At 52.0% G+C, this 230,686-nt stretch carries 182 protein-coding genes, 5 tRNA genes, 3 rRNA genes, 1 pseudogene, 1 riboswitch and 1 other annotated feature (2 of these 193 only partly in view); of the genes and pseudogenes, 120 read left to right on the top strand and 71 right to left on the bottom strand.

Annotated elements, in window-relative coordinates:
- Positions 1-1,284 carry the 5' portion of a DNA polymerase II gene (locus GA565_RS21870; protein WP_152200804.1) on the bottom strand. The gene continues 1,098 nt to the left of window position 1, outside the view, so the window shows 1,284 of its 2,382 coding nt (coding positions 1-1,284); the start codon lies at positions 1,282-1,284; its stop codon lies beyond the left edge, outside the window.
- 378 nt (positions 1,285-1,662) lie between these two features.
- On the opposite strand from GA565_RS21870, the gene GA565_RS21865 reads away from it, so the two are divergent.
- On the top strand, positions 1,663-2,430 hold the full coding sequence (locus GA565_RS21865) for a DedA family protein (RefSeq protein WP_152200803.1): 768 nt from the start codon (positions 1,663-1,665) through the stop codon (positions 2,428-2,430).
- Here the strand turns inward: GA565_RS21865 and thiQ are convergent.
- From thiQ to sgrR, 4 genes are all read right to left on the bottom strand, one after another.
- Positions 2,420-3,136, bottom strand: a complete 717-nt coding sequence (gene thiQ, locus GA565_RS21860; RefSeq protein ID WP_152200801.1) for a thiamine ABC transporter ATP-binding protein ThiQ — start codon at positions 3,134-3,136, stop codon at positions 2,420-2,422. The two genes, GA565_RS21865 and thiQ, sit on opposite strands and share 11 nt — an antisense overlap.
- A complete protein-coding gene (thiP, locus tag GA565_RS21855) occupies positions 3,120-4,730 on the bottom strand; it encodes a thiamine/thiamine pyrophosphate ABC transporter permease ThiP (protein WP_152200799.1) in 1,611 nt (536 codons plus the stop codon). Before thiP ends, thiQ begins: the two co-directional genes overlap by 17 nt.
- A complete protein-coding gene (gene thiB, locus GA565_RS21850) occupies positions 4,706-5,692 on the bottom strand; it encodes a thiamine ABC transporter substrate binding subunit (RefSeq protein WP_152200797.1) in 987 nt (328 codons plus the stop codon). Before thiB ends, thiP begins: the two co-directional genes overlap by 25 nt.
- Before the next feature lie 81 nt (positions 5,693-5,773).
- Positions 5,774-5,896, bottom strand: a riboswitch (TPP riboswitch).
- Between the two features lie 39 nt (positions 5,897-5,935).
- Positions 5,936-7,597, bottom strand: coding sequence for an HTH-type transcriptional regulator SgrR (sgrR, locus tag GA565_RS21845; RefSeq protein WP_152200795.1), 1,662 nt, complete (start codon positions 7,595-7,597; stop codon positions 5,936-5,938).
- Positions 7,598-7,863: 266 nt separating this feature from the next.
- On the opposite strand from sgrR, the gene GA565_RS21840 reads away from it, so the two are divergent.
- The gene (locus tag GA565_RS21840) at positions 7,864-9,027 is read left to right on the top strand and encodes an MFS transporter (RefSeq protein WP_152200794.1); all 1,164 of its coding nucleotides are present in this window, start codon (positions 7,864-7,866) and stop codon (positions 9,025-9,027) included.
- A gap of 50 nt (positions 9,028-9,077) precedes the next feature.
- Here GA565_RS21840 and leuD read toward each other — a convergent pair whose 3' ends face one another.
- Genes leuD through leuA form a run of 4 tightly spaced genes read right to left on the bottom strand, consistent with a single transcriptional unit; the run spans position 9,078 to position 13,798 of the window.
- Positions 9,078-9,680, bottom strand: a complete 603-nt coding sequence (gene leuD / locus GA565_RS21835) for a 3-isopropylmalate dehydratase small subunit (RefSeq protein WP_152200792.1) — start codon at positions 9,678-9,680, stop codon at positions 9,078-9,080.
- Between the two features lie 10 nt (positions 9,681-9,690).
- Positions 9,691-11,091: a 3-isopropylmalate dehydratase large subunit gene (gene leuC, locus GA565_RS21830; RefSeq protein WP_152200790.1), complete on the bottom strand. Its 1,401-nt coding sequence runs from the start codon at positions 11,089-11,091 to the stop codon at positions 9,691-9,693.
- Complete coding sequence (gene leuB, locus GA565_RS21825; RefSeq protein ID WP_152200788.1) at positions 11,091-12,182, bottom strand: 3-isopropylmalate dehydrogenase; 1,092 nt, start codon at positions 12,180-12,182, stop codon at positions 11,091-11,093. Before leuB ends, leuC begins: the two co-directional genes overlap by 1 nt.
- A 2-nt stretch (positions 12,183-12,184) precedes the next feature.
- Positions 12,185-13,798 (bottom strand): 2-isopropylmalate synthase, encoded by a 1,614-nt coding sequence (leuA, locus tag GA565_RS21820; protein WP_152200787.1) that lies wholly within the window; start codon positions 13,796-13,798, stop codon positions 12,185-12,187.
- A 581-nt stretch (positions 13,799-14,379) separates the two neighbouring features.
- On the opposite strand from leuA, the gene leuO reads away from it, so the two are divergent.
- The 20 genes from leuO to lpxC all read left to right on the top strand — a co-directional run bounded on the left by leuO (position 14,380) and on the right by lpxC (position 38,050).
- Positions 14,380-15,354 (top strand): transcriptional regulator LeuO, encoded by a 975-nt coding sequence (leuO, locus tag GA565_RS21815; protein ID WP_152200785.1) that lies wholly within the window; start codon positions 14,380-14,382, stop codon positions 15,352-15,354.
- A 573-nt stretch (positions 15,355-15,927) separates the two neighbouring features.
- Entirely contained in the window at positions 15,928-17,646 is a 1,719-nt protein-coding gene (gene ilvI / locus GA565_RS21810) for an acetolactate synthase 3 large subunit (protein WP_152200783.1), read from the top strand.
- A gap of 2 nt (positions 17,647-17,648) precedes the next feature.
- Positions 17,649-18,140, top strand: coding sequence for an acetolactate synthase small subunit (gene ilvN / locus GA565_RS21805; RefSeq protein WP_226951009.1), 492 nt, complete (start codon positions 17,649-17,651; stop codon positions 18,138-18,140).
- Between the two features lie 196 nt (positions 18,141-18,336).
- Positions 18,337-19,341, top strand: a complete 1,005-nt coding sequence (cra, locus tag GA565_RS21800; protein WP_152200782.1) for a catabolite repressor/activator — start codon at positions 18,337-18,339, stop codon at positions 19,339-19,341.
- A 708-nt stretch (positions 19,342-20,049) separates the two neighbouring features.
- The gene (mraZ, locus tag GA565_RS21795; RefSeq protein WP_055774854.1) at positions 20,050-20,508 is read left to right on the top strand and encodes a division/cell wall cluster transcriptional repressor MraZ; all 459 of its coding nucleotides are present in this window, start codon (positions 20,050-20,052) and stop codon (positions 20,506-20,508) included.
- A gap of 2 nt (positions 20,509-20,510) precedes the next feature.
- Positions 20,511-21,449, top strand: coding sequence for a 16S rRNA (cytosine(1402)-N(4))-methyltransferase RsmH (gene rsmH, locus GA565_RS21790; RefSeq protein WP_152200780.1), 939 nt, complete (start codon positions 20,511-20,513; stop codon positions 21,447-21,449).
- Entirely contained in the window at positions 21,449-21,769 is a 321-nt protein-coding gene (gene ftsL / locus GA565_RS21785) for a cell division protein FtsL (RefSeq protein WP_152200778.1), read from the top strand. The genes rsmH and ftsL overlap by 1 nt, the downstream gene beginning before the upstream one ends.
- A 46-nt stretch (positions 21,770-21,815) precedes the next feature.
- The gene (locus GA565_RS21780; RefSeq protein WP_152200776.1) at positions 21,816-23,579 is read left to right on the top strand and encodes a peptidoglycan glycosyltransferase FtsI; all 1,764 of its coding nucleotides are present in this window, start codon (positions 21,816-21,818) and stop codon (positions 23,577-23,579) included.
- Complete coding sequence (murE, locus tag GA565_RS21775; RefSeq protein ID WP_152200774.1) at positions 23,566-25,053, top strand: UDP-N-acetylmuramoyl-L-alanyl-D-glutamate--2,6-diaminopimelate ligase; 1,488 nt, start codon at positions 23,566-23,568, stop codon at positions 25,051-25,053. Before GA565_RS21780 ends, murE begins: the two co-directional genes overlap by 14 nt.
- Positions 25,050-26,411 carry a UDP-N-acetylmuramoyl-tripeptide--D-alanyl-D-alanine ligase gene (murF, locus tag GA565_RS21770; RefSeq protein ID WP_152200773.1) on the top strand — a complete coding sequence of 454 codons (1,362 nt, stop codon included), beginning with the start codon at positions 25,050-25,052 and terminating at the stop codon, positions 26,409-26,411. Before murE ends, murF begins: the two co-directional genes overlap by 4 nt.
- Positions 26,405-27,487, top strand: coding sequence for a phospho-N-acetylmuramoyl-pentapeptide-transferase (gene mraY / locus GA565_RS21765; protein ID WP_152200771.1), 1,083 nt, complete (start codon positions 26,405-26,407; stop codon positions 27,485-27,487). Before murF ends, mraY begins: the two co-directional genes overlap by 7 nt.
- A gap of 2 nt (positions 27,488-27,489) precedes the next feature.
- A complete protein-coding gene (murD, locus tag GA565_RS21760) occupies positions 27,490-28,821 on the top strand; it encodes a UDP-N-acetylmuramoyl-L-alanine--D-glutamate ligase (RefSeq protein WP_152200769.1) in 1,332 nt (443 codons plus the stop codon).
- Between the two features lie 5 nt (positions 28,822-28,826).
- Positions 28,827-30,041 (top strand): cell division protein FtsW, encoded by a 1,215-nt coding sequence (ftsW, locus tag GA565_RS21755; protein ID WP_139804086.1) that lies wholly within the window; start codon positions 28,827-28,829, stop codon positions 30,039-30,041.
- Positions 30,038-31,105, top strand: a complete 1,068-nt coding sequence (gene murG / locus GA565_RS21750; protein WP_152200767.1) for an undecaprenyldiphospho-muramoylpentapeptide beta-N-acetylglucosaminyltransferase — start codon at positions 30,038-30,040, stop codon at positions 31,103-31,105. The genes ftsW and murG overlap by 4 nt, the downstream gene beginning before the upstream one ends.
- Before the next feature lie 123 nt (positions 31,106-31,228).
- Positions 31,229-32,704, top strand: coding sequence for a UDP-N-acetylmuramate--L-alanine ligase (gene murC / locus GA565_RS21745; RefSeq protein WP_152200766.1), 1,476 nt, complete (start codon positions 31,229-31,231; stop codon positions 32,702-32,704).
- The gene (locus tag GA565_RS21740; protein WP_152200764.1) at positions 32,697-33,656 is read left to right on the top strand and encodes a D-alanine--D-alanine ligase; all 960 of its coding nucleotides are present in this window, start codon (positions 32,697-32,699) and stop codon (positions 33,654-33,656) included. The genes murC and GA565_RS21740 overlap by 8 nt, the downstream gene beginning before the upstream one ends.
- Before the next feature lies 1 nt (position 33,657).
- Positions 33,658-34,542: a cell division protein FtsQ gene (ftsQ, locus tag GA565_RS21735; RefSeq protein ID WP_152200762.1), complete on the top strand. Its 885-nt coding sequence runs from the start codon at positions 33,658-33,660 to the stop codon at positions 34,540-34,542.
- Entirely contained in the window at positions 34,539-35,795 is a 1,257-nt protein-coding gene (gene ftsA, locus GA565_RS21730; protein ID WP_009634688.1) for a cell division protein FtsA, read from the top strand. The genes ftsQ and ftsA overlap by 4 nt, the downstream gene beginning before the upstream one ends.
- Positions 35,796-35,867: 72 nt before the next feature.
- On the top strand, positions 35,868-37,022 hold the full coding sequence (ftsZ, locus tag GA565_RS21725) for a cell division protein FtsZ (protein WP_055774892.1): 1,155 nt from the start codon (positions 35,868-35,870) through the stop codon (positions 37,020-37,022).
- Positions 37,023-37,132: 110 nt separating this feature from the next.
- On the top strand, positions 37,133-38,050 hold the full coding sequence (gene lpxC / locus GA565_RS21720; RefSeq protein ID WP_055774895.1) for a UDP-3-O-acyl-N-acetylglucosamine deacetylase: 918 nt from the start codon (positions 37,133-37,135) through the stop codon (positions 38,048-38,050).
- 12 nt (positions 38,051-38,062) lie between these two features.
- Here lpxC and GA565_RS21715 read toward each other — a convergent pair whose 3' ends face one another.
- Entirely contained in the window at positions 38,063-38,608 is a 546-nt protein-coding gene (locus GA565_RS21715; protein WP_152200760.1) for a DUF721 domain-containing protein, read from the bottom strand.
- A 28-nt stretch (positions 38,609-38,636) separates the two neighbouring features.
- On the opposite strand from GA565_RS21715, the gene secM reads away from it, so the two are divergent.
- From secM to mutT, 3 genes are all read left to right on the top strand, one after another.
- Positions 38,637-39,170, top strand: coding sequence for a secA translation cis-regulator SecM (gene secM / locus GA565_RS21710; protein ID WP_152200759.1), 534 nt, complete (start codon positions 38,637-38,639; stop codon positions 39,168-39,170).
- A 142-nt stretch (positions 39,171-39,312) separates the two neighbouring features.
- A complete protein-coding gene (gene secA, locus GA565_RS21705) occupies positions 39,313-42,030 on the top strand; it encodes a preprotein translocase subunit SecA (protein WP_152200757.1) in 2,718 nt (905 codons plus the stop codon).
- A gap of 85 nt (positions 42,031-42,115) precedes the next feature.
- Positions 42,116-42,511: an 8-oxo-dGTP diphosphatase MutT gene (gene mutT / locus GA565_RS21700; protein ID WP_193312007.1), complete on the top strand. Its 396-nt coding sequence runs from the start codon at positions 42,116-42,118 to the stop codon at positions 42,509-42,511.
- A gap of 60 nt (positions 42,512-42,571) precedes the next feature.
- On the opposite strand, the gene yacG is transcribed toward mutT, so the two are convergent.
- Genes yacG through coaE form a run of 3 tightly spaced genes read right to left on the bottom strand, consistent with a single transcriptional unit; the run spans position 42,572 to position 44,155 of the window.
- The gene (gene yacG, locus GA565_RS21695; RefSeq protein ID WP_055774909.1) at positions 42,572-42,772 is read right to left on the bottom strand and encodes a DNA gyrase inhibitor YacG; all 201 of its coding nucleotides are present in this window, start codon (positions 42,770-42,772) and stop codon (positions 42,572-42,574) included.
- Positions 42,773-42,780: 8 nt separating this feature from the next.
- Entirely contained in the window at positions 42,781-43,533 is a 753-nt protein-coding gene (zapD, locus tag GA565_RS21690; RefSeq protein WP_152200754.1) for a cell division protein ZapD, read from the bottom strand.
- Complete coding sequence (coaE, locus tag GA565_RS21685) at positions 43,526-44,155, bottom strand: dephospho-CoA kinase (RefSeq protein ID WP_152200752.1); 630 nt, start codon at positions 44,153-44,155, stop codon at positions 43,526-43,528. Before coaE ends, zapD begins: the two co-directional genes overlap by 8 nt.
- A gap of 248 nt (positions 44,156-44,403) precedes the next feature.
- Here coaE and GA565_RS21680 point away from each other — a divergent pair, with 248 nt between their 5' ends.
- On the top strand, positions 44,404-45,444 hold the full coding sequence (locus tag GA565_RS21680; RefSeq protein WP_152200750.1) for a GMP reductase: 1,041 nt from the start codon (positions 44,404-44,406) through the stop codon (positions 45,442-45,444).
- Positions 45,445-45,492: 48 nt separating this feature from the next.
- Here the strand turns inward: GA565_RS21680 and hofC are convergent, their stop codons facing one another.
- The 4 genes from hofC to nadC form a co-directional block, all read right to left on the bottom strand.
- Positions 45,493-46,698, bottom strand: a complete 1,206-nt coding sequence (gene hofC / locus GA565_RS21675) for a protein transport protein HofC (RefSeq protein ID WP_152200749.1) — start codon at positions 46,696-46,698, stop codon at positions 45,493-45,495.
- Entirely contained in the window at positions 46,670-48,139 is a 1,470-nt protein-coding gene (gene gspE, locus GA565_RS21670; RefSeq protein ID WP_152200747.1) for a type II secretion system protein GspE, read from the bottom strand. Before gspE ends, hofC begins: the two co-directional genes overlap by 29 nt.
- Entirely contained in the window at positions 48,139-48,648 is a 510-nt protein-coding gene (ppdD, locus tag GA565_RS21665; protein ID WP_152200745.1) for a prepilin peptidase-dependent pilin, read from the bottom strand. The genes gspE and ppdD overlap by 1 nt, the downstream gene beginning before the upstream one ends.
- A 203-nt stretch (positions 48,649-48,851) precedes the next feature.
- Positions 48,852-49,745, bottom strand: a complete 894-nt coding sequence (gene nadC / locus GA565_RS21660; protein WP_152200743.1) for a carboxylating nicotinate-nucleotide diphosphorylase — start codon at positions 49,743-49,745, stop codon at positions 48,852-48,854.
- A gap of 109 nt (positions 49,746-49,854) precedes the next feature.
- Here nadC and ampD point away from each other — a divergent pair, with 109 nt between their 5' ends.
- Complete coding sequence (ampD, locus tag GA565_RS21655; RefSeq protein ID WP_152200741.1) at positions 49,855-50,436, top strand: 1,6-anhydro-N-acetylmuramyl-L-alanine amidase AmpD; 582 nt, start codon at positions 49,855-49,857, stop codon at positions 50,434-50,436.
- Positions 50,433-51,287, top strand: a complete 855-nt coding sequence (gene ampE / locus GA565_RS21650) for a beta-lactamase regulator AmpE (protein WP_055774932.1) — start codon at positions 50,433-50,435, stop codon at positions 51,285-51,287. Before ampD ends, ampE begins: the two co-directional genes overlap by 4 nt.
- A 17-nt stretch (positions 51,288-51,304) precedes the next feature.
- Here the strand turns inward: ampE and GA565_RS21645 are convergent, their stop codons facing one another.
- The 3 genes from GA565_RS21645 to GA565_RS21635 form a co-directional block, all read right to left on the bottom strand.
- Positions 51,305-52,261: a family 43 glycosylhydrolase gene (locus tag GA565_RS21645; protein WP_152200739.1), complete on the bottom strand. Its 957-nt coding sequence runs from the start codon at positions 52,259-52,261 to the stop codon at positions 51,305-51,307.
- Complete coding sequence (locus tag GA565_RS21640; RefSeq protein WP_152200737.1) at positions 52,254-53,705, bottom strand: glycoside-pentoside-hexuronide (GPH):cation symporter; 1,452 nt, start codon at positions 53,703-53,705, stop codon at positions 52,254-52,256. The genes GA565_RS21645 and GA565_RS21640 overlap by 8 nt, the downstream gene beginning before the upstream one ends.
- A 227-nt stretch (positions 53,706-53,932) precedes the next feature.
- Positions 53,933-55,309, bottom strand: a complete 1,377-nt coding sequence (locus GA565_RS21635; RefSeq protein ID WP_152200736.1) for an amino acid permease — start codon at positions 55,307-55,309, stop codon at positions 53,933-53,935.
- A gap of 425 nt (positions 55,310-55,734) precedes the next feature.
- Here GA565_RS21635 and pdhR point away from each other — a divergent pair, with 425 nt between their 5' ends.
- From pdhR to lpdA, 4 genes are all read left to right on the top strand, one after another.
- Positions 55,735-56,505, top strand: coding sequence for a pyruvate dehydrogenase complex transcriptional repressor PdhR (gene pdhR / locus GA565_RS21630; protein WP_152200734.1), 771 nt, complete (start codon positions 55,735-55,737; stop codon positions 56,503-56,505).
- Positions 56,506-56,731: 226 nt separating this feature from the next.
- Positions 56,732-59,395, top strand: coding sequence for a pyruvate dehydrogenase (acetyl-transferring), homodimeric type (gene aceE, locus GA565_RS21625; RefSeq protein ID WP_055774947.1), 2,664 nt, complete (start codon positions 56,732-56,734; stop codon positions 59,393-59,395).
- Positions 59,396-59,408: 13 nt separating this feature from the next.
- Entirely contained in the window at positions 59,409-61,325 is a 1,917-nt protein-coding gene (aceF, locus tag GA565_RS21620) for a pyruvate dehydrogenase complex dihydrolipoyllysine-residue acetyltransferase (RefSeq protein WP_152200732.1), read from the top strand.
- A gap of 245 nt (positions 61,326-61,570) precedes the next feature.
- Positions 61,571-62,995, top strand: a complete 1,425-nt coding sequence (gene lpdA, locus GA565_RS21615) for a dihydrolipoyl dehydrogenase (RefSeq protein WP_193312006.1) — start codon at positions 61,571-61,573, stop codon at positions 62,993-62,995.
- A gap of 583 nt (positions 62,996-63,578) precedes the next feature.
- Here lpdA and GA565_RS21610 read toward each other — a convergent pair.
- Positions 63,579-64,475, bottom strand: coding sequence for a glutamate/aspartate ABC transporter substrate-binding protein (locus tag GA565_RS21610; RefSeq protein WP_152200729.1), 897 nt, complete (start codon positions 64,473-64,475; stop codon positions 63,579-63,581).
- 503 nt (positions 64,476-64,978) lie between these two features.
- Between GA565_RS21610 and acnB the strand changes: the two genes are divergently transcribed.
- Positions 64,979-67,576, top strand: a complete 2,598-nt coding sequence (gene acnB / locus GA565_RS21605; protein ID WP_152200728.1) for a bifunctional aconitate hydratase 2/2-methylisocitrate dehydratase — start codon at positions 64,979-64,981, stop codon at positions 67,574-67,576.
- 123 nt (positions 67,577-67,699) lie between these two features.
- Positions 67,700-68,065, top strand: a complete 366-nt coding sequence (gene yacL, locus GA565_RS21600) for a protein YacL (protein ID WP_152200726.1) — start codon at positions 67,700-67,702, stop codon at positions 68,063-68,065.
- Between the two features lie 73 nt (positions 68,066-68,138).
- Here the strand turns inward: yacL and speD are convergent, their stop codons facing one another.
- The 3 genes from speD to GA565_RS21585 form a co-directional block, all read right to left on the bottom strand.
- On the bottom strand, positions 68,139-68,933 hold the full coding sequence (gene speD / locus GA565_RS21595) for an adenosylmethionine decarboxylase (protein ID WP_152200724.1): 795 nt from the start codon (positions 68,931-68,933) through the stop codon (positions 68,139-68,141).
- A 28-nt stretch (positions 68,934-68,961) separates the two neighbouring features.
- The gene (speE, locus tag GA565_RS21590; RefSeq protein ID WP_152200723.1) at positions 68,962-69,837 is read right to left on the bottom strand and encodes a polyamine aminopropyltransferase; all 876 of its coding nucleotides are present in this window, start codon (positions 69,835-69,837) and stop codon (positions 68,962-68,964) included.
- 189 nt (positions 69,838-70,026) lie between these two features.
- Positions 70,027-70,374, bottom strand: coding sequence for a YacC family pilotin-like protein (locus GA565_RS21585; protein ID WP_152200721.1), 348 nt, complete (start codon positions 70,372-70,374; stop codon positions 70,027-70,029).
- Between the two features lie 266 nt (positions 70,375-70,640).
- On the opposite strand from GA565_RS21585, the gene cueO reads away from it, so the two are divergent.
- Positions 70,641-72,269, top strand: a complete 1,629-nt coding sequence (gene cueO, locus GA565_RS21580) for a multicopper oxidase CueO (protein ID WP_152200720.1) — start codon at positions 70,641-70,643, stop codon at positions 72,267-72,269.
- A gap of 145 nt (positions 72,270-72,414) precedes the next feature.
- A complete protein-coding gene (gene hpt, locus GA565_RS21575) occupies positions 72,415-72,951 on the top strand; it encodes a hypoxanthine phosphoribosyltransferase (RefSeq protein WP_152200718.1) in 537 nt (178 codons plus the stop codon).
- Between the two features lie 138 nt (positions 72,952-73,089).
- On the opposite strand, the gene can is transcribed toward hpt, so the two are convergent.
- Positions 73,090-73,743 carry a carbonate dehydratase gene (gene can, locus GA565_RS21570; protein WP_152200716.1) on the bottom strand — a complete coding sequence of 218 codons (654 nt, stop codon included), beginning with the start codon at positions 73,741-73,743 and terminating at the stop codon, positions 73,090-73,092.
- A 136-nt stretch (positions 73,744-73,879) separates the two neighbouring features.
- Here can and GA565_RS21565 point away from each other — a divergent pair, with 136 nt between their 5' ends.
- Positions 73,880-74,803 carry an ABC transporter ATP-binding protein gene (locus GA565_RS21565; RefSeq protein WP_084983049.1) on the top strand — a complete coding sequence of 308 codons (924 nt, stop codon included), beginning with the start codon at positions 73,880-73,882 and terminating at the stop codon, positions 74,801-74,803.
- On the top strand, positions 74,803-75,573 hold the full coding sequence (locus GA565_RS21560) for an ABC transporter permease (RefSeq protein ID WP_152200714.1): 771 nt from the start codon (positions 74,803-74,805) through the stop codon (positions 75,571-75,573). Before GA565_RS21565 ends, GA565_RS21560 begins: the two co-directional genes overlap by 1 nt.
- 79 nt (positions 75,574-75,652) lie before the next feature.
- Here GA565_RS21560 and panD read toward each other — a convergent pair whose 3' ends face one another.
- The 3 genes from panD to panB are packed head-to-tail and all read right to left on the bottom strand — an operon-like array spanning position 75,653 to position 77,751.
- Complete coding sequence (panD, locus tag GA565_RS21555; protein WP_152200713.1) at positions 75,653-76,033, bottom strand: aspartate 1-decarboxylase; 381 nt, start codon at positions 76,031-76,033, stop codon at positions 75,653-75,655.
- Between the two features lie 38 nt (positions 76,034-76,071).
- The gene (gene panC, locus GA565_RS21550; protein ID WP_152200711.1) at positions 76,072-76,926 is read right to left on the bottom strand and encodes a pantoate--beta-alanine ligase; all 855 of its coding nucleotides are present in this window, start codon (positions 76,924-76,926) and stop codon (positions 76,072-76,074) included.
- A gap of 30 nt (positions 76,927-76,956) precedes the next feature.
- Positions 76,957-77,751 (bottom strand): 3-methyl-2-oxobutanoate hydroxymethyltransferase, encoded by a 795-nt coding sequence (gene panB, locus GA565_RS21545; protein WP_152200709.1) that lies wholly within the window; start codon positions 77,749-77,751, stop codon positions 76,957-76,959.
- A 185-nt stretch (positions 77,752-77,936) separates the two neighbouring features.
- On the opposite strand from panB, the gene qseB reads away from it, so the two are divergent.
- The 3 genes from qseB to GA565_RS21530 all read left to right on the top strand — a co-directional run bounded on the left by qseB (position 77,937) and on the right by GA565_RS21530 (position 81,689).
- Complete coding sequence (gene qseB, locus GA565_RS21540) at positions 77,937-78,599, top strand: quorum sensing response regulator transcription factor QseB (protein ID WP_152200708.1); 663 nt, start codon at positions 77,937-77,939, stop codon at positions 78,597-78,599.
- Positions 78,596-79,999 (top strand): quorum sensing histidine kinase QseC, encoded by a 1,404-nt coding sequence (qseC, locus tag GA565_RS21535; protein ID WP_152200706.1) that lies wholly within the window; start codon positions 78,596-78,598, stop codon positions 79,997-79,999. The genes qseB and qseC overlap by 4 nt, the downstream gene beginning before the upstream one ends.
- An 85-nt stretch (positions 80,000-80,084) precedes the next feature.
- Positions 80,085-81,689 carry a glucan biosynthesis protein gene (locus GA565_RS21530; protein WP_152200704.1) on the top strand — a complete coding sequence of 535 codons (1,605 nt, stop codon included), beginning with the start codon at positions 80,085-80,087 and terminating at the stop codon, positions 81,687-81,689.
- Between the two features lie 7 nt (positions 81,690-81,696).
- Here GA565_RS21530 and folK read toward each other — a convergent pair whose 3' ends face one another.
- The 6 genes from folK to thpR all read right to left on the bottom strand — a co-directional run bounded on the left by folK (position 81,697) and on the right by thpR (position 86,660).
- On the bottom strand, positions 81,697-82,176 hold the full coding sequence (gene folK, locus GA565_RS21525) for a 2-amino-4-hydroxy-6-hydroxymethyldihydropteridine diphosphokinase (protein WP_152200702.1): 480 nt from the start codon (positions 82,174-82,176) through the stop codon (positions 81,697-81,699).
- Positions 82,173-83,495, bottom strand: a complete 1,323-nt coding sequence (gene pcnB / locus GA565_RS21520; RefSeq protein ID WP_370518116.1) for a polynucleotide adenylyltransferase PcnB — start codon at positions 83,493-83,495, stop codon at positions 82,173-82,175. The genes folK and pcnB overlap by 4 nt, the downstream gene beginning before the upstream one ends.
- 296 nt (positions 83,496-83,791) lie before the next feature.
- On the bottom strand, positions 83,792-84,670 hold the full coding sequence (gene gluQRS, locus GA565_RS21515) for a tRNA glutamyl-Q(34) synthetase GluQRS (protein WP_152200701.1): 879 nt from the start codon (positions 84,668-84,670) through the stop codon (positions 83,792-83,794).
- A 74-nt stretch (positions 84,671-84,744) separates the two neighbouring features.
- Positions 84,745-85,200 carry an RNA polymerase-binding protein DksA gene (dksA, locus tag GA565_RS21510; RefSeq protein WP_055775014.1) on the bottom strand — a complete coding sequence of 152 codons (456 nt, stop codon included), beginning with the start codon at positions 85,198-85,200 and terminating at the stop codon, positions 84,745-84,747.
- Between the two features lie 184 nt (positions 85,201-85,384).
- Positions 85,385-86,095, bottom strand: a complete 711-nt coding sequence (sfsA, locus tag GA565_RS21505; protein WP_152200699.1) for a DNA/RNA nuclease SfsA — start codon at positions 86,093-86,095, stop codon at positions 85,385-85,387.
- Positions 86,096-86,111: 16 nt separating this feature from the next.
- Positions 86,112-86,660 carry an RNA 2',3'-cyclic phosphodiesterase gene (gene thpR / locus GA565_RS21500; RefSeq protein WP_152200697.1) on the bottom strand — a complete coding sequence of 183 codons (549 nt, stop codon included), beginning with the start codon at positions 86,658-86,660 and terminating at the stop codon, positions 86,112-86,114.
- Positions 86,661-86,798: 138 nt separating this feature from the next.
- Between thpR and hrpB the strand changes: the two genes are divergently transcribed.
- The 6 genes from hrpB to fhuB all read left to right on the top strand — a co-directional run bounded on the left by hrpB (position 86,799) and on the right by fhuB (position 98,346).
- Complete coding sequence (gene hrpB, locus GA565_RS21495) at positions 86,799-89,237, top strand: ATP-dependent helicase HrpB (protein WP_152200696.1); 2,439 nt, start codon at positions 86,799-86,801, stop codon at positions 89,235-89,237.
- Between the two features lie 184 nt (positions 89,238-89,421).
- The gene (gene mrcB, locus GA565_RS21490; RefSeq protein ID WP_152200694.1) at positions 89,422-92,055 is read left to right on the top strand and encodes a bifunctional glycosyl transferase/transpeptidase; all 2,634 of its coding nucleotides are present in this window, start codon (positions 89,422-89,424) and stop codon (positions 92,053-92,055) included.
- A gap of 288 nt (positions 92,056-92,343) precedes the next feature.
- On the top strand, positions 92,344-94,566 hold the full coding sequence (gene fhuA / locus GA565_RS21485) for a ferrichrome porin FhuA (RefSeq protein ID WP_152200692.1): 2,223 nt from the start codon (positions 92,344-92,346) through the stop codon (positions 94,564-94,566).
- Between the two features lie 71 nt (positions 94,567-94,637).
- A complete protein-coding gene (gene fhuC, locus GA565_RS21480; RefSeq protein ID WP_152200691.1) occupies positions 94,638-95,450 on the top strand; it encodes a Fe3+-hydroxamate ABC transporter ATP-binding protein FhuC in 813 nt (270 codons plus the stop codon).
- Positions 95,450-96,361, top strand: coding sequence for a Fe(3+)-hydroxamate ABC transporter substrate-binding protein FhuD (gene fhuD, locus GA565_RS21475; RefSeq protein WP_152200689.1), 912 nt, complete (start codon positions 95,450-95,452; stop codon positions 96,359-96,361). The genes fhuC and fhuD overlap by 1 nt, the downstream gene beginning before the upstream one ends.
- On the top strand, positions 96,358-98,346 hold the full coding sequence (gene fhuB, locus GA565_RS21470) for a Fe(3+)-hydroxamate ABC transporter permease FhuB (protein ID WP_152200687.1): 1,989 nt from the start codon (positions 96,358-96,360) through the stop codon (positions 98,344-98,346). The genes fhuD and fhuB overlap by 4 nt, the downstream gene beginning before the upstream one ends.
- 92 nt (positions 98,347-98,438) lie before the next feature.
- On the opposite strand, the gene GA565_RS21465 is transcribed toward fhuB, so the two are convergent.
- Positions 98,439-98,978, bottom strand: coding sequence for a hypothetical protein (locus tag GA565_RS21465; RefSeq protein WP_152200685.1), 540 nt, complete (start codon positions 98,976-98,978; stop codon positions 98,439-98,441).
- Between the two features lie 488 nt (positions 98,979-99,466).
- Between GA565_RS21465 and GA565_RS21460 the strand changes: the two genes are divergently transcribed.
- Both GA565_RS21460 and GA565_RS21455 read left to right on the top strand, forming a co-directional pair.
- Positions 99,467-100,822 (top strand): MFS transporter, encoded by a 1,356-nt coding sequence (locus GA565_RS21460; protein ID WP_152200683.1) that lies wholly within the window; start codon positions 99,467-99,469, stop codon positions 100,820-100,822.
- A 250-nt stretch (positions 100,823-101,072) separates the two neighbouring features.
- Positions 101,073-102,659: a hypothetical protein gene (locus GA565_RS21455; protein ID WP_152200681.1), complete on the top strand. Its 1,587-nt coding sequence runs from the start codon at positions 101,073-101,075 to the stop codon at positions 102,657-102,659.
- Positions 102,660-102,731: 72 nt separating this feature from the next.
- Here GA565_RS21455 and hemL read toward each other — a convergent pair whose 3' ends face one another.
- Positions 102,732-104,012, bottom strand: coding sequence for a glutamate-1-semialdehyde 2,1-aminomutase (hemL, locus tag GA565_RS21450; protein WP_152200679.1), 1,281 nt, complete (start codon positions 104,010-104,012; stop codon positions 102,732-102,734).
- A gap of 241 nt (positions 104,013-104,253) precedes the next feature.
- Here hemL and clcA point away from each other — a divergent pair, with 241 nt between their 5' ends.
- Positions 104,254-105,687 carry a H(+)/Cl(-) exchange transporter ClcA gene (gene clcA, locus GA565_RS21445; protein WP_152200678.1) on the top strand — a complete coding sequence of 478 codons (1,434 nt, stop codon included), beginning with the start codon at positions 104,254-104,256 and terminating at the stop codon, positions 105,685-105,687.
- Positions 105,688-105,808: 121 nt separating this feature from the next.
- Positions 105,809-106,183, top strand: coding sequence for an iron-sulfur cluster insertion protein ErpA (erpA, locus tag GA565_RS21440; RefSeq protein WP_152200676.1), 375 nt, complete (start codon positions 105,809-105,811; stop codon positions 106,181-106,183).
- A gap of 90 nt (positions 106,184-106,273) precedes the next feature.
- Here the strand turns inward: erpA and btuF are convergent, their stop codons facing one another.
- Both btuF and mtnN read right to left on the bottom strand, forming a co-directional pair.
- Complete coding sequence (btuF, locus tag GA565_RS21435; protein ID WP_226951007.1) at positions 106,274-107,086, bottom strand: vitamin B12 ABC transporter substrate-binding protein BtuF; 813 nt, start codon at positions 107,084-107,086, stop codon at positions 106,274-106,276.
- Positions 107,087-107,794, bottom strand: a complete 708-nt coding sequence (gene mtnN, locus GA565_RS21430) for a 5'-methylthioadenosine/S-adenosylhomocysteine nucleosidase (protein WP_152200674.1) — start codon at positions 107,792-107,794, stop codon at positions 107,087-107,089.
- Between the two features lie 206 nt (positions 107,795-108,000).
- Here mtnN and dgt point away from each other — a divergent pair, with 206 nt between their 5' ends.
- The 6 genes from dgt to gudD all read left to right on the top strand — a co-directional run bounded on the left by dgt (position 108,001) and on the right by gudD (position 117,176).
- Positions 108,001-109,518: a dGTPase gene (dgt, locus tag GA565_RS21425; protein ID WP_152200673.1), complete on the top strand. Its 1,518-nt coding sequence runs from the start codon at positions 108,001-108,003 to the stop codon at positions 109,516-109,518.
- A gap of 208 nt (positions 109,519-109,726) precedes the next feature.
- On the top strand, positions 109,727-111,196 hold the full coding sequence (gene degP, locus GA565_RS21420; RefSeq protein ID WP_152200672.1) for a serine endoprotease DegP: 1,470 nt from the start codon (positions 109,727-109,729) through the stop codon (positions 111,194-111,196).
- Positions 111,197-111,445: 249 nt separating this feature from the next.
- Positions 111,446-112,603, top strand: a complete 1,158-nt coding sequence (locus tag GA565_RS21415) for a CdaR family transcriptional regulator (protein ID WP_152200670.1) — start codon at positions 111,446-111,448, stop codon at positions 112,601-112,603.
- A 485-nt stretch (positions 112,604-113,088) separates the two neighbouring features.
- Complete coding sequence (locus GA565_RS21410) at positions 113,089-114,438, top strand: MFS transporter (protein ID WP_152200668.1); 1,350 nt, start codon at positions 113,089-113,091, stop codon at positions 114,436-114,438.
- Between the two features lie 48 nt (positions 114,439-114,486).
- Positions 114,487-115,824 (top strand): enolase C-terminal domain-like protein, encoded by a 1,338-nt coding sequence (locus GA565_RS21405; protein WP_152201697.1) that lies wholly within the window; start codon positions 114,487-114,489, stop codon positions 115,822-115,824.
- 11 nt (positions 115,825-115,835) lie between these two features.
- Positions 115,836-117,176 (top strand): glucarate dehydratase, encoded by a 1,341-nt coding sequence (gene gudD, locus GA565_RS21400; protein ID WP_152200667.1) that lies wholly within the window; start codon positions 115,836-115,838, stop codon positions 117,174-117,176.
- Between the two features lie 123 nt (positions 117,177-117,299).
- Here the strand turns inward: gudD and garD are convergent, their stop codons facing one another.
- Entirely contained in the window at positions 117,300-118,880 is a 1,581-nt protein-coding gene (garD, locus tag GA565_RS21395; protein WP_152200665.1) for a galactarate dehydratase, read from the bottom strand.
- Between the two features lie 391 nt (positions 118,881-119,271).
- On the opposite strand from garD, the gene garL reads away from it, so the two are divergent.
- From garL to GA565_RS21375, 4 genes are all read left to right on the top strand, one after another.
- Positions 119,272-120,042 carry a 2-dehydro-3-deoxyglucarate aldolase gene (garL, locus tag GA565_RS21390; protein ID WP_152200663.1) on the top strand — a complete coding sequence of 257 codons (771 nt, stop codon included), beginning with the start codon at positions 119,272-119,274 and terminating at the stop codon, positions 120,040-120,042.
- A 15-nt stretch (positions 120,043-120,057) separates the two neighbouring features.
- Positions 120,058-120,942 (top strand): 2-hydroxy-3-oxopropionate reductase, encoded by an 885-nt coding sequence (gene garR, locus GA565_RS21385; RefSeq protein WP_152200661.1) that lies wholly within the window; start codon positions 120,058-120,060, stop codon positions 120,940-120,942.
- 21 nt (positions 120,943-120,963) lie between these two features.
- Complete coding sequence (locus GA565_RS21380) at positions 120,964-122,103, top strand: glycerate kinase (protein ID WP_152200659.1); 1,140 nt, start codon at positions 120,964-120,966, stop codon at positions 122,101-122,103.
- A gap of 151 nt (positions 122,104-122,254) precedes the next feature.
- Entirely contained in the window at positions 122,255-123,562 is a 1,308-nt protein-coding gene (locus GA565_RS21375; RefSeq protein ID WP_152200657.1) for an amino acid deaminase, read from the top strand.
- Positions 123,563-123,892: 330 nt separating this feature from the next.
- Here GA565_RS21375 and barA read toward each other — a convergent pair whose 3' ends face one another.
- On the bottom strand, positions 123,893-126,664 hold the full coding sequence (gene barA / locus GA565_RS21370; RefSeq protein ID WP_152200655.1) for a two-component sensor histidine kinase BarA: 2,772 nt from the start codon (positions 126,662-126,664) through the stop codon (positions 123,893-123,895).
- Between the two features lie 185 nt (positions 126,665-126,849).
- Between barA and relA the strand changes: the two genes are divergently transcribed.
- The 6 genes from relA (at position 126,850) to queE (ending at position 138,281) form a co-directional block, all read left to right on the top strand.
- Positions 126,850-129,093, top strand: coding sequence for a GTP diphosphokinase (gene relA, locus GA565_RS21365; protein WP_152200654.1), 2,244 nt, complete (start codon positions 126,850-126,852; stop codon positions 129,091-129,093).
- A gap of 151 nt (positions 129,094-129,244) precedes the next feature.
- Entirely contained in the window at positions 129,245-130,060 is an 816-nt protein-coding gene (mazG, locus tag GA565_RS21360; protein WP_152200652.1) for a nucleoside triphosphate pyrophosphohydrolase, read from the top strand.
- A gap of 340 nt (positions 130,061-130,400) precedes the next feature.
- Entirely contained in the window at positions 130,401-132,038 is a 1,638-nt protein-coding gene (gene pyrG, locus GA565_RS21355; protein WP_055775102.1) for a glutamine hydrolyzing CTP synthase, read from the top strand.
- Positions 132,039-132,120: 82 nt separating this feature from the next.
- Positions 132,121-133,425: a phosphopyruvate hydratase gene (eno, locus tag GA565_RS21350; RefSeq protein WP_055775106.1), complete on the top strand. Its 1,305-nt coding sequence runs from the start codon at positions 132,121-132,123 to the stop codon at positions 133,423-133,425.
- A 138-nt stretch (positions 133,426-133,563) separates the two neighbouring features.
- The gene (locus GA565_RS21345; RefSeq protein WP_152200651.1) at positions 133,564-137,520 is read left to right on the top strand and encodes a hypothetical protein; all 3,957 of its coding nucleotides are present in this window, start codon (positions 133,564-133,566) and stop codon (positions 137,518-137,520) included.
- Positions 137,521-137,609: 89 nt separating this feature from the next.
- The gene (gene queE, locus GA565_RS21340) at positions 137,610-138,281 is read left to right on the top strand and encodes a 7-carboxy-7-deazaguanine synthase QueE (RefSeq protein WP_152201695.1); all 672 of its coding nucleotides are present in this window, start codon (positions 137,610-137,612) and stop codon (positions 138,279-138,281) included.
- Between the two features lie 50 nt (positions 138,282-138,331).
- On the opposite strand, the gene queD is transcribed toward queE, so the two are convergent.
- Positions 138,332-138,691: a 6-carboxytetrahydropterin synthase QueD gene (gene queD / locus GA565_RS21335; protein ID WP_055775115.1), complete on the bottom strand. Its 360-nt coding sequence runs from the start codon at positions 138,689-138,691 to the stop codon at positions 138,332-138,334.
- 170 nt (positions 138,692-138,861) lie between these two features.
- On the opposite strand from queD, the gene GA565_RS21330 reads away from it, so the two are divergent.
- From GA565_RS21330 to GA565_RS21315, 4 genes are all read left to right on the top strand, one after another.
- Positions 138,862-139,947 (top strand): hypothetical protein, encoded by a 1,086-nt coding sequence (locus GA565_RS21330; protein WP_152200649.1) that lies wholly within the window; start codon positions 138,862-138,864, stop codon positions 139,945-139,947.
- A gap of 339 nt (positions 139,948-140,286) precedes the next feature.
- A complete protein-coding gene (cysJ, locus tag GA565_RS21325; RefSeq protein ID WP_152200647.1) occupies positions 140,287-142,089 on the top strand; it encodes an NADPH-dependent assimilatory sulfite reductase flavoprotein subunit in 1,803 nt (600 codons plus the stop codon).
- A gap of 14 nt (positions 142,090-142,103) precedes the next feature.
- Entirely contained in the window at positions 142,104-143,819 is a 1,716-nt protein-coding gene (gene cysI, locus GA565_RS21320) for an assimilatory sulfite reductase (NADPH) hemoprotein subunit (RefSeq protein WP_152201693.1), read from the top strand.
- An 11-nt stretch (positions 143,820-143,830) separates the two neighbouring features.
- Positions 143,831-144,565 (top strand): phosphoadenylyl-sulfate reductase, encoded by a 735-nt coding sequence (locus tag GA565_RS21315; RefSeq protein ID WP_152200645.1) that lies wholly within the window; start codon positions 143,831-143,833, stop codon positions 144,563-144,565.
- A 114-nt stretch (positions 144,566-144,679) separates the two neighbouring features.
- Here the strand turns inward: GA565_RS21315 and GA565_RS21310 are convergent, their stop codons facing one another.
- The gene (locus tag GA565_RS21310) at positions 144,680-145,720 is read right to left on the bottom strand and encodes an aminopeptidase (protein WP_152200643.1); all 1,041 of its coding nucleotides are present in this window, start codon (positions 145,718-145,720) and stop codon (positions 144,680-144,682) included.
- Between the two features lie 207 nt (positions 145,721-145,927).
- Between GA565_RS21310 and cysG the strand changes: the two genes are divergently transcribed.
- From cysG to rpoS, 13 genes are all read left to right on the top strand, one after another.
- Positions 145,928-147,352, top strand: coding sequence for a siroheme synthase CysG (gene cysG, locus GA565_RS21305; RefSeq protein ID WP_152200642.1), 1,425 nt, complete (start codon positions 145,928-145,930; stop codon positions 147,350-147,352).
- A 9-nt stretch (positions 147,353-147,361) separates the two neighbouring features.
- Entirely contained in the window at positions 147,362-148,270 is a 909-nt protein-coding gene (gene cysD / locus GA565_RS21300) for a sulfate adenylyltransferase subunit CysD (RefSeq protein ID WP_055775133.1), read from the top strand.
- Positions 148,271-148,282: 12 nt separating this feature from the next.
- On the top strand, positions 148,283-149,710 hold the full coding sequence (gene cysN, locus GA565_RS21295; RefSeq protein WP_055775136.1) for a sulfate adenylyltransferase subunit CysN: 1,428 nt from the start codon (positions 148,283-148,285) through the stop codon (positions 149,708-149,710).
- A complete protein-coding gene (gene cysC, locus GA565_RS21290; RefSeq protein WP_193311949.1) occupies positions 149,619-150,335 on the top strand; it encodes an adenylyl-sulfate kinase in 717 nt (238 codons plus the stop codon). The genes cysN and cysC overlap by 92 nt, the downstream gene beginning before the upstream one ends.
- A 61-nt stretch (positions 150,336-150,396) precedes the next feature.
- The gene (locus GA565_RS21285) at positions 150,397-150,732 is read left to right on the top strand and encodes a DUF3561 family protein (RefSeq protein ID WP_055775140.1); all 336 of its coding nucleotides are present in this window, start codon (positions 150,397-150,399) and stop codon (positions 150,730-150,732) included.
- Positions 150,733-150,902: 170 nt separating this feature from the next.
- Positions 150,903-151,232 (top strand): cell division protein FtsB, encoded by a 330-nt coding sequence (ftsB, locus tag GA565_RS21280; RefSeq protein ID WP_152200640.1) that lies wholly within the window; start codon positions 150,903-150,905, stop codon positions 151,230-151,232.
- Entirely contained in the window at positions 151,229-151,948 is a 720-nt protein-coding gene (gene ispD, locus GA565_RS21275) for a 2-C-methyl-D-erythritol 4-phosphate cytidylyltransferase (RefSeq protein WP_152200638.1), read from the top strand. Before ftsB ends, ispD begins: the two co-directional genes overlap by 4 nt.
- On the top strand, positions 151,948-152,421 hold the full coding sequence (gene ispF, locus GA565_RS21270; RefSeq protein WP_055775149.1) for a 2-C-methyl-D-erythritol 2,4-cyclodiphosphate synthase: 474 nt from the start codon (positions 151,948-151,950) through the stop codon (positions 152,419-152,421). Before ispD ends, ispF begins: the two co-directional genes overlap by 1 nt.
- Before the next feature lie 4 nt (positions 152,422-152,425).
- Positions 152,426-153,472, top strand: coding sequence for a tRNA pseudouridine(13) synthase TruD (gene truD / locus GA565_RS21265; RefSeq protein ID WP_152200637.1), 1,047 nt, complete (start codon positions 152,426-152,428; stop codon positions 153,470-153,472).
- A gap of 204 nt (positions 153,473-153,676) precedes the next feature.
- The gene (surE, locus tag GA565_RS21260) at positions 153,677-154,444 is read left to right on the top strand and encodes a 5'/3'-nucleotidase SurE (protein WP_152201689.1); all 768 of its coding nucleotides are present in this window, start codon (positions 153,677-153,679) and stop codon (positions 154,442-154,444) included.
- Positions 154,434-155,060, top strand: a complete 627-nt coding sequence (locus GA565_RS21255; RefSeq protein ID WP_055775159.1) for a protein-L-isoaspartate(D-aspartate) O-methyltransferase — start codon at positions 154,434-154,436, stop codon at positions 155,058-155,060. The genes surE and GA565_RS21255 overlap by 11 nt, the downstream gene beginning before the upstream one ends.
- Before the next feature lie 257 nt (positions 155,061-155,317).
- Positions 155,318-156,346: a murein hydrolase activator NlpD gene (gene nlpD / locus GA565_RS21250; protein ID WP_072156430.1), complete on the top strand. Its 1,029-nt coding sequence runs from the start codon at positions 155,318-155,320 to the stop codon at positions 156,344-156,346.
- Between the two features lie 52 nt (positions 156,347-156,398).
- Positions 156,399-157,397 carry an RNA polymerase sigma factor RpoS gene (gene rpoS / locus GA565_RS21245; RefSeq protein ID WP_055775161.1) on the top strand — a complete coding sequence of 333 codons (999 nt, stop codon included), beginning with the start codon at positions 156,399-156,401 and terminating at the stop codon, positions 157,395-157,397.
- Between the two features lie 86 nt (positions 157,398-157,483).
- Here rpoS and mutS read toward each other — a convergent pair whose 3' ends face one another.
- Both mutS and GA565_RS21235 read right to left on the bottom strand, forming a co-directional pair.
- Complete coding sequence (gene mutS / locus GA565_RS21240; RefSeq protein WP_152200635.1) at positions 157,484-160,039, bottom strand: DNA mismatch repair protein MutS; 2,556 nt, start codon at positions 160,037-160,039, stop codon at positions 157,484-157,486.
- 395 nt (positions 160,040-160,434) lie between these two features.
- A complete protein-coding gene (locus GA565_RS21235) occupies positions 160,435-161,370 on the bottom strand; it encodes a LysR family transcriptional regulator (RefSeq protein ID WP_152200633.1) in 936 nt (311 codons plus the stop codon).
- A 123-nt stretch (positions 161,371-161,493) separates the two neighbouring features.
- On the opposite strand from GA565_RS21235, the gene GA565_RS21230 reads away from it, so the two are divergent.
- The 3 genes from GA565_RS21230 to mltB all read left to right on the top strand — a co-directional run bounded on the left by GA565_RS21230 (position 161,494) and on the right by mltB (position 164,640).
- Entirely contained in the window at positions 161,494-162,915 is a 1,422-nt protein-coding gene (locus GA565_RS21230) for an aldehyde dehydrogenase family protein (RefSeq protein WP_152200632.1), read from the top strand.
- Positions 162,916-163,050: 135 nt separating this feature from the next.
- Entirely contained in the window at positions 163,051-163,392 is a 342-nt protein-coding gene (locus GA565_RS21225; RefSeq protein ID WP_152200630.1) for a zinc ribbon domain-containing protein YjdM, read from the top strand.
- A gap of 174 nt (positions 163,393-163,566) precedes the next feature.
- Positions 163,567-164,640, top strand: coding sequence for a lytic murein transglycosylase B (gene mltB / locus GA565_RS21220; RefSeq protein ID WP_152200628.1), 1,074 nt, complete (start codon positions 163,567-163,569; stop codon positions 164,638-164,640).
- 77 nt (positions 164,641-164,717) lie between these two features.
- On the opposite strand, the gene GA565_RS21215 is transcribed toward mltB, so the two are convergent.
- From GA565_RS21215 to GA565_RS21205, 3 genes are read right to left on the bottom strand one after another with little or no spacing between them, the layout of a single operon-like run.
- Positions 164,718-165,419, bottom strand: coding sequence for a cysteine hydrolase family protein (locus GA565_RS21215; RefSeq protein WP_152200627.1), 702 nt, complete (start codon positions 165,417-165,419; stop codon positions 164,718-164,720).
- A 16-nt stretch (positions 165,420-165,435) separates the two neighbouring features.
- Positions 165,436-166,737, bottom strand: a complete 1,302-nt coding sequence (locus GA565_RS21210; protein WP_152200625.1) for a cytosine permease — start codon at positions 166,735-166,737, stop codon at positions 165,436-165,438.
- 45 nt (positions 166,738-166,782) lie between these two features.
- On the bottom strand, positions 166,783-168,219 hold the full coding sequence (locus tag GA565_RS21205; protein WP_152200623.1) for an amidase: 1,437 nt from the start codon (positions 168,217-168,219) through the stop codon (positions 166,783-166,785).
- 456 nt (positions 168,220-168,675) lie between these two features.
- Here GA565_RS21205 and pncC point away from each other — a divergent pair, with 456 nt between their 5' ends.
- From pncC to luxS, 13 genes are all read left to right on the top strand, one after another.
- The gene (gene pncC / locus GA565_RS21200) at positions 168,676-169,170 is read left to right on the top strand and encodes a nicotinamide-nucleotide amidase (RefSeq protein ID WP_152200621.1); all 495 of its coding nucleotides are present in this window, start codon (positions 168,676-168,678) and stop codon (positions 169,168-169,170) included.
- A gap of 128 nt (positions 169,171-169,298) precedes the next feature.
- Complete coding sequence (gene recA, locus GA565_RS21195) at positions 169,299-170,363, top strand: recombinase RecA (RefSeq protein WP_055775192.1); 1,065 nt, start codon at positions 169,299-169,301, stop codon at positions 170,361-170,363.
- A 182-nt stretch (positions 170,364-170,545) separates the two neighbouring features.
- Positions 170,546-171,070, top strand: coding sequence for a recombination regulator RecX (gene recX, locus GA565_RS21190; protein ID WP_055775306.1), 525 nt, complete (start codon positions 170,546-170,548; stop codon positions 171,068-171,070).
- A 140-nt stretch (positions 171,071-171,210) separates the two neighbouring features.
- Positions 171,211-173,838 carry an alanine--tRNA ligase gene (gene alaS, locus GA565_RS21185; RefSeq protein WP_152200617.1) on the top strand — a complete coding sequence of 876 codons (2,628 nt, stop codon included), beginning with the start codon at positions 171,211-171,213 and terminating at the stop codon, positions 173,836-173,838.
- A 255-nt stretch (positions 173,839-174,093) separates the two neighbouring features.
- Positions 174,094-174,279 (top strand): carbon storage regulator CsrA, encoded by a 186-nt coding sequence (csrA, locus tag GA565_RS21180; protein ID WP_013574027.1) that lies wholly within the window; start codon positions 174,094-174,096, stop codon positions 174,277-174,279.
- A gap of 324 nt (positions 174,280-174,603) precedes the next feature.
- A tRNA-Ser gene (locus GA565_RS21175) sits at positions 174,604-174,696 on the top strand.
- Between the two features lie 8 nt (positions 174,697-174,704).
- Positions 174,705-174,781, top strand: a tRNA-Arg gene (locus tag GA565_RS21170).
- Positions 174,782-174,896: 115 nt separating this feature from the next.
- Positions 174,897-174,973, top strand: a tRNA-Arg gene (locus GA565_RS21165).
- A gap of 52 nt (positions 174,974-175,025) precedes the next feature.
- Positions 175,026-175,102, top strand: a tRNA-Arg gene (locus GA565_RS21160).
- A gap of 327 nt (positions 175,103-175,429) precedes the next feature.
- Positions 175,430-176,008 carry a fructose-1-phosphate/6-phosphogluconate phosphatase gene (gene yqaB / locus GA565_RS21155; protein WP_370518076.1) on the top strand — a complete coding sequence of 193 codons (579 nt, stop codon included), beginning with the start codon at positions 175,430-175,432 and terminating at the stop codon, positions 176,006-176,008.
- Complete coding sequence (locus tag GA565_RS21150) at positions 176,005-176,433, top strand: YqaA family protein (RefSeq protein ID WP_152200616.1); 429 nt, start codon at positions 176,005-176,007, stop codon at positions 176,431-176,433. The genes yqaB and GA565_RS21150 overlap by 4 nt, the downstream gene beginning before the upstream one ends.
- Positions 176,434-176,518: 85 nt before the next feature.
- Entirely contained in the window at positions 176,519-178,081 is a 1,563-nt protein-coding gene (gene gshA / locus GA565_RS21145) for a glutamate--cysteine ligase (RefSeq protein WP_152200614.1), read from the top strand.
- Between the two features lie 171 nt (positions 178,082-178,252).
- The gene (gene luxS / locus GA565_RS21140; RefSeq protein ID WP_152200613.1) at positions 178,253-178,768 is read left to right on the top strand and encodes an S-ribosylhomocysteine lyase; all 516 of its coding nucleotides are present in this window, start codon (positions 178,253-178,255) and stop codon (positions 178,766-178,768) included.
- Positions 178,769-178,877: 109 nt separating this feature from the next.
- Here the strand turns inward: luxS and GA565_RS21135 are convergent, their stop codons facing one another.
- Positions 178,878-180,167: an HlyC/CorC family transporter gene (locus GA565_RS21135; RefSeq protein ID WP_152200611.1), complete on the bottom strand. Its 1,290-nt coding sequence runs from the start codon at positions 180,165-180,167 to the stop codon at positions 178,878-178,880.
- A gap of 57 nt (positions 180,168-180,224) precedes the next feature.
- Positions 180,225-181,016 (bottom strand): inner membrane protein YpjD, encoded by a 792-nt coding sequence (locus tag GA565_RS21130; RefSeq protein WP_152200609.1) that lies wholly within the window; start codon positions 181,014-181,016, stop codon positions 180,225-180,227.
- A gap of 179 nt (positions 181,017-181,195) precedes the next feature.
- On the opposite strand from GA565_RS21130, the gene ffh reads away from it, so the two are divergent.
- The 7 genes from ffh to tyrA all read left to right on the top strand — a co-directional run bounded on the left by ffh (position 181,196) and on the right by tyrA (position 187,252).
- Entirely contained in the window at positions 181,196-182,557 is a 1,362-nt protein-coding gene (gene ffh / locus GA565_RS21125) for a signal recognition particle protein (RefSeq protein WP_152200608.1), read from the top strand.
- Positions 182,558-182,738: 181 nt separating this feature from the next.
- A complete protein-coding gene (rpsP, locus tag GA565_RS21120; protein WP_017493592.1) occupies positions 182,739-182,987 on the top strand; it encodes a 30S ribosomal protein S16 in 249 nt (82 codons plus the stop codon).
- Between the two features lie 18 nt (positions 182,988-183,005).
- Positions 183,006-183,554: a ribosome maturation factor RimM gene (rimM, locus tag GA565_RS21115; protein WP_055775212.1), complete on the top strand. Its 549-nt coding sequence runs from the start codon at positions 183,006-183,008 to the stop codon at positions 183,552-183,554.
- A gap of 66 nt (positions 183,555-183,620) precedes the next feature.
- The gene (gene trmD / locus GA565_RS21110; protein ID WP_152200606.1) at positions 183,621-184,370 is read left to right on the top strand and encodes a tRNA (guanosine(37)-N1)-methyltransferase TrmD; all 750 of its coding nucleotides are present in this window, start codon (positions 183,621-183,623) and stop codon (positions 184,368-184,370) included.
- Positions 184,371-184,443: 73 nt separating this feature from the next.
- Entirely contained in the window at positions 184,444-184,806 is a 363-nt protein-coding gene (gene rplS / locus GA565_RS21105; protein ID WP_045048586.1) for a 50S ribosomal protein L19, read from the top strand.
- Between the two features lie 240 nt (positions 184,807-185,046).
- Positions 185,047-186,123 carry a 3-deoxy-7-phosphoheptulonate synthase gene (locus tag GA565_RS21100; protein WP_055775315.1) on the top strand — a complete coding sequence of 359 codons (1,077 nt, stop codon included), beginning with the start codon at positions 185,047-185,049 and terminating at the stop codon, positions 186,121-186,123.
- Between the two features lie 7 nt (positions 186,124-186,130).
- Positions 186,131-187,252, top strand: a complete 1,122-nt coding sequence (gene tyrA / locus GA565_RS21095; RefSeq protein ID WP_152201685.1) for a bifunctional chorismate mutase/prephenate dehydrogenase — start codon at positions 186,131-186,133, stop codon at positions 187,250-187,252.
- Positions 187,253-187,335: 83 nt separating this feature from the next.
- On the opposite strand, the gene pheA is transcribed toward tyrA, so the two are convergent.
- The 4 genes from pheA to bamD all read right to left on the bottom strand — a co-directional run bounded on the left by pheA (position 187,336) and on the right by bamD (position 190,227).
- Positions 187,336-188,493 carry a bifunctional chorismate mutase/prephenate dehydratase gene (gene pheA / locus GA565_RS21090; protein WP_152200604.1) on the bottom strand — a complete coding sequence of 386 codons (1,158 nt, stop codon included), beginning with the start codon at positions 188,491-188,493 and terminating at the stop codon, positions 187,336-187,338.
- A 70-nt stretch (positions 188,494-188,563) separates the two neighbouring features.
- Positions 188,564-188,686, bottom strand: a sequence feature (Phe leader region).
- Positions 188,638-188,685 carry a hypothetical protein gene (locus GA565_RS24685; RefSeq protein ID WP_193312005.1) on the bottom strand — a complete coding sequence of 16 codons (48 nt, stop codon included), beginning with the start codon at positions 188,683-188,685 and terminating at the stop codon, positions 188,638-188,640. Its footprint overlaps the feature before it by 48 nt.
- A gap of 193 nt (positions 188,687-188,879) precedes the next feature.
- Positions 188,880-189,218, bottom strand: coding sequence for a ribosome-associated translation inhibitor RaiA (gene raiA, locus GA565_RS21085; protein WP_055775226.1), 339 nt, complete (start codon positions 189,216-189,218; stop codon positions 188,880-188,882).
- Positions 189,219-189,495: 277 nt separating this feature from the next.
- Complete coding sequence (bamD, locus tag GA565_RS21080) at positions 189,496-190,227, bottom strand: outer membrane protein assembly factor BamD (protein ID WP_152200603.1); 732 nt, start codon at positions 190,225-190,227, stop codon at positions 189,496-189,498.
- Positions 190,228-190,356: 129 nt separating this feature from the next.
- Here bamD and rluD point away from each other — a divergent pair, with 129 nt between their 5' ends.
- From rluD to GA565_RS21035, 8 genes are all read left to right on the top strand, one after another.
- Positions 190,357-191,334, top strand: a complete 978-nt coding sequence (rluD, locus tag GA565_RS21070) for a 23S rRNA pseudouridine(1911/1915/1917) synthase RluD (RefSeq protein ID WP_055775232.1) — start codon at positions 190,357-190,359, stop codon at positions 191,332-191,334.
- A complete protein-coding gene (gene yfiH, locus GA565_RS21065; RefSeq protein WP_152200601.1) occupies positions 191,334-192,068 on the top strand; it encodes a purine nucleoside phosphorylase YfiH in 735 nt (244 codons plus the stop codon). The genes rluD and yfiH overlap by 1 nt, the downstream gene beginning before the upstream one ends.
- A gap of 130 nt (positions 192,069-192,198) precedes the next feature.
- A complete protein-coding gene (gene clpB / locus GA565_RS21060) occupies positions 192,199-194,772 on the top strand; it encodes an ATP-dependent chaperone ClpB (protein ID WP_152200599.1) in 2,574 nt (857 codons plus the stop codon).
- A gap of 524 nt (positions 194,773-195,296) precedes the next feature.
- Positions 195,297-196,839: ribosomal RNA gene (locus GA565_RS21055) — 16S ribosomal RNA — on the top strand.
- Between the two features lie 186 nt (positions 196,840-197,025).
- Positions 197,026-197,101: transfer RNA gene (locus GA565_RS21050), tRNA-Glu, on the top strand.
- A gap of 240 nt (positions 197,102-197,341) precedes the next feature.
- A 23S ribosomal RNA gene (locus tag GA565_RS21045) occupies positions 197,342-200,249 on the top strand.
- Between the two features lie 125 nt (positions 200,250-200,374).
- Positions 200,375-200,490: ribosomal RNA gene (gene rrf / locus GA565_RS21040) — 5S ribosomal RNA — on the top strand.
- The 16S, 23S and 5S rRNA genes sit together here with 1 tRNA gene alongside, the layout of an rRNA operon.
- 294 nt (positions 200,491-200,784) lie before the next feature.
- A complete protein-coding gene (locus GA565_RS21035) occupies positions 200,785-202,083 on the top strand; it encodes an MFS family transporter (protein ID WP_152200597.1) in 1,299 nt (432 codons plus the stop codon).
- Between the two features lie 36 nt (positions 202,084-202,119).
- Here GA565_RS21035 and GA565_RS21030 read toward each other — a convergent pair.
- From GA565_RS21030 to trxC, 5 genes and pseudogenes are all read right to left on the bottom strand, one after another.
- Positions 202,120-202,455: pseudogene (locus GA565_RS21030) on the bottom strand (YfiM family lipoprotein).
- A gap of 82 nt (positions 202,456-202,537) precedes the next feature.
- A complete protein-coding gene (pssA, locus tag GA565_RS21025; RefSeq protein ID WP_152201683.1) occupies positions 202,538-203,893 on the bottom strand; it encodes a CDP-diacylglycerol--serine O-phosphatidyltransferase in 1,356 nt (451 codons plus the stop codon).
- Between the two features lie 181 nt (positions 203,894-204,074).
- Positions 204,075-206,750, bottom strand: coding sequence for a bifunctional acetate--CoA ligase family protein/GNAT family N-acetyltransferase (locus tag GA565_RS21020; protein ID WP_152200595.1), 2,676 nt, complete (start codon positions 206,748-206,750; stop codon positions 204,075-204,077).
- 31 nt (positions 206,751-206,781) lie between these two features.
- Complete coding sequence (locus tag GA565_RS21015; RefSeq protein ID WP_152200593.1) at positions 206,782-207,486, bottom strand: tRNA-uridine aminocarboxypropyltransferase; 705 nt, start codon at positions 207,484-207,486, stop codon at positions 206,782-206,784.
- Positions 207,487-207,646: 160 nt separating this feature from the next.
- On the bottom strand, positions 207,647-208,066 hold the full coding sequence (trxC, locus tag GA565_RS21010) for a thioredoxin TrxC (protein WP_152201682.1): 420 nt from the start codon (positions 208,064-208,066) through the stop codon (positions 207,647-207,649).
- Positions 208,067-208,287: 221 nt separating this feature from the next.
- Between trxC and GA565_RS21005 the strand changes: the two genes are divergently transcribed.
- On the top strand, positions 208,288-209,427 hold the full coding sequence (locus GA565_RS21005; protein WP_055776370.1) for a tRNA/rRNA methyltransferase: 1,140 nt from the start codon (positions 208,288-208,290) through the stop codon (positions 209,425-209,427).
- A gap of 80 nt (positions 209,428-209,507) precedes the next feature.
- On the opposite strand, the gene GA565_RS21000 is transcribed toward GA565_RS21005, so the two are convergent.
- Positions 209,508-210,449 carry an AraC family transcriptional regulator gene (locus GA565_RS21000; protein ID WP_152200591.1) on the bottom strand — a complete coding sequence of 314 codons (942 nt, stop codon included), beginning with the start codon at positions 210,447-210,449 and terminating at the stop codon, positions 209,508-209,510.
- 116 nt (positions 210,450-210,565) lie between these two features.
- On the opposite strand from GA565_RS21000, the gene GA565_RS20995 reads away from it, so the two are divergent.
- Positions 210,566-211,579 carry an NAD(P)-dependent alcohol dehydrogenase gene (locus GA565_RS20995; protein ID WP_152200590.1) on the top strand — a complete coding sequence of 338 codons (1,014 nt, stop codon included), beginning with the start codon at positions 210,566-210,568 and terminating at the stop codon, positions 211,577-211,579.
- Between the two features lie 63 nt (positions 211,580-211,642).
- On the opposite strand, the gene emrB is transcribed toward GA565_RS20995, so the two are convergent.
- The 5 genes from emrB to GA565_RS20970 all read right to left on the bottom strand — a co-directional run bounded on the left by emrB (position 211,643) and on the right by GA565_RS20970 (position 218,171).
- Positions 211,643-213,181 (bottom strand): multidrug efflux MFS transporter permease subunit EmrB, encoded by a 1,539-nt coding sequence (emrB, locus tag GA565_RS20990; RefSeq protein WP_072156443.1) that lies wholly within the window; start codon positions 213,179-213,181, stop codon positions 211,643-211,645.
- A 17-nt stretch (positions 213,182-213,198) separates the two neighbouring features.
- Entirely contained in the window at positions 213,199-214,377 is a 1,179-nt protein-coding gene (emrA, locus tag GA565_RS20985) for a multidrug efflux MFS transporter periplasmic adaptor subunit EmrA (RefSeq protein ID WP_152200588.1), read from the bottom strand.
- A 26-nt stretch (positions 214,378-214,403) separates the two neighbouring features.
- Positions 214,404-215,858, bottom strand: coding sequence for an efflux transporter outer membrane subunit (locus tag GA565_RS20980; protein ID WP_152200586.1), 1,455 nt, complete (start codon positions 215,856-215,858; stop codon positions 214,404-214,406).
- A gap of 27 nt (positions 215,859-215,885) precedes the next feature.
- Positions 215,886-216,401 carry a transcriptional repressor MprA gene (gene mprA, locus GA565_RS20975; protein ID WP_055776383.1) on the bottom strand — a complete coding sequence of 172 codons (516 nt, stop codon included), beginning with the start codon at positions 216,399-216,401 and terminating at the stop codon, positions 215,886-215,888.
- Between the two features lie 567 nt (positions 216,402-216,968).
- A complete protein-coding gene (locus tag GA565_RS20970; RefSeq protein ID WP_152200584.1) occupies positions 216,969-218,171 on the bottom strand; it encodes an MFS transporter in 1,203 nt (400 codons plus the stop codon).
- A 118-nt stretch (positions 218,172-218,289) separates the two neighbouring features.
- Here GA565_RS20970 and GA565_RS20965 point away from each other — a divergent pair, with 118 nt between their 5' ends.
- Positions 218,290-219,174: a LysR family transcriptional regulator gene (locus GA565_RS20965; RefSeq protein ID WP_152200582.1), complete on the top strand. Its 885-nt coding sequence runs from the start codon at positions 218,290-218,292 to the stop codon at positions 219,172-219,174.
- Positions 219,175-219,251: 77 nt separating this feature from the next.
- Here GA565_RS20965 and proX (GA565_RS20960) read toward each other — a convergent pair whose 3' ends face one another.
- From proX (GA565_RS20960) to GA565_RS20935, 6 genes are all read right to left on the bottom strand, one after another.
- Positions 219,252-220,247, bottom strand: a complete 996-nt coding sequence (gene proX / locus GA565_RS20960) for a glycine betaine/L-proline ABC transporter substrate-binding protein ProX (protein ID WP_152201680.1) — start codon at positions 220,245-220,247, stop codon at positions 219,252-219,254.
- Positions 220,248-220,264: 17 nt separating this feature from the next.
- On the bottom strand, positions 220,265-221,281 hold the full coding sequence (gene proX, locus GA565_RS20955) for a glycine betaine/L-proline ABC transporter substrate-binding protein ProX (protein WP_152200580.1): 1,017 nt from the start codon (positions 221,279-221,281) through the stop codon (positions 220,265-220,267).
- Positions 221,282-221,292: 11 nt separating this feature from the next.
- Entirely contained in the window at positions 221,293-222,498 is a 1,206-nt protein-coding gene (gene proW / locus GA565_RS20950) for a glycine betaine/L-proline ABC transporter permease ProW (RefSeq protein ID WP_152200579.1), read from the bottom strand.
- Positions 222,495-223,694: a glycine betaine/L-proline ABC transporter ATP-binding protein ProV gene (proV, locus tag GA565_RS20945; RefSeq protein ID WP_055776399.1), complete on the bottom strand. Its 1,200-nt coding sequence runs from the start codon at positions 223,692-223,694 to the stop codon at positions 222,495-222,497. Before proV ends, proW begins: the two co-directional genes overlap by 4 nt.
- 522 nt (positions 223,695-224,216) lie before the next feature.
- Positions 224,217-224,930, bottom strand: coding sequence for a response regulator (locus GA565_RS20940; RefSeq protein WP_152200577.1), 714 nt, complete (start codon positions 224,928-224,930; stop codon positions 224,217-224,219).
- Between the two features lie 9 nt (positions 224,931-224,939).
- On the bottom strand, positions 224,940-226,607 hold the full coding sequence (locus GA565_RS20935; RefSeq protein WP_152200575.1) for a sensor histidine kinase: 1,668 nt from the start codon (positions 226,605-226,607) through the stop codon (positions 224,940-224,942).
- A 205-nt stretch (positions 226,608-226,812) separates the two neighbouring features.
- Here GA565_RS20935 and GA565_RS20930 point away from each other — a divergent pair, with 205 nt between their 5' ends.
- The gene (locus tag GA565_RS20930) at positions 226,813-228,204 is read left to right on the top strand and encodes a 2-hydroxycarboxylate transporter family protein (RefSeq protein ID WP_152200573.1); all 1,392 of its coding nucleotides are present in this window, start codon (positions 226,813-226,815) and stop codon (positions 228,202-228,204) included.
- A 286-nt stretch (positions 228,205-228,490) separates the two neighbouring features.
- On the top strand, positions 228,491-230,173 hold the full coding sequence (locus GA565_RS20925) for a lytic polysaccharide monooxygenase (protein WP_193311948.1): 1,683 nt from the start codon (positions 228,491-228,493) through the stop codon (positions 230,171-230,173).
- Positions 230,174-230,249: 76 nt separating this feature from the next.
- Here GA565_RS20925 and nrdF read toward each other — a convergent pair whose 3' ends face one another.
- Positions 230,250-230,686: the final stretch of a class 1b ribonucleoside-diphosphate reductase subunit beta gene (gene nrdF, locus GA565_RS20920; RefSeq protein WP_055776416.1), read on the bottom strand. The gene runs 547 nt beyond the window's last position; only the last 437 of its 984 coding nucleotides appear in the window; its start codon lies beyond the right edge, outside the window — the gene reads right to left on this strand; the stop codon is at positions 230,250-230,252.

The following is a 230,686-nucleotide window of genomic DNA, read 5'->3' as shown; positions in this document are numbered from 1 at the left end:
GTCAAGCACCAGCACTGAATCGTATAGCCCGGGGCGAGAGTCCATCACAAATCCGCCCGGACTGTTTTCTTCCGGCCGTTCGCCCATATTCGGCGCCACGTAGCCGATGCGGTGCATGCGCGGCAGATAGAGATGGGTAAATGCCGCCACCGAACCGCCGCTGCGATCGGCAGCCAAACCGGTCACCGAGGCGCGCTCTAACAAGAATGAAAGTAGCTCCGTTTTTGCAAATACTCGCGTGACCAGCTCGCAGTCTTTGAGGTTGTAGCGGGCAAGGGCAGGCTTGTCCTCTCGAAATCGTTGCTCAATTTCTGCCAGACGATGGTAGGGGTTGTCAATAGCTTTGCCCTCACCGAGCAAACTTTGCGAGACGTATTCCAGACTAAAAGAGGGGAAGTTCCAGGTCGCAGATTTTAATGCTTCAATGCCGTCTATGATTAAGCGTCCGGTGGCTTGTGCAAAAAAGTGCCCCTGCTTGAAGCCGTGTTCACGCCACTCAAGCGCAGTGCCATCGCGACCAAAGCGCAGCGGAATCTTGTAGCGCTCGGCGTGTTTTTGTAAAACGCGCAGATCAAACTGCACGACGTTCCAGCCAATGATTGCATCAGGGTCATGCTGTGCCAGCCAGTCATTGAGCTTTTGCAGCAGCATAGGGCGGCTTTCAACGTACTCAAGAATGAAGTCTCCGTGGCTGTCTGGCACGCCGTTTGGCGGGCCAAGCATGTAGACGTGGCGCTGGCCGCAGCCTTCAAGTCCGATGCAGTAAAGCTCGCCATTGCCGCTGGTTTCGATATCCAGTGAGCAGAGTTTAAGACTGGGCCGATAGTCTTCGGCGGCCTTCATTCTAACATTCAGCAGGGTGCCGTCGGCAGAGGGTGTTCCGCTAAACCAGACCGGTGCAGTAATGAAACGCTCCATCAGGAACCGCTCTGGAGGGCGAATATCGGCCTCATAAAGGGCGATGCCGCTGTCTTTTAATATCTTCTCGATGCGCATCAGTTGGCGATGCCCTTTGCAATAAAGGCCCAAGATCGGGCGCAGGCGAAAATCTTTCAGAGGCAGGGGGCGAAGGCTGTAGCCTTTTTCTGTCTGTAGCAGTTTTTGCGCGCTATCTTGTTGTTCTGCTGCTAAAAAGGCTACCGACTCTTGAGGGGGAAGTCTGACTTTTTGCGGGCCGTCATCGGTCGCTAACCAGAATTCAACCTCCGTACCGCGCGGCGTATCTCGCCAGTGTCGCGTGAGAACAAAGCCCGTGCGTGGTGGCGTTGGCTGATGGTTTGGCACAGTAGCGTGGTTGATAACGGCCTCGATAAATAACGAATTATTGCCTCGGACTGCGGCTGAAAACGCAGGCGGAGTAGTGCGAAACAGATGTTAAATATAGCATGGTTATTTATACAGTTCTCGCGGATAAATAAGTGGTCTGCTGAAAGAACTTCGCGAGGGAATAAATGAACATACAATTACTGGGTTGACTCGCCTTTACCATTTACCGACAATTCAGCCTCTTTCATTTTGGCTTAAGCTGTGTCGGGTAAACTGTCTGGGAACCTGCGCAGAGAGTCATCCACCTGTTGTGAATCGACAGTCTTCAGCCTTGAACTACATGAAGTAATAAAAGGTTTGCTGTACGCCTGATGCGTATCTTAACTCTGGAATTTTATGGAAGCCTATCTACAACATTTAGTCGCTCAGTCAGTCGGTTTTGCTCTAATTATTGTTTCCGTTGTGGCATTTTTCGAGTCATTGGCACTGGTAGGATTGCTATTGCCCGGCACGGTCATGATGGCAACCTTGGGTACGCTGATTGGCAGTGGCCAAGTGGGCCTGTATGAAGCTTGGTTAGCTGCGGGTTTGGGTTGTTTTCTAGGCGACTGGGTGTCGTACTTTATCGGACGTGGGTTTAAAGGGCCGTTGCATAATTGGTCGTTTCTGAAACGCTATCAGGCGCTGCTCGATAAAACGGGTTATGCCCTTGAGCGCCACAGCTTTGCAACGGTTATCCTGGGGCGTTTTATTGGGCCTACGCGGCCATTGGTTCCACTGGTGGCGGGCATGTTAAATCTACCGCCGTTAAAATTTGCCCCACCGAACATTGTCGGCTGCATTACCTGGCCACCGGTGTACTTTTTACCGGGCATTCTCGCCGGCGTGGCCATCGATATTCCTCATAGTCACAGCAGCACGGTGTTTAAGTGGACGCTATTTATTACCGTGGTGCTTATCTGGATGAGCGCCTGGCTGGTGTGGCGCTGGGTGCGTTCAGGCAAGGCCAGCACCGACGCCGTTTCTGCCTGGTTACCGCTGGCGCGTTTGCGCTGGGTTAGCGTATTGAGTATTTCCGCTACGCTGATGAGTATTTTTATGCTGAGCAAACAGCCGCTGATGCCGATTTATGCGCACCTGCTCTTTAAGGTCATTACCCGCTAACCCGCATTGCCTTAGCTATCCCCAATATTTCTGCTTCCGGTGCAGTGGCGTCAATCAATGCCTGAGTGGGGCCGTCGTAGTAAATACGGCCATCCACCACCAGCAGCGTTCTTTCGGCGATGCGCGCCGCGTCGTCAAGATTGTGCGACACCATCAGCAACGTGAGTTGCCGCTGATGGCAGACATCGTTGAGCAGCGCAAGCATCTCGTTGCGCAGTGCTGGATCCAGCGCGGAAAAAGGCTCATCGAGCAGCAAAATCGGTTGGCTACGCAGCAGGCAGCGAGCGAGTGCCACGCGCTGACGCTGGCCGCCAGACAGCTGTGACGGCAGACGATCCAGACATGCTTCCAGACCGACCTGCTGGGCGAGTTCCTGCAGCTTCAGCTTTTGCTCCGCGCTAAGTTTCAGACCCGGATGCAGTCCTAGCCCCATGTTTTGACGCACTGTTAAATGCGAAAACAGGTTATTTTCCTGAAACAGCATCGAGACAGGCCGCTTGGCAGGTGGGGTGTGGGTATGATCCTGATGATTTAGCTCGATTTTACCGAGCCCTGGTGAAAGAAAACCGGCTAACAGACTGAGCAGGGTACTTTTACCCGCGCCGCTGGGACCGAGAATGGCAACTCGCTCACCGGCAGCAACGTGTAAATCGAAGCGCATCGGTAAATTTTCGTACAGATAGGTGACTTTATTGAGTGTCAGCATGGCGGCCCGGTAATCTTTCGATGAGGGTAAACAGCAGGAAGCAAAGTATCAGCAGCAGCATGGCGGTCACCGCCCCCTGTTGCGTACGGTAAGACCCCATTTGCTGATAGAGATAGAAAGGCAAGGTGCGGAAACTTTCGTTACCAAACAGGGCAATAACGCCAAAATCACCCAGCGACAGCACGCAGGCAAACGCCAATGCCTGCGTCATTGGGCGTTTAAGCGCGCTGAATTCAATCCACCGCAGCCGATTCCAGCCGCGCATATCAAGCGAAAGACACAGCTGGGTATAGCGTTCTGCCACGTCGCGCATCGGGTTTTCAAGCACTTTCAGCGCGTAGGGAACCGCCATCAGTGCGTTAGTCAGGATCACCAGCGGCCACGGCGATTGCGGCAACCCGACGCTGTCGTTGAGCAATAAAAAGAAGCCGGTGGCGAGCACGATGCCGGGCATCGCCAAAATTAGCATCCCGGAAAGTTCCAATCCCTGACCCCAACTAGCATGCTGACGCAGGCGCAGTTCGCGGCTGCTCCACAGCAGCATCATGGCCAGCAGCAGGCAAAGCATCCCGCTGCCCGCCGCCAAACGCAGCGACATCCACAGCGACTGCCAAAGCGCCTGCTGATGCAGGACGTCGAGCAGGCTGTGATTGAAGCCACCGACAATCACCGCCAGCAGCGGCGGCACAATAAGGAGCAACGCGAGGATAATCAGAACCGTGTCGCACACTTGGCGAAAAGCGGAGTCGGCAGGGTCACGCCAGCGCTGCGCGTGCGTGTTGCCCACGGGTAAAGCCTGACTGAGCTTTTGGCTAAGCAGCACCAGTCCCAGACAGCAAAAAAGCTGGATAAGGGCCAGCAGGGCCGCGCGTCCAAGATCATAGTCGTAGCTGAGTGCCTGATAAATCGCTAACTCAATGGTCGTGGCCTTAGGGCCGCCGCCGAGGGACAATACAGTAGCAAAACTGGCAAAACACAGCATGAAAATCAGCGCCGCAGCGGGCAAAATTTGCCTTCTGAGAGCTGGCCATTCGACAAATCGGAACTGTTGCCAGCCGTTCATGCCCAGCTGTGCGGCAATTTGACGCTGCTCAATGGCCACATTTTCAAGCGATTGCAGGAGCAGGCGCGAAGCCAGCGGCAGATTGAAAAATACGTGAGCGAGCACAATACCCTGCAGGCCATAGGGTGAAAAACGGTATTGCAGCCCGATCATGGCGCACATCTCGGCGAGCCAGCCTTCACGGCCATACACGCTAAGAATACCAAATACTGCCACCAATACCGGCAGTACCAACGTCATGGCGCAAAGCCTCAATAGCCATTGCCGGCCGGGAAAGCGTCGACGATAAAGGCTTCGGGCCAACAGAATGGCCGGCAGTACAGAGCACAGTGCCGACAGCAGCGCCTGCCAAAAGGTGAAACGAATAACGTGCCACAAATAACTATCCTGCCAGAGCGACTGTACCGAGAGTTCCGGCGCGTGGCGCAGTAGCGATCCCAGTGCCAAACCGGCAACCAGCAGGATAATCAGTCCGGCTATAGCGCCTGGCCAAAGCCAGGACGGGATCAGTGGCTGACGGCGTTCTGCCATGCCTGGATCCATTTACTGCGATTTTCTGCCACGGTTTTAGCACTGTACTGCAGTGAAATTGCCGGGACAGTGAGGGTGTCGTATCCGGCTGGCAACGGGGTTTTTACCACCGGATACATCCAGTTGCCGGTCGGGATCGCATTTTGGAAGCCCGGGCTGGTGACAAATTTCATAAACTTAGCGGCCAACTGCGGGTGTTTGCTGGCGGCGAGCTGCCCGGCGACTTCAACTTGCATGTAGTGACCTTCGCTGAAGTTGGCCGCCGCATAATTGTCCTTTTTCTCTTCGATAATGTGATACGCCGGCGAGGTGGTATAGCTCAATACCAAATCGCTCTCGCCTTTGAGGAACAGGCCGTAGGCTTCGCTCCATCCTTTGGTGACGGTAACGGTCTTTTTGGCCAGTTTTTGCCAAGCTTCCGGGGCTTTATCGCCGTAGACTTTCTGCATCCATAACAGCAGGCCTAGACCCGGCGTGCTGGTGCGGGGGTCTTCATATATGATTTTCCACGGCTGCGGGCTATCGACCAACTCTTGCAGGCTTTTCGGCGGATTTTTCAGTTTGTCTTTGTTATAAACGAAGGCGAAATAGCCGTAGTCATAAGGCACGAAGGTGCTGTCGTTCCAGCCGCCGGGAATATCCAGAGTAGTTTTATCAACTGCGGGTTTGGCGAACAGGCCCGTTTGTTCTGCAGCCTGCAGCAGATTATTGTCCAGACCGACAACAACGTCGGCTTGGCTGTTTTTCCCTTCCATACGCAGGCGATTAAGCAGAGACACGCCGTCTTCGAGCGGTACATATTTCAGTTCACAACCGCAGTCGGCTTCAAACGCTTTTTTAATCGCCGGGCCAGGGCCCCAATCGGCCGAGAAAGAGTCATAGGTGTAAACTGTCAGAATGGGCTTGGCGGCCAGCGCCGGGGCAGAAACAATCAGCAGGCAGGGCAGTAATTTTTTAAACACTTTGCACTCCATCTTTTACCTTCAAAAGTAAAAAGAACTTTTACTGTGAAAAGAACAGGCGTGGCAAAGGACTTTGAGTCAGCAAAATGCACTCTCAAATCCCTTCGCCGGTATTAACCGGATCAGGTTCGACGGGTTTTTTCTCAGCCTCGTCACTTTTTGCCGTATTGCGCATCAAGTCATTCAGCACCCCGTTGAGAACGGCGCTATTGTAGAGATTATGTGACAGGGTTGAAAGCAGGTTTATGCCTCGGGGGGCGCAAACCAGGCAGATTTAAAGTCAAACCAGCCCAGTGTGTTCATTCTCACACCGCGCATGCTCCGCTGTCCCTGCAGTAACAACCAGTGGTGAAACAGCGGATGAATATGCCCTTCATTGACCAACTGGTGGGTCCATTCTGCCAGCGCAAGCTCGCCCGCTCGCCAGCTGTGGGCCGCTTCTTGTAGCCTGTCGCCCAAACAAAACTGCATCAGTGGCAACTCAAACAGTGTGGCAAACAGAGAAAATTCTATGGGCAGCGTAAAGTTGGCGCTGCCCAGCCAGATATCACTCTCGGCATCGCCCCTGTGCCAACTGGCGTAGTCCACGACCTGCACATTCAGTTTAACATCATGTTCGGCAAGCAGCGGCGCCATGGCCTGGCAGATGTCCTGATATTCGGAGTGATCGCTATAAAAGGTGATAGTCAGCTCGGTAATATCGACAGGCTTTGGCCGCTGTATCTGCGGACGGCGATGGTGCCAGCGGGGCAACAGACCATAGGCCGGTGACCAATAGCGTTGATAAGCCGGGGCCGAGGCATTGAGCAAGGCAATCGGGTTGAACATTTCGCGCAGCCATTCGCACAGCGCCGAGTGGCTACCGGCTGCCGAACGCTGGTCAAACAGCACAAAGTAGCAGCCCTCTTCGAGCCGACTTTCAAGCTCATCGTTTGCCGTATCGTCGGCCTGCAACTGTACGCCAGAGTGAACCAACTCTTCCGTCAGCTCTGGCAATACCCAGATATTGACCTCATCGAGCAGTGCGCGATAGCCAAAGTAGTCATCGAAGGCGCGTATTTTTAGCTGCGTTTGCTGATTTTGCACCACCGCATAGGGGCCGGTGCCAATTGGATGGCGCGCAAAATCTCCCAGTGACTGCCATTCCTGCGGCAAAATAAGCGCATGCACACTGCCCAATAGCCAAGGCAACCAGTTGTCCGGCGTGTGAAGATGAATATCGATAACATTGGGCGTCAGCGATTCAACGCGGGAAATATGGGTAAACAGCGGATGACTTTCAAGGCGCGCAAAGGTGCTGATAATGTCGGCCATTTCCAGCTCCCTGCCGTGGTGAAAATGAATCGCCGGACGAAGGTAAAATCGCCAGTGGAGCGGAGACATAGTCTGCCAGTGATGGGCGATGTCTCCACGCAGTTCCCCATTTTCCTCATTTATGCCCACGAGTCCGCTGAATATTTGCCTGGCTAAATGCGTTTCGGAGCGCCGCAGCATAGTGCCGGGCAACAGGTTGGGCAGGGAGCGATAGTAGAGCACACGCAGGATGTGTTTACCCTGACGAAAGCGGCGGCCCAGTTGTGATAGCAGCATTTGGCGCACCACGGTTTTATCACCCACCAGTTGCACCAGTTGGTCTACGCGGTCTTGATCAATCAACTCCTCGGCCCGCAGTCGCTGCACTGCCAGACCGGTAAAAAGAAAAGTCAGTCGCGACCTTTTGCCTCGACCAACCTCTGCCTCCCAGTTTATCCAGCCTTCTTGCTGCATAGTCTTGAGCAGCGATCGCATGTGTCTGCGCGAGCAGTTAACCACCTCGCACAGGGTTTGCAATGTGGTCTCGGTGGGTTCACCGTGACAAAACTGCCATAAACGAAGGAACTGTTGTTGCAGGCGAGTCGATGACATAAAAGAGGAACTCCGCTGGGAAAACTCATCAATTTATCTTTCCTCATATTACGCGGATAATCTTCATCAACCAAGAGTCCTGTGCGGTGATGCCCCGGTCTTCAATGCGAATGTTCAGCGTCACGTAGGCTCAACAATTTTCTGAGTAATGGTGAAATGTCACCAGCCAGTGAGGTCACTCACTGGTTTTTTTATGCTTGCTATCTTACGCTTGGTGTTGACTGGGTTTTATTACCCTACAGCTTCGCTGCTATCAGGGATGGTTTATGTCTCCACGCCGTTTATCACTTATTTTTGCTACCTTTTTGCTGGTCTCTTTTCTTACGGGCATTGCGGGTGCGCTGCAGGCACCCACATTAAGCCTGTTCTTAACCAACGAAGTTAAAGTGCGGCCGCTCTGGGTTGGGCTTTTTTATACCGTTAACGCACTGGCTGGCATTGTCATCAGTTTTTTGTTGGCCAACTATTCCGATAAGCAGGGCGATCGCCGAAAGTTGCTGTTTTTTTGCTCCATCATGGCCATTGGTAACGCGTTGGTCTTTGCCTACAGTCGCGACTATCTGGTGCTGATAAGCGTAGGCGTGCTGCTGGCGGCTATTGGTAATGCCTCCATGCCTCAGCTTTTCGCGCTGGCGCGAGAGTACGCTGACCGATCCGCACGTGAAGTCGTGATGTTTAGCTCGATGATGCGAGCCACACTGTCGCTGGCCTGGGTACTGGGTCCGCCTATTTCATTCATGTTAGCCCTGAACTACGGCTTTACGCTGATGTATCTCTGCGCCGCGGGGGTATTTGTTTTTAGCGCATTGATGGTGTGGTTCTTTCTTCCCTCTGTGGGAAGAGTTGAGCAACCGGTGGATAGCGTGGTCGTGCACGTCAGCGCGTGGAAAAACAAGGATGTACGCTTGCTGTTCTTAGCCTCACTGCTGATGTGGACCTGCAATATTATGTACATTATTGATATGCCACTGTATATCACCGCAGATATGGGGCTACCTGAAGGGTTGGCCGGGCTTTTGATGGGCACCGCGGCAGGGCTTGAGATCCCGGTCATGCTGATTGCCGGCTATCTGGTGAAAAGGACCGGCAAACACCGCCTGATGTTGTTCGCCTCCGCATTTGGGGTGCTGTTCTACCTGGGGTTGATCCTGTTCCAGTTCAAAGCGGCACTGATGCTTTTGCAGCTGTTCAACGCCATTTTCATCGGCATTATCGCCGGTATCGGTATGCTCTATTTTCAGGATTTGATGCCGGGAAGAGCCGGATCGGCCACCACGCTTTTTACCAACAGCATTTCGACCGGCGCAATATTGGCGGGCGTACTGCAGGGAACTATCGTCGAAAACTTTGGGCATTATCAGGTTTACTGCGTAGCGCTTGCGCTGGCTATCGTGGCGCTGTTGCTGATGTGGCGAGTTAAAAATGTCTAACCCGCCGGGCGGCAGGTTAGGGGACGATGCAGGATTTTGGGTCAGCGAACTTAGCGCATAAACGACGGCTGAGTTTTCTCATAGGCCGAAATGCTTGCTTCATGCTGGAGCGTCAGGCCAATGCTGTCGAGGCCGTTCATCATGCAGTGGCGGCGGAAGCTGTCTATTTCGAAGGGATAGCGTTTGCCACCGGCGCGCACTTCTTGATTTTCGAGGTCCACATCAAAGCGGATGCCTTCATTTTCCGTCGCTAATGTAAACAGCTCATCGATTTGCGCTTCGGTAAGCGTCACCGGCAGCAGCTGGTTGTTAAACGCATTGTTATAGAAAATGTCGGCAAAACTTGGCGCGATCACGGCATGAAAGCCATAGTCGGTTAACGCCCAGGGAGCATGTTCGCGTGACGAACCGCTGCCAAAGTTTTCTCGTGCCAATAATATGCTCGCACCCTTATATTCAGGTCTATTCAGAATAAAATCAGGGTTTGGCGTATAGCCTTGGCCTTCAAGATAACGCCAGTCATAAAACAGGAACTGACCAAAGCCGACGCGCGTCACCATTTGCAGAAACTGCTTTGGCACGATGGCGTCGGTATCAACGTTTGCAACGTCTAACGGCACGACTAACCCGGTATGCGTAATAAATTTTGCCATGAGGGTTTCCTTAGTTCAGTTCGCGGATGTCGGCGAAATGGCCGGTCACTGCTGCCGCAGCGGCCATTGCCGGACTCACCAGATGCGTGCGCCCACCGCGACCCTGACGGCCTTCAAAATTACGGTTGCTGGTTGACGCACAGCGCTCGCCCGGGTTTAGACGGTCATTGTTCATCGCCAGACACATTGAGCATCCCGGCAGACGCCATTCGAAACCGGCATCAAGAAAAATCTTGTCCAGACCTTCCTGTTCGGCCTGCGCTTTGACCGGACCTGAACCCGGTACCACGATAGCCTGTACGCCGCGGGCCACTTTACGACCTTTAGCCACGGCTGCTGCCGCACGCAGGTCTTCAATACGCGAGTTGGTACATGAGCCGATAAACACTTTGTCGATGGCTACGTCAGTCAGTTTGATACCCGGCTGCAAGTCCATATAAGCTAAAGCTTTTTGTGCCGACGCGCGTTCAACCGGATCGCTGAATGACTCAGGGAACGGAATGGTCTGATTAACGCCCATCACCTGCCCAGGATTGGTGCCCCAGGTCACCTGAGGATCAATATCGGCCACGTCCAAGGTAACAATCTTGTCGAACACCGCGTCAGCATCGCTTTTCATGGTTTCCCAATAGGCGACAGCGTCGTCCCATTCCTGGCCTTTAGGGGCAAACTGACGGCCCTTGAGATAGGCATAGGTCGTTTCATCGGAGGCAACCAAGCCTGCCTTGGCACCCAGCTCAATGGACATATTGCACAGGGTCATACGACCTTCCATGCTCAATGCTTGCACCGCGGGTCCACAGTATTCGACCACGTGGCCCGTGCCGCCCGCGGTGCCCGTTTTACCGATCACCGCCAGCACGATGTCTTTGGCCGTAATGCCAAATGGCGCATCGCCGACAATTTCGATTTTCATCGTTTTGGCGCGGCCCTGTTTCAGGGTTTGCGTCGCCAACACGTGCTCGACCTCGGAGGTGCCGATACCAAACGCCAGTGCGCCGAACGCGCCGTGAGTTGAGGTATGAGAATCGCCGCAGACCAGCGTCATGCCAGGTAACGTTAATCCCTGTTCAGGCCCCATGACGTGAACGATACCCTGAAAAGGGTGCTTCAGGTCGTATAACTCAATGCCAAACTCAGCGCAGTTCTTGATGAGTTCCTGCATCTGAATTCTCGCCATCTCGCCGCTGGCATTGATGTCTTTGGTCTGAGTTGAAACGTTATGATCCATGGTGCCAAAGGTTTTACCCGGCTGGCGCACGCCGCGATTCATCGCTCTCAGGCCGTCAAAGGCCTGTGGAGTCGTGACTTCATGAATCATATGACGATCGATGTACAGCAGCGGGGTCTCGTTTTCAGCTTCGAACACCACGTGCGCATCGAATAATTTTTGATATAACGTTTTGGACATTACGCCCCCTCAGCAACAACGCTTGCGATAATATCGCCCATTTCGCGAGTTCCTACCGCATGTCCACCGTTTGCCAAATCGCCCGTACGATGACCCAGATCCAATACTTTATTGACTGCTTGTTCGATGGCGGTAGCTGCCTCTTCTGCACCCAGGCTGTAGCGTAGCAGCAGTGCCAGAGAGAGAATTTGGGCAATCGGGTTAGCGATGTCTTTACCGGCGATGTCTGGCGCAGAGCCGCCCGCAGGTTCGAATAAACCAAACGACTGCTCATTCATGCTGGCAGAGGGCAGCATGCCCATTGATCCGGTTATCATCGCACATTCGTCGGACAAAATATCGCCAAACAGGTTTGAGCACAGCATGATGTCAAACTGCGACGGGTCCTTGATGAGCTGCATGGTGGCGTTATCGATATACATGTGCGTCAGGCTGACGTCAGGATAGTCTTTAGCCACTTCACTCACCACTTCGCGCCACAGAATAGAGGACTGCAGCACGTTGGCTTTATCAATCGACGTCACTTTGTTGCGGCGTTTACGCGCTGACTCGAAGGCAATTCGAGCAATTCGTTCAATCTCGAAGCGATAATAGACTTCGGTATCAAAGGCTTTTTCATGCATTCCCTGTCCTTCACGGCCTTTCGGCTGACCGAAATAGATGCCGCCGGTTAACTCACGCACGCACAGAATGTCGAAGCCTCTGGCGGAGATATCACTGCGCAACGGGCAAAATGCTTCCAGTCCTTTATAAAGGCGGGCAGGGCGCAGGTTGCTGAACAGCTTAAAGTGTTTACGCAGCGGTAATAATGCTCCGCGCTCCGGCTGAGAATCTGCCGGCAGATGCTCCCATTTTGGACCGCCGACCGAACCAAACAGAATAGCGTCAGCCTGCTCGCAGCCTGCAATGGTGGTGGCAGGCAGCGGCGTGCCGTGGTTATCGATGGCAGCGCCACCGATGTCGTATTCGCTGGTGGTGATGTTCAAACCAAAACGCTGACGAACCGCTTCCAGCACTTTGTAAGCCTGAGCCATAACTTCCGGGCCGATTCCGTCACCGGGTAATACAGCAATATGATGGGTCTTACTCATGTTCACACCGTTTCCTGATTATTTTGTTTGCTATTCAGTTTGTCGTTCTGATTTTCATTCAATGAGTTACGATCGTTTTGCAGGCGTTGTTTCTCTTTTTCTACCTGCTTGCTGCGCCAAATACTGTTCAGCACATGCACCATCGCTTTCGCGGATGACTCGACGATATCTGTCGCCAGTCCAACCCCGTGAAAACGACGCCCTTGGTATGACACCACCACATCAACCTGACCCAGCGCGTCGCGGCCGTGGCCTTTCGCGGTCAACTGATATTTGATTAATTCGATGGGGTAGCCAGTGATACGGTTAATGGCCTGATAGACGGCATCGACCGGTCCATTGCCCGTCGCGGCTTCCGTTTTTATCTCTTCGCCGCAGCCCAGATTGACTGAAGCAGCGGCGGTAATGCTGGAACCAGACTGCACGCTGAAGTTTTCCAGACGGTAAAATTCGGGCTCTTCCTGCTGTTTGTTGATAAACACCAAGGCTTCCAGGTCATAATCAAACACCTGCCCTTTCTTATCGGCCAACTGCAGGAAGGCGCTGTACAGATGATCCATATTATAGTCGGATTCTTTATAGCCCATCTCTTCCATACGGTGTTTCACCGCGGCACGGCCCGAGCGCGAAGTCAGATTTAGCTGCACCTGATTCAGGCCGATAGATTCCGGGGTCATAATCTCATAGTTTTCGCGGTTCTTCAGAACGCCATCCTGATGAATTCCTGAAGAGTGTGCAAAGGCGTTGGAACCGACGATAGCCTTGTTGCCTGGAATAGGCATATTGGTTATCTGACTGACAATCTGACTGGTGCGGTAGATTTCTTTGTGATTAATGTTGGTGTGAACCTGCATGTAGTCCGAGCGGGTCTTGATAGCCATAATCACTTCTTCCAACGCGGTATTACCGGCGCGCTCACCGATACCGTTCAGCGTGCCTTCAACCTGACGGGCGCCAGCCTGAATCGCGGCAATCGAGTTACCTACTGCCATGCCCAGATCGTCGTGGCAATGCACAGAAATAATCGCTTTGTCGATGTTGGGTACGCGTTCGTACAAATTGGTAATGATCCCGCTGAACTGATGTGGGGTGGTGTAACCCACGGTGTCGGGGATGTTAATCGTGGTTGCACCAGCCTTGATGGCGGCTTCAACGACGCGACACAGGTTATCCAGCGGCGTACGGCCCGCATCTTCGCATGAGAATTCAACGTCATCAGTGTAGTTGCGTGCTCTTTTGACCGAGTGTATGGCCATATCCAGTACTTGATCGAACGAGCGTTTTAATTTTGATTCAATGTGCAGGGTCGACGTGGCCAGGAACACGTGAATGCGGAACGCTTCGGCGACGCGCAGGGCCTCTGCCGCAACGTCAATGTCTTTATCCACGCAGCGTGCCAGACCACAAACGCGGCTGTTTTTGATCTGGCGAGCAATAGTTTGTACAGACTCGAAATCGCCAGGCGAAGAGACTGGGAAGCCCACTTCCATTACGTCTACGCCCATTCTTTCCAGCGCAATCGCGATTTGCAGCTTGTCTTTAACGCTCAGACTTGCCTGTAAAGCCTGTTCACCGTCACGCAGCGTGGTATCGAAAATAATGACTTGCTCGCTCATTTTATGTTCCTTGTCTTGTTTACTTTCGCGCTTTGCGGATAAAAAAAAACCCGCGCATTTGCGCGGGTTTGCTCACTGTGGAGGCTGGAATCAGTTTTGATTTTCACCCGCTGGCATACCGCGCAATGTATCTGCGTTGAGTAGTAGGCCTAGTAGACGGGTGAATTTAAACATCTGTATTTCAGCTTCTCGTAATTGGGATGGCATTGTGCCTGTGCCTAAATTGATACGTGATTGCTTTGTTGATGTCAACTTAAGAATGCTGTGGGGCTAAAATGGGGGGGATAATGGTAGAGGTTTAGCGTGGCATAAAATTCTGCATTAGATTAAAAGGTTGGTGTAATGGTTTGTCGAGAGAGTTCCCAATGTTATTGAGAGATAAATTATCAGGTTTTACTCAGATTTGATGGGGTTTTTAAGCCGATTATCATGAATTACTCACATGGCTTACCTGTCTTTTAGGTTAGCTTAATTACTGGGTGTTCGATGCTATAGATAAGCAGCTTAATATCACTCTTTGCTATGAATGGTATCTACCTTGTTGGTTCAAATGAACTTATCTTTCTAATTTGGGAGGCGTAATGACGGACATTATTCTAGATAAAGCGCAGGATGAGAAAATCTCCAAAAATAAAATCCCGACCAGCCATGAGGATAATCATTTACGCCGTGCAGATTTAAATTTATTGACGGTATTTGATGCGGTTATGCAGTTACAAAATATTACGCGTGCGGCACGCATGTTGGGAATGTCTCAACCGGCGGTAAGCAATGCGGTGTCGCGTTTAAAAAATATGTTCAGCGATGAGCTGTTCGTGCGTTCCGGTCGTGGTATTGAACCTACCGCAAGAGCGCATCAGCTTTATGGCCCCATAAGGCAGGCGCTACAGCTGGTTACCAATGAGTTGCCGGGGTTGGGGTTTGACCCTCAAACCAGCAGAAGGCAGTTTTCAATTACCATCAGCAGTCCTCTGGACCTGTTACTTGCCCCTAAAATTCTTAACGTGCTAAGTCAGGCGTCGAGCGGCGTTACGTTGAATATTGAGTCACTGGTCAATGAAAATATCGAGAATCAACTTCGCTATCAAGAATTGGAATTCGCCATTGATTATCGCTGCATCGAACGTTCAGATTTTTATAATCAGCTGCTTTTCGAAGATGAGTTGGTGATCATCTCCTCTAATAATCATCCGCGCATCGGGCAGCAAGAGAGTCAGAGTTACTTTTTTAAGGAGAAACATGCCGTTGTTAGACTGAGTGGGTATTCTTCTTTTAGTTTCCCTTATTATAATACGTCGGAAACGCAGGAAAAAGTGTGTTATCAGGGCGCCAGCTTGATTAGCGTAATTGAAATAGTTTCTCGTACAGAAATGGTGGCGCTGGTTCCCCGATGGCTAGCATTATTAAGTTCCGAAAGGTTGAACCTTAAAATTGACAGCCTAAGTTGGTTGGATAATAAGTTAAACAGTTATTTATCCTGGCATGAGTCTGCCAGTAAAGACAAAGGCAATCTGTGGATGAAAGAACTGCTGACCCAGTGTGTGAGTATGCCTTAACGTATCGTTAGGGTTTAATAGCAGGATTTTTGGGTTTTCTAGTCTTTTATACTGGCATTCACGGGTAACTCGTTTATCCGTGAATTTATTTGGGTCAACGTTCGTCTCATCGAGAATGGACTCACTTCTTTCACCGCCGCAATAGAGGTGAGTTCGGCTGAATACGTCGATACTTCAGGGTTTTAATGAGAAATCAACAAAACCTGCCAATGCAAAGTGTTTTAACGTGATGTAGATCACCTTATTATTTTTTTAAAATATGTCACATACGGCCATAATTTAATTCTGTAATTCAATCCCCCTTCGTTATATACCTTAATTGTCAGGCCCATTGTGTGGTTTTTTATGCCGAGATGTCTGCAATTGGCAGCGACCACGAGTAACCTCCCTATGTTTGAGGTCTTTTGTCATTTGCCTGACCCCTATTCTGACGTTAAGGTAATCAGTTATATCGCAGAACAATAAAGAACAGTACAGAAGGGTGCCAAGCCCTCTTACCCCGGATTAGGGAAAGATTTCCGACATCCAATTGAAACGAGTCGTCACAAAGAACACAAGCCTGGAGGCAAACCCATGGAGATGTTGTCAGGAGCCGAGATGGTCGTCCGGTCGTTAATCGATCAGGGCGTAAAACATGTATTCGGTTATCCCGGCGGAGCGGTGTTGGATATCTATGATGCCCTGCACACGGTCGGCGGGATTGATCATGTGCTAGTCAGACATGAGCAGGGCGCAGTGCATATGGCCGATGGCTATGCGCGTGCGACGGGAGAAGTCGGCGTGGTGTTGGTGACCTCAGGTCCGGGTGCAACCAACGCTATCACCGGTATTGCCACGGCGTACATGGATTCCATTCCCATGGTGGTGCTATCTGGTCAGGTTCACAGCTCGCTGATTGGTTACGATGCCTTCCAGGAATGTGACATGGTCGGGATTTCCCGTCCGATTGTTAAACACAGCTTCCTGGTGAAGCGTGCTGAAGATATTCCAACCGTTTTGAAGAAAGCCTTCTTTCTGGCTTCAACCGGTAGACCGGGGCCGGTGGTTATCGACCTGCCTAAAGACGTGGTCAATCCTCAGATAAAACTGCCTTATGCTTATCCTGAGCAGGTTTCGATGCGCTCCTATAACCCGACGGTGCAGGGGCATCGCGGGCAGATTAAACGCGCGCTGCAAACGCTAATGGCGGCTAAAAAGCCGGTTCTATACGTGGGTGGCGGGGCGGTAAATTCTGAATGTAGCGCTGAACTTCTCAAACTGGCTGAGAAACTAAACCTTCCAGTAACCTCAACGCTGATGGGACTGGGTGCATTCCCCGGCACGCATCGCCAGAGCGTGGGCATGCTCGGCATGCACGGTACTTACGAAGCCAACATGACGATGCACAATGCCGACCTGATTTTCGGCGTGGGCGTGCGTTTTGACGACCGGACTACCAACAATCTGGAAAAATACTGCCCTAACGCGACCATCATGCACATTGATATTGACCCAACGTCAATTTCTAAAACGGTCAATGCCGATATTCCAATCGTTGGCGATGCTAAACAGACGCTGGAGCAAATGCTCGAGCTGCTGGAAAGCGCCGAAGACAAGCAGGAGTTTGATGCGCTGCGTGACTGGTGGCAGAGCATTGAGCAGTGGCGAGCGAAAAACTGTCTCGGTTATGACAAAAATACCGGCACCATCAAACCGCAGGCGGTAATAGAAACGCTGCACCGTTTGACCAAGGGTGAGGCATATGTCACCTCCGACGTGGGCCAGCATCAAATGTTTGCTGCGCTGTATTATCAGTTCGACAAACCGCGCCGCTGGATCAACTCCGGTGGTCTGGGCACCATGGGCTTTGGTTTGCCGGCTGCCCTGGGCGTCAAACTGGCCCTGCCTGATGAAACGGTTGTTTGTGTTACCGGTGATGGCAGCATTCAAATGAACATTCAGGAGCTCTCTACCGCGTTGCAGTACGATTTGCCGGTAGTTGTTGTAAACCTGAACAACGGTTATTTGGGCATGGTTAAGCAGTGGCAGGACATGATCTATTCCGGCCGTCACTCGCAGTCCTACATGCAGTCGCTGCCTGACTTCGTGAAACTGGCTGAGGCCTATGGACACGTCGGGATCGCCATTCGCCATCCTGATGAGCTGGAGAGCAAGCTGGCTGAAGCGCTGGCACAGAAAAATCGTCTGGTATTTGTCGATATCAGCGTAGATGAAACCGAACACGTTTACCCAATGTTAATCCGTGGCGGTGGAATGGACGAAATGTGGTTAAGCAAAACGGAGAGGACCTAATCATGCGCCGGATTTTATCTGTACTGTTAGAAAATGAATCAGGCGCACTGTCTCGCGTTGTCGGGCTTTTTTCGCAGCGTGGTTACAACATTGAAAGCCTGACCGTTGCCCCAACTGACGATCCTACTCTGTCTCGCATGACTATTCAGACGGTCGGTGATGCCAAGGTGCTGGAGCAAATCGAGAAGCAGCTGCACAAGTTGGTTGACGTGTTACGTGTGAACGAACTGGTTCAGGGTTCACACGTTGAGCGCGAGATAATGCTGGTTAAACTGCAAGCCTCAGGCTACGGCCGTGAAGAAATCAAACGCTCGACAGAAATCTTCCGTGGGCAGATTGTTGACGTGACTGCTACGCTTTACACGGTTCAGCTTGCAGGCACTAGCGACAAACTTGACGCCTTCCTCAATACGGTTCGTGATGTGGCAGAAATTGTGGAAGTGGCACGTTCAGGTGTGGTTGGCGTATCTCGTGGTGACAAAGTGATGCGTTAAGACCGAATAGCCGCGTTTTTCTGCGACAAGTTTGCGTCGCGTAAACCACTTTCAAAAGCTCAACTTCGGTTGGGCTTTTTTAATGCCTGAAGCTACATTTTTTCTACTGGCTAAGGACTTATGGTAAAACACCTTGCCGAGTAGGGTCTTCTCAGGTTAGATATTGAGAGTATTTACTTCAATTAAGGGGTTCTTGGTGAAACTGGATGAAATCGCGAGGTTAGCGGGTGTTTCGCGTACTACTGCCAGTTATGTAATTAACGGCAAGGCGAAGCAGTATCGTGTCAGCGATAAGACAGTCGAGAAAGTGATGGCTGTCGTGAAGGAACATAATTACCACCCAAATGCCGTTGCGGCCGGTTTGCGCGCGGGCAGAACCCGTTCAATCGGGCTGGTGATTCCCGATTTGGAAAATACCAGCTACACCAAAATCGCCAATTACCTGGAGCGACAGGCACGTCAGCGTGGTTATCAGCTACTGATTGCCTGCTCCGAAGACCAGCCAGACAACGAAATGCGCTGCGTCGAACACCTGCTGCAGCGCCAGGTTGATGCCATTATTGTTTCAACGTCATTGCCGCCGGAGCATCCGTTTTATCAGCGCTGGGCCAAAGACAGTTTCCCCATTATTGCCCTCGACCGCGCACTAGATCCTGAAAACTTTATCAGCGTCGTCGGTGCCGATCGGGAAGATGCTTTTATGCTGGCCGATGAGTTGCGCAAATTCCCCGCTGAAAACGTGCTTTACCTCGGCGCGCTGCCGGAACTTTCAGTCAGCTTCCTGCGTGAACAGGGATTCCGCCAGGCTTGGGAAAACGATGCGCGCAGTCCGAATTTCCTCTATGCCAATGCTTACGACCGTGACTCGGCCGCCCAGGTTTTTTCCGAGTGGCTAAAAACGCACGAGATGCCCAAAGCGTTGTTCACGACATCTTTCCAACTGCTGCAAGGCGTCATGGACGTTACGCTCAAGCAGGAAGGGCGCTTGCCGGTTGACTTGGCTATCGCCACTTTCGGTGATAACGAACTGCTCGATTTCCTGGAGTGTCCAGTATTGGCGGTGGCTCAACGGCATCGCGACGTTGCCGAGCGCGTGCTTGAACTGGTGCTTGCCTGTCTTGATGAGCCTAAAAAACCTAAAGCGGGTTTAACGCGTATTCGCCGTAACTTGTTCAGACGCGGACGCCTTAGCCGTAAATGATCGTCGGGTTCAGATAATGCGTACAGGCTTTATCTGGACTCGTCACTTCTCCGTTTTTCTCGATTCTCGCGGTATTTACAAAACAATACTTTTCTTATGGGTGAAATTCGTCCAAAAAGATTACCCTCACTCTTAAAATGGCATAATTGATTAAGATTAAGAGCAATCTCACACAAATTATTATTTAAAAATCTTTTCCCTCATGAAAATCGAATAATCAATTTCAAAAATACGTTAATACTGCGCGCTATTCTGCTGTAGAATTCCCGCCGTAATTTGGCCTGACTTTTTTTAAGATGACGCTCCAGGGCCGTGAAAGCCACGGGGTGGGGGACCAAAGAGGATTCTAAAACATTTTAGATGATGCCCTTTTCGCTGACGGCCTATTAAGTAACAAGCAAAGTCTGTGGTTTAAGAAATGAGAGATAGATAGCAGAAGAATATAAATAGATAAATAACGTCCAAATTGTTTTCTTTTTGACCGTTATTGTTATTTAAATGATTTTTCCTCAACTAATCATGACGTTATTTTTTAATCCCCGCGGTAGAAAACTCCGTTCTTCGGTTTTTGCCTAACTCATTGCCTGTAAATAATCAGAAACCTTGGCCTCTCTGGCTTGACAAGGTTTTAAAAGCATCCGTAAACTCCTTTAAGTGGGAATTTGTGGTGTAAAGTGGTGAAAAGGGTCATTGAGGGGTAGCTCAGGTATGTTCCGTGGGGCAACGATGGTTAATCTCGACAGCAAAGGGCGGCTTGCCGTACCTACCCGATATCGGGATTTGCTGAGCGAGGAGTCTGAGGGTCAAATGGTTTGCACCATTGATCTCCATCACCCATGCCTGCTCCTTTACACCTTGCCCGAGTGGGAAGTTATCGAACAAAAATTGTCCCGTCTGTCGAGCATGAATCCAGTCGAGCGCCGAATTCAGCGTTTGTTACTCGGACATGCGAGTGAATGTCAGATGGATAACGCCGGGCGTCTGCTTATCGCGTCAACGCTGCGACAGCACGCCGGGCTGGCCAAAGAAGTGATGCTGGTTGGACAATTCAACAAGTTTGAATTGTGGGATGAACAGACCTGGTATCAACAAGTTAAGGAAGACATTGACGCTGAACAATCGTCTCGTGAACCGCTTTCCGAGAGATTACAGGACTTGTCACTATAAGCATGCTTGAAAATTATAAACATACATCCGTGTTGTTGGATGAAGCCGTAAACGGGCTGAACATACGCCCCGATGGCATTTACATCGATGGAACCTTTGGTCGTGGCGGCCATTCGCGACTGATTTTGTCGCAGCTGGGACCGGAAGGGCGCTTGCTGGCTATCGACCGCGATCCTCAGGCGATCGAAGCCGCCAAAGCCATTGACGACGCGCGTTTCTCAATCATTCACGGTCCGTTCTCTGATATTGCCGAATACGTTAAAGAGCGCGAGCTGGTAGGGAAGATAGACGGTGTATTGCTGGACTTGGGCGTATCTTCGCCGCAGCTCGACGATCCGGAGCGTGGTTTTTCGTTTATGCGCGATGGCCCTCTCGACATGCGTATGGATCCCAGTCGGGGATACTCGGCCGCTGAATGGCTGATGAAAGCAGAAGCCGATGACATTGCCTGGGTTCTAAAAACATTCGGTGAAGAACGTTTCGCCAAGCGTATTGCCCGCGCCATCGTTGAACGCAACCGCGAGCTGCCGATGACGCGTACTAAAGAGCTGGCGGATCTGATTGCGAATGCCTCACCGTTTCGTGAGAAGCACAAGCACCCAGCCACGCGCAGCTTCCAGGCGATACGCATTTACATCAACAGCGAATTGGAAGAGATCGAACGTGCCCTCGACGGCGCACATGAGGTACTGGCAGCCGATGGACGCTTATCGGTAATCAGTTTCCACTCGCTTGAAGACCGAATTGTAAAACGATTTATTCGTCAGCACAGTCGGGGACCGCAGGTGCCTTCGGGAATTCCAATGACCGAAGCCCAGTTGCAGAGCCTCGGCGGACGCACCTTGAAAGCCTTGGGCAAAATGAAGCCTTCGGACGCCGAGGTGGCAGAGAATCCAAGAGCGCGCAGTTCAGTACTGCGATTTGCCGCGAGGAACGCGTAATGATTGGCAACGAACGTCATGGTTTGGTTGGGGTTATTTTCAGCGACATTTTGCGCAATGGAAAAATCCCGATGATTTTGCTGACAGCGTCGCTGATCAGTGCCATGGCGGTCGTGACCCTTTCGCATAAAACGCGACTGCTGACCGCTCAGCGTGAACAGCTGGTTTTGGAAAAAGATGCGCTGGATATCGAATGGCGCAACCTGATCCTCGAAGAGAACGCCCTCGGCGACCACAGCCGGGTAGAACGTATCGCGACGGAAAAATTGCAGATGCAACATGTTGATCCTTCCCAGGAAACCATCGTTGTGCAGCAGTAAATTTTAGCCGACTTGGCAACCTGTTCATGGAGATGATAAGCGACAGATGAAAGCGACACGTGCCGCGAAGTTTAAGCGTCCAGAAGATAAGGCCAGCTTTATAAGCTGGCGTTTTGCGTTGCTGTGCGGCTGTATTCTTCTGGCGCTGGTGGGTCTGATGTCGCGTGTGGCTTACCTTCAGGTCATCAATCCCGACAAACTGGTGAAAGAGGGCGACATGCGCTCTCTTCGCGTACAAACCATTCCTACTTCTCGCGGCATGATAAGCGACCGTGCGGGACGTCCTCTTGCCGTTAGCGTGCCGGTTAATGCTATCTGGGCAGATCCTAAAGAAGTCAACGAACACGGCGGTATCACCGTCGACAGCCGCTGGAAAGCGCTGGCCGATGCGCTAAATATTCCACTCGATCAACTCACCGCTCGCGTAAACACCAATCCGAAAGGCCGTTTCGTTTATCTGGCCCGCCAGGTCAACCCGGCGATGGGTGAGTATATTCACAAGCTGAAACTGCCGGGTATTTTCCTGCGCCAAGAGTCCCGCCGTTACTATCCTGCGGGCCAGGTCACTTCACACATTATCGGCGTGACCAACATTGACGGCGAAGGTATTGAAGGCGTTGAGAAAAGCTTTGACCGCTGGCTTACCGGTCAGCCGGGCGAACGCACCGTGCGTAAAGATCGCTCGGGCCGTGTCATTGAGGACATTTCAAGTGTAGACAGCCAGGTGGCACATAATCTGGTGCTCAGCATTGATGAACGTCTGCAGGCGCTGGTTTACCGCGAGTTGAACAACGCGGTAGCCTTCAACAAAGCCGAATCTGGGACTGCTGTGCTGGTTGACGTGCAGACCGGTGAAGTACTGGCGATGGCCAACAGCCCGTCTTACAACCCAAATAATATGGCTAATACGCCTAAAGACACCATGCGTAACCGCGCGATCACTGACATTTTCGAGCCTGGCTCAACGGTGAAGCCGATGGTGGTTATGACGGCGCTCAAGCAGGGCGTCATCAAGGAAAATAGCGTATTGAATACCGTGCCATTCCGAATTAACGGCCATGAAATCAAAGACGTGGCCCGCTACCCTGAGCTTTCTGTGACGGGTATTTTGCAGAAGTCGAGTAACGTCGGTGTTTCAAAGCTGGCGTTAGCGATGCCGTCCTCAGAGCTGGTAGACACTTACTCGCGCTTTGGATTGGGAAAACCGACCAATTTGGGACTGGTTGGAGAAAGCAGTGGCTTATTTCCAAGAAAACAACGGTGGTCTGACATAGAGAGGGCCACCTTCTCTTTCGGCTACGGGCTAATGGTGACACCTCTCCAGCTAGCGCGAGTCTATGCAACGATTGGCAGCATGGGCATTGCCCGTCCGCTGTCGATTACCAAAGTTGATCCACCGGTTTCCGGTGAACGCGTTTTCCCCGAACCTCTGGTACGCACCGTGGTTCGTATGATGGAAAGTGTTGCCTTGCCCGGCGGCGGTGGCGTTAAGGCCGCAATCAAGGGCTACCGTATCGCTATCAAGACAGGGACGGCTAAAAAGGTCGGTCCCGATGGCAAATACGTGAACAAATACATTGCTTATACCGCTGGCGTGGCGCCAGCGAGTAATCCCCGATTTGCTCTGGTGGTCATTATTAATGACCCTCAGGCGGGTAAATACTACGGCGGCGCGATTTCTGCACCGGTATTTGGCGCCATCATGGGCGGCGTATTGCGCACGATGAACGTCGAGCCGGATGCTTTACCGACGGACGTAGGCAATGACATTGTCAATAATCATAAAGAGGCTTCAGGTGACAGATCGTAATTTACGCGACCTCCTAGCACCTTGGGTGAGTGATACCCCACAAACGGTGCTTAAAGACATGATTCTCGACAGCCGCGTTGCGGCTGCGGGGGATCTGTTTGTCGCGATTTCAGGCCATTCGAGCGATGGCCGTCACTATATTCCTCAGGCTATCGCGCAGGGCGTCAGCGCGGTAGTGGCAGAAGCGCAAGGGCAGGCCGAACACGGCGCTGTCAGCATGAAACACGGTGTTCCGATTGTTTATCTGCAAAACCTGAATCTGCTGTTGTCCGAGATTGCTGGTCGCTTTTATCAGCAGCCTGGTGCGGCGCTGCAGTTAGTGGGCGTTACCGGCACCAACGGTAAAACCACCACCACTCAGTTGCTGGCACAGTGGGCACAAATGCTGGGCGAAACCAGCGCCGTGATGGGCACCGTCGGTAACGGCTTGCTCAACAACGTGGTTCCTGCAGAAAACACCACCGGTTCGGCGGTGCAGGTACAACACCTTCTTCATACCCTCGTTCAGCAGGGCGCAAGCTTTGCGGCGATGGAAGTCTCTTCACACGGTTTGGTTCAGCATCGCGTATCGGCACTGCCTTTTGCCGCCGCGGCCTTCACTAACCTGAGCCGCGATCACCTCGACTATCACGGTGATATGCAACACTACGAAGAGGCCAAATGGCAGCTGTTTTCGACCCACCACAGCGCGCAGAAAATCATTAATGCTGACGATAGCGTAGGGCAGCGCTGGCTTGCCAAACTGCCTGACGCGGTCGCCGTGAGCATGGAAAACAGTATTCCTGCCGATTGGAAAGGCCGCTGGCTATCGGCGAGCAGTGTGAATTATCACGACAAAGGCGCCACCGTCGAACTTGATTCGAGCTGGGGCAAAGGTCTCCTTGAGAGCCGCCTGATGGGTGCCTTTAACGTCAGTAACCTGCTGGTTGCGCTGGGCACGCTGCTTGCTCTGGACTATCCGCTGGAAGCGCTGCTGCAAACTGCGCCTCAGCTACAACCGGTATGCGGGCGTATGGAAGTGTTTCACGCGCCGGGCCGACCTACCGTCGTGGTTGATTACGCCCACACCCCTGATGCGCTTGAAAAAGCTTTAGCGGCTGCACGGCTGCACTGCACTGGAAAACTGTGGTGCGTGTTTGGCTGCGGCGGCGATCGCGATAAAGGCAAACGTCCTCTGATGGGCGGTATTGCCGAACAGTATGCCGATCGCGTGGTTATCACCGACGATAATCCGCGTAGCGAAGATCCTCGCGCGATCATCAACGACATTCTTTCCGGTCTGCTTGACGCTGGCCGCGCGCTGGCTATTCCTGGCAGGGCAGAAGCGGTCACTAGCGCGATTATGCAGGCGGGCGAAAACGACGTGGTGCTCATCGCCGGCAAAGGGCATGAAGATTACCAGTTGGTCGGCAATCAGCGCTTTGACTACTCGGATCGCGTCACTGCTGCACGTTTGCTGGGGGTGGTTGCATGATCCCGGTTACTCTGCGCACGCTGACCGAGGTGTTAAGCGCCGAACTGCTAGGCGCTGATTTACAGATAGATGCGGTCACCACCGACACGCGCCAAATTACCCCAGGCTGTCTGTTCATTGCCCTCAAGGGCGAAAACTTTGACGCTCACGACTTTGCCGTCGACGCGCTGAAAGCCGGTGCCGCCGCCTTAATTGTGAGCAAACGCCTGCCGATAGATGCCCCGCAGCTTGTCGTGGCCGACACGCGTATTGCGCTGGGAAAATTGGGTGCCTGGGTTCGTCAGCAGGTGCCGGCCCGCGTGGTGGCGTTAACGGGTTCTTCTGGCAAAACGTCAGTGAAAGAGATGACTGCCGCCGTCCTTCGCCAGTGTGGCAACGTGCTCTACACCGCAGGTAATTTCAACAATGACATCGGCGTGCCGCTGACGCTGCTGCGCCTGACGGCCGAATACGATTTTGCAGTGGTTGAGCTGGGTGCCAATCATCAGGGCGAAATAGCCTATACCACTGACCTTGCACGTCCACAAACTGCGCTGGTGAATAACCTTTCTGCGGCACACCTCGAAGGATTTGGTTCATTGGCCGGCGTTGCTCAGGCCAAGGGCGAAATTTTTGAGGGCTTGCCCGCTGACGGCGTTGCCATTCTTAATGCCGACAATAATGACTGGCCTCACTGGCAGGCACGTATTGGCAACAAAACCGTATGGCGCTTCTCTCCTGATGCCGCGGACGGCGTCGACTTCTTTGCCAGCAACGTTGAGGTTGGGGCGTTTGCCACCACCTTTACGCTGCATTCGCCGGTGGGGCAAATCGATGTGAGCCTGCCGCTCCCTGGCCGCCACAACGTGGCCAACGCTCTGGCTGCCGCGGCGCTCGCGCTGTCGGTAGGTGCGACTCTTGAGGCTGTACGCGCAGGGTTGTCTACGCTGGAGCCGGTGAAAGGGCGTTTGTTCCCCATTAAGCTGGCCGAGGGTAAAACGCTGCTCGACGACAGCTACAACGCCAACGTCGGCTCGATGACTGCGGCAGCGCAGGTCGTGGCAGACATGCCCGGCTATCGGGTGATGGCGCTGGGCGACATGGCCGAACTCGGCGACGAAAGCGAAGCCTGCCATCGTCAGGTTGGCGATGCGATTCGCCTGGCCGGGATCGATAAAGTGTTAACCGTGGGTCACTTTAGTCGTGCAATCAGCGACGCGAGTGGCTGTGGCGAACATCTTGAAGATAAAGCTGCTGTAATAGCCCGTTTAGCCAGCTTGTTATCTGAACACGCGGTAATTACCGTTTTAATTAAAGGTTCACGTAGTGCCGCGATGGAGCAGGTAGTACGGGCGTTACAGGAGAATGCAACATGTTAGTTTGGCTGGCCGAACATTTGGTCAAATATTATTCAGGCTTTAACGTCTTTTCATACCTGACGTTTCGCGCCATTGTCAGCCTGTTGACGGCTCTGTTCCTCTCCCTGTGGATGGGGCCTCGCCTGATTGCTTATTTGCAGAAACTGCAGATTGGCCAGGTCGTTCGCCACGACGGTCCAGAGTCGCATTTTAGTAAACGCGGTACGCCGACGATGGGCGGTGTGCTGATTCTGTTCTCTATTACTGTATCGGTTCTGATGTGGGCGTACCCTTCTAACCCTTACGTCTGGTGCGTGTTATTTGTGCTGGTAGGTTACGGCGCAGTGGGCTTTGTGGATGACTATCGCAAAGTGGTGCGTAAAGACACTAAAGGCCTGATTGCCCGCTGGAAATACTTCTGGCAGTCGGTCATCGCCTTGGTTGTTGCCTTTGTGATGTATACCGTAGGTAAAGATACGCCGGCTACCGAGCTGGTGGTGCCATTCTTTAAAGACATCATGCCGCAGCTTGGCCTGCTGTATATCCTGCTGAGCTATTTCGTGATTGTCGGCACCAGCAACGCGGTGAACCTCACCGACGGTCTGGACGGCCTGGCGATTATGCCAACGGTGTTTGTGGCAGCCGGCTTTGCGCTGGTGGCCTGGGCGACAGGTAACATGAACTTCGCCAATTATCTGCATATTCCTTATCTGCGACACGCCGGTGAGCTGGTTATCGTCTGTACGGCGATCGTCGGTGCAGGCCTCGGATTCCTCTGGTTTAACACTTATCCGGCTCAGGTCTTCATGGGTGACGTGGGTTCACTGGCCTTGGGCGGTGCGCTGGGGACTATCGCCGTGCTGCTGCGCCAAGAGTTCCTGCTGCTGATTATGGGCGGGGTATTCGTGGTTGAAACGCTGTCGGTTATTTTGCAGGTGGGGTCATTTAAGCTGCGCGGCCAACGCATTTTCCGTATGGCGCCGATTCACCACCACTATGAACTCAAAGGCTGGCCGGAACCGCGCGTTATCGTGCGCTTCTGGATTATCTCACTGATGCTGGTGCTGATTGGCCTGGCGACGCTGAAGGTGCGGTAACTATGACTGACTATCAGGGTAAAAAAGTGGTCATTATCGGGTTGGGGCTTACGGGCCTCTCCTGTGTTGATTTCTTTGTATCACGCGGCGTAACGCCGCGTGTTATCGATACCCGTATCAGTCCGCCGGGACTCGACAAGCTGTCTGAAGGTATTGAGCGTCATTTAGGGTCTTTGAATGAAGACTGGCTGCTGGATGCCGACCTGATTGTTGCCAGTCCGGGCATGGCATTGGCTACGCCCGCGCTGAGTGCAGCCGCCGATGCCGGTGTTGAAATCGTGGGCGATATCGAACTGTTCTGCCGCGAAGTGACGGTACCAATTATCGCTATCACGGGGTCTAACGGCAAAAGCACCGTAACTAGCCTGGTGGGCGAGATGGGTAAAGCGGCCGGTTGGCAGGTTGGCGTGGGCGGCAATATTGGCTTGCCGGTGTTGAGCATGCTCGGTCATGACTATCAGCTTTTCGTGCTTGAGCTGTCGAGTTTCCAACTGGAAACCACTCACAGTCTGCACGCGGCGGCGGCAACGATTTTGAACGTGACTGAAGATCACATGGACCGTTATCCGTTCGGACTACAACAGTACCGTGCAGCGAAGTTGAAAGTGTATGAAAACGCCAAGCTGTGCGTGGTGAATGCCGACGATGCCTTGACTATGCCAGTGCGCGGTGCCGATAAGCGCTGCGTCAGCTTTGGCGTGGACGTGGGCGATTACCACTTGAGTCGTCAGCAAAATGAAGTCTGGCTGCGCGTTCGTGGCGAAAAGATCTTCAATACCGGCGAAATGCCGCTGACCGGGCGTCACAACTATACCAATGCGCTGGCCGCGTTGGCACTGGCCGATGCGGTAGGTATTCCGCGCGCATCAAGCCTGAAGGCGTTGACCACCTTTACCGGTCTGGCACATCGTTTCCAGGTAGCACGCGTGCACAACGGCGTGCGTTGGATTAACGACTCCAAGGCGACCAACGTCGGCAGTACTGAAGCCGCGCTAAACGGTCTCCAGGTTGAGGGTACGCTGCATTTACTGCTGGGCGGAGACGGTAAGTCTGCCGATTTCTCTCCGCTGCTGCCTTATTTGCACGGTGAAAAAATGCAGAGTCAGGCTTTGCACGTTTACTGCTTTGGGCGTGACGGTGCTGAATTGGCCGACCTCCGCCCTGACGTTTCTTCGCTGTATGAGACGATGGAACAGGCAATGCGTGAAATTGGCGGACGTGTGAAATCAGGCGACATGGTGCTGTTGTCCCCGGCCTGCGCGAGTCTGGATCAGTTCAAGAATTTCGAACAGCGTGGTGATGTCTTCACCGCGTTGGCTAAGGAGCTTGGCTAATGCGTATTCGGATGCCTGGCCTTGGGCTGCTAAAAGGTTTTGGAAACAGAGCCAACGACTGGGTGATGGGCGTTAAAGACGGCGATACCCCTACGCTGGTGCTGTATGACCGTACATTGATGTGGATGACGTTTGGACTGGCGGTGATTGGTTTTGTGATGGTGACCTCGGCCTCCATGCCAATTGGTCAGCGACTGGCCAACGATCCTTTCATGTTTGCTAAACGTGACGCCGTTTATCTGGTGCTGGCATTCATTCTTGGCCTGATTACCCTGCGCGTGCCGATGATGGTGTGGCAGAAGTACAGCAACGTGCTGCTGCTTATCTCAATCATCATGCTGCTGGTTGTGCTGGTAGTGGGCAGCTCGATTAACGGTGCTTCTCGCTGGATTTCACTGGGGCCGCTGCGTATTCAGCCCGCCGAGTTCTCCAAGTTGTCGCTGTTTTGTTATCTGGCCAGCTATCTGGTGCGCAAGGTTGACGAGGTGCGAAGCAACTTCTGGGGCTTCTGCAAACCGATGGGCGTGATGGTTATTTTGGCCGTTTTGCTGTTGGCCCAGCCTGACCTCGGTACCGTGGTTGTTCTGTTTATTACCACCTTGGCGATGCTGTTTTTGGCCGGTGCGAAGATGTGGCAGTTCCTGGCGATTATCGGCTCGGGTGCCTTTGCGGTGTGCCTGTTGATTGTGGCGGAACCTTACCGTATGCGCCGCGTGACCTCCTTCTGGAATCCGTGGGCCGATCCTTTCGGCAGTGGCTACCAGTTGACCCAATCACTGATGGCATTTGGTCGCGGTGAATTCTGGGGGCAAGGCCTTGGAAACTCAGTACAAAAGCTGGAATATCTGCCCGAAGCACATACTGACTTTATCTTCTCGATTTTAGGTGAAGAGTTAGGGTATTTCGGTGTGGTTTTAGTACTGTTAATGGTATTCTTCGTCGCTTTTCGTGCTATGTCGATTGGACGTCGCGCGCTTGAGCTGGACCAGCGTTTTGCCGGCTTTTTGGCCTGTTCGATTGGCGTGTGGATTAGCTTCCAGGCGCTGGTTAACGTAGGCGCGGCTGCGGGCATGTTGCCGACCAAAGGTCTGACATTGCCGCTGATAAGCTACGGCGGTTCCAGCCTGTTAATTATGTCTACGGCGCTGACTTTGCTGCTGCGGATAGATTTTGAAACGCGTCTGGCGAAAGCGCAGGCGTTTGTAAGGAGTGCCCGATGAGTGGCAAGACCAAGCGTTTAATGGTGATGGCAGGCGGTACGGGAGGCCACGTCTTTCCCGGTCTTGCCGTGGCTCATCATCTGATGGCGCAGGGCTGGGAAGTTCGCTGGTTGGGTACTGCCGACCGCATGGAAGCTGACCTGGTTCCGAAGAACGGTATTGAAATTGATTTCATTAAAATCGCCGGATTACGTGGGAAAGGTCTGAAAGCGCAACTCACCGCTCCCATTCGCATATATCATGCGTGGCGCCAGGCGAAAGCCATCATGAAGCGCTTTCAACCTGACGTGGTGCTGGGGATGGGCGGATACGTGTCAGGTCCTGGTGGTTTAGCCGCCTGGTCATGCGGAATTCCGGTGGTATTACATGAGCAAAACGGCATTGCCGGCCTCACTAACCGCTGGCTATCGCGGATTGCAAAAACGGTGCTGCAGGCGTTCCCCGGTGCGTTTCCAAACGCGGCGGTGGTGGGCAACCCAGTGCGTACCGACGTGCTTGCGCTGCCGTTGCCGGATGAGCGCTTTGCCGGTCGTGAAGGTCAAATTAGAATTTTAGTGGTGGGCGGCAGTCAGGGTGCAAGAGTATTGAACCAAAGCATGCCGAACATTGCCTCACTGCTGGGTGACCGAGTCACTATTTGGCACCAGGTCGGCAAAGGCGCGTTGGAATCTGTTAATCAGGCCTACCAGCAGGCCGGTCAGACGCAGCATAAAGTGACCGAGTTTATTGATGATATGGCGCAAGCCTATGCCTGGGCCGATGTTGTGGTGTGCCGTTCTGGCGCGCTGACGGTCAGCGAAATAGCCGTTGCAGGATTGCCGGCCATTTTTGTGCCCTTCCAGCACAAAGACCGCCAGCAGTATTGGAACGCGCTGCCGCTTGAGAAAGCCGGTGCCGCTCGAATTATCGAGCAAAAGGATTTTAATGCCGGTGCCGTGGCCGATATTTTGGCCAGCTGGGATCGACAGAAACTGTTGGAAATGGCCCGCAGTGCGCGTGCGGTGGCCATTACGGACGCGACTGAACGCGTCGCCGCCGAAGTTGTGGCGGCAAGTCATAAATGAAAACGAGTGATTGAACGCTGCATCTTGAGCGCTCAGTCCGATTAACCAAATATTTAGCCGAAGTAATTGGCGTTACAGCCCGCTGTAGCATCAAGTACAGAGGATAAAAGAGTGATGAGAAACGTGAATACACAACAATTGGCGAAACTGCGTACCTTCGTGCCCGAGATGCATCGCGTCCGGCACATACACTTTGTTGGCATCGGTGGTGCCGGCATGGGTGGTATCGCCGAAGTGTTGGCTAATGAAGGCTATCAAATCAGCGGTTCCGACCTGGCGCCGAACCCGGTTACGCAGCAGTTGTCCGCTTTAGGTGCCACGATTTATTTTAATCACCGCCCGGAAAACGTGCTCGATGCCAGCGTCGTCGTGGTCTCAACCGCTATTTCTGCCGACAATCCAGAACTAATCGCCGCGCGAGAAGCGCGCATTCCGGTTATTCGCCGCGCCGAAATGCTGGCGGAGCTGATGCGTTTCCGTCACGGCATTGCCGTCGCGGGTACGCACGGGAAAACCACTACTACGGCCATGGTGACCAGTATTTATGCCGAGGCCGGTTTGGATCCGACCTTTGTTAACGGCGGTCTGGTGAAGGCGGCAGGCACGCATGCGCGCCTGGGTTCAAGCCGCTTCCTGATTGCAGAGGCGGATGAGAGCGATGCGTCGTTCCTCCATCTGCAGCCGATGGTGGCGATTGTGACCAACATCGAAGCCGACCACATGGACACTTATCAGGGCGACTTTGAAGTCCTGAAGCAGACATTTATCAACTTCCTGCACAACCTGCCTTTCTATGGTCGCGCAGTGATGTGTATAGATGATCCGGTTATTCGCGAGCTGTTGCCGCGCGTGGGGCGTCACGTGACCACCTACGGATTCAGCGAAGATGCTGACGTATTTATCGAAGACTACCGTCAGGTGGGGGCACAGGGTCACTTTACCGTTCGCCGTCTGGATAAGACGCCGATTGAGGTCATGTTGAATGCGCCGGGTCGTCACAATGCGCTTAACGCTGCGGCGGCGATTGCGGTCGCAACTGACGAAGACATCAATGACGACGCTATTCTCACTGCATTGGCAGGTTTTCAGGGCACTGGCCGCCGCTTCGACTTCCTCGGCGAATTCCCGCTGGAGAATGTCAACGGTAAAACCGGTAACGCCATGCTGGTTGACGATTACGGTCATCACCCAACCGAAGTTGACGCCACGATTAAAGCGGCGCGCGCAGGTTGGGAAGACCGGCGTCTGGTGATGGTGTTTCAGCCGCATCGCTACACCCGCACGCGTGACCTGTACGAAGATTTTGCCAACGTGCTGTCCCAGGTTGACCTGCTGGTGATGCTCGACGTGTATCCGGCAGGCGAAGCGCCTATTCCCGGCGCGGACAGCCGCTCCCTTTGCCGCACCATTCGTGCACGCGGGAAGCTCGATCCCATTTTGATTTCAGACATTGATGCGGTGCCTGGCATTTTGGCCCCCATCCTCGACGCTAATGACCTGATTCTGGTTCAGGGCGCGGGGAATATTGGCAAGGTGGCGCGTAAGTTGGCGGATCAAAAGCTCCAGGCGGCCAAGAAGGGAGATGAGCACTATGTCTAATCCTCAGGTTCAAGAGAAAGTTGCCGTACTGTTTGGTGGCACCTCGGCCGAGCGTGAAGTTTCACTGCAGTCTGGCGCCGCCGTGCTGGCGGGCCTGCGTGAGTCGGGTATTGACGCCCATGCGATAGACACCAAGACGTTTGCCGTCACCCGTCTTAAAGAAGAAGGTTACGACAAAGTCTTTATTGCGCTGCACGGTCGCGGCGGGGAAGACGGCACCTTGCAGGGCCTGCTCGAGCATTTAGACTTGCCTTATACCGGCAGCGGCGTGATGGCGTCGGCGCTGACCATGGATAAGTTTCGCACCAAGCTGGTGTGGCAATCGCTGGGCCTGCCGGTGACAGCGTTTGTGGCATTAAACAAAAAAGAGTTAGCAGGACTCGGGCTTAATCATTCTAACGGAAGAGGGCAGGGCGCTTTGGGTGAAAAAATCGCCGCGCTGGGACTGCCATTAATCGTTAAACCGAGCCGTGAAGGTTCAAGCGTGGGTATGAGTAAAGTCGATGCACCTGAGCAGTTGCAACAGGCTCTGGAAGAGGCATTTCTCCACGACGACGATCTGCTGATTGAACAGTGGCTGAGCGGTCCTGAATACACGGTAGCTATCGTGGGTGACCAAGTGATGCCGTCGATTCGTATTCAGCCTGCCGGTATTTTCTATGACTATCAGGCGAAATACATTTCTGACGAGACGAAATATTTTTGCCCAAGCGGCCTGGATGCCGATCAGGAACAACAGCTGGCCGAATTGGCGCTGCAGGCCTATCGCGCGCTGGACTGTAGTGGTTGGGGCCGCGTTGACGTGATGCAAGATAGTGAAGGGAACTTCAACTTGCTTGAGGTGAACACATCGCCGGGCATGACCAGCCACAGTTTGGTGCCGATGGCGGCCAAGCAGGCGGGATTAACTTTCCCGCAGCTGGTGGCTCGCATACTGGAGCTCGCCGACTGATATGTCTCAAGCTGCCCTAAATGCACGAGAGCGTGCGACGAAGGTTGAAAGCCAAGGCCGTCGTAGCAACGGTGGACAGCTGGCAGGAATGGTGTTCCTGCTGCTGGTGCTGGCGACCATCGGCTGGAGTGCCTGGGCGGTACTGAGCTGGATGGACGACGCCAAGCGCCTTCCGCTGTCTGAGCTGGTGGTGACCGGTGACCGTCACTACACCACCAACGACGATATTCGCCAGTCAATACTGTCGATGGGCGAGCCTGGCACCTTTATGACTCAGGACGTCAACGTCATTCAGCAACAGATAGAGCGTTTGCCGTGGATTAAACAGGTCAGCGTGCGCAAGCAGTGGCCGAATGAGTTGAAAATACATCTGGTTGAGTACGTGCCGGTCGCGCATTGGAATGATTTGCACATGGTGGATGCCGACGGCAAGTCCTTCAGCCTGCCGGCCGAGCGCGTAGCCAAACAGAAAATGCCGCTGCTGTATGGTCCGGAAGGCAGCGAACAGGACGTTTTGCAAGGCTATCAAACCATGAGCCAGCAGCTGAGTGCGTCCTCGGCCGGTAAGTTCACGGTGAAGTCTGTCTCAATGACAGCGCGTCACTCCTGGCAGTTAACGCTGGATGACGATACCCGTATTGATTTGGGCAGAGACGATCGCAGCGGGCGTTTGCAACGTTTTCTTGAGCTTTATCCGCGACTGCAGCAGCAAGCGGATACAGACAAGAAGCGCATCAGCTATGTTGATTTACGTTACGAAAGTGGTGCCGCCGTAGGTTGGGCTCCCGCGTTTATCGACCAAAATGGCAGTGATGGACAGAAAGTCGGTCAGCAAAACGCTCAGCAAAACAATAAGCAGAATCAAGCACAGGCTAAACAACAATGATCAAGTCGACGGACAGAAAACTGGTAGTTGGGCTGGAGATCGGTACAGCAAAGGTCGCTGCACTGGTAGGGGAAGTTCTGCCCGATGGCATGGTCAATATTATCGGTGTGGGAAGTTGTCCTTCCCGTGGCATGGATAAGGGCGGCGTAAACGATCTGGAATCGGTGGTGAAATGCGTTCAACGCGCCATTGATCAGGCCGAATTGATGGCAGATTGCCAAATTTCCTCTGTTTACCTTGCATTATCTGGTAAACATATCAGTTGCCAGAATGAAATAGGGATGGTTCCTATTTCAGAAGAAGAAGTAACGCAGGAAGATGTAGAGAACGTCGTGCATACCGCCAAATCGGTGCGCGTACGTGACGAACATCGCGTGTTGCACGTTATTCCTCAGGAATATGCCATCGATTATCAGGAAGGCATCAAGAATCCGGTCGGGCTTTCCGGCGTGCGTATGCAGGCTAAAGTTCACCTGATCACCTGTCATAACGACATGGCGAAGAACATTGTCAAAGCGGTAGAGCGCTGTGGCCTGAAAGTAGACCAGCTGATTTTTGCCGGTTTGGCCGCCAGTTACGCCGTTTTGACTGAAGACGAACGTGAATTAGGCGTTTGTGTGGTAGATATCGGCGGCGGTACGATGGATATAGCCGTTTATACTGGCGGCGCACTGCGTCATACTAAAGTTATTCCTTATGCGGGTAACGTGGTCACCAGTGATATCGCCTATGCTTTCGGCACACCGCCAACCGACGCTGAAGCGATTAAAGTGCGGCACGGTTGTGCACTGGGTTCAATTGTCGGTAAAGACGAAAATGTCGAAGTGCCGAGCGTGGGGGGGCGTCCCCCACGTAGCCTGCAGCGTCAGACACTGGCCGAGGTTATTGAACCGCGTTACACCGAATTGTTGAATCTGGTCAACGACGAGATTTTGCAATTGCAGGAGCAGTTACGCCAACAGGGCGTAAAACACCATTTAGCCGCCGGGATTGTGTTAACCGGAGGCGCTGCACAAATTGATGGTCTGGCAGCCTGTGCGCAAAGGGTATTCCATACCCAGGTGCGTATTGGTCAACCCTTGAACATTACCGGGCTGACAGATTATGCGCAGGAACCTTACTACTCAACCGCTGTAGGGCTGCTGCACTATGGTAAAGAGTCTCACCTGAGCGGTGAGGCTGAAGTGGAAAAACGCGCCTCAGTGGGCAATTGGTTTAAAAGAATCAATAGCTGGCTGAGAAAAGAGTTTTAATGTTTCAACAACGGGATCATAGTGAAGTGTATTGGTGATCCCGAAGCGACAGGCACAAAACGGAGAGAAACTATGTTTGAACCTATGGAACTGACCAACGACGCGGTGATTAAAGTCATCGGCGTCGGCGGTGGCGGCGGTAACGCTGTTGAGCACATGGTGCGCGAGCGCATCGAAGGTGTTGAATTCTTCGCCGTGAATACCGATGCTCAGGCATTACGTAAGACGGCAGTAGGCCAGACAATCCAGATTGGTAGCGGTATTACCAAAGGTCTGGGTGCTGGCGCAAACCCTGAAGTGGGTCGCAATTCTGCTGAAGAAGACCGTGAAGCCCTGCGAGTAGCACTCGAAGGCGCCGATATGGTGTTCATCGCAGCAGGTATGGGTGGCGGTACCGGTACTGGTGCAGCGCCTGTGGTTGCGGAAGTAGCAAAAGAATTAGGTATTCTGACCGTTGCCGTAGTGACTAAGCCTTTCAATTTTGAAGGCAAGAAGCGCATGGCATTCGCGGAGCAGGGTATCGCCGAGCTTTCCAAGCACGTTGACTCACTGATCACTATCCCGAACGATAAGCTGCTTAAAGTTCTGGGTCGCGGTATCTCTCTGCTCGACGCTTTCGGTGCGGCTAACGACGTACTTAAAGGCGCTGTACAGGGTATTGCCGAACTGATCACCCGTCCTGGCCTGATGAACGTCGACTTTGCCGACGTGCGCACCGTGATGTCCGAAATGGGCTACGCGATGATGGGTTCTGGCGTGGCGTGTGGTGAAGACCGTGCTGAAGAAGCAGCAGAGATGGCTATCTCCAGCCCGCTGCTGGAAGATATCGACCTGTCCGGCGCTCGCGGCGTACTGGTTAACATCACCGCCGGCTTCGACCTGCGTTTGGACGAGTTTGAGACCGTGGGTAACACTATCCGTGCTTTCGCCTCTGACAACGCCACCGTGGTTATTGGTACTTCCCTTGACCCGGAAATGAACGACGAACTGCGTGTCACCGTGGTGGCAACCGGTATTGGCATGGACAAACGTCCTGAAATCACCCTGGTGACCAATAAACCTGCTAGCCAACCTGTAATGGATCACCGTTATCAGCAGCATGGCATGTCGCCACTGCCGCAGGAAAACAAGCCAGCAGCGAAGGTGGTTAATGATCCGAACACGCAATCAAACAAAGAGCCAGACTATTTGGATATCCCAGCCTTCTTGCGTAAGCAGGCGGACTAATTTCACGATTTGTCCGAATTTTGGGATCTCCGCTCTTTGTGCTAAACTGTCCCACCGATCTTAAGGTATCCTTAGGTCGGTTGGATGGATAACATTGCGAGATAAAAACGATGATCAAACAACGTACATTAAAACGTATCGTTCAGGCGACGGGTGTCGGTTTACATACCGGTAAGAAAGTCACCCTGACTCTGCGACCTGCACCGGCTAACACCGGGGTCATCTATCGTCGCACTGACTTGAATCCACCGGTTGATTTTCCGGCAGATGCAAAATCCGTGCGTGATACCATGCTCTGTACTTGCCTGGTCAATGAGCATGACGTGCGTATTTCTACGGTTGAACACCTTAATGCGGCACTTGCAGGTCTGGGCATCGATAACATCGTTATCGAAGTCGACGCACCTGAAGTCCCGATTATGGACGGCAGCGCCGCGCCTTTCGTCTATCTGTTGATGGATGCAGGCATTGAGCTTCTGAATAGCGCTAAAAAGTTCGTTCGCATTAAAGAAACCGTGCGTGTTGAAGACGGCGATAAGTGGGCTGAAATGAAACCTTACAACGGTTTCCATTTAGACTGGACTATCGACTTCAACCACCCGGCTATTGAAGGCGATGCTAAGCGTTTTCAGTTAGAGTTCTCGGCCGAGTCTTTTGTTCGCCAGATTAGCAGAGCCCGAACCTTCGGATTTGTACGTGATATCGAGTATTTGCAGTCACGTGGATTGTGCCTGGGTGGCAGCTTTGATTGCGCGATTGTTGTAGATGATTACCGCGTGCTTAACGAAGACGGCCTGCGTTTTGAAGATGAATTCGTTCGTCACAAAATGCTCGACGGAATCGGTGACCTGTTCATGTGTGGCCATAACATTATTGGTGCGGTCAGTACCTTTAAGTCAGGCCATGCGCTGAACAACAAGTTATTGCAGGCAGTATTGGCGAAGCAGGAAGCCTGGGAATATGTGACCTTCCAGGATGAAGCCGAAGTGCCATTGGCATTCAAAGCCCCTTCTACAGTATTCGCTTAATCGGTACTGATATTACTTATTACGACTGGTTGTTTTGGCACCCTCTCCGGCCATTCCAGCCAGTCGTTCTAATGCCTTTCTAAGTTTCTCTGGGCTACGGCTCGCCAGTAATCGTAATTCATCCGCGCTCTGCATACTTATTTGCCTAACCGGCGGTAAGGGACCTTTTGATATTCCGGTTTTCTCATATTCCCGCGCTGAATTTTCATTTTTCTGCGATAAGTTTTCCGTTTTCGCCATCAACGATGGATTAATCCTGATGTCGATTGAAGACAATGATGGTAGTATTTGCGCACGAAGTGCAGAGAGAAGCGCCGGTTGTTCATAACGTAACCGCATCATCCAACTGGCATTTGCTATCTCTAGCACCAATACACCCTGGCGATAATTACCTACCCGGCAGCATGCTTGCATTTGGGTGGGTAGCAGACCTTTCACAGCGCGATTGAGCTTGAGTAATGCGGCCGCACGTTGTTGAACCACGCGCAGCGGGCTTTGCCCGGCGGCAGTGGCGTCGTCGAACAGGATATCTAATAATTGTGGGCGGCTGTTACGCATTGGCGAGCTCCGGCGGATTGTAAAACTTGTGATTGGTATTCTAAATCGTTGGCGACAATTTGGCAGAAGGTATTTTTGGCCGCATCTCCTGTTGGGGATGGTCGCGGCGAGCCTTGGCGTGTCGACGAATCTTTCACAAACTGAGCTGGCAAGTGTAACCAATACCTCCTCAAGTCTAAACCGTTTAAACATCGGCGCGCGCGGACTGACCAATCTGGCATGGCTGCAGGCCCATCGCCGCGCGTCCATCGGCGTTGATTACTGGCAGCAGCATGCACTGCGCACGGTCATCCGTCACCTTTCTTTTGCGTTGGCCCCTCAGGTTGTGACGTATAACGTCGTCAGCCATGAAGCTGTATTAGCCGACGTTGAACCCTTGCACGTGCAGCAACTCGCTCTGTTGGTCACGTTAAACTCGCTGCTCACGCACGAAGCAAAACCTCCCGTTATTATCCGTGATACTCAGCAAACGTTGCTCACGGCCTCCGCTAAACATCAGCCGGGTATCTGGCTGGCCGAGAGTTTGGGGATTCGCGCCGGGCCTCTCGCATCTCTGGTTTGATTGTCATTTCTGAAGTGATCTTTGCCGCTTTTACTCTGCATAAGTCAGCATGGCACAAGCCTGTAATTTATGTCGGTAAAAGCAAAAAGTACTAACAAAAATAGCGGCCGCAGCAGGCGGTCTCAAAGAGAAATCAAGAATCATGTTAAGCAAATTACTCACCAAAGTTTTTGGTAGCCGTAACGATCGTACACTGCGCCGTATGCGCAAAGTCGTTGACCAGGTTAACCGTCTTGAACCCGAAGTTTCAGCACTGTCTGACGAACAACTAAGAGCCAAAACCGATGAGTTTCGCGCTCGTCTGGAAAAAGGCGAAGTGCTTGAAACCCTGATCCCCGAAGCATTTGCCGTCGTACGTGAATCAAGTAAGCGCGTCTTCGGCATGCGTCACTTTGACGTACAGCTGCTCGGCGGTATGGTTCTGAACGAACGCTGTATCGCAGAAATGCGTACCGGTGAAGGTAAAACCCTGACCGCAACGCTGCCCGCCTACTTGAATGCCTTAAGCGGAAAAGGCGTTCACGTTGTTACCGTCAACGACTATTTGGCCCAGCGCGATGCGGAAAATAACCGTCCGCTGTTTGAATTCCTCGGTCTGAGCGTGGGCATCAACCTGCCCAATATGCCAGCACCCGCCAAGCGCGAAGCCTACGCCGCAGATATTACCTACGGTACCAACAACGAATACGGCTTCGACTATCTGCGCGACAACATGGCATTCAGCATCGAAGAGCGCGTACAGCGTAAACTGCACTACGCGCTGGTGGATGAGGTTGACTCCATTCTTATCGATGAAGCACGTACTCCGCTTATTATCTCGGGTCCGGCAGAAGACAGCTCAGAGATGTATATTCGCGTCGATAAGCTGATCCCTAAACTGATCCGTCAGGAAAAAGAAGATTCAGACAGCTTCCAGGGTGAAGGTCACTTCTCCGTGGATGAGAAGGCGCGTCAGGTTCATCTGACCGAACGTGGCTTGATTCTGATTGAAGAGATGCTGGCCGAGGCTGGCATCATGGAAGAAGGCGAATCGCTCTATTCCCCAACCAACATCATGCTGATGCACCACGTTACGGCCGCACTGCGCGCCCACGTGCTGTTCACCCGCGACGTTGACTACATCGTTAAAGACGGTGAAGTGATCATCGTTGACGAACACACCGGTCGTACCATGCAGGGTCGTCGCTGGTCAGACGGTCTGCATCAGGCCGTTGAAGCTAAAGAACACGTTGATATTCAAAACGAAAACCAGACTCTGGCATCAATTACCTTCCAGAACTACTTCCGTCTGTATGAAAAACTGGCCGGCATGACCGGTACTGCAGATACTGAAGCGTTTGAATTCAGTACTATTTATAAACTCGATACCATTGTGGTGCCAACCAACCGCCCAATGCAGCGTAAAGATTTGCCTGACCTGGTCTACATGACAGAGATGGAAAAAATCGGCGCAATCATCGAAGACATTAAAGAGCGCAGCGCCAACGGCCAGCCAATTTTGGTCGGTACTGCATCAATCGAAAAATCTGAAGTGGTTTCTCATGAGCTGACCAAAGCCGGTATTGAACACAGCGTATTGAACGCCAAGTTCCACGCCAAAGAGGCCGATATTGTCGCACAGGCCGGTCAGCCAAGCCGCGTAACCATCGCCACCAACATGGCCGGTCGTGGTACGGATATCGTACTGGGCGGAAGCTGGCAGGTTGAGATTGAGAAACTGGGCGAAGAGGCTACGGCCGAGCAAATCGCCAGCATTAAAGAAGCCTGGAATGTCCGTCACGAAGCCGTGCTGGCCTCCGGTGGTTTACATATTGTTGGTACCGAACGTCATGAATCACGTCGCATCGATAACCAGCTGCGTGGGCGTGCGGGTCGTCAGGGCGATGCCGGTTCATCCCGCTTCTACCTGTCAATGGAAGATCCACTGATGCGTATTTTCGCCTCAGACCGTGTATCAGGCATGATGCGCAAACTGGGCATGAAGCCGGGCGAAGCTATCGAGCACCCTTGGGTGACCAAAGCGATTGCCAACGCACAGCGCAAAGTTGAAGGCCGTAACTACGACATTCGTAAACAGCTGCTTGAATACGATGACGTCGCCAACGATCAGCGCCGCGCTATCTACGGCCAGCGTAACGAATTGCTGGACGTCACGGACGTGAGCGAAACCATCGCCAGCATCCGCGAAGACGTGTTCAAAAGCACCATCGACAGCTGCATTCCACCGCAGTCGCTGGAAGAAATGTGGGACATTGAAGGGCTGGAACAGCGTCTGAAGAACGATTTTGAGCTGGAAATGCCTATCAAAGAGTGGCTGGATAAAGAGCCTGAGCTGCATGAGGAAACGCTTCGTGAGCGCATTCTGCAAACGGCGAAAGATTCTTATGCGCGCAAAGAAGAAGTTGTTGGCATCGAAATGATGCGTAACTTCGAAAAAGGCGTGATGCTGCAAACGCTCGACTCCCTGTGGAAAGAGCATCTGGCAGCGATGGACTATCTGCGTCAAGGCATCCACCTTCGTGGTTATGCGCAGAAAGATCCGAAGCAGGAATACAAGCGCGAATCGTTTGCGATGTTCGCTTCTATGCTGGAATCACTGAAATATGAAGTGGTTAGCGTGCTGAGCAAGGTTCAGGTTCGTATGCCTGAAGAAGTTGAAGCAATGGAAGAGCACCGTCGCGAAGAAGCTGAGCGTTTGGCTCAGCAGCAGCAGCTTAGCCACGTTGCCTCTCTTGAAGAAGAGTTGTCATTGACCGCAGGCAGTCCGGCAGCCGCCGAGCGCAAAGTAGGGCGCAATGACCCTTGCCCATGCGGTTCAGGCAAAAAATACAAACAGTGTCACGGACGTCTGCAAAACTGATTGCTTGACTGAATACTACAAGATAATAAGGGCGGCTAATTACCGCCCTTAATTTTGAGATTTTTGTGAGGTAAAGAAGGTGAGTATTAAACAACTGAATATCTCGGTCGGGATTATCCGCAACGCTCAGAAAGAGATTTTCATTACTCAACGTGATGCATCTTCGCATATGGCCGGTTTCTGGGAGTTTCCAGGTGGCAAGATTGAAAGCGGAGAAACCGCCGAACAGGCGTTGATTCGTGAACTGCAGGAAGAGGTCGGCATTGATGCCGCCGAGCCTGAGCTTATCCGCACTCTGCAGCATACTTTCCCTGACCGAATCGTCAATCTTCACTTCTTTTTAGTGCAGAACTGGGCGGGAGAACCTTATGGTAAAGAAGGTCAGCCGAAGCGCTGGCTAGCGCAGAGTGAGATCAAGCAAAGTGATTTCCCACCGGCCAACGCCGAGATTGTTAAAGCGCTTTTAAACGACGAAATTTAAAAATGTTGAATAATGAGGTCGAGATTTATAAGGGGGAACATAAACTGTTCCCCCTTATCTTTATTTGATGTCGTCTTCGCTCCACTCGTCGAGATCGTTTATCTCGCCCTTACTTGGAATACGTTTTTCTTCATCGGCCCATTCTCCAAGGTCAATCAACTGGCAGCGCTTGGTGCAGAAAGGTCGGTATGGACTGTTTTCGCCCCAAATCACTTGTTTGCCACAGGTTGGGCAATTTACCTTAATAATATCGTTGTCCATGTTTGCTCCTAGCAGCAGGCAAGTTCAAAATTCAGTCTGGCCGGAACCTGGCCCTTTTCACTGTCCAACGGCAGGAAGCGAATGGCATAGCGCGTCTTGTGGCCTGAAACCTGCGGGTAAAGTTGGTATTCAAGAGAGAGTCGCAGTCGAAGCAGGTCTGCGCCTTCTGCATTGTCCTGAAAGAAACCGTTTAGGCTTATTTGGTTGCGGAAAGGCCCCGACTGACGAATCAGGTCCAGAACGCGGGTCAGCGACTTGTGAAGCGGTTGTAGCGTTTCGAGCCAGTTATGCACATCGGTGTCGCGCATCGCCTGTGGCATATGCATCCAAATATGCAGCGTCGGCAAGTCAAAACTGCAGCAGCCGCCGGGAATACTCAAGCGCTGTTTTACCAGGCTGACCATGCGGTCCTCTTTGAGCGCCTGACCCATTCTTGGCGCACTCATCAGCACTGACGCCGTGTCTTTCAACTCAGCGCGCAGTTCATGAATACGGGACATCTCAACGCCGGGAACGTCGGACCAAAGCAGCAGTTTTTGCTGTTGACGTTCAAGCTCTTTTAACAGATCGGTTCGTACTTCGCCGCGTTCCAGCACGTCTAAAAGATCGGACGCAGTACGGAAAAAAGTCAGGGCGGAAGCAATAGAACTGAGCTGAGGATTGGCGTGTAACTGTTGTAAAAGAAACTCAATGCGCAGCCAGGTGCGCATTTTTTCATTTAAAGGATGTTCAAAGAGAACGGTAGTACCCACATCACTCATTCTTGTCAATATCCTGTCGGGTCGCTGAAGCCGCTAAATCCAGATAACGGCTATGTAATGAAGCAACACGCGGCTCGATCGTCTCGGGACCACCGTTGTTATCAATTATGTCATCCGCACAGGCCAACCTCTGTTGGCGTGAGGCCTGCGCGGCAATAATACTTTCGGCCTGCTGACGGCTGACGCCATCACGGCTGATGGTTCTCAAAAGCTGTACTTTTTCGCTAACGTCGACCACAAGTACGCGATTTGCACGCCCTTGTAATCCATTTTCTACCAAGAGAGGCACCACCCAAAGCACATAGGGTGAAGAGGCTGCCTTGATTAAACGTTGTGTTTCAGCCTGTATTATAGGATGAAGAAGTTGGTTAACCCATTGTTTATCTGCGGTATTACTAAAGATAATTTCACGCAGACGCGGGCGGTTAAGTGAGCCGTCATTGAGAACGATTTGTTTACCAAATCTTTCAACTAAAGCATGCAGAGCCGGCATTCCCGGTTCTACCACCTGACGAGCAAGGATATCCGCGTCCACCAGCGTAACGCCAAGGCGCACAAACGCGTTGGCGATCGTACTCTTGCCGCTTCCTATCCCGCCGGTGAGTGCAACAATATAGCTCATACTTTTGCTCGAATGCTTTTATGCGAAAAATATCGATATCCTAAATGATAAAGGTATCGTCAGTAAGTGCAAGCCAAGTCCATCGGGGTTTTTATCCTAAATTGATCCTGCAAACTGTGAGGTGAGATCCAAAACCGCCTCTTGCCGTGAGGCTATTCCTGAGTATGATAAAACCACTGGAGAAGGTGCAAACTATCACTCGCTTGTCGGCTCGCGCTGCAGGCTTTTAGCCCAACCAGGACAACTCAATGCGTATTGAAGAAGATTTAAAATTAGGTTTTAAAGACGTCCTCATTCGTCCAAAACGCTCAACTCTCAAGAGCCGTTCCGAAGTAGAACTCGAACGTACTTTCACATTCAAGCACTCGGGCCATAGCTGGTCGGGTACTCCCGTTATTGCCGCCAATATGGATACTGTCGGTACTTTTAGTATGGCTGAAGCACTTGCATCGTTTGGTTTATTGACCGCGGTCCACAAGCACTACAGCGTTGAGCAGTGGCAGGCGTTTATCGCACTGAGCAGCGAATCTGTATTGCGGCACGTCATGGTATCAACCGGCACATCGGGCGCAGATTTCACTAAACTGATGAATATTCTTTCCCTGTCCCCGCTGCTGAAATTTATCTGTCTTGACGTCGCCAATGGCTATTCCGAACATTTTGTCGAGTTTCTTCAACGGGTGCGGGAAGCCTGTCCGGACAAAGTTATCTGTGCCGGCAACGTGGTGACCGGTGAAATGGTTGAAGAACTCATCCTTTCCGGGGCCGACATTGTCAAAGTGGGGATCGGGCCGGGGTCGGTGTGCACCACGCGAGTTAAAACGGGCGTTGGTTATCCGCAGCTCTCGGCAGTGATTGAGTGTGCCGATGCGGCTCACGGCCTCGGTGGACAGATAGTCAGCGACGGTGGCTGTGCGGTGCCTGGTGACGTTGCCAAAGCCTTTGGCGGCGGCGCAGACTTCGTTATGCTCGGCGGTATGCTGGCGGCCCACGACGAGTGCGAAGGCACAATCGTCGAGGAAGAGGGTGAAAAGTTCATGCTTTTCTATGGTATGAGTTCGGTATCTGCCATGAAACGTCACGTGGGTGGCGTTGCTGAATATCGTGCCGCCGAGGGCAAAACGGTTAAACTGCCGCTGCGAGGCCCGGTGGAAAATACTGTGCGCGACATCCTCGGAGGCTTGCGTTCTGCCTGTACCTACGTGGGTGCAGAACGTTTGAAAGAGCTGACTAAACGCACGACTTTTATTCGTGTTGCCGAACAGGAAAATCGCCTGTTTGGTCAATAGACTGCATGACGGCGGTGACGTGGCCGCCGTTTTTAATCTCCGCATTCCTTAGTTCATTGCTGCGCCCAGATTGAAGATAGGAAGATACATAGCGATAACCAGCCCGCCTACAATCACGCCCATAAACAGCATCATCAAGGGTTCTATTTTCTGTGCCATTCCTTCGGCAAGCTCATTGGCCTGCTCGGCGTGCCATTCCGCCAGCTTCTGAAGCAGTGTGTCCAACGCGCCTGATTCCTCGCCAATACGTACCAGCTGTCGGCACAGCGGTGGGAAGAGTGGGGACTCTGTAAGCGCCTTATGCAGCGGCAGTCCCTGAGCTAATTGCAGGGTCAACAGCCCGACGGCTCGCTTGTAGTGCAAATTACTGATTGAAGATTCTGCCGCTGAGAGACCGGCACTGAGCGTCATTCCTGCACGTTGGGTCAGCACCAGCGTTTGAAACAGCTGACATAAACAGCCATAGCTAATCAGTTTTTTTACTATCGGCAGCTTCAGCAGCCAGCGTTGTTCCTTCCATTGCCATTTTTCCTGCGGATGTAAATAATGAGAATAACCGCCATAACTTAGGCCAATAATCGTCGCTAATACGGGGCCATAGTGAATGATCCAGTCAGATCCTGAAATGAGCATCTGCGTAAACAAGGGCAGTTCAGCGTCAAACGACAGATAGATTTTGGCAAATTCCGGTAACACCATGGTCAGCATGAGCAGGGTAATGGCTGAGGCAATGACCATCACGATGAGCGGATAGCGCAGGGCTTTCTTCACCGTTTTTTGCAAGCGAATGATTTGCTCCTGCTGAATTGCCAACTGCAAACAACAGTTGTCCAACTGGCCAGTTAGTTCGCCAATGGTAATGACCTGCGGATAAATAGCAGGAAACACCAAAGGATATTGCTGCAGCACTGTCGACAGCGGTTGCCCCTCATTAACCTGTTTGACTACGTCAGTCAGCACGCAGCGCCAGGCGGGCAGAGGGTGATCGGTAGCCAGCAGCTTCAAGCTCATTGTCAGTGGCAGACCGGTTTGTAGCAGAGTGGCCAACTGTCTGATAAATGCGATGCGCTCTTTGTTTTTCCAATAGCGCTGACTAAGTTTGGTGAGCCTCTTGATTGAAAGAGGTTGTAGCCCTTGGAGCATCAGTTGCTCAAGCACCTCCTGCGGCTGCGATGAGAGATTTTCACCGCTGTGCAGTTGGCCAATATCATCAAGAGCCTGCCACTTAAACAGATAAAGACTCGCCTTGGTCACCTTGTTCTCCTTCACCCATTACGCGATAAAGTTCGCTCAACGACGTCGTGCCTTGCTCGACCAAAGAAATACCCGAAGCAAAAAGCGTCTGCTGGCTTTGTGCCGCAGCAATACCGCGCAGCGCTTGAGAATCTGCACCGTTGACCAGGGCCTGTTGCAGTTGTGGACTGTTCTCCAGCATTTCGTAGACCCCCACGCGGCCGTAATAACCAGAGAAGCAGTGTTTACAGCCCTGCGCTTGCCAAACCTCTATTTCCTTTGCCACCTCCTGATGTTCGTCCTTTACCCGCGCCCGCTGACGAGTTTTACAATGTGGGCAAAGTTTTCTGACCAGGCGCTGGGCAATCACCAGCCGCAGACTGGCGGCAATCTGGTAGCCCTCGACGCCCATTTGTGCCAGTCTCACCAATGTTTCGGTCGTAGAGTTGGTATGCAGCGTCGAAAGCACCAAATGGCCAGTTTGTGAGGCTTTAACGGCTATCTCTGCCGTTTCTGCATCGCGAATTTCGCCAATCATAATGACATCAGGGTCTTGCCTGAGCAGTGAGCGCAACACCTTGGCAAAACTCAGCGACGTTTTGCTGTTGATTTGCGTCTGGTTAATGCCGCGCACCGGGATCTCAACCGGATCCTCCACACTGCAAATATTTCGTCTTATGGTGTTTAGGTGGCGCAGCCCGGTATAGAGCGTGACGGTTTTACCACTTCCCGTCGGGCCGGTGACCAGAATAAGTCCCTGCGGTTTATCAAGTGCGGCAAGGTATTTCTTTTGCTCGCTGGCGGAAAATCCGAGCTGTTCCAAAGACAGCTCCTGCTGCGTTCTATCAAGAATACGCAACACAATCTTTTCACCGTACAGCACCGGTAGCGAAGAGATACGCAGGGAGTAGCGCTGCTTATCGAGCGTCACCGACATCTGCCCATCCTGCGGCAGACGATGCTCTGCCACATTGAGCTGCCCCATAATCTTGAGGCGAGCAAGTACGCTGGCCATCAGCGAGAATTCCGGCGCAGGCAACTCTTGCAGCACGCCGTCGATTCTCAGACGGACGCGTAGCTGATTTTCGAACGGTTCAAAGTGGACATCAGACGCGCGGCGCTGAATGGAAAGCTTCAGTGTGTGATTGAGAAACTGCACCACCGGTATTTTGCTGTCTTGATCCACGTCGTGATCTTCATTTTGCTGATTCTCCTGCGCATTATCCTCCCGCGTATTCTCTGGCTGGCTCAGCGCGTGCTCCACCTGCGTTTGCGGCCAGAATTCGATATTTACCTTCAGCGCACAGGTAAAACGCAGGGCGGTGAGCAGTGCCGTTGAGTCCGTGGTTTCCTGATGACAGGCCACGCGCAGGCATTCATCTTCTATAGCAATAAGCACCGCACCATAGCGATGACATTGCAGCCGCAGAGTCTCGCGAAGCGCACTGAGTTTCTCTTTCATCAGTGCGTACTCGGGTCACTGAAATGAAAGATTTGCTTGCAGGCGTCGACCAATCCCACATTACCGGCGTGGGTGCACTGGCGGGTCCAGTCAATGCTGCCGTCGACCTTGTCAACGACCGGTGTCATCACCACGGTGAGGCCGTTTAGCGCCTGTGAACCACTGAGAGTGATAATCCCTGCCTTTACATCAATGCCGCTGACGTAACGTGAGGCTTTGGAGGCGGGAATGCTTGAAACGCCGTTATCACAGGTCGTCAGCTCGCCCAAATCGATGCTGCAAAGCTCGCTGGCGGTCTTATAGGGGATCATGGTTTGTAGCATGTCGGTCAGCGCGGCTTTTTGCGTATAAGACTGATAGGCCGGAATGCCAATGCCGCTAAGAATGCCAATAATGCCGATTACCACCATCAGTTCAATCAGCGAAAATCCCCGTTGCCGGCGAGACTGTGGTTGCTGTTGGGAAAAGCGCTGCGAAAACGTGGCGTGGCTGAAAGTGAGTGAATGCATGAGGTGTTCCATCCTTGAAGTCAGTGATGCCGTAGTGGCAAGACGTAAACTAATCGCCATATTCGTAGCAGGCCAGCATCCGTTATCGAGTGCTCAAGATGTCACGCAAAATGAAATGAAAGAGGAGGAGATATACAAAAAAACAGGAATAGAGTGCACAAACTTCCCCGCGCTGTGGCGGGGAAAGGAGCTAAGGCAGAGGGTTAACGAAAACGCATCGACAGGTCGAGGGCGCGCACGTGTTTGGTCAACGCGCCAACGGAAATATAGTCAACGCCCGTTTCAGCAAACTCACGCAGCGTGATATCTGTTACATTGCCTGATACTTCAAGCTGTGCTCGTCCGGCGGTCAGGGTAACGCCTTCGCGCATCATCTCGACGGTAAAATTATCGAGCATGATGATATCGGCACCCGCTTCCAACGCCAGCTCAAGTTCGGCCAGGCTTTCAACTTCAACCTCTACCGGTACGTCGGCGTGGATCCACAGGGCGCGCTCAACGGCGGCTTTAATTGAGCCGCAGGCAATAATGTGGTTTTCCTTAATCAGGAAGGCATCGGCCAGCCCCAGACGATGGTTACTACCGCCGCCGCAGAGCACCGCGTATTTCAGCGCGGTACGCAGGCCAGGCAAGGTTTTACGCGTGTCGAGCAGGCGAGTTTGCGTGCCTTCAAGCAGTTTGACAGAGTGATTTACCGCACTCGCAACGCCGGACAGCGTTTGGACAAAGTTCAACGCCGTTCTTTCCCCGGTAAGCAGCAGTCTGGCAGGACCAGCAATGTCGAACAGCGGTTGGTTTTCGCTGATAGGACTGCCATCTTTGACGTGCCAGGTTATCTCGACTTCATCTCCGCCGAGCTGGGCGAAGACTTCATCGACCCAGCCCGAACCGCAGAAAACGCCGGCTTCACGGGTAATCACGGTGGCAATAGCCTGTTTATCCGCCGGCAGAAGTTGGGCGGTTAAATCACGATTGGCATCGACTTCGCCGCCCAGGTCTTCACGCAATGCCTGAGCAACAATAAGTGGGATATCGTCGTGGATACGACTGAGCAACTCTGCGCGGCGACTTTCAATGCTGTAGCGGCGAGTGGGCATACAAAACTCCGAAAATGACGGGTAGGATAGTCAAAAAAACATGCTACCCTTTTGCTTTCACAAGCGCCATGAAGAAGTACCCTACAACCCACTGCTGGTGAGGTCATTAATGCAGTTAATACAAGGCTGGTTAACCGAAGCACGTCGCGTGATTTCTCCGCATTTCGACCTGCGTCCAGAGGATGAATCTCCCTCATTACTGGTTATCCATAATATCAGCCTGCCGCCCGGAAAATTTGGCGGACCTTATATCGACCAGCTGTTCACCGGCACGCTCAATCCACAGGATGATCCTTTTTTTGAACAAATTCATCAGCTACGCGTGGCGGCACACTGTTTGATCCGTCGAGACGGCGAAGTGGTGCAATACGTGCCTTTTGATAAGCGCGCCTGGCATGCTGGCGTATCCAGTTTTCAGGGAAGAGAGCGCTGTAATGACTTCTCTATCGGAGTCGAGCTGGAAGGTACTGACTTTGAGCCGTTTACCGCTGAGCAATATGAGAGTTTACTTCGCGTTACCGATTTGATACTAAAGCACTATCCTGTCGATTTGCAGCATATTACTGGGCACAGCGATATTGCCCCGGGCAGAAAGACCGATCCCGGGCCACATTTTGACTGGCATCGCTATCTTGATGCCGTTCAACACCTTGTGCCGCATGAAACATCAAGAGAGAGTCCTCGTCCATGACGTTAATTACTTTGCTGCTGGTTTTAGCCTGGGAGCGTTTATTTAAGCTCGGTGAACACTGGCAGCTCGATCATCGCTTTGAAGTTATTTTCCGCCGCGGCCGCGCCGCTTCTATGACCAAAACGCTGGCGATTTTTGTGGTCTGGATGGCGGTGCTGTGGGGGATTTTACGTCTGGTGCACGGCACTTTCTTTGGCATCCCTTCGCTGGTGCTGTGGGTGGTGATTTGCCTGCTGTGCATTGGCGCGGGTCTTAAGCGTAAACACTATCGTGCTTATCTCAAAGCGGCGCGTCAGGGCGAAGTCAATGCCTGTTCCGAAATGGCGGAAGAATTGGCGCTGATTCACGGACTGCCGGTGGATTGTACCGAGGGCGAACGGTTAAGAGAGCTGCAGAATGCGCTGATCTGGATAAATTTCCGCTATTATTTGGCGCCGTTATTCTGGTTTGTGGTGTGTGGTCCCTATGGGCCGGTTGCTCTGGGCGGCTATGCCGTTCTGCGCGGCTATCAAACTTGGCTGGCGCGAAATACAACGCCCCTCAAGCGCAGTCAGTCCGGGGTTGATAATCTTCTGCACGTGCTTGATTGGATTCCTGTGCGTTTGGCGGGGGTTGCCTATGCGCTGATTGGTCACGGTGAAAAAGCTTTACCGGCTTGGTTTGCCTCATTGGGCGATATTCACTCTTCCCAATATCAGGTTTTAACGCGGCTGGCGCAGTTCTCTCTGGCGCGCGATCCGCACCTTGATCCGGTGCAGACCCCGCGTTCAGCAGTAGCAATGGCGCGTAAGGTCACTATCATCATTCTGATTGTCGTGGCGCTGTTGACGATTTACGGCACTTTGGTGTAAGACCAAACCGTTCAATCCTAGTGATTATCCGCCGGTGGTTCGCCAAACACCGGCATGCCTTCATCGTCCCAGATGATAGTTTTTAGGCGCGTATGGCGGTTCGGGTCATACAGCGGGTCACCCTGAATCTCGGTGTAGTTCCGCGCATGATAAACCAGCACGTCTTCGCCTTTTTCATTCTGCGTAAAGCTGTTATGCCCCGGCCCAAACTGTTTATTATCGGCCTGTGTCTTGAATACCGGCGTCGACGATTTGTGCCATTGGCTCGGATCGGTGATGTCGCTTTCAATATCGGCCCACAGCAGCCCAATGCAGTAATTCTCGTCGGTGGCGCTGGCGGAATAGGTGATGAAGAGCTTGTCGTAACCTTCAATGACTGCTGGGCCTTCGTTCACTTTAAAACCTACTGTTTCCCACGGCAGTTCGGGCTTGCTGAGCATCACCGGCGCCGTTTTCAGCGTCCACGGATTGCTCATCTCGGCCAGATATAAATTTGAATTTCCCTCGATCTCTGGGTCTTTCTGCGCCCACAGATAATAGCTTTTTCCTGCGTGGCTAAAATGGGTGGCATCCAGCGAGAAGCTGTCTATTGGCGTCGCTACGCGGCCCTTTTCCTGCCATTTTCCACTCAGTGGATCGGCGTCTGAGCACTCAAGAACAAACATCCGGTGCTGAAACAGCCCTTTTACGATTTTTTCAGACGGCGCAGCGGCAAAATAAATGTACCAGTTGCCGTTGATATAGTGCAGTTCTGGCGCCCAAATCAGCGCGCTCATTGGGCCACCGGTGTGCTTGCGCCAGATAATGCGCGGTCTGGCTTCCGCTAAACCCTCGAGAGTGGCCGAACGGCGGATCTCGAGCCGGTCATATTCCGGGACTGAGGCAATAAAATAGTAGTGGCCGTCGGTGTGGCGCCAGATGTGAGGATCGGCGCGCTGCGTAATGAAGGGATTGGCGTAAACACTGTTACTCATGCTTGGGTTCCTTGCTAGCAAAGACCGGTAAATCGACTTCACCCCGTGTAGCTTCGGGGTAGGCGTTAAGTTCGCTGTTCTTGTTTAGTTCAGTATAGTTACGACGGCGGATTTCCAGGTCAGCCTGAATGGTTTTCATCAGTTCACGGTCAACTTTCAACAGTTTGACCACGCCGGCGGTGATTAAATATCCCACGCCCGGTATCACGGTGAACAGCAGCACGATACCGTTAAGCGCGTGTTCAGTCTGTGATGTGGCCCCCGCCTGATAGCCATAAACCGACAGCAGAAAGCCCACCATCGCCCCCGCCACCGCCAGTCCGCATTTCAAAAAGAACAAATTGCCCGAGAAACTGATGCCGGTACTGCGTTTGCCGGTTTTCCACTCACCGTAATCATCGACGTCGGCCATCAGCGACCAGTGCAGCGGTGACGGCAGCTGGTGGAGGATATTGAGCAAGAAATAAGCCACCAGAATCAGCGACGTCATATGCGGGTCGAGGAAGTAGAAACCGCAGGAGAACAGGGTGAGGATAATATTGGTCCAGAAAAAGACTTTTAGTTTGCAGAATTGGTCGGTGAGCGGTTTGGCGAGTGCGCTACCGATCATCATGCCAACCACCCCGAGGCTGATAAAAAGACTGGCGAACGAGGTCGATTTTTCCATCACCCAAGTGACGTAATACATCGTTGCCGCCATGCGAATAAAGCCCGGACAAACGTTGCAGAAAGTGAGCAGCAAAATGCGTACCCACTGGTCATTCTTCCACACGTCTTTTAAATCGCCTTTAAGGTCGCGCTTGGTGATGACTGCGGGCTGGATTCGTTCTTTAACAGAACTAAAGCAGAACAGGAACATCCCCAGTGCAATAAACGCCATCACGGCAATCGACATTTGGTATCCCTTTGCCTTATCCGCGCCGCCAAACCACTGTGCCATTGGCAGCAGTGAAGAGGAGAGGATTAGGGTGGCGATACCCACCATAAAGAAGCGGTAAGACTGGCAGGAGACGCGCTCTTTTGGATCAGCGGTGATCACACCGCCCAGTGAGCAGTAGGGAATGTTGATGGCGGTATAGGTGAGCGACATCAGGAAGTAGGTCGCAAAGGCGTAGATAACTTTGTTCGAATAGCTCCAGTCGGGGGTGGAAAACATTAAAATGCTGAACAGCGCGAAGGGCAGTGAAACCCACAGCAGATAGGGGCGGAAGCGGCCCCAGCGCGTCTGTGTGCGATCGGCGATGGCGCCCATAATCGGGTCGCTTATGGCATCAATAACCCGAATCGACAGGAGCATGACGCCAACCAGAGCCGGTGCCAGCCCGAAAACGTCGGTATAAAAATAGCTTAGAAACAGGGTAATGGTGCCCCAAATCATATTGCAGCCCGCATCTCCCATGCCGTATGCAACTTTTTCTTTAAAAGACAGTGCGCCTTGTCTCATGGACTCTCTCCAAAACGGGGGACGGATAACTAAGTGTTTGAAGTATTGACGCGAGTTATAGGAATGAGTCAGGAGATAAGAAGCGTAGAGATGGACAAATTGGTTACGAAAATGAAAGTGTGAGCCAGCTTACATTTAACCTCGAGCACCAAACGCCATAAAAAAACCCGACCGCATGGTCGGGTTTCGAAGAGTAAGCGTCGCAGCTTTGCGCTGCGTGAATGGCTCTATTTAAGTGATGCGTGAGTAACTGGGGTATTTTTGCCTTTCAGCTTGTAGCTGACGCCAAGAACAACCAACCACACTGGGATTAGAATCACTGAAATCTGAATATCCGGCGTTATGTACATAATCACCAGAATAGCCGCCAGGAAAACCAGGCAGAGATAGTTGCCGAACGGATAAAGCAGCGCCTTGAATTTCGGGGTGATGCCTTCACGGTTTTTCGCCTGACGGAACTTCAGGTGTGCGAGACTTATCATCGCCCAGTTGATTACCAGGGCAGAAACCACCAGCGCCATCAGCAGGCCAAAGGCTTTGCCCGGCATCAGGTAGTTGATAAGCACACACAGCGCCGTTGCCAGTGCTGAAATACCAATTGCCACGTAAGGCACGCCACGGCGGTCAACCTTCAGTAGCGCTTTCGGACCATTACCCTGTTTAGCCAGGCCAAACAACATGCGGCTGTTGCTGTATACGCAGCTGTTGTAAACAGACAGAGCCGCCGTCAACACTACGACGTTGAGCAACGTCGCCACCAGATTGCTGTCGAGTGCGTGGAAAATCAGCACAAACGGGCTGCCGCCTTCAACGACCTTGGTCCACGGATACAGTGACAGCAGAATGGCGAGCGAGCCGATATAGAAAATCAAAATACGGTAGATGACCTGATTGGTGGCTTTTGGAATGCTCGTTTCCGGGTTAGCGGCTTCGGCGGCGGTAATACCCACCAGCTCAAGTCCACCGAAGGAGAACATGATAACCGCCATCGCCATCACCAGACCGCTGATGCCGTGCGGGAAGAATCCGCCCTGCGCCCAAAGGTTGGTCACCGTAGCCTCAGGACCGCCGTGACCGCTGGCGAGCAGCCATGCGCCAAAGACAATCATGCCAACGATAGCCACGACTTTAATGATTGAGAACCAGAATTCCATCTCGCCGTAAATTTTTACATTGGTCAGGTTAATGGCGTTAATCAACACAAAGAATACCAGTGCGGAAACCCAGGTCGGGATCTCCGGCCACCAATACTGCACGTAAATACCCACGGCAGTAAGTTCTGCCATCGCGACCAATACGTACAATACCCAGTAGTTCCAGCCTGAGGCGAAACCGGCGAAATTGCCCCAATATTTGTAGGCGAAGTGGCTGAAAGAACCAGCAACCGGCTCTTCAACGACCATTTCACCTAGTTGGCGCATGATCAAAAATGCGATCACGCCGCCAATGGCATAGCCAAGCAGAACGGAAGGCCCTGCCATTTTGATGGTCTGCGCTATTCCCAGAAAAAGCCCAGTACCGATTGCGCCACCTAATGCAATGAGCTGTATATGGCGGTTTTTTAGTCCGCGCTTTAGCTCCTCGCCGTGCTGCTTATCATCCATTTCCCGATCCTCTGTCGTTAGGGAAAAAAGCTACAAATTTGCTTAAAACGTTGGCTGTAAGCCAAAAGTTACACATTTTGTATCTAATTATTTACGGCTGTAATGCGACAAATAAGCAGCATTAACTACCGTTCGGCCAAGAATAGTGTTAAGCGAAAAAGTTTGCACCTGCTTTATTGAATTAGCGCCTAAGAAATGAGCAAACCGTTTGAAAAGTTGTCCGAAAACGGTGAAATGTGATCCAGGGCACGTTATAAAAAGAAATGCTAAATATTTGTTAAATTGTGCGAGATGGGCGGTTTTAAGGGGGGCTCGATATGGACTTCGCGTGAATACTTTGTTACTTTACGGCCACGTTTTTTGAATTGGTATTACCAATTGACTCCGAGCTAGTCACGTGACCTATAAGGCAGATAAACGTTCCTATGGCCTACAGTAAAATTAGACAGCCGAAGTTATCTGACGCGATCGAGAAGCAGCTGGAGTCCCTGATCCTTGAAGGCACTCTGCGCCCTGGTGAAAAGCTTTTGCCTGAGCGCGAACTGGCAAAGCAGTTTGATGTTTCTCGGCCTTCGCTAAGAGAAGCTATTCAGCGCCTGGAAGGTAAAGGCCTGCTGTTACGTCGCCAGGGTGGTGGCACATTCGTTCAAAGCAACTTATGGCAAAGCATTAGCGACCCCCTTGCAGAATTACTTTCCGATCATCCTGAATCGCAGTTCGATCTCCTTGAAACCCGTCACGCCCTCGAAGGTATAGCCGCTTATTATGCAGCGCTTCGCGGAACGGAAGAAGACTTGCAGCGTATTCGCGATTGTCACCTGGTGATTCAAACGGCGCAGGACAGTGGCGATCTCGATGCTGAAGCCGATGCGGTCATGCAGTATCAGGTAGCTGTAACAGAAGCGACGCACAATGTGGTGTTGCTGCACCTGCTCCGTTGTATGGGGCCGATGCTTGAAAAAAATGTTCGACAGAATTTTGAATTGCTTTACTCGCGCCGTGAAATGTTGGCGATGGTGAGCAACCACCGCGCCGGGATATTTGCAGCGATTGTCGCACGTGAGCCAGAAAAGGCCCGCGAAGCATCGCACCGTCACCTGGCGTTTATTGAGGAAGTTTTGCTGGATTTGAGCAGGGAGCACAGTCGTCGTGATCGTTCACTACGTCGACTCCAGCAACGTAAGGAAGAAAATTAAACTCTGGGTAAACCTGGCTGTTCGCATACCTATAGCCCGTCGTTTGGGCTCTGAGAATAATTTTGGAAGCTTTTATGCTCTCCCGTGGGAGCAGAAACTACACTGACGGGCCTGTCTTCGTGCGTTTTAGAAAACGAAGCTGTGGTAAGAGCGCAGAAAAGTTAAGAGCGCAGGAAGACAGGCTCCAGATAAACCAACGTATTAGAGACAGATAAGGAAAAGCACCATGTCAGAACGTGTAAATAATGACGTGGATCCGATCGAAACTCGCGACTGGCTACAAGCGATCGAATCGGTCATCCGTGAAGAAGGTGTTGAGCGTGCACAGTTCCTGATCGATCAGGTTCTGAGTGAAGCACGTAAAGGCGGCGTGAGCGTTGCAGCTGGTGCTGCAAGCCGTAACTATATCAATACCATCGCTGTTGAAGACGAACCTGAATATCCGGGTAACCTGGAGCTGGAACGCAACATTCGTACGGCAATCCGCTGGAACGCGATCATGACCGTTCTGCGCGCGTCCAAGAAAGACTTGGATCTGGGTGGCCACATGTCATCATTCCAGTCTTCTGCAGCTATTTATGAAGTGTGCTTCAACCACTTTTTCCGTGCACGCAACGAGCAGGACGGCGGCGATCTGGTTTACTTCCAGGGCCACATCTCTCCAGGCGTGTACGCGCGTGCTTTCCTTGAAGGCCGCCTGACCGAAGACCAGATGAACAATTTCCGTCAGGAAGTTCACGGTAAAGGTCTCTCTTCTTATCCGCACCCGAAACTGATGCCGGAATTCTGGCAGTTCCCGACCGTATCAATGGGTCTGGGTCCAATTGGGGCTATTTATCAGGCCAAGTTCCTGAAATATCTGGATCACCGTGGTCTTAAAGACACTACCAGCCAGCGCGTTTATGCGTTCCTGGGCGACGGTGAGATGGATGAGCCAGAATCTAAAGGTGCGATCACTATCGCTACCCGCGAGAAGCTAGACAACCTGTGCTTCATCATCAACTGTAACCTGCAGCGCCTTGATGGCCCGGTTACCGGTAATGGTAAAATCATCAACGAACTGGAAGGCATCTTTGCAGGCGCCGGCTGGAACGTTATCAAGGTGATTTGGGGCAACCGTTGGGACGAACTGCTGCGTAAGGATACCAGCGGCAAGCTCATCCAACTTATGAACGAAACCGTTGACGGCGACTATCAGACCTTCAAGTCACGCGACGGTAAATACGTTCGCGAGCACTTCTTCGGCAGATACCCTGAAACGGCTGCGTTGGTTAAAGACATGACAGACGACCAGATCTGGGCCCTGAACCGCGGGGGTCACGATCCGAAGAAAGTCTTTGCTGCACTGAACAAAGCGCAGAACACTAAAGGCCAGCCAACAGTCATCCTTGCCCACACCATCAAAGGTTATGGCATGGGTGAAACCGCTGAAGGCAAGAACATTGCCCACCAGGTCAAGAAAATGAACATGGATGGCGTACGTTACATCCGCGATCGTTTCAGCGTACCTGTCAGCGACGAAAACATTGAAAAACTGCCTTACATCACCCTGGAAAAAGACTCTGCAGAGTATAAATACCTGCATGAACGTCGCCAGGCGCTGAAAGGTTATCTGCCAACGCGTCTGCCAAAATTCACTCAGAAGCTGGAAATGCCGAAGCTGGAAGACTTCTCTCAGCTGCTGGAAGAGCAGAAGAAAGAAATTTCTACCACTATCGCTTTCGTTCGTGCATTGAACGTGATGCTGAAAAACGATTCGATCAAAGATCGTTTAGTCCCGATCATCGCCGATGAAGCGCGTACTTTCGGTATGGAAGGTCTGTTCCGTCAGATTGGTATTTACAGCCCGAACGGCCAGCAATATACCCCGCAGGACCGTGAGCAGGTTGCTTACTACAAAGAAGACGAGAAAGGCCAAATTCTGCAGGAAGGGATTAACGAACTGGGTGCCGCCTCTTCATGGCTGGCCGCGGCAACGTCGTACAGCACCAACGACTTGCCTATGATCCCGTTCTATATCTACTACTCCATGTTCGGTTTCCAGCGTATCGGTGACCTGTGCTGGGCAGCGGGCGACCAACAGGCGCGCGGCTTCCTGGTCGGAGGTACTTCAGGTCGTACGACACTGAACGGTGAAGGTTTGCAGCACGAAGATGGCCACAGCCACATTCAGTCGCTGACTATCCCTAACTGTATCTCTTATGACCCGGCGTATGCCTACGAAGTGGCGGTCATCATGCATGATGGTCTGGTTCGTATGTACGGCGATGCGCAGGAGAACATTTACTACTACATCACCACGCTGAACGAAAACTACCACATGCCAGCCATGCCGGAAGGTGCCGAAGAAGGCATTCGTAAAGGTATCTACAAGCTTGAAACTGTTGAAGGCAGCAAAGGCAAAGTACAGCTGATGAGCTCGGGTTCAATTCTGCGCCACGTGCGTGATGCCGCTCAGATTCTGGCCAAAGATTACGGCGTGGGTTCTGACGTTTACAGCGTAACCTCGTTCACCGAGTTGGCGCGCGACGGTCAGGACTGCGAACGTTGGAACATGCTGCATCCGGCTGACGAACCACGCATTCCTTACGTGGCTCAGGTCATGAATGATGCGCCGGTTGTTGCATCAACTGACTACATGAAACTGTTCGCCGAGCAGATCCGTAACTTCGTTCCTGCCAGCGATTTCCGCGTTCTCGGCACCGACGGTTACGGCCGTTCTGACAGCCGCGAAAACCTGCGTCACCACTTCGAGATCGATGCATCTTACGTGGTGGTGGCTGCACTGGGCGAATTGGCCAAACGTGGCGAGATCGATGTGAAGGTTGTGGCCGAAGCCATTACCAAGTTTGGCATCGATGCTGACAAAGTTAACCCGCGTCTGGCGTAAGAGGTAAAGACAGATGGCTATTGAAATTAATGTACCGGACATTGGTGCCGATGCAGTAGAAGTCACCGAAGTGCTGGTGAAGGTTGGCGATACCGTTTCCGCCGAGCAGTCCCTGATTGTTGTTGAAGGTGACAAGGCGTCGATGGAAGTCCCTTCTCCACAGGCTGGCGTGGTTAAAGAAATTAAAGTTGCGGTGGGCGATACCGTCGAAACCGGCAAACTGATTTTCGTGTTTGATTCTGCTGACGGTGCTGCTGCACCGGCTAAAGCGGAAGAAAAACCGGCAGCGAAAGAAGAAGTGAAGGCAGAAGCAAAACCTGCCGCCGCGGCTTCAAGCGAAAGCAAAGAAGTTAACGTACCGGACATCGGCGGTGATGAAGTTGAAGTTACCGAAATTCTGGTGAAAGTTGGCGACACTGTTTCTGCCGATCAGTCGATTATCAACGTTGAGGGTGATAAAGCCTCAATGGAAGTGCCGGCGCCGTTTGCCGGTACGGTTAAAGAGATCAAAATTGCTGCGGGCGACAAAGTCAGCACCGGCTCTCTGATTATGGTCTTTGAAGTGGCGGGCTCTGGCACGGCGGCTCCTGCTGCTAAAGAAGAAGCCAAAGCAGAAGAGAAACCTGCTGCTGCACCTGCGGCTTCGGGCAGCAAAGACGTTAACGTACCGGATATCGGCGGCGACGAAGTTGAAGTCACCGAGATCATGGTTAAAGTGGGCGATAAAGTCGCGGCAGATCAGTCTCTGATTACCGTTGAAGGTGATAAGGCTTCAATGGAAGTGCCTGCGCCGTTTGCTGGCACCGTTAAAGAGATCAAAATTGCTGCGGGCGATAAAGTCAGCACCGGTTCTTTGATTTTCGTCTTCGAAGTAGAAGGCGCTGCGCCTGCTGCGGCCAAGAAAGAAGAGGCTGCGGCTCCTGCCAAACAGGAACAAAAAGCGGCGGCCCCGGCCCCTGCGGCAGCGGTTGAAAGCAAAGGCGAATTCTCTGAGAACGATGCTTACGTTCATGCTACGCCGGTTATCCGTCGTCTGGCGCGCGAATTTGGCGTTAACCTGTCAAAAGTGAAAGGCACCGGTCGTAAAGGCCGCATCCTGCGCGAAGACGTTCAGGCTTACGTAAAAGATGCAGTTAAACGTGCTGAAGCTGCACCTGCTGTCGCTGCGGCGGCGGGCGGTGGTTTGCCGGGTATGCTGCCTTGGCCGAAAGTTGACTTCAGCAAGTTTGGTGAAATCGAAGAAGTTGAACTGGGCCGTATCCAGAAAATTTCTGGTGCCAACCTGAGCCGTAACTGGGTGATGATCCCGCACGTTACGCAGTTCGACGAAGCCGATATCACTGAAGTTGAAGAGTTCCGTAAGCAGCAGAACGTTGAAGCGGAGAAGAAGAAACTCGACGTGAAAATCACGCCGCTGGTCTTCATCATGAAAGCCGTTGCCAAGGCGCTGGAAGAGTTCCCACGCTTTAACAGCTCTCTTTCTGCCGATGCGCAGACGCTGACGCTGAAAAAATATATTAACATCGGTGTGGCGGTTGATACGCCAAACGGCCTGGTGGTTCCGGTATTCCGTGACGTCAACAAGAAAGGTATTGTTGAATTGTCACGTGAACTGACCGTTATCTCCAAGAAGGCACGTGATGGCAAACTGACTGCTTCCGATATGCAGGGCGGCTGTTTCACTATCTCTAGCCTGGGCGGCATCGGCGGTACGGCATTTACGCCTATCGTGAATGCGCCGGACGTGGCGATTCTGGGCGTATCGAAATCGTCCATGAAGCCGGTCTGGAATGGCAAAGAGTTTGAACCGCGTTTGATGTTGCCGCTGTCTCTGTCCTTCGACCACCGGGTTATTGACGGTGCAGCTGGAGCACGTTTCGCTGCATACATCGGTACCGTAATGTCAGATATTCGTCGTCTGGTGATGTAATTGTTATAAGGTCGGCAACTTGCCGGCCTTGTTTTTGACACGCGTCTTATTGCCTTTAGTTGGCGGGTAGTAAGATTGTTGAGACTCAGGTCACCCGAACTTTGTTTGCAGAATTTTAACAATTCTGTAAACTTCTCGCGGTGTATGCGTCCCGGTGGATGAAGGGCGTTGCGTACTGCATTCATTATTGATGAGTGCGTTTCAAAGAACGTCTGACCCGCCGGACAAACAATTAAGAGGTCATGATGAGTACAGAAATTAAAACTCAGGTCGTGGTACTTGGGGCTGGTCCTGCAGGCTATTCTGCCGCTTTCCGTTGCGCTGATTTAGGTCTTGAAACTATTCTGGTTGAGCGTTACGCCACTCTCGGTGGTGTTTGCCTTAACGTAGGTTGTATCCCTTCCAAAGCGCTGTTGCACGTAGCAAAAGTCATTTCTGAAGCTAAGTCTTTGGAAGCACACGGCATTGTTTTCGGTGAGCCAAAAACCGACATCAATAAAGTGCGTGACTGGAAAGAGAAGGTGATCAACCAGCTGACCGGTGGTCTGTCAGGTATGGCGAAAGGCCGTAAGGTCAAAGTTGTTAACGGCCTGGGCAAATTCACTGGGGCTAATACTTTGGTTGTTGAAGGCGAGAATGGTCCAACGACCATCACTTTCGATAACGCAATTATCGCCGCCGGCTCTCGTCCAATTAAACTGCCATTTATTCCTCATGATGACCCACGTGTTTGGGACTCAACCGATGCGCTGGAGCTGAAAACGGTTCCTGAGCGTTTGTTGGTAATGGGCGGCGGTATTATTGGCCTGGAAATGGGCACCGTGTATCACGCACTGGGTTCAAAAATCGACGTAGTCGAGATGTTTGACCAAGTGATCCCGGCGGCTGATAAAGACGTTGTTAAAGTCTTTACCAAGAAAATCAGCAAGCAGTTCAACCTGATGCTGGAAACCAAAGTGACTGCCGTTGAAGCAAAAGAAGACGGTATCTATGTCACGATGGAAGGCAAAAAAGCGCCAGCTGAACCACAGCGTTATGACGCCGTGCTGGTGGCTATCGGCCGCGTACCTAACGGTAAGCTGCTGGAAGCCGGTGCTGCAGGTATTGACGTTGATGAGCGCGGCTTTATCCACGTTGATAAGCAAATGCGTACCAACATTCCACACATCTTCGCTATCGGCGATATCGTGGGTCAGCCAATGCTGGCACACAAAGGTGTGCATGAAGGCCACGTCGCTGCTGAAGTTATCTCCGGCAAAAAACACTATTTCGATCCGAAGGTTATTCCTTCAATCGCCTACACTGAGCCAGAAGTTGCCTGGGTGGGTCTGACCGAGAAAGAAGCGAAAGAGAAAGGCATCAGCTACGAAACGGCGACCTTCCCTTGGGCTGCTTCCGGTCGCGCCATCGCTTCCGACTGTGCTGACGGTATGACCAAGCTTATCTTCGATAAAGAAACTCATCGCGTTATTGGCGGTGCTATCGTGGGTACCAACGGCGGCGAGCTGCTGGGTGAAATCGGTCTGGCTATCGAAATGGGTTGCGACGCTGAAGATATCGCGCTGACTATCCACGCTCACCCAACTCTGCATGAGTCTGTGGGTCTGGCAGCTGAAATCTACGAAGGCAGCATCACCGACTTGCCTAATCCTAAAGCCAAGAAAAAGTAATTTCTGGTTCTTAGGTTACAAAGCGGCTCCTAAACAGGGGCCGTTTTTATTTGTGCTATGACAACATTTAAAAGGCCGCTCCGAGAAGCGGCCAGTAGCTTAGCTGTTCTGGTTAATGACGTTAACGTTCAGATAAATGTTGGAAATTGACCATCCGCCATTCAGTAAACTCAGCGCACTTCCCAGTACAATGATAAGGAAAAAATAGAAATCCTTTTCATTGCGCAATCCTTTTACCGGACCACGACCACCTCAACCTCATCGGGAAAATAGGGGTGAAACAAGTGCGTTGTAGCACCTGAATCGCAGCGTTAATGAGCTGCCTCCAGGCCCGATGACCGGTCGCTAAACCGGCGAAGCGGTCCAGACTGAAGAGTACGCTGCTACTGTTTTTTTAAACAGCTATTTATAGTTGTTTTTTTGTACACTTTGACGCATACTCTTTTTGCGTTGTAGCACTTGTATCGTATTTTATCGATATCAGTAATTCCAATCAGCTGCGCTAACAGTTGGCTGGAAGCAAAAAAACCGTCTTCGAGACGGTTTTTTTGTATCTGAATTTTAGGTTATTAAATCAAAGAACTTAAAGCGCCTTGTTATCTGGATGCGCAAACAGATTCTTCATATCGCCTGACATCGCAAAATCCATATTCAGATTTTTAGGCGGAACCGGCTGCATAAACCAGCGGGTAAACCACTTGGCCGCTTCACCTGACGTCTGTGCGCTGGCAATGGTGTCATCGACCAGCTTTTCAAACTGCGGGTCGTCTTTACGCAGCATACAACCGTAGGCCTCTCTGGACTGAGGCGTGCCCACAATTTCCCAATCTGACGGTTTGCGCGCCTTGGCTCGGTCACCTGCCAACAGGGCATCATCCATCATAAATGCAGAAGCACGGCCTGTTTCCAGCGTGTGAAATGCGGATGCTCCTCCTTCCTGCGCACTGATAATGCGCATCTGCATCTTTTTATCGCTGTTCATTTTATTGAGCAGGATTTCTGAGGTGGTACCGCCGGTGGTTGACACTGTTTTGCCATTTAAATCAGAGAAATCATGGATCCCTGAACCTTTCTTCACCAGCAGCTTAGTGCCAACGATAAAAATAGTATTTGAGAAGGTGACCTGTTTTTGACGTTCAGGGTTATTGGTGGTTGAGCCACACTCGAAGTCGTAAACGTTGTTTTGCAGCAGTGGGATGCGGTTCGGTGACGTGATCGAGATAAACTTCACGGCAATGTTCTGTTTATTCAAACGTTTTTTAATAGCATCGACGATTTTGTTGGAGTATTCCTGGGAGTAGCCAAGTACTTTATCGCCGTCATCCTTATAAGAGAACGGAACGTTTGATTCACGATAACCAACGGTAACCAGATTCTGATCGTCGATCTTTTTCAGCGTTCCGGTGAGCGTTTCTGCCTGCGCGTATCCGCAAAGGAGCGCCGAGCAGAGAATGACTTTCTGTATGTTCTTGCGTGACATTTTCTTTCCTTGGTTATCAAAAGGTAAAAATTACATAGATATCATGTAAAAGCTATGCAAGTCACAGGCCAAATTGTTGGTTTTATGATCCAGTCGACAGAGAAAATATCACGGCCTCTTTAAGCCAAAGGGCGACAAAAACAGTGTCGGAAAAGCCATTATTAATTTATGGTTTATGCGGCATAGCGAAGGGGGACAGAAAGGCAGACGATCGCACTGTGCTCAACGATTCAGCAAATATTTTATGTTGCTTTTTTGTGAACGAATTAACAAGAGCGTTAAACCCTGCTATGCTGCGACAGCGCAACCGGGGACTGTCGTCGCTAAGCGTTCAGGATGTTTCGCTTCGCCTCATAAAAGACAACCCCGCCGTGATCCGGCTATCGACCACATTCAAACCCATTTCCAGGGCGCTGTAACCCTTTAGGGTTTATGGCTGATTGATGTCGGAAACCAGGCCCAGCCTGGATATAATAAATGACAATGAGAGCGAGGAGAGAGTCGTGCTAGAAGAATACCGTAAGCACGTAGCCGAGCGTGCCGCAGAGGGAATTGTCCCTAAGCCACTCGATGCTTCACAAATGGCCGCACTGGTTGAATCCCTGAAGAACCCGTCTGAAGGTGAAGAAGAAACCCTGCTGGACCTGCTGATTAACCGTGTACCACCGGGCGTTGACGAAGCCGCTTATGTCAAAGCTGGCTTCCTGGCAGCCGTTGCTAAAGGCGAAACTACATCTCCGCTGGTCACTCCTGAGAAAGCCGTTGAACTGTTGGGCACCATGCAAGGTGGCTACAATATTCATCCGCTGATTGAAGCGTTAGACGTTGAAAAGCTGGCGCCGATTGCCGCTAAAGCACTGTCTCATACCCTGCTGATGTTCGATAACTTCTACGATGTAGAAGAAAAAGCGAAGGCCGGAAACAACTACGCTAAACAAATTCTTCAGTCATGGGCCGATGCCGAATGGTATCTTGCACGTCCTAAACTGGCTGAAAAAATTACCGTTACTGTGTTCAAAGTGACCGGTGAGACCAACACTGACGATTTATCACCGGCGCCTGATGCCTGGTCGCGTCCTGATATCCCACTGCACGCATTGGCGATGCTGAAAATTGAACGTGAAGGTATCGTTCCCGATCAGCCAGGTTCTATCGGTCCAATCAAACAAATCGAAGAGCTGAACAAGAAAGGCTTCCCGTTGGCCTACGTCGGTGACGTGGTAGGTACCGGTTCTTCACGTAAGTCTGCCACCAACTCTGTGCTCTGGTACATGGGCGACGACATCCCTTACGTGCCGAACAAGCGCGGTGGCGGTGTGGTTTTAGGCAGTAAAATTGCGCCAATCTTCTTTAACACCATGGAAGATGCCGGTGCTTTACCGATTGAAGTGGACGTTTCTGACCTGAATATGGGCGATGTTATCGACATTTATCCGTATAAAGGTGAAGTTCGTAACCATGAAACCGACGCCGTTATTGCGACCTTTGCCCTCAAAACTGACGTTCTGCTCGACGAAGTGCGCGCCGGTGGCCGTATTCCATTGATCATCGGCCGTGGTTTAACCACCAAGGCACGTGAATCACTGAAGCTGCCAACTAGCGAAGTATTCCGCATCGCCAAACCTGTTGCCAAAAGCACTAAAGGTTACTCTCTGGCACAGAAAATGGTTGGTCGTGCCTGTGGCGTTGAAGGTATCCGTCCTGACGAATACTGCGAACCGAAAATGACCTCCGTCGGTTCCCAGGACACCACCGGTCCAATGACCCGTGATGAACTGAAAGACCTGGCGTGTCTGGGCTTCTCAGCAGATCTCGTGATGCAGTCATTCTGTCATACCGCCGCTTATCCTAAGCCGGTTGACGTGACCACGCACCACACGCTGCCTGACTTCATTATGAACCGCGGCGGCGTTTCTCTGCGTCCGGGCGACGGCATCATTCACTCGTGGTTGAACCGTATGCTGCTGCCAGACACTGTAGGCACCGGCGGCGACTCCCACACCCGTTTCCCGATCGGTATTTCGTTCCCGGCAGGTTCTGGTCTGGTCGCTTTTGCTGCGGCGACCGGCGTCATGCCGTTGGACATGCCTGAATCCGTGCTGGTGCGCTTTAAAGGTAAAATGCAGCCTGGCATCACGCTGCGTGACCTGGTTCATGCCATTCCTTACTATGCGATTAAAGAAGGTCACTTGACCGTTGAGAAAAAGGGTAAGAAAAACCTGTTCTCAGGCCGTATTCTTGAAATCGAAGGTTTGCCAGAGCTGAAAGTCGAGCAGGCGTTTGAACTGGCGGATGCGTCTGCTGAACGTTCTGCCGCAGGTTGCACCATCAAGCTTGATCAGGCACCAATCAAAGAGTATCTCAGCTCCAACATCGTGCTGTTGAAGTGGATGATCTCTGAAGGTTATGGCGATCGCCGCACCATCGAGCGTCGTATCACCGGTATGGAAGAGTGGTTGGCTAATCCAACGCTGCTCGAAGCCGATGCGGATGCCGAATACGCCGCGATTATCGAAATCGACCTGAACGAAATCAAAGAGCCTATTCTGTGTGCACCGAATGACCCAGACGACGCACGTCTGCTGTCGAGCGTTGCCAACAGCAAGATTGACGAAGTGTTCATCGGTTCTTGCATGACTAACATCGGTCACTTCCGCGCTGCCGGTAAGTTGCTCGACAGCCACAAAGGCGCGCTGCCTACTCGCCTGTGGGTTGCACCGCCGACCAAAATGGATGCTGCACAGTTAACTGAAGAGGGCTATTACAGCGTCTTTGGCAAAAGCGGTGCGCGCGTCGAGATCCCGGGTTGTTCACTGTGCATGGGTAACCAGGCGCGTGTAGCAGACGGTTCAACCGTAGTTTCAACCTCGACCCGTAACTTCCCGAACCGTCTCGGTAACGGCGCCAACGTTTACCTGGCATCGGCTGAGCTGGCGGCTATCGCTTCCCTGCTGGGACGCTTGCCAACGCCGGAAGAGTATCTGGGTTACATGGCTGAGGTTGATAAGACCGCGGTAGATACTTACCGTTATCTGAACTTCGACAAGCTGTCGGAATATACCGATAAAGCTGACGGTGTGATCTTCCAAACCGCGCTTTAAATCGCTATATTGCGCCACAGAACAGTAAGGAGGCTTCGGCCTCCTTTTTCTTTTGTATTTCAGGCCCTGTTAACCGTGCCTGTTTATACTTCACGTCGTTAACGCCAATCGGGAGATAAGACGATGGACTATGATTTCATGCGTGATATCACCGGACAAGTAAAGGCCCGTTTCTCAATGGGGCATGAAGTGATCGGCCACTGGCTGAACGAAGAGATTAAAGGTGATTTGAGCCTGCTCGACAAAATTGAGGCCGCCGCCGAAGAGATAAAAGGCAGCGAACGCACCTGGCAGCTCGAGGGCCATGAATATACGCTGTGGTTCGATGGTGAAGAGGTAATGGTGAGAGCCAATCAGCTGGATTTGGAAAGTGACGGCATGGAAGACGGCATGAACTACTACGATGAAGAGAGCCTGTCGTTTTGCGGGGTTGAAGACTTTCTGTTGGTGTTGGAAAAATACCGCGCTTTTATCGTGACCTATCGCTAATTCCCCCACGCATTCTCTCTGGAAAAGCCCCAAAAAAGGCCGCAGCATCAATAAGATGGGCGGCCATTTTACGCTAGAGGTGAGGAATGTTTCTTCCGTAATATATTTCCTGCATCTCTTTATACAACAGACTGGTAATTTCTTTGTGGTCTGCCGCGCTCAGTTCGTCAGGCTTGGCATTAAATAGATAATGTTTTAGGTCGAAGTCTTTAAGCATCATCTTGGTGTGGAAAATATTCTCCTGATAAACATTCACGTCCAGCATGTGATACAGCGATTTTATATTTTCAGACATGAAGTTTTGAATCGAATTGATTGAATGATCGATGTAATGCTTAACGCCATTCACGTCGCGAGTAAAACCCCGCACGCGGTAATCAATGGTAACGATGTCAGATTCCAACTGATGAATAAGATAGTTCAACGCTTTTAGCGGCGAAATTACCCCGCAGGTTGACACCTCTATATCCGCGCGGAAGGTGCAAAGTCCACCCTCAGGATGGCTCTCGGGATAGGTATGCACGCAGATGTGACTCTTGTCGAGGTGCGCCACCACAGACTTGGGTAACGGGCCTGGGTGCTCTGACGTGTCGACATCCTTAGGATCCATCGGCTCTTCACTGACCAGAATCGTTACGCTGGCACCCTGTGGTTCATAATCTTGACGCGCCACGTTGAGGATATTCGCACCGATAATCGAACAGGCTTCGGTGAGAATTTCCGTCAGTCGGTTGGCGCTGTACTCTTTGTCAATGTAGGCGATATAGCCGTCGCGGTCGTCTGCGGTCTTGGCATAACAAATATCGTAGATACAAAAACTCAGGCTTTTGGTCAGGTTATTGAAACCATGCAGTTTCAGCTTTTGCAATTTAGTTCACCCCCTTACGGATGCCGTTTCAGCGAGTGGCTGACAGGGCATTCAGTAAATATTGCGGCAGGGCAAAGCTGCCATGATGGACTGCCGGATTGTAGTAACGAGTGGTAATACCCGAGGCATTAAAGCGTGCCTGCAGCGTCGTGTTATCAATGTGGCGATAATCCAGATTGTTGGTGGCCCAGGCAAAGGTCATGATACCGCCGTAGTAGGTCGGCACAGCTGCCTGATAGAAGCTGACGTCTTTAAAGTAGTGTTGCAGTTTCTGATGGCTGTTGACCGCCTCGTCCTGTTGCAGGAAACAGACGCCGTTCTGTGCTACAAAAATACCGCCAGGATTCAGGCAGCGGGCACATCCCTCATAAAAAGCTGAGGTAAACAGGCTTTCACCAGGCCCAATAGGGTCGGTGCAGTCGGAGATGATGACGTCGTAGGTTTCAGTGGTCTGATTGACGAAATTTACACCGTCATCAATTACCAGATTAAAACGGGTGTCGTCGTAGGAACCCGCATTGTGGTTTGGCAGATACTGGCGGCAGAATTCAACCACGCCTGCATCAATCTCGACCATTGTGATGCGCTCAACCGCAGTATGACGGCAAACTTCACGCAGCATACCCCCGTCACCGCCGCCAATAATCAGCACTTTTTTGGCTTTGCCGTGCGCCATAAGCGGCACGTGCGTCATCATTTCGTGATAGATAAACTCGTCACGCTCAGTGGTTTGTACCACACCGTCGAGCGCCATGACACGACCCAGCGCGGCATTTTCGAAAATCACCAAATCCTGATGCTCGGTTTTGTCGCGGTACAACTCTTTTTCAACAGTGAAATACTGGCCGAAACTGTCGTGCAGCGTTTCATGCCAAATTTCTTTTTGGGTGACTTTCTGAGACATAATCTCGCACTGCTCCTGAGTAATCACAGCCATGAAAAATGGGCGCGCTATGATAGCGAACTCGAGCGAGGCTTGCACCGCCGAATTTCTACCATTAAAAGTGGTGTTAGCCGGATTTTTATTTCAATTGGATAGCGCGGCAAAGAGATTTTAGCTCACCCCGGGGAATTCGGGGTGAGGAGGGGATATTTAGTTACTGTAAGCTAAAAGGCCGAGCGAATCGCGCGCCAGTGACTTGCATTTTACGGCTTTAGCCACGTCTATTCCGCTGAGGTCGCGGTAGCTGTCTTCGCCCATTGACTGCATGTTATAGGTGGCGTAATTGCTCAGATCCCAATGATTTTGTTGAGCAAAGTAGATAATGGCGCGTTTGATTTGCGTGTTCGGTAACTGCTCGTAGCCGCAGTTATTTTTCAAATAAACAAAGACGGCGGTTAAATCCGCTAAATCTTCCGCTTCGGGTTCACTCAGTGCCTGACTGGCAGAGGAGAATCCGAGTAACGTCAGCAACAGCAGACTCAGGGTGGTTTTTTTCATGCTCTGCCTTGTTTTTGCGGGTAAATTTATTTTTGCCTGAAAGCGGAGTCTGGCGAGTAAACGTGTCATAGCCACAATAAAAGTATTCGTCATAGTAATGATTAGGCCCGTAATTTATCAAAATGACGTTACCATATTTGCCACAGCGCACATAAATTTCTTTTACATCAGTTTTTTTCATATCTTATATCGGCTTGACCTTAACCCTGGGTTAAGGTTTAGGCTAAGCAAAACCCCTCTCCTCTGACTTAGTATAAGGACCGAGTATGTATCGTCGCGATTTCATTAAACTGACTGCCATGTACGGCGCAATTGCGGCCCTTCCGACCTGGAGCAGGCAAGCCTTTGCGGCGAGTCGGCCTGCGCTGCCGGTGCCTGAAATTCTCCAGCCTGATGTCAGAGGAACCTATCGCCTGAATTTGCAGCAGGGGCAAAGCGCGTTTTTACCGGGCATAAATACTCACACCTGGGGCGTGAATGGCAATGTGTTGGGGCCGGTGCTGCGCCTGCGTCGCGGCAAGGCTGTTGGGGTTATCGTTAAAAATAATTTGCCTGATGCCAGCACCGTTCACTGGCACGGGCTTGAAATACCGGGCGAGGCCGACGGCGGTCCGCAAGCAATGATTGCTCCGGGTGCCAGCCGCGAGATGCATTTCACGATTGATCAGCGGGCGGCAACCTGCTGGTTCCATCCGCATCCCCATCAAACCAGCGGTTATCAGGTGGCCATGGGGTTGGCAGGAATGGTGCTAATAGAAGATGAGGAGGGCGATAAACTGCAGATCCCTTCGCGCTGGGGCGTGGACGATATCCCGCTTATTCTGCAGGACAAGCGCCTCAACGATGCGGGTCAGATTGACTATCAGCTCGACGTGATGACCGCAGCGGTTGGCTGGTTTGGCCAGCATATGTTAACCAACGGTGTGATTTATCCGCAGCACGGCGTATCTCGCGGCTGGTTGCGGCTGCGCTTGCTCAACGGCTGCAATGCCCGTTCGCTTCGCTTGGCCACCAGCGACCAACGCCCACTGTATGTGATTGCCAGCGACGGGGGTTTCCTCCCTGAGCCTGTTAACGTTAGCGAGCTTCCTATGCTGATGGGCGAACGTTTTGAAGTGATGGTCGATTGCTCCGATGGCAAAGCGTTTGACTTGGTGACACTGCCGGTACAGCAAATGGGCATGACGCTAGCGCCTTTCGACCAGCCGGTACAAGTGTTAAAAATTCAGCCGACCTCTACGCAGTCCGGTGGTGTACTGCCTGACTCTCTGATTGCGCTACCCGCGCTCCCTTCGCTTGAAGGATTGCCAACGCGCTGGCTTCAACTGATGATGGACCCGCAGCTCGACCAGCTGGGGATGCAGGCGCTGATGAACCGCTACGGCCACGGCGCGATGGCAGGCATGAGCATGGGTAACGGCAGTAATGAGGCGATGGCATCAATGCCCGGTATGTCAGGCGACAGTCACGGTAATATGTCGTCGATGGACCACGGTAACATGAAGGCCATGCCCGGCATGTCTATGCCGCAGGGAGCAGCGCATTTTGACTTTATGAACGGTAATAAAATCAACGGCAAAGCCTATGACATGAACCACCCAGCGTTTGATGTCAAACGCGGGCAGTACGAGCGTTGGACTATTTCGGGAGAGGGCGACATGATGCTGCATCCTTTCCACATTCACGGTACACAGTTCCGAATCCTTACCGAAAACGGCCAGCCGGTCGCTAAACATCGTCAGGGCTGGAAAGACACCGTGCGGGTTGAAGGCGGGCGTAGCGAAGTGTTAGTGCGGTTTGACCATCTCGCCGACAAGCAGCATGCCTACATGGCGCACTGTCATCTGTTAGAGCATGAGGACACCGGCATGATGCTTTCCTTCACTGTGGGATGAGTGGCTACCCGTCGGTTATGCGGCGTTAAGGCCTAGGTTCTACCTGTTGCGCAACGTTCTTTGATATACTCCCTGCGCGATAAAGACTGCCATCAATCATTATGCTGGCAGCACTCATTTCTTTTTTTAGGTGGTCAGGCTTTATATGAAACACACTGTAGACGTAATGATTTCCGAGCAGGAAGTAAAAACCCGTATTGCCGAGTTGGGCCGCGAAATCACTGAACACTATCGCGACAGCGGCAGTGAAATGGTTTTGGTGGGGCTGTTGCGCGGATCCTTTATGTTTATGGCCGACCTATGCCGCGCCATTGACGTTCCGCATGAAGTTGATTTCATGACCGCTTCAAGCTACGGCAACGGCATGTCCACGACGCGGGATGTGAAAATTCTCAAAGATCTCGATGAAGATATTCGCGGTAAAGACGTGCTGATCGTCGAAGATATTATCGACTCAGGCAATACGCTGAGCAAAGTGCGCGAGATTTTCCAGCTGCGTGGGCCAAAGTCACTGGCTATCTGTACGCTGCTTGATAAACCGCAGCGCCGTGAGGTTGACGTTACCGTTGAGTACGTCGGTTTTACCATTCCTGACGAGTTTGTGGTGGGTTATGGTATCGACTATGCGCAGCGCTATCGCCATCTGCCGTATGTCGGCAAAGTCACCATGCTGGAAGAATAAACGCATCACTTGCGTCACCTGCTGCGTTCCTTAAACGGGGCGTTGATAGAGTAGGGCACATACTGGAACGTTTTAACGCCTCAGACGTTGTAAAATCTGAGGCGTTATTGTTATGCGGTGAAAGCCGAAAGTTGCTGCTTATTTCGGCTGTTCAATCAGCGTTGCGACGCCACGGTGATAGCGCTGTTCGAGCATCTCACGACTGGTCGAGGTCACGTCGAGGTCGCGTAAACGTCCGTCCTGAAGACCGTAAACCCAGCCGTGCAGAGTGATATTTTGCCCGCGTTTCCACGCGCTGCGCATCACGGTTGAGTGACCTAGGTTGTACACCTGTTCCATCACGTTGAGTTCACAAAGTTTGTTCAAACGGTCGTCTGGCTCAAGTTCGCTTAGCGCGTTGCCGTGTTTGAAATAGATATCACGGATGTGCAGCAGCCAGTTGTCGATTAATCCCAATTCAGGGTTTTCAATCGCCGCCTTCACGCCGCCGCAGCCGTGGTGGCCACAGATAATGACGTGTTCGACTTCAAGCACGTCGATAGCGTATTGCACCACGGACAGGCAGTTGAGGTCGGTATGAATCACCAGGTTAGCCACGTTGCGGTGAACGAACAGTTCGCCAGGCTCGAGTCCGGTCAGACGTTCTGCGGGAACGCGACTGTCGGAACAGCCAATCCAAAGGAAGCGTGGTTTTTGAGCAAGAGAGAGGCGTTCGAAGAAGCCAGGATCTTCCTCTTCCATAATTTTTGACCAAGCGGCGTTATTGCTGATCAGTGTTTCGATATCATTCATGAAAGTTATTAGCCTGTAAGAAAGCGTCTACGTTGGGGTAATATAGGTCAACTCCAATGAATTTCACAAGAGTTCTGCTCAACCTATACCATTCTTGAAAAAACAATACATTGAAAAACAAGGTAAGACTTCACTTATGACATACGCTTTAGAACTGGAGAAGTTAACCAAAACCTACGCAGGCGGTGTACAGGCTTTACGCGGAATTGATTTGCGCGTTGAAGCCGGCGATTTCTATGCCTTGCTGGGGCCTAACGGAGCCGGAAAATCCACCACGATAGGCATTATCAGTTCGCTGGTGAACAAGTCAGCCGGTAAGGTTCGGGTATTTGGTTACGACATTGACAAGGATATTGTTAACGCCAAGCGCCAACTAGGATTGGTCCCTCAAGAATTTAACTTTAACCCGTTCGAAACCGTGATGCAGGTGGTGGTGAATCAGGCGGGTTACTACGGCGTGAAGCGTTCAGACGCCATCTCGCGCGCCGAAAAGTACCTGACTCAGCTTGACCTGTGGGGCAAGCGCAACGAGCGTTCCCGCATGCTTTCGGGCGGCATGAAGCGCCGTTTGATGATTGCCCGTGCATTGATGCATGAGCCAAAGTTGTTGATTCTGGATGAGCCAACGGCGGGCGTAGATATCGAACTGCGTCGCTCGATGTGGGGCTTTTTGAAAGAGCTCAACGTGCAGGGCACCACGATTATTTTGACCACCCACTATCTGGAAGAAGCGGAAATGCTGTGCCGCAATATCGGCATTATTCAGGACGGTCAGTTGGTGGAAAACACCTCGATGAAGTCGCTGCTTTCCAAGTTGAAATCAGAAACCTTCGTGCTGGATCTGGCGCCAAAGAGTGCAATTCCGCAGCTTGAAGGCTACCACAGCAGCCTGCTCGACACTTCAACCCTTGAAGTGGAAGTCATGCGCGAGCAGGGTCTTAATTCTCTGTTCAGCCAATTGAGCAAGCAGGGCGTACAAGTGCTGAGTATGCGTAACAAAGCCAACCGTTTAGAAGAGCTGTTTGTCACCCTGGTAAATGGCAGTGAGGGTAAAAAATAATGTCGCAACTCTATTGGGTGGCACTTAAAAGTATTTGGATGAAAGAGATTAATCGGTTTGGACGCATCTGGGTGCAAACTCTGGTTCCTCCGGTTATTACCATGTCTCTCTATTTTGTGATTTTCGGTAATTTGATTGGTTCACGCATCGGTGACATGCACGGGTTCAGCTATATGCAGTTCATCGTGCCGGGCCTTATCATGATGTCGGTTATCACCAACTCATACGCCAACGTTGCCTCATCGTTTTTTAGCGCCAAGTTCCAGCGCAACATTGAAGAGCTGCTGGTGGCGCCGGTTCCAACCCACGTAGTGATCGCCGGTTACGTTGGCGGCGGCGTGGCGCGCGGTATTTGCGTCGGTATTTTGGTGACCGTTATCTCGATGTTTTTCGTACACTTAACCATTCATTCATGGTGGGTGATTGCCCTGACACTGCTGCTGACGGCAATTTTGTTCTCGCTGGGCGGACTGCTTAACGCCGTGTTTGCCACCACCTTTGATGATATCAGCCTGATCCCGACCTTCGTGCTCACGCCGCTGACCTATCTGGGTGGGGTATTTTATTCGCTGACTCTGCTGCCGCCTTTCTGGCAGGCGGTGTCGAAGCTGAACCCGATTGTTTATATGATAAGCGGCTTCCGCTACGGCTTTCTGGGTATTTCAGACGTCCCGTTGGTGTTCACCATGGGCGTGCTGGTGGCATTTATCGTGGCCTTCTATCTGCTGGCGTGGTATCTCATCGAACGCGGTCGCGGCCTGAGAACCTAAGCATTATTGCCAATAAAAAGGGGGGAGCCTATCAGGCTCCCCCCTTTTTTATGCCGCTTTTACACGTTTAATTACCGTGTCAGGCGACCTGAACCGGCACCGCTTTTGCTGTGCGCTTTAGCTGATTGTTGCCTTCAAAATAGGCCACGTTAGGCTTGTGCTGACGCGCTTGTGCATCAGACATTTGCACGTATGAGCAAATGATCAGTAAATCGTCGACGCTGGCGCAGTGCGCCGCCGCACCGTTTACCGAGATAATGCGTGATCCACGTTCTGCAGCAATCGCGTAGGTTGAAAAACGCTTGCCGTTGGTCACGTTGTAAATATCGATAGCTTCATATTCCAGGATCCCGGAGGCATCAAGAAAATCCTGATCGATGGCGCAAGAACCTTCGTAATGTAAATCAGCATGAGTCACGTGGACCCGATGGAGTTTACCTTGCAGCATTGTGCGTACCATATTCTTTAACCTCTCCCCGCAGGGAAATATTGAATAAATTAAACCGTTAAATCCACTTCCTGATTATCGATCAACCGCGCTTTACCTAACCATGCAGCCATCAAAATCACTGCCGACGTGCTGTCGACCGATAAATCACGCAGGTTTTTAGCATCACGGATGAACAGCTCATCCGGCTGGAAACCGGCTTCGCGCAGTTGCTGTGCACAATCGGCCAGCAGTTCTTCAACGTGGCGCTCCCCCTGAGTCAGGCGAGTGGCAAGCTGATTCATGATTTTCGCCAGCTGTGGCGCAATTTTGCGCTCATCTTGGGTTAAATAACCGTTGCGAGAGCTCAGGGCCAGACCGTCTTTTGCACGCACGGTGGGCACGCCGACAATCTCCAGGTCGTATCCCATATCTTCTACCATTGCGCGAATAAGCGCCAACTGTTGATAGTCTTTCTGACCAAAACAGGCGACGTCAGGCTGCACCAGATTGAACAGCTTGCTTACAATAGTGGATACGCCGCGAAAATGCCCCGGACGGCTCGCACCCTCGAGAATAGTCGACAGACCGGGAACATCGACCTGCGTCTGCGCCGCCAGCCCCTTCGGGTAAATCTCGGCCGGGATCGGTGCAAACACCAAATCCACGCCGCGCTTGTTAAGCTTTTCACAGTCTTCCTGCAACGTACGTGGATAACGTTCCAAATCGTCCGCGCGTTCAAACTGCATTGGGTTGACGAAGATGCTGACGACCACAATATCGGCTCGTGATTTCGCTTCGTCAACCAGCGTCATGTGGCCCTGATGTAAATTTCCCATCGTCGGCACCAGCGCAATGCGTTTGTTATTCTGCTTGAAAAAACGAATTTCCCGGCGCAGCAGGGGGATAGTTTCAATGATTAACACAATTATGCCTCTCGCTAGACTGCAAGGTGTTTACTGAAAGCTGTGTTCAATGCCGGGATAAATACCCTGCGCCACTTCTTCAACGTATAAGCGCACGGCATCGCGAATATCCCCGGCTTCAGCCAGGAAGTCTTTGGCAAACTTGGGAATATGCCCACCGGTAATGCCGAAGGCATCGTGCATCACCAGAATTTGGCCGTCGGTTGCGCTACCGGCACCAATGCCGATCACCGGAATCGCCAGCGCTTGGGTCACGCGGCGCGCCAATTCAACCGGTACACACTCGAGCACCAGAAGCTGCATGCCGGCTTTTTCTAGCGCCAGCGCATCTTCCAGCAGTTTATTTGCAGCGACTTCACCGCGACCCTGAACTTTATAGCCGCCGAAGATATTAACCGACTGAGGCGTTAAGCCCAAATGACCGCATACCGGCACGGCGCGCTCGGTCAGCATGGCGACCGTTTCGCACAGCCAGCTGCCACCTTCAAGTTTGACCATATTGGCTCCGGCGCGCATCAACTGTGCGGCGCTGTCGAAGGTCTGTTCCGGCGTTGAGTAGCTCATAAACGGCAGGTCAGACAGCAGGAGGGCTTTTGGCGCACCACGGCGAACGCAGCGAGTGTGGTAAACAATGTCTTCAAGGATGACCGGCAGCGTCGAGTCTTGACCCTGAACGACCATACCCAGCGAATCACCGATAAGCATTACGGGAATACCCTGCTCGGCAAAGAGTTGGGCAAAACTGGCGTCATAGGCGGTAATGGTCGCAAATTTGTGCTTTTCCTGCTTCCACTGGCGCAATTGGCTCATGGTTGTTGCTTTCATCGTAATTTCTCAGCCTTATAAACTGTCAAATAACCTGACGGGTATTCTACTGTAAGGTCATTCAATCAAATAGCCCGTTTAAGGAAGATGCGAGTTATCGCACATCTTAAGAACTGCTTAATCAGGCTTGGGTATACTGATTTAAGGATGTCTCTGCAAGCCTTAACAAGGAGAATGAGCAAAAGATGCGGATTCTATTGATCGAAGACGACAAAATGATTGGCGACGGGATTAAGGTTGGCCTGACACGACTGGGATTCACTCTAGACTGGTTTACCGACGGCGTTACCGGTAAGAATGCGCTCGACAGTGCACCTTATGATGCGGTGGTGCTCGACCTCAGCTTGCCTGGCCTCGACGGCATGCTGTTGCTGCGCCAATGGCGTCAGGAAGGGCGTGACACCCCAGTGCTTATCCTGACTGCCAGAGACGCGCTTGAAGAGAGAGTGGGCGGTTTGCAGGCCGGTGCCGATGACTATTTGTGCAAACCTTTTGCACTGGCCGAGGTTGCAGCCAGATTAGAGGCGTTGATTCGCCGCCGTCACGGGCAGGTCACGCCCAAAATTCAGCACGGCGGCATCGAGTTTTGCCCGGCAGGGCGCAGCGTCAGTCTTCACGGCGAAGTGATAGTGCTTACCCCGCGTGAAGTGGCGGTAATGGAGCTGTTTCTGCGCAATAAAAATCGCGTGTTGCCGCGCCAGTTGATTCAGGAAAAGCTCTACAGCTGGGATGAGGAGGTCAGTAGCAATGCGGTTGAGGTTCATATCCACCATCTTCGACGCAAGCTGGGTAACGGATGCATCCGCACCGTTCACGGCGTAGGCTACGTGCTGGGTGATGAAACATGATTTTTTTTAGCAAGCTGCGCAAGCGTTTTAAGAACAAGAGCCTGCGTTTGCGGCTGATTTTACTTTTTTCTGCACTGGCAATTATTACCTGGGCAGTGGCCAGCAGCATTGCCTGGCAGCAGACCCGGCACAAGATTAATGAAGTTTTTGATACCCAGCAGATGCTGTTTGCCAAACGGCTCGCTACGGCGGGTCTTGGCGATATGCTGCTGGATGCAAAGACGCAGAATATGCCTGAAACTAAGGCCATGGTCGATAAGCATCATCGCGGTCATACTGATGATGACGCGCTGACCTTTGCTATTTTTGACCGTCAGGGGCACATGCTGCTTAACGACGGCGAGCACGGTAAAGCCATGCGTTTTAATTCCGAGGCGCACGGTTTTATCGATACTGAGCTCAAGGATGATGACAACAGCTGGCGCGTGCTATGGCTGACCTCGACCGATGGCCATTACCGCATTGCCGTTGGGCAAGAATACGATTACCGCAGTGATATGGCGTGGGACATGGTCAGCGGGCAACTGGTTCCGTGGCTGGCGTCGCTGCCGCTGCTGATGCTGGCAATGATAGTGATGCTCAGTCTGGAACTGCGTCCTCTGCGGCGCGTGGCCAAAGAGCTGCAGAGCCGCGCGGCAGATGATGCACAGCCCCTGGCTACAGAGCGAGTGCCTGGTGAAATCATGCCGTTGGTGCAGTCACTTAATGCGCTGTTTGCCCGGACTCAGGACATGCTGGTGCGCGAGCGCCGTTTCACCTCTGATGCAGCGCATGAGTTACGCAGCCCTCTGGCGGCGCTGCGGGTGCAGACCGAAGTGGTACAGCTGGCCGGCGATGACGCACGGGTAAGAGACAACGCCGTGCAGAACCTGACGACCAGCATTGACCGAGCAACGCGCTTGGTCGATCAGTTGCTAACCCTTTCACGCCTTGAGTCCTTCACTACGCTTGACGCCTCGCACGATGAGACGGGGCCGGTTGACTGGCTCGCGCTGGTTACGCAAACACTGATAGAACAAGACACCGCGGCTCATCGTAATGGTATTGAGCTGATATTAGAAAATAACGGTACACCGCCGCCTATGTGCGGGCAGGCGCTGTTGTTATCACTGATGCTGCGCAATCTGCTTGATAACGCCATTCGTTATTCGCCCGGCGGCAGCGAAATTCGCGTAACGATTAGCCGTTCAGGGCTGACTCTCGTGGACCGCGGGCCAGGCATGAATACCGAACAATTACAAAGACTTGGCGAGCGATTTTACCGCCCACCAGGTCAGGATCAGAGCGGCAGTGGATTGGGTATTTCAATCGTACTGCGCATCGCGCAACTGCACGGTATAAGCGTAAGCTATACCAATAATCCACAGTGCGGGTTAAGGGTTTCGCTGAATGTTTGCTAAAATAGACAGCATATCTCACCAAATAAATTTTATTTAACCTTCTGGTTTAAAAGAATTTATTTATTATCATGGATTGGTGCTGTTTATGGTTACACGACGTGACTTGCTTACTTATACCTCATTCTCAATGGCGCTGGCCGCATTGGGTTTTACCCCTGAAGTGTTTGCCGCTCAGCGATTAAAACTCGGGTCTGAACATCCCTTTTCTTACGATGCGCTGGTGCAGCAGGCAAAAGAAAGTGCCGCAAAACCCTATCACGCGCCCGATCAGGTGGCGGAAAGTGCGCTAGCCAATATAAATTACGACGTGTACCGAAAAATTATCTACAACCCTGATTACGCACTCTTCAATACAGGCGTTAGCCGCTTCCCCGTCACCTTTTTTAGCGTGAATAGTTTGCATCGTACGCCGGTAAAAATGTCGGTAGTTGAAAATAAACGCACACGCGAGATTATTCAAAGCATTGATTATTTTACGTTCCCCGATAATGCCCACGGCGTTTCCCCAGATTTGAAAGGCAATGTTTTTAGCGGCTTTCGTATTTTGGAAAATCAGCAGCTCCTCAAAAAAAATTCGGAGAAAGACTGGGTGTCATTTATTGGTGCCTCTTATTTTCGTGCCGTAGGCGAGCAGGGACAGTTTGGACTGTCGGCGCGCGGTATTGCGATTAACACCGTGCTGGGCGACACCCAAGAAGAGTTCCCCGAATTCACGCACTTCTGGTTCGAGACACCGCAAGAAGATAGCAATCAGCTGGTGGTCTACGCGCTACTCGACGGCCCAAGTATTTGCGGCGCCTATCGGTTTGTATTGCAACGCACCAAAGGCGTGGTGATGGACGTTGATTGTTCGCTGTTTTTACGCCGCGACGTTGGCCGATTGGGTATTGCCCCGCAGACTTCAATGTTCTGGTTTTCGAAAATGGCGAAAGGATCGGCTTCCGACTGGCGGCCAGAAGTGCATGACTCCGACGGTTTGGCAATGTGGACCGGCAAGGGAGAGCATATTTGGCGGCCGCTGAACAATCCGCTGCAGGTGATGGTCTCGGCTTTTGACGACAACAACCCACGCGGTTTTGGCCTGCTGCAAAAAGATCGCGACTTCAAGAGTTATCTAGGGTCCGTCGGCTATGAGCGACGTCCAGACCTATGGATAGAACCGAAAGGTGAGTGGGGTGAAGGCGCTGTGCAACTGGTTGAAATCCCGACCGATGACGAAATTTACGACAACATTGTCGCGATGTGGGTACCAAAGCAGGAGGCGAAAGCCGGAAGCGAGCATCAATTTAGCTATCGGCTGCACTGGTTGGCTGATGAGCCTTATCCGTCACCGTTGGCCCGCTGTGGGTCAACGCGGCTGGGTCGAGGCGGTAACCCTGGAGCTTATCCTGATCCTGACGCGCGTAAATTTATCGTCGAATACCGAGGTGAGGTTTTAGATGTACTGCCTGCCGACGCTAAGCCCGAGGCCGTTATCTGGGCATCACGCGGCACGATTGAAGGTGTTAAGGTCGAAAAGGCACCGGGTGGACAAGGCAACTGGCGCGCCGTATTTGACCTACACGTTGAGGGTAAAGAGCCGGTAGAGCTTAGGCTCTTTCTTAAAGAGGGCGATAAAACGCTGTCAGAGACTTGGATGTACCAATATCTGCCCTTCCGTTCTTCACCGAGGCCGTTGCAGGGGATTTAGCACTCGATTACCAGCGCGTAAGCCCGTTTAGCGGCACGCGCTTTAGCAGCTCCAGCAGCGTCTCGCCGTCGGGGAAGACGATATCAGGGGCGATTTCAGCCAGCGGATAAAGCATGAACTCGCGGTTCTTGATGTCGTAATGCGGCACCGTGAGGCGCTCGCTGGTAATAATTTCATTGCCATAAAGCAGCATGTCGAGGTCCAGCGTGCGTGGTCCCCAACGTTCTGCTTTGCGCACCCGGCCCTGATTCTGTTCGATCGACTGTGTCCCGTCGAGCAGCTCGTGTGCTGGCAGGTGCGTATCAAGCGCGACGACGGCATTGAGAAAGTCTGGCTGGTTCTGCGGACCAAGGGGTTTACTGCGATAGAACGAAGAGGTTTGCACCAAACGGGTACGGGGTAAATGCGCCAGAGCCTCCAGCGCACAGTTTACCTGGTCCACCGGCTTGGCAAGATTACTGCCAAGCGCAATGTAAACCCGAATCATTGACTATTGCCCGCGCGAGGGGCGCGCTTGCGAGGACGACGTGTGCGGTTGCGCCGTGGTGCTGCATCATCACCCAAGGTGCCAAGCATGTTCTTTTGCGAAGCGGGGGTCGCTTCCTGGAACTCGCTCCACCACTGCGTCAGGCTTTGCAGCTCACGATGTTGCTCAACCTCAGCGCGCAGCGCCAGCAGATCAAAGGCGGCGCGGAATTTCGGATGCTCCATCAGCTTGTGCGCACGTTTACCCTGACGACGGGAGAGGCGCAACTGTAGCGCCCAGATATCACGCACCAGCGTAGTAATACGTTTCGGGATGGCCAATGAGCGGCACTGTTCGTCCAGCACGTCGTTCATCGCCAGCGAGAACGCGTCGTAATAGGTCAAACCGCCTTCCTGTGCCAGCTTTTGAGCATGCTCAATCACCGGGTACCAGAGCATGGCGGCGAACAAAAACGCCGGATTAACCCGCATGTCATTGTGCAAACGATGGTCGGTGTTTTTCAGCACCTGATCCAGAATGCGCTCCATCGGACTGTCGCCACGCTCGGTAAACTGACGAGCAATGAGTGGAAACAGCGGTTGGAACAGTTGATATTCACGCAACAGCTGGGCCGTTCTGAAACCGTAGCCAGCCTGCAGCAGTTTAAGCGATTCTTCAAACAGACGCGCCGGGGGAATTTCATGCAGCAGCGCCGCCAGGCGTGGAATAGGCTCGGCGGTTTCTGGACTGATGGTCATCTCCAGCTTTGCGGCAAAGCGCACGGCGCGCAGCATGCGCACCGGATCTTCGCGATAACGTGTCTCAGGATCGCCAATCAGACGGATAATGCCGTCCTGCAGATCCTTCAGGCCACCGGTAAAGTCACGCAACGTGAAATCTGAAATTCCGTAGTACATGCTGTTGATGGTGAAATCACGGCGCTGAGCATCTTCCTCAATCGAACCAAAGATGTTGTCGCGCAGCAGCATGCCATTTTGCGCCTGCTGAGACAGATTTTTATCATCCGTTTCCTCAAGCTGCTCGTGGTGTCCACGGAAGGTGGCGACTTCAATAATTTCTGGACCAAACATGACGTGGGCCAGACGGAAGCGACGTCCCACTAAACGGCAGTTGCGGAACAGTTTACGCACCTGCTCCGGCGTAGCGTTGGTCGTAATATCAAAGTCCTTCGGTTTTTTATCCAGCAGCAGGTCACGAACACCGCCGCCGACCAGATAAGCTTCATAGCCGGATTTATTCAAGCGATAGAGCACCTTCAGCGCATTGTCACTGATGTCTCTGCGCGAAATATTGTGGCGCTCACGCGGAATAATCGTCATGGTATCGGACGATGCGTCGCTGTGTTTGCTCACAGATTTTTGCTGTGCTGGTTGAGTGCGCGGCGACTGGCGAGGAGCACTGCGTCTTTCACGTGGTTCAGGCGCGCGCGCCTTCACGTGTTCAACTTCAGAAGAAGTGACGGGATCGCGGTGGCCTTTATCTTCGTGAACAGGCGTCTCCTCACGAATGATTTTATCTTCACGAACTAGCACCTTACGGCAAAAATTGGCTACTCGGGTAAAAATGGTACACCTCGATAGTGACGGATAAAAATGGCGCAACTTAAAAACAGCGGCTAATCATAGCTCACACTGGCTTTGCGTGGAACTTTTTCCAACGACCAATGCGCTACGGCCCAGCGTAATAATAAAGGCAAAGTTAAATCCTGCCAGCTTTCTGGTAAAGATTGTCCTAAAAAAATCAGGGTTTGCACAATTATTGGTCGCGGATCGCCGGTGGGCAACGCAGGAGCATGGTTTTGCTTCGATAATTTGTCACCGTTGGCGTTGCAGGCCAACGGTAAGTGAACGTAACTGGGCGCGGGTAACCCCAAATGCTGATACAGCGACAGCTGACGAACCGTCGGTGCAATCAGGTCAGCGCCGCGTACGATGTGGTTCACCCCTTGAAAATGGTCGTCAATGACCACGGCCAGGTTATAGGCAAACAGCCCGTCGCGCCGACGAATAATAAAATCTTCTTCGGCAAGGCCTGCATCGGCGATAAATTCGCCCTGCAGCTCATCGTGAAAACGCGCCACTGGCAGCGTTTGGTGCAAACGTATGGACGCATTCTCGGGACCCTGTCCGGCACAGCGGCAGTGGCCGTCGTACGTGCCGCCCAGCCGTGAAATGCGCTGACGCGTGCAGGTGCAGTAATAGCTTTTACCCTGCTGGTGCAGCCAGTCCAACGTTTCGCGATAAGCTTCGTGACGTCGAGACTGCCACACCACGTCGCCGTCCCACTCCAGTCCGTATTGCTCAAGCGAAGCCAATATTCTGCCGGCACTGCCTGGCACCTCACGCGGCGGGTCGAGGTCATCAATGCGCACTAGCCACTTCCCGCCGAGTGAACGGGCGTGCAAATAGCTGCCGAGTGCGGCAATCAGAGAACCAAAGTGGAGGTCACCCGAGGGCGAGGGAGCAAAACGACCAATGTAGGGAGAGGTAGACATAGCGGGGACTTCTTTTTCAGGAGAGCGCGGTGGGCATCATAATCGTAATGCCGCACCGCGTGAGATCCCGTAACTTAGCCAGCCATCTGCTTTTCGCGGATTTCTGCCAGAGTTTTACAGTCGATGCAAAGATCAGCGGTAGGACGAGCTTCAAGACGGCGGATACCAATCTCTACGCCACAGGATTCACAGTAACCGAAATCCTCGTCTTCCACTTTTTTCAACGTTTTCTCAATTTTTTTAATCAGCTTACGTTCGCGATCGCGGTTACGCAGTTCAAGGCTGAACTCTTCTTCCTGAGTGGCACGGTCTGCCGGGTCAGGGAAGTTGGCTGCTTCTTCCTGCATGTGCGTAACGGTACGGTCAACTTCATCCCTGAGCTGATTGCGCCATGCTTCAAGAATTTTTTTGAAGTGGTCCAGCTGGGCGCCGTTCATGTACTCTTCGCCTGGCTTCTCTTGATATGGCTCCACCCCAGCGATGGCGAGAATGCTCAGGGACGAGGTTTTACGGGTTTTCCCTTCTTGCATGATGCTTCTCCTACATAACGCACTATCGATCCCCAACGTGGGGAAAAAATCAGGCCGCTATAAATACCAGAAGGCGGGGAGGTTGGCAATTATTCCTCACAGCCACTTGACAAGCATGTGATGGAAAGCGTATCCGCACCCGATGGTTTTAGCTGCTGACGACTTCAATTCAGTAAATCTACAATCATTTTTTAGAGACGAGGTGCAACGGTTTGGCGAGGTGAATTCCCTCTGCCGAAAGAGCGGCACCATAACAGACTACTTCAACTCCATTTTGCTGCACCTGCGCCAATAATTCTGCGTAGCGGGGATCAATATGGTGTGCCGGAGCCACAGTTTCAATGCCTGAATGCAATACAGCGAAAAATAATACCGTTCGCTGACCCTGTTCTGCCATCGCCTGCAACTCTCGTAAATGCTTTTGGCCGCGCAGCGTCACCGCATCTGGAAAGTATCCACAGCCGTGTTGCAACAAGGTGACAGATTTCACTTCAATATAGCAGTTGGGGCGATTATCTGCCTGTAATAGCAAGTCTATACGGCTATTTTCAGCACCGTATCGCACTTCGGCGGTCAGTTTACTGTAACCAGATAATTCGGGAATGCGATCATTTTCAATCGCCTCCCGCACCACCTGATTGGCGCGCAGTGTGTTAACGCAAATCCAGTGTCCGCTCTGCGTTTCGGATAATTCCCAACTGTGGGCGTACTTCCTTTTCAGATTATCCGAGGTTGAATACCACACGGTATCACCCGGCGTTGCACAGCCGGTCATGGCACCGGTATTGGCGCAGTGCAGCGTTAATTCACGGCCATCGGCCGTTATCACGTCGGCGAGAAAACGTTTGTAACGTTTGATAAGCGTTGCCGGTTGAAGTGGCGGGAGGAATTGCATCAAATCGGCTCTCTGATTAACAAGGTGGCGGCGGTGTGGCGAGCAATGGCCAGCTTTGCAGACATTGATAGCGCGTGCGTCCCTGATGAAAGCGGGACTCGTAGAGCGAAAAATCAGTCGCGTCGAGCTGCCACTGCGGCGTTGCCGCCGGTAAGGCTACGGGACGCGTTGCGCCGCGCAGCAAGGACACGTGCGGATGAAACGGTAACGTAGACTGATGACAGCCGTTGCGCGCCGCGTGTGAGCGCAGCAGCGAGGCCAGCTGCAGCAGTGCGAGCGGTGCGCGGCGGGTTCCTAGCCAAACGACGCCGGGCCGCGGCCAATGACCCAGGTCGTCGAGCCGCAGGCTGAAGGCGGGGGACTGAATTCGCGTGGCAATCTCGCGCAGTACGCCAGCTTTTTGGTCACTGACCTCGCCCAGAAATGCCAGCGTCAGGTGCAGGTTTGCGGCGGCAACCGGACGTCCGTCTTCCGGTTCAAAATTGTCCGCGCGCCACCGTATGACCTGCTTTTGCAGCGCCATTGGCAGAGAAAGGGCAAAGAACAGGCGGCGTGATTCAGGCATTAAATTTCCTTTAAGGTAACAACGCTGGGCGCGGCTACATACCGCCAGCGAGCCTGAATGCTACAATTCATCCCGCCCGGCGACAATTTTTTCTATTACAATGCCGAGCCTTAATCTTGAATTTATCATGGAGAGTCCGTGTCCTTACTGCCCGTGGGTGCCGTACTGAACCAAATTATTGCAGCGCTGCAACAGGCGCCGCAGGTGTTGTTGCATGCACCCACCGGCGCGGGGAAATCCACCTGGTTACCGTTGCAAATCCTCACGTCGGGCATTTTTTCCGGCAAAATTTTGCTGCTTGAACCGCGCAGGCTGGCGGCTAAGAGCGTGGCCTATCGGTTGGCTCAGCAACTGGGCGAACAGCCGGGACAAACTGTTGGCTATCGCATGCGGGCTGAGTCCAAAATCAGCGCCGAGACGCGTCTTGAGGTGGTGACCGAAGGTATTTTGACCCGTATGGTGCAGCAAGACCCGGAGCTGGCTGAGTATTCGCTGGTGATCCTCGACGAGTTTCACGAACGCAGTTTACAGGCCGATCTGGCGCTTGCGCTGCTGCTCGACGTGCAGCAGGGGCTGCGGGAAGATTTGCGTCTGCTTATTATGTCGGCCACGCTTGATAACGCTAGACTTTCACCCTTATTGCCCGATGCGCCGGTGATTATTTCACAGGGGCGCAGTTTTCCGGTCGAGCGTGATTATCTGCCGCTGGCCAGCCACGAGCGCCTGGATGAGGGCGTTGCGCGCATCGTAAGCCGATTGATGGCTGAAAATCACGGCTCGATGCTGCTGTTTTTACCCGGCGTGGCGGAGATAACGCGTACTCAAAATTTGCTTACCGGCAGGTTGGGCAACGATGTCGACCTCTGTCCGCTGTATGGCGCGCTTTCGCTCGAACAGCAGCAAAAAGCCATTCAGCCTTCGCCCGCTGGCCGCCGTAAAGTGGTGCTCGCGACTAACATTGCCGAAACCAGTCTTACCATTGAGGGCATTCGATTGGTCGTCGACAGCGGGCTGGAGCGCAGCGCGCAGTTTGATTTGCGCACCGGATTGACGCGACTGATTACGCAGCGCATCAGTCAGGCGGCGATGACCCAGCGTGCAGGGCGTGCAGGACGACTTGAAGAAGGTCAGTGCTGGCATTTGTTCAGTAAAGAACAGGCCGAGCGCGCGACGCTGCAAAGCGAAGCCGAAATATTACATAGCGATTTGAGCGGTTTATGGCTAGAGCTTTTGCAGTGGGGATGCTTTGATGCTTCGCAACTGATCTGGCTGGACGCGCCGCCCGCGGTGGCGCTTGACGCTGCCCGGCGACTGCTTACGTCACTTGGCGCCGTCGATGCTCAGGGCAAGCTGACCGCGCTGGGCCGCAATATGTCGCAGGTGGGCTGTGAACCCCGTTTGGCGGCGATGCTGGTGCAGGCCGAACGCCAGAGCAGTGACGCGCTGGCCACCGCGGCTCTACTGGTGGCCATAATGGAAGAACCCCCGCGCGGCGGACAGCCGGATATCGATTATTGGCTGAGTCGCCCACAGCCTCACTGGCAGCGCCGTGCGCGCCAATTGGTTCAACGCTTGTCGCGCAGCAGCGGTCAGGTTGACGTTTCGCTGGCACCTTGGCTGTTGGCCGAGGCGTTTAGCGACAGAATTGCCGAGCGTCGCGGTCTTGATGGCCGCTATCTTCTGGCTAACGGACTCGGCGCTTCGCTGTCGCAGGACGACGCGCTGAGCCGCGCGGCCTGGCTGGTTGCGCCACAGTTGCTGCAGGGTAACAACAGCCCTGACGCCCGTATCCTGCTGGCGATCACCTTGGATGCTACCCAGCTTGCGACGCGCCTGCCCCACGCCGTAAAAGAGCAAACAGCCGTGGAGTGGGATGAAGAAAAAGGCACGCTCCGCGCCTGGCGTCGCTGGCAGGTGGGGCGACTGGTGCTAAAAGCGCAGCCGCTGGCTAAACCCGCCGATGAGGATTTGCAGCAGGCGTTACTTGAGTGGGTCCGCGCTCAGGGACTGCAGGCTCTCAGCTGGTCGCCGCAGGCAGAGCAGCTACGAGTGCGTTTAGGCTGTGCTGAAAAATGGCTCCCTGAACGGGAATGGCCGGCGGTGGATGAACAGAGCCTGCTAGATTCGCTGGAACAATGGCTGCTGCCGTCATTAAACGGCGTTCGCAGCCTGCGGGCGTTGCAGCAGATTGACCTGAACGACGCGCTGCTGCGTCTGATGAACTGGAACCAGCGCCAGAGTCTTGACGCGAATTTACCCACACATTATACCGTTCCGACTGGCAGCCGGCTGGCAATCCGCTATCATAGCGACCAACCCCCGACGCTCTCGGTGCGTTTGCAGGAGATGTTTGGCGAGCAGCGTAGTCCGATGCTTGCCGAGGGGCGCGTGGCGGTAGTGCTGGAGTTGCTGTCACCCGCGCATCGCCCGTTGCAGATAACCAGCGATTTGGCCGCCTTCTGGCAGGGCTCCTATCGTGAGGTTCAAAAAGAGATGAAAGGCCGCTACCCTAAGCATCCGTGGCCGGACAATCCCGCCGAGGCCGTGCCGACGCGCAGGACGAAAAAATATTCGTAGTTCATTTACGCAGGAAATTTTCAGACCTTTCTTCTATACGAGGAGAAAGGCGGAGCACAGAGTAAGCGCCAGTTTCACACAGCCCTTATTTTAAAGCGTTTATTTCATATAACTGCCGTTTTTTATGATTGTAAAAGATAGCATCCGGCATTTTTTTATAAGCCGGGTCTGATGGAGATTAAGTATGTCTGGCGATGATCGCGAGCCGATTGGCCGAAAAGGCAAACCGTCACCCCCCAAGCCTAAACGCGGACGTCCTGCGCGTCGCAGTCGCGACGACGACGAAGACACGCGCTACGTCTATCAGGGCGATGATGAGCAAGAAGATGATGACGATAGTCGCAATGCAGCACCTCAGGAGTCGCGCATGACCCGTAAGACCGCCAAGTCGGGCAAGGGAGCCACCAGCAAAAAACCGCGTAAAAAACGCCGCTGGCTTGGTCTATTGATTAAGCTGTTTATCATTTTCGTCGTACTGATGGCGGCCTACGGCGTCTATCTCGACTCCGAGATCCGTGGACGCATCGACGGTAAAGTCTGGCAATTGCCTGCCGCCGTGTATGGCCGCATGGTCACGCTGGAGCCGGGTTCGCCTTATACCCAAAAAGAGATGATCAATCTGCTTGTCGGTACGCAGTATCGTCAGGTGACGCGCATTACGCGCCCGGGCGAATTCAGCGTTAAAGCCGGCAATATCGACCTGCTGCGTCGTCCTTTCGACTTCCCGGACGGCAAAGAGGGGCAGATTAATGCCCGCCTGATTTTCAAAGGCAATGAGCTTTCAGAAATCAAAAACATGGATAACAACCGTGACTTCGGGATTTTCCGCCTCGATCCGCGTTTGATAACCATGTTGCAGTCGCCTAACGGTGAACAGCGCCTGTTTGTGCCGCGCGCCGGCTTCCCGGACCTGCTGGTGCAGACGCTGATTGCTACCGAAGACCGTCATTTCTATGAGCACGACGGCATCAGTCCTTATTCAATTGGTCGTGCTTTCCTCGCCAACGTTACCGCCGGACACGCGGTGCAAGGCGGGAGTACGCTAACTCAGCAGCTGGTTAAAAACCTGTTCCTGACCAATCAGCGCACGCTGTGGCGTAAAGCGCGTGAAGCCTACATGGCGATTCTGATGGACGGCCGATACAGCAAGGACCGTATTCTCGAACTCTACCTGAACGAAGTTTATTTAGGGCAGAGTGGCTCGGATCAGATACGCGGCTTCCCGCTGGCTAGCCTTTACTACTTCGGTCGTCCGGTTGACGAGCTGAGCCTTGACCAGCAGGCGCTGTTGGTCGGCATGGTTAAAGGTGCGTCATTGTATAACCCGTGGCGTAACCCGAAGCTGGCGCTTGAACGCCGCAACCTTGTGCTGCGCCTTCTGCAGCAGCAGGGCATTATCGACCAGGAGCTGTATGACATGCTCAGTGCGCGTCCTCTGGGCGTGCAGCCTAAAGGTGGGGTGATTTCTCCGCAGCCTGCCTTTATGCAGATGGTTCGTCAGGAGCTGCAGCAAAAACTGGGTGATAAAATCACCTCGATGTCTGGCGTGAAAATTTTCACCACGCTGGACCCGATTGCTCAGGACGGCGCAGAAAAAGCAGTAGAAGAGGGAATTCCTCTGCTACGCAAGAAAAGCGGCTTCAACGATATTGAAACGGCAATGGTGATTGTTGACCGTTACACCGGTGAAGTGCGTGCCATGGTGGGCGGGGCCGAAACACAGTTTGCCGGATTTAACCGTGCGATGCAGGCTCGTCGTCAGGTCGGTTCACTGGCTAAGCCAGCGACCTACATGACCGCGCTGAGTGACCCGAATAAATACCGTTTAAACACGGTACTGTCCGACCAGCCGCTGTCTATTAAGCTGTCGAACGGACAAACCTGGTCGCCGCACAATGACGATAATCAGTTCCGCGGTCAGGTCCTGCTGGTTGATGCCCTGGCCCGTTCCATGAACGTGCCAACGGTGAATCTCGGTATGGCCGTCGGCCTTGATAACATTACCAAGACGCTGATTAATTTGGGCATTCCTAAAGAGTCGTTAAATCAAACGCCGTCTATGCTGCTGGGTGCCATCGCCCTCACGCCGATGGAAGTGGCGCAGGAGTATCAGACTATCGCCAGCGGCGGTAACAAGGCGCCGCTGTCGGCAGTGCGTTCGGTGATTGGTGAAGACGGCACGGTGCTTTATCAGAGTTATCCGCAGGCAGAGCGCGTGGTGCCGTCAGAGGCCGCTTATCTGACACTCTACGCGATGCAGCAGGTGGTTTCTGAAGGCACTTCGCGCGCGCTGGCAGTGAAATACCCTAAACTGCATCTGGCAGCTAAAACCGGGACGTCGAACGAACTGCGCGACAGCTGGTTTGCGGGTATCGACGGTAACCAAGTGGCGATCACCTGGGTAGGGCGCGATAACAACGGGCCTTCTAAACTGTGGGGTTCAACCGGTGCATTGGCGCTGTACAGCCGCTATCTGGGCAATATTACCCCGATGCCGCTCGACCTTCAGGTGCCAGATGATGTCAGCATGATGAATATTGATGACAGCGGTAACTTCATCTGTAATAACGGAGGAGGATTACTGACCGGCGGTGGCCTGCGCACTATTCCTGTGTGGACCGACGATGCCCAAAAGCTGTGCCAGGCTTCACAGGCGGCTGCCTATCAACAGCAGCAACAGCAGCAGCAACTTTTCCAGCAGCAGCATCCGCAGCAGCAGCCACAGCAACAGGGTCAGCCGCAGCAGCAGCCTCAGGACGAGAAAAAGGACAGTAACGGTGTAGCAGGATGGATAAAAGACATGTTCGGCTCCAAATAGGCCTGACACGGCTATTTTAGACCTTATCCATTGTGGCAAATGCCCAATAAACAAAGCGCGATTGATATCGCGCTTTTTTTTTATTTTTCCTCCCCTCCGCGCAGCCCTTTATTCATCAGCTTTCTACCGGTTAATTGACCATAAACAATGCATGGTTACCTAAATGTCGCTCAGTTAGTGCAAAAGGTAAATGCCCTTGCAGTTTCCTGACACTTACGCATATCATGCGATCGTTATAATAATAATTATCGTTTTCATTCCTATTTCAATGTCTCCCGGGATTATCCAATGGCTTATATGCGCACTCCGTCTGTGAATAACTGCTTAGCACCTTTCATTCGTAACAAGATTGCATTAACCGTTGCCGCCGCGCTCACCGGCTTTGTTTTTCAAGCCTTTGCGGCTGAAACGACAGCGAGTGCGCCAAAAAGCGATACCATCACCGTCGTCGGCGATGCGTCATCAAACGTTGCACAGGAATCAGCCTGGGGACCGGCACCGACGATTGTTGCCAAACATAGCGCCACCGGCACAAAAACCGATACGCCGATCGTGAAAACGCCGCAGTCTATTTCGGTGGTAACGCGCGAAGAGATGGATACGCGCCAACCTGCCACGGTAAAAGAGGCGTTGAACTATGCGCCGGGCGTATTCGCCAGTCGCGGCAGCTCCAGCACGTATGATGCCGTGGCAATCCGTGGTTTTACCTCGGTAAACACCAATCAGTATCTCGACGGCATCAAATTGCAGGGTGACAACTACTCTGAAGTGTCGATGGACCCGTATTTCCTCGAACGCGTTGAGCTGCTGCGCGGCCCGTCTTCCGTTTTATACGGCAAGAGCAATCCGGGCGGCGTGATTACCATGGTCAGCAAGCGTCCGACTACTGAGCCATTACGTGAAATACAGTTCAAAATGGGGTCAGACAGCCTCTATCAAACCGGTTTCGACTTCAGCGATGCCATTGACGATGATGGCGTGTATTCCTATCGCTTAACCGGCGTGGCTCACAGCCAAAACACCCAGCAGGTGATGGCGAAAGAGAAACGTTACGCGATTGCCCCGTCGTTCAGCTGGCATCCGGATGATAAAACCAATTTCACCTTCCTGAGTAATTTCCAGGATGACCCAGACTCAGGCTTCTACGGCTGGATGCCGCGTCAGGGTACCGTTGTGCCTTTCTACGATGCCAATGGTAAACCGCATAAGCTTCCGACCGATTTTAATGATGGAGACGGCAATAGCCGACTGTCGCGTAATCAAAAAATGGTGGGTTACAGCTTCGATCATGAGTTTAATGATACCTGGACCGTGCGTCAGAACCTGCGTTACACCAAAATTGACAGTAAATATACTGGCATCTATGACACCGGATACGTGGCACCGGCGCAAATTAGCCGGGGTTATGTGGTCTCTTCCGAGAAGCTGAACAACTTCGATGTTGATACCCAGGCGCAGGCCAAATTCTCGACCGCCGCGGTCGATCACACCCTGTTGATGGGTGTCGATTATATGCGAATGAGCAACAGCATTGATGCCGACTATGGTTCTGCCAACAACCTCAGCCTGACCCATCCTGACTACAACAATTCGGATGCGAAGGGCGGTTTCCTGTACAACGTGTTAAATCGTCAGGAGCAGACCGGCCTGTATGTGCAGGATCAGGCTGAGTGGAATCATTGGATCCTGACTACCGGTGCGCGCTATGACATCGCAAAAACCTCAACGCTGACCCGCAGCAGCAATACGACGGCAGCCATTAAAGACCACCACATTACCTGGCGCGGCGGTCTCAACTATCTGTTTGATAATGGTATTTCACCGTACTTTAGCTACAGCGAGTCGTTTGAGCCCACGCCTGGCGCAACGGTAACTGCTCAGCCGTTCAAGCCGTCGATTGGCAAGCAGTATGAAGCCGGTCTGAAATATATTCCTGATGATCGCCCCATTAGCCTGACGGCGGCGGTGTATCAGCTCACCAAAGACAACAATCTGACGGTTGACCCGGCTAACACCAATTTCAGCGTTCAGTCTGGCGTCATCCGCTCGCGCGGCGTGGAGCTAGAGGCAAAAGCCGCCGTTAATGCCAATATTAACGTCATCGCTTCCTATACCTTTACCGATGCGAAATATACGCACGACACCCACTATCAGGGCCAGCGCCCGGTGGAAGTGCCGCGCAACATGGCCTCGCTGTGGGCCGATTATACTTTCCACGAGTCGGCACTTAGCGGCCTGACCGTAGGTTCCGGCGTGCGTTACGTAGGGGCGACGTCCAGCTTCTACACCACCGGTGAAGACAATAACAAGCCGTTCAACGTGGCGAGCTATGCCCTTGTTGATGCGTTGGTTAAATACGATCTGGCACGTGTTGGACTGCCGGGCTCTTCCGTCGGCGTCAACATTAACAACCTGTTTAACCGCGAGTACGTTGCCAGTTGCTATCGCGATTATGCCTGCTACTGGGGCACCGATCGTCAGATAGTCGCGACGGCAACCTTCCGCTTCTAACCGGTTATTCCTTGCTAAAATAGCCGGGCACAGTGCCACACTGTACCCGGCTAACTTAACGATAGGCCATTATGAAAACTGCCCACGTAGCACAGCAGCAGACGCTTGAAGACAGCATTTATCGTTTGGATCAGGTGAGTTTTACCGTGCCCGGGCTCACGCTATTAGCCCCTCTTTCGCTCACCTTCCCACAGGGAAAAGTGTGTGGATTGATCGGCCATAACGGATCGGGTAAATCCACGCTGCTTAAAATGCTCGGTCGCCATCAGCCAGCCTCATCGGGCAAAGTGCTGCTTAACGAGAAACCGGTCGATCAGTGGGAGAGCAAAGCCTTTGCGCGTCAGGTTGCTTATCTCCCCCAGCAGTTGCCGGCGGCGGAAGGCATGACGGTTCACGAACTGGTGGCGATTGGTCGCTATCCGTGGCACGGCGCGCTGGGGCGTTTTCGACTGCATGATCGTGAAAAAGTGGAAGAAGCCATTGAGTTGGTGGGCCTTCAGCCCTTTGCCCAACGTCTGGTCGATAGCCTTTCCGGCGGCGAACGTCAGCGCGCGTGGCTGGCGATGATGGTGGCACAAGACAGTCGCTGTCTTTTGCTCGACGAACCCACCTCTGCACTGGATATTGCCCATCAGGTTGACGTGCTGGCGCTTATCCAGCGATTGAGTCACCAGAAAGGGTTGACGGTTATTGCCGTGCTGCATGACATCAATATGGCCGCCCGTTACTGCGATCGCCTGGTGGCGTTACGCGCGGGAGAAATGATTGCCGAAGGCAACCCTGAGCAGATGATGCAGGGCGATGTTCTCGAGAAAGTCTACGGCATTCCTATGGGCATTTTGCCTCATCCTGCGGGTGGGGCGCCGGTAAGCTTTGTATACTAATGCGTAATATTCCCGATTTGACCCGCCGTCGCCTGCTGCAGGCGATGGCGATGGCGCCGCTGGTTTCAGCACTCCCCGTATTGAGTTCTCAGGTTGCGGCCAAAAATACGGCTATAGACCTGACTCGCATTATTGCCCTGGAATGGCTGCCCGCCGAGTTGCTTATCGCGCTGGGCGTGATGCCAATGGGCGTCGCGGATATTCGCAATTATAATTTGTGGGTTGAAGAGCCCAGGCTGGCTCCTTCGGTGATTGAAGTCGGCCAGCGCACTGCGCCGAATCTTGAATTGATGCAGCAGATGAAGCCGTCACTTATTCTTATCTCTCAAGGCTATGGCCCGAAAGCCAGCCAGCTCGAGCCCATTAGCCCGGTGCTGACCGTTACCGCCAACGACGGCAGTGGTCAACCGTTGCAGCAGGCGATTCGATCGCTCCACAAGCTGGCAGAATATCTTGGCCTGCAAACACGAGCCGCTCAACATTTACAACAATATCAGCAAGTTTTGGCGCAAACGCGCGACAGCGTTAAGTCCGTCGCGGACCAGCCGGTGTTGTTGTTTTCTTTCCTCGATAAACGCCACGTGCTGGTTTTTGGTGAAGGCAGCCTGCTGCAGGAAGTGCTGACCGACGTCGGACTCACCAACGCCTGGAACGGCGAGAAAAACTTTTGGGGAAGTGCAACGGTAGGCATTGAACGGCTGGCGTCCATCAAACACGCCCGTGCACTCTGTTTTAATCACGGCAGTGAAGCACTGATGGCCGAAGTTTCCAAAACACCGCTGTGGCAGTCGCTGCCGTTTGTGCGTGAGGATCAGCTCAGCGTAGTGCCCGCCGTCTGGTTTTATGGCGCGACGTTTTGCGCCATGCGCTTTTGTCATATTTTATCGACCACGCTTGGGAAGCCTGTATGAATCGCCGTTCAGTCAGCCAAACGCTGGCCCTGCTTATTTCTCTTGCGGTTATCTGCGTTCTGCTAAATCTGTATAACCTGCAACATCAACTTCCGTTGGCGCTGTGGCGTGAAGCTTTTTGGCATCCCAATATCGACGACGTGCGCCAGATGTTGTTTCACTACAGCCTGCTGCCACGTTCGGCCGTGGCGCTGCTGGCCGGTGCGGGTCTTGGGCTAGTCGGGCTACTGTTTCAGCAGGTGTTGCGCAATCCGCTTGCCGAACCTTCTACACTCGGTGTTTCCGCCGGCGCGCAACTTGGCCTGACGGTGGCGACGCTATGGAGCCTGCCGGGCGGACAAATTACCCAGCAATTTGCTGCCATGATTGGCGCAGTAGTGGTAGGGCTGGTGGTATTTGGGGTCGCTTGGGGCAAGAGAATGTCACCGGTAACGCTTGTCCTCGCCGGTTTGGTGTTGGGACTTTACTGCGGCGCAGTGAGCAGCCTGCTTGGGCTATTTAACTATCAGCAGTTGCAAAGCCTGTATATCTGGAGCACCGGCTCTTTAAATCAGCAGGACTGGCACACAGCCCGTTTTCTGTTGCCCAGAGTGGTCGTTGTCTGGCTGCTGGCGTTTATGCTGCAGCGCCCGATGACGCTGCTCGGTCTGGACGACGGCGTTGCCAAAAATCTTGGACTGGGACTCTCGGTCGCGCGCTTTACCGTGCTGGCGCTGGCGATAGTGATGAGTGCGCAACTGGTGAATGCGGTGGGAATAATCGGCTTTATCGGCCTGTTTGCGCCGCTACTGGCCAAGATTCTCGGCGCACGACGATTGAAATCACGGCTGATCCTGGCCCCCATTATCGGCGCACTGCTGCTGTGGTTCACCGATCAGATTGTTCTGTGGCTGGCACAAGTCTGGTTAGAAGTGTCTACGGGGGCGGCCACCGCGCTGGTGGGGGCACCGATTTTACTGTGGTTGCTGCCGCGCCTGCGAAATAGCGCGGTGCCGCCACCGATGAATATTGGCGACCACGTGCCTAAAGAGCGCCATCATCTGCTGCGTTGGACGAGTTTGGCGAGCGTGCTGCTGCTGGCGGGAATGGCGCTAGCGCTGTGCTTTGGCCGTGACGCGCACGGCTGGCAGTGGTCGATGGGGCATCAGCTTGATTTACTGCTGCCGTGGCGTACGCCGAGAGTTTTTGCCGCACTGGCTGCGGGCGTGATGCTGGCCTCTTCGGGGGTGATTATTCAGAAGCTTACCGGTAACCCGATGGCGAGTCCGGAAGTTTTGGGCATTAGCTCTGGTGCCGCATTTGGTGTAGTCATTATGCTGTTTCTGGTGCCCGGCGATGCCTTTGCCTGGCTGTTACCGGCGGGTAGCCTGGGTGCAGCCGTTACGCTGATGGTGATTATGCTGGTGTCCGGCGTTCGTCGTTTTTCCCCAGAGCGCATGCTGCTGGCCGGAATAGCACTGAGTACCGCCTTTAATACAATATTGGCGCTGTTGCTAGCCAGCGGTGATCCGCGCATGGGCGGTTTGCTGACCTGGATCTCTGGCTCCACCTATTCAGTAACGGCGGAGCAGGCATGGCGCACCGGCATCATTACCGTGGTACTGCTGGCGTGGGTGCCTTTCTGCCGCCGCTGGGTGAATATTTTACCGCTGGGCAGTGTTACCGGGCGCTCAGTCGGGCTGGCGCTGGCCCCGAGTCGCTTGACCCTGCTGGCCTTAGCGGCAGTCATGACGGCTCTGGCCACGCTAACCGTGGGGCCGCTAAGTTTTATTGGACTGATGGCGCCGCACATGGCGCGGATGCTCGGTTTCCGTCGGGCAATTGCGCAGTGGATAGTTGCCAGTCTGTTGGGCGGGCTGCTAATGGTGCTGGCCGACTGGCTCGGGCGAATGATTATCTTCCCGAATCAGATTCCTGCGGGGCTGTTGGCGACTTTTATCGGCGCACCTTACTTTATCTATCTGCTGCGTAAACAGGCGTCATAAATCAGCAAATACTCAGCGCGTAATCAGAGAATTATCAGGATTACGCGCTGTTATACCGCCGGCTTAGTGATAAAGCCACGATGATGAAACGGCTAAAATGACTTAAATACCCACTGCTGATTCGGCGCACCGCGAGAGGTCATTACCGCCACCGCCTCATGACTTCCGGCTTTATAGGCGAGGGTTAGCACTTGACCCCAGTTGCCATGAACATAAATAAAGCCATCCTCCTCCTGCCATTTGTTGACCCCGTCGCGTCCTGCACCAAACATTCTTACTCCTACGGCAGGCTCGGTGATACCCTCAAGTCTGTATCTCTGCCCCTCGTCAACCTGCAGCACCCAACTGGTTCTAATATCTTCAATGATATTGAAGAGTCTCTTTTTCGGCTTGCCCCACGGGTCATTGGAGCCATCGGAATACCAGAGTTCGATATCCTCTCCCTGAGGTTCAGACCGCAGACCAAAAACTCTGTCATTAGTGTGCGAGTATGTGATAGAACCCTTTTCACCTGTCAGCCGATCATAGGCATCTTGACTACCATAGGATTGACCGCCGTAAAAACTGGCCAGGCAGTGGCCGGTATCTCTGTTGATAATGCGGAATTTACCTTCTGGAAATCCATTCGGCATAATATTTCTCCTCTCTTTATTGATAAGAAAAAATTAACTTTCGATTTAAAGGTAGCTAATTTCTCAGAGGGGTAAGGGGGCGATCAGAAAAAAATCAGGTTTTTTAGATCTGATATACCATGATTATCTCTAAAAAATCAGATCCGTAGCAGTCTGTGGATACAGTTTTCCCTGGAGATTAAATCTTAAGTTTAATTTAAGTTTGGTGGGGGTTTCGCGTAAAAAAACCTCACCAGCAGGTGCCTGGTTTCAGCCAATTGATCCAAATCAAGCAAGTTGCGTGTTATCTGTGAGCAAAGACTCTGTTTTCGATATAGCTTGTCGACTTTATTTCTTAAGGAATTAGTATCAAATTTATTTTTAATATATCCCTAAGAAATAGAAAGAAATAACTTTAGGTAATTTTTATCGAAAGTTTTTAATAATTTAATATATCTATCCTTTTCTTAGACGTGCAATTGTTTAACTATTACAAGGAAAGTATTATTATGCTTAATATCCGCAAAGCAACCGTCGCCAAGGTTTCATCGGATGATGTTCCGGCTACGTATAAGCGTTATCGAATACAAGCCTTAATGAGCGTATTTTTAGGTTATTTAGCCTATTATATTGTTCGTAGTAACTTCATACTCTCAACCCCCTATTTGAAAGAGCATCTCGAACTTAGCGCGACTCAAATTGGTTTTTTAAGTAGTGGTATGCTTATTGCGTATGGAATAAGCAAAGGGGTGATGAGCAGTCTTTCAGACAAAATGAGTCCCAAGGTGTTCATGGCTTGTGGGCTGTTTATGTGTGCAGTTGTTAATGTCGGTTTGGGTTTTAGTAGTATGTTTTGGGTTTTTGTCGTGTTGATTATCTGCAATGGTATTTTTCAGGGAATGGGCGTGGGGCCTTCTTTTATTACCATTGCAAACTGGTTTCCCAAGACTATTCGTGGTCGAGTGACGGCTTTTTGGAATGTTTCCCATAATCTAGGCGGAGGAATTGTTGCCCCTATTGTGGGTGTCGCTTTTGCTCTTGTTGGGACAGAGCATTGGCAACTTGCAAGCTATATTTTCCCTGCAGGTATCGCTGTTCTTTTTACTGTGGTTATTTTGATACTGGGCAAGGGAACGCCTCAACAAGAAGGATTACCTTCTCTGGACGAAATGATCCCGGAAGAAAAAAATGTAATTGATCATTCACACTATGCAGTCGCGCCCGAAGATATGACGGCTTATCAAATTTTTTACACCTTTGTGTTAAAAAACAAAAATGCCTGGTATGTGTCTTTTGTCGATGTATTTGTGTATATGGTGCGTTTTGGGGTCATCAGCTGGTTACCTATCTATCTATTGACCGTTAAGCACTTTTCAAAAGAAGAAATGAGCATTGCTTTCCTGTTCTTTGAATGGGCAGCGATCCCTTCTACTTTGCTTGCCGGATGGTTAACGGATAAGGTGTTTAAAGGCAGACGCATGCCGCTTGCAATTATTTGCATGACCATTATTTTCTTTTGTTTATTTGGCTACTGGAGAAGTGATTCCGTCATAATGATTTCTTTTTTTGCAGCTACGGTAGGTTGTCTTATTTATGTGCCACAATTTTTAGCTTCTGTGCAAACAATGGAGATAGTTCCCCGCTTTGCCGTAGGTTCTGCTGTGGGGCTCAGAGGCTTTTTAAGTTATATATTGGGCAGCTCGCTGGGGACTGTTTTTTTTGGTGTAATGGTTGATAAATTCGGTTGGCATGCTGGATTTTATCTATTAATGGGCGGTGCGGTTTGTTGCATTATATTCTGCGTCTTGTCGCACAGAGGAGCATTGGAGTTAGAGAGGAAAGCGGCCACTTCTCCTAAAGTATAAAAATATAACAATATAAAAAATAATAATAAAAATAACAGTGAATTATTCGGCCCTCCCTTCTTAGGAAGGTGGGGGGCGGATAAATTCTGCTTGGTCTATAAATGTATACCGGTTTTAGACATCACTCGTCTTTAATTTTTAACCATCCAGGACAAAATATATGCGTAGAGTTGACTCTATTAGTACCCTTCATTCTATTGAACTATCCTGTATAACACCACATTCGGCATCACCGAGCCTGGTAAGTCATGTGAAAGGGATTAAACAAGCGACAGTATTGCAATCTTGCTTTCCTCCTGACACTGTTGTACATCAACCAATCTCATCCCCCAGCCGCTCGCGGGAATTTACGGCGATTGATATGATTACCGAGGTTAAAAAAGATAACGTTGGCTGTTTATCATTTTTAACGAATAACGTGCTAACAAACATCCCACACACAATCGGTAATCGATGGCATTCGGCTAAAAATGAATGTATTAAACAACTTGCAAGCAAAGCCACTGAGGCAATAAATAAACTCGGTGATGACATATTGAGTGAGCATAAGGCGTTGGTCGTCAAGGTAATGGATTTGCTCATGACTGATGAGAAAACAACAAAAGTATATGTTTCTATAGCAATAGAAAAAGCAAGGCTTGGTTTTATTGTTAAATTCTTAAAAGAGGAAATAGCAAGTCTTAAAGGCGTGTTACGTTCGGAGGAGACCCGTTTTGAAGGAAGTGATAGTGAAAATGAAAAAGAAAAGTTAATTATTCAAATGGAAGGGAATAAAAATAGATTATCAGAGATGAAAGCTAAACTACATTCTTTTGAGGCACAGTTCGATGAAAAGAGTAAGGCCTTAGATATGCTGAAAAAAGAAAATTCGTTTTTAGACAGTCTTGAGGCTTATGAAGTAATAAAGGCTTTTTTCTTTGATGTAGTTACTTTCAAATCCACTGTCGCATTAGGTTATATTTCCTATGGTCAAGAGTTTAATGACTTCACTTCTGCTTATACAAGAGGCGCAGTGCAGGGTAGGTTTGTTATCCCTTATGAAGACCTTGTGAGTATGATATCCCGCCATGAAAAGCCAGAGGGAAAGCAAAAGGAAAGGCAAAAAGAAAAGCCAAAGATAATTTCACCGGATATCTATATTAATACTGAAGTCGGGATAAAAACCAGTTTTCCGATATTGGGAACACTTGCCAATATCGATGAAAAAAATGTTAACTTGAGTATAGGAACAGGGGCGATGATAAGAGACAGAATAGGCATCGGATGCACTCTCGAATATAACCCTACAACAAAAAAATATGAATTTGACAATCAGAAAGGCTTTAAACTTGTTCATGAGCAATTAGCGAGAGGGCGAGTTAATCTCTCTTTATTAGGCAGTGAAGTTCGCGCAGGAGTGCAAGGCTCTGTCTACGCAAGTATGAGTGTGAGTAAAGCGGTCTATTCCGTTGACGACGAAAAGCTGAAAATACTTGCAAATTTGGGGATAACTGCAGCAAGTGCCACATCAGCAGGTGCATTGGCGTATTTTTTTCTTCCCCCTGATGTTGCGAGAACCACGGGAGCTACTGTGGCAGGGCAAATGGTGGGGGGATATCTGGCTGCCAAAATACCGAAGATTGCGCCCAATAAACAAATAACACAAAGTATGGAAGTCAATAACGCGGGAGTGGCTTTGGGGGTACCTGTGCAAACAGGGTTCGGGGGCGGAGTGGTGTTCAGGGGCTCGGGTAAGATAGAGATTGTATCGAAAGCCCCTAACGCATCGATACCACAGCCTCAGGTAGTCGATGCGCAGGTTCGGCGAAGGAACACAGCCCCAGAAAATAGGGAGTAAGCTAAAATTGCCTTAGGTTTCCAGAAATATGTAAGATGCTATCTCCGGATAACCTGAGGCAACTTTCTGTTGTCAAAGCTTGGCAAAACTGCGGCGTGCCGCATCTACAGTGCGTTGAATGTCTTCAGCGCTGTGTGCGATGGACATAAAGCCGGCCTCAAACGCCGAAGGTGCCAGATAAACGCCTTCTTCCAGCATCAAATGGAAGAACTTCTTGAAGCGCTCAACGTTGCAGTTCATCACTTCAGCATAGCTTGTTACGGACGCTGATTCGGTAAAGAACAGGCCGAACATGCCGCCTACGTGGTTCACCACAAACGGAATATTTTCCGCGGCTGCCGCTGCTTTCAGGCCTTCGGCCAATTGGGTGGTCAGGTCGGTCAATTTCTGATGAACGCCCGGTTCTGCAACCTGAGTCAGACAGGCAATGCCCGCGGCCATGGCAATCGGATTACCCGAAAGCGTGCCAGCCTGATAAACCGGACCGGTCGGCGCCAATGCTTGCATCACGTCGCGACGGCCTCCGAATGCGCCGACGGGCATACCGCCACCGATAATTTTACCCAAACAGGTAAGGTCTGGTTTCACGTCGTAATATTCCTGAGCACCGCCCAGCGCAACGCGGAAACCGGTCATCACTTCGTCAATAATCAGCAGCGCACCAAACTCGTCGCACAGTTTACGCAGTCCCGGCAGGAATTCCGGCAGCGGCGGCACGCAGTTCATGTTACCGGCGACCGGCTCGACGATAATACAGGCGACGTCTTCAGGGTATTGTTCGAACACTTCGCGCACAGAATCCAGACTGTTGTAGGTACAAGTCAGAGTATGTTTGGCAAAATCAGCCGGCACACCGGGGGAGTTCGGCTGGCCCATGGTCAGCGCGCCTGAACCGGCTTTCACCAGCAGGCAGTCAGCGTGGCCGTGATAGCAGCCTTCAAATTTAATGATTTTGTCGCGGTGGGTGAAGCCACGCGCCAGGCGGATGGCGCTCATGGTGGCTTCGGTGCCGGAGTTAACCATGCGAACCATGTCCATGCTTGGCACCAGGCCGGTCACCAGGCTGGCCATTTTGACTTCCATCTCGGTGGGTGCGCCGAAGCTCAGGCCGCGCTGGGCGGCTTCGATAACTGCATTGCGGATGGTGGCGTTGTTGTGGCCCAGAACCATAGGGCCCCATGAGCCGACATAGTCGATGTAGGCTTTGCCGTCTGCATCATATAAAAATGCGCCGTCGGCACGCTCAATGAATAGTGGTACACCGCCGACGCCGTTGAATGCACGCACCGGCGAGTTCACGCCTCCGGGGATCAGCGTTTGCGCTTGGGTGAATAGACTTTCTGACTTACTCATTGACTTGCTCCTGGTTTTTTTTCGTGCGGGCTTGGTAAGCTCACACGCAGAAAAAGCGTATTGAAATGGACGGTCTTCACCGACAGCCTTACGATTTGCCCTATTCTAGAGAACATAGCGTCGTTATGAAATGTTTGCAGGCTAGCGAAAGGTTAAGAAATATATTATGCGTGTTGTCTATGCGATTTGTATGATTAACTCTTTAGTCTGATTTATCCGCCTATTCATTGAAAAGTACACCATGACAGAATCTGTAAAACAGGCGCCCGCTGCGTCAGGTATTCCTCTGCGCAGGCGTCCGAGTGAAATTCTGCGTCAATTTTTACGTCGTGATAAAACCCCGATGGCGATACTTGTTGTTGCCGCGCTGGTGGGTATTTTTGCCGGACTGCTTGGCGTGGCCTTCGAAAAGGCCGTGGACTGGGTGCAGCATCTCAGACTCTCGGGGTTGGATAACGTCAGCGGTCACGCTTGGCTGCTGTGGCCGCTGACCTTTATCGTTTCCGCGCTGCTGGCGATGGTTGGCTATTATCTGGTGCGTCGCTTTGCCCCAGAGGCTAGCGGTTCGGGCATTCCTGAAATTGAAGGTGCGCTTGAAGAGCTACGTCCGGTGCGCTGGTGGCGGGTTATTCCGGTGAAGTTTGTCGGCGGGATGGGCACGCTCGGTGCGGGCATGGTGTTGGGGCGTGAAGGCCCAACGGTGCAGATGGGTGCTAATCTGGGCAAAATGTTGGCCGATATCTTCCGTATGCGCAGCGCTGAAGCGCGCCATACGCTGCTGGCCACCGGCGCGGCGGCGGGGCTTTCTGCGGCATTCAACGCGCCGCTGGCAGGGATCCTGTTTATTATCGAAGAGATGCGGCTGCAGTTTCGTTACAGCCTGATTTCAGTAAAAGCGGTGTTTATTGGCGTGATCATGTCGAGCATCGTTTACCGCCTGTTTAACGGCGAACGCGCGGTGATTAACGTGGGCGTCCTGGCAAACGTTTCATTGCAAACCTTCTGGCTGTATCTGGTGCTGGGCATGGTGTTTGGCATTGTTGGCGTTTGTTTCAATGCGCTAATTTTTCGCACCCAAGATATGTTCGCCCGCCTGCACGGCGGCAATTTGCAAAAAATTCTGCTGATGGGCGGACTGCTCGGCGGCATGTGCGGCCTGCTGGGGCTGATTAAACCCGAAGCGGCCGGTGGCGGCTTTGCGTTAATCCCCTTGGCGGCGGCGGGAACTTACTCATTGGGCATGCTGCTGTTTATCTTTATTACCCGTGTGGCAACCACCTTACTGTGCTTCTCTTCCGGCGCACCGGGCGGAATTTTTGCCCCGATGCTGGCATTGGGGACCTTACTCGGCACGGCGTTTGGCATGGCGGCAGCGGCAATGTTTCCGCAGTACGGCATTCAGCCGGGCACCTTTGCTATTGCCGGCATGGGGGCGCTGTTTGCGGCTACGGTGCGTGCGCCGCTGACCGGTATCGTACTGGTGCTGGAGATGACAGAAAATTATCAGCTGATCCTACCGATGATCATTACCTGCCTCGGTGCAACCTTATTGGCGCAGTTTCTTGGCGGCAAACCCTTGTATTCTGCCTTGTTAACCCGCACCTTACAGAAGCAGGAACGAGAGCAGGCCGAACAGAATGACAGCACGGTTACGCAAAATAACGGCACGAATTAGCGGGACGGCGTAGCAAAAACGGCTCATACTTGAATCTGAGATGCATGTATTAGATAATCAGTTCATTATTCAGACAGTCAATCCGGCGGCCTGAACAGAATTCGGATTGGGAGTAGATACTATGAGTGAACCTATTTTAAGTGAGCCAACCGTAGAAGAACCTATTGCGCTGCCGTTGCAATTTACTGACGCTGCGGCCCGTAAAGTTAAAAACTTGGTCGCGGATGAAGAAAATCCTGACATGAAACTGCGTGTGTACATTACCGGCGGCGGTTGCAGCGGATTCCAATACGGCTTCACCTTTGACGACAAAATCAACGACGGTGACATGACGATAGAGAAATCAGGCGTTGCGTTGGTGGTTGACCCTATGAGCCTGCAATATTTGGTGGGCGGTTCGGTTGACTATACCGAAGGGCTGGAAGGTTCGCGCTTCGTGGTGACTAACCCGAACGCAAAAACCACCTGCGGTTGTGGTTCATCTTTCAGTATCTGAATCGCGTTTGGTTGACAGAATTTAAAAAGCCCTGTGCATGCGCACGGGGCTTTTTTATTATGGGTTTATGATGGGACATCACTGGATGTTCTAGCGTTTAATCGCGTCTATTTCAGCGCAAAGCTGCTGGGCTGCCAGCATGATGCGAGGACCCGCGCGATTGAACCAGTCAGCGTTTACCGCCAGCATCGGCACACTGAGCTGATCGCGCCAAAAGGCGGTAATCTTACCCTGTTGCTGCGTCGTGCCGGGGAAAACAATGGCCTGCGGCTGTCGGCTCAAAACCTGTTCACGACTGACCTGCGGCCAGGGCGCAGCGCTGTCGGCAAAAATGTTTTTAGCGCCACACAGTTCAACAATTTGGCTCTGCAACGTACTGCCTGCGCTGGTAAACAGCGGCTGGGTCGAGAACTGTATAAACACCGGCAACGGCGGTTTATATCCATATTGCGCGCGCAGTTGACTCAGCTGCTGTCTAATTTTCTCCGCCGCCTGATGACCGATTTGTGGTGTGCTGCTGTAATCAGCCAACTGATCAAGCGCCAAAGCAACCTGATTGACGTTTTGAGGGTCCAGATAAATCACGTGGACACCCAATGACGCCAACTGATTAAGCGGACGCTGTGGATTGCCACCCCGCCACGCCAGCACCAAATCAGGCTTCAGCGCCAGAATGCGTTCAACGTTAATACCCTGCCAACTGGCAACCTGCTCGATTTTTTCGGCCTGCGGCGGATAGTCGGAATAGGCACTTACGCCCACCAGTTTGTCACCCAGACCGGCGGCATACGCCAGTTCGGTTAGGTTGGGGGCCAGGCTAATGACCCGCTCGGCAACCTGCGCCATCGCCGCCAAAGGCAGCCACAGCGCAGCGAGCAGGCAAAATCTCAGGGCTACTTGCACCTATTTGATAGGGTTAGCAGCCAGCGCTTTTAGCATCGCATCGACCATCAGCGTTGACTGTTGGGCAGCGACCACCAAAAATTCTTCAAAGCTCAGGTGTGATTCGGTGTCTGCGACGTCGGAAATCGCGCGAACCACCACGAAAGGCGTGCCGAAAAGGTGGCAAACGTGGCCTACGGCGGCGGCTTCCATCTCAACGGCAGCGACGGTTGGGAAAGCATTGCGAATGCGCGCCAGGGGTTCTGCACCATTGATAAAGGCGTCGCCGCTGCAAATCAGGCCGCGCACCGCGTTTAAATTGAGTCCGCTAATGCAGGATTCAGCCAGTTTAATCAGCTCGGCGTCTGCCACAAATGCCGGTGGGCAACCGGCCATCTGACCCGGTTCGTAGCCAAAAGCGGTGACGTCAGCATCGTGATAGCGCACTTCTTCAGAAACGACGATGTCACCCACTTTCAGCGTTTTTGCCAGACCGCCCGCAGAACCGGTGTTGATAACCACGTCCGGCTTGCAGTGTTCAAGCAGCAGGGTGGTGCCCACAGCGGCAGAAACCTTGCCAATACCTGATTTCAGCAGCGCCACGTCTACGCCGTGCAGCGTCCCGGTGTAGATTTCACAGCCAGCGCGTTGCAGTGTCTGACGGTTTTCGATTTTGTCGCGCAGCAGGGTAACTTCTTGTTCCATGGCGCCAATAATGCCTACTTTCATGATAAGTACTCGCAGATGATGAAAAGATCCCCTTTATCCTGTCAGATGCAGGGGTTGCCGGGCAACTGCCGCAGAGTGCAGACAGTTGGACACAACCTCGACCAATGCGGCATAGTCTATCATGGCTAAAGGCAAGAAATAATGCGTTTGCTGCGTGCAACAGGATGCAGAATTAACGGATGAAGTGACTGATGAGGTAGGAAATTATGTCTGGGATCGATTTTAAAAAGAAATTCAATTTCCAACGTCCTTTTAGTCCACCGATTGAAGCCGGTGACGAATACGACATTATACGCCACTTTGAAAGCGATCGCGGACGTATTATCAATTCTGCCGCGATCCGCCGTTTGCAGCAAAAAACGCAGGTGTTTCCGCTGGAAAAAAACGCCGCTGTGCGCAGCCGACTGACTCATTCTATGGAAGTGCAGCAGGTGGGACGCCACATTGCCAAAGAGATCTTGCATCGGTTGAGAAAAGAGGGGCAACTTGAACAGCTTGGGCTGAGTGAATCAACGGATCCCTTTGAAAGCGTAGTGGAAATGGCCTGCCTGATGCATGACATCGGCAATCCCCCGTTTGGTCATTTCGGTGAATCGGCGATCAATAACTGGTTTGCCAAACGTATGGACATCGCCAGTCTTGAGAGTGGCAGCACGGCTTTTGAAAACTGCCATCTGAGTTTTTTACGCCTCGACGGGCATGATGAGGCACTGGATCTTTTGCGTAAAAAAGTGCGCTACGATCTCTGTCATTTCGACGGCAACGCGCAGGCGATCCGCCTGGTATTCACGTTGCTCAAACTGAATCTGACCTTCACTCAGACCGCCTGTATTCTCAAATATACCCGTCCGGCCTATTGGTCTGAAGAAACGCCTGCCGCATTCAGTTACCTGATGAAAAAACCCGGCTTTTACCTGTCGGAAGAACCTTTTATTCGCCATCTGCGCAGCGAGCTGGACTTGGGCGAATTTAGTCGCTTTCCACTCACGTATATCATGGAAGCTGCCGACGATATCTCTTACTGCATTGCCGACCTTGAGGACGCGGTTGAGAAAGATATTTTTACTGTCAAACAGCTGTACGAGCACCTTAAGCGCGAGTGGGGCGAAGCGGCACCGGGCGACTGGTTTGAGAAGGTAGTTGATACCGCCTATCAGAAAATGGATCGCGCCAAAACTTTCCGTCATCCGGTTGATTACTTCTTTATGGAGCTGCGGGTGCAAACGGTTAAGCAGCTGGTTCCTCACGCCGCTAAGCGTTTTATAAGTAATTTATCGTCAATATATTCAGGAACCTTCAATCAGGCTTTACTGGAGGACGTCAGCCCGGCCAATCGTCTGCTGAAAATATATAAAAGTGTGGCGTTTAAACACGTCTTTAACCATCACGAAGTTGAAGAATTAGAATTGCAGGGATATCGAATTATTAGCGGACTATTGGATATTTATAGCCCGCTGCTGGATATGCCACTTGATGACTTTACCCAACTGGTGGAAGAGGACACACACAAACGCTATCCTATTGAAACTAGGCTATTTCATAAACTGTCCTCGAAACACCGATTGGCGTACAGTGAGGCGATAGCTAAACTTAAAGAGAAGGGGCAGGCTGAAAAGCAGGTGAGTGAATACTATTTTCGAGCGCGAATGATCCAGGATTATATCAGCGGCATGACGGATCTTTATGCATATGATGAATATCGCAGACTGATGGCCGCCGAATAATTTGCGCATTAAAATGCCCCTTAACTGCAATTATTTGCAGCAAACAGCAGGTTAAAAAACGTCCTTTTGTAAATATCGACAATACTTTTTTACTATTGTCAGATCGACGAAGATGAACTTCGGGTTATTAATTAAATCTCAGTACACGACTACCTGGCAAGGTGGCAAACACTTGTCGCCACCACATAATTTAAAGAGATTTCTTCTGATGAAAAAAACTACTCTATTCTTGAGCGCTTTGGCGTTAAGTGTTGGTATGGCTGTAGCGCCTGTTTCATCGGCATTGGCTGCAGAGACTGCTTCTTCCAGTACCACGCAGGTGCCAAGTCTGGCACCGATGTTGGAGAAAGTGATGCCTTCGGTTGTTAGCATCAATATCGACGGCAGTGCACCGGTTAAAACGCCACGCATGGGGCAGCAGTTCCAGCAGTTCTTTGGTGAAAACTCACCGCTTTGTCAGGACGGTTCGCCATTCCAGAACTCCCCGGTCTGCCAACAGGGTGGGGCGGGCGGAGATGACGGTGACGATGACGGCCAACAGCAACAGCAGCAGGCTCCAGCAAAACAGGCCTTCCAGGCGCTGGGCTCCGGCGTCGTTATTGATGCAGCAAAAGGCTATGTTGTTACCAATAACCACGTGGTCGAAAACGCCAATAAAATTACCGTACAGCTAAACGATGGACGTCGCTATACCGCTAAAGTGATCGGTAAGGATCCGCAGTCCGACATCGCCGTTATTCAGTTGATCGATGCGAAAAATCTGACGGCCATTAAATTCGCCGATTCAGAGCAACTGCGCGTGGGTGATTATACTGTCGCCATCGGTAACCCGTATGGTCTGGGTCAAACGGCCACCTCGGGGATTGTTTCTGCACTGGGTCGTTCCGGCCTGAACATTGAAAATTATGAAAACTTTATCCAGACAGATGCCGCCATTAACCGCGGTAACTCCGGCGGCGCGTTGGTTAATCTCAACGGTGAGTTGATCGGCCTGAATACTGCCATTCTGGCGCCGGATGGTGGCAACATCGGTATCGGTTTTGCTATCCCGAGCAACATGGTGCAAAACCTGGCGAAACAGATGATCGAGTACGGCCAGGTCAAGCGCGGTGAACTGGGCATCATGGGCACCGAGCTCAACTCTGAACTGGCGAAGGCCATGAAAGTGGACGCACAGCGTGGCGCGTTTATCAGTCAGGTTCTGCCGAAGTCTGCCGCTGAAAAAGCCGGCATCAAGGCGGGCGACGTGATTGTCAGCATGAACGGTAAACCGATCAGCAGCTTCGCGTCCTTCCGTGCCGACGTAGGCACCATGGCCATCGGCAGCAAAATTAGCGTTGGCCTGCTGCGCGACGGCAAGCCTGTAAACGTTGATGTGGTTCTGCAACAAAGTACTCAGCCAGCGCAGCTCGCAACGCCGACGGTTTATAACGGAATTGAGGGTGCCGAGCTGAGCAACAGCGACGTAAACGGTCAGAAAGGCGTTCAGATCGAGAGCGTTAAGCCTGGCAGTACGGCCGCGCGCGTTGGGCTGAAGAAAGGTGACATCATCCGCGGTGTTAACCAGCAGCCAGTCAGCAACCTCGGTGATTTGCGTAAGATCCTCGACAGCAAGCCGGGCGTGCTGGCGCTGGACATTCAGCGTGGTGGCACCCAGATCTATCTGCTGGCTCAATAGTCGCTCGCACAATGCCGTCATCTCTCACGCGCGGGTGCTTTCACACTTGCGCGACGAGCCACAAAGGCAGACTTCGGTCTGCCTTTTTATTTTTTAACAAAAGCTGGTGCTGAATAAACCCATTCAAACTGTGACGATACGCTCAACTCTATGCCAATCTTCTAAGCTTTGTGCATTTGCACAATGTATGCCACGGCGCGGCTGCGTATTCTGTTTAAAATAATTGTATTTATTAGAGGCAGTTAATTCATGGCCGCGTATCATCTTGATGCAAAATTGGCTCAGCAGATCGTCGCCCGTACCATGCAAATCATTGATAGCAATGTCAATGTTATGGATCCTCGTGGAAAGATAATCGGTAGCGGCGACGATCAACGCTTGGGCGAGCTGCATGAAGGCGCGCTGTTGTGTATTTCACAAGAGCGAATCGTCGATATTGATGAAGGCGTTGCACGGCATTTGCACGGCGTCAGACCGGGAGTCAATCTTCCGCTGCGTATTGATGGCGAGATAGTGGGGGTCATTGGGTTAACCGGTAATCCTGCTCAGCTCAGACAATACGGCGAGCTGGTGTGTATGACCGCCGAAATGATGCTTGAGCAGGCGCGCCTCCTGCACATGCTGGCGCAGGACAGCCGTCTGCGCGAAGAGCTGGTGCTTAATCTTATCCGCATGGACGAACTTTCGCCGGCGCTTATGGAGTGGGCGCAGCGCCTGGGGATAGACATTAACAAGCCGCGCGTAGTGGCGGTAGTTGAAGTCGACAGCGGACAGCTCGGCGTTGACAGTGCCATGGCCGAGTTGCAGCAGCTGCAGCAACTATTGATCACGCCAGAGCGCGACAATCTGATCGCGATTGTGTCGCTGACGGAAATGGTGGTATTGAAACCGGCACTGAATCATTACGATCGCTGGGATCCGGAATCACACCGTCAACGGGTCGATCATTTGATGTCGCGCATGACAGAAACGGGTCGTCTGCGGGTGCGCATCTCTCTGGGGAATTTTTTCACCGGTCCGGGCAGCATCGCGCGCTCTTACCGTACGGCAAAAACGACAATGTCGGTGGGCAAGCAGCGTATGCCGGACCAACGTAGCTATTATTATCAGGACCTTACCCTACCGGTACTGCTCGATAGCCTGCGCGGCGGGTGGCAGGCTGATGAGCTGGTGCGCCCACTGGCGCGCTTAAAAGCTACGGACAGTAATGGATTATTAAGAAGAACGCTGGCTGCGTGGTTTAGGCACAACGTGCAGCCAAGTGCGACGGCAAAAGCGCTGTATATTCACCGTAATACCCTTGAGTATCGGTTAAATCGTATTTCAGAACTGACCGGACTGGACCTGGGGAATTTCGATGACCGCCTGTTGCTTTACGTGGCATTACAGCTTGATGACGAGAACTAATTCATTCATCAATAAAGGTTGTCCTCTCTGAAGGAGCAAGCCTTTATTTATTGGGTATTATTTATAAAACCGAGAAAGACTCTTTTTGATGAATCAACGTTATTCATTGTCATATTTTGTGATTTCTCTCACAAATAATAATGTGCACAGTGACAGGCTTTTATTCTCAAATTTTGGTCAACGTTCCGAGGGAAAGTTTATCGCATCAGGTGAAAGAAACTTTTCGTGACGGGATTCGCATCCTGCTGTGCAGTTGCAATAATCTAATTCATTTCCTGCCCTCAAGCTTGTGTGGTTGCCTAGTGAGGGGGCATCGGGTTACCCCTATACTGATTATCGTCATGTGCATTGGCTCTAATGAATTTTCCTACAAGAATGACGTTTCATTAGCACCATGACGCCTTGTTCCCTATCGGCTTTATTCTGCACCCTACAACATTTCACAGAATAAGCTTGGCATTATTCCTCTCTTTATGGAGTACACCATGGATACATTCAGCTCGGCGGCGAGTATTACTAAAAAAAGAACCAATGCTCGCTACTGGATAGTTGTAATGTTGTTTATTGTTACCTCTTTTAATTATGGCGACAGGGCAACGCTTTCTATTGCCGGGTCTGCGATGGCTAAAGATATAGGCCTTGATTCGGTCGGCATGGGTTATATCTTTTCTGCATTCTCCTGGGCCTATGTTATAGGGCAAATCCCGGGGGGGTGGTTACTGGATAAATTTGGCTCTAAAAAAGTTTATTTCTACAGTATTTTCATCTGGTCACTGTTTACCCTGCTACAAGGCTTTGTGGATATATTCCACGGCTTCGGCATTGTGATTGCACTTTTTGCCCTGCGTTTTCTGGTAGGCCTCGCTGAAGCACCGTCGTTTCCGGGCAACAGTCGCATCGTTGCTGCTTGGTTTCCGGCGCAGGAACGCGGCACGGCGGTCTCGATTTTTAACTCCGCACAGTATTTCGCCACGGTAATTTTTGCGCCGATCATGGGCTGGTTGACCTCGGAAGTTGGCTGGTCCCACGTGTTCTTCTTTATGGGCGGGCTGGGGATCGTGCTGAGCTTTGTGTGGCTAAAAGTGATTTACGATCCTAAAGATCACCCGAGAGTCAATCAGGCAGAGCTTGACTATATTGAAGCCGGTGGCGGGCTGATCAACATGGATCAGAAGAGCAATAAAGGTGGCCGGGTGGTAGGCAAAGGCAGCCGCTGGCAGCAGATCAAACAGCTGCTTTCAACCCGCATGATGGTGGGCATCTACCTCGGGCAGTACTGCATCAACGCGTTGACCTACTTCTTTATCACTTGGTTCCCGATTTACCTGGTGCAGGAAAAGGGCATGTCAATCCTTAAAGCCGGCATGGTGGCCTCTATCCCAGCGATCTGCGGCTTCCTCGGCGGCATTCTGGGCGGCGTCCTTTCTGACTATCTGATGCGCCGTACTCAATCACTGACCTTCGCTCGCAAGTTTCCTATCGTGGTCGGCATGCTGTTATCGATGTCGATGGTGGTCTGTAACTACGTGACAACCGAATGGGTGGTGGTGGCGGTAATGGCGATGGCCTTCTTTGGCAAAGGGCTGGGTGCACTGGGCTGGGCAGTATTGGCCGATACGGCCCCGAAGGAAATCAGTGGCCTGAGCGGCGGATTGTTCAACATGTGCGGCAACGCCTCCGGCATCGTTACCCCTATCGCGATCGGTTACATCATTGCGGCCACTGGCTCGTTTAACGGTGCACTGCTCTACGTGGCGATTCATGCCCTTCTGGCGGTGATTAGCTTCCTGTTTATTGTGCAGAAAATCGAACGTATTGAACTACACGCCTATTGATTAAGCCTTTGAAGCCCAATTTCCCGACGTAATGCGCAAGGAAAAATGATGAGTACACAAAGTTCACCCATTATTACCGACATGCAGGTAATCCCGGTAGCAGGGCACGATAGTATGCTGCTAAATATTGGCGGCGCACACGGCGCCTATTTCACCCGTAACATCGTCATTCTCAAAGACAGTGCAGGCAATACCGGCGTGGGAGAGGCGCCGGGTGGGGAAGTGATTTATAAAACCTTAATCGACGTCGTGCCGCAGGTAAAAGGCAAAGAATTGGCGCGCATGAATCGCCTGGTGCACGAAATCCACGTCGGTAATCAGTCTTCGGATTTTGATTCCTTTGGCAAAGGCGCCTGGACTTTTGAGCTGCGGGTTAACGCCGTGGCGGCGCTGGAAGCCGCCTTGCTCGATTTAATGGGGCAGTTTCTCGGCGTGCCGGTGGTTGAACTGCTGGGGCCGGGCAAACAGCGCGATGAAGTGACGGTGCTCGGTTATCTGTTTTACGTGGGAGATCGCGAGCAAACCGACCTGCCTTATCAGACGGGGGAAGGCGGCAAAGATGACTGGTATCACCTGCGTCATCAGAAGGCGATGGACAGCGACGCAATTGTGCGGCTCGGCGAAGCGGCGCAGGACCGCTATGGATTCAAGGATTTCAAACTTAAGGGCGGCGTTTTACGCGGTGAGGAGGAGATTGAAGCCGTAACGGCGCTGCATAAACGTTTCCCTGATGCGCGCATCACCGTTGACCCGAACGGTGCATGGCTGCTGGATGAAGCCATTAGCTTGTGTAAAAACATGCAGGGTATTTTGACCTATGCCGAAGACCCCTGCGGTGCGGAACAAGGATTCTCGGGGCGCGAGGTGATGGCCGAGTTCAGGCGCGCGACGGGCCTGCCGGTCGCGACCAATATGATTGCCACCAACTGGCGTGAAATGCAGCATGCCGTGATGCTGCAGTCGGTGGATATTCCGCTGGCGGATCCGCATTTCTGGACCATGCAGGGCGCGGTGCGTGTCGCCCAGCTTTGCGACGACTGGGGTCTCACCTGGGGTTGTCACTCGAATAACCATTTTGATATTTCGCTGGCGATGTTTACCCACGTTGCCGCCGCCGCGCCGGGCAAACCGACGGCTATCGATACCCACTGGATTTGGCAGGAGGGCAATCAGCGGCTGACCAAAGAGCCGTTACAAATCGTCAACGGAAAAATCAGAGTGCCCGAAAAACCGGGCCTCGGCGTCGAGATTGATATGGATAAAATCCATCAGGCGCATGAACTGCATAAAAAACTGCCAAGCGGCTCGCGTAACGACGCAGCAGCTATGCAGTATCTGGTTTCGAATTGGAAATTTGATCGCAAACGTCCGGCATTTGGTCGCTAAAAGGAGTCGTTATGTCAGCCTCGTTCTCTACCCCCAAAATTGTATCAATGCAGGTTATTCCCGTTGCCGGGCATGACAGCATGCTGTTAAACCTGAGCGGTGCGCACTCACCTTTTTTCACCCGCAATATTCTGATTCTGAAAGATAACGACGGCCATACCGGCGTAGGGGAAGTGCCCGGTGGAGAGAAAATCCGCCAGACGTTGACCGATGCCGAACCGCTGGTCGTGGGTAAAACGCTGGGTGAATATAAGAATGTGATGAACGCGGTGCGCCAGCAGTTTGCCGACCGCGACGCCTCAGGGCGTGGCCTGCAAACCTTTGATTTGCGCACGACCATTCACGTGGTGACCGCGATTGAGGCCGCCATGCTCGACCTGCTGGGCCAACATCTTGACGTCAGCGTTGCCTCACTGTTGGGGGACGGGCAGCAGCGAGATTCCGTGGAAATGCTAGGGTATTTGTTCTACGTGGGTAACCCGGATAAAACGGCTCTGCCTTATCAGCGAGAAAAAGACCAGCGCAACGACTGGTATCGTCTGCGTCATGAAGAAGCACTGACACCGGAGGCGGTAGTGCGGCTGGCCGAGGCGGCCTATGACCAATACGGCTTTAATGATTTCAAATTAAAAGGCGGCGTACTGCGCGGCAGTGAAGAGGCCGAAGCGGTAACGGCGCTGTCGCAGCGTTTCCCGCAGGCGCGTATTACGCTTGACCCCAACGGGGCCTGGTCGCTGGACGAGGCGATTGGGTTGGGCAAGCAGCTGCGCAATGTGCTGGCCTATGCCGAAGACCCGTGCGGCGCCGAGCAAGGTTTTTCAGGACGCGAAATCATGGCCGAGTTCCGCCAGGCGACCGGACTGCCTACCGCCACCAACATGATTGCCACCGACTGGCGGCAGATGGGCCACACCATTCAGCTTAAGTCGGTGGATATTCCGCTGGCGGATCCGCATTTCTGGACGATGCAGGGATCGGTACGCGTTGCGCAGATGTGTCATGAATGGGGGCTGACCTGGGGTTCGCACTCCAACAATCATTTTGATATTTCTCTGGCGATGTTCACCCACGTGGCTGCCGCGGCGCCTGGCAAAATTACGGCGATCGATACCCACTGGATCTGGCAGGAGGGCAATCAGCGCCTGACTAAAGAGCCGCTGCAAATCAAAGGGGGAAGGGTGAGTGTGCCTGAACGGCCTGGGCTGGGCGTTGAAATCGACGATGATCAGCTTATGAAGGCGCACGAGCTTTATAAAAGTATGGGGCTTGGCGCCAGGGATGACGCAGCGGGCATGCAGTTCTTGATCCCAAACTGGGCGTTTGATCCTAAAAAACCTTGTTTGGTGAGATAAGGGGTTAGGGGGGGGCGCTTTTGTGCTGCGCACTCCCTTCGCTCGGTCACAAGCCAAAAACGTCTTGCCCCACGTCACGCAGCACATGCCCTTAATGTTTCAGATCTTTGAAAATCATTGAGATTAGGTGACCGGCGCCGGGTTAAACACCGCTAAGGCGTTATGAATACCCCATTGATCTGACCAGGTTTTCTTGCGCCCGCTGGCAATATCCAGAATAAAATGAAACAGCTCCCAGCCGACGTCTTCAATAGTGGCATCGCCGGTGGCGATCGTGCCTGCATTGATGTCCATCAGGTCAAACCAACGATTGGCCAGCGTAGTGCGAGTGGCCATTTTAATGACCGGCACCGCCGTTAAACCGTAAGGCGTGCCGCGACCGGTGGTAAATACCTGCACCGTGATACCCGAGGCGACTTGCTGAGTCCCGCAGACAAAGTCACTGGCGGGCGTGGCGGCATAAATCAGTCCGCGTTTGGTCGGTCGCTGGCCCGGAGAAAGCACCTCGACAATGGCGCTGGTGCCTGACTTGGCAATCGAACCCAGCGCTTTTTCAACCACGTTAGCCAACCCACCTTTTTTGTTGCCCGGTGAAGGGTTAGCGCTACGGTCAGTCATGCCGCTGGCCAAATAGTTGTCGTACCACGCCATTTCTTCCAGCAACCGCTTGCCCACCTGCTCGTCAACGACGCGTGGCGTTAGCAGATGAATGGCATCGCGCACCTCTGTAACTTCTGAGAACATGACTGTTGCCCCGCAGCGCACCAGCAGGTCAGAGGCGAAGCCGACCGCTGGATTAGCGGTCACGCCCGAGAAGGCATCGCTGCCGCCGCACTGAGTACCCACCACCAAATCGGCAGCCGGGCAGGTTTCACGCTGACGCTGATTTAACCGCTGCAGATGAAAATCGGCCACGGCAAGAATATCGTCAACCATCGACTGAAAGCCGACGTGCTGCTCGTCCTGCAGACGTATCACCTTGACATCATCAAGAGAAATCGCCTGCACGTCATCAGTGCCGAGCAGCAGTTTTTCAGGCTGCAGCTTTTCGCAGCCCAGGCCCACGACCATCACTTCGCCACCAAAATTGGGGTTTAACGCCAGATTATGGATAGTGCGGATAGGCACTACCGCCGCCGGTGCGTTAATTGCCACGCCGCAGCCGTAGAGATGATTTAGCCCGACCACGCCGTCGACGTTGGGATAGTTGGGCAGCAGATCGCGCTCAATAATTTTCACGACATAATCCACCACGCCTGCCACACAGTGCACGCTGGTGGTGATACCGAGCAGATTTTTAGTGCCGACGCTGCCGTCTTTGTTTCGATAACCCTCGAAGGTATAACCCTCAAGCGGGGCTAGCGCGGGCGGAACGCGCGTGGCCAGCGGCAAAGTCTCCATTGCCGGCGCCTCTGGCAGCGCAACCACCGACTCGTCAATCCAGCTACCCTGAGCAATGTCACGCAGCGCATAGCCGATCACTTCGCCGTAACGCAGAATGTTTTCCCCCTGACGAATGGCGCTCAGTGCCACTTTATGGCCCTGCGGAATATGCTCGATCAACTCAAGCCCGCTGGCGAAACGGGTTCCGGCCTTCAGTCCGTTGTCATTAACAATGATGGCGACGTTATCTGTCTCGTGCACCTTTATATATAAAGCCTCGGTCGCTTGCTCTTTATTACGCGAAATAATGGCCTGTGACATAAACGTCTCCGTTTAGAAAATACTTTTATCCACAATAATTGAGCAAAATTATAAAGCAGACGTGACGATTACTCATTGTGCAAGTGACTAGCTTTTAGCGGTCATTAACTTATTTTCTATGGCAAATGAGGGAGTGAACGTGACGCTTGTCACCGTTTATTGTGTGGTTTTTAGCGGCCAAAAAATAATGTGATTGTTGTCCCATCGTGATGTGACATTGCAAAGAAAATTGTGCTGAGGAGGGCGGGATTACTGGGCGTTTGCACAGTGCCATTTTTATCCCATCTTTCTATACTGAATTCAGTGAATTATTACTGCAGGCCTCGCCGATTAACGACGCAGACCGCCCACCCGTATTTTCCAAATCTTCACCCCTTAACAGAGGTTCCGTATGAGTAATCAAGTGATCCTAAACCGTTTTCGCCAGGACTTGCTGGCAGGCAAGACCTTAATCGGCTGTTGGTCGGCGCTGTCTAATCCGATTTCGACCGAAGTTTTAGGGCTGGCTGGTTTTGACTGGTTGTTACTCGATGGTGAACACGCGCCCAACGACATTTCAAGCTTTGTTGTTCAAATGATGGCGCTTAAGGGGAGTAAAAGTGCGCCAGTTGTCAGGCCGCCAACCAATGAGCCGGTGATTATCAAACGTCTGTTGGACATTGGTTTTGCCAACTTCCTGATCCCGTTTGTTGAAACGCAGGCACAGGCCGAACTGGCGGTGGCATCAACCCGTTATCCTCCGGCTGGCATTCGCGGTGTATCGGTTTCTCATCGCGGCAATATGTTTGGCACCGTCCCGGACTATTTGGCTCAGGCCAACGACAACATCAGCGTGATGGTACAAATCGAAAGCCAGCAGGGTATTGATAATATTGATGTCATTGCCGCCGTCGACGGCGTTGACAATTTGTTTGTCGGACCCAGCGATTTGGCTGCGGGGCTGGGGCATTTGGGCAACGCCGGGCATCCCGAAGTGCAGGCGGCTATCAAGCACATTCTCGACCGTGCCAAAGCGCACGGCAAAACCAGCGGCATTCTGGCACCGGTGGAAGCCGATGCGCGGCGCTATATCGAGTGGGGGGCCACCTTCGTCGCGGTAGGCAGCGATTTAGGCGTATTCCGCACCGCTACGCAGGCACTCTGCGACCGCTTTACCAAATAATCAGGGGAATAAAGCATGAAAATCGGATTTATTGGTCTTGGAATTATGGGCAAACCGATGAGTAAAAACCTGCTCAAGGCAGGTTACTCGGTAGTTTTTCTGGACCGTCACAAAGAGACCACCGAAGAACTGGTCGCCGCCGGTGCAGAAAAGGCCGCTACCCCTAAAGCCGTGGCCGAGAAAAGCGATATTATTATTACCATGCTGCCAAACTCCCCTCAGGTGAAGGCGGTGGTTTTAGGCGAGAACGGTATTATTGAAGGCGCGCGCGAAGGCACAGTTGTGATTGATATGAGCTCAATTGCCCCGTTGGCGAGCCGGGAAATCAGCCAGGCGCTGGCGGCAAAAAAGGTGCTGATGTTGGATGCACCGGTCAGCGGCGGTGAGCCGAAAGCGATTGAAGGGACTTTATCGGTGATGGTGGGTGGCGATAAAGCCGTGTTCGATAAATGCTACGAGGTGATGAAATCGATGGCTGGTTCAGTGGTGCACACCGGCGATATTGGCGCGGGAAACGTCACCAAGCTGGCTAATCAGGTGATCGTGGCGCTAAATATTGCCGCCATGTCCGAGGCGCTGGTGCTGGCAACCAAGGCAGGTGTGAACCCGGACTTGGTGTTTCAGGCCATTCGCGGTGGCCTGGCGGGAAGCACTGTTTTAGAAGCAAAAGCGCCAATGGTGATGGACCGCAATTTTAAACCCGGTTTCCGTATTGATTTACATATCAAAGACCTGGCTAATGCATTGGACACCTCGCACGAGATTGGCGCGCAACTGCCGCTCACTGCGTCGGTCATGGAAATCATGCAGGCTTTGAAGGCTGACGGTCACGGACAGTCTGACCACAGCGCGATTGCACGCTATTATGAAAGCTTGGCGAAGGTTGAAGTGACACGGTAGTCCTCTGGGAGTGGATAGCTTATGAAAATAGTAATCGCACCGGACTCATTCAAAGAAAGTTTGTCGGCTCTGGAGGTGGCAAAGGCCATTGAGAGCGGCTTTCGTGAAATCTTTCCACAGGCCGAGTATGTAAAACTGCCGGTGGCGGACGGCGGCGAAGGCACCGTGGAGGCGATGGTAGCCGCGACCGGTGGCCGCGTGGTTGAGGTTGAGGTGACTGGCCCCCTCGGCGAGCCGATTAAGGCATTCTTCGGGCTTTCGGGTGACGAAAAAATTGCCTTTATCGAAATGGCGGCGGCAAGCGGTTTGGAAAGCGTGCCACAGGCCAGGCGTAATCCGCTAAAAACGACGTCCTACGGAACCGGAGAGCTAATCAAAAGTGCCCTTGATCACGGCGTTCAGCACTGCATTATCGGCATTGGGGGCAGTGCGACCAACGACGGCGGTTCCGGCATGGTGCAGGCTTTGGGCGCAAAACTGCTGACCCAGGACGGCAGGGAGATTGGCCACGGCGGCGGCGAGCTGAGTAAACTCGATAAGATCGATATCAGCGGCTTGGACAAAAGAATTAAAAAATGCCGCTTTGAAGTGGCCTGTGACGTAACGAATCCGCTTACCGGTGATAAAGGTGCGACGGCGATTTTCGGGCCACAAAAGGGCGCCACGCCTGAGATGATTGAGCAACTGGACGGTTATCTCAAACATTATGCCGGGGTCATTAAACGGGATTTGGGCATTGACGTTGAAGAGGTTCCCGGAGCGGGTGCCGCGGGTGGAATGGGGGCGGCCTTGTATGGTTTTTGCCATGCCGAACTGCGTCAGGGCATCGAGATTGTCACCGAGGCGTTGGGCCTTGACGCCCTGGTGCGCGACGCAACGCTGGTGATAACCGGAGAGGGTCGCATCGACAGCCAGAGCATCAACGGAAAAGTGCCGATCGGCGTAGCGCGGGTTGCCAAACGTTACAACAAGCCGGTGATTGCTATCGGTGGCAGTTTGACTAAAGACGTCGATGTGGTGTACGAACACGGGTTGGATGCGGTATTCAGCGTGCTGTACAGCGTTTGCACCTTGGATGAAGCGCTGGAGAACGCCGCCGATAATTTGCGTAAATCGGCGCGAAATATTGCCGCAACGATCCGTCTGGCGCAAAAAATGTGACGGCCTCACTCGTCGGCCATTTTTGATGTGAAACCGATGTCTTAAGAGGATATCGGTTTTTTATTTTGTCCTCTGCCAGCCTGCCTAAAGCAGTTTCATCTGCCCGATTTTTACGATAGCTTTGAAGCCTATTCGTTGAAGAGAACTCATCATGTCAGAGACTTTTTTTGCCAGCCTGCCGGCTAATATTCACACCAAGGGATTGGGCCCGTTAGATGCAAAGGCTCGAATGGGCGATATCGCCAGTCAGGGCTGGAATATTTTGCAGGAGCAGGTCAGCCTGCCGGTGGCAGTGTTGTCGGAGGAAAAAATTCAACACAACCTGGCGTGGATGCAGGAGTTTATCGACCGCTATAAGGTAAAACTGGCCCCGCACGGTAAAACTACCATGAGCCCGGAGCTGTTCAGGATGCAGACTGATGCCGGTGCGTGGGGAATTACCTTGGCCACCGCTGCGCAAATTGACGCTGCCTTCGCTTTTGGTGTGCGTAACGTGTTGATGGCTAACCAGTTGGTAGGCAAAGGCAACATGGCGATTATTGCCAACCTGATGCGTCAGGACGCGGACTTTAAATTTTGCTGCATTGTAGACTCTGCCGATAACGTTGACGCGCTGGGCCATTACTTCGCTGAACGTGGGCAAACGCTGCGTATCCTGCTTGAGTTTGGCATCGTCGGAGGCAGAACCGGTATCCGTAACGTGCAGCAGGAACAGGCCGTGCTGGCCGCTGTGGCGCGTTGGCCGCAGTCGCTCTCGCTGGTGGGCGTTGAATTATACGAAGGCGTGTTAAATGAAGAGGCACCGATCCGCACCTTTTTACAGCACGTGGTGGCGAGAACCTTGACTCTGGCGGAGGCGGGTATTTTTAAAGAGCCGGCGGTAATGTTGTCGGGTGCCGGTTCGGCCTGGTACGACGTGGTGGCGGAGGAGTTTAGCAAAATGGGTACCCATCTTGATGCCGCAGGGCATTATGCGCTCGACGTGGTGCTACGCCCCGGTTGTTACCTCACCCACGACGTGGGAGCCTATCATCGCGCCAGCGATCGTATTAAGCAAAATAACCCCGTTGCGCGAGAAATGAATTTTAGCCTGCTGCCCGCGCTGCAGGTTTGGGCCTATGTACAATCGCTGCCTGAGCCGGGGCGTGCAATCCTGGGGTTGGGTAAGCGCGACACGTCCTCAGATGCCGGTTTTCCAGTTGTCAGCGGACATTATCGCCCGCAAAGTGCCCTGAACCATGCCTACGCCGCGGTGGTTCCCGCCCCCGAGGAGTGGAAAATCTTTGCCATGATGGACCAGCATGCGTTCATGTCGATTCCCGAAGGTGCCGATATCAAAATTGGCGACATGCTGTCATTTGATATCTCTCATCCGTGCCTGACCTTCGACAAATGGCGTCAGCTTTTGCTGATTAATGAGCAGTATGATGTGACGGGTGCCGTCAGCACTTGGTTCTGAATACGCATTATCTTTCGTGCTGCAGGGGCGTTGGCCGCCCTCACTCACCCCCGTCACTTACTAATGTAAGCTCCGGGGGATTCGTTCAGTTGCCGTCTTCCTGCAACACGAAATCTTTCGCGTATTGACAGGGCGTTGGCCGCCCTCACTCACCCCCGTCACTTACTAATGTAAGCTCCGGGGGATTCGTTCAGTTGCCGTCTTCCTGCAACACGAAATCTTTCGCGTATTGACAGGGCATTGGCCGCCCTCACTCACCCCCGTCACTTACTAATGTAAGCTCCGGGGGATTCGTTCAGTTGCCGTCTGGTGTATGCGAATAGTGGTCGGTTAACCAGCGTTATGATTGCGCTGCAAATGTGCTTTGGCTTCACGGGTTACGTTACCGATTTCATCCAGCAGCTCCAGCCATTCGGGTTCCAGCTCATCGTCGGAAACGTTTTTCCTCAACTGTTGCTCAATGTAGAAACACAGCTGTTTCAATCGTGGGACGCCGCTGTAGCTGCAACTGCCATGCAGTTTATGGATAAGCGCCAGAATGTCGTTATCTTTTTTACCCTGAATAAGGGCCGTTACGCGTTTGCTTACCTGGGGTAGGAAGTCGAGCAGCATTTGCAGCAGATCGTTGGCCAGCGCCTCTTTATTGGCCGACTGGCGCAGTGCCAGTGCCCAGTCGAGCGTTTTTGGCGAGTCCGAGACTGCCTGTGGCGCAGGGCTGAGATTGGCCGCGTGGGGTTCGGGCATTTGCGAGGTGTGGTAGCGGCCGAGCACGACTTTCAGCATCGCTTCGTCAATCGGTTTCGACAGATAATCCTCCATACCAGCCTTGATAAACTGTTCTCTTTCTCCACTCAGTGTGTGCGCTGTTACGGCAACAATTGGCGTAGCGCTGTGGTGTGGCAGGAGGTGAATCAGTTCGCTGGTGCGAATACCGTCAATATTGGGCATTTGAATGTCCATCAATATCACGTCCATATTGACATGTTTCGCCAGCTCAATCGCTTCTTCACCGCTGTTACACAGCAGAGTGGTTTCAACCAGCTCTTCAAGGAGTGCACCGATAAGCTTAAGGTTTGCCGGATTATCGTCCACCGCCATCACCGTCATGGGCAAGCGCTGGCCACGTTGGGCGATATTTTCAGCCTGTGACGTGCTCGGGTCTTCAAGCAGATAAGGCAGCAATCGCACGCTCGAGACTGGTTTGTTAAGACAAGCATAAACGCCTTTGTTTTTAAGCTGTTCTGCCGAGATTTGGAACTGGCTTGGCAGAGCCAAAATCAGTTTATCGCAGTGATTAAGCAACTGCTGTAGCCGTTCCTCATAGTCGTTCAGATGATGATTGAGTCGGATGGGTATGCCATAAAGAATGAAATCATAATGCTCGTCGGGCAGCAGTGCCTGGCTGGTGCGATGAATAACCTCGGCCGGCGTGCTCGCCAGCATTTCAATCACAGCCTTGGTTGCCGTTGGATTAGCCTCAATGTAGGCCAGCTTTTTACCTTTGAGGCAGGCCATCGGCAGTGGCTGATGAGAGCGGTTTTCATTAAGTTCAAGCGTGATATGGAACCAGAAAGTGGAGCCGCGATTAAGCTGACTGTAAAAGCTGATATCTCCGCCCATCTCTTTCACCAGCCGCTGCGTGATAACCAGGCCTAATCCCGTACCACCGTGGCGTCGAGTAATGCTGGCATCCGCCTGGCGAAAAGCCTGGAACAGTTGTGACTGCTGACGTTCGGAAATACCAATACCGGTATCATGAATCTGCATCTCTAGCTCGACTTGCAAATTGTTCTGCGAGCGCAATTCCACATTAATATCAATGTTGCCATTTTCCGTGAATTTAATGGCATTACCCAGTAAGTTGGTGACAACCTGCTGTAAACGCATCGGGTCGCCTAGCACGTATTCCGGTACGTTGTTCTGCACGTTAATGGTCAATTCAAGCCCTTTTTCATGGGCGCTGTGGGCCAGTAAAATGACCACTTCATCAATCATTTCACGCAGTGAGAAGGGAATGTGCTCCAGCACCAGTTTGCCGGCTTCAAGTTTCGAGAAATCAAGCACGTCGTTAATAATGGTTAACAGATTATTCGCCGAGCGCTCAATCGTTTGCAGATAATCAGTCTGGGTCGGTGAAAGCTGTGTTTTTAAGGTCTGACGGGTGAAGCCAATGACGCCATTGAGCGGGGTGCGCAGTTCGTGAGACATATTGGCCAGAAACTCGGATTTTATTCTTGCGGCTTCCTGAGCACGCTTTTTAGCCAGGTCCAGCTCAACGTTCTGGATCTCCATTTGCTCCAGCGTTTCGCGTAGGTCTGAGGTGGCTTGATCGATATTTTGCTGAACTTCTTCGTGATAGGCGGTCAGAGACATAGCCATTGAGTTGATGCCATTTTTCAGCATGCTCAATTCACCGGGCATATTGCCCTCAACGCGGCTGTCAAGCTGACCGCGGCGAATTCGGTCAACGGTATTGACCATATTGCGGATAGGGCCGGTAACATCGCGCATCAGACGGTAAGCAAAAAGTGTCGCGATACCCAGGCACAAAAGCAGTAGGAGCGTTGAAACAAACACTTCCTGATACTGCTGCAAACGCACAGAGCTGAGGTCTAGCTCGATGGCGATATAGCCGAGAAAGTGATCTGCCGATTCGCGGAAAGCGCCGTCGCCCGCGTCGGTATGGTTTTCGGCGATAATGGGTATGCGCAGGATAAGTGAGTCGCCCGCCCGCATGAGTGTGAGCTCCTGTGGCAGCGGCTCGCCGGGCTCAACCTGCAGTAATCCTGTGTCGCGCAGGGCGTTCGAGGTGGTAAAAAGAGTATTGTGGTTGTCAAAAACGCTGATCGCCCGAACGATATCCGAGTGCGTTCTATGCAGTCGGTTGATAAGTCGCGTTATGGGAGCCCGTTCGCGAAATGTCATGCCATACTCACTGGCGACCGCTAACGGTTCTATAATACTGGCACCTGAATCGATCAGTTGGTTCTGCAGCTCAGTATAACGGTGCACCACAAAGAAGGTGCTGAGCAGCAAACCGATCATTAACGTCGGTGCCAGAATTAAAATCATCATCCTTGCCCGCAGGCTATGTTTGGTCATGGGGTTCCAATGTGGGAGAATTGGCTGCTGACGTATCTCTTTTGTCGTAGATATCTAGATATTGCGGCAAGGCGACGTGTGTCGCAAGGTTAAAGCCGGTTATTAAGGATAGAAGAAGTTGCCACGTTGGTAACGAATGGGCAAGATAACGCTAAGCGTTAATATTGGTAACGTAGGGAGAGGTTATGGTTGCGGTACGTAGTGCGCATTTGAATACGGCTGGCGAATTTGCGCTTGACGAGTGGATCACGACTTTAGGCATCTCCAGCCAAGAATCATGTGAGCGTTTAGCCGCAACCTGGCGCTACTGCGAGCAACAAACTCAAGGGCATCCTGATGCCTCGCTGCTGCTTTGGCGCGGCCTGGAAATGGTTGAAATCCTTTCCACGTTGAGCATGGACAATGACAGTATGCGCGCGGCGCTGCTGTTCCCGCTGGTTGATGAGGGCGTGATTGATGAAGACACGCTCACCAAGGCGTTTGGCAAAGAAATAACCTATCTGGTGCACGGCGTGCGTGACATGGACGCTATTCGCCAGCTCAAGGCCACCCAGAATGATTCGATGGGCTCCGAGCAGGTCGACAACGTGCGCCGCATGCTGCTGGCGATGGTCGAAGACTTCCGCTGTGTGGTGCTTAAGCTCGCCGAGCGAATTGCCCACCTGCGTGAGGTAAAAGACGCACCGGAAGAAGAGCGCGTGCTGGCGGCCAAGGAATGTACCAATATTTATGCACCGCTGGCTAACCGGTTGGGCATCGGCCAATTAAAGTGGGAGCTTGAAGACTTCTGCTTCCGCTATCTGCATCCCGACGAATATAAGCACATCGCTAAATTGCTGCACGAGCGCCGTATTGACCGTGCCCAGTATATTGATGACTTCGTGAGCACCGTGCGCAACGCGATGGCGGAAGAGGGCATCAAGGTTGATGTGTATGGGCGCCCGAAACATATCTACAGCATTTGGCGCAAGATGCAGAAAAAATCCCTCTCCTTTGACGAGCTGTTTGACGTGCGCGCCGTTCGCGTCGTTGTTGAACGTCTGCAGGACTGCTATGCCGCGCTGGGGATTGTGCATACTCATTTCCGCCATTTGCCCGACGAATTTGACGACTACGTAGCTAACCCTAAGCCCAACGGTTATCAGTCAATTCACACCGTCGTATTGGGCCCACGGGGTAAAACGCTTGAAGTGCAGATCCGCACCCGCCAGATGCACGAAGACGCCGAACTGGGCGTGGCCGCGCATTGGAAATACAAAGAAGGCACCGCGGTAGTTGGCGGACGCAGTGGCGGCTACGAAGGACGTATTGCCTGGCTGCGTAAACTCATTGCCTGGCAGGAGGAGATGGCCGACTCGGGCGAAATGCTCGACGAAGTGCGCAGTCAGGTATTCGACGACCGAGTTTATGTGTTTACACCCAAAGGCGACGTGGTCGACTTGCCAACGGGTTCAACGCCGCTCGACTTCGCCTACCATATTCACAGCGACGTCGGTCACCGCTGTATCGGAGCAAAAATCGGTGGGCGCATTGTGCCGTTTACCTATCAGTTACAGATGGGCGATCAGATTGAGGTTATTACCCAGAAACATCCGAACCCGAGCCGCGACTGGCTAAATCCAAGTCTGGGGTATATCACCACCAGCCGTGGACGTTCGAAGATCCAGAACTGGTTCCGCAAGCAGGATCGCGACAAGAATATTATTGCTGGCAAGCAAATCCTTGACGACGAGCTCGACCGCATTGATATCACGCTCAAAGATGCTGAGAAACTGCTGTTGCCGCGTTACAACTTTAACTCGCTCGACGAACTGCTGGCGGCAATTGGCAACGGTGATATTCGCCTCAATCAGATGGCGAACTATTTACAATCGCAGCTGAAAAAACCAAGTGCCGAAGAGCTTGATGAAGAAGCACTGCGTCAGCTAACGCAGAAGTCAACGCGTGCGCCGGTACGCAGCGGTTCGAAAGAAAACGGGCGCGTCGTGGTTGAGGGCGTGGGCAATCTGATGCACCACATTGCTCGCTGCTGCCAGCCAATCCCCGGCGATGAAATCATCGGTTTCATTACTCAGGGCCGCGGAATTTCGATTCACCGCGCCGACTGTGATCAGCTTGAAGACCTGAAGTCTCACGCGCCGGAAAGAATTGTGGACGCCGTGTGGGGCGAAAGCTATTCCAGCGGATATTCGCTGGTGCTACGCGTGGTGGCTAACGACAGAAGCGGACTACTGCGCGATATCACCACCATTCTCGCTAACGAAAAAGTTAACGTGCTTGGCGTAGCCAGCCGCAGCGATACCAAGAATATGCTGGCGACTATCGATATGGATATCGAGATTTATAATCCCCAGGTGTTAAGCCGGGTTATCGCCAAGCTGAATCAGCTTCCGGATGTTATCGAGGCCAAACGCCTTCACGGGAGCTAATCTTCGTCGTCATTGACGCTGCAGCAGCGTTAGCGGCGCGCGTTCACCCGAATCACTGACTCATGTCGGTGATTCGGGACTTGGTCACTTGCGGCCTTGCTGCAATTTCAATGCCTTAGAGGGTTGAATTTTACAAATTTTGGAATACTCAATGACTTCTTCATTTCCCCTGCAACGTCTTCTTTCCATCATGAAAACCCTGCGCGATCCGAATGCCGGTTGCCCGTGGGACAAAGCGCAAAGTTTCGAGACCATTGCTCCCTACACACTGGAAGAGACCTATGAAGTGCTGGATGCCATCCAGCGCAAGGATTTTGCTGACCTGCGTGATGAGCTGGGCGACCTGCTGTTTCAGGTGGTGTTTTACGCCCAGATGGGCAGTGAGCAGGGTCTCTTTGATTTTGATGATATCTGCGAGGCAATTTCCGAGAAATTGGAGCGTCGCCATCCGCATATTTTCAACGCGGATGAAAATGCAGACACTAAAGACAAGGCGCAGGTACTGCTGGATTGGGAAAAGGGGAAAACCCAGGAGCGGGCTGATAAGGCACTTTTCTCTGCACTAGACGATATCCCTGCCACGCTTCCTGCATTGATGAAGGCGCATAAAATTCAGAAGCGCTGCGCCAACGTCGGCTTCGACTGGACAACCCTTGGTCCGGTGGTTGATAAAGTTTACGAAGAGATCGACGAGGTGATGTTTGAAGCCAAACAGGCGGTAGTGGATCAGGAGAAACTCGGCGAGGAAATTGGCGATTTGCTGTTCGCGACCGTGAATCTTTCCAGGCATCTTGGTCACAAAGCTGAGGGTGCACTGCAGGCTGCCAATATTAAATTTGAACGTCGTTTCCGTCAGGTTGAACACATTATTCGTGACGCGGGGCTGACGATGGAAGACGCCAGTCTAGAGCAGATGGAAGAAGCATGGCAGCAGATAAAACAGCAGGAAAAATCAGGCCGGGTATAAAAATTACCTTGCCGTGATCAATATCAAAACTCGCTAACACACCGCTGCTAACATAGCGTTTATTGATGTTCCCGCGGTGAAATATCAAAAATTTAATAAATTGAATTTTAACGCGTTTTTTTACGTTTTAACGGGCTTTTTTAGCAAGATATAGTAGTTACTTGTCTGTTCTATAAGGTTTTTATGATGCTCTGCCCAAATGTGTTCGTGAGAGAGCTTGCCGCAGGGGTGGCGGGTGAAGAGAGTAAAACGATCGTTTGTGACCCAAGGAAGGTTCGGGTATACTATTTTCCCGTCTTGGTTCTTCCATCGTCTTTAAACCTAACCTCTCAGGTTCAGCATGACAACTAATTATATTTTTGTGACCGGCGGGGTTGTATCCTCTCTGGGTAAAGGCATTGCCGCAGCCTCTCTGGCGGCTATTCTCGAAGCCCGTGGTTTGAACGTTACCATCATGAAACTCGATCCCTACATCAACGTGGATCCGGGTACCATGAGCCCAACTCAGCACGGTGAAGTCTTCGTTACCGAAGATGGCGCTGAAACAGATCTCGATCTGGGTCACTACGAACGTTTCATTCGCACTAAAATGACCCGCCGTAACAACTTTACAACCGGTCGTATTTACTCCGACGTCCTGCGCAAAGAGCGCCGTGGCGATTATCTCGGCGCGACCATTCAGGTTATCCCGCACATCACCAACGCAATCAAAGAGCGCATCATTGAAGGCGGCGAAGGTCATGACGTGGTGCTGGTTGAAATCGGCGGCACGGTAGGTGACATCGAATCCTTGCCGTTCCTTGAAGCGATTCGCCAGATGGCGGTTGACGTTGGCCGTGAGCACACCCTCTACATGCACCTGACTCTGGTGCCATACATGGCGGCGGCGGGTGAGGTTAAAACCAAACCAACCCAGCACTCTGTGAAAGAACTGCTGTCTATCGGTATTCAGCCAGACGTGCTGATCTGCCGCTCAGACCGTTCAGTTCCTGCAAACGAACGTGCAAAAATTGCCCTGTTCTGTAACGTTCCAGAGAAAGCCGTTATCTCATTAAAAGACGTTGATTCCATTTATAAAATCCCGGCACTATTGAAATCACAGGGCCTGGACGATTATATTTGTAAACGATTCAGCTTAACGTGCAAAGAAGCGGATCTGGCCGAGTGGGAACAAGTTGTCTACGAAGAAGCCAACCCAGGCGGCGAAGTGAACATCGGCATGGTGGGTAAATACACCGAACTGCCAGACGCCTACAAATCGGTTATCGAAGCACTGAAGCACGCAGGCCTGAAAAACCGCCTGACGGTGAACATCAAGCTTATCGATTCTCAGGATGTAGAAACGCGCGGCGTAGACATGCTGAAAGACTTGGATGCGATTTTGATCCCCGGTGGTTTCGGTTATCGCGGCGTAGAAGGCAAGTTGATGACCGCGCGTTATGCGCGTGAAAACAACATTCCTTACTTAGGTATTTGCCTGGGTATGCAGGTTGCGCTGATGGAGTTTGCCCGTAACGTAGTCGGTATGGAAAATGCGAACTCCACAGAATTTGTGCCAGACTGTAAGTTCCCTGTCGTGGCATTGATTACTGAATGGCGTGATGAAAACGGCAACGTCGAAGTACGTTCCGAAGAGAGTGATTTAGGCGGCACTATGCGCGTGGGTGGTCAACTTTGCCACCTGACCGAAGGCAGCCTGGTTCGTCAGATGTACGGCGAGCCGACGATAGTTGAACGTCATCGTCACCGTTACGAAGTCAACAATATGCTGTTGAAACCGATTGAAGCAGCAGGTTTACGCGTAGCCGGTCGCTCTGGCGATAAGCAGCTGGTGGAAATTATTGAGTTGCCAAACCATCCATGGTTTGTTGCTTGCCAATTCCACCCAGAATTTACGTCAACGCCGCGTGATGGTCATCCGCTGTTTGCAGGCTTTGTGAAGGCTGCCGGTGAGTATCAGAAGCGTCAGGTAAAATAAAATATAAGGCCGGTGACACGTTTGCCAAGGCGGCGTGTCGCTGAGTCTGAAGCTTTAGTTAACTTGTACTGAGGAAATCCTAATGTCCAAAATCGTTAAAGTGCTCGGTCGTGAAATCATCGACTCCCGTGGTAACCCGACCGTAGAAGCTGAAGTTCATCTGGAAGGCGGTTTCGTAGGTCTTGCTGCTGCGCCATCAGGTGCATCAACAGGTTCTCGCGAAGCTCTGGAATTGCGTGACGGTGATAAATCACGTTTTCTGGGTAAAGGCGTAACTAAAGCTGTTGGTGCTGTAAACGGCCCAATCGCTCAGGCACTGCTCGGCAAAGACGCAAAAGACCAGGCTAACATCGACAAGATTATGATCGAGCTTGACGGTACCGAAAACAAATCTAACTTCGGTGCTAACGCGATTCTGGCTGTTTCCCTGGCTGCTGCTAAAGCTGCTGCTGCTTCAAAAGGTCTGCCACTGTACGCACACATTGCGGAACTGAACGGCACTCCTGGCAAATATTCAATGCCACTGCCTATGATGAACATCATCAACGGTGGTGAGCACGCCGACAACAACGTCGACATCCAGGAATTCATGATCCAGCCTGTGGGCGCGAAAACGCTGAAAGAAGCCGTACGTATGGGCTCTGAAGTTTTCCACACCTTGGCTAAAGTTCTGAAATCTAAAGGCATGGGGACTGCAGTAGGTGATGAAGGTGGCTACGCGCCAAACCTGGGTTCTAACGCCGAAGCACTGGCTGTAATCGCTGAAGCGGTTAAAGCAGCAGGCTACGAGCTGGGTAAAGACATTACTCTGGCGATGGACTGTGCGGCTTCAGAATTCTACAAAGACGGTAAATATGTTCTGGCTGGCGAAGGCAACAAAGCTTTCACTTCTGAAGAGTTCACTCACTTCCTGGAAGACCTGACTAAACAGTACCCAATCGTTTCTATCGAAGACGGTTTGGACGAATCTGATTGGGCTGGCTTCGCGTACCAGACTAAAGTTCTGGGCGACAAAATTCAGCTGGTGGGCGATGACCTGTTCGTTACCAATACCAAGATCCTGAAAGAAGGTATCGACAAAGGTATCGTTAACTCCATCTTGATCAAATTCAACCAGATCGGTTCACTGACCGAAACTCTGGCTGCGATCAAAATGGCGAAAGATGCTGGCTACACTGCCGTTATCTCTCACCGTTCCGGCGAAACCGAAGATGCTACTATTGCCGACCTGGCAGTAGGTACCGCTGCGGGCCAAATCAAAACCGGTTCTATGAGCCGTTCTGACCGTGTTGCTAAATACAACCAGCTGATTCGTATCGAAGAAGCGTTGGCGGCTGCGGGTACACCTGCTCCGTTTAACGGTCTGAAAGAAGTTAAAGGTCAGTAAATTCTGATCCCTAGCTTTACATAACCCGCTTCGGCGGGTTTTTTTATTTATAAACCAAAGTATAACCATCAACGTTAACTGATGGGTCTATCTGCAGCCTATGCTTATTATATTCTTTTTCTTCTCCGAGATAATAATATGCCCAATAACCGAACGAGTAGAACCTCCTCTATTAACAGCTCAATACCCTTGTCAGCCAGTATTTCACCACGTATAGCCAATCCATTTTTAAAAGTAATTAACAGTCACTCATGTCCATCCAGTAATAAAAATCTTTCTAAAATAAATAAAAATGATTGGAAAGTGATAGACGAACATATAATGCTGACTAAAGGAGAGCCACAGCGTGAAATCAGCTTACCTAAAACTTTTCGAGAAGTAATTATTAGCCATGCCCCTACATTATTAGGGTTGTCACCCAATATTTTCATGTCATTAGCTCATCACATTCCTTCAATTAATTCACCAGGCAATGCTCATTCAAATATTACACCGTCTCTCTTTAGTCTAGAAAATCTGTGCGCGACGGTATCCAGTGCCTGGCAAATTATTCCAGCACTCCCTCAATGGCCTTCGGGTGCGAGCGCCAATCCGTTAACGTTGCAAAACCCCAATATGCATAAACCCTCTGACAGTATTAATGTGCTCAAAACGCAGTTACAGGCGTTTCAGCTCACGTCAGACACCTTTCAAAACACTGTGCTTATAAATTATCTGGTCAATAAATATGTCCTTTTCTTCAGAGAGGACGACGTTCAACCGCCGCTAGAGCGCATCAGACGGGAGCTGGATGATGGACGTTCGCGTGACGGTTTTAACCGCTTGCCTACCCGCGGTTTTAAAACGTTAAGCGTGATTAATCCTGCCGTTAACGGGAATTCCAGCGCAGCCGAAGTGATTCGCTGGGCAGATAGGCAAATGCAGGCTAGCAGAATACTGTTTACCCTTGCCTGGGACGAGGGCGTGGGAGGCATTGCGGCCTATCTTGGCGCGGGTTTGGCATCGACGCTTGGCGCGTTTGCCCAAACCCTGGGCGCAATAATGGACGGTACGCTGTTGGACCGTGAGCCGGGTGAGACTCATGCGGAATGGCTGCTCAGATTGAGCAGCAATATTATCATCCCCCCGGAGGCGGCGGCTGCACGTGCCTTTAAAGTTAATCCGACTATCATAAATCGCGTTACCCCCTCTAGCCCCAGTGGTCTGAGGGTGAGTCATAAGGCCAGCGGATTAATGCGCACACTCTCGCCGGCGGCTGGCGAATCAAAGCTTTATATCAACGTACAAGACAAGAGTTACGCCTTGACTCCTCACACCACTGAGGGCGTTTATCGCCTAAATAACGGGCGTGAAATTTATCTTAACCCGCTAGTCGGTGAGTGGAGAAGATTTTGTTCGGGTAACTCACATCTCAATGCCAAATCGCTTTCTGCCATTCCTGATGAATTACTCCGCCTCTCGCCGGGAGATCATTCAGTATTGGCGTTCAGGGGAGAGATTAGCCCCGAGAGCAAAGTCTGGACACAGCCAGATACTGGGAAATACTACCTTGAAGTCCTCAAGCTTGACCCAGCAAATCAGAATAGTGTGGTTAGTCACTATATTGAAGGCCACCTTGAGGGGCGTTTTTTCAGCATTAAGAACCCAAGTCAGCAGGCACACAAACACCCTTTGCTGGAGTGGAAATCCGGCATCGGTAAATGGGAAGTCGTGGCAAACGCCAACAGCGTAGTGACCAACAGCGTAACTTCTCCAATCTTTCGAGGCTTGCCGTCCAGTGTACAGGTCGTTCCCCTGGTTACATTGGATCCGGCATTATCACTGCCCGGTTTTACACATACCTATCGCCTTGACAACACAGGTGAGATTTTCATTCGTACAGGCACTACGCGTCGAGGGGTAGCCCAATACATCAAGGTGGAGCAGAGTAAAAGTCAGCCTGAAATTTTTAGGCTTAACGTTTTTGACCGCGCAGAGGATCTTCGCGAAATTCGTTATTACCGCTATCAAGAAAACGGTGAGTTTACACTCGATAATGTGGTTTCCTGCCATCGAGTTAAACGCGCTGAAGACAATCTTTGCCAGCCTGGAACCTCGGGGCAAGCATCACAAAATAATCCCTCCTTGTTATATAAAAAAACGGCGGAACAAAATTCAAAAATAATTGCGGATAAAATCCATGAGATGAGGCTCAATACGCTAGAAATGGTGCCGATACAACGTCCCAACCTACCCACGGTTCGCACTGCCGTAAGTATTGAGGATATACAAAATGGCTACCGCAGCATGATCCTTGCTGAAATCCCAATAACCCGAGTCCTTAAGTTATTTGAATCTCAGAAAGTAATGGCTGAAGCGATAACCACTCGTTATAACAAGATAACCCACGGAAAAGCTCCAGCCACCTCGGCAGAATACAGTTATATTTTATTTGATAAGTTAATTAAAGGCGGGATAAGCAACGACAATCTTTTAGTGGTTAATTTTTCACTGCAAGGAGAAGTGAAACATACTGCTCTCTTATTTTCCTCTCACGGCGGTATTGAAAGAATATTAGGTCCGACGACTTCCGTATTTGAGCCGCAGGCGGTTTCGATTGAACAGTTGTATAAGGCCAGTCAGTCGTTAGTAAACGGTTTTGAAATATTAAACCCATGGTCAGATAAAAATAAACAGGTTGTCTACAAGGCAGGCGTGAGCCGTGATTCAATAAAAAGGGATATTGTGGAAATCCTGAAAGAGTCCGGCATAGAGATTAATGACGATTATATTCCTGGTCAGGGGGGCGTACCCAAATATCGTGGAACACTGAGGCTTGAGGATGTCGAGCTTGTGGCACAGGATCCCGTCCGTGATTCTTACTGTTTGCTTAATCCCGGAGAGGCTAAATTCAGAGAATCGATACGGGAGAATTATGGCATCCTTGCCCGTGGAGAAGCCGTACTCAATGAGCCTATGGGCACGATGAAGGGTAGGTCATCATCCCTTGGGGCGCGTTTTGACAGCATAAACCAGATTTTCAGTCAGTTGGCAGTACTCGACGACAGTCAGCTGCGTGCATTTATCAAAGAGAAATTCGGCGAAGAACGGCTGGATAAAAAAACCGATCTGTTCAGAAGGTCGATTGTCCAGACTTTAAATAACCTAAATAGTTATCGCCCCGGCGGTGGACGAGTGAACCGGCTAGTGTTGCTTAAATCTCGGTTACCCACATCATCATCGGAAGTCCTTGGGTTTGTGACGAATGATAAAAATGATCCTGACCCATTTTTCAGTATTATTCACAAAGAACAGTGGGGCTATATGAATTTATTCACTTACGCCAGTCAGATGCATTTAATTTGCCACGAAATGAGCCATGTTCCCGAGCCAGGTTTTTTGACCGACAATACTCGATTGAAAACTTATGATTTCTTCTATAACAATTTGGCAGGGCACGAAACTTTCTTCCAGCCTTATCCCAATCGAATCAGCTCTTATTCGCTTGAGCACAATGACGTGGTGTTTTCAAAAGATACTGAGTCGCATTTAGTGCTTAAGTCTTATGATGAATATTTGACTAGCGAGCATGAGGAGAGTGTTGATTTCAAAAGCGTCGATGATCGAGTGGTTTTCAAAGTAAATATTGATGCAGGGTTTAACAAAAAAATTGCTGGGCTGAATAAGTTGATTGGTACTTATAATATGGGTGAGGGGCTTTATTCCGATGTGCAACTCGGGGAAAGATATCTATTGGAGTTTACTGAACGCTTCAACGAGGCTATGAAAAAATCTGGCTTATCTGAAATAAAGCTTGGCCTAAAGACTTTGACTCGCCGTAGGAACGACGGGAGTCAAAAACTGGAAATCGATCCGAATGCTTATGAAGTGATGACGAGGTTTTTTCAGCGTATCGCCAACGATAAGGAGGCGCGGATTGCCATTGTTATGAACAATGCCGACAGTATTACTTACTATCAATTTCTACTGGCGGCTGAAAAGGAGCTAATAAGCCCACATCTTCCTAACGGCGGGAGGTTGCCAAAACCAGACGAAAGACTGCCTTGGGCAGATTCGGATGAATCGGAAGACAGCGAGATGTCAGACAAAAGGTAGGGCGGCGTGAGAATTGCCCTGCGTCAGATTTGGCTCAGGGTAAGATGTCTGCGATAATATCGATTGGCTCCTTAAACTCTGAGATACGCATGCAGTACCCGATTAACGAGATGTTCGAAACCCTGCAAGGGGAAGGCTATTTTACCGGCGTGCCGGCTATTTTTATTCGTTTGCAAGGCTGCCCGGTAGGTTGCAGCTGGTGCGACACGAAACACACTTGGGAAAAATTTGCCGATCGTGAAGTCGATATGCAGCGTATCCTGGTGAAAACGCAGGAGAGTGACGCATGGGGCAATGCCAGCGCCGAAAAACTCCATCAGGTTATCCAGAATCAAGGTTGGACGGCAAAACATATCGTGATAACCGGTGGCGAGCCGTGCATTTACAATCTCGAGCCGTTGACTGAACTGTTGGAACAAAAAGGTTACAGCTGCCAGATTGAAACCAGCGGCACGCATGAAGTGCGTTGCTCGGCCAAAACCTGGGTCACCGTTTCACCAAAAGTGAACATGCGTGGCGGTTACGACATTCTGCCACAGGCGCTACAGCGCGCCGATGAGATTAAGCACCCGGTGGCACGTCAGCGTGATATTGATGCGCTGGAACAGTTGCTTGCCACGTTGAGTAACGATAAGGCGCGCATTATTGCCCTGCAGCCGATCAGCCAGAAAGAAGAAGCCACCAAATTATGTATCGCGACGTGTATCGCGAAAAACTGGCGGCTTTCGATGCAAACTCACAAGTATCTCAATATCGCATAATAATAGCGTTGATTATTGATACTGTTTATAGATGTGACTGACAGGGCCGATTAACCGCGATAAACGCAGCCGGCGGTGCAAGTTTCTTTAATGCGCACCGCGCTCAACAGTGGGAGCAGAGGTTTCATCTTGTTCCAGATCCACTCGGCCAGCACTTCGCTGGTGGGGTTCTCAAGGCCAGGGATATCATTGAGATAATAGTGATCCAGGCTGTCGAGTATCGGCCCAAAGGCAGCTTTTAATTCAGCAAAATCCATCACCCAACCAGTGTGTGGATCCACTTCCCCAGTTATCTCCAAACGTACGGCAAAAGAGTGCCCGTGAAGGCGACCGCATTTATGTCCTGCTGGAACGTGAGGCAGGTGATGAGCGGCTTCGAACATAAAATCTTTAAATAATGTAGTGGTCATAACACTGTCTCGTTGACTGCAAAAAACGCGGCATATTAACGGAATCCAGCCTGTTGCGCCATGAGTTATCTGCTCTGTGAATAGACAGATATTGAGCTTTGGTGTATTTACTCATGGTGACCCCATGACTTACAGTGGTGGCGTAAGATACTAACCTATTGAGATAGTGAATGATTAAAGTGCTGCGTTGGGCCGTACTCTTGCTGATATTTTCTGCAACAGCTAAAGCCGATGACCTATCGAATAATAATAAATCTGCCACGGGTGCGGCACCGGTGGTAAACGGCAGTGCGCCTGTTGCAGCGGCAACGCCTGCTCCAACGCCAACGTCTCCCGCTGCGGCTGCGAAAACGCCGCCTGCGGTGGCTAAAGCCGTATCGCCTAAAGCTGCCGTTAAACCGCCCGCGATTGTGTTAAAAACGCTGGCAGACGGCACGGGCAGTTTTTATTATCCGGCCGGTGGCAATAAAAAGCCGCTTGAAGTCTTTACCTATCAGCCTGCGGGCACCGATGCCAGCACGCCGGTTATCATGGTGATGAGCGGTGCCGATCGTAATGCTTCGACCTACCGCAATGATTGGATCAAAGTGGCCGATCAGTACCATTTCCGTATTGTTGTGCCGCGTTTCACGGATCAGGATTTCCCAGGCGTTTACGGTTACAACCTGGGTAATATCCAAGACCCTAAAACCCATCACCGTGTGCCGAAATCGCAGTGGGGATTTACGCTGGTCAACGATATCTTTAATACCCTGCATCAGCAGGGCATCACGACGCAATCGCAGTACTATCTGTTTGGCAACAGCGCCGGTTGTCAGTTTGTGCATCGCATGTTAACGCTACTGCCTCAGCCAGAGGTGAAGGCCGCGATTTGTGCTGCCGCAGGATGGTGGACACTGCCCGATACCGACCAGCGCTGGCCTTACGGGTTACGCGCATCGCCGATAAAAGTCAGCCAGAGTCAGCTGGCGGAATACTTTGCCAAACCGGTGCTGATTGCCGTGGGTGCGAATGACGATGATCCGGAAAACCGCGTGCTGCGCCACTCTAAAGGGGCGATGGCGCAGGGCGCTAATCGCCTTGAGCGGGCCGAGAACTTTTTTACTACCTCGCAGCAGCAGGCTGAACAAAACTACATGCCGTTTAACTGGCACTTTGTGGCGCTGCCGGACGTTTCCCACGGCGGCAGCAACATGTCGATTTATGCCGCAGGACAGTTCTCGCGATTTGAACAGCAGCATGAGTTTAATCCGTGATCACTCGCCGTTGAGAAGCCTTTTATCTGCGACAACCCTGTGAACATAAAGATATTTCTGACCCCGCAAATGCGGGGTTTTCGCATTTATGGGCCACGATTTAATTGCTCTGAAAGACCCTGATTTTTTTATTAGTTATTTCAGTAGCCTATAACCGCAGCCTTACCACTTTTATCGATAGTTTCTACCTGAAAAAACACTTAGTCATTATGGTTATTTAATATTCCCATCACTTATTTAATTGTTATGATCTCGCTGGTTAACCTACACGCTAACAACACTTTCCGCATAAAACAGCTCGTTGATACTGGCTTAAGCAATAAGGGAATTCGTACCGCGATGACGACTCAGGCACCTCCTACTTCTTTGCTCCCTCTCACCCCGGAGCAGATGGCACGGCTGCAATCGGCGATTGGTGACTATTCGCCAACCCAATTGGCCTGGTTATCAGGCTATTTTTGGGGAATGACCCATGCGCAGCCGGGTGCAGTTGCGGCACCTGCTCCCGCAGCGGCTGCGGCGTCGATTACGCTGATATCTGCCTCTCAGACCGGCAACGCGCGCCGGTTGGCCGAGCAACTGCGCGATGCGCTGGTGACGGCTAAGCTTAACGTTAATCTGGTGAACGCCGCTGATTACAAGTTTAAGCAGATTGGTCAGGAGAAACTGTTAGCGATCGTGGCCTCAACGCAGGGTGAAGGTGAACCCGCCGAGGAAGCCGTGGCGTTGCACAAATTCCTGATGTCTAAAAAGGCGCCGAACATGCCAGATACGGCGTTTGCTGTGTTTGGACTGGGCGATACTTCTTACGAATTCTTCTGTCAAGCAGGTAAAGATTTTGACACCCGCTTGGGCGAACTCGGTGCAGAGCGCCTGCTCGACAGAGTAGACGCCGACGTTGAGTATCAGGAGCAGGCTGCTGACTGGATCAAGCGTGTCGTGGAGGTGCTGAAAAAGCGCGTTCCTGCCGAATCCTCGGCTGCTCAGGCCGCCTCGGTAGAGGGTAATGTTAACCTGCTCGACAGCAGCCCTTATACTAAAGAACAGCCGTTGATTGCCTTGCTGTCAGTGAATCAGAAGATTACCGGTCGCGACTCCGACAAAGACGTTCGCCACATTGAAATTGATTTAGGCGATTCAGGCCTGCGTTACCAGCCGGGCGATGCGCTGGGCGTGTGGTTTGAAAATGACCCGTTGCTGGTTAAAGAACTGGTGGAGCTGCTGTGGCTCAAGGGCGATGAGCCGGTTGAGGTTCACGGCAAAACGCTGCCGCTGAGTGATGCGCTGCAGCACCACATTGAACTGACGCAAAATACCACGGTTATCGTTGATAAATACGCCGCCGTCTGTCGTGACACCGACCTGCTGGCGCTGTTAACCGACAAAAGTGCGCTGCAGCAGTACGCGCAAACCACGCCGTTCGTTGACATGGTGCGCCGCGCACCGACCGAACTGCAGCCGCAGCAGCTTGTTGAGTTGCTGCGCCCGCTGACGCCGCGCCTTTACTCGATTGCGTCGTCTCAGGCAGAAGCAGAAACCGAAGTTCATATTACCGTCGGTGCAGTGCGTTATGACATTGACGGCCGCGCGCGCAGCGGTGGCGCATCGGGTTATCTGGCCGATCGCCTTGAGGAGGATGCAGAGGTCCGCGTGTTTATCGAGCATAACGACAACTTCCGTCTGCCGGCCGACCCGCAGACCCCGGTCATCATGATTGGCCCTGGGACGGGTATCGCGCCGTTCCGCGCCTTTATGCAACAGCGCGACAACGACGGTGCGGGCGGCAAGAATTGGCTGTTCTTTGGCAATCCGCACTTCACCGATGATTTCCTCTATCAGGTTGAATGGCAGCGTTACGCCAAAGACGGTCTGTTAACCCATATCGACCTGGCCTGGTCTCGTGACCAGTCCGAGAAAGTTTACGTGCAGGACAAGCTGCGCGCTAAAGGCGCCGAGGTCTGGCAATGGCTGCAGGAAGGCGCGCACATTTATGTCTGCGGTGACGCAAACCGAATGGCGAAAGACGTTGAACAGACGCTGCTTGAGCTGATTGCCGAGCACGGTTCAATGGATATCGAAACCGCCGATGAATTTTTGAGTGACCTGCGTTTTGAGCGTCGTTACCAGCGAGATGTCTATTAATGAGCACTGAAATTATGAATGACAAACATCCCGGCCCTTTGGTGGTCGAAGGCAAGTTGACCGACGCAGAACGTCTTAAAAAAGAGAGCAATTTCCTGCGCGGCACCATCACCGAGGACCTGACTGACGGCCTGACCGGTGGTTTTAACGGCGATAACTTCCTGCTTATCCGTTTCCACGGCATGTACCAGCAGGATGACCGTGATATTCGCGCCGAACGCGCCGAGCAAAAACTCGAACCGCGTCACGCCATGATGCTGCGCTGCCGCTTACCGGGCGGCGTGATGACCCCTGAACAGTGGTTGGGTATCGACAAGTTTGCTGAAGAAAGCACGATTTATGGCAGCATCCGTATCACCAACCGTCAGACTTTCCAGTTCCACGGCATTTTGAAGCCCAACGTAAAACCGGTGCATCAGTTGCTGAACAAGCTCGGTCTCGACGCGCTGGCCACGGCCAACGATGTTAACCGTAATGTACTCTGTACCTCGAACCCCGTTGAGTCAGAGCTGCACTATGAAGCCTGGCAGTGGGCGAAGAAGATTTCTGAACACCTGCTGCCGCGCACTCGCGCCTATGCCGAGGTGTGGCTGGATCAGGAAAAAGTCGAAACGACGGACGAAGAGCCAATACTGGGTTCAACCTATCTGCCGCGTAAGTTTAAAACGACGGTAGTTATTCCGCCGCAAAACGACGTTGACTTACACGCCAACGATCTGAACTTTGTGGCAATTGCCGATAACGGCAAGCTGGTTGGCTTTAACGTGTTGGTTGGCGGTGGGCTTTCAATCGCGCACGGCGACAAAACGACCTATGCAAGAACTGCCAGCGAGCTGGGCTTTATTCCGCTGGAAAACACGTTAGCGGTGGCAGAAGCCGTGGTAACGACCCAGCGCGACTGGGGGAATCGCACCAACCGTAAAAACGCAAAAACTAAATATACTCTTGAGCGGGTCGGCGTTGAGACCTTCAAAGCTGAAGTTGAAAAACGCGCCGGTATCGCCTTTACCGAGGTTCGTCCTTACGCGTTCACCGGTCGCGGCGATCGCATCGGCTGGGTGAAGGGCATTGATAAACAATGGCATCTGACGCTGTTTGTCGAGAATGGCCGTATTCTGGACTACCCGGGCCGCCCGTTAAAAACCGGTTTGGCTGAAATTGCTCGCGTACACAAAGGTGACTTCCGCCTGACGGCGAACCAGAACCTGATCGTTGCTGGCGTCGATGAAAAAGACAAAGATCGCATAGAAGCGCTGGCACGCAATCACGGCCTGATTGACGACGGTCTGAGCGAGCAGCGTAAAAATTCGATGGCCTGCGTCTCTTATCCGACGTGTCCACTGGCGATGGCTGAAGCTGAGCGCTTCCTGCCAGAGTTTGTGACTAAAGTTGAAGGCATCATGCACCAGCACGGTGTTGGCAAAGAGCACATCGTTCTGCGCGTCACCGGTTGTCCGAATGGCTGCGGCCGTGCGCTGCTGGCCGAAATTGGCCTGGTAGGCAAAGCTATGAATCGCTATAACCTGCATCTTGGCGGTAACCGTGCGGGTACGCGTATCCCTCGCATGTATCGCGAGAACATCACGGATGTAGAGATTCTGGCTATCATCGACGAACTGGTTGGCCGCTGGTCCAAAGAGCGCGAGGCCGATGAAGGCTTTGGTGACTATGTGATCCGCGCCGGTATCATCAAGCCGGTACTCGATCCCGCCCGCGATTTTTACGACTGACAGGAGGCGTTATGACTCTACTCTCCCTTAAAGAACTGAATGCGCTGCCCAAGTCTGGACAGGCGTTGGCACTGGCCGAGGTTAACGGCCAGCTGGAAAAACTTTCCGCCGAACAGCGCGTGAGTTGGGCGTTGGAAAATTTACCGGGCGAGTTTAGTCTATCGTCCAGCTTTGGGATCCAGGCAGCGGTGTGCCTGCATCTGGTCACCCGCCAGCGTCCGGATATTCCCGTTATTCTTACCGATACCGGCTACCTGTTTCCTGAGACTTATCAGTTCATTGACGCACTGACCGAACAGTTGAACCTTAACCTAAAGGTTTTCCGCGCCGAGCATTCTCCCGCCTGGCAGGAAGCGCGCTATGGAAAACTGTGGGAGCAGGGCGTTGAGGGCATTGAAAAGTACAATCTGATCAATAAGGTTGAGCCGATGAACCGCGCACTCGACACGCTGGGTGCCCAGACATGGTTCGCGGGTCTACGTCGCGAACAGTCGGGTAGCCGCGCCAATTTGCCGGTCCTAGCTGTACAGCGCGGCGTGTTCAAGATCCTGCCGATCATTGACTGGGACAACCGCCAGATCTTCCAGTATTTGAAGCAGCATGGCCTGAGCTATCACCCGCTTTGGGACGAGGGATATCTTTCTGTGGGCGATACTCACACCACCAAAAAGTGGGAAGAGGGCATGTCAGAGGAAGAAACACGCTTCTTTGGTCTCAAACGCGAGTGCGGACTGCACGAAGGTTAATGCCGACGTTAAGGGCGATCCTCTAGCCCTTATGTTGATCCCCTCCCCTTTCGGGGGAAGGGGGAAATTGGCGTAATGCCTGCCATGAGCGAAGGGACCTAATGGGTTAGTGCATTACCCCTGCGCAGGTGGGTTTGCCAGCTCCTTTAACAGCGGCAGCAGAATTCTGACGCTGTCTTTCTCACGTTTTTCGATACGCCCTGGCAGATAGCGGTCGAGATACTGCAGATTATCAATCTGCCCCTGATAACGGCTGGTGCCGGTAGGGAAGTGCGGACTGATTGCCCGCTGTTGAAGCCCGTCTTTTTTACCCAGTCGCCAGTCAGTTGCTGACACTTGCAGCAGCGGAATGTGTTCGCTGTCCAGGGCTTTCATCCCTTCACAGCAACTGGTGCCCGTTGGGCTGGTGGTGGCCGCAATCCGCAAGGCGCGCGCGATGCTCAGCGCCTTGTCGCGGGTCAGTTTTGCGACGGCCGCCGAGGTATTGATGCCACTGTTGAAATAGAGCTGGTCACCGACAATCAGCGAATTGATATGAATAACCAGCAGCGTGCGCTTTTTCTCTAACGGATCAAGATTGGCAAGATAGTCGTTAGCACCTTGCTCGCCGCTTTCCTGAGCGCTTAACGCCACGAAGCGTAGACTGTAGTGCGTAGGCAGCTTGCTCATCTGCTCGGCGAGCTCAAGCATTACCCCGACGCCAGAGGCGTTGTCATCCACGCCCTGCAGAGTCAGGCCGCCGAGATTGCGGTCACTGTCTTCGTCGCTTTGCGGCAGATAAGTATCAAAATGCGCCACGATCACGATTTGCTGCGGGACTTTTCCTGCACGGTCGGCAATGACCGTGGTGGCGTGAACAGTGTGCCAGTTCTGACGCCCGTCCTGGCTGGTGTAAAGGTAACGTGCGTCAAACGCGTGCAGGCGGCTTTGGTAACCCATCTTACTAAGGGTTTGATTGAGGTAGTCTGCGGCGATAATTTCGGCAGGACTCCCGGCCATTCTGCCGGGGAAATAGGTCGCGATGTGTCGCGTTTGCTGGCCTGCTATTTGGCCTATTGGTGGATTTTTTAATGATTGGCCCACGGCAGAAACTGCATATAAGCCGCCCAGCGCCAATATCAGTGCTGAACGCGCTACGTGGCGAAAAGAAAACATGCTGAAAATCCTTAGTCAGGTGTCCTTTAATGGTGAGGCAGTTAGTATGCGATTGTGCGGCTAATTTAACAATTTACAGTTTTCTCAAAATGAGCTTTTTCAGGCTATATTCCATTCTGGAACTAATCATTCCATTTCATCATTTCATCTGGATAACGGCCAAGCCGTATAGTCATATTATGGATTTACTTATGCTAAAAGGTTGCTGTGGACTATCTCCCTATATTTGCCGACCTTAAACAACGCCCGGTATTGGTGGTTGGCGGCGGCGAAGTGGCGGCGCGCAAAATTGATCTTCTTCTGCGCGCAGGTGCGCAGGTGCGGGTAGTGGCGCAATCACTTTCTTCTGAAGTTGAACATCTGCGGCAGCAGTCAGCCATTCAGTGGCTGGCAGAGTCATTCATTGCCGACCAGCTTGACGACGTATTTTTGGTGATTGCCGCAACTGATGACGCTGTGCTTAATGCGCAGGTGTATGAAGAGGCCAATCAGCGACACGTGCTGGCCAACGTGGTGGACGATCAGCCTAAGTGCTCGTTTATTTTTCCTTCTATCGTCGATCGTTCGCCGATCGTGGTAGCTATTTCTTCCAGCGGGCAAGCGCCCGTGCTGGCAAGAATGTTGCGCGAGAAACTTGAAACGCTGCTCCCCGCTAGCATTGGCAAAATGGCCGAGATGGCCGGTAACTGGCGGGAACGTGTTAAACAACGCTTTAGCATGATGTCTGCGCGCCGTCGTTTCTGGGAACAGGCTTTTGACGGCAACTTTGCGTCATTGAGCGCTGGCGGTCAGTTCGCCGAAGCGGAGCAGGCGTTACAAGACTTGATTGATGCACCGGACGACGCCACGCATAAAGGCTTGGTGACGCTGGTGGGTGCAGGTCCGGGTGACCCAGGGTTACTGACGCTGCGCGGTTTACAGGTTATGCAACAGGCCGACGTCGTGCTTTATGATTTTCTGGTCAGCCCGGAAGTGCTGGATCTGGTCCGGCGCGACGCTGAAAAAATTTGCGTCGGCAAGCAGGCGGGTAATCATCTGGTGATGCAGGAAGAGACTAACCGTATGTTGGTTGAACTTGCGAAGCAGGGCAAAAAAGTGGTCAGGCTGAAAGGCGGTGATCCGTTTATTTTTGGCCGTGGTGGCGAAGAGCTTGAAGTGGTTGCGGCTGCCGGTATTCCATTCCAGGTGGTGCCGGGCATTACCGCTGCGGCAGGGGCTACCGCCTATGCCGGTATTCCGCTGACCCATCGTGAACGTGCGCAGAGTGTGATGTTTATTACCGGCCAGATCCGCACAGACGGTGACGGTTTACAGTGGTCCGAATTGGCAAAAGGACAACAGACGCTGGCGATTTACATGGGGGCAATGAAAGCTGCCGAAATAAGCCACCAACTGATTGCCCATGGCCGTGGCGCCGAGACGCCGGTGGCGGTGATTTCCCGCGGGACGCGCCCCGACCAGCAGGTATTGACGGGCACGCTGCAAAATCTTGAACAATTAGCCCAACAGGCGCCTTCACCGGCCCTGCTGGTTATTGGTGAAGTGGTAGAGCTTCATCACCAACTCGCCTGGTTTGGGCATCATCCAGAGACTGCCGGCGCACAGCGCCCGACGGTCGTGAATTTGGCTTAAGGATCTGATATGGACGAAAAACGACTCACCCATTTACGGCAGCTGGAGGCGGAAAGCATCCATATCATCCGCGAAGTAGCGGCTGAATTTGCCAATCCGGTAATGATGTATTCCATCGGCAAAGACTCTTCCGTGATGCTGCATTTGGCGCGCAAGGCGTTTTTCCCCGGCACGCTGCCGTTCCCGCTGCTGCATGTTGATACTGGCTGGAAATTCAAAGAGATGTACGAATTCCGCGATCGTACCGCTAAAAACTACGGCTTCGAGCTGCTGGTACATAAAAATCCGGAAGGCGTGGCAATGGGCATCAACCCGTTTGTTCACGGCAGTGCCAAGCACACGGACATCATGAAAACCGAGGGGTTGAAGCAGGCGTTAAACAAGTACGGTTTTGATGCTGCCTTCGGCGGCGCACGTCGCGATGAAGAAAAATCTCGCGCGAAAGAGCGAATTTATTCGTTCCGCGACCGTTTCCACCGTTGGGATCCAAAAAACCAGCGTCCGGAGCTGTGGCACAACTACAACGGCCAGATTAACAAGGGTGAAAGCATTCGCGTGTTCCCGCTCTCCAACTGGACCGAGCTGGATATCTGGCAGTATATCTATCTGGAAAATATCGAAATTGTTCCGCTGTATCTGGCCGCGCCGCGTCCGGTACTTGAACGCGACGGCATGTTGCTAATGATTGACGACGATCGTATCGATTTGCAGCCGGGCGAACAGATAGAAGAGAAAATGGTCCGTTTCCGTACCCTGGGATGCTGGCCGCTGACCGGTGCGGTGGAGTCCGAAGCGCAAACGCTGCCGGAAATCATCGAGGAGATGCTGGTTTCAACCACCAGCGAGCGTCAGGGGCGTGCCATTGACCGCGATCAGTCGGGTTCGATGGAGCTTAAAAAGCGTCAAGGGTATTTCTAAGGAGCACGGACTATGAATAACGCAATTGCACAACAAATCGCTGAGCAGGGTGGCGTTGAAGCTTACCTGCACGCACAACAGCACAAAAGTCTGCTGCGCTTTCTGACCTGCGGCAGTGTGGATGACGGCAAAAGTACGCTGATAGGCCGTCTGCTTCACGACACGCGTCAGATTTATGAAGATCAACTCTCTTCGCTGCACAATGACAGCAAACGTCACGGCACTCAGGGCGAGAAAATTGACCTCGCGCTGCTGGTAGACGGCCTGCAGGCCGAGCGCGAGCAGGGCATTACCATCGACGTGGCCTATCGCTATTTCTCCACCGAGAAGCGTAAATTTATCATCGCCGATACGCCGGGGCACGAGCAGTACACCCGCAATATGGCAACCGGCGCCTCAACCTGTGACCTGGCTATTCTATTGATCGACGCGCGCAAAGGCGTGCTGGACCAAACCCGACGTCACAGCTTTATCGCGACGTTATTGGGAATTCGCCATCTGGTGGTTGCGGTCAATAAAATGGACCTGGTTGACTACAGTGAAGCGGTTTTCGAGCAGTTTAAGCAAGACTACCTGACCTTTGCTGAACAGTTACCCACCGATCTGGACATTAAATTTGTGCCGCTGTCTGCCCTTGAAGGCGACAACGTGGCCACCGAAAGCCAGAAGATGCCGTGGTACAGCGGCCCGACGCTGCTTGATGTGCTGGAAACCGTTAACGTGATTAACGTGCGTGAACAGCAGCCAATGCGTTTCCCTGTGCAGTACGTTAACCGTCCTAATCTCGATTTCAGAGGGTATGCCGGTACGCTGGCCTCGGGGTCAGTACGCGTGGGTCAAAAGGTGAAAGTATTGCCTTCTGGCGTTGAGTCTAGCGTCGCGCGCATTGTGACCTTCGACGGCGACTTGCAGCAGGCCTGGGCCGGCGATGCTGTGACGCTGGTGCTTGATACCGAGGTTGATATTAGCCGCGGCGATACGCTGGTTGATGCCAACGAAACGGTTAAGCCGGTGCAGAATGCCAAAGTGGACGTGGTATGGATGGCCGAGCAGCCGTTGAGCGTCGGTCAGAGTTATGACATTAAGGTGGGTGGCAAGAAAGCGCGTGCCCGCGTTGAAAACATTGAATATCAGGTTGAGATAAACTCGCTGACTCAGCGCGTGGTCGACAACCTGCCCCTAAACGGCATTGGTCTTGTGGAACTGGCCTTTGATGAACCTTTGCTGCTCGACAACTATCAGCAAAATGCAGTCACCGGCGGGCTGATCTTTATCGATCGCCTGACGAATGTCACCGTGGGCGCAGGTTTGGTGCGCGAGCCGCTGGAAGAGGTTTATCAGGAGAAGGATGCCTTTAGCGCCTTTGAACTGGAACTTAACGCGCTGGTTCGCCGCCACTTCCCGCACTGGGGCGCACGCGACCTGCTGGGTGGCAAGTAATTGGCCGGAGAATAAGAGTATGGCTTTGCAGGACGAAAATATCGTCTGGCATCCGCACGCGGTAACGCGTGCGGATCGCGAAAAACAACACGGACACCAAGGCGTAGTACTGTGGTTTACCGGTCTCTCGGGATCGGGGAAATCCACAGTGGCCGGTGCGCTGGAACAGGCACTTTTCAGCCTGGGCGTCAGTACTTATCTGCTGGATGGTGACAATGTAAGACACGGACTTTGCCGTGACTTGGGCTTTTCGGATAACGATCGCCGTGAAAATATTCGCCGCGTCGGCGAGGTCGCCAGGCTGATGGTGGATGCGGGCCTGGTGGTGCTCACTGCGTTTATTTCTCCCCATCGTGCCGAGCGCGAAATGGTGCGTGAGTTGTTGGATAACGGGCAGTTTATCGAGATTTTTGTTGATACCCCGCTGGCTATCTGTGAGGCGCGTGATCCTAAGGGTTTGTACAAGAAAGCCCGCGCCGGAGAGCTGAAAAATTTCACGGGAATTGACTCGGTTTACGAGGCGCCGTTAGAGGCAGATGTTCATCTTGACGGTGAACAATTAGTAACACATTTGGTCCCGCAATTATTAGATGTACTGCGTCGCCGAGGTATTATCAATTCCTGAATGTTGCTGGCAAAACGCCGAAGAGCGTGCCGGTTTACAGTGATAAAACAGGGGTTGGAATATGCAAACGTTAAGTCAGTTATTCACCGACATTACACGTAAGAAACAGACGGAAGAGGAAAAGGAAGAACCTTCTTACTCGATGCTGGGCGGCTGCTCAGGTTTCGTCTTTTTTTGGCTGGCGCTCGCAATCCCCTTTCTCGTCTATGGCTCTAATACACTGTTTTTTCTTCTTTATACCTGGCCGTTCTTTATCGCGCTGATGCCTATATCCGTGCTTATCGGTATTGCCTTCAGCATGCTGTTTAGCGGCAGCGTTTGGAAGACAGTGCCGCTGACCGGATTGGTGGTTATTGGCATGTTCTGGACTGTATTCTCCTTTCTCAGCGGCTGGTAGCATCGCCCTAGTGGCCTTCCTCGACGTATTTTGCCTATTCAATCGCCGTTTTAGGCGTCTTTTCTGCACTTATTCTTAAGTTAACGCCTAATCTGCACGCCAATTTCCCCTTCACTGTGGAGTCAGAGTGAAAGTTGTGGGATGATTGAGCGGCTTTTTCAGGGGGCGGAATGGGCAAATTAACGCTGCTATTATTGATTATTCTTGGCTGGCTGCAGTATTCACTGTGGTTGGGTAAGAACGGTATTCACGATTACGTGCGGGTTAACGATGATGTTGAGGTCCAACAGGTCAGCAACAGCAAACTTAAATCACGCAATGACCAACTCTTCGCAGAGATCGACGACCTTAACGGGGGTCAGGAGGCGATTGAGGAACGCGCACGCAACGAGCTGGGCATGATTAAGCCCGGTGAGAGCTTCTATCGCCTCGTGCCAGACCAAAATAAGCACAATCAGGCTTCCAACGCTACGCAAGTAAGAATTAACAATAATCCATGAGTCACTCAGCCGTCTCCTTGGTCGATATCGTGGCGGTATTGCCCGCCGCCGGTATTGGCAGCCGCATGCAAAGCGAACGCCCAAAACAATACCTGACTATCGAGGGTAAAACCCTGCTTGAGCACGCCATTAGCGCGCTGCTGCGCAGTCCTCGTGTGCAAAAAGTCATTGTTGCTATCAGCCCGCAGGACACCTTCTTTGCCGAACTGCCGATTGCCCGCGATTCGCGCGTTAAGGCCGTGACCGGCGGTGCTCAGCGTGCCGATTCAGTTTTAGCGGGGTTGCAGCACGCGGGTGATGCAGACTGGGTACTGGTGCACGACGCTGCTCGGCCTTGTTTACACATTGATGATTTGCATCGTTTGATGGCCATCAGTGAGACCAGCAAAGTGGGGGGCATTTTGGCCGCCCCGGTGCGCGACACCATGAAGCGCGGCGAGCCGGGCATTGAAAAAATCGCCCATACGGTTGACCGTGAAGATCTCTGGCATGCGCTCACGCCGCAATTTTTCCCATTGGATTTGCTAAAAGCCTGCCTTACGCGCGCGCTTGATGAGGGTGCCACCGTAACGGATGAAGCCTCGGCGTTGGAATACTGCGGTTATCATCCGCAGTTAGTGGCAGGCAGGTCCGATAATATTAAAGTTACCCGTCCAGAAGATCTGGCACTGGCAGCATTCTATTTAACTCAGTTGCACCAAGAGGAGAGCGCATAATGCGTATCGGTCACGGTTTTGATGTTCATAAATTTGGTGGCGAAGGCCCTCTGGTGATTGGCGGTGTGCGTATCCCGTTTGAAAAGGGACTGCTGGCACATTCAGACGGCGACGTTGCGCTGCATGCCGCGACTGATGCGCTGTTGGGCGCGGCCGCACTCGGCGATATCGGCAAACTGTTCCCGGACACCGACCCCGCTTATAAAGGCGCGGACAGTCGCGAACTGCTACGTGAAGCGTATCGCCAGATCCAGGCCAAAGGCTATCGATTAGGCAATCTCGACATCACGATTATTGCTCAGGCACCAAAAATGCTGCCACATGTGCCGCAGATGCGTATTTTCATCGCCGAAGATTTGGGTTGTCACATGGACGACATCAATGTGAAAGCTACCACCACCGAAAAGCTGGGCTTTACCGGCCGCGGTGAAGGCATTGCCTGCGAAGCGGTTGCGCTGTTGATCAAGGCCTAATGCAATGGATATGAATAATCTGACCTGGCTTTACGGCAAGCCGCTGTCAAACGGCACGCTGAAGGCCAATCCGGAAGATTTTATCGTTGAGGAAGATCTCGGCTTTGAGCCGGACGGTGAGGGCGAGCATCTGCTGGTTCGCATCCGTAAAACGGGCTGCAATACGCAGTTCGTGGCCGAACAACTGGCGCGTTTTGCCGGTGTTCACCCGCGCTCGGTCAGCTACGCCGGTCTTAAAGACCGTCACGCCGTTACCGAACAGTGGTTTTGCGTTCATCTTCCGGGTAAAGCCAGTCCTGATATGAGCACTTTTGTGCTTGAGGGCTGTGAAGTGGTGCGCCATGCGCGTCATTTGAAAAAGATGCGTATCGGCACCTTGAAGGGTAACACGTTCACGCTGGTGCTGCGTAATCTGACCGACCTTGCCGATATGCAGCAGCGTCTTGAAAAGATTACCGTTAACGGTGTGCCAAATTATTTTGGCGTGCAGCGATTTGGTCGCGGCGGTAATAACCTGGTTCAGGCCACCCGCTGGGCCAAAGATGAGATTCACGTTAAAGAGCGGCCGAAGCGCAGCTTTTATCTTTCAGCCAGCCGCAGTGCAATGTTTAATATTATTGCCAGCCAGCGCCTTGGCCAAGATTTAATGAAAACGGCGATGCTGGGCGATGCACTGCAACTGAGCGGTCGCGGTAGCTGGTTTGTGGCGAAAGAAGACGAGCTGGACTCTGTGCAATCTCGCGTTGCCAGCGGCGAATTGTTGATCACGGCGCCGTTGCCGGGCGACGGTCCTTTGGGGACGCAGCATGAAGCTGAAGCTTTTGAACTGAGCTGCATTGAAGACCAAACGGCATTACTTTCGCTGCTCAAACGCGAGCGCGTTGAGCCTGCACGCAGAGCAATTATGCTGCATCCGCAGAATATCAGTTGGAAACCGTGGGATGAGGCGACGCTGGAGCTTAAATTCTGGCTTCCTGCCGGTAGTTTCGCGACCAGTGTGGTACGAGAATTAATGGGTCAGGGCGAAGCGGAAGCCGATATCGGCGAATAACGTTGTCTTTAGCCACTTAAAACGTATAAAAAGCCGGGTTACCGGCTTTTTTGTTTTTGTAGAAACCCTGCGGACAACGGTTATAATCAACGTCTGGTTAGACGGCAACGGGATTGCGTCGCAGCGCTATTGCGCGAACGTTGTGCAAATTAATGATAACCAGAGGTTTTTTTTGCAATCTACAGAGAACAAAGCATGACATCTTTGATACGGATATTGTTGAGTAATGATGATGGCGTTTCGGCTCCCGGCATCCAGGCGCTGGCTTCAGCGCTTCGAGAATTTGCCGATGTTAAGCTGGTGGCGCCTGACAGAAATCGCAGCGGCGCTTCAAACTCCCTGACGCTGGACTCACCTTTACGTATTCAAACCTATCCCAACGGTGATACGGCGGTCATTAACGGCACGCCCACCGACTGTGTTTACCTCGGGGTAAATACGTTGATGCGCCCACGGCCCGACATCGTTGTTTCAGGCATCAATGCCGGCCCCAATCTGGGCGATGACGTTATTTATTCCGGCACCGTCGCGGCGGCGATGGAGGGGCGTCATTTGGGCTATCCTGCTCTTGCCGTTTCTCTTGATGGTTATCAGCACTACGACACTGCGGCGGCTATTACCTGCCGTATTCTGCGTATGTTGGCGAAAGAACCGCTGCGCACGGGGCGAATTCTTAACATTAACGTGCCGGATTTGCCATTAAGTGAAATTAAAGGCATCCGGGTAACACGCTGCGGTAGCCGCCATCCTGCAGAACAGGTATTTTGTCAGCAGGACCCGCGCGGTCAGGATATGTACTGGATTGGTCCACCCGGTGAAAAGTTTGACGTAGCACCGGACACTGACTTTGCCGCCGTCGCGCAGGGCTACGTTTCTATCACGCCTCTGCACGTCGATTTGACCGCCTATGCGGCGCAGGACATTGTCAGAACATGGTTAGCCAAAGCCGAGGTGAGCGGGAATGGTGATTAAGCCGATGTATAACTTGCTTGAACAGCTGCGAAAACAGGGCATCTCGGATGAGAAATTGCTGCACGCGATGGAAACCGTGCCGCGCGAGCGTTTTGTCGATGAGGCCTTTCAGCACAAAGCTTATGAGAACACGGCCTTACCTATTGGTCTGGGACAAACTATTTCCCAGCCTTACACCGTTGCCCGTATGACCGAGCTATTGCGCCTCACTCCACAGTCAAAAGTGCTCGAAATAGGGACCGGTTCGGGTTATCAAACCGCTATTTTGGCGCATCTTGTGGAGCACGTCTTCTCTGTTGAAAGAATTAAAGGGCTTCAGTGGCAGGCAAAACGCCGCCTGAAGCAGCTCGATCTGCACAATATTTCAACTCGCCACGGTGACGGCTGGGAGGGGTGGCCATCGCGTGGCCCCTTTGACGCTATTATTGTTACTGCCGCGCCTCCGGAAATTCCTCAGGACTTACTGGCCCAGCTCGCAGAAGGCGGGATTATGGTTTTGCCGGTCGGTGAACAAAATCAGACTTTGCAACGTATTCAGCGACGTGCAAATGACTTTACTATTGAAACTATCGAAGCCGTTCGTTTTGTTCCTTTAGTCAAAGGTGAGCTAGCCTAAAGGCTGTTTTTCAACCTGTCGGCGACTAAACCCTTAAAATTTAAATACAACTGTTTTATGGTGATAAAGTCGCGTTGTTGATAGCATTCACTACAGTTTTTTATTACCACAGTTTTTTTAACTATCGCCATCAGGTTAAGTTGCACTTAACCAGGATGATAAAGGCATGCCTTACGTTGCCCTAAGGTTCCTGACGGAGCCAGGCTGCGTATGGCTTAGGCCGCGATAGATTCTGATATTGCCGTCATGGGGGAGTTATGAGCACAGGAAGCCCAATTAAAACCTTTAGCCGCATTGCGGTATGTACATTTGTTGGCGCCTGGCTCGCGGGATGTTCCAATAATGCCTCGACATCTGCGCCAATTAGCAGCGTAAACGGCGGTGGAGGCATGCTTCGCAGCAATCCTGGGGTTCAGACTACTCCGAATTCTGTTGATAACGCGCCAATGATTAACTCCCAGGGACACATCGTTTATAACCGCAGTTATAACAGTATTCCTAAAGGCAGTTATAACGGCAGCACCTACACAGTGAAGCGCGGCGATACCCTGTTTTATATTGCCTGGATAACGGGTAACGACTTCCGAGACTTGGCGGCGCGCAATAATATTGCGGAACCTTACGGGCTTGAAGTTGGCCAAAAGATTCAAATCAATAATGTTTCTTCTGCGGCCAGTACCGGTGGCATGTTGGCTGCTACCGATGCCACGAATGGCGGTGTTCCGAAAGCGCCTTCAAGTGGAATGATGCAGGGTACAGTGGTTGCATCTCAACCAACTACCACGTATTCTGAATCTTCGAGTAAACAGAATGTAGGTAAGATGTTGCCTACAGCAGGCGTTGTCGCTACGACGACGGCACCTGTTACCGCACCGACTACTCCCGTTGAAAGTACTACAAACAATGGCGGTCCAGTTTCCTCTTGGAGATGGCCGACCGACGGGAAGATCATCGATAACTTTTCTGCCTCCGAGGGAGGGAATAAAGGGATTGATATCGCCGGTTCACGTGGACAGGCTGTGTTAGCAACCGCCAGTGGGCGAGTGGTTTACGCAGGTAATGCGCTACGTGGTTACGGTAATCTAATCATCATCAAACACAATGATGATTACCTGAGCGCCTATGCACACAATGATTCAATGCTGGTCCGGGAACAACAAGAAGTGCAGGCGGGTCAAAAAATAGCGACTATGGGCAGCACCGGAACCAGCTCAGTAAGATTACATTTTGAAATTCGTTACAAGGGGAAATCCGTAAACCCGCTGCGTTATCTTCCGCAGCGATAAGCCGGGCAGAGTTACGATTCTGTCCTTGGACCACGGGTAGGAGCAGCAGCTTATGAGTCAGAATACGCTGAAAGTTAACGAGTTACACGATGATGTAGATTTCGACGAGAACAGCGCTGAAGCCTTTGACGAAGAGAAACTAACCGTCGAGGAGTCTGTTGATACTGACGCTTCTGAAGCAGAAGAAGAGTTATTGTCTCAGGCTGTAAGCCAAAGAGTGCTGGATGCAACTCAACTGTACCTTGGTGAAATTGGTTACTCTCCTCTGCTTACCGCAGAAGAAGAGGTTTATTTTGCACGACGTGCGCTGCGTGGTGATGTTCCATCGCGCCGCCGTATGATTGAAAGTAACCTGCGTTTGGTGGTCAAAATTGCCCGCCGCTATAGCAACCGCGGCCTTGCACTGCTGGATCTTATTGAAGAGGGTAACCTCGGTCTGATCCGTGCAGTGGAAAAATTTGACCCCGAGCGCGGTTTTAGATTTTCCACTTATGCAACCTGGTGGATCCGTCAGACGATTGAACGGGCGATAATGAATCAAACCCGTACCATTCGTTTGCCTATTCACATTGTTAAAGAACTTAACGTTTATCTGCGTACTGCACGCGAATTGGCTCACAAACTCGATCACGAGCCAAGTGCTGAAGAGATTGCTGAACAGCTCGATAAGCCGGTCCACGACGTAAGTCGTATGTTGCGCCTGAATGAGCGTATTACTTCTGTTGACACCCCGTTGGGTGGCGATTCGGAGAAAGCGCTGTTAGACATTCTGGCCGATGAGAAAGAAAACGGTCCGGAAGACACCACGCAAGACGATGATATGAAACAAAGCATCGTTAAATGGTTGTTCGAGCTGAATGCTAAGCAGCGTGAAGTGTTGGCCCGTCGTTTTGGCCTGTTGGGCTATGAAGCGGCAACCCTCGAAGACGTGGGTCGTGAGATCGGTCTTACGCGTGAGCGCGTTCGCCAAATTCAGGTTGAAGGTCTGCGTCGCCTGCGTGAAATTCTGCAGGGACAAGGTCTGAGTATTGAAGCATTGTTCCGCGAATAATTTGTGTGTGAATAAAGCGCTTTATGATTTAACAAGTAAAAAGGTGGGCATTTGCCCACCTTTTTTTATGGCTGAATTTCGACGAATTAGACCAGAGATTTCAAACGATAGATCCACTCAAGCGCCTGGCGTGGCGACAATGAGTCGGCGTCCAGCGCCTCGAGTGCTTCTACCGCCGGAGACACTTCTTCACTGAGCAGCGGCAACTGTGGGCCATCCACCTTGCTGGCGGCTGCATTGTTCGACAGCGTTTCCAACTCTTTTAGCTTTTGACGTGCCCGTTTAATCACCTCACGCGGTACACCGGCCAGCGCCGCGACCGCCAACCCATAGCTCTTGTTCGCCGCTCCTTCCTGAACGCTGTGCATAAAGGCGATAGTATCGCCGTGCTCTATGGCATCAAGGTGAACGTTTACCGCCCCTTCCATTTTCTCGGGCAGGGTGGTCAGCTCAAAGTAGTGAGTAGCAAACAGGGTCATCGCTTTAATGCGGCTAGCCAGATTTTCAGCACAGGCCCATGCCAGTGACAGGCCGTCGTAGGTCGATGTTCCACGGCCAATTTCATCCATCAACACCAGGCTGTTTTCCGTCGCATTGTGCAGGATATTGGCGGTTTCGGTCATTTCAACCATAAAGGTGGAACGGCCCGAGGCTAAGTCGTCGGCCGCACCCACACGGGTGAAAATGCGGTCTATCGGACCCAGCGTGGCCTGGTCGGCAGGAACATAGCTGCCGATATGCGCCATCAGCGTAATCAGTGCAGCCTGACGCATGTAAGTACTTTTACCGCCCATGTTTGGCCCAGTAATAATGAGCATTCTGCGGTGCGGCGACATAGCCAGCGGGTTAGAGATGAACGGCTCACTCAGCACCTGCTCGACCACCGGATGGCGGCCACCGATGATATTGATCCCCGGTTTTTCACTCAGCGTTGGGCAGCAATAATTGAGGGTGTAAGCGCGTTCGGCCAGGTTATTCAGCACATCGATTTCTGCCAGCGCGGCCGCACTTTGCTGCAGGGCCGAAAGGTGTGGCATCAGCAGGTCAAACAACTCTTCATACAGCGCCTTCTCGAGCGACAACGCCTTCCCCTTTGAGGTAAGCACTTTGTCTTCGTACTCTTTCAGCTCTGGGATGATGTAGCGTTCGGCGTTTTTCAACGTTTGGCGACGCACGTAGTGGATAGGTGCCAGGTGGCTCTGACCGCGGCTAATCTGGATGTAATAACCATGAACGCCGTTAAAGCCGACCTTCAGCGTATCGAGACCCAGTTTTTCACGTTCGCGGATCTCAAGCCGGTCGAGATAGTCCGTTGCGCCATCGGCCAAGGCGCGCCATTCGTCTAGCTCGGCGTTGTAACCCGGTGCAATCACGCCGCCATCGCGCACCAACACCGGCGGCGCTTCAATAATAGCGTGCTCCAGCAGGGCGATCAGTTCATCAAACTCACCGGCTTTCTCAACGAGCGAGCGAATAGCGGGAACATCGACGGATTGCAGCAGTGAACGAATTTCCGGCAGCTGTTGCAGTGCGTGGCGCATCCGCGCCAGGTCACGCGGACGGGCACTGCGCAGAGCGAGGCGAGCAAGAATACGCTCAAGGTCGCCGACCTGACGCAGTACCGGTTGCAGCTCGGCGGTTAGATCCTGCAGCGCACCCACCGCCTGTTGGCGACTGTTCAAGACGTTAATATCGCGGGTAGGCATGTGGATCCAGCGTTTGAGCATGCGGCTGCCCATCGGTGTCACGCTCTGATCGAGTATCGCCGCCAGCGTATTTTCTACGCCGCCAGAGAGGTTCTGCGTCAGCTCAAGGTTACGTCGGGTTGCCGCATCCATGATGATACCGTCCTGCTGGCGCTCCATGGTCACGCCACGAATGTGCGGCAAAGAGGTGCGCTGGGTATCTTTCACGTATTGCAACAGGCAGCCAGCCGCACGCAGCGCCTGCGTGGCCTGTTCAACGCCGAAACCGCTGAGGTCGCGGGTGCCAAACTGCAAATTTAACTGCTGGCGGGCTGTTTCAAGCTCGAACTCCCACATCGGCCTGCGACGTAACCCCCGGCGTTTATCGATAAGTGACATTGACTCGAAGCTTTCTGGATACAGCAACTCTGCCGGATTGGTGCGCTGAATTTCAGCGGCCATGGTTTCGAGATCCGTCGGCTGCGCTACGCGGAAACGGCCTGAGCTGATATCCAGCGTGGCATAGCCAAAGCCTCGGCCGTCCTGCCAGATAGCCGCCAGCAGGTTGTCCTGACGTTCGCTGAGCAGTGCTTCATCACTGACCGTTCCCGGCGTGACGATGCGGACTACTTTGCGCTCTACCGGACCTTTGCTCAACGCCGGATCACCTATCTGTTCGCAGATAGCCACCGATTCACCGAGGTGTACCAGCTTAGCCAAATAGCCTTCAACTGCATGGTAGGGCACGCCCGCCATCGGGATAGGTTCGCCGGCAGAGGCACCGCGCTTGGTCAGTGAGATGTCTAATAGCTGTGAGGCCTTCCTGGCGTCGTCGTAGAACAACTCATAAAAGTCGCCCATGCGATAGAACATCAGAATTTCAGGGTTCTGAGCCTTGAGACGCAGATACTGCTGCATCATCGGGGTGTGGCCGTCTAAATTATCGCTATTACTCATGCGCTTAGTTTCTTCGTTGTTTAAATTTAACGTTTTTATGATTTTCACTATAACCGGCAGACCTCGCGCTGGTGCGTAAATTAGCGCTCACAGGAAGATCATAAAAATCAATTTGTCTCGTGAATTCATAGAGCTAAAGAAGTTCCTGCCCCAAAAATTTTGTGTGGTTATAGTAGCCCAAGCGAGAAGAAACTGACACCTGTAAACTGGAATGCATCTCGAAGAATTGCAAACTAAAAGGCAGCATCACCCTCTTTGTTTGCACGCGCTGGCCTGTAAGCATGCCGCTGAACAGCGAGAATGCGCCGGTTGTCGGCGTAACACTCGTTTCTGCAGATGCTTTCCCTTTTATCCCGACAGTGAGTGGAAGAAGCGGGAGAATCAGACTGAAGTCATTATTGTTGACTAAAGAAACTCGTGTCCGTCGCCGGAGACTTTCTGTCTCTTATCTCATGCACCAATTCTATCAGCGCCTTTAATCCCGCGGGGACGTGGCGTCTGCCGGGGTAGTAAAGTCTTAGCCCTTCAAACGATGGGCACCACTGTTCAAGCACGCTGACCAGACTGCCGTTTGCCAAATCTTGTTCAATAAACCAACTTGAAATAAAAGCCAGCCCGATACCACTGCGTGCGGCCTGGCGTATCACCCGCATCTCGTTAAGCACGATGCGTGGAGGAATATTGACCGTAAACTTCTGCTGATGCCGCTCAAGTTCCCAGTGATAAATTCCGCCGTGAGACATGCGCATACCGATGGCCTGATGATGAGGCAGATCGTCCGGCGTTGCAGGCGTGCCATGGGCGGCGAAATACTTCGGACTGCCCACGATCAGCATTCGCACCGCTGGCGTGACCGGCACCGCAATCATATCCTGGGGTACCGATTCTGCCAGCCGTATTCCGGCGTCATACCCCTCGGCGACAATATCAACCATGCGCGCCTCGGTCGTCAGATCAATACGCATTTGTGGATAACGATGTAAATATTCACGCAGCAGTGGCTCAAAAATTAACAGCGCGGACTCGGGTGGTGCGTTGATGCGCAGGGTACCAGTGGGAGTTTCGGGCTGCGTGCTTATTTCTTCCGAGGCGCGTTGGATTTCGGCCAGTGCGGGTGCGATGCGCTCAACGTAGCGTCTGCCCGCGTCGGTGAGAGACACGCTGCGGGTTGAGCGGTTAAACAGTCTGACGTCGAGACGCGCTTCCAGACCAGCGATGGCATTGCTGACCGCAGTGGCCGACATGCCGAGTTCTCGGGCGGCAGCGCGAAAGCTGCTGCGGCTGGCGACGGCAAGGGTGACTTCAAGTTCTGTGAGTCCGGTGCGATGCATAATAAAATTGTCCCGATTTTCGGTATACCCCGTACAGCATAACCCCGCTTATCAGAGCAGCCTAGCCTTCTTATACTCTCCCCATTGAAAGCGCGCTAACGTCGGCGTCGCGGGGAGAAAAACATGCAACTTATCGACAAAATCTATATTAACGGTGAATTCGTCACGCCTCACGGCACAGAGCTGTTCGAGCTGTTTAACCCGGCGACCGAAGAGGTGATTGGCACTGTTCGGCTTGCTGACGTTGAAGATACGCAGCGGGCGATTACCGCGGCTAAAGCGGCTTTCCCCGCCTGGTCGCGTACCACGAAAGCGCACCGCATTACGGTGCTTAAACGTATGCATGCTGCCGTGGTGGCGTGTGAAGATGAGCTGCTGGAGGCCATTATCACTGAGTACGGCGCTCCGGCTGCGCGTTCACGATGGATGGCGAGCTATCCTGCGGACGTTATTCTACAGGCCATGCAGACCCTCGCGTCCTTCGAGTTTGAAGAGCAGGTGGGAATTGCCAGGGTGATCCTTTCTCCTGTTGGGGTTACAGGCCTGATTACACCGTGGAACAGCGATGCGGGATTCATCTGCAACAAGTTAGCGACTGCGCTGGCGGCAGGCTGTACGGCGGTGATCAAGCCGAGCGAGATGAGCGCCATCCAGACTCACATCATCACTGAAGCCCTGCATAACGCTGAGATCCCTGCTGGCGTGTTTAACATTGTTACCGGTCGTGGCGACGTCGTGGGTGCTGAGATAAGCCGTCACCCTGACATTGCCAAGATTTCATTCACCGGCTCGACGGCGGTGGGCAAAGGCATCGTCGAAAGCAGCGCGACCACGCTTAAGAGAGTGACGCTGGAGCTGGGTGGCAAATCACCGACGATTATCCTCGATGATGCCGATGCCGCGAAGGTGGTGCCGATGGCGTTGATGGCCGGTTTTATGAACAGCGGACAGGCGTGCATCGCTGGCACGCGCATTCTGGTGCCGCAAACCCGTCTGGCGGAGTTTGAGCAGGCTATTGGACAAGCTGTGGCCAATGTACAGTCGGGTGACCCACGTGATCAGAAGACCGAAATTGGCCCTATGGTCAGCCGCAGGCAGTGGGAGCGGGTTCAGGGCTACATTCGTCTTGGACTGGAAGAAGGGGCCAGGCTGGTGGTTGGGGGGGAAGGGCGTCCACAGGGAATGGAAAAAGGCTGGTGCGTAAAGCCGACGGTATTTACTCAGGTTAACAACCAGATGCGCATTGCCCGCGAGGAAATTTTTGGTCCGGTGCTGGTTATTATTCCTTATCACGACGAAGCTGAAGCGGTGCGTATTGCCAATGATACCGATTACGGCCTGAACGCGATGGTGCTCAGCGGTGACCTGCAGCGCGGTATTAACGTCGCGCGACAGATTGAAACGGGCCGTGTGTTGGTCAATACCTTGGCCCATGAACCTCATGCCCCGTTTGGTGGCGTTAAACAGTCGGGGCTGGGGCGTGAAATGGGCAAATGGGGGTTGATGGCTTATCTGGAACCGAAAACGTTGCTGGTAGGAGAGTAAACGCAATGCACCCCGACATGATGTGGCGGGGTGTTTTTAAACCTCATAAAAAGCTAAAATGTATCCTGATAAAAGCTAAGGTCTTTTGTTTATCAGTGTTTTCTTCATTTTTATAAATCTTTTTAAGAGGTTAGCGTGCAACCATTACCACATTGTCCAAAATGCAGTTCCGAATTTACCTGGCAGGAAGGTGAGCAGCTGAACTGCCCCGAGTGCGGACACGAATGGCCAGCCAGTGCTAATGCTGCCGCAGAAGAAGAAGGTCTTGTGGTGCGCGACGCTAATGGGAATCTGCTTGCTGACGGGGATTCTGTCACGGTGGTGAAAGACCTGAAGGTAAAAGGCAGCTCAACGCCTCTCAAAATTGGCACTAAAGTGAAAAGTATTCGCTTAGTTGAAGGTGACCATAACATCGACTGCAAAGTTGACGGTTTTGGCCCGATGAAGCTGAAATCGGAGTTTGTTAAGAAAAACTAGTCTTTTCCTGCCAAATACTCTGTCAGGTCGTGGTCCCTTTTTTCTCTACGCGGGCGGCTGGCGGAGTGTTTCTCTGCTATTTTGATAAATTCCTTTAAACATTCCTGTTTGTTCGCGTTAAACAATGCATTAACATGATGTTCTACTTTTCTTGTATCGCCATACGGATATCTGATGCGTTATCTGGCCACCCTTCTTCCAATGGTCGTGCTGCTCTCAGCCTGTAGCAGCACGCCTAAAAATACCTCTATCCAGCAGGGCGCGGCCCCGAGTGGTGGATTTTTGCTTCCTCCTCCTCAGAGCGGTTTCTTGCCGAGTGGGGATTTTTCCAACAATGCTGCGGCAAATGCATTCATCGATAAAATGGTTCGTGAGCACGGATTTGACCGCCAGCAGTTGCATGACACCCTCGGGCAGGCAAAGCGCCTGGACTGGGTGTTGAATTTGATGGAACGCCAGGCGCCGACGACGCAGCCGCCTTCAGGCCCGTACGGCGCCTGGATACGCTATCGCGCCAAGTTCATTACTCCAGATAACGTGCAGAACGGCGTGGCTTTCTGGAACCAGTATCAGGATGCGCTGCAGCGTGCCTATCAGCAGTACGGCGTTCCGCCTGAAATTATCGTCGGCATCATCGGTGTAGAAACCCGCTGGGGCAGAGTGATGGGCAAAACACGCATTATCGATGCTCTCTCAACGCTGGCGTTCGACTATCCGCGTCGTGCGGACTATTTCGCCGGTGAGCTGGAAACCTTCCTGCTGATGTCGCGTTCTGAAAGTGACGATCCGCTGGCGCTGCGCGGATCCTTTGCCGGTGCCATGGGCTACGGTCAGTTTATGCCGTCGGCTTATAAGCAGTACGCCATTGATTTTGATGGCGACGGTCACGTCAATCTCTGGGATCCCATTGATGCTATCGGCAGCGTAGCCAACTACTTCAAAGGCAACGGCTGGGTGAGTGGACAGCCGGTCGCTGTGCAGGCAAGCGGGCAGGCGCCGGGGCTGGAAAACGGCTATCAAACCAAATACTCGGTTTCGACACTGGCATCAGCGGGACTCACCCCACTGGGATCGCTCGGTGGCTACCAGCAGGCCAGTTTACTGCGTCTGGATATGGGTAATAGCTATCAGTACTGGTACGGTTTGCCAAACTTCTATGCTATTACGCGCTACAACCACAGCACCCAGTACGCCATGGCAGTGTGGCAGTTGGGCGAAGCTGTGGCACAGGCTAGAATGGGCAACTGATTGGGCAACGAATAGTCAGGCATTAAACAGCAGCGGTCATCGTGTACCGCTGCTGTCTGTTTCTGTCTATGTCCTCTCTATGCTTTATGGTTGCAATAGGTCAACGTTTTCAACACCTCTGAAGAATCGGCGACTGCGCCAAACACTCCGCCCTGCATTTTTACCATTGATAGTGCTGCCAGATGGTTCGCCGGATCGGTTGCAGCACAGCAGTCTGCGACCAGTAAACACTCAAATCCCCGGTCATTGGCTTCTCGCATCGTAGTATGCACGCACACGTCGGTGGTGATACCGGTCAGCAACAGATTGGTGATGCCGCGCGTGTGCAATATCAGCTCAAGATCGGTGGCATAAAACGAGCCTTTACCGGGTTTATCAATGATCACTTCGCCTTCGATCGGCTGAAGTTCGGGAATGAGCTGCCAGCCCGGCTCGCCACGGATGAGGATCTTGCCGCACGGCCCTTGATCGCCGATGCCCGCGCCAATCTGCCGTGAGCGCCAACGTTTATTGGCTGGCAAATCGGCTAGGTCGGGTCGGTGGCCTTCGCGGGTGTGGATAATGGTGAAACCCGCGCCACGCATCACGCCCAACAGGTCGCGAATAGGCGTTATCGGTGCACGCGTGAGGGTAATGTCATACCCCATTGTGTCTACATAGCCGCCTACGCCACAAAAATCTGTCTGCATATCAATAATAACCAGCGCGGTATTCGCCGGCGTGAGCTGTCCGTTGTAGGGCCAGCGGTAAGGTGCGGCCTCAATATAACGTGTGTTCATGCTCAGGCTCCTCCTGTTAGGCCGTTACCCATTTTTTGGCGGTCATTGACTGGATAACGGCGTAAGCAGCACCGCCGATAATCATGCCGATCAGCGCTTCGCCAAAATCAGGGAACCACAGGTGCGCGGCGGTGGCGCACAGCGTGCCGATGGCCCAGGATAAAAATGCGCTGCCGCGATAGGCGCTTTCAGCACGGATGCTGCTGATGTGACCCAAAAACAGCAGGTCAACAATCATGACGGCGCCGATAGGCGGGACGGCCACGCCCAGCAGGCTCAGCCAGTTAAGGAAGTAGCTCCACACGCCGATAATTGCCAGCACGCCGCCGATCACGCCGAGAATAATGGTCCAAATGCGCATTTTGCTTTTCAGCAGGTGGCTATAGCCGACTGCGCCATTATAAAGGCAGTGGGTGCAGACAGATCCGAGATTGATAAATACAAACAGCAGGGCGAGCAGGTTGAGCAGCGCATTGTGACCTACCAGCAGATGCAGGAAATCGCCACCGTTGTGGGCGGGGTCGATGCCTGCACCGGCAGAAACAATCACGACGCCCGAAAGCAGCGAAACGAAGTTAGCCACCGGAAACGCCGAGAACGTTGCCACCACTGCCGATTTGCCGGTTTGAGACCAGCGGGTAAAGTCGGCGGTCATGGTGCCCGAATCGGCGAAACCGGCAATAACCATGGTCATGGCAATCCCCATGGTAATGCCGCCCGCGGTACCTTTATAGGCGGTAATCTGGCTGAGATCGGTGTGTTGAGAAACAAAAAACAGCGCGGCGATGCCCATAATGACGAACATCGGTGCAGCAATCATGCCGATAATCGACAGCGCGCGTACGCCAAGAAACGTTACGCCGGTATAAAGCACCGTAGCGAGCACAATGACCCATGAGGTGTTCCAGCCAAAGGTCGAGCTGACGATGGTGCCGGTCAGACCGGTTTGAAAAGCGTACCAGCCAATCACCACCGTAGACAGGAAAGCAGAGGTAATAATATAGCCACGATGACCGAAGGTTTTACGCGCCTGCATGGCAAAGTTTAGGCCGGTTTTGCCAGCCAGATAGCTCAGCGTTCCGACGTAGGCAAAAAGCACCAGATTGCCGAGCAGAATAGCCAGGATCGCGCGCCAAAAACCGAGGTTATAGGCCATGATGCCGCCAAATACTGCATTGGTGAGGATCATCGGAAAACCGAACCACACTGCCGAAACGGAGCGGGTCGAGTGGCGATGAGAAAGCGGCACGGCTTCGTTTTCAAATTCTTCTTCAAGACCCCGCGTGGCGTCGTGCTCAGGTGTTATTTTTTTGCTCATGGTGTTGTTCCTCAAAAGTGTGGCGACAAGGCGTAAACAACGTTTTTAGCGGTTGAGGATCGGCGGTAACCGATGGTTCCATCCGCAGGCTTTTTCAAAGGCAGCGCTGGCGCGTAACACCAGAGCGTCGTCGAGATGGCGGCCAATAATTTGCAGTCCAACGGGCAATCCATCGTCAGTAAATCCTGCCGGTACCGAAGCTGCTGGCTGGCCCGTCAGGTTGATTGGGAAAACAAAAGCCAGCCATTCGCTTGGCGTGACTCTGCGCCCGTCAATGGTCTCCGGGCTTTCTATATTGATAGGGAAGGGCGGTGTGGCGAGCGTCGGTGTTACCAACAGGTCGTAGTTCTGCATAAAGCGCCACATTTTATTGACCACTTCCTTGCGCTTCATGTTGGCGTCGGTAAACATTTCGGCGGTCCAATGAGTGTTGAGCATTTCGACCAGATGTGGCGACATGCGGTCACCAAAGGTTTCCATCAGCCTGCGCATGCTGGTTAAATCTGTTTCCTGCGCCACTAATGCGGCAAACGTCTGCTTGGGGTCCGCAAAACCCGGATGGGCCTCTTCAACAATACAGCCTAAGTCGCGCTCGAAAATCTTGACGGCCTGGCCAACGATTTCTCTGACGCGGGGGTCAACGGCGGCGTATCCCCAATCGGGGCTGTAAGCTACACGTAATCCTTTAAGGCTGCCGCGCAGGGAACCCATCCAGTCGATGTCGCTGGTGGGAATCGAATGTCTGTCGCGCGGGTCAGGACCGGCAATGACCGAGAGCATCAGCGCGGCATCGGCTACGCTGCGGGTCATCGGACCGATGTGTTCCAGAGATTCCCAACTGGAAATTCCTGGATAGCGCTCATCACGGCAGCCGGGATACAGCGGCACGCGGCCCATTGAGGCTTTCATGCCAAAGACGCCGCTGTGGGCCGCTGGAATACGCACCGACCCGCCGCCGTCACTGCCCAGCGCCAGTGGACACATGCGAGCCGCCAGGGCAGCAGCCGAACCTGCGCTTGAGCCACCTGGCGTCAGGTCGGTATTCCATGGGTTGCGGGTGGTTGGAAATACCGGATTATGACCAGTACCGCTGTAGCCAAACTCGGGTGCGTTGGTTTTACCGAGAATAATGGCGTCCGCGTTCCTTAGGCGCTCGACGGTGATGTCGTCTTCATCCGGAATAAAGTTTTCATATATATAAGAGCCAGAAACGGTTTTGACGCCCTTTGTGCTTATCAAATCTTTAATGGCTACCGGTACTCCCGCCAACGGACCCACGTCCTCACCGCGTAAAATACGGCGTTCAATGATTTTGGCCTGTGCCAACGCCGCGTCGGTGGTGGGGGTGCAAAACGCATGCAGCTCGGGTTCGAGTGCGTCCATCCTTTCTATTGAGGCAGAAACGACGTCTACCGGCGAAAGGCTTTTATCGCGGATGCGGGCTGCCAGGGTGACGGCATCTAGTTCAAGGATTTCCTGCATTTTCAAACGCGTTCCTCAGATAGCCGATAAACGGCGCAGTGGTGGCAATATTGCTAGCAATGCACGTTTCGGGCCATATTTCCCCGCGTTTAATAAATAATCGCCGCCGCTTGGCTAACATCTTGTATACAGCCTGGTATTCCAGTTGGCGGGGCGATGAGCGCGGCAATGTCTCTTGGGGGGATAACGCTCTTGCAAAATCAAATTTCACTGCGAAAGTGCAAAATGCGTCGAAACATGGTGCAAGCGGCGGCGGGCTATTGAAATTGGCGGTATTAGCCACCATTTGAGACGGGTATCGAGAAAGTATGCTTAGCGGATGAATCGAGTTCACCGCGTTCTGAATACATCCTGCACGCTGTCGGAAAACCTCCCGTAACGGGTGGGTTTGGACAGGTCTTCTCTGCACGAAAGTGCTAACATTGCTTGAGTTAACCCCATTTGGCAGGACGTGTTATGACTGAAAATGATTTACGTCAACTGAGTATCGACGTCGGCGCGGCCTTGAAATCCAAGGGCCTGTGGCTAACTTGTGCAGAATCCTGTACCGGCGGCTGGGTCGCGAAAGCGATTACCGATATTGCCGGGAGTTCTGCCTGGTTCGACCGCGGGTTTGTCACTTACAGTAATAACGCTAAGCGTGAATTGCTCGACGTTGCAGAATCTACCCTTAGCCAATACGGCGCGGTTAGCGAACAGGTGGTGCGCGAAATGGCCAGAGGGGCGCGCTATGCGGCCGGCGCTGATTTGGCGCTGTCGATCAGCGGAATTGCCGGTCCAGATGGCGGCAGTGAAGAAAAACCGGTCGGTACCGTGTGGTTCGGATTCGCCGATGAAAATGGCCGGATTTATGCCTGTAAAGAGGTTTTTTCCGGTGACCGCGATGCAGTGCGTTTGCAAGCTGCTGTTTTTTCGCTACAAACTCTCTATAACGAGTTTTTGAAAAAATAGGCTTGATACTGTATGAGCATACAGTATAATTAGCGTTAATTACCTGCATGTGTACTTTGCATCCAAACAACAACATTCAGTGACAACGGCGTGTGGCTTCACACAACTCGTCACGCGAAGGAGTGAAAATGGCTATTGATGAGAACAAGCAAAAGGCGTTAGCTGCGGCACTGGGCCAGATTGAAAAGCAATTCGGTAAAGGCTCCATCATGCGTCTTGGCGAAGATCGCTCCATGGATGTTGAAACGATCTCTACCGGCTCTCTGTCTCTGGATATCGCTCTGGGCGCAGGTGGTTTGCCAATGGGTCGTATCGTTGAGATTTACGGACCAGAGTCTTCAGGTAAAACGACCCTTACCCTGCAGGTTATTGCTTCGGCACAGCGCGAAGGTAAAACCTGTGCGTTTATCGATGCCGAGCACGCGCTTGACCCAATCTATGCCAAAAAGTTGGGTGTAGATATCGACAACCTGCTGTGTTCCCAGCCGGATACCGGTGAGCAGGCTTTAGAAATCTGTGATGCACTGACCCGCTCGGGTGCCGTTGACGTTATCATCGTTGACTCCGTTGCAGCACTGACGCCAAAAGCTGAAATCGAAGGCGAAATCGGTGATTCTCATATGGGCCTTGCGGCACGTATGATGAGCCAGGCGATGCGTAAGCTGGCCGGTAACCTGAAAAATGCCAATACTCTGCTGATCTTCATCAACCAGATCCGTATGAAAATCGGTGTGATGTTCGGTAACCCGGAAACCACTACCGGGGGTAACGCACTGAAGTTCTACGCTTCTGTACGTCTTGATATTCGTCGTATCGGTGCCATCAAAGATGGTGACGTCGTGGTGGGTAGCGAAACGCGCGTTAAAGTGGTTAAAAACAAAATTGCTGCACCGTTCAAGCAGGCCGAGTTCCAGATCATGTACGGCGAAGGTATCAACATCAACGGCGAGCTGGTCGATTTGGGCGTTAAGCACAAGCTGATTGAAAAAGCCGGTGCATGGTACAGCTACAATGGTGACAAAATCGGTCAGGGTAAAGCAAACGCCAGCAACTTCCTGAAAGAAAACCCGAAAATTGCTTCCGAGATTGATAAAAAACTCAGAGAGATGCTGCTGGGTGGCAACGGTGAGCTGAGCGCAGCAGCCACTGCCGAAAGCCTGGATGACAATGTTGAAACCAGCGAAGAGTTTTAATTCTCTGCGCTGAGCCTGTCGGAACGCTATTGGCAGGTTAAAGATTGTCTCCCCACAAAAAACAGCCTGCAAAACAGGCTGTTTTTTTGCTTTATAAGGAACAATGTATGACTCAGGAAATGGAAACGAACCAAGAGCCGTCATCACTGTTTTCAACCACGCAGGATGACCAAACAAAAAGACTGAATACGCTTATTGCGCGTGCAATGCGCCTGTTGGGCCAGCGTGACCACGGTGAAGCCGAACTTCGTCGTAAATTAATGACACCGCCGCAGCCTTTCACACGACCGTCCTCCTATAAAGCTCGCCAAAACAAAGAGGCTGAAAGCACACCTAAACCCAAAGAGGTGGAGGAAATCTGCCCTGAACAGGTTGAGCAGGTTATTGCCTATTGCTACCAGCATGGCTGGCTCGACGATGCCAAGTTTGCCAATCGCTATATTTCTGGGCGTAGCAACAGAGGGCTGGGGGCACAGCGCATACGTTCGGAGCTGATGCAAAAGGGTGTCGATAAAGAGACGATAAACGAGGCGTTGGAAAATTGTGAGGTAGACTGGTGTAGCAAGGCGTACGATTTAGCGACGCACAAATTTGGTCAGCCTTTGCCAACGGATTGGAAAGAGAAGTCCAAAGTTTTGCGTTATTTGCTCTATCGCGGCTTTTTACAGGAAGAAATTCAGTCTATTTATCGCGATTTTGAAGATTGAACGCATACGGGATTTTACTTCCCTGCGAAGAAATTTTATCTTATCCCCACTTTTTGTTCGTGAGCAAAAAAGTAAGCTGAACGTTTTCTCGCTAATCTTGCTCACGGGCCGACCTTTTTTAGCCTTATTCCGGGACATTTATGAGCAAGAGCACCGCTGAGATCCGTCAAGCGTTTCTCGATTTCTTCCATAGTAAGGGACACACTGTTGTCGACAGCAGCTCGCTGATCCCTACTAATGATCCGACATTGATGTTTACCAATGCCGGTATGAACCAATTTAAAGACGTTTTTCTAGGCCTGGACAACCGTGACTACCATCGCGCGACCACGTCTCAGCGCTGTGTACGCGCCGGTGGCAAGCACAACGATTTAGAAAACGTGGGCTACACTGCGCGTCACCACACTTTCTTCGAAATGCTGGGCAACTTCAGCTTTGGTGATTACTTCAAAGAAGACGCCATCAAATTTGCCTGGGAACTGTTGACCGGTGAAAACTGGTTTAACCTGCCAAAAGAAAAACTGTGGGTTACCGTCTACGCAACCGATGACGAAGCTTACGGCATTTGGGAAAACAAGATTGGCGTCCCGGCCGAGCGCATTATCCGTATCGGTGACAACAAAGGGGGCCAGTACGCGTCAGACAACTTCTGGCAGATGGGCGATACCGGCCCTTGCGGTCCATGTTCTGAGATTTTCTACGATCACGGTGACCACATCTGGGGCGGTCCTCCTGGCAGCGCAGAAGAAGATGGCGACCGTTATATCGAAATCTGGAACCTGGTCTTCATGCAGTTCAACCGTCAGGCCGACGGCACTATGCTTGCGCTGCCGAAACCTTCTGTAGATACCGGTATGGGACTGGAGCGTATTACAGCCGTGCTGCAGCACGTGAACTCGAACTACGATATCGATTTGTTCCAGAAACTGATTGCTGCCGTCGCTGCGCTAACGGGTGCCTCTGACCTGAACAACAAGTCGCTGCGCGTTATTGCTGACCACATTCGTTCTTGTGCTTTCCTGATTTCCGACGGCGTTATTCCTTCCAATGAGGGACGTGGCTACGTGCTGCGTCGTATCATTCGTCGTGCAGTTCGTCATGGCAACATGCTGGGCGCGAAAGAGACCTTCTTCTATAAGCTGGTCGCGCCTTTGGTTGAGGTCATGGGTTCTGCGGGTCTGGAGCTGGCTAAACAGCAGTCTACCGTTGAGCAGTTGCTGAAAACTGAAGAAGAGCAGTTTGCCCGTACTCTAGAGCGTGGACTGACGCTGCTCGACGAAGAGCTGGCTGCGCTTAAAGGCGATACCCTGCCTGGCGATATTGTTTTCCGTCTGTACGATACCTTTGGTTTCCCTGTTGACTTGACTGCGGACGTTTGTCGCGAGCGCAATCTTAAAGTGGATGAAGAAGGCTTTGAGAAGGCGATGGAAATCCAGCGTAACCGCGCGCGTGAGTCCAGCGGTTTCAGCGCTGACTACAGCAGCATGGTTCGCGTTGATGGTGTTACCCAGTTCTCGGGCTATGAGCACGTACAGCGTCAGTCTAAAGTGGTTGCCCTGTTTGTTAATGGCCAACCGGTTGAAGAAATTCAGGCCGGCGAGAACGCGATTGTCGTTCTGGACGATACGCCTTTCTATGGCGAATCAGGCGGACAGGTGGGCGATAAGGGCGTACTGAAAACGGCTAACGGCGAGTTTGTCGTAAGCGATACGCAAAAATACGGTAAAGCTATTGGACATCAGGGCGTGCTGAGCACAGGCAAGCTGAGCATTAACGACGGCGTAGAAGCCGACGTTGATGCCGCGCGTCGTGACCGCATTCGTCTTAACCACTCGGCTACTCACTTGCTGCATGCGGCACTGCGACAGGTTCTGGGCAAGCACGTTGCGCAGAAAGGCTCTTTGGTTAACGACAACTACCTGCGTTTTGACTTCTCGCATTTTGAAGCGATGAAGCCGGAAGAGATCCGTCGGGTAGAAGATTTGGTTAATGCGCAAATTCGTCGTAATCTGCCGATTGAAACCAACATCATGGCGCTGGACGACGCGAAAGAGCAAGGCGCCATGGCGCTGTTCGGTGAGAAGTATGACGACCACGTTCGCGTACTGTCGATGGGTGACTTCTCCACCGAGCTGTGTGGCGGTATTCACGCAAGCCGCACCGGTGATATCGGCTTGTTCCGTATTCAAAGCGAATCCGGCACTGCGGCAGGCGTACGTCGTATCGAGGCTATCACGGGCGAAAATGCGATTGCTGCGCTGCACCAGCAAAGCGATCTGCTGCAGGACGTTGCGCACTTGGTCAAAGGTGATGTTAACAGCGTCACTGACAAAATTCGTACGCTGATTGAGCGTTCACGTCTGTTGGAAAAAGAGCTTCAGCAGGTGAAAGACCAGCAGGCAGCGCAAGAAAGTGCGTCACTGTCGGGTCAAACGAAAGAAGTAAACGGCGTTAAACTGCTGGTTAAACAGCTTGATAACGTTGAACCTAAAATGTTGCGCACTATGGTTGATGACCTTAAAAACCAGCTCGGCTCGGTGATTATTGTGCTGGCCACCGTCGCTGATGATAAGGTGAGCTTGATTGCGGGCGTGACAAAAGACCTGACCGATCGTGTTAAAGCCGGGGAATTAATCGGCGCTATCGCTTCTCAGGTGGGCGGGAAAGGCGGCGGTCGTCCTGATATGGCTCAGGCGGGCGGTACTGATGTACAGGCCTTGCCAGCGGCGCTAGCGGGCGTCGAAGCTTGGGTTGCCAACAAGCTGTAGTCATAAAATCAGTAAAAGTGTGAACGCCATAATCTCTTGTCTATTATGGCGTTTTTAGTCTTAACGACCGGTTAACTCTCATTTAATAAGTCACGACTTCGCCGATTTCGGCTAAACTTAAAATCACTCACAGCTAATGTATAAGGCTGACGTACATTTTATGTGAGGGTCATGGCTTACGTTTTTACAGCTTATGATAGATAATGCCTGTGAAACTGAGAGACCCGACTCTTTTAATTATCCAAGGAGCAAAGAATGCTTATTCTGACTCGCCGAGTTGGTGAAACCCTCATGATTGGCGATGAGGTTACGGTTACCGTGTTAGGTGTTAAAGGTAATCAGGTGCGTATTGGTGTGAATGCGCCGAAAGAGGTCTCAGTGCACCGTGAAGAGATCTACCAGCGTATTCAGGCTGAAAAATCTCAACAGACGAGTTATTAATTTATCAGGCGTCTCGTCGATGGCGAGGCGCTGATGAATCTCCAGCACTGCTTTTCGTGTTTTCCCCCGTTTTATCTCATTTTCCCAAAATTCTTTTTTCCGCAAGCGCACATCCTCCAAGACTTTTTACTGATTAAACATTGGTTTTTATCAATCAAAGCCATTATTTTGCCGTTAAACTGCGCAGGTTGGATGCGAATTGTGCAAACAAACGATTCTTGGGAAAAAAGGGTTTGACTTATAAGTGCGGGAAAGTAATATGTGCGCCACGCAGTGCCGATGAGCTTAAACAAAGTGAGTCAGCACAATTCGAAAGAAGCGTATGGTGAGGTGGCCGAGAGGCTGAAGGCGCTCCCCTGCTAAGGGAGTATGCGGTCAAAAGCTGCATCCGGGGTTCGAATCCCCGCCTCACCGCCATTTAAGATGCACCCATAGCTCAGCTGGATAGAGTACTCGGCTACGAACCGAGCGGTCGGAAGTTCGAATCTTCCTGGGTGCACCATTCTTTCTTTGATGTATATTGATTTGCAATCAAGTGAGCATCAGAGGCCGTGACGGTAAAATGTGAAAGTGGTGGAGTAACTCTGCTGTAAAGAACTGCATTAAAGAATTGATATGCACCCATAGCTCAGCTGGATAGAGTACTCGGCTACGAACCGAGCGGTCGGAAGTTCGAATCTTCCTGGGTGCACCATTCTCATCTCTGCTTTTTCTTCGCAACAATCGTTAATAAAATAGTTCAAAATGCACCCATAGCTCAGCTGGATAGAGTACTCGGCTACGAACCGAGCGGTCGGAAGTTCGAATCTTCCTGGGTGCACCATATTCCCGAAGTTTACAGATAAAGAAAATTCTAAATTTGTAGACTAGCACTACAGTGATCCACTAAAGATGATAACGTTGCTTCAGCAGCGGCCCGTAAGGCGCAAGCCGCATCATCTTTTTAGGTACACCCTGTTTAAGAAAACCTGCTTCGGCGGGTTTTTTGCTTTCTGCCTTCCTGAAATCTCTTCATCTAAAAATGTCTGCGTTTGATATTTAACTCTTTTCTCCTATTCCCAATGTGCTGTCTGCCCTGACAAAAAGCGACAATCCTACATCTTTGCGATAAAGTAGTTTCCCCCAGATTTGTTAAGAGCAGGCGGTGGTTATGGAGTACAAGCTGTACGAAGGCTTCGAAGGATTGATCTTTGATATGGACGGCACCATATTGGACACTGAGCCAACACATCGTAAAGCCTGGCAACAGGTACTGTCCAGATACAGTCTACAGTTCGACGTCGCTGCTATGGTTGCTCTTAACGGCTCGCCGACCTGGCGAATTGCAAAATTTATTATTGAAAGCAACAAGGCGGATCTCGATCCCCATCTGCTGGCCGCTGAAAAAACCTCAGCGTTGCAGGCTATGTTGTTTGATACAGTTAAACCCCTACCGCTTATAGACGTGGTGAGAGCTTTTCACGGCCGTCGTCCCATGGCGGTAGGCACTGGCAGCGAACACGCCATGGCGGATGCTTTGCTGCGTCATTTAGGGCTACGCGATTGCTTCGATGCCATTGTGGGTGCCAATGATGTTGAGAATCACAAGCCGGCACCGGATACTTTTCTCCGCTGCGCCGAGCTTATTGGCGTTCCACCCGAAAAGTGTGTGGTGTTTGAGGACGCTGATTTTGGTATTGAAGCGGCCAAACGTGCAAATATGGCCTATGTTGATGTACGCACGCTGTGAGTGCGGCCGTAGCACTGGCGTCATTGTTTGGTAGCAGCTTTCTCAGCGCAACGCTGTTGCCGGGAAATTCCGAAGTTGTATTAGTTGCTTTATTATCTGCGGGCAGTGCCACGCCCGCAGCATTGGTCATTACGGCATCATTGGGTAATACCCTGGGTGGTGTAACAAACGTCATTATCGGGCGCTTTCTACCTGAGTTAAAACCACAGCGCGGCCTTAACGTGGCCCTCGGATGGTTAAAACGATTTGGACCCGCTGCGCTGTTGCTCAGCTGGTTGCCGGTGGTGGGTGATTTGTTATGCGTTTTGGCTGGTTGGCTACGCATGCCTTGGGCCTTGGTAGTGTTATTTCTGTGTATTGGAAAAACGCTGCGTTATACGGCATTGGCCGTTATTACATTGAAGGTGGGCTCATGGTGGGGTTAGATTGGTATCGGTTATCTATGATGGTCACATCTATGCAGATTCAGAAAACGTACGCGTTAACTTATTCAAAAAGCGGGAGGTCAATTTGATCCCGGATGTATCACAGGCGCTTTCCTGGTTGGAAGCTCACCCGCAGTCGTTAAAGGGTATTCGTCGGGGTATTGAGCGTGAAACGCTGCGCGTTAACGCCAATGGTTCAATTGCAAAGACGGGTCATCCTGAGGCTCTGGGCGCAGCGTTGACGCATCATTGGATAACCACCGATTTTGCCGAGCAGCTGCTCGAGTTCATCACGCCGGCTGAAAAAAGCATTGAGCATACGCTGAGTTTTCTGCGTGATATCCATCGTCATGTCGCTAAAGAGCTGGGTGACGAGATGATGTGGCCGTTGAGTATGCCGTGTTTTATCGATTCCGAAGATGATATCGAGCTGGCCCAGTACGGGAGCTCAAATATCGGCAAGCTGAAAACACTGTATCGTCAGGGGCTAAAAAGCCGCTACGGTGCATTGATGCAGATAATCTCGGGGATCCACTACAACTTCTCACTGCCGATAGAATTCTGGCAGGCGCGTCTGGGTATCAAGGATGCGCAAAGCGGTAAAGACGAAATCTCTGCAGGTTATTTCAAGCTGATCCGCAACTATTACCGTTTTGGCTGGGTTATTCCTTATTTGTTTGGGGCATCTCCGGCAATTTGTTCTTCATTCCTTAAAGGGCGTGAAACTAATCTGCCGTTTGAACATACCGAGAACGGACTTTGCTATCTGCCCTATGCCACGGCGTTGCGTCTGAGCGACCTGGGATATACCAGTAAATCGCAAAGTAATCTGGGCATTACCTTTAACGATCTTGAGACTTATGTGACCGGCGTGAAACGCGCGATTCGCACCCCCTCGGCGGAATATGCCGATATGGGCGTCAAGAAAGACGGTAAATATGTTCAGTTAAATACCAATGTGTTACAGATTGAGAACGAGCTTTATGCTCCAATCCGCCCCAAGCGCGTCACCAAACCGGGTGAAACGCCTTCACAAGCGTTGATGCGCAGTGGAATTGAATACATCGAGGTGCGATCTCTCGACGTTAATCCGTTCTCGCCGATTGGCGTTGATGCCTCGCAGGCACGTTTCCTCGATCTATTTTTGATATGGTGTGCATTGGCCGACGCGCCGGAAATGAACAGTGACGAAATCCTCTGTACGCGCCAAAACTGGAATCGCGTAATTCTGGAAGGGCGTAAACCGGGGCAGACCATTGGCATCGGATGTGAAGACGCCAGACAGCCGTTAGATAAAGTGGGTAAGTCACTGTTTGCCGACTTGAGTCGCGTAGCACAAGTATTGGATAGCCAAAACGGCAACAGCGAATATCAGGACGTGTGCAGTGAACTGGTTGCCGCATTTGATAATCCTGAGCTGACCTATTCGGCGCGCATCCTCAAGGCGATGAAAGCAGAGGGTGAGGGGAATCTGGGCCTGAAGTTGGCTGAGAAGTATCGTCAAATGCTGATTGATGAGCCGCTGGAAATCCTTACCGAGCAGCAGTTGGCTAACGAGTTCGATGAGTCCCGGCTGCGTCAGCGCAACCTGGAAGCAAATGATAAGCTAAGCTTTGAAGAGTATCTGGCCGCTCTCGCCGCTAAGTAGGGCAGGGAGCCAGAAAAGAAAATGGCCACAATCAATGTGGCCAAAACAAACATCTCTGTTTACAGGGATGATGATAACAAATGCGCGTCTTTCATATATTCAGACTCACGTTATGGGAAAAGGTTTCCTGAGTTCGAAAAAAAATTATTTATTTTTAGGAGAGGTGACGACATGCCACTGTTGGATAGCTTTACCGTAGACCATACCCGAATGGCAGCACCGGCCGTTCGTGTCGCTAAAACCATGAAAACCCCAAGTGGGGACACCATTACTGTATTCGATCTGCGCTTCTGCCGCCCGAATATTGAAGTGATGACTGAGCGCGGTACTCACACTCTGGAGCACCTGTTTGCTGGTTTTATGCGTAATCACCTTAATGGTAACGGCGTTGAAATTATCGATATTTCTCCGATGGGTTGCCGTACAGGTTTCTACATGAGCCTGATTGGTGTGCCAGACGAGAAGTTTGTTGCTTCTTCTTGGAAAGCGGCCATGGCTGACATTCTGAAAGTGAAAGATCAGAATCAGATCCCTGAGCTGAACATTTATCAATGTGGTACTTGCAACATGCACTCATTGAAAGAAGCACAGGAAATCGCTCAGCACATCGTTGATAGTGAAATTGGCGTTAATCACAATGATGAACTGGCACTGCCGCCAGAAAAACTGACCGAACTGCACATCTAGTTAATCGTAGTATTTGATGATTGCAGCGGCTCCGGATCACGTGATTTGGGCATAAAAAAAGACGCGATTATCGCGTCTTTTTTATTGGCTGCGGCACAGTGGCGAAAGCTTAGTGATGATCGTTGGCGCTACGCTGCGTTTTCAGCGGACGAACTTTTACCCGTTTAATCATGTTGTCCTGCACGTCGAGGATTTCGACTTCATAGCTTTCAATACGTAGGCTGGCCCCGGCCTTGGGAATATCTTCCAGTACCTCCAGCAGCATGCCGTTGATAGTACGCGGTCCGTCGGTCGGCAGGTTCCAGTTAAAGGCTTTGTTAAGCTCACGCACGTTGGCGCTGCCTTCAATCAGCACGGTACCATCGCTCTGCGGCGTGACTTCTTCCGCCAGCGTAGGCGACATTGAGGTGGTAAAGTCACCGACTATCTCTTCTAGAATATCTTCAACCGTGACCAGCCCTTGAATATCACCGTATTCATCTACCACGATGCCGACTTTCTTCTTGTTCCGCTGAAATTTTACCAGCTGAATATTCAGCGGCGTGCCTTCAGGGATGTAGTAGATTTCATCGGCAGCGCGCAGGAGGTTTTCTTTGGTAAATTCTTTCTTTTCTGTCATCAGACGATAGGCTTCGCGCAGTCGCAGCATGCCGATAGCGTCGTCAAGTGAGTCGCGGTAGAGCACAATGCGGCCATGCGGCGAGTGCGTTAACTGACGAATAATCGACTTCCAGTCGTCGTTGATATCAATACCCACGATTTCATTTCGCGGCACCATAATGTCATCCACAGAGACCTTTTCCAGATCCAGCACTGAGAGCAGCATGTCCTGATTGCGACGCGAAATCTGCGAACGTGATTCGTTCACGATAGTGCGTAGCTCTTCTTTACTCACCGCGTCGCTAATGCCAACGTTGGTTTTAATACCAAACATGCGCATCAATATTTTGGAAAGGTTGTTGAGCAACCATACCAGCGGCATCATGATCGTTTGCAGCGGTCGCAGCAGAATACTGCTCGGGAAGGCCACGCGTTCGGGATGTAGCGCCGCATAGGTTTTCGGCAGCACTTCGGCAAACAGCAGAACCACAAAGGTCAGAACGCCGGTAGCAATAGCCACGCCCGCATCGCCATAAAGACGCATGCCGACAATTGTTGCCAGCGCCGAGGCGAGAATATTGACCAGGTTATTGCCGATCAGTACCAAACTGATCAACTGATCTGGGCGCTTAAGCAGCTTTTCAACACGTCGTGCGGCGCGGTTTCCTTGCTTGGCAAGATGACGTAACCGATAGCGGTTCAGCGTCATCATTCCTGTTTCGGAAGCTGAAAAATAGCCGGAAACTACCACCATGATAGCCAATATGATAATGAGGGTAGTTGTAGAGACGTGCTCCAACGGGTAATTCCTTATTGAGTTAAAAACTAAAAACTATGAACAACGTTTACGCAATGCTCAGTGAACCATGACTTGCTGAATGAGGCGACTGCCAAAATAGGCCAGCGTCAGTAAAATGGCGCCCGCCATGCTGAACCATACCACGCGGCGGCCGCGCCAGCCTTCGTGATAATGACCCCAAAGCAGTACGATATAAACCAGCCACGCCAGAATAGACAGCACGGCTTTATCGATGTTCTCACGGCTGAACAGATTTTCCATATACAGCAGGCCAGTGCAAAGTGTCAGCGTTAACAGGATGACGCCGCCCTGCGTGATGTGGAAAAGCTTGCGTTCAATGCTCATTAAAGGCGGCATGTCGGACGAAAACGTCAGCTTTTTATTTTTCAGCTGATAATCGAGCCAGGCAAGTTGCAGCGCATACAGTGCAGCAATAATCAGTGTTGCGTAGGAAAAGAGCGCTAATCCTATATGGACCAGCAGACCTTTGCTTGCCTCAAGGTGCGTTATAAATTCGCCGGGCAGGAATGCAACCAGCGCGAGGTTTATCAACGCGAAGCAGTAAACAATCGGCAATATAAACCAGCCGCGGCTTTTCGACGCCACAATAGTCATCACCGTACAGATGATCAGGCTGACTATCGAGCCGATGTTGACCAGGCTCAGGTTTTGACCAGTGCTGACGTCAAACACACGCTGTTCAAGCGTAACGGCGTGGCAAATCAGGGCGACAACGGCCGAAAGTAACGCGATGCGCCGATAGGTGCCATTCTTGCGGATCAGGCTGGGAATGATCAGAGAAAGGCTTAACAAATAGGCGATCATGGCGACAAGAGCGAAAACGGGCATATTGTGTCATTTGCGTCGTAAAATGAATGAGAAAGCCAGTATAACGTTACCGGCGTCGTGCTCCAACTACTCTCCGGTGTTTACCTTTATATATCGGGCAGAGATTGTGCGGACATCTCGTGTTATAATCCCGCAATTGTGTCGCAAAGGCGGCCTGTCATTACGTTGAGCAAGAGACGATGTTTGATAATTTAACCGATCGATTGTCGCGCACACTGCGCAATATCAGCGGCCGTGGGCGGCTGACCGAAGAAAATGTTAAGGAAACTCTGCGTGAAGTACGCATGGCATTGCTGGAGGCGGACGTTGCGCTACCGGTAGTGCGCGACTTCATTAACCGTGTCAAAGAGGCGGCCGTTGGCACTGAAGTCAACAAAAGTCTGACGCCGGGTCAAGAGTTTATAAAAATCGTCCAGAAAGAGCTGGTTACAGCAATGGGCGAAGCAAATTCCGAGCTAAACCTCGCTGCTCAGCCACCGGCCGTAGTGCTAATGGCGGGTCTGCAGGGGGCGGGTAAAACCACTAGCGTCGCGAAACTTGCTAAATTCCTGAAAGAAAAGCGCAAGAAAAAAGTGTTAGTTGTTTCTGCCGACGTTTATCGCCCTGCGGCGATTAAACAGCTAGAAACTCTGGCGGAGCAGGTAGGGGTAGACTTCTTCTCCTCTGATACTAGCCAGAAGCCCATCGACATCGTTAACGCCGCTTTGCAACATGCAAAACTGAAATTCTTCGACGTATTGCTGGTGGATACCGCCGGTCGTTTGCACGTTGATGAAGCGATGATGGACGAAATCAAACAGGTTCACGCGGCTATAAAGCCGGTTGAAACGCTGTTTGTAGTCGATGCCATGACCGGTCAGGATGCCGCCAACACGGCTAAAGCCTTCAACGAAGCGTTGCCGCTGACCGGTGTGATTCTAACGAAAGTAGACGGCGATGCCCGCGGTGGTGCGGCGCTCTCTATTCGTCATATCACGGGCAAACCGATTAAATTCCTGGGCATGGGCGAGAAAATTGAAGCCCTTGAACCCTTCCATCCAGACCGCGTGGCATCACGTATTCTGGGCATGGGCGACGTGCTTTCCCTTATCGAAGATATCGAAAGCAAGGTAGACCGCGCACAGGCCGAGAAGCTGGCCAACAAGATGAAAAAGGGCAATGGTTTCGACCTGACCGATTTCCTCGACCAGCTTAAGCAAATGCGCAACATGGGTGGCATGGCCAGCATGATGAGCAAGCTGCCGGGTGTGGGTCAATTGCCAGACAACGTCAAGTCGCAGATGGACGACAAAGTGCTGGTGCGCATGGAAGCTATCATCAACTCGATGACGCTCAAAGAGCGCGCCAAGCCAGAAATCATCAAAGGTTCCCGCAAGCGCCGTATCGCGCTGGGTGCCGGTATGCAGGTGCAGGACGTTAACAGACTGCTCAAGCAGTTTGACGACATGCAGCGCATGATGAAGAAAATGAAGAACGGCGGCATGGCCAAGATGATGCGTGGCATGAAAGGTATGATGCCACCTGGTTTCCCTGGCCGTTAAGACGCTGTTCAACATGATAATAAGTACTGAAAATTAGCCATTGGTCAAAAGTAGTTTTGGGTTATAGACGCTTTCGATTGCTTTTTGCTCCAAAATGAGTAAAATTTTCGGGCTTTTTATATTGCAACCAGACCCCGTTCCCCGATGGGGTCTGGTTGTTTTATTCACTAAAGAGGATGTTATGGTAACAATTCGTTTGGCACGTGGCGGCGCAAAAAAGCGTCCGTTCTATCAAGTAGTAGTGACCGACAGCCGCAATGCTCGTGATGGTCGCTTCATCGAGCGCGTAGGCTTCTTCAACCCATTGGCTTCTGGCCAGGCTGAAGCACTGCGTCTGGACCTGGATCGTATTGCTCATTGGCAAGATCTGGGTGCAACCGTTTCTGATCGCGTAGCTTCGCTGATCAAAGACGCTAAGAAAGCAGCTTAATCCGTCGCGGTGGTGACAATGAGCAAGCAACTCAATCCAGTGGCGCCTGAAGAACCGATTGTTCTCGGTAAAATGGGCTCAACTTACGGTATTCGCGGTTGGCTCAGAGTGTTTTCATCCACCGAAGACGCTGAAAGCATTTTCGAATACCAGCCGTGGTTTATCCAGCAGGCAGGTAAGTGGCAAGCTGTAGAGCTGGAAAGCTGGAAGCGCCACAATCAGGACCTGATCATCAAAGTCAAAGGCGTTGACGATCGGGATGCGGCCAATCTGCTGACAAATCGCGAGATAGTTGTAGATTCACGCCAACTGCCAGACCTGACCGACGGCGATTACTACTGGAAAGACCTTTTCGGTTGCCAGGTAGTATCAACCACCGGTTACGAATTCGGTAAAGTCATCGATATGATGGAAACCGGTTCGAACGATGTCATGGTAGTTAAAGCAAACCTGAAAGATGCATTTGGCATCAAGGAGCGGTTAATTCCGTTCCTCGATGGGCAGGTTATCAAGAAAGTCGATCTCACTACTCGAGTCATCGAGATAGATTGGGATCCTGGTTTTTGACCTCCGTAATGTCTACTCGTGTAGATAACTGTAGGCTGAGCGGAACGTGGTTATAAGGATTAGGCTATGTGGATTGGTATAGTTAGCCTTTTCCCTGAAATGTTCCGCGCAATCACCGATTACGGGGTAACTGGCCGGGCAGTAAAGAATGGCCTGCTGAGCGTAGCGTGCTGGAGTCCTCGTGACTTCGCCTACGATCGGCATCGTACCGTGGACGAACGCCCTTACGGCGGCGGCCCGGGAATGCTGATGATGGTGCAACCCTTGCGGGAAGCGATTCATACAGCTAAAGCAGCGGCAGGCGAAGGCGTGAAAGTGATTTATCTTTCACCACAGGGGCGCAAACTTGACCAGCAAGGCGTTTGCGAACTGGCGGCTTACCAGAAAATTGTACTGGTGTGTGGTCGCTACGAGGGGATCGACGAGCGCGTGATCAAAACCGAAATTGACGAAGAATGGTCAATAGGCGATTACGTACTCAGCGGTGGGGAGTTACCCGCTATGACGTTGATTGATTCAGTATCCCGCTTTATACCGGGCGTTCTGGGTCATCATGCTTCGGCAGAGGAAGATTCTTTTGCCGATGGTCTACTGGATTGTCCTCATTATACCCGCCCTGAAGTGTTGGAAGGCATGGAAGTTCCCCCGGTTCTACTGTCGGGAAACCATGCAGAAATACGTCGCTGGCGTTTGAAGCAGTCGCTGGGTCGTACCTGGCTTAGAAGACCTGAACTTCTGGAAAACCTAGCTCTGACTGACGAGCAAGAGGTGTTGCTGAAAGAGTTCCAACGGGAACATCGAATCAGTCAACAATGACTATGAAGGGAATGTTTGAGCATAACGCCAAGCTTTTCCGAACTATCAGTTTACCTAGGGTAAGAGATATATTATGAGCAATATCATTAAGCAAATCGAACAAGAGCAGATGAAGCAAGACGTACCTTCATTCCGTCCGGGTGACTCGGTCGAAGTGAAAGTATGGGTCGTTGAAGGAAGCAAGAAACGTCTGCAGGCATTCGAGGGCGTGGTTATCGCTATCCGTAACCGCGGTCTGCACTCTGCATTCACTGTTCGTAAAATTTCTAACGGCGAAGGTGTTGAGCGTGTATTCCAGACTCACTCACCTGTAATTGACAGCATCGCTGTTAAACGTCGTGGTGCCGTTCGTCAAGCGAAACTGTACTACCTGCGTGAACGTACCGGTAAGTCTGCTCGTATCAAAGAGCGTCTTAACCGCGTTAACGCACGATAACATTCTCAAGTGTTATATAAACGGCCCGCTTGCGGGCCGTTTTTTTTTGCCTGCAGAAACCGGGTCCTCCCATGTGCTAACTTTAGGGTGTAATTTTATATTTACACTTAATGGCCTTTAATGCGCCTTTGGTAATTTAAAGTTTACACATGTTGTTTAAAAAGTTTACAGCCTGTGTTATCGTTGTCCGCAGTGCTGCTATAACAGCAAAAAAATTCAAATTTATCGTGGATAGCCATCATGCAAAAAGACGCCCTGAACAACGTGCACATCAGTGCCGAAGAAATCCTTATTACGCCTGAAGAACTGAAAAACAAATTCCCTTTAAGCGCTGATAATCAAACCAGCATCGAACAGTCTCGCCAGACCATCGCCGATATCATTCACGGTCGTGACCCACGTTTGCTGATTGTTTGCGGTCCGTGTTCTGTGCACGACCTTGATGCCGCAATAGATTATGCACGTCACCTGAAAACCCTGTCTGAAGAGCTGAGCGATCGTCTTTACATCGTGATGCGCGTTTACTTCGAAAAACCCCGCACTACCGTGGGTTGGAAAGGGCTTATCAATGATCCGCACATGGACGGCACCTTTGACGTTGAAGGCGGTTTACACATCGCGCGTAATCTTTTGCTGCAACTGGTCAGCATGGGCCTGCCCATTGCTACCGAAGCGTTGGATCCAAACAGCCCCCAGTACCTCGGCGACCTGTTCAGCTGGTCGGCCATTGGTGCGCGTACCACTGAATCACAAACTCACCGCGAAATGGCCTCGGGCCTCTCGATGCCGGTAGGCTTTAAAAACGGTACTGACGGCAGTCTGAGTACTGCCATTAACGCCATGCGCGCTGCCGCAATGCCGCACCGTTTTGTTGGTATTAATCAGGCCGGTCAGGTTTGTTTGTTGCAAACTCAGGGTAATCCGGACGGCCACGTTATTCTTCGCGGTGGAAAAACGCCAAACTACAGTGCAGAAGACGTTCGCGACTGTGAAAAACAGATGCAGGATGCGGGACTCCGTCCTTCCTTGATGATAGATTGCAGCCATGGCAATTCAAACAAAGACTATCGCCGCCAGCCGTTGGTTGCCGAATCGGCCATCAGCCAGATTAAAGCCGGAAATCGTTCAATTACCGGTTTGATGCTCGAGAGCCATCTGCAAGAAGGCAACCAATCGTCAGAGCAACCGCGTTCAGAGATGCGCTATGGCGTTTCCGTGACCGATGCCTGCATTAACTGGGAAACCACTGAGGCTCTGCTGCGTAATATGCATCAGGAACTGGGTGACTCGCTGGCAGCACGAATTTCAGGAGAGTAAACGTTTTATGGTGGCTGAACTTAATGCACTGCGCGATCAGATTGATGAAGTTGATAAGGCATTGTTAGACCTTCTCGCCAGGCGATTGCATTTGGTGGCAGAAGTGGGCGAAGTCAAAAGCCGATACGGCTTGCCGATTTATGTGCCCGAGCGCGAAGCCGCGATGCTGGCTTCGCGCCGTCAGGAAGCTGAGAATCTGGGCGTTCCTGCCGATTTGATTGAAGACGTTCTGCGTCGCGTGATGCGTGAGTCTTACTCCAGCGAAAACGATAAAGGCTTTAAAACCCTTCATCCTGCGCTGCGTCCCGTAGTGATTGTGGGTGGCAAAGGCCAAATGGGACGCCTCTTTACCCGCATGCTGGAGCTTTCCGGTTATCAGGTAAAATCGTTGGAGCAGGAAGATTGGCCTGAGGCTGAGACTCTTCTTGCCGATGCGGGTATGGTGATTGTCAGCGTGCCAATCCACTTAACCGAAGACGTGATTGCTCGCCTGCCGAAGCTGCCGGATGATTGCATTTTAGTTGACCTGGCATCGGTTAAAAATAAACCGCTGCAGGCGATGCTTGCCGCGCACGAAGGTCCGGTCGTTGGATTACATCCAATGTTTGGCCCTGACGTTGCCAGCCTGGCTAAACAAGTTGTCGTTTACTGTGATGGCCGCGAGCCGGAAGCGTATCAGTGGTTGCTTGAGCAACTGCAGGTGTGGGGCGCGCGTTTACATAAAATAAGCGCCGTTGAACATGACCAGAATATGGCTTTCGTCCAGGCACTGCGCCACTTTGCGACCTTTGCCTATGGACTGCATTTGTCGGAAGAAAACGTTGAAATCGAACAGCTTTTGGCGCTGTCTTCACCAATATATCGACTTGAGTTGGCCATGGTGGGCCGCCTGTTTGCGCAGGATCCGCAGCTTTATGCCGACATCATTATGTCGTCAGAGAATAATATCTCTCTGATAAAACGCTACTATCAGCGATTTGGTGACGCGCTGGCGCTGCTCGAAACTGGTGATAAACAGGCGTTTATTGCCAAGTTCAGGCAGGTTGAAGACTGGTTCGGCGATTATGCGCCGCGTTTCCTGAAAGAAAGCGGTTCATTGCTACGTCAGGCGAACGACAATCGCCGCTAGTTCAGATTAATGTAAAGCGTCCTACAAAGAGAAAGGCCAGCAGGTTACCCGTGCTGGCCTTTTTTAATGCCCACGAGCGGGCATTATTCTGGGTTAACGGCGACCACGTTTTCACTCGGGTAGCAACCCAGAACCTTGAGTGAGCGGGTTATTGGACTTAAATTACGCAGCGCATTCTGCATTGCCTCAGAGCGCAGGTTAGCCTGTACGTCGACGTAAAACATTTCCTCCCACGGATTACCGTTGATAGGGCGAGATTCCAGCTTGGTCATAATCACGCCCTGTTCGCGGAACACCATCAGTGCATCAACCAGCGCACCGGCCTGCTGACCGGTGGCCATAATTAGCGTCGTTTTTGCCGGAACCTGCTCGGTTACGTCGATAGCCTTTCTGGCCAGCACGATAAAGCGGGTGATGTTCTGCTTCTGGTTCGCGAGATTGTGTTCAAGCACCTGAAGTCCATAAAGCGCTCCGCCGGCCTCGCTGCCGAGTGCGGCAACGTTGGGTGATTTTGATGCGGCAACTTTTTCCATCGCAGCGGCTGTGCTTTCGCAGTATTCAATTTTCCAGTGCGGGAAACGGTTAATAAACTGGCTGCATTGCTGGAATGGCTGTGGATGGCTAAAAACCGTTTCAATTTTTGACAGATCGGTTTCTGCGGCAATGAGCACGCAGTGATCGATAACATTGGTCAGTTCACTCACGATAGACAGGCTAGTGTGCTGGAGTAAATCGTAAACGTCGTTAATTGAACCTGAGCTGGTATTTTCAATCGGTAAAACCGCATAGTCTGCCTGACCGGTTTCAACCTGCGATAAGATATCCTGGAATTTTAGGCACCCACATTCAATAAACTGATCAAAGTGGCGTGCTGCGTACTGGCGGGCAGCAAGGTGCGAGTAGGACCCTTTAGGACCGAGGAAAGCCACACGTGCCGAGCCGGAAGCCGTTTTATTCAAATGCTGTTGCAACAGCGCCTGCTGCGTTAAAACAGAATCTTCAATAATCAGTTGATATACGCGGGTGATGTAATGGCCGTCGAGGTTATGCTTCTTACCTTCAACAATAAGGCGATTGAGGAGTTCACGCTCGCGTTCGATATCACGGATAGGGCGGTGGGTATGCATTTTAGCCTGGGCGACTTCAATAGCCAGGCCGCGTCTTTCGGACAGCAAGGCTAATAATTTAATGTCTAATGCGCTGATTCGCTCACGCAGGTCCAGTAACGGGTTTTCGCTCATCGGTTATGCCTTTTTAATTGTCTGTCCTGAAGGCGAATGGCGCTTCAGGTATTCCTGTCTCAAAACATCCAAAAAAAAAGCCTCCCGGTGGGAGGCTTTCTGTTCGTCTTCGCATTCTTTCTTATACGACGAAACGCCTCCCAGTCAGGGGAAGGTAAAAAAGAATGCGAAGAAAAACGGTTTGATGGTCATGCGTAGTTTGCTGCTCATTGGGTTTCCGGCCTTTAAGGTAACCTTTGGCTTTTCCCCCTGTCAATAAGATTTGCCTTTCGCAGCGCTATTGATTAAAAAGCGGGTGCTCAGAAAAAACAAACGCGCCCCGATGAGCGCGTTTGTTATGGTCATTTTAGTTCATTTGAACCCTGACCGGGCCGTGCGGGAGACGATTACTCCTCTTCAAGCGGCTGTAGATTTATGTCTTTAACGCAGCTTTCAGCCCTTCGCGCTTCGCCTTTGTGTTGAGCCTTGTTCAACTGGCGTTCGAGTTTTGCAATTAACTCATTCACTGCGGCGTACATGTCGTCGTGTGAAGCGCTGGCAACCAGCGGGCCATTGGCGGTGCCAATTGTGGCATCGGCGACGAATCCTTGAGGCTCCTTAGAAAGAACAATGTGTGGAGTAATTAACTGAGTCTGCCATTTTTCCAGTTTTTTTAGACGGTCTTCGACGTGGTCCCGAATCGCGGTGGTGATGTCCATGTGCTTGCTGGTAATGTTTACGATCATATTAACTTACCTCTCTCTCTTTCCGTCTAGGTAGGTCCAGCATACCTCCCTTTGAGACAAAATGTGTGATCAAAATCACATTTTTTTGTCACTTTTTGTCAAGTGAACTTAAATTGTGATTTGAGTGGATTTAGTGGCAAAAGGGGGTTGAGTCTTGCTGGTGAATGCCGCATTATCAGAGAGATATATTGAGTGAATATCAGCTAATTAGCTCATTTTTAACGCAAAAAAAAACGGCAGCCGAGGCCACCGTTTTAAACACACAGGCTTTGTATTATCAGGCAGGATTCTGCGCAATAATTTTAGCAACCTTGTCTGCTTCGTTATTCAATTGCAGTTCTTTGTAAGCATTTTCCATCAGCGGCAGCGCATCACGCGTTGCTTTAGTATCAGGATAATCCTTCATCATTTGCTCAACACGATTAACAACGGCGACGTAAGCCCCGCGTTTAGTGTAGTATTGCACCACTGACAGTTCATATTTAGACAAACGGTCTTTCAGGAAGACCAGACGCTTGTTGGCATCGGCCGCATACTGACTGTTTGGATAAGAATGAATCAGCTGGCTGAAATCGCGAAACGCAGCGCGTGCATGCTGCGGATCACGGTCTGAGCGGTCGACACCAAAGAATCCTTGCAGTGCACTATCATCCAACGCCATATCGGTCAGACCACGCATGTACATGACGTAGTCGATGTTTGGATGAGTTGGATTCAAACGCATGAAGCGATCAATAGATGCCTGGGCAAGTGGCAAATCTGCCGACTTGTAATAGGCATAAATCAGATCCAACTGCACTTGCTGTGAGTAGGGCCCAAACGGATAGCGGTTATCCAACGCTTCCAGTTGCGCAATCGCACCTTTAAAGTTCCCGTCCTGCAGTTTTTGCTGGGCGGTCGCATAAAGTACGTTTGGCGGGTTATCGGGCACCACTTCTTTGGAACTGGAGCAACCCACCAGCGCCAGACTCAACGTGGCTGCTGCCACCAGATATTTCACACGCGTCATGACGTTTTGATTATCCTCAGGTGTTATTCTGGGAGACTGTCCGTGAAGCTCCCGACAAAGACCAGCTACAATAGCACATTATTTTAAACGGCATCGCCGTGAAAACCCAAGGTTACCCAAGAGCACCATATGGCACAACAAGTAGAACTCACGGCGACGGTTGCCGAAACACAACTCGGTCAACGATTAGATCAGGCTTTGGCCGAATTGTTCCCTGATTATTCAAGATCTCGCATAAAAGATTGGATTCTTGATGAAAGGGTCACGGTTAATGGCAAAAAATCCACCAAACCTAAAGAAAAAGTGTTGGGTGGCGAAGCTATCGCAATCAATGCACAAATTGAAGAAGAAGCGCGTTGGCTTCCTCAGGACATTGCGCTTGAAATCGTTTACGAAGATAGCGATATTTTAGTCATTAACAAGCCGCGTGATCTGGTCGTGCATCCCGGTGCCGGTAATCCAGATGGTACCGTGCTTAATGCCTTACTGCACTACTATCCTGAGATAATTGACGTACCCCGTTGCGGGATTGTTCATCGTTTGGACAAAGATACAACCGGTCTGATGGTGGTCGCGAAAACCGTTCCTGCGCAGACCCATTTGGTTGATGCCCTTCAGCGTCGCGAAATCACCCGTGAGTATGAAGCCGTGGCTATCGGCACGATGACTGCCGGCGGAACGGTAAACCAGCCGATCTCTCGTCACAGCACCAAGCGTACTCACATGGCGGTTCACCCAATGGGCAAACCGGCGACTACGCACTACCGCATCATGGAGCATTTCCGTGCCCATACGCGTCTGCGCCTGCGCCTGGAAACAGGCCGTACTCACCAGATCCGTGTACACATGGCGCATATTGACCATCCTCTGGTAGGCGATCAGCTTTATGGGGGCCGTCCTCGTCCACCAAAGGGCGCTTCCGATGCATTTATTCAGCAGCTGCGTACCTTCGACCGTCAGGCACTGCACGCCACCATGCTGCGTCTGTTCCATCCGGTGACGGGTATTCAGATGGAATGGCATGCGCCATTGCCGCAGGATATGGTTGATCTGATTAACGCGCTGAAAGCCGATACCGAAGAGTTCAAGGATCAGATGCATTGGTAATGCCGGCATTAATCCTTCCACAGTGGCCGCAGCCTGAATCGGTGCGGTCCTGTTCAACAACGCGTCTGGGCGGTGTAAGTTTGCCACCCTACGCGTCGTTGAATCTTGGAACCCACGTTTCAGATTTCCCCCAGCACGTAGAAACCAATCGCCAACGTTTAATTGAACTTGCCTCGCTACCCTCTTCGCCACACTGGATGGAGCAGGTACACGGCACCGACGTGGCACGTCTGACCCGCGAAACTCCCCGCGATACAATCCGTGCCGATGCGGCCTATACCGACCAACCCGGCATAGTATGCGCAGCCATGAGTGCAGACTGTCTGCCCGTGTTGTTTTGCAGCAGAGCAGGGGACGAAGTGGCGGCGGCGCATGCAGGATGGCGTGGATTGAATGCGGGCGTACTCGAAAATACGCTTTCGGCGTTTCGCGCTAAACCAAAAGATATTATGGCGTGGTTCGGCCCGGCGATTGGCCCACGGCAGTTTGAGGTGGGCGGCGAAGTCAAAGAAGCTTTTGTGGCCAGCGATCCTCAGGCAGCCTCAGCTTTTACCCCTTTTAACGAAAAATTCCTCGCCGATATTTATCAATTGGCCCGCCTCCGACTCCAGGCCGCAGGTGTCACGCAAATCTATGGCGGTGACTGCTGCACGGTGAGTAGCCCCGAACTTTTTTTCTCCTATCGACGCGATGGAATCACCGGACGGCTGGCAACTTTGATTTGGCTGAGATAACCTACTAAATCAAGACGATCCAACAACGCATAACGTTGTACTCATAATATACTGACAAAGTAACCTTGAAATCGTGAGGGATGACCTCATCTAATCTCCAGTAGCAATTTTGTTCAGTATTGGAGGTGTTATGCGTCTGGATCGTCTTACCAGCAAATTCCAGCTTGCCCTCGCCGATGCCCAGTCACTCGCACTCGGGCGCGACAACCAATTTATCGAACCTGTCCACCTGATGAGCGCTTTGCTCACGCAGGAAGGGGGAACTGTTCGTCCTTTATTGACCTCTGCGGGCGTTGACGCTCAGCGAGTTCGTACGGACGTCGAACAGGCATTGGGGCGTTTATCGCAAGTTGAAGGAACCGGGGGTGATGTTCAACCATCAAGTGAACTGGTTCGTGTTTTAAATCTCTGTGACAAATTATCCCAGCAGCGTGCTGATAAGTTCATCTCGTCAGAGCTCTTTATTCTGGCGGCATTAAAAGACCGTGGCGTATTGACTGACCTGTTGAAGGCCAGCGGCGCTACCGTAGATAAAATCAACGCGGCTATCGATCAAATGCGAGGTGGTGACAAAGTGGATGACCAGGGAGCCGAAGATTCACGTCAGGCTTTGAAGAAATTCACCATTGACCTGACCGAGCGCGCCGAACAGGGCAAGCTCGATCCGGTGATTGGCCGTGATGAAGAAATTCGTCGTACCATTCAGGTTCTGCAGCGCCGTACTAAAAACAATCCGGTATTAATCGGTGAACCCGGCGTGGGTAAAACGGCCATTGCCGAAGGTCTGGCTCAGCGCATTATTAATGGTGAAGTGCCTGAAGGTCTGAAAAACAAGCGCGTGCTGTCCCTGGACATGGGTGCGCTGGTGGCGGGTGCCAAATACCGTGGTGAGTTTGAAGAGCGTCTGAAAGGCGTGCTCAACGACCTCGCCAAGCAGGAAGGTAACGTCATTCTGTTTATCGATGAACTGCACACCATGGTGGGTGCCGGTAAAGCCGACGGCGCAATGGATGCGGGCAACATGCTTAAGCCTGCGCTTGCTCGTGGTGAACTGCACTGCGTCGGCGCAACGACGCTGAACGAGTATCGCCAGTTTATTGAAAAGGATGCAGCGTTAGAACGTCGTTTCCAGAAAGTATTTGTGGCAGAGCCTTCTGTTGAAGACACCATTGCGATTCTGCGCGGCTTGAAAGAGCGCTATGAGCTACATCACCACGTTCAGATAACTGACCCGGCTATTGTGGCGGCAGCGACGCTCTCCCACCGCTACATTTCCGATCGTCAGTTGCCTGACAAGGCTATCGACCTTATAGATGAAGCGGCATCGAGCATTCGTATGCAGATGGATTCCAAGCCAGAATCTCTGGATCGCCTGGACCGTCGTATCATTCAGTTGAAGCTTGAACAACAGGCATTAAAGAAAGAGTCGGATGACGCCAGCATCAAGCGTCTTGAAATGATCACTACCGAACTCGATCAGAAAGAGCGGGAATATTCCGGGCTTGATGAAGAGTGGAAAGCTGAAAAAGCCTCTTTGACCGGCACGCAGAACATTAAAGCCGAGCTTGAGCAGGCTAAAATTACGCTTGAACAGGCGCGTCGCATCGGTGACCTCGGTCGGATGTCTGAGCTGCAGTACGGTAAGATACCGGAGCTTGAGAAACAGCTCGCGGCGGCAACCCAGGCTGAAGGTAAATCGATCAAGCTGCTGCGTAACCGCGTGACCGACGTTGAAATTGCCGACGTACTGGCGCGCTGGACCGGTATTCCAGTGGCGAGAATGCTGGAAAGTGAGCGTGAAAAGCTGCTGCGCATGGAAGACGATCTTCATAAGCGTGTCATTGGCCAGAATGAAGCGGTTGAAGCTGTATCGAATGCAATCCGCCGCAGTCGTGCAGGATTATCCGATCCTAACCGTCCGATTGGTTCATTCCTGTTCCTTGGGCCAACGGGCGTCGGTAAAACGGAACTGTGTAAAGCGCTGGCGACGTTCCTGTTTAACAGCGACGACGCGATGGTACGAATCGACATGTCGGAGTTTATGGAGAAACACTCTGTATCTCGGCTGGTGGGTGCACCTCCTGGCTATGTGGGTTATGAAGAGGGCGGCTATTTGACTGAGGCAGTTCGTCGTCGTCCTTACTCCGTTATTCTGCTTGATGAAGTTGAGAAGGCACATCCTGATGTGTTTAATATTCTTCTTCAGGTTTTGGACGACGGACGTTTAACCGATGGTCAGGGCCGTACCGTTGATTTCCGCAACACTGTGGTGATCATGACTTCTAACTTGGGGTCTGACGTTATCCAGCAGCATTTTGGTGAAGCGACCTATGCGCAGATGAAGGAATCAGTAATGGAAGTGGTTACTCAGAACTTCCGTCCTGAATTCATCAACCGTATAGATGAGGTGGTGGTCTTCCATCCGCTGGGTCATGCGCATATTAAGCATATTGCTGAAATCCAGCTGCAGCGTTTGTATAAACGTTTGGAAGAGCGGGGCTACAGTGCGCATCTTACTGACGCTGCACTGGAGCTGCTTGGCAATACCGGATTTGATCCGGTATACGGTGCACGTCCTCTTAAACGCGCCATCCAGCAGGAAATCGAAAATCCGCTGGCTCAGCAAATCCTCTCAGGCAAGCTGATACCAGGTAAACCTATCACTATAGATGTAGAGAACGACCATATAGTGGCTAAACAGTAATACAATAGTCAGGCGTACTCAGGTAAAAGAACCTGAGTAAGTCATGATTAAAAGGGGACCGAATCACAATTCGTCCCCTTTTTTGTTGATTTATTATCCTAAACAATAAGATTTGTTGAATTAATGAGCGGTTGGTAATTTATTTCGAATAAAGGCTTGCGGCTCCACAAAAACTCCCTATAATGCCGCTCCAACGACAGGGAACAACGCAGCAGCAACGCGGTGTGAACGAGTCGGGAAGAATTAAAAATGATGTTGATTGATAAAATAATCGGTTGACATTAAATGAGGAAAGCGTAGTATACGCCACCTCGAGTTAGCAAGCGAAAGCGCGTAACTCACTGCTCTTTAACAATTTATCAGACAATCTGTGTGGGCACTCACAAGACGATATCAGCCACTTCGGTGGCAACAGAATATCAAGGCAGCAATGCCAAGTCTTAGAGTGACCAAGCAGTAATTCATTATGAATGATGTGAAGTAACTTTGAGCATCGCTGAACTTGTTTCAGCAAATCGAACTTTTAATTGAAGAGTTTGATCATGGCTCAGATTGAACGCTGGCGGCAGGCCTAACACATGCAAGTCGAGCGGTAGCACGGGAGAGCTTGCTCTCTGGGTGACGAGCGGCGGACGGGTGAGTAATGTCTGGGAAACTGCCTGATGGAGGGGGATAACTACTGGAAACGGTAGCTAATACCGCATGATGTCGCAAGACCAAAGTGGGGGACCTTCGGGCCTCACGCCATCGGATGTGCCCAGATGGGATTAGCTAGTAGGTGGGGTAATGGCTCACCTAGGCGACGATCCCTAGCTGGTCTGAGAGGATGACCAGCCACACTGGAACTGAGACACGGTCCAGACTCCTACGGGAGGCAGCAGTGGGGAATATTGCACAATGGGCGCAAGCCTGATGCAGCCATGCCGCGTGTGTGAAGAAGGCCTTAGGGTTGTAAAGCACTTTCAGCGAGGAGGAAGGCGTTGTTGTTAATAGCAACAACGATTGACGTTACTCGCAGAAGAAGCACCGGCTAACTCCGTGCCAGCAGCCGCGGTAATACGGAGGGTGCAAGCGTTAATCGGAATTACTGGGCGTAAAGCGCACGCAGGCGGTTTGTTAAGTCAGATGTGAAATCCCCGAGCTTAACTTGGGAACTGCATTTGAAACTGGCAAGCTAGAGTCTTGTAGAGGGGGGTAGAATTCCAGGTGTAGCGGTGAAATGCGTAGAGATCTGGAGGAATACCGGTGGCGAAGGCGGCCCCCTGGACAAAGACTGACGCTCAGGTGCGAAAGCGTGGGGAGCAAACAGGATTAGATACCCTGGTAGTCCACGCTGTAAACGATGTCGACTTGGAGGTTGTGCCCTTGAGGCGTGGCTTCCGGAGCTAACGCGTTAAGTCGACCGCCTGGGGAGTACGGCCGCAAGGTTAAAACTCAAATGAATTGACGGGGGCCCGCACAAGCGGTGGAGCATGTGGTTTAATTCGATGCAACGCGAAGAACCTTACCTACTCTTGACATCCACGGAATTCGCTAGAGATAGCTTAGTGCCTTCGGGAACCGTGAGACAGGTGCTGCATGGCTGTCGTCAGCTCGTGTTGTGAAATGTTGGGTTAAGTCCCGCAACGAGCGCAACCCTTATCCTTTGTTGCCAGCACGTAATGGTGGGAACTCAAAGGAGACTGCCGGTGATAAACCGGAGGAAGGTGGGGATGACGTCAAGTCATCATGGCCCTTACGAGTAGGGCTACACACGTGCTACAATGGCATATACAAAGAGAAGCGAACTCGCGAGAGCAAGCGGACCTCATAAAGTATGTCGTAGTCCGGATTGGAGTCTGCAACTCGACTCCATGAAGTCGGAATCGCTAGTAATCGTAGATCAGAATGCTACGGTGAATACGTTCCCGGGCCTTGTACACACCGCCCGTCACACCATGGGAGTGGGTTGCAAAAGAAGTAGGTAGCTTAACCTTCGGGAGGGCGCTTACCACTTTGTGATTCATGACTGGGGTGAAGTCGTAACAAGGTAACCGTAGGGGAACCTGCGGTTGGATCACCTCCTTACCTAAAGATACGCATTGTGCAGTGTCCACACAGATTGTCTGATAGATGTAAATGAGCAAGAGCACCCATTCGTTAAAGGCGTATGAAGCTACCGAGATGTTAAAACATCGGTCGCTTGAATTTGCATAGCAAATTCTCGCCTTTACACGGAAATAGCAAATCAGTGATTTGCTAAGCAATTTCCGTGTCCCCATCGTCTAGAGGCCTAGGACACTGCCCTTTCACGGCTGTAACAGGGGTTCGAATCCCCTTGGGGACGCCATCCGATAACGCGTGAAAGTCGTTATCAGTCTGACCGTGCAGGTCAGAAATTATCTTAAAGATGACTTTAACGAGTCGTGTTTAAGATATTGCTCTTTAACAATCTGGAACAAGCTGAAAAATTGAAACGATACAGCTGAACATAACTCTCCGTAGAAGTACTGAGTTATGAACACCTGTATTAGAGTCTCTCAAATAATCGCAGCACGAACGGGCGTCGCAAGACACCTTCGGGTTGTGAGGTTAAGCGACTAAGCGTACACGGTGGATGCCTAGGCAGTCAGAGGCGATGAAGGGCGTGCTAATCTGCGAAAAGCGTCGGTAAGGTGATATGAACCGTTATACCCGACGATACCCGAATGGGGAAACCCAATGTGATACGTCACATTATCGCATGGTGAATACATAGCCATGCGAGGCGAACCGGGGGAACTGAAACATCTAAGTACCCCGAGGAAAAGAAATCAACCGAGATTCCCCCAGTAGCGGCGAGCGAACGGGGAACAGCCCAGAACCTGAATCAGTTTATGTGTTAGTGGAAGCGTCTGGAAGGTCGCACAGTATAGGGTGATAGTCCCGTACACAAAAATGCATAGGCTGTGAGTTCGATGAGTAGGGCGGGACACGTGACATCCTGTCTGAATATGGGGGGACCATCCTCCAAGGCTAAATACTCCTGACTGACCGATAGTGAACCAGTACCGTGAGGGAAAGGCGAAAAGAACCCCGGCGAGGGGAGTGAAATAGAACCTGAAACCGTGTACGTACAAGCAGTGGGAGCCTACTTTGTTGGGTGACTGCGTACCTTTTGTATAATGGGTCAGCGACTTATATTTTGTAGCAAGGTTAACCGTATAGGGGAGCCGTAGGGAAACCGAGTCTTAACTGGGCGTCAAGTTGCAAGGTATAGACCCGAAACCCGGTGATCTAGCCATGGGCAGGTTGAAGGTTGGGTAACACTAACTGGAGGACCGAACCGACTAATGTTGAAAAATTAGCGGATGACTTGTGGCTGGGGGTGAAAGGCCAATCAAACCGGGAGATAGCTGGTTCTCCCCGAAAGCTATTTAGGTAGCGCCTCGTGAACTCATCTTCGGGGGTAGAGCACTGTTTCGACTAGGGGTCCATCCCGGATTACCAACTCGATGCAAACTACGAATACCGAAGAATGTTATCACGGGAGACACACGGCGGGTGCTAACGTCCGTCGTGAAGAGGGAAACAACCCAGACCGCCAGCTAAGGTCCCAAAGTCATGGTTAAGTGGGAAACGATGTGGGAAGGCATAGACAGCCAGGATGTTGGCTTAGAAGCAGCCATCATTTAAAGAAAGCGTAATAGCTCACTGGTCGAGTCGGCCTGCGCGGAAGATGTAACGGGGCTAAACCATGCACCGAAGCTGCGGCAGCGACGCTTAGGCGTTGTTGGGTAGGGGAGCGTTCTGTAAGCCGTTGAAGGTGGTCTGTGAGGGCTGCTGGAGGTATCAGAAGTGCGAATGCTGACATAAGTAACGATAATGCGGGTGAAAAACCCGCACGCCGGAAGACCAAGGGTTCCTGTCCAACGTTAATCGGGGCAGGGTGAGTCGACCCCTAAGGCGAGGCCGAAAGGCGTAGTCGATGGGAAACAGGTTAATATTCCTGTACTTGGTGTTACTGCGAAGGGGGGACGGAGAGGGCTAGGCTAGCCGGGCGACGGTTGTCCCGGTTTAAGCGTGTAGGGGGTGTGACTTGGTAAATCCGGTCGCATATCAACCCTGAGGCGTGATGACGAGTCACTACGGTGATGAAGTAGTTGATGCCGCACTTCCAGGAAAAGCCTCTAAGCATCAGGTAACATTAAATCGTACCCCAAACCGACACAGGTGGTCAGGTAGAGAATACTCAGGCGCTTGAGAGAACTCGGGTGAAGGAACTAGGCAAAATGGTGCCGTAACTTCGGGAGAAGGCACGCTGTCGCTAGGTGGAGGAACTTGCTTCCCGAGCTGAAGACAGTCGAAGATACCAGCTGGCTGCAACTGTTTAATAAAAACACAGCACTGTGCAAACACGAAAGTGGACGTATACGGTGTGACGCCTGCCCGGTGCCGGAAGGTTAATTGATGGGGTTATCCGCAAGGAGAAGCTCTTGATCGAAGCCCCGGTAAACGGCGGCCGTAACTATAACGGTCCTAAGGTAGCGAAATTCCTTGTCGGGTAAGTTCCGACCTGCACGAATGGCGTAATGATGGCCAGGCTGTCTCCACCCGAGACTCAGTGAAATTGAACTCGCTGTGAAGATGCAGTGTACCCGCGGCAAGACGGAAAGACCCCGTGAACCTTTACTATAGCTTGACACTGAACATTGAGCCTTGATGTGTAGGATAGGTGGGAGGCTTTGAAGCGTGGACGCCAGTCTGCGTGGAGCCAACCTTGAAATACCACCCTTTAATGTTTGATGTTCTAACTCGGCCCCATAATCTGGGGTGAGGACAGTGTCTGGTGGGTAGTTTGACTGGGGCGGTCTCCTCCTAAAGAGTAACGGAGGAGCACGAAGGTTAGCTAATCACGGTCGGACATCGTGAGGTTAGTGCAATGGCATAAGCTAGCTTGACTGCGAGAGTGACGGCTCGAGCAGGTACGAAAGTAGGTCATAGTGATCCGGTGGTTCTGAATGGAAGGGCCATCGCTCAACGGATAAAAGGTACTCCGGGGATAACAGGCTGATACCGCCCAAGAGTTCATATCGACGGCGGTGTTTGGCACCTCGATGTCGGCTCATCACATCCTGGGGCTGAAGTAGGTCCCAAGGGTACGGCTGTTCGCCGTTTAAAGTGGTACGCGAGCTGGGTTTAGAACGTCGTGAGACAGTTCGGTCCCTATCTGCCGTGGGCGTTGGAAGATTGAGAGGGGCTGCTCCTAGTACGAGAGGACCGGAGTGGACGCATCACTGGTGTTCGGGTTGTCATGCCAATGGCATTGCCCGGTAGCTAAATGCGGAAAAGATAAGCGCTGAAAGCATCTAAGCGCGAAACTTGCCTCGAGATGAGTCTTCCCTGGGACTTCGAGTCCCCTGAAGGGACGTTTAAGACTAAGACGTTGATAGGCTGGGTGTGTAAGTGCAGCGATGCATTGAGCTAACCAGTACTAATGACCCGAGAGGCTTAACCTTACAACACCGAAGGTGTTTTAGAGAGACACAAAGACTTAGGTTTCAATGAAATCAGCTTGTTCAAAGATTGGTTCTGATGGCTTACCCTGAGTAATGGGGAAAGCGGTTAGAATAAAACGAATTTGCCTGGCGGCAGTAGCGCGGTGGTCCCACCTGACCCCATGCCGAACTCAGAAGTGAAACGCCGTAGCGCCGATGGTAGTGTGGGGTCTCCCCATGCGAGAGTAGGGAACTGCCAGGCATCAAATAAACGGAAAAACCTCAGTCGAAAGACTGGGGTTTTTTTGTTTGGGGCGTGTGTAAAAGGGCGAAAATCCGGGTCAACTGCCACGAAAAGCGGGCCCCTGTCTGACGACAGGGGCCTTTTTGCGTCTGGTTTATATATCCCACAGTTCACAAATCACTCATTCAAATTGATAAATAAGCATTAACTCTCGCACCTGTCCCCTATTTTCTGCTTAACTAAATGCTCAGATTGCATAAAAAATCATATAAGACCGCACCTTTGGGTTGCACTTCGCAGGAGAAAATAAAAATGACAGAAATATCTCGTTCAACTTCGCAGGAAATGGCGGATAAAGATAAAAAGAACCGAATATTCGCCATCGTAGGCGCATCCTCAGGCAATTTAGTCGAGTGGTTCGATTTTTATGTCTATTCATTCTGCTCGATCTACTTTGCCGCATCGTTCTTCCCGAGTGGAAATAGCACCACTCAACTGCTACAAACGGCAGGCGTATTTGCCGCAGGATTCTTTATGCGACCGATCGGCGGCTGGTTATTTGGATACATCGCAGACAAACACGGCCGAAAGAACTCAATGTTAATCTCGGTATGCATGATGTGCGCCGGATCGTTGGTCATTGCCTGTCTGCCGACCTATGAAACGATTGGCGCTTGGGCACCGGCCTTACTGCTGTTTGCGCGTTTGTTTCAGGGGCTTTCCGTGGGAGGAGAATACGGTACCAGTGCGACCTACATGAGTGAGGTTGCCATTAAAGGGCGTCGCGGATTTTTCGCCTCTTTCCAGTACGTTACCCTGATTGGTGGTCAGCTTCTGGCATTATTGGTGCTGGTTGGCCTGCAACAAATCCTCTCCGGCGACGAATTAAGAGCCTGGGGATGGCGTATTCCATTCGCTCTGGGTGCCGTTTTGGCCGTAGTAGCACTGTTCTTACGCCGCTCACTCAATGAAACCTCAGATGCAAAAACGCGGGCGCGTAAAGACGCCGGGAGTCTTTCGGGCCTTTGGAAACATAAAAAAGCTTTCCTTATGGTGTTGGGTTTCACCGCAGGCGGTTCATTAAGCTTCTATACTTTCACCACATATATGCAGAAATACCTAGTGAATACTGCCGGAATGGAGACTAAAACGGCAAGTGGATTAATGACTTTGGCACTATTCATATTTATGCTACTTCAGCCAATAGTGGGTGCGTTGTCCGATAAAATAGGACGTAGAAATTCAATGCTGATATTTTCAGGCTTCGCAACGTTGCTGACCATTCCTATTCTTTATACTCTGCAAAACGTCACTAATCCTTATTTAGCCTTTACTTTAATTGTTATTGCCTTGGCGATCGTAACGTTCTATACCTCTATTAGTGGCCTGCTAAAAGCTGAAATGTTTCCTGCTGAAGTCCGTGCACTTGGGGTGGGATTATCCTATGCCGTTGCTAACGCCGTATTTGGTGGATCGGCAGAATATGTCGCGTTGAGTTTTAAATCGTGGAATATGGAGGAAGTCTTTTTCTGGTATGTTTCTGGAATGTGCCTGATAGCCTTTATTGTCTCAATACGTTTGCACGCTAAGGGCAAAGAAATTCAGCTATAGCTGAATCCAGGCAGGGGAAGGGTCTCTGCGGAGGCCCTAATTGTGACACATCAGCTGATACGCGCTATATCCAGCGGCAGCGCCGGCAATGTCCCAGATAAAGTCTTTCCAACTCCAGCTACTGCCTGCTTCACGACTGTCGTATAATTCTTTTCCTGCGCCTAATCCCACGGAAAACATCAGTCCGAATGCGCGGCTTTGTGCCGAATTCCATCCCTGATTGTTCGCATAAGCAGTGCCTGCAGCAGCAAGGGCCGCAGACGCAACAAAGTGTTCAGCCTTGTCCTTACCCGTCCAGTTGTCATTAGCTCAGTGACTGCATCCGCTGCAAATAAGCAACGGCCCGATAGCAACAGGTAAAAGTATCCGCATTGGGTGACGTTCCTTGACGTGTTAGCCATAAAAATAGCATAAAAAAAGCCTGGGGCCATGCCCAGGCTTTAAGTATAGCGAATTACAGTATACGGCTGATTAAGCGGTCAATTCGAATACGTCGCAAACGGCGGATGAGCTTACGTACTTTCACCGGATAATTAGGAATGCTTTCAAGTTCCATATAGTGCGAGACAACTTCGGTGTGTTCACGAATATTATCCAGCTCTTTCTGGCGCTGTATCAGCATCTCCTTATTAGGGTCGTGAATAAGGATTGCGTTTTCAAGATCAAGCCGCCAGGCGCGCGGGTTGAGATTATTACCGGTAATTAACTGCCAGCGATCGTCGACCCAAATGCCTTTGAGATGGTAACTATTTTCACCATCTTTCCACAGTCGAACAATAAGTTGTCCGCTGTCGATAAAACGTTGCAGACGGCCAAGAAAACGACGCAAGTTTATTTCATACAGATAAGGCAGAGCGCCGATAATTTTAAAAGGCTGATCCTGGGGAATATAAAAATCATTTGCCGTTTTATCGCCGACGATAATTTCAACCTGCTTGCCACGACGCAGAAGTCCCATAATATTTCGGGCCAGCAGGGCAGGCATATTAAAATATGGCGTACAAAGCGTCAGTTTTTCATCGGTGCTGGCCATCAAATGATAGATGGTACGGTTCAGCTCGTTTTGCTTACCCAGGCCAACCATCGGCGTAACCGCCAGTTCGTTCTCGGAGGCCGCATCCTGAAAATGATAGCCACAGTCTCGCAAAGTCTGGCGGAATTGGCGGGTCTCGTTTTTGATCTCTGGACTTTTTGGACGATCTTCACGATCCAGACGTTGAACCGCACTGGCGCTAAGCAAAGACTTTTGAATATAGTTGACCATGGTATCGGCCAGCGCGGCATTGCTCAGTAGGTGATAGCGATCATAGCGGTATTTATCGTGACGATGTAGATAAACGTCATTCAGGCTTGCACCGCTATAAATAACGCGGTCATCTACAATATAACCCTTGAGATGCAACACACCCAGCGCCTCACGAGTGTTTACCGGCACGCCGTAAACGGGTACTGCTACATCAGGATTCTCTCTGGCCATTCGGCAATACCAGTCAGCATTGGTATTGGTTGCTGCTGCACCGATGCGACCTCGCTGAGCACGGTGCCAGTCAACCAGCACGCAAACTTCTAGCTCAGGGCGCTGGCGCTTGGCTTCATACAGTGCTGATAACACATCTCGCCCACCGTCATCATTCTCCAGATACAGAGCAACCAGATAAATCCGTTGGGTGGCGTTAGCGATGACCTCGAGCAGCGTCGAACGGAAATCTGTGGCGCTGTACAGAGTCTGTACAGCATCAACCGATTGGGGGAGTTTAGGCAGTTGAGCAAGATGTTGTTGATGTTTATTTCGTTTGAATTTAGACAACATCACAGTGCGCTTCTTCTCTCTTTAATGAATGGCAATTGCGGCACTCATAGACAAAACAGACCGCACAATCGGTCGATAATACCATTAGTCTCATCCGATGTGCGCAAGTTTTGCCTTTGAGGCCGTCTTAAATCTGTAACGCTGCATCATTAAATCTTAAAAACTACAGATTAAAATCGTTTTATTTGGATATTTTTTGGCTATTTTGTCCGTCCTGCAATAGCAGGGAAAGGCTAACGATCCCCTCCGACAACTGCACGTCCACTTCAAATCCCAGCTTGCGCGCCAATGCCAACATGCCACGATTATTCGGCATGGTGATGCCGGCCAAACGATGAATACCGTGCTCGGTGGTGTAGGCAATCATCTTCGACAACAATCTTCCACCCAGCCCAAGCCCTTTAAGATCAGAGCGGACCAACACCGAAAACTCGGCATCAATATTATCGGGATCTGAAATCGCTCGTGTGACGCCGATAATTTCAATTTCATGCGTTTGGCCGCGTACCGCCACGAAAGCCATTTCACGATCGTAGTCGATTTGGGTCATATTCGCTAAATCCTCATGCGTAAACTCATTGATCTCGCTGAAGTAGCGGTAATAGAGGTCTTCTTTGGTCACCTTCTGGATGAACGCTTTTAATAAAGGCTCATCTTCGGGCAGGATAGGGCGGAACAGGCAGGGGGAGCCGTCTCTCAGCGTCACTCTTTCTTCAAGACCCTGAGGGTAGGGTCGAATCGCTAAACGCGCCTGCTGGTCATTTTTGTCTGCGCTAAGCTCAAGTGAAACGTCGAGCAATGTTAACTCATTGCCCGAAGCCAGCAGGGGATGAATGGTCAGCTCTTTGATTTCCGGGCAATCGATAATCAGGTTTGATACCTGCACCAGCAAGTGGCTCAATGCTGGAATATCTAGAGGACGCAGCGCATTGCGTTCGCGAATTTTGCCACTCTTTAGCCCCTGAAGAACCAGATAGCGCGCCAGTGCCATGTTTAATGGCGGCAGTGCGACAACCGCATGTTGCTCCGGTCGCCACTCAATCCCCCCCTCGCCGAGCATAATCAACGGGCCGAATACGGCGTCGTATTGCACGACAATTCGCAGCTCTTGTGCCCCAGGGCGGTTAGCCATAGTTTGTACTAACAAACCATTAATTCGAGCCTGCGGGAATGCTCGCTTCGCGCGTTGGAAAATAGCCTCCGCCGCCTGGCTCACCTCATCAGGGGTACGCAGATAAAGCATCACGCCCTGCACCTCGGAGTTATGGTCAATGTCCGGTGAGCGCAGTTTGAGTGCCACAGGATAACCCACGCGGCTGGCAATCTCGACGGCCTCTGTGCTGTCACCAGCAATCCAGGTTGGCAGCACGGACATGCCATAATCTTTGAAGATAGCCCTGACTTCATGGGTATCGAGTCGAGTGGTTCCGCTGCTTAACGCTTCTGCTATCAGGCGATGTGCCCGATCGGTGTTTTTATTCAAATCCAGCGGCAGAGAGGGGGTCTCTTTGAGCTGTTTCTGGTTGCGGCGATATTCAACCATGTGCATAAACGCCGTTACCGCGCCTTCTGGCGTACGGTAGGTCGGCAGACCCGCTTCAGTGAACAGTCCTCGTGCTTCAACCGAAGAGAACTCACCGCACCAGTTGGTCAGCAGCGTAACGCGCTTGCCTCGTGGGTGTTGTTGAATCGACTCGATAACCTGTTGAGCCGTAGCGGTTCCCGGAGAGGCCGCACTTGGGGCATGAATTACCAGAAGGGCGTCATAGTCCTGGCTGTCCAGGAGCGTAGTAAGCACTGACTTATAAAGTTCAGGACTGGCATCATCGCGTAAATCTAGCGGGTTCCCCACAACGATATTTTCCGCCAGCTGTTTACGGAGGCGTTGGGATGTTTCATCGCTCAACGCGGCAAGCTTTCCGTTATGACTTAGAAGTTGATCTAACGCCATTGCCGCTGGAGCCGCCCCGTTGCTGACGATTAGTAAGCGCTCACCTCTCAGTGGCCTCATGTGGCTTAGCGTTTCAACGGCCGAGAACAGTTCATGAGTGTCCTGTACACGCAGCAAACCGGCGCGTTGAATCGCGGCGTCATAGGCTGCATCCAGGCTTAACGGACTATTGAGCAACGTTTGTGCCTGCGCACTGCGTCCGCTTTTAATAACTAAAATAGGCTTATTGCGTGATGCACTACGCGAGGCCGAGAGAAAACGGCGCGCATCGCTCACATGCTCAAGGTAAAGCAGAATGGCGCTGGTTTTGCTGTCACGCGCTAAAAAATCTAGCAAATCGTCGACGTCGATATCCAGGCTGTCGCCAAGTGAAATAAAGTAGGAGAAGCCCACCGAGCGCTGCTGCGCCCAGTCGAGGATGGTGTTGGCCACTGCGGCAGACTGGGAAATAAACGCCAGCTTGCCGGGTAAAATAGGCACCGGCGAAAAGCTTGCGTTCAGCCCAAGCCAAGGGGCCAAAATCCCCAGACTGTTTGGGCCGAGCAGACGCATCGCATAGCGCTGGGCGGTGCTTTTCAGCTCGGCGAACTGCTGCTGGTGTGAGGAAAGGACGATCACCGTCTTACAGCCCAGCTCGCCAAGTTGCTCAAGCAGGGCAAGGTTTCTGTCGGCGCGGGTGCAAATCACCGCCAGATCTGGAGTCATAGGCAGGCTGGCGACGTTGGGATAGGCCAATACGCCACACACGGCCTTCCAGGCAGGAGTCACCGGCAGCACCGGTCCTTTAAAACCGCCGGCCAGCAGGTTACGCATCATCAGATAACCGGCGCGACCGGGCTTATCCGATGCACCGAGGACTGCGATTGATTTTGGTCGTAATAAAGCTTCTAACCCGCGCTGGCTCATCCTGCCTCCTGTTAATGACGTTCCCTCGATTCTAAAGGCTTTCGTCGGAGATTGCTGTGAGTTGATGCACCGGATGATGAGGTTTTCCGGCTAAATATTGAGTACGGAAAAGGCTAAACAGTGCTGACATGCTCTCAGATGCCTGAATATCACCTGATTTCTCGAGCAAGGCCGCGGCAACTTCTACCGTGCAGTGCTGATCTTCACGCGGTGACTCACGTAGTACATAGCTCGATTTTGCGCTGACATCGAGTGAAAAAACCGGCAGTCCATCAAGGTAAGGACTTTTACGAAACATTTTGCGCGCTTCATTCCAGGTGCCATCAAGCATGATAAACAGCGGCGGTTTGGCGTGGGTCGGCAATTCGGTAAATACCTGACGCGGTGCGTGCGCAAATGAGGCGGGAAACACCACATAAGGCTGGCGAGTCGGGTCTGCAATGGCCGCCAGCAGCGCAGGGTCAACCTCGGTGCGCGACCACATAAAAGCTTGAGTATCCGGCAAAATATCGGCAATTAACCGGCCCGTGTTGCTAGGTTTTAGCGGCTCGGTGTCGAACATCACCAGACAGAAACGGCTGTTTGCGCGCTGCGGCTTAACGTGGCTGCACAGGCAGTTGCGTTTGGGCAGCAGACAAGACTGACAGCGGATCACGCGGGAGCCACGGGCCAGATAGGGGCGGGTAGATTTTGCGAGGCGCTGGGCACGCAATCGCAGTACGGCATTTTCCGGCATTGGAAATCCTGCAACGGTAAATCGGGCTATTGTAATCCGATGTGCCGCACATCGATAGTGCCAGAGTAAGGTCGATAAACGTTGAGATAAAAAATGCGAGGCGTCGTGGATAAATCAACTGGCCCCTCGACAATGCAGGGGCCGACAACGTCGTTATGCGTTACAATGATTCATTGAGCCATTGATTGAACGGAGCCTTAGGCATGGCGCCGCTCAGCTGATCAACCATTTTTCCTTGGTTAAACACCATAATGGTCGGAATACTGCGGATACGGAAACGCGCACCAAGCTCAGGTTCAGCCTCGGTATTCACTTTGATAAAACGGACTTTACCCGCGCGTTCTCCCGCCACGTCTTCAAAAATTGGCGCGAAGTTAACGCAGGGACCGCACCAAGGCGCCCAGAAATCGATGACAACCGGCAAGTCATCCTGCAGGTATTTATCGAGCGTCGCGGCGGTTGCGTGTACAACCTCACCCTGGAACAGGGGTTGACCACAGCGACCACATTTGGCTCCGTCGTCAATACGGTCTTCAGGTAAGCGGTTGGTCGCCTGACATGATGAACAAATCGTATTAATAGTCATAGTCTAGCCTCTGTCATTAAGACCGTATCCCGCCCCGAAAATATTGCGGGTGTTGAGGATACGAAGAAATACGGACGATTATGCGGTTTGGTGACGAGGTGAACAATGCGATTTACCCAATGAATACGATAGTTTTTAGCTTTTGGTCCAAAGCAAGTGGCTTACCACTCAGACATCAGGTAATCTTCGCGCCCAGCGCGTAGGTGGAGAAAATAATGAACGATTCATTCAGTGGCAAGAACGGCAAAGTCAAAGTGATGTACGTCCGCAGTGACGACGACGGCGATAACCGAAATAAAGATCAACGTCCTTCTAACAATAAAGGACGTCCAGGTGATAAAGCTCGCCCGGGTTCCCGTCCCTTTGAAGGTCGCAATAACGAGCGTCGCGGTAGCGATTCCCGTGGCAGTGACTCGCGTGGTCCGGATGCACGCCGCGGTGACTCACGTCCCGCCCGACCCGCTAGCCGACCAGGCCGTGATACTGAAGGCTCAGGTTCATCTTCACCGTGGGAAAATTCCTCACCGTGGAAAACGGTTTCCCGTGCACCTGATGATGAATCAGTGCCGGACCACGGTGGCATCAGCGGTAAAAGCTTTATCGATCCTGAGCAGCTGCGTCGTCAGCGTCAGGAAGAGACCCGCGTTTACGGCGAAAATGCCTGTCAGGCGCTGTTCGCAAGCCGTCCGGACTCAATCGTCCGTGCCTGGTTTGTGCAGTCTGTTACGCCGCGTTTTCGTGAAGCGCTGCGTTGGATGGCAGCTAACCGTAAAGCGTATCATGTGGTTGAAGACGATGAGCTGGCGAAAGCTTCCGGCACTGAACACCACGGCGGTGTGTGCTTCCTGATTAAAAAACGTCAGGGTCTGGACGCAGAGACTTATCTGCAAACTGCTCCAGCAAAAGACTGTGTCCTGGCGTTGGAAAACGTCGGCAACCCGCACAACCTCGGCGGTATCATGCGTACCTGTGCGCACTTTGGTATCAATGGGATGCTGGTGCAGGATCCAGCCCAGCTGGAATCTGGTGCCGCAGTTCGTACCGCTGAAGGCGGCGCAGAACATGTTAAAGCGATCATTGCCGATAACTTTATCGATGTACTGGCCAACTTCCGTAATGCGGGTTACACCATCGTCACCACTTCCAGCCATAAAGGCACCGCACTCGGTAAAGCCGAACTGCCGGCCAAAATGGTGCTGGTATTGGGTGAAGAAAGTGATGGTTTGTCCGACAGCGCATGGCAGCAGGGCGATTTGAACGTTTCTATCGGTGGCACCGGTAAGGTTGAAAGCCTTAACGTTTCCGTCGCGACCGGCATTTTGCTAGGTGAATGGTGGCGTCAGAATCAAGGCTAATTTCTGCAGTTTGCAGCAATAACCCTGCTTCAATAGTTCTGCTTAAAACGGACGCATATTGCGTCCGTTTTTGTTATCTACTATTGCCCTTGTGCCACCGCCTTAGGCAATGATAGCCCCTGCTGCTGACGATATTCGCCGGGCGTAATGCCTTGAAAACGTTTAAATGCCCTGCCTAAAGTAATCGCCGAGTCATAACCGACGCGTTCTGCAATGGTAGTAAGTGTTAACTGGGGATGACGTAGCAGACAGCGCGCTCGATACATGCGCCACTGGCTCAGATAGTCTCCAGGCGTGTCTCCTGTTACTGCTTTGAAATGAACGGCAAAAGATGATCGTGACATTCCCGCCTGCGAAGCCAGTGACTGCAGGCTCCAGGGGTAAGCGATGTCATGATGTATTTTTTGTATTACCCCGCTCAGTTTTGCGTCCGACAGCGCGGCAATCCATCCCCTACGAGTCTGCTCACGTAAACAGTGCGCCCGTATAGCCTGCACAAAAAGCACGTCTGCGAGCCTGCTTATCACGATTCTCGAACCAAGATTTTTCTCAATCGTTTCTAATGCCAGCAGTTTTAGTGTTGCTTCCAACAGCGGTGAGCGAGTGGCATCGGCAGGGATCGTCACTACCGCAGGCAGTAGTGAAAGCAGCGGTTCGGCGCCTGAGCTATCAAACGTCAAATAGCCACAAAGCATGTCCGCAGGCTCGCCAGTTCCCCCAAAATACCCTTCTTCTCCAGCATTGTCGGCAAAGACCTCCTCGCACCAGCGCGTTGGGCTGGTGGGGGTATCTCGAAGTGAAAATGGCGTATGGGGCTGAACGATAAAACCTTCGCCTTTTTGCAGGAAAATAGGATCTGCATCGCCGTCAGTCACTAGCCAGGCCGAACCTTTATTCATAAAGCCAAAACGGATAGAAGCACTTTTAACAAAGCTCACGCCCCATGGCGCACGCGGCGTGAGGCGAGAGTAGAGCGCGCTTTGCAGGCGCATGGCGGCGAATACGTCGTCGAGAGGATCCATATCAAACTCGCTAATGTGGATGATGAGTCAGTAAAAATACTCTTTCAGTCATTCAACGTCCAGGTGTTGGGCATTAAGGTAGGGCAACACTTTAAGCAGGATGAAAGGAAATCGTTATGCAAAGCTATCGCCTTACGCATTTTGGTCGTATTGAAGGGCTGCACTTGGTCAATGAGGCGCGCCCGGTTCCCGGACGCAATCAGGTATTAATTCGCGTTTGCGCCTGCAGCCTGAACTACCGGGACCTGGCTATTTTACACGGCACCGGAACGCTTTCTCCAAAACCGGGTCTGATCCCGCTGTCGGACGGCGTTGGAGAAGTGGTCGATGTTGGGGAGAGCGTGAGTCTATTTTCCGTCGGCTGTCGCGTTGCGGGTAGCTTTTTTCCCTACTGGTTTGCGGGTCCGCTGGATACCGCCGCGGGCAGAGGTGCGTATGGTACACAGGCCGACGGTTGGTTGACCGAGTATAAAGTGGTTGATGAAGAGGCGCTGGTGTCGATTCCTGATTACCTGTCTTGGGAACAGGCGGCAGCTCTACCTTGTGCGGCGGTCACAGCCTGGAACAGTCTGCAAAAATCGCGTCCGCTGCAGCCGGGCGAAACGGTGCTGACGCAGGGTACCGGCGGCGTTGCTCTGTTCGCCGTGCAGTTTGCCAAATTGATGGGCGCACGAGTCATTGCGCTGACCTCGAACGATGAAAAGGCCCAGATTTTGACCTCATTGGGCGCCGATAGCGTCATTAATTATCGCCAATATCCTGAGTGGGCGATCAAGGTGCGGGAATTAACTCAGGGAGCGGGTGTGGCGAGAGTGGTTGAAATTGGCGGGCCGGGTACCCTGAACCAGTCACTGTTGTCCTGTGAGGCCGGTGGAGAAATTGCGCTGCTGGGATTCGTCGCCAATGGAGGGCCGTCCGTCGATTTTATGACGCTGTTTAAAAGTGGGGCGACGGTGCGGCCTTTTAGCGTCGGCAGCCGAGAAGACTTTATTGCCATGAACCGTGCGCTGAGTTTTAGCGAGCTTCAGCCGGTCATTGATCGCGTCTTCACTTTTGAACAGGCGATAGAGGCGTGGCGCTACTTCGACAGCCGCCAGCAAATTGGTAAGGTGATTATCTCGATGGTTTGAATCAGCCATTAAAAAACGGACGTCTTAGACGTCCGTTTTTGTATTTCAGCGAAAGCACCCGCGCTAGTGCGCACCGCCTCCATCACCGCCTGCGGTAAACGGTGCACGAGCAAACCACACCAGAATCAGCAACAGAATGAACACACCGCCCGCTGCCCAGAAGACCTCATTGGCGGAGATGATAAGCCCCTGATTGGTTATCTCTCGGGCTATCCAGCCTGAGGCCTGCTGGTGGCTCATTCCCAAGCCTTGCAGCTGGGCATAAGTCTGCTGGGTTGCAGGATCAAATGGCGTAATGCTCTCCGTCAGATGCGCGTGATGCAGTGATTCCCGGTTACTCCACATGGTGGTGGTTATTGATGTACCAATCGAACCGGCCAGCGTACGGGTAAAGTTGGACAGGCTCGATGCCGCCGCCATTCGAGAGGGAGGAAGCCCCGACAATATGATGGTTATCAGTGGCATGAAGAAGCAGCCTACGGCAAAGCCCTGCACAAACTGCGGCCATGCCGATGCACCAAAGTCCATTCCCGGTTCAAACGTGTAAGCACGCCAATAAAAGCACACTGCATACATAATGAAGCTGAAGGTCACCAGCCAGCGCATGTCCAGCCGGTGGGCAAATTTACCGATAATCGGCGACATCAGAACCGGCAGTATCCCGACCGGTGCCGACGCCAGACCCGCCCAGGTTGCGGTATAGCCAAATACCTCCTGCAATAGCTGCGGCAAAAGAACGATAGAGCCGAAGTAGAGCATGTAGGCCAGACTGATACACAGCGTACCGATAGTAAAGTTTCGCGATTTAAACAGCGATAAATCGACTATCGGGTTTTCATCCGTCAACTCCCAGACGATAAGGAACGCTATGCACACCACGGCGACAATGGTTAGGGTTATTATCTCCGGCGAGTTGAACCAGTCCAACTCTTTTCCTCGGTCGAGCATCACCTGCAAACAGCCGATCCCCAGCACCAGCAGTACCAATCCCACACTGTCGATTGGCCTGATTTGGGTCTCGGTTTCTCGACCTTTCAAGGTTCTCAGCGTCAGCAACACCACCACAATACCGATAGGAATGTTGATAAAGAAGATCCATCCCCAGTGATAGTTGTCGCTGATATAGCCGCCCAGGATCGGGCCGCATATCGGCGCCACGATGACCGTCATCGACCACAGCGCCAGTGCGGTACTTCGCTTGGCGGGAGGGTAGTTGTTTAGCAGCAAACTTTGCGACAGTGGAATAAGCGGACCGGCCACCAACCCCTGAATAACGCGGAAGAAAATAAGCATTTCGAGGCTGTTTGAGATACCGCACAGCCAAGACGCGAGGGCAAATAGCCCCGTCGCCCACAGAAATAGCCTGACTTCACCGACACGCTTTGCCAGCCAGCCGGTGATGGGGATCGAGATGGCGTTGGCCACCCCAAACGAGGTAATGACCCAAGTACCCTGAGAGTTTGATGCCCCCAGGTTACCGGCGATCGTCGGGATCGCCACGTTGGCAATCGTCGAGTCCAACACCTGCATAAAGGTGGCCATAGCCAGCGCCACCGTCATCCAGGCGAGTGGCGCGCCTTCCAGCGGTTTTCTAGCAGCCACGATGACCTCCGAAGCACTCAGCCTGCATTAGCATGGATAACGTCATTAATAATGGCGTCAACCGGAGCCAGATTTAAGGTCAGCGCAGATGTCTGATAAAGCGGCGTTGTACGGACTTTATCTGACAAGATCAGGCCATCAAGATTTTGAGTATCTACCGTGACCAGCGTTGAAAGCCCGATGCGCAGCGGATGCTGTTTCACTTCGTTGGCATCAAGCTCAATACGTACCGGCAGGCGCTGAACCACTTTGATCCAGTTACCGGTGGCGTTCTGTGCTGGCAGCAGGGAGAACGCGCCGCCGGTGCCCATGTCCATGCCGACTACTTTACCGTGATACACCACGTCATCGCCGTAGATATCACTGACAACGGTCGCCGATTGGCCGATGCGCATATTAGCCAACTGGGTCTCTTTAAAGTTGGCATCTACCCACACGTTAGTCGCAGGCACAACGGCCATCAGCGCGGTGGCGGTGTTAATTTGCTGACCCACCTGCACGCTGCGGCGCGAAACATAGCCGTCAACCGGACTGACAATTTTGGTACGCTGCAACGCTAACCAGGCATCACGAACCTGCGCGGCGGCCTGTAAAACCTGCGGCTGTTGGTCAACCGGGGTATTGAGGACCATCGCCTGATTGGCGTTGAGTTGCTGAACGGCAACGTCAAGCTGTGCCTTGGCGCTGTCAACGGCATCGTGGGCGTGTTGTAACTCTTCACGACCAATAGCGTCCACTTGTCCTAGCACCACGCGACGTTTCAGGTCAGCTTGCACCTGATTGAGCTGTGTCTGACGCAGCATCACATTGGCCTGATACTGCTTGCTGTTGATAATCAGCTGATGCGTTTGACGCACACTGTTGGCCAGCGCGGTCTTGGATCGTTCGAATGCCTGCTCGGCGTCCGTCGGATCGAGAACCACCAGCGTATCGCCTTTTTTAACGAAATCGGTACTGTCGAAATTGACGTCGGTGACGCTGCCTGAAACCTGCGCCATAATCTGCACCTGGTTACCCGCGACATAGGCATCGTCGGTATCCTGGAAGTGACGCAATACCAAAAACCAGTAGATCAAATAGGCAATGGCTATAATGACAAAAATGCCGGTCAAGACGAGCAACGCCACTTTCCGCGATCTCTTTTTCTTATTAACAGGTGGCGGGGTCGGCTGTTGAACTTCCGCGTTTGCGCTCATGATTTTCTCCACGCTGGGTCTTGTTATTATGCTTTAGTGTCCGCTGCAGGGGCCTGATAACCGCCACCCAACGCACGAATTAAACCGATTTTCGCCTGCAATACATTGCTGGCGGCGGTCAGTGCAGCCTGCTGCTGTTGCAATAATGCAGCCTGGCTGGTGAGGAGCTGATCGCGTCCGATAGTGCCAGCGGAATAACGAGCACTGGCAACGCGATAAACGTCCTGCAGGGATTTTTCTGCTGACATCGACTGCTGCAGTTGTTGAGTCGTGCTTTTCTGCACGGTTATCGCATCGGCAGTTTGTTGAATTGCATTCAGCAACGTCTGGTTGTAAGACTCTACTGATTGGTCATACAGCGCTGATTCTTCACCCAACTTGCTGCGCAGTGCGCCCGCGTGGAATATTGGCAGGGATATCGCCGGTGCGAGGTTCCACGCCTGGCTCGCGGCTTCAAGCAGGTTCGGATGGGTATTGCCGTAGTTTGTGGTGCTTAAACCGGCAAAAGCGCTGATCGACAGGCTCGGATAGAAATCTTTTTTCGCGGCGGCAATGCGCTGCGAATAGGATTCAACCAGTTCACGCTGCGCCACGATATCCGGACGTTTGCCGAGAATATCAATCGTCAACTCACCTTTAGGTGCCAGCACGTCGTCACCCGGCAGCGCGACAGGACGCAGCTGATTCATCGCATCCGGACCCTTGCCAGCCAACGCGGCCAACTGATGCTTCTGTTGATCAATTTGCGACTGCAGTTCAATAATCTGCTGTTTGGCGCCGTCGGCCTGAGCCTGCGTCTGTTGCGGAATATCAATCCCGTAGACGCCGGCCTGATACTGCGCTTTACGCAGATCGGCTAAACGCTGGTTGTTGTCGACCTCCTGCTGCAGAACCTTTTGTACTGCATAGTTGGCCTGCAGTTGGTAATAGGTCGCCACAACCGAACTCGACAGAGACAGTGCCGCCTGCGCCTGTTCTGCACGCGCCGAATCTACCTGAGCCTTCGCGGCATTGACCTGATTGCGATATTTACCCCACCAGTCAAATTCGTAGCTGAGGTTTAGCCCCAAATTGTTGGTGGTTTCATACACCGGGCTGGCCGGAAATCCGCCGAGGAACGGCTGATAGGTGTTCTGGGAGATCTTTTGACGGTTGCTTGAGGCATTCAAGTCAACATAAGGACCGTTGGCTGCATTGGTTTCGCCGACAACGCTTTGAGCTTCGCGCACGCGCGCGGCTGCCTGGCGTAAAGACGGCGAATTTTGCAGAGTTTCGGTCATTAAACTGTCGAGTTGCGAGTCGTGAAGACCCCGCCACCACTGTGGGCTGATAGCCAAAGAGCTGACTTTGGGTTGTGTCAGATTCAACTGCTGGTTATCCAGCAGCGTGGACTGAGGCGCAATATTATTGCTGGAGGCACAACCCGCCAATAATAAGACAGCAAACAGCGGCGTAAATCTCCAGCTGACGTGAAGAGACATGGGTTAATTACCTGAACAAATAATCGGTTATGAAATCGAGTTAGCGTCCATCTGGTCGAGGCGAGTCAACAGTTTGCGCGTAAGCGTTTCCAACTGTTTTTGTTCTTCGATGTCCAAAGTAGACCAGAGTAAATGCAAACTTTTGTGCTGAGGTGGCAACAGTTGCTGAATAAACGCTTCGCCGTCTGCAGTCAGGTGCAAGTGCAGGCAACGACGGTCGTTATCGCTCTCACGTCTTTCAATCCATCCGCGTTTTTCTAACTCATCGGCAATACGCGTCGCATTGGTGCGAGACGACCCCAGCGCAGCACTCAGTTCAGAAGGCTGGATACTGTGCGATTCCCGAGCATCGAGCGTGATCAGCGCCATAAACAGCGTTTCGTTGATCCCTTGCGCTTTCAGCATTTTGTTTCTGTTTTCCAGCAGCTTACTGTGCATGTGCATACACAGTCTGGTGAGCAGGATTTCCTGATAAGGGAAGTCTTTCTGCTTTTTAGCGCGGAAATTTAACATGTGTTCAATAGGTGCGAATGAACTTTCCATCGTGAGAAACCTCATTAGTTACAATTGAGATAGTAACCAGTGTAATTAATAATGTAAATGTTATAAGCCATTAAATAGTTAGCTATTCGTGTGGTCTCATAACGGTTAAAGGTGAAGAATTTTTTCATGGCGAACAGAATTAAGTGTCAGCACGGGTAAAACATTTTGACGCCGCCCAATCGATTGCGCAGCACACAATGCTTGGTGGGCAACGGCATAAATTAAAGTGGAGAAAAGCAGACGATTACGTAGGGGAGAATCTGTGACTGCCACACAAGGCCCAGAAACGAAAGCGACGGGCAGAGCACCAAGGATGCCTGGCACGCTGTTTAATACGCTTTGTGCCAAGGAGTAAACACCCGGCGCTGATTGATTTTCTTGGGTTGTGTCACTGTACATAAGAGGTTTGTTGCTAAATAAAAGCAAAATGTTTCGTTAGCGTATAATTTATGGAAAAAATAATATCAGACTGTTAGTAATCTTTATACCCTTTGGTTCAAAAAAAATATCGAGCATAATTATTCGCATGCTAATAAGGGGCGTGACCATCACGCCCCTTATGCTGTTTTAGACGATTTTATGCTTGTGCCCGAAGAGCCAGATAACCAGATTGATTAGGCAAAACGCCGCGCCAGCCGCACAGACGCCATTCCATCCGGCCATTTCAAAGGCTGATGCCGAGACCAGCGAACCCACCGCACCGCCGATAAAATAAGTGGTCATGTAGCCCGCCGTCAGTCGGTTACGCGCTTCCGGCATCGATTTATAAATCACACTCTGATTAGTGATATGCACGCCCTGAACGCACAGGTCGAGCACGATGATGCCGACAATAAGAGAAATGACCGAGTGCTGACCGTAAACAATAGCTATCCAGGAGAACAGCAGCAGAATAAGTCCGCCGGTAGTGGTCAAATGGGCTTTACCTTTATCGGCAAGATGTCCGGCGCGGGTGGCGGCAAGCGCACCAGCCGCCCCGACTAAACCAAATAGTCCAATCACGCCCTCGGAATAGCCAAAGTTAGGCCCTGCTAGCAGGAAAGCCATCGACGTCCAGATAATGCTGAAATTGGCAAAAATGAACATTCCAAGCAGGGCGCGAGTGCGCAATACCGGCGTGAAGAAGAACAGGGTGAAAATCGATTTCATCAGTTGGAGGTAGTTCAGATGCGTTTCCTGCTTGTGGCGAGGCAGCGCGCGCCACAGTATCAGCGCCATGACCACCATCAGCACGCTGGCAACCCAATAAACCGTGCGCCAGCCACCAAGCGTGGCCAGCAGACCTGCCACGGTCCTTGCCAGCAGAATACCCAGCAGCAGGCCGGACATGATCATGCCCACGATTTTACCTCGGCGCTCCGGTTCAGCGAGGGTCGCCGCCAGTGGCACCAAGACCTGAGCCACCACGGAAAAGAGTCCGGTCAGCGCAGTGCCTGCCAGCATCATCGTAATCGACGTTGAATTGGCGGTAATCAGCAGTCCGGCGGCCGACAGCAGGGTCATCACCACGATCATCGTTCGACGTTCGAACATATCGCCGAGCGGCACTAAAAACAGTAAACCGAACGCATAGCCGAGCTGGGCGGTCGTGACAATAAATCCGGCCTGATTGACCGACAGATGAAAGGCGCGGGCGATGGTTTCCAGCAACGGTTGGGCATAATAGTTGCTAGCGGCGGCCAGTCCGGTGGCAACGGCCATCAGCAGGATAAGACCCGGACTAAGCACCGGAGCGGACTTTTGCGCAGCTGTGTGAGCTGAAGTTGTCATGAGGTTCATTTCTTTTAAAGGAGAAGATTTAGGGGATTACGGGGTGAGTATCTGTTAATTAAAAGTAATAAACCAATGTATAATTACCATCCCAACTATCTCATTTTGAGATGACTAAATGAACCTAAAGCAGATCCGCTTTGCGCTGGCCGTTGCTCAGGAACAGAATTTCACACGGGCCGCAAAACGTTGTCATACCGTGCAATCCGCATTGAGTCACCAGATAGCCAAGCTTGAAGAGGAGTTAGGCAGTCAGCTATTCGAACGTACCTCAAGAAAGGTCGAGCTTACCGCCGCCGGGCGAGCATTTTTGGTGCCAGCCGAGCAGTGGCTGGCCGCGCATAATCATTTGCTGGATACCATGGAAGCGCTGAAAGGGGAGCTTGGCGGCACCCTAACGGTAGGAACCATATCAACGCTGAATACGATTGATCTTATTGGGCAGCTCGCGCGTTTTAATCAGCGCTATCCTTTGGTGAATATTCGCTTGTACGTCGCGATGAGTGAAAAACTGGTGGAGGACATTCAGCAATCGCGAACCGATGTTGCCTTTGTGGGTCTGTGGCCCGGTGACAAGGAGAGGCTGGCGATGCCACATAAGCTGTTGAGTGACGAACCGCTGGTGGCGATAGTGAGCCGAGAACACCCGTTTGCCGGTCGTGAGCGCCTGCGTTTATCTGAGCTCTCTCAGGTGCCTCTGGTCGATTTTTATCAGGGTTCCGGTGCCAGAAGGCAAACCGACAAAGCTTTTTTGGCCGAGGGCGTGACGCGGCATGTCAGTTTTGAAATTGACCATATTGAGTGGTTGGAAAATATCGTGCGTAAATCGCTGGCAGCGGGCATTGTGCCACTATCGACGGCTGAACATGCCAAGGGATTGGTATCTGTCCCGATTGACAGTGCGATTCGACGTCAGGTGTTTTGCGTTTGGCAACATAGCCTGTCAGCGGTCGCCGAGCGGTTCATGGCTTTCTCTCAGGATGAGGGTAGAGTCAGCGCCTAGTTGGCCGGATGCTGCATAAAAAAGGGGTAACAGAAAGACCTGTCACCCCGTATTCAACCATCAGATGATGTTAAGTCTTATTTTGCTGCCGCAGCGGCTTCTTTCACCCAACCGTCAAACGTAGCCTGGTGGGCTTTGATCCAGCCGTTAGTCTGCGCTTCAATGTCTGCTTCAGAACTTTGACCGTTGTGCATCGCGGCGTTTTGCGCATTGATGTCTGCCAGCGGCAGTTTCATGATAGCAAACAGCTTGGCAGCAGCCGGGTTAGCCTGTGCCCATTTCAGGTTAGCGACAATGTGCATCGTGCTCACCGGGAAGCCATAGTTTTTGCCGTTAGGCAGTTTGGTATCGGCATCTTTCTGACCCGGGATCACCGAGAATGGCACCTGCAGCCAGACGGTGTCTTTACCCGGGATAAGCACATTACTCACCCAGTAAGGCGTCCAAGTGTAATACAGGATCGGTTTGCCTTCTTTATAGCGAGTAATGGTGTCGGCAATCATCGCCGAGTAGTTACCCTGATTGTGCTGCACGGTATCGGTCAAACCGTAGTCTTTAATTTGCTCGTTCAGCGCCGTTTCACAACCCCAGCCCGGCGTACAGCCGGTCAGATCGGCTTTACCGTCGTTGTTGGTATCAAACAGCTTGGCGATTTTTGGGTCTTTTAGCTGTGCAATATTGGTGATGTGGTATTTATCGGCGGTTTTCTTGTCGATCAAATAGCCCTGAGCCGCACCGGTTACGTAGGTGCCTTCACGATAGAACTTTTTGCTGCCACCGGCGGCATCGTACATGTTGTCGTGCAGCGGCTTCCAGTTGGCGGCCATAAAGGTGCCATCACCTTCAGCGATGGTGGTGTAGCCAACGTTGTAGTCAACTTCACGAATAGGCTGAACGGTGTAACCGAGTTTTTCGAGCGCCTTGTCAACCAGCAGCGTTTGGAAGGTCTCTTCACTGATGGTGCTCTGGATTGGCGTCACGGTCACGCCTTTACCCGGCAGATCGGCCGCAAAGGTGGACGCCGCGGTGAAGGTCGTCAGGGCGGCAACCGCCCAGAGGGATTTCTTGTTCATCATGGTTGATTCCTTTTTTATTTTTTGGCCGCAGCCGTTGCGGTGTTAATCCAACCGTCAAAGGTTGCCTGATGCGCCTTGACCCAGCCGTCGACCTGCTGCTGGATATCCTCGGCCGAGGATTCGCCGTTGTGCATGCGCATGTTTTGGGCATTAACGTCGGCCAGAGGCAATTTCATGATGGCAAACAGTTTTGCCGCCGCTGGATTGGCCGCTGCCCACTGCTTGTTGGCAACAATGTGTTCTTCATTCACCGGGAAACCGTAGTTCTTGCCGTTAGGCAGGGTGGTATCGAGGTTTTTCTGAGAGCCCGGGTTGGCCGAGAACGGCACCGTTAGCCAGACCACGTCTTTACCCGGTTTCAACACGTTGCTGACCCAGTAAGGCGTCCAGGTGTAGTAAAGCACCGGTTTGCCCTGTTTATAGCGGGCCAGCGTATCGGCCATAATTGCCGCATAGTTGCCTGAGTTTTGCTTAACCGTATTGGCCAGGCCGTAGGCTTTAATTTGAGTATCAATCACTTCGCCACAGCCCCAGCCCGGCTCGCAGCCGACCATGTCGGCCTTGCCGTCGCCGTCGGCATCAAACAGTTTGGCGAGCTGCGGATCTTTTAACTGCGACAGGTCGTGAATGTGGTACTTATCGGCCGTTTTCTTGTCGATGAGGTAGCCCTGGGCGGCACCGGTAATGAACGTGCCCTGACGGTAAAACTTCTTATCACCGCCGGCGGCATTAAACATGTCGGTTTGCAGCGGATCCCAGTTCACCGCCATGTAGGTCGAGTCACCGCTGGCTATCGCGGTGTAGGCCACGTTGTAATCGACTTCACTTGTTTGCTGAACGTCATAGCCCAGTTTGGTCAGCGCGCGGTTAACCAGCTCAGTCTGAAACGATTCTTCAGCGAGGGTGCTTTGCAGCGGTTTAACCACCACGCCTTTGCCTGGAAGATCTGCCGCCATCGCCTGCGAACCTACCAGTGCTGTGAAAGCCAGGGCGACCATGCCACCATTGCATAATTTAGGGGGGTTATTCATCGGTATGTTCCTCAAGCTTTTTTAATAAAAGGTTTGGTTAACAGACCGATAGGACCATGCGCATACCAACGGGTAATGCCTTTGCTGCGACGGTCACGGCCTAATGCCTGTGTCAGACGGTCGAGAATAATGGCGAGAATAACGATACCCACCCCGCCAATTGACGCCAGACCCATGTCCAGACGGCCAATCCCGCGCAGTACCATCTGACCCAAACCGCCGACCGCAATCATCGAGGCAATCACCACCATCGACAGCGCCAGCATCAGCGTCTGGTTAATACCGGCCATGATGGTCGGCATTGCCAGCGGCAGCTGAACTTTAAACAACAGCTGGCTTGGGCTGGAGCCGAACGACTCGGCGGCTTCAATCAGGTCTTCCGGTACCTGATTGATACCCAAAATCGTCAGACGCACAATAGGCGGCAGAGCGAAGATGATGGTGACCACTACGCCCGGAACGTTACCGATACCAAACAGCATCACGATAGGCACCAGATAAACGAACGCTGGCGTCGTCTGCATGGCATCGAGCAGGGGACGAATAATTTTGGCTGCACCTTTGCTGCGGGCCAACCATATGCCGAGCGGCAGTCCTATCAACACGCAGAAGAACAGCGAGGTGAGCACCAGCGCCAGCGTGACCATCGCCTGTGACCAGGCACCAATCGCGCCGATAATCACCAGCGACACCAGCGTGGTAACGCCCATGCCGACACCGGCCATTTGCCAGGCGATCAGCGCAAAGATGATGATTGCCAACGGGGCGGGCAAAGATTCAAGGCCGTGCTGGAAACCGCTCAGAACGAAATCTACCGGTACGCGGATCCCCTGAAAAACAGGACGGAAATGTGAAACCAGCGAGTCAATCCCGTAGGTGACCCAGCGGTCGAGCGGGATCAGCGTGTTGTGAAACGGATCGAGAATATTAAAATGCTGGTGCTGCTCGGGTGCCACGTTCAACCAGCTGTCGGCGCTGGGCGCACTTTGTGCCGCGGCGTGATGTGCGGCATCCGGCGTGCTGGTGGCCGCATCGCTACCGCCCCAAGGGTCACTGCTGCCTGCGCTGCTTGAAGCCGAATCAGCAGGGGCTGGGGCTTGTGTGGCGGCATCGCTGCTGCCACTGGCCCATGGATCATTGGCGTCGGCGGCCTGTGCGGCCTGCGCGTGCTGTGCGATATGAAGATTAGTCGATGAACTGGTTAACGGTTGACTCATTCTGATGTCCCCTCTTTATCCAACGCCTGAAGCAGCATGGCCTTGGAAATAATGCCAATATAGTTGTTCTCTTCGCTGACGACGGGCACCGCGCAGGGTGCGGCCGCCACCTGAGAAATCAGTTCGCTGAGCGGCATGTCTGCCGGTACCGGAGCCGGTAATTCCAGCAGGGCGCTTTCCAGCGGTTGATTCTCTTTCAGCGCACGTTTCAGAGAATCTGCCGACACAACGCCGATAAATTTCTGTCCACGCTCAAGGACATAACCATATTCGCGGTCTTCATCTTCGAGCAGCTTCAGCGCGGCACGAGGACCAAAACCCGGGGTCTTGCGGATAAGCGTCACCGGACGACGGCGGGCAATATCTTTGGCGCTGAATACCTGACTGATATCCACGCCGCGGAAGAATGTGCGCACATAGTCGTTGGCCGGATTGTTAAGGATCTCTTCCGGCGTGCCGACCTGCACCACTTCACCGCCCTGCATAATGGCGATACGGTCGCCGATGCGCATGGCTTCGTCGAGGTCGTGCGAAATAAACACGATAGTGCGCTGATGCTGAGCCTGCAGTTTTACCAACTCATCCTGCATTTCTGTACGGATCAGCGGGTCAAGCGCCGAGAACGCTTCATCCATCAGGAGAATGTCGGGGTTATTGGCCATAGCGCGAGCCAGACCCACGCGTTGACGCATACCGCCTGACAGTTCATCGGGGTAAGAGTGGGCGTAGTTTTCCAGACCGACTTGGCGCAGGGCATCAAGCGCCTTGGCGTTACGCTCACCTGTGGGTACACCGGCCAGCTCCATACCAAAGGCGGTATTATTGAGCACGGTAAGGTGTGGCATGAGGGCGAAAGACTGGAAAACCATGCTGATTTTGCTTCTGCGCACCTGGCGCAGTTTTGATTCAGATATTTTGGCAATATCTTCACCATCAATCAGCACTTCTCCACGGGTTGGTTCTATCAGACGATTGAGAAGGCGTACCATGGTGGATTTTCCGGAACCGGAAAGCCCCATGATGACAAAAATCTCGCCTTCTTCAATGGCCAGACTGGCGTTTTTCACACCAAGTGACAGACCCGTTTTCTCGAAAATCTCTTCCTTTCCTTTGCCGGAATCTATCAGCTTAAAGGCTCGCTCAGGGTGCTCGCCGAAGACTTTATATAAGTTCTTAACTTCGATTTTAATTGCCATGCAATTTTTCGTTCCCTTGGTCGTATTTTAAATACTGTTATTTGAATGCGTGCTATAGAAAATTTCCTGTAAACAGAATATCAAGCGGTCTATACCCTAACACACTAGAAATCTGAGACAAGTCTCAAGGTTCGGTGAGGGAAATTAGGATGGGTCCCATTATTATCTCAAATTATTCGCCTGAGGCCTTGTCCGTTAAGGGATATTTGCGGTTGAGGTAGGCTAATTATTATTTGTCATATTTATAACGTAAACGGAACTATTTTAGGCCGTTTTAATTGATTTTAAATAATAAAATTTACATGTTAAGTTGTTGTTTTTAATGTACTTGTGTCGCGCTATTTGATTTAATTTTTTACAGTGTAAATAACTGTAATGTGAAAATTTCAAGATATTGCGGGGATGGGCGGGAATATGCGTGTTAATAGGTCGTGTTCTGGGGATGGGAAATGCCTGGAAAGCGGGCTGTTGAGTCACTGAAATAGGTATTTTAATGCCGATTTTTTTCATGAAAATACGCCACTATTTTATGGCGTTTTCAGGAGAATTAGCTTTCCGATACAGACGTCTCGGATGGCCAATATTGCCGTACTGCATCTCAACCATTATGAACGCTGTTTCGACGCAATACTCCAGATATCGGCGGCCAGTCGTTTTACTGATGCCCACCTGCTCTACCACCTGATCTACCGACCAATTTCTCTGCGGTTCACTGATGAAAACCTGCTTCACCAGCTCCAGCGTATTGGGCTCTATGCCTTTGGCCAGCGGGGTTTCCGGCTGTTCGCTGCCGGGCAAATTAAACAGCTTGTCGAGGCTCTGCTGATCAAGCGTTTTCACCTGACGCAGGCTCTGCGCCAACTGCATAAATCGTGTCAGCGAGCTTTGTAGACGATGAAACGAAACCGGTTTGATAATGTAGTCAAAAGCGCCTGCCCGCATCGCCTGGCTGCAGGTCACCATGTCGCTGGCGGCGGTAATGAAAATTACCGAGCAATCCATGCTCTTGAGCAGCGACGTATTGATCAGTTCAATGCCTTGACCGTCGGGCAAAAAATTGTCGAGTAGCACCAGCCGCGGTCGATAAAGCTCGAGCAGCTTTTTGGCCTGCGCCAACGTCGGCGCGATGCCCACCACGCGCAGGCTAAAGTTTTGCTCGATGAATTCACGATGCAGAAGGGCGAGATGACTTTCATCCTCGACGATCAGCACGTCCATGGCGCTGTAGTTATTCATAATCGTTATTCACAGTAGAGAGTCATCTTGCTGGGCCCGGGGAGTCAACGGCGACTGCTCGGCTAAATAGGGGATAAACACCGAAAATACGGTGCCGCGTGGGCGATTGTCCGAGATTTCAATCATCCCCTGCGCCTGACGGACATAACTTGCTACCACATAAAGGCCGATGCCATGTTCGCTGCCGGTGTGCTCAGAATGGCTAACAGCCTTGCTGCTGACCCCTTGTTCAAACAGCTGCGGACGCAGATCGGCGTCAATTCCTGCTCCCCGGTCGGCAACTTCAATAATCAGCTGGTCTTTGCTTTGGGTCAAATAGAGTTCGACCGGCACGTGCGGCGCATCAACTTTAAGCGTGGCCTCCACCGCGTTATCCAAGAGGTTACCGACTATCGACATCAGCTCATTTTCACTGAGCGCAGGGGGAATTTGGCTTACCCCACAGGCAGGGTCAAAACTCAACTCAATGCCTTTTTCTTTGGCGCTGACGTATTTACCCAGTAGCAGGCCGCACAGCGCAGGTGACTGAAAACGCTGCGAAACAAAGTCCAGCACCGCCTGAGCGTCCGCCGACTGCGCCTGAATGTATTTCAGCGCCTCGTCATAGCGCTGCATTTGCAGCATTCCGGCCAGCGTGGCGGTCCAGTTGAGCTGCTCGTGGCGCATAATGCGCAGATTGTCGGCGTAGCGTGTCACCTGACTTAGTTGGCTGCTCAGGGTATTAATGTCGTTTTTATCTCGAAAACTGAACACCCAGCCGTGCAGCGCCGGTGCAGGAAGCTCAATCGGCACGCGGTTGACGATAACCTGCCGCTGATTAAAGAGCGCAATCTCGTCGTGGCGTTCACCCAAACGCTTGTCGGAGATAAAAAAGTCATCCGGCGTAGCGATAACGTCCGTGAGGTTCTGCCCAATGAGTTGCTGTTCCGGCAGCGTTAAGCCCAACAGCTCGCGCGCCGCACGATTGATGGTCAAAATATGCAGACGATCGTCAATGGCGATCACCCCCTCATAAATGGCCTCCATCAGTGCTTTCTGCTGACGCACCAGCATCGCTATCTCGCGGGGTTCGAGCCAAAACATCTGCTTCTTAAGATTCTTGCTAAACAGCCATGAGAAGCCAAACAGCGCCAGCAGTAGCAGACCGCCAAAAAACAGCGCCTGAGCCAGCTGTTTTAACGTAATTTCATCAATGTACGAGGTAAGATACCCCACGGACACAATGCCAATCACCTGATGATGGGCATCCAGAATCGGCGCTTTGCTGCGCAGCGAAACACCAATTCCACCCTGACGAATCGAAATAATGGTTTTACCGGCCAACACTTCACCGTTATCACCGCCGACCATCGGATGATTAACGCTTTGCGGCTGACTGGAATGATAAAGGTGAATCTCATGTTTATCGCCAATCACTATATAGCTGGCATCGCTGTGCTGGCTTAGCGGGTCCATCAATCGGGCGATACCGACGGTGTCGTGTGCGGCAACCCGTGTCGATAATTCGGGGATCAGCGCAATCTCGCTGGCCTGAACTTTGGCGCGATTGCCTAAATCACGGTGCATTTGCTTATCGACAATATGGAACACAAAAGTGCCGAGCAGCACCAACAGCAAGCAGGAAAAAGCCACCAGGCAGAGAAATAATTTTATTTGGAAACTCAGTTTCACTCTCATGCACCAGACCTGACTTTTTGAAGGGGCAATTCTCGGTTTTACTAAAAAAACACTAAAAATTATATGATTATTAACATTAACTCCATAAAAACCATTATAACCTTTAACACTGCGGTTTTAATTTGAGTACTGTCACAGCCCGATGCCCCCACGATTTCTATTCTCTTTCCTAATACCAACAAGAAATAAGAAAGAGGTCATGGCCATGAGCACAACCGATGATTCTTACATTGTCGTAAAAGAAAAAGATCCTGTGGCAAAGGAGCTCGCCGCTGCCCGTCATACCGCGGCTAAAACTGCCCTACGCGACAAATGGTGGCGCGTACTGGATAATTACAAGGTCGGCATTATTCCGCTGCCCTTCTTTGTTCTGGCCGGCGTTCTGATTCTGCTTGACTGCCTGAGTGGTAAACTGCCCAGCGACATTGTGGTCATGGTGGCTACGCTGGCCTTTTTCGGCTTTGCTTGCGGCGAGTTTGGCAAAAGATTGCCGCTGTTAGGGAAACTCGGCGCGGCGGCAATTTGTGCCACCTTTATCCCCTCGGCGATGGTGCATTACGGACTGTTGCCCGACGTAGTCGTTGAATCAACCACTAAGTTCTACAAGTCGACCAACATTCTCTACCTTTATATCTGCTGCATTATCGTCGGCAGCATCATGAGCATGAACCGTCAGGCGCTGATCCAAGGTTTCCTGCGTATTTTCGTGCCGATGCTGTGCGGTGAAATCGTTGGCATGCTGGTGGGGATGGCGGTGGGTATGACTATGGGGCTGCCGCCGTTCCAAATCTTCTTCTTCCTGATCCTGCCGATCATGGCCGGTGGCGTCGGAGAAGGGGCGATCCCGCTGTCGATGGGCTATGCGGCAATCTTGCATATGGAGCAGGGCGTGGCGTTGGGTAAAATCTTGCCTATCGTGATGCTTGGCGGACTGACCGCCATCGTGCTGGCCGGGATCCTTAATCAGCTAGGGAAACGCTACCCGCATTTGACCGGTGAAGGCTCGCTGATGCCCGCCAAGAAGGGCGCTATCGCTAACGGCAACGACGAATTTGAAGGCACGCCTGGCATCAACGCTCTGGCTTGCGGTGCGCTGCTGGCTATTTTGCTGTATATGGTCGGCATGTTGGGACAGCGGCTGATTGGCCTGCCTGCACCCGTCGGCATGCTGTTTGCTGCGGTAGCGGTGAAGCTGGTGCACGGTGTTTCACCGACCATTCAGCACGGTTCCATGGCGGTCTATAAGTTTTTCCGCACCGCAGTGACTTATCCGATTCTGTTTGCCGTGGGCGTGGCTATTACGCCTTGGCAGGAGCTGATGGATGCCTTCACGATTCAAAATCTGGTGGTGATTGTCTCAACCGTTTGTGCACTGGTGGGGACCGGCTTTATCGTCGGCAAAAAAATCGGTATGCACCCGATAGATGTGGCGATTGTTTCCTGCTGCCAAAGCGGGCAGGGCGGTACGGGTGATGTAGCCATCCTGACCTCGGGTAACCGTATGACGTTAATGCCGTTTGCACAGATTGCGACTCGAATTGGTGGCGCGATTAATGTTTCGATTGGTTTGTTAGTATTGGCGAAATTCTTCTCATAAGCACTCAAAGCCCTTGCCTGGCAGTGCCTAGGCAGGGGTTATCCTCTCACTATTTTCGATAATCCGCACATTTCAGCCCACCGTAATCGCTACCTGCGCAACTCACATCGAGATTTTTCTCCATAACGAATCCATAAGTCTGATTCTAAAGGGCTATTTTCCCGCCATTTTATTTCTTATTATTTCTTATTATTTCTAAATATTACCAAAAATAATTACTCAAGAGAAAGAGGTCGAGTTTCTACTCTGTTTCGCAAGGATGAATTTTTACTATAAATGGATCAAAATGATGAATCTAAAAAATCGAACTTTATTATCTCTAGTCATCGGTAGCTTTTGTGCGGGAGTTGCACCTACAGCCTTTGGTCACGGAGCATTAGTCAGTCCGCCAGCACGCCAGGTTGCCTGCATAGAATCAGGTATGGCGGCCAACTGTAATAAAGCCTCAGCAGACAGTAATGACGCTGGACAATCAATTTACACATGGCAAGAGCTGACGGGTTTTGTTTACGGCAATCACAGTGCAGCAGAGGCCAGAAAGGTTATCCCTAGCCATCTTATTTGCTCCGGCACGTCTAAAGGATCTGGATTCAGTCAGCCTAGCGCAGAGTGGAGGACCACAACGATCACACCGAATAACAACGGTCAGGTCACGATGCGTTATGGCTATACTCAGCCACACAACGTTTCATGGATTGAATTCTACATCAGTAAAAAAGGGTTCAATCCTGCTGAGAAAGCATTAGGCTGGGATGACATTGAACTACTGGATACGGTGGTTTCCTCCAAATCGGTTAGCTCAATAACGGGGCAGAGATATAACAAATATGAGGATTATAAAATCAGTATCCCGGAAGACCGAAGCGGCCGGGCTGTTATATTTACCCGCTGGCAGCGTCAGGATGCTGCCGGTGAAGGTTTCTATGGCTGTAGCGATGTGATTATTGATAGGAATGGCGGTGAGCAACCCCCGGTGATAGAGGATCCGGAGATAGGTGAAGAAGAAGGTACCGATTGGTTTGAATTCAGCAAGTTTGCCCAGAACCATAAACCCGCAGTCGGTAACTATGTTCACTTCCGTACAATGGGAGGCATTAAAGGCAGTAATCTGGTTGATATCAGGAAAAAGATCACCAGTGCTAACGTCAACGATCAGTGGATTTCTGAGCTGGCTTACGACATTAACACCAACCATTCCAATATCGTTCTGATTGGTAAGCAAGATGGCGGTGGCATTGTTACCTTTGATCCTGCGAATTTACGGGGTAATGGTATTTTCCTTCGCGATAAAAATCAGTCTGCGGTCTTGACCGTTGAAAAAGCAACGGATGCACCGGTTGCTGTGGCACCTGCTGACTTTACCGTGACAGAAAATGCGGCTAGCAGAGGCTATGATTTAGATGGCTCTCAGAGTCTGAATGCGGCATCTTACCTTTGGACAATTATTGACTCTGACGGGGGTAAGTTTACGCTGCAAGAGCGGAACGGGGGTTCCTGGGTATCGCAAGTAAAACAGGCGAAAGCGCGTGCATTAATTAAACCCAATACCCATGGCAAAGCGGTTTACCAATTAACCGTGACCGGTAAAGACGGTAGCAAAGACGTTAAGCGCGTGACCGTGACGGTTAAAACCAACGGTGCAGTAACGCCGCCAACGCCACCGACTCCGCCAACGCCGCCGACCCCTCCTGTGGGCGATTTCCCAGCCTGGGATCAGGGTAAAACCTACGTTACCGGTGATAAAGTCAGCTTGAACAACGTCAACTATATTGCCAAGAATTGGACCCGATCCAAACCGGGCGTAGGCAGTGACTGGACATTTGCTGATGCGAGTGTGGTTACCGAGTGGAGTTCTTCAATGACCTATACCAATGGCAACTTGGTCACCTACGGTGGAAAAACCTGGAAAGCGGCGTATTGGAGCGTCGGCAATACGCCGGGTCAACACGCAGTTTGGGTTGCGCAATAATATTCCAGTAAGGTAAAAAAAATGCCTGCACGTTATGCGCAGGCATTTTTTATCTGCCAAACTCAATGGGGGGAAGTTAAAAATTCCAGTCCTCATCTTCAGTATTTACCGCTTTACCAATCACGTAAGATGAGCCAGATCCTGAGAAGAAGTCGTGATTTTCGTCGGCGTTTGGCGATAAAGCCGATAATATTGCCGGATTTACATCCGCCATGCTGGCCGGGAAAAGCGCCTCATAACCAAGATTCATCAGCGCCTTGTTGGCGTTATAGTGCAGGAATTTCTTCACGTCTTCACTCCAGCCCACGCCGTCATACAGCTCTTCGGTGTAGCGAACTTCGTTGTCATACAGGTCCTGAATCAGGTCAAATGCCTGATCCTTTATCTGCCGCTGACGTTCGGCGCTTTCGAGCTTCAACGCCTGCTGGAACTTATAACCGATGTAATAACCGTGTACCGCTTCGTCGCGAATGATCAGACGGATCAGGTCGGCGGTGTTGGTCAGCTTGGCAC

Origin of the sequence: Rouxiella sp. S1S-2 (genome assembly GCF_009208105.1) — a bacterium.
Classification (GTDB): Bacteria; Pseudomonadota; Gammaproteobacteria; order Enterobacterales; family Enterobacteriaceae; genus Rouxiella.
This window is presented reverse-complemented; position numbering and strand designations above follow the sequence as displayed.

What these genes read in the sequence shown, in the direction of transcription:
- GA565_RS21865 (WP_152200803.1), top strand. Translation starts at nt 1,663, where the DNA reads ATGGAAGCCTATCTACAACATTTAGTCGCTCAGTCAGTCGGTTTTGCT.
- thiQ (WP_152200801.1), bottom strand. Translation starts at nt 3,136, where the DNA reads ATGCTGACACTCAATAAAGTCACCTATCTGTACGAAAATTTACCGATG.
- thiP (WP_152200799.1), bottom strand. Translation starts at nt 4,730, where the DNA reads ATGGCAGAACGCCGTCAGCCACTGATCCCGTCCTGGCTTTGGCCAGGC.
- sgrR (WP_152200795.1), bottom strand. Translation starts at nt 7,597, where the DNA reads ATGTCATCGACTCGCCTGCAACAACAGTTCCTTCGTTTATGGCAGTTT.
- GA565_RS21840 (WP_152200794.1), top strand. Translation starts at nt 7,864, where the DNA reads ATGTCTCCACGCCGTTTATCACTTATTTTTGCTACCTTTTTGCTGGTC.
- leuD (WP_152200792.1), bottom strand. Translation starts at nt 9,680, where the DNA reads ATGGCAAAATTTATTACGCATACCGGGTTAGTCGTGCCGTTAGACGTT.
- leuC (WP_152200790.1), bottom strand. Translation starts at nt 11,091, where the DNA reads ATGTCCAAAACGTTATATCAAAAATTATTCGATGCGCACGTGGTGTTC.
- leuB (WP_152200788.1), bottom strand. Translation starts at nt 12,182, where the DNA reads ATGAGTAAGACCCATCATATTGCTGTATTACCCGGTGACGGAATCGGC.
- leuA (WP_152200787.1), bottom strand. Translation starts at nt 13,798, where the DNA reads ATGAGCGAGCAAGTCATTATTTTCGATACCACGCTGCGTGACGGTGAA.
- leuO (WP_152200785.1), top strand. Translation starts at nt 14,380, where the DNA reads ATGACGGACATTATTCTAGATAAAGCGCAGGATGAGAAAATCTCCAAA.
- ilvI (WP_152200783.1), top strand. Translation starts at nt 15,928, where the DNA reads ATGGAGATGTTGTCAGGAGCCGAGATGGTCGTCCGGTCGTTAATCGAT.
- ilvN (WP_226951009.1), top strand. Translation starts at nt 17,649, where the DNA reads ATGCGCCGGATTTTATCTGTACTGTTAGAAAATGAATCAGGCGCACTG.
- mraZ (WP_055774854.1), top strand. Translation starts at nt 20,050, where the DNA reads ATGTTCCGTGGGGCAACGATGGTTAATCTCGACAGCAAAGGGCGGCTT.
- rsmH (WP_152200780.1), top strand. Translation starts at nt 20,511, where the DNA reads ATGCTTGAAAATTATAAACATACATCCGTGTTGTTGGATGAAGCCGTA.
- ftsL (WP_152200778.1), top strand. Translation starts at nt 21,449, where the DNA reads ATGATTGGCAACGAACGTCATGGTTTGGTTGGGGTTATTTTCAGCGAC.
- GA565_RS21780 (WP_152200776.1), top strand. Translation starts at nt 21,816, where the DNA reads ATGAAAGCGACACGTGCCGCGAAGTTTAAGCGTCCAGAAGATAAGGCC.
- murF (WP_152200773.1), top strand. Translation starts at nt 25,050, where the DNA reads ATGATCCCGGTTACTCTGCGCACGCTGACCGAGGTGTTAAGCGCCGAA.
- mraY (WP_152200771.1), top strand. Translation starts at nt 26,405, where the DNA reads ATGTTAGTTTGGCTGGCCGAACATTTGGTCAAATATTATTCAGGCTTT.
- murD (WP_152200769.1), top strand. Translation starts at nt 27,490, where the DNA reads ATGACTGACTATCAGGGTAAAAAAGTGGTCATTATCGGGTTGGGGCTT.
- murG (WP_152200767.1), top strand. Translation starts at nt 30,038, where the DNA reads ATGAGTGGCAAGACCAAGCGTTTAATGGTGATGGCAGGCGGTACGGGA.
- GA565_RS21740 (WP_152200764.1), top strand. Translation starts at nt 32,697, where the DNA reads ATGTCTAATCCTCAGGTTCAAGAGAAAGTTGCCGTACTGTTTGGTGGC.
- ftsQ (WP_152200762.1), top strand. Translation starts at nt 33,658, where the DNA reads ATGTCTCAAGCTGCCCTAAATGCACGAGAGCGTGCGACGAAGGTTGAA.
- ftsA (WP_009634688.1), top strand. Translation starts at nt 34,539, where the DNA reads ATGATCAAGTCGACGGACAGAAAACTGGTAGTTGGGCTGGAGATCGGT.
- ftsZ (WP_055774892.1), top strand. Translation starts at nt 35,868, where the DNA reads ATGTTTGAACCTATGGAACTGACCAACGACGCGGTGATTAAAGTCATC.
- lpxC (WP_055774895.1), top strand. Translation starts at nt 37,133, where the DNA reads ATGATCAAACAACGTACATTAAAACGTATCGTTCAGGCGACGGGTGTC.
- GA565_RS21715 (WP_152200760.1), bottom strand. Translation starts at nt 38,608, where the DNA reads ATGCGTAACAGCCGCCCACAATTATTAGATATCCTGTTCGACGACGCC.
- secA (WP_152200757.1), top strand. Translation starts at nt 39,313, where the DNA reads ATGTTAAGCAAATTACTCACCAAAGTTTTTGGTAGCCGTAACGATCGT.
- yacG (WP_055774909.1), bottom strand. Translation starts at nt 42,772, where the DNA reads ATGGACAACGATATTATTAAGGTAAATTGCCCAACCTGTGGCAAACAA.
- zapD (WP_152200754.1), bottom strand. Translation starts at nt 43,533, where the DNA reads ATGAGTGATGTGGGTACTACCGTTCTCTTTGAACATCCTTTAAATGAA.
- coaE (WP_152200752.1), bottom strand. Translation starts at nt 44,155, where the DNA reads ATGAGCTATATTGTTGCACTCACCGGCGGGATAGGAAGCGGCAAGAGT.
- GA565_RS21680 (WP_152200750.1), top strand. Translation starts at nt 44,404, where the DNA reads ATGCGTATTGAAGAAGATTTAAAATTAGGTTTTAAAGACGTCCTCATT.
- gspE (WP_152200747.1), bottom strand. Translation starts at nt 48,139, where the DNA reads ATGAAAGAGAAACTCAGTGCGCTTCGCGAGACTCTGCGGCTGCAATGT.
- ppdD (WP_152200745.1), bottom strand. Translation starts at nt 48,648, where the DNA reads ATGCATTCACTCACTTTCAGCCACGCCACGTTTTCGCAGCGCTTTTCC.
- nadC (WP_152200743.1), bottom strand. Translation starts at nt 49,745, where the DNA reads ATGCCCACTCGCCGCTACAGCATTGAAAGTCGCCGCGCAGAGTTGCTC.
- ampD (WP_152200741.1), top strand. Translation starts at nt 49,855, where the DNA reads ATGCAGTTAATACAAGGCTGGTTAACCGAAGCACGTCGCGTGATTTCT.
- ampE (WP_055774932.1), top strand. Translation starts at nt 50,433, where the DNA reads ATGACGTTAATTACTTTGCTGCTGGTTTTAGCCTGGGAGCGTTTATTT.
- GA565_RS21645 (WP_152200739.1), bottom strand. Translation starts at nt 52,261, where the DNA reads ATGAGTAACAGTGTTTACGCCAATCCCTTCATTACGCAGCGCGCCGAT.
- GA565_RS21640 (WP_152200737.1), bottom strand. Translation starts at nt 53,705, where the DNA reads ATGAGACAAGGCGCACTGTCTTTTAAAGAAAAAGTTGCATACGGCATG.
- GA565_RS21635 (WP_152200736.1), bottom strand. Translation starts at nt 55,309, where the DNA reads ATGGATGATAAGCAGCACGGCGAGGAGCTAAAGCGCGGACTAAAAAAC.
- pdhR (WP_152200734.1), top strand. Translation starts at nt 55,735, where the DNA reads ATGGCCTACAGTAAAATTAGACAGCCGAAGTTATCTGACGCGATCGAG.
- aceE (WP_055774947.1), top strand. Translation starts at nt 56,732, where the DNA reads ATGTCAGAACGTGTAAATAATGACGTGGATCCGATCGAAACTCGCGAC.
- aceF (WP_152200732.1), top strand. Translation starts at nt 59,409, where the DNA reads ATGGCTATTGAAATTAATGTACCGGACATTGGTGCCGATGCAGTAGAA.
- lpdA (WP_193312006.1), top strand. Translation starts at nt 61,571, where the DNA reads ATGAGTACAGAAATTAAAACTCAGGTCGTGGTACTTGGGGCTGGTCCT.
- GA565_RS21610 (WP_152200729.1), bottom strand. Translation starts at nt 64,475, where the DNA reads ATGTCACGCAAGAACATACAGAAAGTCATTCTCTGCTCGGCGCTCCTT.
- yacL (WP_152200726.1), top strand. Translation starts at nt 67,700, where the DNA reads ATGGACTATGATTTCATGCGTGATATCACCGGACAAGTAAAGGCCCGT.
- speE (WP_152200723.1), bottom strand. Translation starts at nt 69,837, where the DNA reads ATGTCTCAGAAAGTCACCCAAAAAGAAATTTGGCATGAAACGCTGCAC.
- GA565_RS21585 (WP_152200721.1), bottom strand. Translation starts at nt 70,374, where the DNA reads ATGAAAAAAACCACCCTGAGTCTGCTGTTGCTGACGTTACTCGGATTC.
- cueO (WP_152200720.1), top strand. Translation starts at nt 70,641, where the DNA reads ATGTATCGTCGCGATTTCATTAAACTGACTGCCATGTACGGCGCAATT.
- hpt (WP_152200718.1), top strand. Translation starts at nt 72,415, where the DNA reads ATGAAACACACTGTAGACGTAATGATTTCCGAGCAGGAAGTAAAAACC.
- can (WP_152200716.1), bottom strand. Translation starts at nt 73,743, where the DNA reads ATGAATGATATCGAAACACTGATCAGCAATAACGCCGCTTGGTCAAAA.
- GA565_RS21565 (WP_084983049.1), top strand. Translation starts at nt 73,880, where the DNA reads ATGACATACGCTTTAGAACTGGAGAAGTTAACCAAAACCTACGCAGGC.
- GA565_RS21560 (WP_152200714.1), top strand. Translation starts at nt 74,803, where the DNA reads ATGTCGCAACTCTATTGGGTGGCACTTAAAAGTATTTGGATGAAAGAG.
- panD (WP_152200713.1), bottom strand. Translation starts at nt 76,033, where the DNA reads ATGGTACGCACAATGCTGCAAGGTAAACTCCATCGGGTCCACGTGACT.
- panB (WP_152200709.1), bottom strand. Translation starts at nt 77,751, where the DNA reads ATGAAAGCAACAACCATGAGCCAATTGCGCCAGTGGAAGCAGGAAAAG.
- qseB (WP_152200708.1), top strand. Translation starts at nt 77,937, where the DNA reads ATGCGGATTCTATTGATCGAAGACGACAAAATGATTGGCGACGGGATT.
- qseC (WP_152200706.1), top strand. Translation starts at nt 78,596, where the DNA reads ATGATTTTTTTTAGCAAGCTGCGCAAGCGTTTTAAGAACAAGAGCCTG.
- GA565_RS21530 (WP_152200704.1), top strand. Translation starts at nt 80,085, where the DNA reads ATGGTTACACGACGTGACTTGCTTACTTATACCTCATTCTCAATGGCG.
- folK (WP_152200702.1), bottom strand. Translation starts at nt 82,176, where the DNA reads ATGATTCGGGTTTACATTGCGCTTGGCAGTAATCTTGCCAAGCCGGTG.
- pcnB (WP_370518116.1), bottom strand. Translation starts at nt 83,495, where the DNA reads ATGACGATTATTCCGCGTGAGCGCCACAATATTTCGCGCAGAGACATC.
- gluQRS (WP_152200701.1), bottom strand. Translation starts at nt 84,670, where the DNA reads ATGTCTACCTCTCCCTACATTGGTCGTTTTGCTCCCTCGCCCTCGGGT.
- dksA (WP_055775014.1), bottom strand. Translation starts at nt 85,200, where the DNA reads ATGCAAGAAGGGAAAACCCGTAAAACCTCGTCCCTGAGCATTCTCGCC.
- sfsA (WP_152200699.1), bottom strand. Translation starts at nt 86,095, where the DNA reads ATGCAATTCCTCCCGCCACTTCAACCGGCAACGCTTATCAAACGTTAC.
- thpR (WP_152200697.1), bottom strand. Translation starts at nt 86,660, where the DNA reads ATGCCTGAATCACGCCGCCTGTTCTTTGCCCTTTCTCTGCCAATGGCG.
- mrcB (WP_152200694.1), top strand. Translation starts at nt 89,422, where the DNA reads ATGTCTGGCGATGATCGCGAGCCGATTGGCCGAAAAGGCAAACCGTCA.
- fhuA (WP_152200692.1), top strand. Translation starts at nt 92,344, where the DNA reads ATGGCTTATATGCGCACTCCGTCTGTGAATAACTGCTTAGCACCTTTC.
- fhuC (WP_152200691.1), top strand. Translation starts at nt 94,638, where the DNA reads ATGAAAACTGCCCACGTAGCACAGCAGCAGACGCTTGAAGACAGCATT.
- fhuD (WP_152200689.1), top strand. Translation starts at nt 95,450, where the DNA reads ATGCGTAATATTCCCGATTTGACCCGCCGTCGCCTGCTGCAGGCGATG.
- fhuB (WP_152200687.1), top strand. Translation starts at nt 96,358, where the DNA reads ATGAATCGCCGTTCAGTCAGCCAAACGCTGGCCCTGCTTATTTCTCTT.
- GA565_RS21465 (WP_152200685.1), bottom strand. Translation starts at nt 98,978, where the DNA reads ATGCCGAATGGATTTCCAGAAGGTAAATTCCGCATTATCAACAGAGAT.
- GA565_RS21460 (WP_152200683.1), top strand. Translation starts at nt 99,467, where the DNA reads ATGCTTAATATCCGCAAAGCAACCGTCGCCAAGGTTTCATCGGATGAT.
- hemL (WP_152200679.1), bottom strand. Translation starts at nt 104,012, where the DNA reads ATGAGTAAGTCAGAAAGTCTATTCACCCAAGCGCAAACGCTGATCCCC.
- clcA (WP_152200678.1), top strand. Translation starts at nt 104,254, where the DNA reads ATGACAGAATCTGTAAAACAGGCGCCCGCTGCGTCAGGTATTCCTCTG.
- erpA (WP_152200676.1), top strand. Translation starts at nt 105,809, where the DNA reads ATGAGTGAACCTATTTTAAGTGAGCCAACCGTAGAAGAACCTATTGCG.
- mtnN (WP_152200674.1), bottom strand. Translation starts at nt 107,794, where the DNA reads ATGAAAGTAGGCATTATTGGCGCCATGGAACAAGAAGTTACCCTGCTG.
- dgt (WP_152200673.1), top strand. Translation starts at nt 108,001, where the DNA reads ATGTCTGGGATCGATTTTAAAAAGAAATTCAATTTCCAACGTCCTTTT.
- degP (WP_152200672.1), top strand. Translation starts at nt 109,727, where the DNA reads ATGAAAAAAACTACTCTATTCTTGAGCGCTTTGGCGTTAAGTGTTGGT.
- GA565_RS21415 (WP_152200670.1), top strand. Translation starts at nt 111,446, where the DNA reads ATGGCCGCGTATCATCTTGATGCAAAATTGGCTCAGCAGATCGTCGCC.
- GA565_RS21410 (WP_152200668.1), top strand. Translation starts at nt 113,089, where the DNA reads ATGGATACATTCAGCTCGGCGGCGAGTATTACTAAAAAAAGAACCAAT.
- GA565_RS21405 (WP_152201697.1), top strand. Translation starts at nt 114,487, where the DNA reads ATGAGTACACAAAGTTCACCCATTATTACCGACATGCAGGTAATCCCG.
- gudD (WP_152200667.1), top strand. Translation starts at nt 115,836, where the DNA reads ATGTCAGCCTCGTTCTCTACCCCCAAAATTGTATCAATGCAGGTTATT.
- garD (WP_152200665.1), bottom strand. Translation starts at nt 118,880, where the DNA reads ATGTCACAGGCCATTATTTCGCGTAATAAAGAGCAAGCGACCGAGGCT.
- garL (WP_152200663.1), top strand. Translation starts at nt 119,272, where the DNA reads ATGAGTAATCAAGTGATCCTAAACCGTTTTCGCCAGGACTTGCTGGCA.
- garR (WP_152200661.1), top strand. Translation starts at nt 120,058, where the DNA reads ATGAAAATCGGATTTATTGGTCTTGGAATTATGGGCAAACCGATGAGT.
- GA565_RS21380 (WP_152200659.1), top strand. Translation starts at nt 120,964, where the DNA reads ATGAAAATAGTAATCGCACCGGACTCATTCAAAGAAAGTTTGTCGGCT.
- GA565_RS21375 (WP_152200657.1), top strand. Translation starts at nt 122,255, where the DNA reads ATGTCAGAGACTTTTTTTGCCAGCCTGCCGGCTAATATTCACACCAAG.
- barA (WP_152200655.1), bottom strand. Translation starts at nt 126,664, where the DNA reads ATGACCAAACATAGCCTGCGGGCAAGGATGATGATTTTAATTCTGGCA.
- relA (WP_152200654.1), top strand. Translation starts at nt 126,850, where the DNA reads ATGGTTGCGGTACGTAGTGCGCATTTGAATACGGCTGGCGAATTTGCG.
- mazG (WP_152200652.1), top strand. Translation starts at nt 129,245, where the DNA reads ATGACTTCTTCATTTCCCCTGCAACGTCTTCTTTCCATCATGAAAACC.
- pyrG (WP_055775102.1), top strand. Translation starts at nt 130,401, where the DNA reads ATGACAACTAATTATATTTTTGTGACCGGCGGGGTTGTATCCTCTCTG.
- eno (WP_055775106.1), top strand. Translation starts at nt 132,121, where the DNA reads ATGTCCAAAATCGTTAAAGTGCTCGGTCGTGAAATCATCGACTCCCGT.
- GA565_RS21345 (WP_152200651.1), top strand. Translation starts at nt 133,564, where the DNA reads ATGCCCAATAACCGAACGAGTAGAACCTCCTCTATTAACAGCTCAATA.
- queE (WP_152201695.1), top strand. Translation starts at nt 137,610, where the DNA reads ATGCAGTACCCGATTAACGAGATGTTCGAAACCCTGCAAGGGGAAGGC.
- queD (WP_055775115.1), bottom strand. Translation starts at nt 138,691, where the DNA reads ATGACCACTACATTATTTAAAGATTTTATGTTCGAAGCCGCTCATCAC.
- GA565_RS21330 (WP_152200649.1), top strand. Translation starts at nt 138,862, where the DNA reads ATGATTAAAGTGCTGCGTTGGGCCGTACTCTTGCTGATATTTTCTGCA.
- cysJ (WP_152200647.1), top strand. Translation starts at nt 140,287, where the DNA reads ATGACGACTCAGGCACCTCCTACTTCTTTGCTCCCTCTCACCCCGGAG.
- cysI (WP_152201693.1), top strand. Translation starts at nt 142,104, where the DNA reads ATGAATGACAAACATCCCGGCCCTTTGGTGGTCGAAGGCAAGTTGACC.
- GA565_RS21315 (WP_152200645.1), top strand. Translation starts at nt 143,831, where the DNA reads ATGACTCTACTCTCCCTTAAAGAACTGAATGCGCTGCCCAAGTCTGGA.
- GA565_RS21310 (WP_152200643.1), bottom strand. Translation starts at nt 145,720, where the DNA reads ATGTTTTCTTTTCGCCACGTAGCGCGTTCAGCACTGATATTGGCGCTG.
- cysD (WP_055775133.1), top strand. Translation starts at nt 147,362, where the DNA reads ATGGACGAAAAACGACTCACCCATTTACGGCAGCTGGAGGCGGAAAGC.
- cysN (WP_055775136.1), top strand. Translation starts at nt 148,283, where the DNA reads ATGAATAACGCAATTGCACAACAAATCGCTGAGCAGGGTGGCGTTGAA.
- cysC (WP_193311949.1), top strand. Translation starts at nt 149,619, where the DNA reads ATGCCTTTAGCGCCTTTGAACTGGAACTTAACGCGCTGGTTCGCCGCC.
- GA565_RS21285 (WP_055775140.1), top strand. Translation starts at nt 150,397, where the DNA reads ATGCAAACGTTAAGTCAGTTATTCACCGACATTACACGTAAGAAACAG.
- ftsB (WP_152200640.1), top strand. Translation starts at nt 150,903, where the DNA reads ATGGGCAAATTAACGCTGCTATTATTGATTATTCTTGGCTGGCTGCAG.
- ispD (WP_152200638.1), top strand. Translation starts at nt 151,229, where the DNA reads ATGAGTCACTCAGCCGTCTCCTTGGTCGATATCGTGGCGGTATTGCCC.
- ispF (WP_055775149.1), top strand. Translation starts at nt 151,948, where the DNA reads ATGCGTATCGGTCACGGTTTTGATGTTCATAAATTTGGTGGCGAAGGC.
- truD (WP_152200637.1), top strand. Translation starts at nt 152,426, where the DNA reads ATGGATATGAATAATCTGACCTGGCTTTACGGCAAGCCGCTGTCAAAC.
- GA565_RS21255 (WP_055775159.1), top strand. Translation starts at nt 154,434, where the DNA reads ATGGTGATTAAGCCGATGTATAACTTGCTTGAACAGCTGCGAAAACAG.
- nlpD (WP_072156430.1), top strand. Translation starts at nt 155,318, where the DNA reads ATGAGCACAGGAAGCCCAATTAAAACCTTTAGCCGCATTGCGGTATGT.
- rpoS (WP_055775161.1), top strand. Translation starts at nt 156,399, where the DNA reads ATGAGTCAGAATACGCTGAAAGTTAACGAGTTACACGATGATGTAGAT.
- mutS (WP_152200635.1), bottom strand. Translation starts at nt 160,039, where the DNA reads ATGAGTAATAGCGATAATTTAGACGGCCACACCCCGATGATGCAGCAG.
- GA565_RS21235 (WP_152200633.1), bottom strand. Translation starts at nt 161,370, where the DNA reads ATGCATCGCACCGGACTCACAGAACTTGAAGTCACCCTTGCCGTCGCC.
- GA565_RS21230 (WP_152200632.1), top strand. Translation starts at nt 161,494, where the DNA reads ATGCAACTTATCGACAAAATCTATATTAACGGTGAATTCGTCACGCCT.
- mltB (WP_152200628.1), top strand. Translation starts at nt 163,567, where the DNA reads ATGCGTTATCTGGCCACCCTTCTTCCAATGGTCGTGCTGCTCTCAGCC.
- GA565_RS21215 (WP_152200627.1), bottom strand. Translation starts at nt 165,419, where the DNA reads ATGAACACACGTTATATTGAGGCCGCACCTTACCGCTGGCCCTACAAC.
- GA565_RS21210 (WP_152200625.1), bottom strand. Translation starts at nt 166,737, where the DNA reads ATGAGCAAAAAAATAACACCTGAGCACGACGCCACGCGGGGTCTTGAA.
- GA565_RS21205 (WP_152200623.1), bottom strand. Translation starts at nt 168,219, where the DNA reads ATGCAGGAAATCCTTGAACTAGATGCCGTCACCCTGGCAGCCCGCATC.
- pncC (WP_152200621.1), top strand. Translation starts at nt 168,676, where the DNA reads ATGACTGAAAATGATTTACGTCAACTGAGTATCGACGTCGGCGCGGCC.
- recA (WP_055775192.1), top strand. Translation starts at nt 169,299, where the DNA reads ATGGCTATTGATGAGAACAAGCAAAAGGCGTTAGCTGCGGCACTGGGC.
- alaS (WP_152200617.1), top strand. Translation starts at nt 171,211, where the DNA reads ATGAGCAAGAGCACCGCTGAGATCCGTCAAGCGTTTCTCGATTTCTTC.
- csrA (WP_013574027.1), top strand. Translation starts at nt 174,094, where the DNA reads ATGCTTATTCTGACTCGCCGAGTTGGTGAAACCCTCATGATTGGCGAT.
- yqaB (WP_370518076.1), top strand. Translation starts at nt 175,430, where the DNA reads ATGGAGTACAAGCTGTACGAAGGCTTCGAAGGATTGATCTTTGATATG.
- luxS (WP_152200613.1), top strand. Translation starts at nt 178,253, where the DNA reads ATGCCACTGTTGGATAGCTTTACCGTAGACCATACCCGAATGGCAGCA.
- GA565_RS21130 (WP_152200609.1), bottom strand. Translation starts at nt 181,016, where the DNA reads ATGCCCGTTTTCGCTCTTGTCGCCATGATCGCCTATTTGTTAAGCCTT.
- ffh (WP_152200608.1), top strand. Translation starts at nt 181,196, where the DNA reads ATGTTTGATAATTTAACCGATCGATTGTCGCGCACACTGCGCAATATC.
- rpsP (WP_017493592.1), top strand. Translation starts at nt 182,739, where the DNA reads ATGGTAACAATTCGTTTGGCACGTGGCGGCGCAAAAAAGCGTCCGTTC.
- rimM (WP_055775212.1), top strand. Translation starts at nt 183,006, where the DNA reads ATGAGCAAGCAACTCAATCCAGTGGCGCCTGAAGAACCGATTGTTCTC.
- trmD (WP_152200606.1), top strand. Translation starts at nt 183,621, where the DNA reads ATGTGGATTGGTATAGTTAGCCTTTTCCCTGAAATGTTCCGCGCAATC.
- rplS (WP_045048586.1), top strand. Translation starts at nt 184,444, where the DNA reads ATGAGCAATATCATTAAGCAAATCGAACAAGAGCAGATGAAGCAAGAC.
- GA565_RS21100 (WP_055775315.1), top strand. Translation starts at nt 185,047, where the DNA reads ATGCAAAAAGACGCCCTGAACAACGTGCACATCAGTGCCGAAGAAATC.
- tyrA (WP_152201685.1), top strand. Translation starts at nt 186,131, where the DNA reads ATGGTGGCTGAACTTAATGCACTGCGCGATCAGATTGATGAAGTTGAT.
- pheA (WP_152200604.1), bottom strand. Translation starts at nt 188,493, where the DNA reads ATGAGCGAAAACCCGTTACTGGACCTGCGTGAGCGAATCAGCGCATTA.
- raiA (WP_055775226.1), bottom strand. Translation starts at nt 189,218, where the DNA reads ATGATCGTAAACATTACCAGCAAGCACATGGACATCACCACCGCGATT.
- bamD (WP_152200603.1), bottom strand. Translation starts at nt 190,227, where the DNA reads ATGACGCGTGTGAAATATCTGGTGGCAGCAGCCACGTTGAGTCTGGCG.
- rluD (WP_055775232.1), top strand. Translation starts at nt 190,357, where the DNA reads ATGGCACAACAAGTAGAACTCACGGCGACGGTTGCCGAAACACAACTC.
- yfiH (WP_152200601.1), top strand. Translation starts at nt 191,334, where the DNA reads ATGCCGGCATTAATCCTTCCACAGTGGCCGCAGCCTGAATCGGTGCGG.
- clpB (WP_152200599.1), top strand. Translation starts at nt 192,199, where the DNA reads ATGCGTCTGGATCGTCTTACCAGCAAATTCCAGCTTGCCCTCGCCGAT.
- GA565_RS21035 (WP_152200597.1), top strand. Translation starts at nt 200,785, where the DNA reads ATGACAGAAATATCTCGTTCAACTTCGCAGGAAATGGCGGATAAAGAT.
- pssA (WP_152201683.1), bottom strand. Translation starts at nt 203,893, where the DNA reads ATGTTGTCTAAATTCAAACGAAATAAACATCAACAACATCTTGCTCAA.
- GA565_RS21020 (WP_152200595.1), bottom strand. Translation starts at nt 206,750, where the DNA reads ATGAGCCAGCGCGGGTTAGAAGCTTTATTACGACCAAAATCAATCGCA.
- GA565_RS21015 (WP_152200593.1), bottom strand. Translation starts at nt 207,486, where the DNA reads ATGCCGGAAAATGCCGTACTGCGATTGCGTGCCCAGCGCCTCGCAAAA.
- GA565_RS21005 (WP_055776370.1), top strand. Translation starts at nt 208,288, where the DNA reads ATGAACGATTCATTCAGTGGCAAGAACGGCAAAGTCAAAGTGATGTAC.
- GA565_RS21000 (WP_152200591.1), bottom strand. Translation starts at nt 210,449, where the DNA reads ATGGATCCTCTCGACGACGTATTCGCCGCCATGCGCCTGCAAAGCGCG.
- GA565_RS20995 (WP_152200590.1), top strand. Translation starts at nt 210,566, where the DNA reads ATGCAAAGCTATCGCCTTACGCATTTTGGTCGTATTGAAGGGCTGCAC.
- emrA (WP_152200588.1), bottom strand. Translation starts at nt 214,377, where the DNA reads ATGAGCGCAAACGCGGAAGTTCAACAGCCGACCCCGCCACCTGTTAAT.
- GA565_RS20980 (WP_152200586.1), bottom strand. Translation starts at nt 215,858, where the DNA reads ATGTCTCTTCACGTCAGCTGGAGATTTACGCCGCTGTTTGCTGTCTTA.
- mprA (WP_055776383.1), bottom strand. Translation starts at nt 216,401, where the DNA reads ATGGAAAGTTCATTCGCACCTATTGAACACATGTTAAATTTCCGCGCT.
- GA565_RS20970 (WP_152200584.1), bottom strand. Translation starts at nt 218,171, where the DNA reads ATGACAACTTCAGCTCACACAGCTGCGCAAAAGTCCGCTCCGGTGCTT.
- GA565_RS20965 (WP_152200582.1), top strand. Translation starts at nt 218,290, where the DNA reads ATGAACCTAAAGCAGATCCGCTTTGCGCTGGCCGTTGCTCAGGAACAG.
- proX (WP_152201680.1), bottom strand. Translation starts at nt 220,247, where the DNA reads ATGAACAAGAAATCCCTCTGGGCGGTTGCCGCCCTGACGACCTTCACC.
- proX (WP_152200580.1), bottom strand. Translation starts at nt 221,281, where the DNA reads ATGAATAACCCCCCTAAATTATGCAATGGTGGCATGGTCGCCCTGGCT.
- proW (WP_152200579.1), bottom strand. Translation starts at nt 222,498, where the DNA reads ATGAGTCAACCGTTAACCAGTTCATCGACTAATCTTCATATCGCACAG.
- proV (WP_055776399.1), bottom strand. Translation starts at nt 223,694, where the DNA reads ATGGCAATTAAAATCGAAGTTAAGAACTTATATAAAGTCTTCGGCGAG.
- GA565_RS20940 (WP_152200577.1), bottom strand. Translation starts at nt 224,930, where the DNA reads ATGAATAACTACAGCGCCATGGACGTGCTGATCGTCGAGGATGAAAGT.
- GA565_RS20935 (WP_152200575.1), bottom strand. Translation starts at nt 226,607, where the DNA reads ATGAGAGTGAAACTGAGTTTCCAAATAAAATTATTTCTCTGCCTGGTG.
- GA565_RS20930 (WP_152200573.1), top strand. Translation starts at nt 226,813, where the DNA reads ATGAGCACAACCGATGATTCTTACATTGTCGTAAAAGAAAAAGATCCT.
- GA565_RS20925 (WP_193311948.1), top strand. Translation starts at nt 228,491, where the DNA reads ATGATGAATCTAAAAAATCGAACTTTATTATCTCTAGTCATCGGTAGC.